At 71.8% G+C, this 219,889-nt stretch carries 240 protein-coding genes, 4 tRNA genes, 2 rRNA genes and 1 other RNA gene (2 of these 247 only partly in view); 61 read left to right on the top strand and 186 right to left on the bottom strand.

Annotation, left to right across the window (positions count from 1 at the left end; genetic code table 11):
- The 62 genes from AC0HI0_RS41725 to AC0HI0_RS41420 all read right to left on the bottom strand — a co-directional run.
- Positions 1–116: the start of a hypothetical protein gene (locus AC0HI0_RS41725; protein ID WP_480928979.1), read on the bottom strand. The gene continues 187 nt to the left of window position 1, outside the view; 116 of the gene's 303 nt are visible here — the first part of the coding sequence; the start codon lies at positions 114–116; the stop codon falls past the left edge of the window.
- Between the two features lie 13 nt (positions 117–129).
- Positions 130–432: a hypothetical protein gene (locus AC0HI0_RS41720; RefSeq protein ID WP_480928978.1), complete on the bottom strand. Its 303-nt coding sequence runs from the start codon at positions 430–432 to the stop codon at positions 130–132.
- A gap of 31 nt (positions 433–463) precedes the next feature.
- Complete coding sequence (locus AC0HI0_RS41715; protein ID WP_480928977.1) at positions 464–1,006, bottom strand: DUF262 domain-containing protein; 543 nt, start codon at positions 1,004–1,006, stop codon at positions 464–466.
- Positions 994–1,182, bottom strand: coding sequence for a hypothetical protein (locus AC0HI0_RS41710; protein WP_480928976.1), 189 nt, complete (start codon positions 1,180–1,182; stop codon positions 994–996). The genes AC0HI0_RS41715 and AC0HI0_RS41710 overlap by 13 nt, the downstream gene beginning before the upstream one ends.
- Positions 1,183–1,203: 21 nt before the next feature.
- Entirely contained in the window at positions 1,204–1,548 is a 345-nt protein-coding gene (locus AC0HI0_RS41705) for a hypothetical protein (RefSeq protein ID WP_480928975.1), read from the bottom strand.
- A gap of 22 nt (positions 1,549–1,570) precedes the next feature.
- A complete protein-coding gene (locus tag AC0HI0_RS41700) occupies positions 1,571–2,194 on the bottom strand; it encodes a hypothetical protein (RefSeq protein ID WP_480928974.1) in 624 nt (207 codons plus the stop codon).
- A gap of 254 nt (positions 2,195–2,448) precedes the next feature.
- Complete coding sequence (locus AC0HI0_RS41695; protein ID WP_480928973.1) at positions 2,449–2,640, bottom strand: hypothetical protein; 192 nt, start codon at positions 2,638–2,640, stop codon at positions 2,449–2,451.
- A complete protein-coding gene (locus tag AC0HI0_RS41690) occupies positions 2,641–3,237 on the bottom strand; it encodes a hypothetical protein (protein ID WP_480928972.1) in 597 nt (198 codons plus the stop codon).
- Positions 3,234–3,518 (bottom strand): hypothetical protein, encoded by a 285-nt coding sequence (locus AC0HI0_RS41685; protein ID WP_480928971.1) that lies wholly within the window; start codon positions 3,516–3,518, stop codon positions 3,234–3,236. The genes AC0HI0_RS41690 and AC0HI0_RS41685 overlap by 4 nt, the downstream gene beginning before the upstream one ends.
- Positions 3,515–3,793, bottom strand: coding sequence for a hypothetical protein (locus AC0HI0_RS41680; RefSeq protein WP_480928970.1), 279 nt, complete (start codon positions 3,791–3,793; stop codon positions 3,515–3,517). Before AC0HI0_RS41680 ends, AC0HI0_RS41685 begins: the two co-directional genes overlap by 4 nt.
- Positions 3,790–4,014, bottom strand: coding sequence for a hypothetical protein (locus tag AC0HI0_RS41675; RefSeq protein ID WP_480928969.1), 225 nt, complete (start codon positions 4,012–4,014; stop codon positions 3,790–3,792). Before AC0HI0_RS41675 ends, AC0HI0_RS41680 begins: the two co-directional genes overlap by 4 nt.
- A 438-nt stretch (positions 4,015–4,452) precedes the next feature.
- Positions 4,453–4,842 (bottom strand): hypothetical protein, encoded by a 390-nt coding sequence (locus AC0HI0_RS41670; RefSeq protein ID WP_480928968.1) that lies wholly within the window; start codon positions 4,840–4,842, stop codon positions 4,453–4,455.
- A complete protein-coding gene (locus tag AC0HI0_RS41665) occupies positions 4,839–5,141 on the bottom strand; it encodes a hypothetical protein (RefSeq protein ID WP_480928967.1) in 303 nt (100 codons plus the stop codon). Before AC0HI0_RS41665 ends, AC0HI0_RS41670 begins: the two co-directional genes overlap by 4 nt.
- A 225-nt stretch (positions 5,142–5,366) precedes the next feature.
- Positions 5,367–5,825, bottom strand: coding sequence for a single-stranded DNA-binding protein (gene ssb, locus AC0HI0_RS41660; protein WP_480928966.1), 459 nt, complete (start codon positions 5,823–5,825; stop codon positions 5,367–5,369).
- A 3-nt stretch (positions 5,826–5,828) separates the two neighbouring features.
- Positions 5,829–6,314: a hypothetical protein gene (locus AC0HI0_RS41655; protein WP_480928965.1), complete on the bottom strand. Its 486-nt coding sequence runs from the start codon at positions 6,312–6,314 to the stop codon at positions 5,829–5,831.
- On the bottom strand, positions 6,311–7,252 hold the full coding sequence (locus tag AC0HI0_RS41650) for a hypothetical protein (protein WP_480928964.1): 942 nt from the start codon (positions 7,250–7,252) through the stop codon (positions 6,311–6,313). Before AC0HI0_RS41650 ends, AC0HI0_RS41655 begins: the two co-directional genes overlap by 4 nt.
- Positions 7,253–7,275: 23 nt before the next feature.
- Entirely contained in the window at positions 7,276–8,235 is a 960-nt protein-coding gene (locus tag AC0HI0_RS41645; RefSeq protein ID WP_480928963.1) for an HNH endonuclease, read from the bottom strand.
- Positions 8,232–8,729 carry a hypothetical protein gene (locus tag AC0HI0_RS41640; RefSeq protein WP_480928962.1) on the bottom strand — a complete coding sequence of 166 codons (498 nt, stop codon included), beginning with the start codon at positions 8,727–8,729 and terminating at the stop codon, positions 8,232–8,234. Before AC0HI0_RS41640 ends, AC0HI0_RS41645 begins: the two co-directional genes overlap by 4 nt.
- Before the next feature lie 37 nt (positions 8,730–8,766).
- On the bottom strand, positions 8,767–9,285 hold the full coding sequence (locus AC0HI0_RS41635) for a hypothetical protein (protein WP_480928961.1): 519 nt from the start codon (positions 9,283–9,285) through the stop codon (positions 8,767–8,769).
- Positions 9,282–9,656, bottom strand: a complete 375-nt coding sequence (locus AC0HI0_RS41630) for a hypothetical protein (protein WP_480928960.1) — start codon at positions 9,654–9,656, stop codon at positions 9,282–9,284. The genes AC0HI0_RS41635 and AC0HI0_RS41630 overlap by 4 nt, the downstream gene beginning before the upstream one ends.
- A gap of 73 nt (positions 9,657–9,729) precedes the next feature.
- Positions 9,730–10,095, bottom strand: coding sequence for a hypothetical protein (locus tag AC0HI0_RS41625; RefSeq protein ID WP_480928959.1), 366 nt, complete (start codon positions 10,093–10,095; stop codon positions 9,730–9,732).
- A complete protein-coding gene (locus tag AC0HI0_RS41620) occupies positions 10,092–10,541 on the bottom strand; it encodes a hypothetical protein (RefSeq protein ID WP_480928958.1) in 450 nt (149 codons plus the stop codon). Before AC0HI0_RS41620 ends, AC0HI0_RS41625 begins: the two co-directional genes overlap by 4 nt.
- 182 nt (positions 10,542–10,723) lie before the next feature.
- Complete coding sequence (locus AC0HI0_RS41615) at positions 10,724–11,428, bottom strand: hypothetical protein (protein ID WP_480928957.1); 705 nt, start codon at positions 11,426–11,428, stop codon at positions 10,724–10,726.
- Positions 11,421–11,990 (bottom strand): hypothetical protein, encoded by a 570-nt coding sequence (locus AC0HI0_RS41610; protein ID WP_480928956.1) that lies wholly within the window; start codon positions 11,988–11,990, stop codon positions 11,421–11,423. The genes AC0HI0_RS41615 and AC0HI0_RS41610 overlap by 8 nt, the downstream gene beginning before the upstream one ends.
- Complete coding sequence (locus AC0HI0_RS41605) at positions 11,987–12,250, bottom strand: WhiB family transcriptional regulator (protein ID WP_480928955.1); 264 nt, start codon at positions 12,248–12,250, stop codon at positions 11,987–11,989. Before AC0HI0_RS41605 ends, AC0HI0_RS41610 begins: the two co-directional genes overlap by 4 nt.
- Positions 12,247–12,477, bottom strand: a complete 231-nt coding sequence (locus tag AC0HI0_RS41600; protein WP_480928954.1) for a LuxR C-terminal-related transcriptional regulator — start codon at positions 12,475–12,477, stop codon at positions 12,247–12,249. The genes AC0HI0_RS41605 and AC0HI0_RS41600 overlap by 4 nt, the downstream gene beginning before the upstream one ends.
- A complete protein-coding gene (locus tag AC0HI0_RS41595; RefSeq protein WP_480928953.1) occupies positions 12,474–12,947 on the bottom strand; it encodes a hypothetical protein in 474 nt (157 codons plus the stop codon). Before AC0HI0_RS41595 ends, AC0HI0_RS41600 begins: the two co-directional genes overlap by 4 nt.
- Before the next feature lie 37 nt (positions 12,948–12,984).
- Complete coding sequence (locus AC0HI0_RS41590; protein ID WP_480928952.1) at positions 12,985–13,287, bottom strand: hypothetical protein; 303 nt, start codon at positions 13,285–13,287, stop codon at positions 12,985–12,987.
- A complete protein-coding gene (locus AC0HI0_RS41585) occupies positions 13,280–13,537 on the bottom strand; it encodes a hypothetical protein (protein ID WP_480928951.1) in 258 nt (85 codons plus the stop codon). The genes AC0HI0_RS41590 and AC0HI0_RS41585 overlap by 8 nt, the downstream gene beginning before the upstream one ends.
- Positions 13,527–13,796: a hypothetical protein gene (locus tag AC0HI0_RS41580; protein WP_480928950.1), complete on the bottom strand. Its 270-nt coding sequence runs from the start codon at positions 13,794–13,796 to the stop codon at positions 13,527–13,529. Before AC0HI0_RS41580 ends, AC0HI0_RS41585 begins: the two co-directional genes overlap by 11 nt.
- A 17-nt stretch (positions 13,797–13,813) precedes the next feature.
- Positions 13,814–14,206 carry a hypothetical protein gene (locus AC0HI0_RS41575; RefSeq protein ID WP_480928949.1) on the bottom strand — a complete coding sequence of 131 codons (393 nt, stop codon included), beginning with the start codon at positions 14,204–14,206 and terminating at the stop codon, positions 13,814–13,816.
- On the bottom strand, positions 14,199–14,441 hold the full coding sequence (locus AC0HI0_RS41570; protein ID WP_480928948.1) for a hypothetical protein: 243 nt from the start codon (positions 14,439–14,441) through the stop codon (positions 14,199–14,201). Before AC0HI0_RS41570 ends, AC0HI0_RS41575 begins: the two co-directional genes overlap by 8 nt.
- Positions 14,438–14,653, bottom strand: coding sequence for a hypothetical protein (locus AC0HI0_RS41565; RefSeq protein WP_480928947.1), 216 nt, complete (start codon positions 14,651–14,653; stop codon positions 14,438–14,440). Before AC0HI0_RS41565 ends, AC0HI0_RS41570 begins: the two co-directional genes overlap by 4 nt.
- Positions 14,650–14,925 carry a HigA family addiction module antitoxin gene (locus AC0HI0_RS41560; RefSeq protein WP_480928946.1) on the bottom strand — a complete coding sequence of 92 codons (276 nt, stop codon included), beginning with the start codon at positions 14,923–14,925 and terminating at the stop codon, positions 14,650–14,652. The genes AC0HI0_RS41565 and AC0HI0_RS41560 overlap by 4 nt, the downstream gene beginning before the upstream one ends.
- Positions 14,922–15,218 (bottom strand): hypothetical protein, encoded by a 297-nt coding sequence (locus tag AC0HI0_RS41555; protein WP_480928945.1) that lies wholly within the window; start codon positions 15,216–15,218, stop codon positions 14,922–14,924. The genes AC0HI0_RS41560 and AC0HI0_RS41555 overlap by 4 nt, the downstream gene beginning before the upstream one ends.
- Complete coding sequence (locus AC0HI0_RS41550) at positions 15,215–15,415, bottom strand: hypothetical protein (protein ID WP_480928944.1); 201 nt, start codon at positions 15,413–15,415, stop codon at positions 15,215–15,217. Before AC0HI0_RS41550 ends, AC0HI0_RS41555 begins: the two co-directional genes overlap by 4 nt.
- Positions 15,408–16,052: a DUF4326 domain-containing protein gene (locus AC0HI0_RS41545; protein WP_480928943.1), complete on the bottom strand. Its 645-nt coding sequence runs from the start codon at positions 16,050–16,052 to the stop codon at positions 15,408–15,410. The genes AC0HI0_RS41550 and AC0HI0_RS41545 overlap by 8 nt, the downstream gene beginning before the upstream one ends.
- Positions 16,052–17,554, bottom strand: a complete 1,503-nt coding sequence (locus AC0HI0_RS41540) for a hypothetical protein (protein WP_480928942.1) — start codon at positions 17,552–17,554, stop codon at positions 16,052–16,054. Before AC0HI0_RS41540 ends, AC0HI0_RS41545 begins: the two co-directional genes overlap by 1 nt.
- The gene (locus AC0HI0_RS41535) at positions 17,551–17,943 is read right to left on the bottom strand and encodes a hypothetical protein (RefSeq protein ID WP_480928941.1); all 393 of its coding nucleotides are present in this window, start codon (positions 17,941–17,943) and stop codon (positions 17,551–17,553) included. The genes AC0HI0_RS41540 and AC0HI0_RS41535 overlap by 4 nt, the downstream gene beginning before the upstream one ends.
- The gene (locus tag AC0HI0_RS41530; protein WP_480928940.1) at positions 17,943–18,407 is read right to left on the bottom strand and encodes a hypothetical protein; all 465 of its coding nucleotides are present in this window, start codon (positions 18,405–18,407) and stop codon (positions 17,943–17,945) included. The genes AC0HI0_RS41535 and AC0HI0_RS41530 overlap by 1 nt, the downstream gene beginning before the upstream one ends.
- A 10-nt stretch (positions 18,408–18,417) precedes the next feature.
- Positions 18,418–18,633: a hypothetical protein gene (locus AC0HI0_RS41525; protein WP_480928939.1), complete on the bottom strand. Its 216-nt coding sequence runs from the start codon at positions 18,631–18,633 to the stop codon at positions 18,418–18,420.
- Positions 18,634–18,982: 349 nt separating this feature from the next.
- Positions 18,983–19,291 (bottom strand): hypothetical protein, encoded by a 309-nt coding sequence (locus AC0HI0_RS41520; RefSeq protein ID WP_480928938.1) that lies wholly within the window; start codon positions 19,289–19,291, stop codon positions 18,983–18,985.
- 126 nt (positions 19,292–19,417) lie between these two features.
- Positions 19,418–19,906: a hypothetical protein gene (locus AC0HI0_RS41515; protein ID WP_480928937.1), complete on the bottom strand. Its 489-nt coding sequence runs from the start codon at positions 19,904–19,906 to the stop codon at positions 19,418–19,420.
- A complete protein-coding gene (locus AC0HI0_RS41510; protein WP_480928936.1) occupies positions 19,899–20,399 on the bottom strand; it encodes a hypothetical protein in 501 nt (166 codons plus the stop codon). The genes AC0HI0_RS41515 and AC0HI0_RS41510 overlap by 8 nt, the downstream gene beginning before the upstream one ends.
- Complete coding sequence (locus AC0HI0_RS41505) at positions 20,396–20,635, bottom strand: hypothetical protein (RefSeq protein ID WP_480928935.1); 240 nt, start codon at positions 20,633–20,635, stop codon at positions 20,396–20,398. Before AC0HI0_RS41505 ends, AC0HI0_RS41510 begins: the two co-directional genes overlap by 4 nt.
- Complete coding sequence (locus AC0HI0_RS41500) at positions 20,632–20,865, bottom strand: hypothetical protein (RefSeq protein WP_480928934.1); 234 nt, start codon at positions 20,863–20,865, stop codon at positions 20,632–20,634. The genes AC0HI0_RS41505 and AC0HI0_RS41500 overlap by 4 nt, the downstream gene beginning before the upstream one ends.
- A gap of 5 nt (positions 20,866–20,870) precedes the next feature.
- Entirely contained in the window at positions 20,871–21,248 is a 378-nt protein-coding gene (locus tag AC0HI0_RS41495) for a hypothetical protein (RefSeq protein WP_480928933.1), read from the bottom strand.
- A 5-nt stretch (positions 21,249–21,253) separates the two neighbouring features.
- A complete protein-coding gene (locus tag AC0HI0_RS41490; protein ID WP_480928932.1) occupies positions 21,254–22,150 on the bottom strand; it encodes a hypothetical protein in 897 nt (298 codons plus the stop codon).
- Positions 22,140–22,412, bottom strand: coding sequence for a hypothetical protein (locus AC0HI0_RS41485; protein ID WP_480928931.1), 273 nt, complete (start codon positions 22,410–22,412; stop codon positions 22,140–22,142). Before AC0HI0_RS41485 ends, AC0HI0_RS41490 begins: the two co-directional genes overlap by 11 nt.
- 3 nt (positions 22,413–22,415) lie before the next feature.
- Positions 22,416–22,700 carry a hypothetical protein gene (locus tag AC0HI0_RS41480; RefSeq protein WP_480928930.1) on the bottom strand — a complete coding sequence of 95 codons (285 nt, stop codon included), beginning with the start codon at positions 22,698–22,700 and terminating at the stop codon, positions 22,416–22,418.
- Positions 22,701–22,895: 195 nt separating this feature from the next.
- A complete protein-coding gene (locus AC0HI0_RS41475; protein WP_480928929.1) occupies positions 22,896–23,072 on the bottom strand; it encodes a hypothetical protein in 177 nt (58 codons plus the stop codon).
- Entirely contained in the window at positions 23,069–23,254 is a 186-nt protein-coding gene (locus AC0HI0_RS41470; protein ID WP_480928928.1) for a hypothetical protein, read from the bottom strand. The genes AC0HI0_RS41475 and AC0HI0_RS41470 overlap by 4 nt, the downstream gene beginning before the upstream one ends.
- Positions 23,251–23,412: a hypothetical protein gene (locus AC0HI0_RS41465; RefSeq protein ID WP_480928927.1), complete on the bottom strand. Its 162-nt coding sequence runs from the start codon at positions 23,410–23,412 to the stop codon at positions 23,251–23,253. The genes AC0HI0_RS41470 and AC0HI0_RS41465 overlap by 4 nt, the downstream gene beginning before the upstream one ends.
- Positions 23,412–23,777: a hypothetical protein gene (locus AC0HI0_RS41460; protein WP_480928926.1), complete on the bottom strand. Its 366-nt coding sequence runs from the start codon at positions 23,775–23,777 to the stop codon at positions 23,412–23,414. The genes AC0HI0_RS41465 and AC0HI0_RS41460 overlap by 1 nt, the downstream gene beginning before the upstream one ends.
- 158 nt (positions 23,778–23,935) lie before the next feature.
- Positions 23,936–24,214, bottom strand: a complete 279-nt coding sequence (locus tag AC0HI0_RS41455; RefSeq protein ID WP_480928925.1) for a hypothetical protein — start codon at positions 24,212–24,214, stop codon at positions 23,936–23,938.
- Complete coding sequence (locus AC0HI0_RS41450) at positions 24,211–24,360, bottom strand: hypothetical protein (RefSeq protein ID WP_480928924.1); 150 nt, start codon at positions 24,358–24,360, stop codon at positions 24,211–24,213. The genes AC0HI0_RS41455 and AC0HI0_RS41450 overlap by 4 nt, the downstream gene beginning before the upstream one ends.
- A complete protein-coding gene (locus AC0HI0_RS41445) occupies positions 24,360–24,488 on the bottom strand; it encodes a hypothetical protein (RefSeq protein WP_480928923.1) in 129 nt (42 codons plus the stop codon). The genes AC0HI0_RS41450 and AC0HI0_RS41445 overlap by 1 nt, the downstream gene beginning before the upstream one ends.
- 89 nt (positions 24,489–24,577) lie before the next feature.
- Entirely contained in the window at positions 24,578–24,808 is a 231-nt protein-coding gene (locus AC0HI0_RS41440; protein WP_480928922.1) for a hypothetical protein, read from the bottom strand.
- Positions 24,805–24,999 (bottom strand): hypothetical protein, encoded by a 195-nt coding sequence (locus AC0HI0_RS41435; RefSeq protein WP_480928921.1) that lies wholly within the window; start codon positions 24,997–24,999, stop codon positions 24,805–24,807. Before AC0HI0_RS41435 ends, AC0HI0_RS41440 begins: the two co-directional genes overlap by 4 nt.
- Positions 24,996–25,790 (bottom strand): phage antirepressor KilAC domain-containing protein, encoded by a 795-nt coding sequence (locus tag AC0HI0_RS41430; RefSeq protein WP_480928920.1) that lies wholly within the window; start codon positions 25,788–25,790, stop codon positions 24,996–24,998. Before AC0HI0_RS41430 ends, AC0HI0_RS41435 begins: the two co-directional genes overlap by 4 nt.
- 15 nt (positions 25,791–25,805) lie before the next feature.
- Complete coding sequence (locus AC0HI0_RS41425) at positions 25,806–26,027, bottom strand: helix-turn-helix domain-containing protein (RefSeq protein ID WP_480928919.1); 222 nt, start codon at positions 26,025–26,027, stop codon at positions 25,806–25,808.
- A complete protein-coding gene (locus AC0HI0_RS41420; protein WP_480928918.1) occupies positions 26,024–26,275 on the bottom strand; it encodes a helix-turn-helix domain-containing protein in 252 nt (83 codons plus the stop codon). The genes AC0HI0_RS41425 and AC0HI0_RS41420 overlap by 4 nt, the downstream gene beginning before the upstream one ends.
- 394 nt (positions 26,276–26,669) lie before the next feature.
- On the opposite strand from AC0HI0_RS41420, the gene AC0HI0_RS41415 reads away from it, so the two are divergent.
- The 3 genes from AC0HI0_RS41415 to AC0HI0_RS41405 all read left to right on the top strand — a co-directional run bounded on the left by AC0HI0_RS41415 (position 26,670) and on the right by AC0HI0_RS41405 (position 28,977).
- Positions 26,670–27,125: a hypothetical protein gene (locus AC0HI0_RS41415; protein ID WP_480928917.1), complete on the top strand. Its 456-nt coding sequence runs from the start codon at positions 26,670–26,672 to the stop codon at positions 27,123–27,125.
- Positions 27,126–27,532: 407 nt separating this feature from the next.
- The gene (locus AC0HI0_RS41410) at positions 27,533–27,745 is read left to right on the top strand and encodes a hypothetical protein (protein ID WP_480928916.1); all 213 of its coding nucleotides are present in this window, start codon (positions 27,533–27,535) and stop codon (positions 27,743–27,745) included.
- Positions 27,703–28,977: a tyrosine-type recombinase/integrase gene (locus tag AC0HI0_RS41405; protein ID WP_480928915.1), complete on the top strand. Its 1,275-nt coding sequence runs from the start codon at positions 27,703–27,705 to the stop codon at positions 28,975–28,977. The genes AC0HI0_RS41410 and AC0HI0_RS41405 overlap by 43 nt, the downstream gene beginning before the upstream one ends.
- A 208-nt stretch (positions 28,978–29,185) precedes the next feature.
- On the opposite strand, the gene AC0HI0_RS41400 is transcribed toward AC0HI0_RS41405, so the two are convergent.
- The 4 genes from AC0HI0_RS41400 to AC0HI0_RS41385 all read right to left on the bottom strand — a co-directional run bounded on the left by AC0HI0_RS41400 (position 29,186) and on the right by AC0HI0_RS41385 (position 31,989).
- Complete coding sequence (locus AC0HI0_RS41400; protein WP_480928914.1) at positions 29,186–29,638, bottom strand: iron chaperone; 453 nt, start codon at positions 29,636–29,638, stop codon at positions 29,186–29,188.
- Positions 29,639–29,783: 145 nt separating this feature from the next.
- Positions 29,784–30,410, bottom strand: coding sequence for a glyoxalase (locus tag AC0HI0_RS41395; RefSeq protein WP_480928913.1), 627 nt, complete (start codon positions 30,408–30,410; stop codon positions 29,784–29,786).
- A 66-nt stretch (positions 30,411–30,476) separates the two neighbouring features.
- Positions 30,477–31,430: a CobW family GTP-binding protein gene (locus AC0HI0_RS41390; RefSeq protein WP_480928912.1), complete on the bottom strand. Its 954-nt coding sequence runs from the start codon at positions 31,428–31,430 to the stop codon at positions 30,477–30,479.
- A 10-nt stretch (positions 31,431–31,440) separates the two neighbouring features.
- The gene (locus AC0HI0_RS41385) at positions 31,441–31,989 is read right to left on the bottom strand and encodes a TetR/AcrR family transcriptional regulator (RefSeq protein WP_480928911.1); all 549 of its coding nucleotides are present in this window, start codon (positions 31,987–31,989) and stop codon (positions 31,441–31,443) included.
- A 23-nt stretch (positions 31,990–32,012) separates the two neighbouring features.
- Here AC0HI0_RS41385 and AC0HI0_RS41380 point away from each other — a divergent pair, with 23 nt between their 5' ends.
- Both AC0HI0_RS41380 and AC0HI0_RS41375 read left to right on the top strand, forming a co-directional pair.
- Positions 32,013–32,441, top strand: a complete 429-nt coding sequence (locus AC0HI0_RS41380) for an SRPBCC family protein (protein ID WP_480928910.1) — start codon at positions 32,013–32,015, stop codon at positions 32,439–32,441.
- Between the two features lie 71 nt (positions 32,442–32,512).
- Positions 32,513–33,121 carry a DedA family protein gene (locus tag AC0HI0_RS41375; RefSeq protein WP_480928909.1) on the top strand — a complete coding sequence of 203 codons (609 nt, stop codon included), beginning with the start codon at positions 32,513–32,515 and terminating at the stop codon, positions 33,119–33,121.
- Positions 33,122–33,124: 3 nt separating this feature from the next.
- Here the strand turns inward: AC0HI0_RS41375 and AC0HI0_RS41370 are convergent, their stop codons facing one another.
- Positions 33,125–33,763, bottom strand: coding sequence for a response regulator (locus tag AC0HI0_RS41370; RefSeq protein ID WP_480928908.1), 639 nt, complete (start codon positions 33,761–33,763; stop codon positions 33,125–33,127).
- Positions 33,754–34,824, bottom strand: coding sequence for a sensor histidine kinase (locus tag AC0HI0_RS41365; RefSeq protein ID WP_480928907.1), 1,071 nt, complete (start codon positions 34,822–34,824; stop codon positions 33,754–33,756). The genes AC0HI0_RS41370 and AC0HI0_RS41365 overlap by 10 nt, the downstream gene beginning before the upstream one ends.
- A 261-nt stretch (positions 34,825–35,085) precedes the next feature.
- Between AC0HI0_RS41365 and AC0HI0_RS41360 the strand changes: the two genes are divergently transcribed.
- Positions 35,086–35,310: a hypothetical protein gene (locus AC0HI0_RS41360; protein ID WP_480928906.1), complete on the top strand. Its 225-nt coding sequence runs from the start codon at positions 35,086–35,088 to the stop codon at positions 35,308–35,310.
- On the opposite strand, the gene AC0HI0_RS41355 is transcribed toward AC0HI0_RS41360, so the two are convergent.
- Positions 35,288–36,325, bottom strand: a complete 1,038-nt coding sequence (locus tag AC0HI0_RS41355; RefSeq protein WP_480928905.1) for an FAD-dependent oxidoreductase — start codon at positions 36,323–36,325, stop codon at positions 35,288–35,290. The genes AC0HI0_RS41360 and AC0HI0_RS41355 overlap by 23 nt on opposite strands.
- A gap of 77 nt (positions 36,326–36,402) precedes the next feature.
- Here AC0HI0_RS41355 and AC0HI0_RS41350 point away from each other — a divergent pair, with 77 nt between their 5' ends.
- The 5 genes from AC0HI0_RS41350 to AC0HI0_RS41330 all read left to right on the top strand — a co-directional run bounded on the left by AC0HI0_RS41350 (position 36,403) and on the right by AC0HI0_RS41330 (position 40,897).
- Positions 36,403–37,302: a hypothetical protein gene (locus tag AC0HI0_RS41350; RefSeq protein WP_480928904.1), complete on the top strand. Its 900-nt coding sequence runs from the start codon at positions 36,403–36,405 to the stop codon at positions 37,300–37,302.
- 599 nt (positions 37,303–37,901) lie between these two features.
- Positions 37,902–38,936 carry an LLM class flavin-dependent oxidoreductase gene (locus AC0HI0_RS41345; RefSeq protein WP_480928903.1) on the top strand — a complete coding sequence of 345 codons (1,035 nt, stop codon included), beginning with the start codon at positions 37,902–37,904 and terminating at the stop codon, positions 38,934–38,936.
- Positions 38,937–39,227: 291 nt separating this feature from the next.
- The gene (locus AC0HI0_RS41340) at positions 39,228–39,767 is read left to right on the top strand and encodes a hypothetical protein (protein ID WP_480928902.1); all 540 of its coding nucleotides are present in this window, start codon (positions 39,228–39,230) and stop codon (positions 39,765–39,767) included.
- Between the two features lie 78 nt (positions 39,768–39,845).
- On the top strand, positions 39,846–40,319 hold the full coding sequence (gene bcp, locus AC0HI0_RS41335; RefSeq protein WP_480928901.1) for a thioredoxin-dependent thiol peroxidase: 474 nt from the start codon (positions 39,846–39,848) through the stop codon (positions 40,317–40,319).
- Between the two features lie 251 nt (positions 40,320–40,570).
- Positions 40,571–40,897 (top strand): DMT family transporter, encoded by a 327-nt coding sequence (locus AC0HI0_RS41330; protein ID WP_480928900.1) that lies wholly within the window; start codon positions 40,571–40,573, stop codon positions 40,895–40,897.
- A 58-nt stretch (positions 40,898–40,955) separates the two neighbouring features.
- Here AC0HI0_RS41330 and rdgB read toward each other — a convergent pair whose 3' ends face one another.
- Both rdgB and rph read right to left on the bottom strand, forming a co-directional pair.
- Positions 40,956–41,561, bottom strand: coding sequence for an RdgB/HAM1 family non-canonical purine NTP pyrophosphatase (gene rdgB, locus AC0HI0_RS41325; RefSeq protein WP_480928899.1), 606 nt, complete (start codon positions 41,559–41,561; stop codon positions 40,956–40,958).
- Complete coding sequence (rph, locus tag AC0HI0_RS41320; RefSeq protein ID WP_480928898.1) at positions 41,558–42,322, bottom strand: ribonuclease PH; 765 nt, start codon at positions 42,320–42,322, stop codon at positions 41,558–41,560. Before rph ends, rdgB begins: the two co-directional genes overlap by 4 nt.
- A 54-nt stretch (positions 42,323–42,376) precedes the next feature.
- Between rph and AC0HI0_RS41315 the strand changes: the two genes are divergently transcribed.
- Positions 42,377–42,895, top strand: a complete 519-nt coding sequence (locus AC0HI0_RS41315; RefSeq protein ID WP_480928897.1) for a DUF2231 domain-containing protein — start codon at positions 42,377–42,379, stop codon at positions 42,893–42,895.
- Between the two features lie 411 nt (positions 42,896–43,306).
- Here AC0HI0_RS41315 and AC0HI0_RS41310 read toward each other — a convergent pair whose 3' ends face one another.
- The 5 genes from AC0HI0_RS41310 to AC0HI0_RS41290 are packed head-to-tail and all read right to left on the bottom strand — an operon-like array spanning position 43,307 to position 46,447.
- Positions 43,307–43,702 carry an OsmC family protein gene (locus tag AC0HI0_RS41310; protein ID WP_480928896.1) on the bottom strand — a complete coding sequence of 132 codons (396 nt, stop codon included), beginning with the start codon at positions 43,700–43,702 and terminating at the stop codon, positions 43,307–43,309.
- A 10-nt stretch (positions 43,703–43,712) separates the two neighbouring features.
- Positions 43,713–44,216: a hemerythrin domain-containing protein gene (locus tag AC0HI0_RS41305; RefSeq protein ID WP_480928895.1), complete on the bottom strand. Its 504-nt coding sequence runs from the start codon at positions 44,214–44,216 to the stop codon at positions 43,713–43,715.
- On the bottom strand, positions 44,206–45,015 hold the full coding sequence (locus tag AC0HI0_RS41300; protein WP_480928894.1) for an MBL fold metallo-hydrolase: 810 nt from the start codon (positions 45,013–45,015) through the stop codon (positions 44,206–44,208). Before AC0HI0_RS41300 ends, AC0HI0_RS41305 begins: the two co-directional genes overlap by 11 nt.
- A gap of 17 nt (positions 45,016–45,032) precedes the next feature.
- A complete protein-coding gene (gene murI / locus AC0HI0_RS41295) occupies positions 45,033–45,827 on the bottom strand; it encodes a glutamate racemase (protein ID WP_480928893.1) in 795 nt (264 codons plus the stop codon).
- Positions 45,824–46,447, bottom strand: a complete 624-nt coding sequence (locus AC0HI0_RS41290; RefSeq protein ID WP_480928892.1) for a rhomboid family intramembrane serine protease — start codon at positions 46,445–46,447, stop codon at positions 45,824–45,826. Before AC0HI0_RS41290 ends, murI begins: the two co-directional genes overlap by 4 nt.
- A 148-nt stretch (positions 46,448–46,595) precedes the next feature.
- Between AC0HI0_RS41290 and AC0HI0_RS41285 the strand changes: the two genes are divergently transcribed.
- The gene (locus AC0HI0_RS41285; protein WP_480928891.1) at positions 46,596–47,441 is read left to right on the top strand and encodes an SMP-30/gluconolactonase/LRE family protein; all 846 of its coding nucleotides are present in this window, start codon (positions 46,596–46,598) and stop codon (positions 47,439–47,441) included.
- 10 nt (positions 47,442–47,451) lie between these two features.
- On the opposite strand, the gene AC0HI0_RS41280 is transcribed toward AC0HI0_RS41285, so the two are convergent.
- On the bottom strand, positions 47,452–48,243 hold the full coding sequence (locus AC0HI0_RS41280; protein WP_480928890.1) for an MBL fold metallo-hydrolase: 792 nt from the start codon (positions 48,241–48,243) through the stop codon (positions 47,452–47,454).
- Between the two features lie 236 nt (positions 48,244–48,479).
- Between AC0HI0_RS41280 and AC0HI0_RS41275 the strand changes: the two genes are divergently transcribed.
- Complete coding sequence (locus tag AC0HI0_RS41275; protein WP_480928889.1) at positions 48,480–48,695, top strand: hypothetical protein; 216 nt, start codon at positions 48,480–48,482, stop codon at positions 48,693–48,695.
- 27 nt (positions 48,696–48,722) lie between these two features.
- Here the strand turns inward: AC0HI0_RS41275 and AC0HI0_RS41270 are convergent, their stop codons facing one another.
- Complete coding sequence (locus tag AC0HI0_RS41270; RefSeq protein WP_480928888.1) at positions 48,723–49,139, bottom strand: cytidine deaminase family protein; 417 nt, start codon at positions 49,137–49,139, stop codon at positions 48,723–48,725.
- Between the two features lie 200 nt (positions 49,140–49,339).
- Here AC0HI0_RS41270 and AC0HI0_RS41265 point away from each other — a divergent pair, with 200 nt between their 5' ends.
- Positions 49,340–49,987, top strand: a complete 648-nt coding sequence (locus tag AC0HI0_RS41265) for a polysaccharide deacetylase family protein (protein ID WP_480928887.1) — start codon at positions 49,340–49,342, stop codon at positions 49,985–49,987.
- 226 nt (positions 49,988–50,213) lie between these two features.
- On the opposite strand, the gene AC0HI0_RS41260 is transcribed toward AC0HI0_RS41265, so the two are convergent.
- From AC0HI0_RS41260 to AC0HI0_RS41250, 3 genes are read right to left on the bottom strand one after another with little or no spacing between them, the layout of a single operon-like run.
- Positions 50,214–51,164 (bottom strand): PLP-dependent cysteine synthase family protein, encoded by a 951-nt coding sequence (locus tag AC0HI0_RS41260; RefSeq protein ID WP_480928886.1) that lies wholly within the window; start codon positions 51,162–51,164, stop codon positions 50,214–50,216.
- A 3-nt stretch (positions 51,165–51,167) separates the two neighbouring features.
- Positions 51,168–51,440: a MoaD/ThiS family protein gene (locus AC0HI0_RS41255; protein WP_480928885.1), complete on the bottom strand. Its 273-nt coding sequence runs from the start codon at positions 51,438–51,440 to the stop codon at positions 51,168–51,170.
- A 53-nt stretch (positions 51,441–51,493) separates the two neighbouring features.
- Complete coding sequence (locus tag AC0HI0_RS41250) at positions 51,494–51,949, bottom strand: M67 family metallopeptidase (protein ID WP_480928884.1); 456 nt, start codon at positions 51,947–51,949, stop codon at positions 51,494–51,496.
- 172 nt (positions 51,950–52,121) lie between these two features.
- Here AC0HI0_RS41250 and AC0HI0_RS41245 point away from each other — a divergent pair, with 172 nt between their 5' ends.
- A complete protein-coding gene (locus AC0HI0_RS41245) occupies positions 52,122–52,901 on the top strand; it encodes a hypothetical protein (protein WP_480928883.1) in 780 nt (259 codons plus the stop codon).
- 22 nt (positions 52,902–52,923) lie between these two features.
- On the opposite strand, the gene AC0HI0_RS41240 is transcribed toward AC0HI0_RS41245, so the two are convergent.
- Genes AC0HI0_RS41240 through clpS form a run of 3 tightly spaced genes read right to left on the bottom strand, consistent with a single transcriptional unit; the run spans position 52,924 to position 54,366 of the window.
- Positions 52,924–53,505 (bottom strand): peptidase S58, DmpA, encoded by a 582-nt coding sequence (locus AC0HI0_RS41240; protein WP_480928882.1) that lies wholly within the window; start codon positions 53,503–53,505, stop codon positions 52,924–52,926.
- Between the two features lie 7 nt (positions 53,506–53,512).
- Positions 53,513–54,070, bottom strand: coding sequence for a DUF2017 domain-containing protein (locus AC0HI0_RS41235; RefSeq protein ID WP_480928881.1), 558 nt, complete (start codon positions 54,068–54,070; stop codon positions 53,513–53,515).
- Positions 54,067–54,366 (bottom strand): ATP-dependent Clp protease adapter ClpS, encoded by a 300-nt coding sequence (clpS, locus tag AC0HI0_RS41230; RefSeq protein WP_015098600.1) that lies wholly within the window; start codon positions 54,364–54,366, stop codon positions 54,067–54,069. The genes AC0HI0_RS41235 and clpS overlap by 4 nt, the downstream gene beginning before the upstream one ends.
- Positions 54,367–54,456: 90 nt before the next feature.
- Here clpS and AC0HI0_RS41225 point away from each other — a divergent pair, with 90 nt between their 5' ends.
- Entirely contained in the window at positions 54,457–55,731 is a 1,275-nt protein-coding gene (locus AC0HI0_RS41225) for a nicotinate phosphoribosyltransferase (protein ID WP_480928880.1), read from the top strand.
- 18 nt (positions 55,732–55,749) lie between these two features.
- Positions 55,750–56,319, top strand: coding sequence for an isochorismatase family protein (locus AC0HI0_RS41220; RefSeq protein WP_480928879.1), 570 nt, complete (start codon positions 55,750–55,752; stop codon positions 56,317–56,319).
- A gap of 44 nt (positions 56,320–56,363) precedes the next feature.
- Here the strand turns inward: AC0HI0_RS41220 and AC0HI0_RS41215 are convergent, their stop codons facing one another.
- The 4 genes from AC0HI0_RS41215 to AC0HI0_RS41200 form a co-directional block, all read right to left on the bottom strand.
- Positions 56,364–57,020 (bottom strand): hypothetical protein, encoded by a 657-nt coding sequence (locus tag AC0HI0_RS41215; RefSeq protein ID WP_480928878.1) that lies wholly within the window; start codon positions 57,018–57,020, stop codon positions 56,364–56,366.
- A 133-nt stretch (positions 57,021–57,153) separates the two neighbouring features.
- On the bottom strand, positions 57,154–58,320 hold the full coding sequence (wecB, locus tag AC0HI0_RS41210; RefSeq protein WP_480928877.1) for a non-hydrolyzing UDP-N-acetylglucosamine 2-epimerase: 1,167 nt from the start codon (positions 58,318–58,320) through the stop codon (positions 57,154–57,156).
- Positions 58,321–58,459: 139 nt separating this feature from the next.
- Complete coding sequence (locus tag AC0HI0_RS41205) at positions 58,460–58,597, bottom strand: LPXTG cell wall anchor domain-containing protein (RefSeq protein WP_480928876.1); 138 nt, start codon at positions 58,595–58,597, stop codon at positions 58,460–58,462.
- Positions 58,598–58,628: 31 nt separating this feature from the next.
- A complete protein-coding gene (locus AC0HI0_RS41200) occupies positions 58,629–59,399 on the bottom strand; it encodes a choice-of-anchor P family protein (protein ID WP_480928875.1) in 771 nt (256 codons plus the stop codon).
- A gap of 303 nt (positions 59,400–59,702) precedes the next feature.
- Between AC0HI0_RS41200 and xrtP the strand changes: the two genes are divergently transcribed.
- From xrtP to AC0HI0_RS41175, 5 genes are all read left to right on the top strand, one after another.
- Complete coding sequence (gene xrtP, locus AC0HI0_RS41195) at positions 59,703–60,182, top strand: exosortase P (protein ID WP_480928874.1); 480 nt, start codon at positions 59,703–59,705, stop codon at positions 60,180–60,182.
- A 79-nt stretch (positions 60,183–60,261) separates the two neighbouring features.
- Complete coding sequence (locus tag AC0HI0_RS41190) at positions 60,262–61,569, top strand: glycosyltransferase (RefSeq protein ID WP_480934504.1); 1,308 nt, start codon at positions 60,262–60,264, stop codon at positions 61,567–61,569.
- Positions 61,570–61,707: 138 nt separating this feature from the next.
- Complete coding sequence (locus AC0HI0_RS41185) at positions 61,708–62,280, top strand: biotin transporter BioY (protein ID WP_480928873.1); 573 nt, start codon at positions 61,708–61,710, stop codon at positions 62,278–62,280.
- Entirely contained in the window at positions 62,277–62,945 is a 669-nt protein-coding gene (locus tag AC0HI0_RS41180; protein WP_480928872.1) for a nucleotidyltransferase domain-containing protein, read from the top strand. Before AC0HI0_RS41185 ends, AC0HI0_RS41180 begins: the two co-directional genes overlap by 4 nt.
- Positions 62,946–62,970: 25 nt before the next feature.
- The gene (locus AC0HI0_RS41175; RefSeq protein ID WP_480928871.1) at positions 62,971–64,995 is read left to right on the top strand and encodes an ATP-dependent DNA helicase; all 2,025 of its coding nucleotides are present in this window, start codon (positions 62,971–62,973) and stop codon (positions 64,993–64,995) included.
- A gap of 288 nt (positions 64,996–65,283) precedes the next feature.
- Here AC0HI0_RS41175 and AC0HI0_RS41170 read toward each other — a convergent pair whose 3' ends face one another.
- From AC0HI0_RS41170 to ctaD, 4 genes are all read right to left on the bottom strand, one after another.
- Positions 65,284–66,129, bottom strand: a complete 846-nt coding sequence (locus tag AC0HI0_RS41170) for an NAD(P)H-binding protein (RefSeq protein WP_480928870.1) — start codon at positions 66,127–66,129, stop codon at positions 65,284–65,286.
- A gap of 30 nt (positions 66,130–66,159) precedes the next feature.
- The gene (locus AC0HI0_RS41165; RefSeq protein ID WP_480934503.1) at positions 66,160–66,843 is read right to left on the bottom strand and encodes a peptidyl-tRNA hydrolase; all 684 of its coding nucleotides are present in this window, start codon (positions 66,841–66,843) and stop codon (positions 66,160–66,162) included.
- Positions 66,844–66,857: 14 nt separating this feature from the next.
- The gene (gene serB, locus AC0HI0_RS41160; RefSeq protein ID WP_480928869.1) at positions 66,858–68,084 is read right to left on the bottom strand and encodes a phosphoserine phosphatase SerB; all 1,227 of its coding nucleotides are present in this window, start codon (positions 68,082–68,084) and stop codon (positions 66,858–66,860) included.
- Positions 68,085–68,163: 79 nt separating this feature from the next.
- Entirely contained in the window at positions 68,164–69,951 is a 1,788-nt protein-coding gene (ctaD, locus tag AC0HI0_RS41155; RefSeq protein ID WP_480928868.1) for an aa3-type cytochrome oxidase subunit I, read from the bottom strand.
- Positions 69,952–70,553: 602 nt separating this feature from the next.
- On the opposite strand from ctaD, the gene AC0HI0_RS41150 reads away from it, so the two are divergent.
- Both AC0HI0_RS41150 and AC0HI0_RS41145 read left to right on the top strand, forming a co-directional pair.
- A complete protein-coding gene (locus AC0HI0_RS41150) occupies positions 70,554–71,327 on the top strand; it encodes a phosphotransferase (RefSeq protein WP_480928867.1) in 774 nt (257 codons plus the stop codon).
- Positions 71,328–71,359: 32 nt separating this feature from the next.
- On the top strand, positions 71,360–71,968 hold the full coding sequence (locus AC0HI0_RS41145; RefSeq protein ID WP_480928866.1) for an HD domain-containing protein: 609 nt from the start codon (positions 71,360–71,362) through the stop codon (positions 71,966–71,968).
- Here the strand turns inward: AC0HI0_RS41145 and AC0HI0_RS41140 are convergent.
- The 7 genes from AC0HI0_RS41140 to AC0HI0_RS41110 all read right to left on the bottom strand — a co-directional run bounded on the left by AC0HI0_RS41140 (position 71,952) and on the right by AC0HI0_RS41110 (position 78,291).
- Complete coding sequence (locus tag AC0HI0_RS41140) at positions 71,952–72,515, bottom strand: 1,2-dihydroxy-3-keto-5-methylthiopentene dioxygenase (protein WP_480928865.1); 564 nt, start codon at positions 72,513–72,515, stop codon at positions 71,952–71,954. The genes AC0HI0_RS41145 and AC0HI0_RS41140 overlap by 17 nt on opposite strands.
- Positions 72,512–73,105, bottom strand: coding sequence for a methylthioribulose 1-phosphate dehydratase (gene mtnB / locus AC0HI0_RS41135; RefSeq protein ID WP_480928864.1), 594 nt, complete (start codon positions 73,103–73,105; stop codon positions 72,512–72,514). Before mtnB ends, AC0HI0_RS41140 begins: the two co-directional genes overlap by 4 nt.
- The gene (gene mtnC, locus AC0HI0_RS41130) at positions 73,102–73,779 is read right to left on the bottom strand and encodes an acireductone synthase (protein ID WP_480928863.1); all 678 of its coding nucleotides are present in this window, start codon (positions 73,777–73,779) and stop codon (positions 73,102–73,104) included. Before mtnC ends, mtnB begins: the two co-directional genes overlap by 4 nt.
- Entirely contained in the window at positions 73,772–74,782 is a 1,011-nt protein-coding gene (locus AC0HI0_RS41125) for a s-methyl-5-thioribose-1-phosphate isomerase (RefSeq protein WP_480928862.1), read from the bottom strand. Before AC0HI0_RS41125 ends, mtnC begins: the two co-directional genes overlap by 8 nt.
- Complete coding sequence (locus AC0HI0_RS41120; RefSeq protein ID WP_480928861.1) at positions 74,782–75,906, bottom strand: acyl-CoA dehydrogenase family protein; 1,125 nt, start codon at positions 75,904–75,906, stop codon at positions 74,782–74,784. Before AC0HI0_RS41120 ends, AC0HI0_RS41125 begins: the two co-directional genes overlap by 1 nt.
- 106 nt (positions 75,907–76,012) lie before the next feature.
- Positions 76,013–77,170 carry a hypothetical protein gene (locus tag AC0HI0_RS41115; protein WP_480928860.1) on the bottom strand — a complete coding sequence of 386 codons (1,158 nt, stop codon included), beginning with the start codon at positions 77,168–77,170 and terminating at the stop codon, positions 76,013–76,015.
- Complete coding sequence (locus tag AC0HI0_RS41110) at positions 77,167–78,291, bottom strand: XRE family transcriptional regulator (protein WP_480928859.1); 1,125 nt, start codon at positions 78,289–78,291, stop codon at positions 77,167–77,169. The genes AC0HI0_RS41115 and AC0HI0_RS41110 overlap by 4 nt, the downstream gene beginning before the upstream one ends.
- Positions 78,292–78,523: 232 nt before the next feature.
- Between AC0HI0_RS41110 and AC0HI0_RS41105 the strand changes: the two genes are divergently transcribed.
- Positions 78,524–78,697: a hypothetical protein gene (locus AC0HI0_RS41105; protein ID WP_480928858.1), complete on the top strand. Its 174-nt coding sequence runs from the start codon at positions 78,524–78,526 to the stop codon at positions 78,695–78,697.
- Between the two features lie 59 nt (positions 78,698–78,756).
- The gene (locus tag AC0HI0_RS41100; protein ID WP_480928857.1) at positions 78,757–79,566 is read left to right on the top strand and encodes a hypothetical protein; all 810 of its coding nucleotides are present in this window, start codon (positions 78,757–78,759) and stop codon (positions 79,564–79,566) included.
- 23 nt (positions 79,567–79,589) lie between these two features.
- Here the strand turns inward: AC0HI0_RS41100 and AC0HI0_RS41095 are convergent, their stop codons facing one another.
- From AC0HI0_RS41095 to AC0HI0_RS41075, 5 genes are all read right to left on the bottom strand, one after another.
- Positions 79,590–80,288, bottom strand: a complete 699-nt coding sequence (locus tag AC0HI0_RS41095; RefSeq protein WP_480928856.1) for a S1 family peptidase — start codon at positions 80,286–80,288, stop codon at positions 79,590–79,592.
- A gap of 55 nt (positions 80,289–80,343) precedes the next feature.
- Positions 80,344–82,128: a family 20 glycosylhydrolase gene (locus AC0HI0_RS41090; RefSeq protein WP_480928855.1), complete on the bottom strand. Its 1,785-nt coding sequence runs from the start codon at positions 82,126–82,128 to the stop codon at positions 80,344–80,346.
- Positions 82,129–82,264: 136 nt separating this feature from the next.
- Positions 82,265–84,925, bottom strand: a complete 2,661-nt coding sequence (locus tag AC0HI0_RS41085; protein WP_480928854.1) for an ATP-binding protein — start codon at positions 84,923–84,925, stop codon at positions 82,265–82,267.
- Between the two features lie 10 nt (positions 84,926–84,935).
- A complete protein-coding gene (locus tag AC0HI0_RS41080; protein WP_480928853.1) occupies positions 84,936–85,913 on the bottom strand; it encodes a zinc-binding dehydrogenase in 978 nt (325 codons plus the stop codon).
- Position 85,914: 1 nt separating this feature from the next.
- Positions 85,915–86,517, bottom strand: a complete 603-nt coding sequence (locus tag AC0HI0_RS41075) for an NADPH-dependent FMN reductase (RefSeq protein WP_480928852.1) — start codon at positions 86,515–86,517, stop codon at positions 85,915–85,917.
- 99 nt (positions 86,518–86,616) lie between these two features.
- Here AC0HI0_RS41075 and AC0HI0_RS41070 point away from each other — a divergent pair, with 99 nt between their 5' ends.
- Both AC0HI0_RS41070 and AC0HI0_RS41065 read left to right on the top strand, forming a co-directional pair.
- Positions 86,617–87,954, top strand: a complete 1,338-nt coding sequence (locus tag AC0HI0_RS41070) for an MFS transporter (RefSeq protein WP_480928851.1) — start codon at positions 86,617–86,619, stop codon at positions 87,952–87,954.
- Positions 87,955–88,033: 79 nt separating this feature from the next.
- Positions 88,034–89,179 carry a glycosyltransferase gene (locus AC0HI0_RS41065; RefSeq protein WP_480928850.1) on the top strand — a complete coding sequence of 382 codons (1,146 nt, stop codon included), beginning with the start codon at positions 88,034–88,036 and terminating at the stop codon, positions 89,177–89,179.
- A 28-nt stretch (positions 89,180–89,207) separates the two neighbouring features.
- Here AC0HI0_RS41065 and AC0HI0_RS41060 read toward each other — a convergent pair whose 3' ends face one another.
- On the bottom strand, positions 89,208–89,720 hold the full coding sequence (locus tag AC0HI0_RS41060) for a hypothetical protein (RefSeq protein ID WP_480928849.1): 513 nt from the start codon (positions 89,718–89,720) through the stop codon (positions 89,208–89,210).
- A gap of 169 nt (positions 89,721–89,889) precedes the next feature.
- On the bottom strand, positions 89,890–90,111 hold the full coding sequence (locus AC0HI0_RS41055; protein ID WP_480928848.1) for a hypothetical protein: 222 nt from the start codon (positions 90,109–90,111) through the stop codon (positions 89,890–89,892).
- A gap of 89 nt (positions 90,112–90,200) precedes the next feature.
- Between AC0HI0_RS41055 and AC0HI0_RS41050 the strand changes: the two genes are divergently transcribed.
- Both AC0HI0_RS41050 and AC0HI0_RS41045 read left to right on the top strand, forming a co-directional pair.
- Complete coding sequence (locus tag AC0HI0_RS41050) at positions 90,201–91,040, top strand: helix-turn-helix domain-containing protein (protein ID WP_480928847.1); 840 nt, start codon at positions 90,201–90,203, stop codon at positions 91,038–91,040.
- A gap of 10 nt (positions 91,041–91,050) precedes the next feature.
- Positions 91,051–91,263, top strand: a complete 213-nt coding sequence (locus AC0HI0_RS41045) for a DUF397 domain-containing protein (protein ID WP_480928846.1) — start codon at positions 91,051–91,053, stop codon at positions 91,261–91,263.
- 174 nt (positions 91,264–91,437) lie between these two features.
- Here AC0HI0_RS41045 and AC0HI0_RS41040 read toward each other — a convergent pair whose 3' ends face one another.
- Positions 91,438–93,654 carry a terpene synthase family protein gene (locus AC0HI0_RS41040; RefSeq protein WP_480928845.1) on the bottom strand — a complete coding sequence of 739 codons (2,217 nt, stop codon included), beginning with the start codon at positions 93,652–93,654 and terminating at the stop codon, positions 91,438–91,440.
- 452 nt (positions 93,655–94,106) lie between these two features.
- On the opposite strand from AC0HI0_RS41040, the gene AC0HI0_RS41035 reads away from it, so the two are divergent.
- From AC0HI0_RS41035 to AC0HI0_RS41025, 3 genes are read left to right on the top strand one after another with little or no spacing between them, the layout of a single operon-like run.
- Complete coding sequence (locus tag AC0HI0_RS41035; protein WP_480928844.1) at positions 94,107–94,928, top strand: ABC transporter ATP-binding protein; 822 nt, start codon at positions 94,107–94,109, stop codon at positions 94,926–94,928.
- A gap of 26 nt (positions 94,929–94,954) precedes the next feature.
- The gene (locus AC0HI0_RS41030) at positions 94,955–95,920 is read left to right on the top strand and encodes an ABC transporter substrate-binding protein (RefSeq protein ID WP_480928843.1); all 966 of its coding nucleotides are present in this window, start codon (positions 94,955–94,957) and stop codon (positions 95,918–95,920) included.
- Position 95,921: 1 nt separating this feature from the next.
- On the top strand, positions 95,922–97,958 hold the full coding sequence (locus AC0HI0_RS41025) for an iron ABC transporter permease (RefSeq protein WP_480928842.1): 2,037 nt from the start codon (positions 95,922–95,924) through the stop codon (positions 97,956–97,958).
- 371 nt (positions 97,959–98,329) lie between these two features.
- On the opposite strand, the gene AC0HI0_RS41020 is transcribed toward AC0HI0_RS41025, so the two are convergent.
- From AC0HI0_RS41020 to AC0HI0_RS40965, 12 genes are all read right to left on the bottom strand, one after another.
- Positions 98,330–99,124, bottom strand: a complete 795-nt coding sequence (locus AC0HI0_RS41020) for a phosphate ABC transporter ATP-binding protein (RefSeq protein WP_480928841.1) — start codon at positions 99,122–99,124, stop codon at positions 98,330–98,332.
- 10 nt (positions 99,125–99,134) lie between these two features.
- Positions 99,135–100,058, bottom strand: a complete 924-nt coding sequence (locus AC0HI0_RS41015; RefSeq protein WP_480934502.1) for a sortase — start codon at positions 100,056–100,058, stop codon at positions 99,135–99,137.
- Between the two features lie 68 nt (positions 100,059–100,126).
- The gene (locus AC0HI0_RS41010; protein WP_480928840.1) at positions 100,127–101,602 is read right to left on the bottom strand and encodes a hypothetical protein; all 1,476 of its coding nucleotides are present in this window, start codon (positions 101,600–101,602) and stop codon (positions 100,127–100,129) included.
- Between the two features lie 29 nt (positions 101,603–101,631).
- Positions 101,632–102,318: a hypothetical protein gene (locus tag AC0HI0_RS41005; RefSeq protein ID WP_480928839.1), complete on the bottom strand. Its 687-nt coding sequence runs from the start codon at positions 102,316–102,318 to the stop codon at positions 101,632–101,634.
- Positions 102,319–102,322: 4 nt separating this feature from the next.
- Positions 102,323–103,303, bottom strand: a complete 981-nt coding sequence (locus tag AC0HI0_RS41000) for a DUF916 domain-containing protein (RefSeq protein WP_480928838.1) — start codon at positions 103,301–103,303, stop codon at positions 102,323–102,325.
- Positions 103,304–103,362: 59 nt separating this feature from the next.
- The gene (locus tag AC0HI0_RS40995) at positions 103,363–104,889 is read right to left on the bottom strand and encodes an Ig-like domain repeat protein (RefSeq protein ID WP_480928837.1); all 1,527 of its coding nucleotides are present in this window, start codon (positions 104,887–104,889) and stop codon (positions 103,363–103,365) included.
- Between the two features lie 81 nt (positions 104,890–104,970).
- Positions 104,971–105,957: a hypothetical protein gene (locus tag AC0HI0_RS40990; RefSeq protein WP_480928836.1), complete on the bottom strand. Its 987-nt coding sequence runs from the start codon at positions 105,955–105,957 to the stop codon at positions 104,971–104,973.
- 237 nt (positions 105,958–106,194) lie between these two features.
- Positions 106,195–108,549: a hypothetical protein gene (locus AC0HI0_RS40985; protein ID WP_480928835.1), complete on the bottom strand. Its 2,355-nt coding sequence runs from the start codon at positions 108,547–108,549 to the stop codon at positions 106,195–106,197.
- Positions 108,546–110,102 (bottom strand): phosphate ABC transporter substrate-binding protein PstS, encoded by a 1,557-nt coding sequence (pstS, locus tag AC0HI0_RS40980; protein ID WP_480928834.1) that lies wholly within the window; start codon positions 110,100–110,102, stop codon positions 108,546–108,548. Before pstS ends, AC0HI0_RS40985 begins: the two co-directional genes overlap by 4 nt.
- Positions 110,099–111,376 carry a phosphate ABC transporter permease PstA gene (pstA, locus tag AC0HI0_RS40975; protein WP_480928833.1) on the bottom strand — a complete coding sequence of 426 codons (1,278 nt, stop codon included), beginning with the start codon at positions 111,374–111,376 and terminating at the stop codon, positions 110,099–110,101. The genes pstS and pstA overlap by 4 nt, the downstream gene beginning before the upstream one ends.
- Complete coding sequence (gene pstC / locus AC0HI0_RS40970; protein WP_480928832.1) at positions 111,376–112,386, bottom strand: phosphate ABC transporter permease subunit PstC; 1,011 nt, start codon at positions 112,384–112,386, stop codon at positions 111,376–111,378. The genes pstA and pstC overlap by 1 nt, the downstream gene beginning before the upstream one ends.
- Before the next feature lie 157 nt (positions 112,387–112,543).
- Positions 112,544–112,846, bottom strand: a complete 303-nt coding sequence (locus tag AC0HI0_RS40965; protein ID WP_480928831.1) for a hypothetical protein — start codon at positions 112,844–112,846, stop codon at positions 112,544–112,546.
- A gap of 1,061 nt (positions 112,847–113,907) precedes the next feature.
- On the opposite strand from AC0HI0_RS40965, the gene AC0HI0_RS40960 reads away from it, so the two are divergent.
- The gene (locus AC0HI0_RS40960; protein WP_480928830.1) at positions 113,908–116,556 is read left to right on the top strand and encodes a M4 family metallopeptidase; all 2,649 of its coding nucleotides are present in this window, start codon (positions 113,908–113,910) and stop codon (positions 116,554–116,556) included.
- Between the two features lie 108 nt (positions 116,557–116,664).
- Here AC0HI0_RS40960 and AC0HI0_RS40955 read toward each other — a convergent pair whose 3' ends face one another.
- The 8 genes from AC0HI0_RS40955 to AC0HI0_RS40920 form a co-directional block, all read right to left on the bottom strand.
- Entirely contained in the window at positions 116,665–118,977 is a 2,313-nt protein-coding gene (locus tag AC0HI0_RS40955) for a transglutaminase-like domain-containing protein (RefSeq protein WP_480928829.1), read from the bottom strand.
- Positions 118,974–120,119 carry a DUF58 domain-containing protein gene (locus AC0HI0_RS40950; protein ID WP_480928828.1) on the bottom strand — a complete coding sequence of 382 codons (1,146 nt, stop codon included), beginning with the start codon at positions 120,117–120,119 and terminating at the stop codon, positions 118,974–118,976. The genes AC0HI0_RS40955 and AC0HI0_RS40950 overlap by 4 nt, the downstream gene beginning before the upstream one ends.
- Positions 120,116–121,084 (bottom strand): AAA family ATPase, encoded by a 969-nt coding sequence (locus AC0HI0_RS40945; RefSeq protein WP_480928827.1) that lies wholly within the window; start codon positions 121,082–121,084, stop codon positions 120,116–120,118. Before AC0HI0_RS40945 ends, AC0HI0_RS40950 begins: the two co-directional genes overlap by 4 nt.
- Positions 121,085–121,113: 29 nt before the next feature.
- Positions 121,114–127,224 (bottom strand): Ig-like domain-containing protein, encoded by a 6,111-nt coding sequence (locus AC0HI0_RS40940; RefSeq protein WP_480928826.1) that lies wholly within the window; start codon positions 127,222–127,224, stop codon positions 121,114–121,116.
- 139 nt (positions 127,225–127,363) lie between these two features.
- On the bottom strand, positions 127,364–128,845 hold the full coding sequence (locus tag AC0HI0_RS40935; RefSeq protein WP_480928825.1) for a serine/threonine-protein kinase: 1,482 nt from the start codon (positions 128,843–128,845) through the stop codon (positions 127,364–127,366).
- The gene (locus AC0HI0_RS40930) at positions 128,842–130,392 is read right to left on the bottom strand and encodes an FHA domain-containing protein (RefSeq protein ID WP_480928824.1); all 1,551 of its coding nucleotides are present in this window, start codon (positions 130,390–130,392) and stop codon (positions 128,842–128,844) included. Before AC0HI0_RS40930 ends, AC0HI0_RS40935 begins: the two co-directional genes overlap by 4 nt.
- Positions 130,389–131,162: a PP2C family protein-serine/threonine phosphatase gene (locus AC0HI0_RS40925; RefSeq protein WP_480928823.1), complete on the bottom strand. Its 774-nt coding sequence runs from the start codon at positions 131,160–131,162 to the stop codon at positions 130,389–130,391. The genes AC0HI0_RS40930 and AC0HI0_RS40925 overlap by 4 nt, the downstream gene beginning before the upstream one ends.
- 220 nt (positions 131,163–131,382) lie before the next feature.
- Positions 131,383–131,682, bottom strand: coding sequence for a DUF6191 domain-containing protein (locus tag AC0HI0_RS40920; RefSeq protein WP_480928822.1), 300 nt, complete (start codon positions 131,680–131,682; stop codon positions 131,383–131,385).
- Between the two features lie 136 nt (positions 131,683–131,818).
- Between AC0HI0_RS40920 and AC0HI0_RS40915 the strand changes: the two genes are divergently transcribed.
- From AC0HI0_RS40915 to AC0HI0_RS40905, 3 genes are read left to right on the top strand one after another with little or no spacing between them, the layout of a single operon-like run.
- Positions 131,819–133,288 carry a serine hydrolase domain-containing protein gene (locus AC0HI0_RS40915; protein WP_480928821.1) on the top strand — a complete coding sequence of 490 codons (1,470 nt, stop codon included), beginning with the start codon at positions 131,819–131,821 and terminating at the stop codon, positions 133,286–133,288.
- A gap of 11 nt (positions 133,289–133,299) precedes the next feature.
- Complete coding sequence (locus tag AC0HI0_RS40910; RefSeq protein ID WP_480928820.1) at positions 133,300–134,256, top strand: sensor histidine kinase; 957 nt, start codon at positions 133,300–133,302, stop codon at positions 134,254–134,256.
- Positions 134,253–134,906: a response regulator gene (locus AC0HI0_RS40905; protein ID WP_480928819.1), complete on the top strand. Its 654-nt coding sequence runs from the start codon at positions 134,253–134,255 to the stop codon at positions 134,904–134,906. The genes AC0HI0_RS40910 and AC0HI0_RS40905 overlap by 4 nt, the downstream gene beginning before the upstream one ends.
- A 16-nt stretch (positions 134,907–134,922) precedes the next feature.
- On the opposite strand, the gene AC0HI0_RS40900 is transcribed toward AC0HI0_RS40905, so the two are convergent.
- From AC0HI0_RS40900 to AC0HI0_RS40890, 3 genes are all read right to left on the bottom strand, one after another.
- On the bottom strand, positions 134,923–135,387 hold the full coding sequence (locus AC0HI0_RS40900) for a hypothetical protein (protein WP_480928818.1): 465 nt from the start codon (positions 135,385–135,387) through the stop codon (positions 134,923–134,925).
- Between the two features lie 130 nt (positions 135,388–135,517).
- A complete protein-coding gene (locus AC0HI0_RS40895; protein WP_480928817.1) occupies positions 135,518–136,627 on the bottom strand; it encodes a class I SAM-dependent methyltransferase in 1,110 nt (369 codons plus the stop codon).
- Positions 136,624–137,004, bottom strand: a complete 381-nt coding sequence (locus AC0HI0_RS40890) for a transposase (RefSeq protein WP_480928816.1) — start codon at positions 137,002–137,004, stop codon at positions 136,624–136,626. The genes AC0HI0_RS40895 and AC0HI0_RS40890 overlap by 4 nt, the downstream gene beginning before the upstream one ends.
- Between AC0HI0_RS40890 and AC0HI0_RS40885 the strand changes: the two genes are divergently transcribed.
- Positions 136,961–137,605 carry a MarR family winged helix-turn-helix transcriptional regulator gene (locus AC0HI0_RS40885; protein WP_480928815.1) on the top strand — a complete coding sequence of 215 codons (645 nt, stop codon included), beginning with the start codon at positions 136,961–136,963 and terminating at the stop codon, positions 137,603–137,605. The genes AC0HI0_RS40890 and AC0HI0_RS40885 overlap by 44 nt on opposite strands.
- Positions 137,606–137,744: 139 nt before the next feature.
- On the opposite strand, the gene AC0HI0_RS40880 is transcribed toward AC0HI0_RS40885, so the two are convergent.
- From AC0HI0_RS40880 to AC0HI0_RS40820, 13 genes are all read right to left on the bottom strand, one after another.
- Positions 137,745–139,145, bottom strand: coding sequence for an MFS transporter (locus AC0HI0_RS40880; RefSeq protein ID WP_480928814.1), 1,401 nt, complete (start codon positions 139,143–139,145; stop codon positions 137,745–137,747).
- Positions 139,146–139,426: 281 nt separating this feature from the next.
- Positions 139,427–140,695 carry an ABC transporter substrate-binding protein gene (locus AC0HI0_RS40875; protein ID WP_480928813.1) on the bottom strand — a complete coding sequence of 423 codons (1,269 nt, stop codon included), beginning with the start codon at positions 140,693–140,695 and terminating at the stop codon, positions 139,427–139,429.
- A gap of 1 nt (position 140,696) precedes the next feature.
- Positions 140,697–142,193 carry a CoA-acylating methylmalonate-semialdehyde dehydrogenase gene (locus tag AC0HI0_RS40870; RefSeq protein ID WP_480928812.1) on the bottom strand — a complete coding sequence of 499 codons (1,497 nt, stop codon included), beginning with the start codon at positions 142,191–142,193 and terminating at the stop codon, positions 140,697–140,699.
- 8 nt (positions 142,194–142,201) lie between these two features.
- On the bottom strand, positions 142,202–143,569 hold the full coding sequence (locus AC0HI0_RS40865) for a transaminase (RefSeq protein WP_480928811.1): 1,368 nt from the start codon (positions 143,567–143,569) through the stop codon (positions 142,202–142,204).
- On the bottom strand, positions 143,566–145,341 hold the full coding sequence (locus tag AC0HI0_RS40860) for a hydantoinase B/oxoprolinase family protein (RefSeq protein ID WP_480928810.1): 1,776 nt from the start codon (positions 145,339–145,341) through the stop codon (positions 143,566–143,568). The genes AC0HI0_RS40865 and AC0HI0_RS40860 overlap by 4 nt, the downstream gene beginning before the upstream one ends.
- Position 145,342: 1 nt before the next feature.
- A complete protein-coding gene (locus tag AC0HI0_RS40855) occupies positions 145,343–147,451 on the bottom strand; it encodes a hydantoinase/oxoprolinase family protein (RefSeq protein ID WP_480928809.1) in 2,109 nt (702 codons plus the stop codon).
- Positions 147,441–148,691 carry an aminotransferase class V-fold PLP-dependent enzyme gene (locus tag AC0HI0_RS40850; protein WP_480928808.1) on the bottom strand — a complete coding sequence of 417 codons (1,251 nt, stop codon included), beginning with the start codon at positions 148,689–148,691 and terminating at the stop codon, positions 147,441–147,443. The genes AC0HI0_RS40855 and AC0HI0_RS40850 overlap by 11 nt, the downstream gene beginning before the upstream one ends.
- Before the next feature lie 36 nt (positions 148,692–148,727).
- Positions 148,728–149,480 (bottom strand): SDR family NAD(P)-dependent oxidoreductase, encoded by a 753-nt coding sequence (locus AC0HI0_RS40845; RefSeq protein ID WP_480928807.1) that lies wholly within the window; start codon positions 149,478–149,480, stop codon positions 148,728–148,730.
- 34 nt (positions 149,481–149,514) lie between these two features.
- Entirely contained in the window at positions 149,515–150,852 is a 1,338-nt protein-coding gene (locus tag AC0HI0_RS40840) for an MFS transporter (protein ID WP_480928806.1), read from the bottom strand.
- 90 nt (positions 150,853–150,942) lie between these two features.
- Entirely contained in the window at positions 150,943–152,172 is a 1,230-nt protein-coding gene (locus tag AC0HI0_RS40835; RefSeq protein WP_480928805.1) for an alpha/beta hydrolase family protein, read from the bottom strand.
- A gap of 20 nt (positions 152,173–152,192) precedes the next feature.
- Positions 152,193–153,680, bottom strand: a complete 1,488-nt coding sequence (locus AC0HI0_RS40830; RefSeq protein ID WP_480928804.1) for an amidase — start codon at positions 153,678–153,680, stop codon at positions 152,193–152,195.
- 208 nt (positions 153,681–153,888) lie between these two features.
- Complete coding sequence (locus AC0HI0_RS40825; RefSeq protein ID WP_480928803.1) at positions 153,889–155,277, bottom strand: aspartate aminotransferase family protein; 1,389 nt, start codon at positions 155,275–155,277, stop codon at positions 153,889–153,891.
- A 146-nt stretch (positions 155,278–155,423) separates the two neighbouring features.
- A complete protein-coding gene (locus tag AC0HI0_RS40820) occupies positions 155,424–155,936 on the bottom strand; it encodes an Lrp/AsnC family transcriptional regulator (protein ID WP_480928802.1) in 513 nt (170 codons plus the stop codon).
- Positions 155,937–156,075: 139 nt separating this feature from the next.
- Here AC0HI0_RS40820 and AC0HI0_RS40815 point away from each other — a divergent pair, with 139 nt between their 5' ends.
- Positions 156,076–157,503: a gamma-aminobutyraldehyde dehydrogenase gene (locus tag AC0HI0_RS40815; RefSeq protein WP_480928801.1), complete on the top strand. Its 1,428-nt coding sequence runs from the start codon at positions 156,076–156,078 to the stop codon at positions 157,501–157,503.
- 8 nt (positions 157,504–157,511) lie between these two features.
- On the opposite strand, the gene AC0HI0_RS40810 is transcribed toward AC0HI0_RS40815, so the two are convergent.
- Positions 157,512–158,246: a polyprenol monophosphomannose synthase gene (locus AC0HI0_RS40810; RefSeq protein WP_480928800.1), complete on the bottom strand. Its 735-nt coding sequence runs from the start codon at positions 158,244–158,246 to the stop codon at positions 157,512–157,514.
- 167 nt (positions 158,247–158,413) lie between these two features.
- Between AC0HI0_RS40810 and lexA the strand changes: the two genes are divergently transcribed.
- Together lexA and AC0HI0_RS40800 are read left to right on the top strand one after the other, a co-directional pair.
- The gene (gene lexA, locus AC0HI0_RS40805) at positions 158,414–159,070 is read left to right on the top strand and encodes a transcriptional repressor LexA (RefSeq protein ID WP_480928799.1); all 657 of its coding nucleotides are present in this window, start codon (positions 158,414–158,416) and stop codon (positions 159,068–159,070) included.
- Positions 159,071–159,378: 308 nt separating this feature from the next.
- A protein-coding gene (locus tag AC0HI0_RS40800) for an IS5 family transposase (protein ID WP_480925572.1) occupies positions 159,379–160,246 on the top strand; the annotation gives its coding sequence in 2 pieces (ribosomal slippage) (positions 159,379–159,761 and positions 159,760–160,246; 870 coding nt in all).
- An 18-nt stretch (positions 160,247–160,264) separates the two neighbouring features.
- On the opposite strand, the gene AC0HI0_RS40795 is transcribed toward AC0HI0_RS40800, so the two are convergent.
- The 5 genes from AC0HI0_RS40795 to AC0HI0_RS40775 form a co-directional block, all read right to left on the bottom strand.
- Complete coding sequence (locus AC0HI0_RS40795) at positions 160,265–160,984, bottom strand: hypothetical protein (RefSeq protein ID WP_480928798.1); 720 nt, start codon at positions 160,982–160,984, stop codon at positions 160,265–160,267.
- A gap of 207 nt (positions 160,985–161,191) precedes the next feature.
- A complete protein-coding gene (locus AC0HI0_RS40790; protein WP_480928797.1) occupies positions 161,192–164,392 on the bottom strand; it encodes an ATP-binding protein in 3,201 nt (1,066 codons plus the stop codon).
- The gene (locus AC0HI0_RS40785; protein WP_480928796.1) at positions 164,389–165,021 is read right to left on the bottom strand and encodes a hypothetical protein; all 633 of its coding nucleotides are present in this window, start codon (positions 165,019–165,021) and stop codon (positions 164,389–164,391) included. The genes AC0HI0_RS40790 and AC0HI0_RS40785 overlap by 4 nt, the downstream gene beginning before the upstream one ends.
- Positions 165,018–166,040, bottom strand: a complete 1,023-nt coding sequence (locus AC0HI0_RS40780) for a hypothetical protein (protein ID WP_480928795.1) — start codon at positions 166,038–166,040, stop codon at positions 165,018–165,020. The genes AC0HI0_RS40785 and AC0HI0_RS40780 overlap by 4 nt, the downstream gene beginning before the upstream one ends.
- Positions 166,037–166,552 (bottom strand): DUF4365 domain-containing protein, encoded by a 516-nt coding sequence (locus tag AC0HI0_RS40775; RefSeq protein WP_480928794.1) that lies wholly within the window; start codon positions 166,550–166,552, stop codon positions 166,037–166,039. The genes AC0HI0_RS40780 and AC0HI0_RS40775 overlap by 4 nt, the downstream gene beginning before the upstream one ends.
- 764 nt (positions 166,553–167,316) lie before the next feature.
- On the opposite strand from AC0HI0_RS40775, the gene AC0HI0_RS40770 reads away from it, so the two are divergent.
- Both AC0HI0_RS40770 and AC0HI0_RS40765 read left to right on the top strand, forming a co-directional pair.
- Entirely contained in the window at positions 167,317–167,580 is a 264-nt protein-coding gene (locus tag AC0HI0_RS40770) for a hypothetical protein (RefSeq protein WP_480928793.1), read from the top strand.
- Positions 167,568–168,272 carry a hypothetical protein gene (locus AC0HI0_RS40765; RefSeq protein ID WP_480928792.1) on the top strand — a complete coding sequence of 235 codons (705 nt, stop codon included), beginning with the start codon at positions 167,568–167,570 and terminating at the stop codon, positions 168,270–168,272. Before AC0HI0_RS40770 ends, AC0HI0_RS40765 begins: the two co-directional genes overlap by 13 nt.
- A 130-nt stretch (positions 168,273–168,402) precedes the next feature.
- Here the strand turns inward: AC0HI0_RS40765 and AC0HI0_RS40760 are convergent.
- Positions 168,403–168,478, bottom strand: a tRNA-Ala gene (locus AC0HI0_RS40760).
- A gap of 320 nt (positions 168,479–168,798) precedes the next feature.
- On the opposite strand from AC0HI0_RS40760, the gene AC0HI0_RS40755 reads away from it, so the two are divergent.
- Positions 168,799–169,893, top strand: a complete 1,095-nt coding sequence (locus AC0HI0_RS40755) for a phenylacetate--CoA ligase family protein (RefSeq protein WP_480928791.1) — start codon at positions 168,799–168,801, stop codon at positions 169,891–169,893.
- Between the two features lie 37 nt (positions 169,894–169,930).
- Here the strand turns inward: AC0HI0_RS40755 and AC0HI0_RS40750 are convergent, their stop codons facing one another.
- From AC0HI0_RS40750 to AC0HI0_RS40735, 4 genes are all read right to left on the bottom strand, one after another.
- Complete coding sequence (locus AC0HI0_RS40750; protein WP_480928790.1) at positions 169,931–170,689, bottom strand: DsbA family protein; 759 nt, start codon at positions 170,687–170,689, stop codon at positions 169,931–169,933.
- A 67-nt stretch (positions 170,690–170,756) separates the two neighbouring features.
- Positions 170,757–172,064, bottom strand: a complete 1,308-nt coding sequence (locus AC0HI0_RS40745) for an MFS transporter (protein WP_480928789.1) — start codon at positions 172,062–172,064, stop codon at positions 170,757–170,759.
- A 57-nt stretch (positions 172,065–172,121) separates the two neighbouring features.
- Positions 172,122–172,952 (bottom strand): GNAT family N-acetyltransferase, encoded by an 831-nt coding sequence (locus AC0HI0_RS40740; protein ID WP_480928788.1) that lies wholly within the window; start codon positions 172,950–172,952, stop codon positions 172,122–172,124.
- Positions 172,953–172,956: 4 nt separating this feature from the next.
- On the bottom strand, positions 172,957–174,057 hold the full coding sequence (locus tag AC0HI0_RS40735; protein ID WP_480928787.1) for a glycosyltransferase: 1,101 nt from the start codon (positions 174,055–174,057) through the stop codon (positions 172,957–172,959).
- Positions 174,058–174,074: 17 nt separating this feature from the next.
- Between AC0HI0_RS40735 and hrpB the strand changes: the two genes are divergently transcribed.
- Entirely contained in the window at positions 174,075–176,399 is a 2,325-nt protein-coding gene (hrpB, locus tag AC0HI0_RS40730; protein ID WP_480934501.1) for an ATP-dependent helicase HrpB, read from the top strand.
- A gap of 143 nt (positions 176,400–176,542) precedes the next feature.
- Here the strand turns inward: hrpB and ssrA are convergent.
- Positions 176,543–176,916: a transfer-messenger RNA gene (gene ssrA / locus AC0HI0_RS40725) on the bottom strand.
- Between the two features lie 167 nt (positions 176,917–177,083).
- Between ssrA and AC0HI0_RS40720 the strand changes: the two genes are divergently transcribed.
- Both AC0HI0_RS40720 and AC0HI0_RS40715 read left to right on the top strand, forming a co-directional pair.
- Positions 177,084–178,331 (top strand): sensor histidine kinase, encoded by a 1,248-nt coding sequence (locus AC0HI0_RS40720; protein ID WP_480928786.1) that lies wholly within the window; start codon positions 177,084–177,086, stop codon positions 178,329–178,331.
- Positions 178,319–178,963 (top strand): response regulator transcription factor, encoded by a 645-nt coding sequence (locus AC0HI0_RS40715; RefSeq protein WP_480928785.1) that lies wholly within the window; start codon positions 178,319–178,321, stop codon positions 178,961–178,963. Before AC0HI0_RS40720 ends, AC0HI0_RS40715 begins: the two co-directional genes overlap by 13 nt.
- Here the strand turns inward: AC0HI0_RS40715 and AC0HI0_RS40710 are convergent.
- From AC0HI0_RS40710 to AC0HI0_RS40685, 6 genes are all read right to left on the bottom strand, one after another.
- Positions 178,950–179,807, bottom strand: coding sequence for an amidohydrolase family protein (locus AC0HI0_RS40710; protein WP_480928784.1), 858 nt, complete (start codon positions 179,805–179,807; stop codon positions 178,950–178,952). The two genes, AC0HI0_RS40715 and AC0HI0_RS40710, sit on opposite strands and share 14 nt — an antisense overlap.
- 2 nt (positions 179,808–179,809) lie before the next feature.
- Complete coding sequence (gene smpB, locus AC0HI0_RS40705; RefSeq protein WP_015098469.1) at positions 179,810–180,286, bottom strand: SsrA-binding protein SmpB; 477 nt, start codon at positions 180,284–180,286, stop codon at positions 179,810–179,812.
- Between the two features lie 38 nt (positions 180,287–180,324).
- Positions 180,325–181,224, bottom strand: a complete 900-nt coding sequence (gene ftsX, locus AC0HI0_RS40700) for a permease-like cell division protein FtsX (RefSeq protein ID WP_480928783.1) — start codon at positions 181,222–181,224, stop codon at positions 180,325–180,327.
- A 41-nt stretch (positions 181,225–181,265) separates the two neighbouring features.
- The gene (ftsE, locus tag AC0HI0_RS40695) at positions 181,266–181,955 is read right to left on the bottom strand and encodes a cell division ATP-binding protein FtsE (RefSeq protein ID WP_360943166.1); all 690 of its coding nucleotides are present in this window, start codon (positions 181,953–181,955) and stop codon (positions 181,266–181,268) included.
- A gap of 89 nt (positions 181,956–182,044) precedes the next feature.
- Positions 182,045–183,142 (bottom strand): peptide chain release factor 2, encoded by a 1,098-nt coding sequence (gene prfB / locus AC0HI0_RS40690; RefSeq protein WP_480928782.1) that lies wholly within the window; start codon positions 183,140–183,142, stop codon positions 182,045–182,047.
- Positions 183,143–183,194: 52 nt separating this feature from the next.
- On the bottom strand, positions 183,195–183,695 hold the full coding sequence (locus AC0HI0_RS40685) for a PadR family transcriptional regulator (RefSeq protein ID WP_480928781.1): 501 nt from the start codon (positions 183,693–183,695) through the stop codon (positions 183,195–183,197).
- 379 nt (positions 183,696–184,074) lie between these two features.
- Here AC0HI0_RS40685 and AC0HI0_RS40680 point away from each other — a divergent pair, with 379 nt between their 5' ends.
- Positions 184,075–184,266 carry a hypothetical protein gene (locus AC0HI0_RS40680; protein WP_480928780.1) on the top strand — a complete coding sequence of 64 codons (192 nt, stop codon included), beginning with the start codon at positions 184,075–184,077 and terminating at the stop codon, positions 184,264–184,266.
- A gap of 49 nt (positions 184,267–184,315) precedes the next feature.
- Here AC0HI0_RS40680 and AC0HI0_RS40675 read toward each other — a convergent pair.
- The 4 genes from AC0HI0_RS40675 to AC0HI0_RS40660 all read right to left on the bottom strand — a co-directional run bounded on the left by AC0HI0_RS40675 (position 184,316) and on the right by AC0HI0_RS40660 (position 188,273).
- Positions 184,316–184,389: transfer RNA gene (locus tag AC0HI0_RS40675), tRNA-Met, on the bottom strand.
- Between the two features lie 104 nt (positions 184,390–184,493).
- Positions 184,494–184,567 (bottom strand) — tRNA-Met (locus AC0HI0_RS40670).
- A 549-nt stretch (positions 184,568–185,116) separates the two neighbouring features.
- Positions 185,117–185,190 (bottom strand) — tRNA-Met (locus AC0HI0_RS40665).
- Between the two features lie 95 nt (positions 185,191–185,285).
- Entirely contained in the window at positions 185,286–188,273 is a 2,988-nt protein-coding gene (locus AC0HI0_RS40660) for a UPF0182 family protein (protein WP_480928779.1), read from the bottom strand.
- 106 nt (positions 188,274–188,379) lie between these two features.
- On the opposite strand from AC0HI0_RS40660, the gene AC0HI0_RS40655 reads away from it, so the two are divergent.
- Positions 188,380–188,919, top strand: coding sequence for a PPA1309 family protein (locus AC0HI0_RS40655; protein WP_480928778.1), 540 nt, complete (start codon positions 188,380–188,382; stop codon positions 188,917–188,919).
- 16 nt (positions 188,920–188,935) lie between these two features.
- Here AC0HI0_RS40655 and AC0HI0_RS40650 read toward each other — a convergent pair whose 3' ends face one another.
- A complete protein-coding gene (locus AC0HI0_RS40650) occupies positions 188,936–190,021 on the bottom strand; it encodes a YlbL family protein (protein WP_480928777.1) in 1,086 nt (361 codons plus the stop codon).
- An 81-nt stretch (positions 190,022–190,102) separates the two neighbouring features.
- Here AC0HI0_RS40650 and AC0HI0_RS40645 point away from each other — a divergent pair, with 81 nt between their 5' ends.
- Positions 190,103–191,389 carry a zinc-dependent metalloprotease gene (locus tag AC0HI0_RS40645; RefSeq protein ID WP_480928776.1) on the top strand — a complete coding sequence of 429 codons (1,287 nt, stop codon included), beginning with the start codon at positions 190,103–190,105 and terminating at the stop codon, positions 191,387–191,389.
- Positions 191,390–191,431: 42 nt separating this feature from the next.
- On the opposite strand, the gene AC0HI0_RS40640 is transcribed toward AC0HI0_RS40645, so the two are convergent.
- Complete coding sequence (locus AC0HI0_RS40640) at positions 191,432–191,959, bottom strand: M48 metallopeptidase family protein (RefSeq protein WP_480928775.1); 528 nt, start codon at positions 191,957–191,959, stop codon at positions 191,432–191,434.
- 203 nt (positions 191,960–192,162) lie between these two features.
- Between AC0HI0_RS40640 and AC0HI0_RS40635 the strand changes: the two genes are divergently transcribed.
- The 4 genes from AC0HI0_RS40635 (at position 192,163) to AC0HI0_RS40620 (ending at position 195,606) form a co-directional block, all read left to right on the top strand.
- Positions 192,163–192,318 carry a DUF5679 domain-containing protein gene (locus tag AC0HI0_RS40635; protein WP_015098458.1) on the top strand — a complete coding sequence of 52 codons (156 nt, stop codon included), beginning with the start codon at positions 192,163–192,165 and terminating at the stop codon, positions 192,316–192,318.
- 115 nt (positions 192,319–192,433) lie between these two features.
- Positions 192,434–193,450, top strand: a complete 1,017-nt coding sequence (locus AC0HI0_RS40630) for a thiamine biosynthesis protein ThiF (protein ID WP_480928774.1) — start codon at positions 192,434–192,436, stop codon at positions 193,448–193,450.
- 85 nt (positions 193,451–193,535) lie between these two features.
- Positions 193,536–194,846, top strand: coding sequence for an ABC1 kinase family protein (locus tag AC0HI0_RS40625; RefSeq protein ID WP_480928773.1), 1,311 nt, complete (start codon positions 193,536–193,538; stop codon positions 194,844–194,846).
- Between the two features lie 196 nt (positions 194,847–195,042).
- Positions 195,043–195,606 (top strand): hypothetical protein, encoded by a 564-nt coding sequence (locus AC0HI0_RS40620; RefSeq protein ID WP_480928772.1) that lies wholly within the window; start codon positions 195,043–195,045, stop codon positions 195,604–195,606.
- A gap of 1,014 nt (positions 195,607–196,620) precedes the next feature.
- Here AC0HI0_RS40620 and AC0HI0_RS40615 read toward each other — a convergent pair.
- The 4 genes from AC0HI0_RS40615 to AC0HI0_RS40600 form a co-directional block, all read right to left on the bottom strand.
- A complete protein-coding gene (locus AC0HI0_RS40615; RefSeq protein WP_480928771.1) occupies positions 196,621–196,752 on the bottom strand; it encodes a hypothetical protein in 132 nt (43 codons plus the stop codon).
- A gap of 38 nt (positions 196,753–196,790) precedes the next feature.
- Positions 196,791–197,684: a class I SAM-dependent methyltransferase gene (locus tag AC0HI0_RS40610; RefSeq protein WP_480928770.1), complete on the bottom strand. Its 894-nt coding sequence runs from the start codon at positions 197,682–197,684 to the stop codon at positions 196,791–196,793.
- A gap of 325 nt (positions 197,685–198,009) precedes the next feature.
- Positions 198,010–198,435: a WhiB family transcriptional regulator gene (locus AC0HI0_RS40605; protein ID WP_480928769.1), complete on the bottom strand. Its 426-nt coding sequence runs from the start codon at positions 198,433–198,435 to the stop codon at positions 198,010–198,012.
- Positions 198,436–198,933: 498 nt separating this feature from the next.
- Positions 198,934–201,000 (bottom strand): ATP-dependent DNA helicase UvrD2, encoded by a 2,067-nt coding sequence (locus AC0HI0_RS40600; protein ID WP_480928768.1) that lies wholly within the window; start codon positions 200,998–201,000, stop codon positions 198,934–198,936.
- Positions 201,001–201,062: 62 nt separating this feature from the next.
- On the opposite strand from AC0HI0_RS40600, the gene AC0HI0_RS40595 reads away from it, so the two are divergent.
- The gene (locus AC0HI0_RS40595; protein WP_480928767.1) at positions 201,063–201,791 is read left to right on the top strand and encodes a DUF4191 domain-containing protein; all 729 of its coding nucleotides are present in this window, start codon (positions 201,063–201,065) and stop codon (positions 201,789–201,791) included.
- A 403-nt stretch (positions 201,792–202,194) separates the two neighbouring features.
- Here AC0HI0_RS40595 and AC0HI0_RS40590 read toward each other — a convergent pair whose 3' ends face one another.
- On the bottom strand, positions 202,195–202,668 hold the full coding sequence (locus AC0HI0_RS40590; protein WP_480928766.1) for an RDD family protein: 474 nt from the start codon (positions 202,666–202,668) through the stop codon (positions 202,195–202,197).
- Between the two features lie 197 nt (positions 202,669–202,865).
- Between AC0HI0_RS40590 and glnA the strand changes: the two genes are divergently transcribed.
- Complete coding sequence (gene glnA / locus AC0HI0_RS40585) at positions 202,866–204,290, top strand: type I glutamate--ammonia ligase (protein WP_480934500.1); 1,425 nt, start codon at positions 202,866–202,868, stop codon at positions 204,288–204,290.
- A 377-nt stretch (positions 204,291–204,667) separates the two neighbouring features.
- On the opposite strand, the gene AC0HI0_RS40580 is transcribed toward glnA, so the two are convergent.
- From AC0HI0_RS40580 to AC0HI0_RS40565, 4 genes are read right to left on the bottom strand one after another with little or no spacing between them, the layout of a single operon-like run.
- Positions 204,668–205,399: a hypothetical protein gene (locus tag AC0HI0_RS40580; RefSeq protein ID WP_480928765.1), complete on the bottom strand. Its 732-nt coding sequence runs from the start codon at positions 205,397–205,399 to the stop codon at positions 204,668–204,670.
- Positions 205,389–205,640 (bottom strand): AMED_5909 family protein, encoded by a 252-nt coding sequence (locus AC0HI0_RS40575; RefSeq protein WP_480928764.1) that lies wholly within the window; start codon positions 205,638–205,640, stop codon positions 205,389–205,391. Before AC0HI0_RS40575 ends, AC0HI0_RS40580 begins: the two co-directional genes overlap by 11 nt.
- Positions 205,621–205,956, bottom strand: a complete 336-nt coding sequence (locus AC0HI0_RS40570) for a hypothetical protein (protein ID WP_480928763.1) — start codon at positions 205,954–205,956, stop codon at positions 205,621–205,623. Before AC0HI0_RS40570 ends, AC0HI0_RS40575 begins: the two co-directional genes overlap by 20 nt.
- A gap of 3 nt (positions 205,957–205,959) precedes the next feature.
- Positions 205,960–206,340: a hypothetical protein gene (locus AC0HI0_RS40565; RefSeq protein WP_480928762.1), complete on the bottom strand. Its 381-nt coding sequence runs from the start codon at positions 206,338–206,340 to the stop codon at positions 205,960–205,962.
- A gap of 210 nt (positions 206,341–206,550) precedes the next feature.
- Between AC0HI0_RS40565 and AC0HI0_RS40560 the strand changes: the two genes are divergently transcribed.
- Together AC0HI0_RS40560 and AC0HI0_RS40555 are read left to right on the top strand one after the other, a co-directional pair.
- A complete protein-coding gene (locus AC0HI0_RS40560; protein ID WP_480928761.1) occupies positions 206,551–207,417 on the top strand; it encodes a DUF5919 domain-containing protein in 867 nt (288 codons plus the stop codon).
- On the top strand, positions 207,414–208,211 hold the full coding sequence (locus AC0HI0_RS40555) for an inositol monophosphatase family protein (protein WP_480928760.1): 798 nt from the start codon (positions 207,414–207,416) through the stop codon (positions 208,209–208,211). The genes AC0HI0_RS40560 and AC0HI0_RS40555 overlap by 4 nt, the downstream gene beginning before the upstream one ends.
- Before the next feature lie 27 nt (positions 208,212–208,238).
- Here the strand turns inward: AC0HI0_RS40555 and AC0HI0_RS40550 are convergent, their stop codons facing one another.
- Complete coding sequence (locus AC0HI0_RS40550; RefSeq protein ID WP_480928759.1) at positions 208,239–208,565, bottom strand: DUF6338 family protein; 327 nt, start codon at positions 208,563–208,565, stop codon at positions 208,239–208,241.
- A gap of 112 nt (positions 208,566–208,677) precedes the next feature.
- Positions 208,678–209,241 carry a hypothetical protein gene (locus AC0HI0_RS40545; protein ID WP_480928758.1) on the bottom strand — a complete coding sequence of 188 codons (564 nt, stop codon included), beginning with the start codon at positions 209,239–209,241 and terminating at the stop codon, positions 208,678–208,680.
- A gap of 211 nt (positions 209,242–209,452) precedes the next feature.
- Here AC0HI0_RS40545 and AC0HI0_RS40540 point away from each other — a divergent pair, with 211 nt between their 5' ends.
- Positions 209,453–209,671, top strand: coding sequence for a hypothetical protein (locus AC0HI0_RS40540; protein ID WP_480928757.1), 219 nt, complete (start codon positions 209,453–209,455; stop codon positions 209,669–209,671).
- Positions 209,672–209,713: 42 nt separating this feature from the next.
- Here AC0HI0_RS40540 and AC0HI0_RS40535 read toward each other — a convergent pair whose 3' ends face one another.
- The 6 genes from AC0HI0_RS40535 to AC0HI0_RS40510 form a co-directional block, all read right to left on the bottom strand.
- Positions 209,714–210,643, bottom strand: coding sequence for an NADP-dependent oxidoreductase (locus AC0HI0_RS40535; RefSeq protein ID WP_480928756.1), 930 nt, complete (start codon positions 210,641–210,643; stop codon positions 209,714–209,716).
- A 12-nt stretch (positions 210,644–210,655) separates the two neighbouring features.
- Positions 210,656–213,598: a bifunctional [glutamine synthetase] adenylyltransferase/[glutamine synthetase]-adenylyl-L-tyrosine phosphorylase gene (locus tag AC0HI0_RS40530; protein ID WP_480928755.1), complete on the bottom strand. Its 2,943-nt coding sequence runs from the start codon at positions 213,596–213,598 to the stop codon at positions 210,656–210,658.
- A gap of 39 nt (positions 213,599–213,637) precedes the next feature.
- Positions 213,638–213,862 carry a hypothetical protein gene (locus tag AC0HI0_RS40525; protein WP_480928754.1) on the bottom strand — a complete coding sequence of 75 codons (225 nt, stop codon included), beginning with the start codon at positions 213,860–213,862 and terminating at the stop codon, positions 213,638–213,640.
- On the bottom strand, positions 213,859–214,992 hold the full coding sequence (locus AC0HI0_RS40520; RefSeq protein ID WP_480928753.1) for an inorganic phosphate transporter: 1,134 nt from the start codon (positions 214,990–214,992) through the stop codon (positions 213,859–213,861). Before AC0HI0_RS40520 ends, AC0HI0_RS40525 begins: the two co-directional genes overlap by 4 nt.
- An 85-nt stretch (positions 214,993–215,077) precedes the next feature.
- The gene (locus tag AC0HI0_RS40515; RefSeq protein WP_480928752.1) at positions 215,078–215,815 is read right to left on the bottom strand and encodes a type 1 glutamine amidotransferase; all 738 of its coding nucleotides are present in this window, start codon (positions 215,813–215,815) and stop codon (positions 215,078–215,080) included.
- Between the two features lie 15 nt (positions 215,816–215,830).
- Complete coding sequence (locus tag AC0HI0_RS40510) at positions 215,831–216,259, bottom strand: rhodanese-like domain-containing protein (protein WP_480928751.1); 429 nt, start codon at positions 216,257–216,259, stop codon at positions 215,831–215,833.
- An 80-nt stretch (positions 216,260–216,339) separates the two neighbouring features.
- Here AC0HI0_RS40510 and AC0HI0_RS40505 point away from each other — a divergent pair, with 80 nt between their 5' ends.
- The gene (locus tag AC0HI0_RS40505) at positions 216,340–216,804 is read left to right on the top strand and encodes an Lrp/AsnC family transcriptional regulator (RefSeq protein WP_480928750.1); all 465 of its coding nucleotides are present in this window, start codon (positions 216,340–216,342) and stop codon (positions 216,802–216,804) included.
- A gap of 75 nt (positions 216,805–216,879) precedes the next feature.
- Here AC0HI0_RS40505 and rrf read toward each other — a convergent pair.
- Together rrf and AC0HI0_RS40495 are read right to left on the bottom strand one after the other, a co-directional pair.
- A 5S ribosomal RNA gene (gene rrf, locus AC0HI0_RS40500) occupies positions 216,880–216,996 on the bottom strand.
- 116 nt (positions 216,997–217,112) lie between these two features.
- Positions 217,113–219,889, bottom strand: a 23S ribosomal RNA gene (locus AC0HI0_RS40495); it runs 302 nt beyond the window's last position.

Below are 219,889 nucleotides of genomic sequence, written 5' to 3'. Positions count from 1 at the left end.
AGAGTGGACCCGAAGTACTTGGTCGCGTCCCCTTCCACCGCTCCGGCCAGCAGGCCGACTGTGAAGCAGTCGGCAGGAGCGCCGGAGGCGCGCGGCGAAGCCGCCTCGTAGGTCATGTCCCACTCCTTCTCACCGGTCGCGGGCCGGGTTCGACGGCGGCTCCGACATCACCAGCTCCGCTCTCCCCTCCGGTGTGAGCACCGCGAGCGGTCTCCCCGTCAGCGGGGACAGCAGCGACCGGTCGTGGGTGACCAGGCCCTCCGCGGCGAGGCCGGCCATCGCCTCCGTCTCGCCGATCGCGAGGAACCCGTCGTCGTACTGGTACTCCTCGCGCACCCCGTCGCGGACCGGGCGCGGGTAGCGCAGGTGCACGATCTTCCGGTCGTCGACCAGGCGCAGAAGCTTGCGGCGTATCGCCGTCCTGTCGGTCATGTCTTCCTTCCCTTCCGGGAGCAGAGAGGGGTCAGCGGACCGCTCGCGCTCGCGCCAAGTCCTCGGTGGAGTGCGCAGTGCCTGCGGAGTTGATGAGGTCGTACACTTCCGCCTCCTCCGCAACGCTTCCGAGCGTCGCTTCGGCCACCGGCAGGATCGCCTGGTTGCGGAAGAACCGCTGGGGCGCGATCGCCAGTTGACCGTAGGTCACGAGTTCGCCGGGTGGCATGCCCTCGAACCAGTCGCCGGGAACGCGGAGTTGGTTGCCCAACCAGAGCCGCACGGCGGTCAACCGCTGCTTGCCGTCGATGCAGGCGTAGTACGGCTCGTTCATTCCGACCGCACCCGACCGCTGTTCCCATGCCCGGTTGTCACCACGACGGTTGATGACCAACGCAGCGATCGGGATGCCCAGCAACAGTGACTTGATCAAGTTCCGTTGCTGGGCCACCGTCCACACCTCGCCGCGCTGGTACGGAGTGTCCAGCGCAAGGTCGCCGGACTCCACGGAGTGGACCATGTCGGCCAGGGAGCGGGCCGACGAGGTGATCGAGCGGTGCTTCAGCGGGGCCACGTCTCTCCTCCTCGATCGGGGCCGAACCGGTCGGCCCGCTCATACAGCTTGCGTGCCGTGTCCCTGATCCAGGCCAGGGACACGTAGTGGCCGTAGTCGGTGAGGATCATGTGGTCGGATCCGGCCTCGACCTCCGCCAGCAGGTCGGCCGCCGTGGGGTCCTGGATCGCGCTCATGGCACACCTCCTCGGGTTCGATCAGACGACGATCACGCTGGTGGGCCGCACCCTGGTCAGGCGTTGCCCGTCCGCGCCGACGAGCCGCAGCAGGCCGGGACTGCGCGGCTCGCCCCACGCGGTCCACGTGGTGCCGTGCAGGTCGGTGATGCTGCCCTCGTAGCGCACGGTCTCGCCGCCCCGGATGGTCGCGGGTCGCGTCCGGGGCGGCACCGGCCCGGACGTCTGCTCGACCTCGAAGGTCGCGTAGCGGGTGCCTCGACCGGAGATCCACGGGTGCCGGTCTCCCCGGTAGCGGGGTTCGTAGAGGACCGCCACGGCCCTGTTGCTCTTGACGTGGCCTGCGGATGTGGTCGTGACGTTCATCGAATCCCTTTCCGGGAAGGTTTCAGCGCATACCCGCGAACCGCTTGACCTCCGCGACGGACATCGCCACCAGGTCCTCGTCGAACCCGATCGAGACGAGGTCACGCCGCGCCTCGCACACCAACGGAGACTCCGCGGGGACCCGGCGAGCGACGGTGAGCATGTCCTCCGGGTACCAGCTCACCGGCACGGACCGGCCCTCGACCCGGGCGTCCACGGTCTCGACGCGCGCACGCGACCCCGGGAACAGGCGGCCGGTCCTGGAGCGCCACACCCGCTCGACCGTGCGGAACCGGCCGCCCTCGGTGAGGTACCGGTCGCCGTCCCGCAGCTCGGCGGCGGGGATGCTGACGACGGTCCGCTCGTCGTCGGACCGCTCGTCGGCCGCGTCCTGGCCCGGCCCGGCGTCCTGGATGACCTGGACGCCGAAGAACGCCGCCCCGCCAGCCGTCCTCGCGCCGGGGAAGACCTTCGCCAACGTCCCGGCCAGGGTCTCCGCCTGCCCCTTGGTCACCGTCTCCACGAACGTCACCCAGGTGCCGCGGTCCTCACGGGTGGAGACCTTGACCACCGCGTCCAGGAGACCGGCGGCGCGGAGGACCCGGCGCGCGGAGGCGGTGACCGACCGGGCGGTGGTGTTCAACATCTCTGACTCCTTGGCAGTTCAGGGGTGGCTTGCCACCCAATGCTCCCACACCGGATGGACAGGTGGCAAGCCACCCTGGGACACTTTCTTCATGGCCAACCAGCACGCACACAAAGGGCGCTACGTCCGACAGGTCACGGACGACGACTGGAAAGACTTCGGCGTCCTCTGCAAGGCGGCTGGCACCAACCGGTCCGCCGAGATCGGCGAGTACATCCGCTGGGCGCTCCAGCGGGACGGCGCGCCCGGTTCGCTCACCCGACCGACCCCATTGCCGCCCGCATCCGAGTAGCCGTCTCCACCAGTCCCAGCATCTCCAACACCTCACGCGCGGACACGGGGTCGGCGGCCAGGCGGCACACCGTCAGGACCGCCGCCTCCCGCTGCGCCGGCCCGGCCTCGCCGACCTCCCGCAACCGCGCCTTGCGTCCGGTGTCGTGGTCCACCTACGCCACCTCCCCGATGGACGCGCGGAGCCCGTCGGCGATCTCCGTGCGGTAGTCGGTCACCTCGAACGGCACCGGGCCGTCGAGAAGATGCATTCCGATCGCGGCCAGCCACAGGGCGTCTGCCTCGTCTCCGTTGCGGACCCTCACCCCAGCGAAGGCGGCCTTGGCGGCGTCCTTCATCGGCGTCTTGCCCTTGGGTGCCCCTGACCCGGTGGCGTACCGCTTGAGCGTGTTCGGGTGGACGAACATGGTGGGCGTCTCGTGGTCGAGCAGTCGGGACAGCACGAGATACCACAGCGCGCCGCGCTCGTTGGTCGACCGGGACACCGGGTTGGGGACCATGTCCTCGATCACCACCAGGTCGCACGACTCCACGAACGCCAGCACGTCGGCCCGGATGTGCACCAGCGACCGGCACCGGTCACGCGGGTCGGGCATCGTGGTGATGCCCTTCTCGCCCCGCGTCCAGGTCTCCACCACCGGCGGGCCCGGCATGTCCAGGCCAGCCCACGTGGTCGGTCGAGGTGGGATCCAGGTGATGCGGGCCAGGCCCGATGAGGTGAGGCTCAGATCGAGCCCCACCACCGTGGTCATCGGACCGCCAGTTCGTCCGGCCACCGAGCCTGCCCCTCGGACGACACGTGCTCGTGCAGGCCCGCGTGCCCCGCCCTGAGGTCGCAGTCGAAGAACCTCGGGTGCACGTCGGTGACCAGGGCGCACATCGGCAGCCTCGACGGGCACGGACCCGGCGCAACGTCCGGCGCGCGGAGGTGGACGAGCAGCGCGGACACCTCGCCGAACATCCGGTCACGGGCGTCGTTGGCGCGACGGAGTTCGTCGCGGATCTCGCGCAGGACTTCCACGTCGGTGCTCATGACGTCGCGCCCTCGTGCGCTTGTGCCCGCAGGTCGAGCACCATCGCCTTGAGCGCGTCAGCCATCGCGGCCGTCCACACCGGGTCGTCGCCCAGAACCCCGGCCGCGCGAGCCACTCCGGGCAGGGCCGCCTCGACCAGGCCCGCCGACTTGTCTCCGGTCGCGGTGATCCGGCGCGCGGTCGCCAGGACTTCGGCCGCGATCGTCACACCCAGCCGCGGGTCGATTCCCGCCGCTCTCGCCGCCCGGTCGAGGTCGTACACCGGGGAGGTCATGCCGCCTCGATCTCGTCGGCCAACTGCCCCAGCGCCCACGCGTCCGGCCAGTCCTCGTCGGTGTCCTCGTCGTCCATCAGGTCGGCGAGAGACCGGAGTACCGCCACGGTCGTCGCCTCGGCCGCGCCCTGGCGGTCTCCCAGTCCCACTGCCTGAAGCGCGAGCCTGGTGTCCTTCACCAGACGCACCGCGGCGTCCGTCTCGTCGGTCAGGTCCATCACGCTGCATCTCCTCGTCCGAAGGCACGCGCCTTCTCCTCGTCGGTCATCTCGGGCCCGCACCACATCCCGTGGCGCAGGAACACAACGGCTCTCAGTCACGCCTGCGACTCGGGCAGTTCCCACCAGCGCACTGCGGTGGTCGCGGTGCCTCTGCTATTGCTTCACGAATACGCCGCACGGAATACTCTGTTACGCCGTAACGCTCGGCGATTTGACGCATGCTCACGGGCTCAGTTGCCAACGCCAGTCGGATTGCAGCCTCGGTCTCACGACTCCGGGAGCGCATCACCGGCGTGAAGGTCACGACTGCCGATTCGCCCGGCTCGGGCACGCCATCACTCGGCTGCACCGATCGACGGCGCCAAGCCCGGACGGCAGCCGGGATCAACGGCCCGGTGATCGCGCCTACCGTGCCAACTACAGCGGCCACCACCTCGATCACTTTCCACCGCCTTCGACCTCGTCGTAGTAGTCGCGGCCGCACTCGGGCTCGTCGCCATCCCAGCCTTGCGGGAACGCGGCGGTGAACTCGGCCCAGACGCCAGCGCCGTCATGAATCGCCCGCAGCTTCGAGCAGGGGTACTGCGCCCACGAGTCGGACGCGCCGCACAACACGCCGTCGTCGAGCATCGGCACGTGCGTCTCGAACACCTCCGCCTCGGCGACCCGGCCAGCGGCGCGCAGGCGCTCGGCCTCGGCGCGGTGCGCGTCGTTGACGTCGAGGAACCACTGCGGCAACCACGCCTTGATCCCGGCTGCGGCGACGTGGATCTCCGCGTCCAGCAGCATGTCCCGGACGGTCTCCGGGGTGACGTCGTCGGCGTTCACGGGCACCACACGCAGGTGTAGCCGAACGCCTGGTCGCAGTCGCAGCGCGGATCACGCCCGACGGTCCGCTGCTCCGCTGCGGGATCCACACGGGTCCAGCCCGCCTTGCCCCGCCGGGTGAACGTGTACAGCTCGATCTGGGAGGCCCGTCCGGTGTCGACGTTGCGTACCGTCGCCCACCGACTGTCGGTCTCCTCGACCTTGACCGTCCGGTCGGAGTCGTTCTTGCGCCACGTCTCGCCCACTCGGGGCGGGGCCGCACGGCGCTGCGCAACCCTCGCCTGCGTCTCGTTGGTCATGACTCGTCCGTTCTCTCGCCTGCGTCGATTCCTGACGGTGTTATTGAGGGTCTCTGAGCGGCCTGCCCCAGCCACTCCGCCCACTCGGACAGTTCCCACCACGGGGAGCCGCGGCCGTCCGGGTCGCACCGGTCGCCCGGATGCACGTCTCCGCCGAACGGGGCGATCAGCGGCGCCAGGCACCTGCGGCAGTTGGGCCGCAGGTGCAGCGGCAAGACCAGGCGCTCAGAAAGGGGCTGGGTCATCGGCCGAGCCCTGCCGGGCCGCCTGCGGCGCACTCCCCCACGGATCGTCGCCGCCCGACGGCTGGTCGGAGGTCCGGTCCGCCTTCGCGACCTTCACCGTGGCCCACTTCAGCGACGCGCCGACCTCCGAGACCTCCAGCTCCATCACCGTGCGCTTCTCGCCCTCCTTCGTCTCGAACGAGCGCTGCTTCAACACGCCCACCACGACCACGCGGTTGCCGCGCACCAGCGACTCGGCCACGTTCTCGGCGGCCTGCCGCCACAGGTTGCAGCGGACGAACGTCGCCTCGCTGTCCGTCCACGACTTCGACACCGCGTCGTACTTGCGCTCGTTGCAGGCCACGGTGAACGACACGACCGCGTGACCGCCGGCCGTCCAGCGGAGTTCGGGATCGGCGGTCAGCGTTCCGGTCATGGCGACTTCGGGCAGTCCGGGCATGGGTCAGGCTCCTTCGGGGTTGGGGTTGTGTCGACGACGCAGCCGGGCGAGTTCCGCCTCGGCGATGCGGCGCTTCTCCACGTCAGCGGCGGTGCGGGCACGGCGTCGCCGCTTGCCGTCCTCGTCCAAGGCCACCGTCTTCGAGAACTGCGGGAAGCGAGCCAGCAGTGCCTTCGCTGCCTCTCGGGCTTCGTCCGAGGCCGGCGGTTCCTGCGCGGCGGGCAGAACGGCCCGGACCGGTGCCGAGTCGGCGGGGAGCGCCTTGCGCGGCGGGTTGCGCCTGGCGTCGATCAGCAGCGTGATGTGGCCGGGCATCAGGAACGCGGCGGAGTGGGCGTAGTGCTCCTTCACCGCGTCCTGCGCCTCGTCGAGCGTCCAACCCGCCCGTCGCGCCGCCTCGGTCCACGCGAGCAGCGCCGCCCTGCCCGGCTTGCGGTTGTCGTACGCCATGGCCGTGGCCAGCACCAGACGCACCTCGTCCTCGGTCACGCGGTCTCACCCCCAGGAAGCGCGTACAGCCCCGGACCCTGGCTCTGACCGGCGCCGAGGAACGCGGCGATGTTCTCGTCGGTCTGGTTGGCCCACCCCGCGCGGACGGGGCGGTTCATGACCTCGTTCACCACGCTGGGGAGCGTGGCCGGGTGGAGGTTGCCCTTCCGTGCCCACTCGAGCAGGCCGGCGAGGACGTCGTCCGGGACGATGCCCTCCTCGAGCATCTTCTTCACGCCCTTGGCGATCTGGCCGATTACCGAGCCGGGTGGTCGCTTCCGGCAGCCCTCGATCCAGGCGGCGACGATCGCCTGCGCGCCGTCCACCGGAGGTGGGTTGTTTGTTGCGGGTTGCGGGTTGTGGGAACTACCTACTTTCGTAACCACAACCCTGTCGGAAGTCGATGCCCCTACCGATGCCCCATGCGATGGTCCTTCCACCTGCGACGATCGCTCAGGCTGCTCCGTTTGCAGGACAACGACGTTCGAGTCGGTCGAAGGGCCTCCCGAAGGCCCATCGGGAGGGACATCCGGAGGGGCATCGGTAGGCCCTTCGGGAACCGCTGCGGCGAGCCCCAGACGCCCGAACTCGAACCCCAACGCCGCCGCCAGACCGGGCGACTCGATGTCTCCCGCCGCGGCCTCGATGACCTTCCGCCGGTTGGTGTTGTTGTAGCCGCCGTCCCAACGCACGAACGACCGGACGAGCACCTCCTCCGTCGCCTCGTCCACGACGATGAACCGCCCGGCCTCGAGCACCTCGAGATCCGCCGCGATGTCGTCCGCCGCGGTGTCGGCGGCCATGTCCGCCCAGCGGCGCAGCCTCAACGGCAGCAGACCGACCGCGGAGATGTCCGGCTGCGTCACCAACATCAGGTAGGTCCGTTGCGGCCTGGCGGGGAGAGCGCGGAACTCGGCGTTGCGCCAGATCGCGGTCATGATCCGCGCGTACGAACGGGCCATCAGGAGTCACCCGCCATCCGCTGCTCGCGGACCGCCGCCAGAATTGCGAGGTTCATCGTCGTGTGCCGACTCCGGAAGATGAGACCTCCGTCGGTCACCTCGGCCACCCGGCAGTCCAGGTCGTCCTCGAGCTGCTCATCCACCAATTCCCTGGCCACATCCTCGATGGAGACATGTCCAAGCTCGAGGCGGGCGAGATAGACCGCGGCCTTGGTGTCCTCGTCCCAGGCCGAGTACGCGCCGACGGGTTCGTCATCTTCGTGGGCTGCGTCGAAACATTCGGCAAGGAAGGTGCGCCCTACCGGGTCCGCCAACACCTCGAGTGCCCCCAGAGCGCCCGTCAGCAGCGACAGGACATCGCTCGAGGTCGGACCGGTCGGTCGCGATCGGCTCGCCAGGCCCGGGGAAACCTGAGCGGTGGTGGCGGCCCGCAGCTCCTCGACTCGATTCCAGGCGATCCCGCACATGTAGCGGAAGAGGTCGTGGTGGGCGATGCGCTTGACCGCCATCGCACGGTCGACGCAGTCGAGCAGGATCGGCATCGGCAGCCCGGCGGACAGGAACCGGTCCACCGAGGGACCCCACGAATCGGGCAGCGGGATCGACTTTCCTACGCTGGACCACGTGTCCCACCTGCTCTTGAACTCCGCCCGGTCGCGATCGCGGGCACCGAGCTCCTCGAGCATTCGCTGTGCCGTCACCTGTTGCGCCCGAGCCCAGCGGAGGGCGTCCTGGGCGACGCCAGCCACCAGTGCGGCATCGGGGTTGCTGGCGGACTTGCCGGCGTTGCAGTCCTTGCAGGCCGTCACGAGGTTGCTCGGGTCGTCGGTGCCGCCGAGCGTGACCGGGATGACATGGTCGATGGTGAGCTTGACCTCCGGAGCTGTCGCGCCGCAGTACCGGCAGGCGTTGGTGTCCCGGCGGAAGATCTCGTAGCGCAGGCGCTTGCTCACGCTCATGCGGCGGCTCCTTCACGTGATTCGTTCGCCTTCAGTCCGAGCCGGGCCCGGATGCGCGCGGTGGTGTACACGGTCATGCGTGTGTGCTGTGCGATCTCCCGGTCCGACCAGTCCAGATCGGACGCCAGGTGCCACACGAGGTCTTCACGATCGCGGCGCGGCAGTGCCTCGGCAGGCTCCAGCCCTTCGCAGCACAGCCGCCACAGCGAGGCGTCCGCCCGGGGGCGGACGGGCACCACGGAGCGGGGGAACTCGCGGTGGGTCTCGACAACAGGCGACTCGTCGGCGCCCTGTGCGGGTTCGGGCCGGACGAGCTGGGCGGCGTGGCGGGTGCAGTACCGGTGCCCCCTGCCGGGACCTGTGACGAGCCACCTGGCCGGTTTGCGGCACAGCCGCGGGGTGGTCCAGCCGTCCACGCCCGCGCAGTAGTTCACGGGCGCTATGCGGCGGCAGTCGGGATGTGTCTTGCACACCGCCGAGTCGGTGCTGTTCATGCCGCCTCCTTGCTTGGTGGGGATGGGTGGGACAGGGTCACGCGGCCGGCTCCGGTGGCCACGGCAAGTCGTCCGGGTCTCGCGGGTCGATCGACGGGAACGGCGCCAGCGCAGCCCCGCCCTCGTCGTCCAGCAGCCACATCGCGCGTACCCCGTTGTGCCACATGTAGATCGGAGCAGAAGCCCAGTCCTGCCACGAGTGGACAATCCAGCCGTTGGAGTAGTACTCGATTCTGGTATTGGTCACCACGCCATGGCATCCTCTTGATCCATCCCCACAGGTATGGACGGCGTTCGAGGCTGACCAAGGGCCGCGCTGGGACCGCTTGCGCCGGTGGTGCACCGAGTGCGCGCGGCCGAGGCAGCCGGTCAGGCGCAGCTCGCACAACCCGCCGGACCGTTGCGCGACAAGCTTCCGGGTGGCGCGTTCCGCTGCGGAGTCGGAACGCGCCGGGCTCTTGCGCTTCGCGGTGCCGGGCTTGCCGGAGCAGGCCCGGTTCATCCACGCCGTGTTGCGCAGCGGCGTGGTGCGCTTGAGGGGGCCGCCGCGCCTCACGACGGCTCCCCCAGCAGCTTCAACCAGTCGGATCCACGGTCGCGCCACAGGACACACGCGTCGTACACCGCGAGCACCGTGGCGCGTTCGCAGCGGATCGCCTCATCGGGCGCGTCCGGATCGGGCTCGATCTCACCCAGTGGTTCGACTCGGTACAGCGCGCCGTCCGGATAGGCGGCGGCGAATACCTTGGCCGAGTTCCGCCGGACCGTGAGGTGGACGCGGTCACGGCGGACGTGATCGTCGGCGTAGCCCGGCAGGGAGCCGAATCCGGTCAGCGATCGATCTGTTCCGGTCTCGGAGGCTGGCAGCAGGAGGTCTCCAGGGCGAAGGCCCGGCACGCCGCCGTGCCAGTAGCGAGGTTCGGTCACGTCTCCTCCCGGTACTCGGTCGGCGTCGACCACTCGCTGTACGTGCGGCTCATCGTCAACAGGATGCGAGGGCTCATGCCGTGCTCCCCAACGCCCGCAGCTCCTCCTTCAGGTTGGAGTTGATCGCGCGGACGTTCTCCGAGCGGCCCTTCAACTCCCACAGCTTGTCCTTGCACGCCTCCATCTCCTGCTCGCAGGTGTCACGCTCGAACGACGCCTGCGACGCGGCGAGTTCGGCGGTCTGTCGGCGGAAGTGCTCCGCACCCTGCGCCTGGAGGAACGCCCTGGCGTACGCCTCGCGTCGCAACCGGTTGAGCCGCGGCAGCCTGCGGCGCTCCGCTTTCAGCGCGGCGGTCACCACGACCGCCTCCTGGTCGAGTAGCCACAAGGCGCGCGCTGCCTCGGCTGGGGTTCGTGGTTCCTCTCCGGGTTCGTTCACGCCGCACACCTCCCCAGCCGGATCAGGACCGCGTCGGTGTGCGAGTGGGTGAGCCGGGCGATCTCGTGCGGCACCAGCCCGGCACCGACCAACCTGCGCGCCGCTTCGTCCCGATCCTCCTCGGACGCTTCCGCGACACGCTCCCCGTCCATCAACAACTGGACGTGCTCCTCCGTGAAACCGGTCCGATTCGGACGCGCCGCAGGGTCGTCGATCGTCTCCTCGTCCCACGCCACCGACGACTCCCAGCCCGCGAGTTCGGCCCGCGTGGCAGTGACGTCCGACCGGACACCCCATGCGCCACGGGTGTCGTAGGCGCGGGCGATCGCCGTGGCGGTGTTCGCGAAGACCACCGCCCGCCGACCCGACCACAGCACGCGGACGTAGCAGGAGTTGAGCGGGACGCGGGCCCCGATCTGCTCCGCGGAGAGCCCGTCGCGTGCCATCGCACGCAGACGGCGGACCACACCCACCGAGGACACTTTGGACCCGCCGTCCGGCTGCCGACGGGCAGCGCGCCAGCCACGCATGTACGACGACCACGCCGCCGCGCACTCCGCGCACGAGGTCTGCCCGGCCCGCAGATGACGGAAGTGGCCGGCTGGCGTGCCACATCGGGAATCGGACATCACGCACCGCCCTGTCGCTGGCTCAGGTGGTCCTTGTACTCGATCAGCGTGGCGGGGCTGGCCTTCGTGATGTCCTGGCCCCGAGACCAGGCGGCGAAGTCGTCGGCGATCGCGGGCACGTCCATCCCACGCTTCTCCCCGTCGGCCTTGATCTGGCCGCGGAGTTCGTTCGCGCGTTCGCGTTCCGAGGGTTCGCCCTTGACGGGCGGGGCCTTGCGGTCGCGGGGCTCCTCGGCCTCCGGCTTCTCCCGCTTCCACAGGCCGAGCGCCACCCCGTACCGCATGGCGGTGGTCTTGATCGCGTCGGAGATCGCCTCCTTCACCGCGTCGTCGCCGGACTTGTTGTCCGACCCGCCGTACCCGATCCGGGACACGCCGGCCACGGTCAGCTCGATCCACAGTCCGCCGTTGTCGTCCAGGCACGGCGCGCCGGTGTGCGGGTTGGTGCCGAGTGGTCGCCAGGTCCACTCCGGGTCGACGTCCAGGAGGCGTTCGGTGACGTGGGCGTGGCCGACGAAGTCGATGTGCATGTGCGCTTCGGTGATCCGCTGCTTGCACCCTGAGCAGTACTTGATCTCGTGCTTGGCGCAGTGCCGGTCCTGCTTGTTCGTCGAGCACGCGCGGCAGGTGAGCTTCGGCTTCTTGCCGTACTGCTTCTTCTCGAAGTCCGCGCGCAACCGCGCCAGCGCTTCCCTGTCAGCCATCGGAACCCTCCAACTCCCGCACAACTCCGTCCAACCCCAGACGCCCGGCCCGGTACAGCGCCTCCACCGCCGACAGGGCGAGCGCGTCCGGGACGCACTTCACGACCCCGGCGGGCACCTCGACCACCAGACCCGGGACGTCGACTTCTCCGCCCGGCCCGACCGGTGCACCGACGAACACCGACTCCTGCTTGACCTTCGCCACCGCCTCCGGGTCGACCTCGGTCGACCGGCGCAGCAGGTGCGGGGCGTGCTCGAACAACACCGCCACCACCTCCTTGTCAGTGCCGATCACCTGGTAGGCGGCGCGGGTGAGGTCCGGGTAGTTCTCGCCCATCCACTGCGTGAACGCGCCCTCGTCCGCCACGCGGCATACCGTCTTGGGATCCGTCTTGGACACCGCGCCCAACTTCGAGCCGTCGAGCGGGCTGCGGACCATGCGCCGGTCACCCTCGCCCAGCAGGGCATCGGCTTCGTCACGGGCCTGCCGGTAGTACTCGGCGGTCTTGTCCGACAGGACTTTCAGCACAGCTACCCGGTTGATGACGTCGTCGTCCGTCATGCAGCACGCCCCTTCCTCAAGAGCTTCTTGCGTTCCTTTTCGTCCATGCCGCCCCACACGCCGTACTCGATCCGGTTCGCCAGCGCCCAGTCCCTGCACCCCGTCAGCACTTCGCATGCGGAGCACAGGGTCTTGGCAGTCGACTCGCGGCCCGCGGCGAACCACGTCTCGGGGTCGTAGCGCCCGCACACCGCGCGCGAGTCACCCTTCGGGTCGTCACCGGCCGGCATCCACCGCGGCGGGTTCGCGATCGCGGTCATGGCCGCGGCACCTCTCCGAGCAGGCCGCGCATCGTGGCCTCGTAGATCGCCTGGCTCGTCGTCCGGCACCCCATCGCCTCGGTCACACGGGCAAGCCGCATCGACACCCCCGAGGACGACAGGTACAGGCGTGCCGCGATCTCCCGGATCGTGTGCCCGGACGCCAGGCCCCGGAGCACGACGATCTCGGTCGCCTTGGGGTCGCGGCGTTTCGCGGTGGTGGTCATTGCTGCCTCCCTGGTGGGTGGAGACGCCCGAGGGCACGCCGTGCGAGGGCGTCGGGGTAGGGCGTGGTGTCGACTTGGGAGCGGCCGGCGGAGACGTACTCCAGGACGGCCAGCACGTCCGGGTCGGTCGGGTCGGTCGGGGTGCCGGAGGCACCGCCGCGAAGCGGCCCCGCGTCGGGCATGGCGAGCACGGCGCGGGCCACCACCGCGTGACGGCGCGCCCAACTGCTCGCAGTCATGAGGTCGTTCTCGGACCGCACTCGCTCGAATGTGGCGGTGTGGACGATCCACGTGCGGGCCAGGTCGTCGGCGAGTTCGACGGGCAGGCCCTTCGAGCGGGCGCGGGCGATGCCTCGCTGGAGTGTGATGTCGTCGCGGGCGGCGTCGAGGGTGTCCGACTCGACGCGGCCGGGATCGGACCAGTCGAGCGTGATGCCGGCCTTCGCCGCCAACTCGTTCGCGTGCTGCATGAACATTTCGCGGTCTGCTGGGGTGTCAGGGGAAGCGTCAGCCACGGGGCACCTCCGCGCAGCAGTCCGCGATCCAGTTGGAGTCGTTCACCGCAGCGCGGTCGAAGTGACCACGTTGCCGGATCGCGGCACCGATCTCGAAGCGCTCGCCGCACGTGCTGCACGAGCCGGGGTACTGCGCGGCGAACCAGCGCGGGTCACCGAGCCAGGTCAGCAACCGGCGGCGGGTGCCGGCCTGTTCGGCGTCGGCTTCCTCCTGCGGGGTCTGCCCGCCCCGGTGGTCGACGCAGGCGCACTGGGAGACGAGCAGGTCGAACCGCTCGCAGCGGGGCTCAGGCATCGCGGGCCTCCTCGTCGTACCAGACGATCCGGGTCTTGCCGTCGTGGCCGTGAACGCGCTCGACGGCCTCGATCCCCCTGCGCCAGGACACTTCGGAGTCCCATTCGCCAAGCCACTTGAGGGTCACCGTCCCGTCCGGCCAGAGCACGCCGTCCGCGACGTGCCCGGTCCCCGAGAAGCCGGTGACGTCCTCTCCGCGCACGAGGCGGAACAGGCGGGGCGGGTTGGGGGTGTGGGGGTCAGTCGGCATCGGACACCGCCGGAACGTGGTCGGCGCTGGCCCACACCGCGTCGGAGTGGGCTCTCAACGCGGCCAGCAGGTCGGCGGCCTGGACCGTGGACAGTTCCGGGATGGCGACGGCGAACCGGCGTCCGCCGAGTGCGGGCTGGGTGATCTCGACCGCGAGGGTCCGGCCAGCCGGCGCGTCCTTGATGACGGTGGCGGCCTCGAACTGGTCCAGTCCCGAGACGCGCAGGTCGATGTTGAGGCTGGCGGGGTCGGTGCTCACGTTCGGGATCCTCTCGTTCAGCACGGGGTGGCGAAGGCTTTGCAGCCGACGACGGTGCCGTCGGCGTTGCGCACCATCTGGGTGGGGGCGACCAGGTCCGGGCGGATTCCCTTGCTGGAGACGGCGAGCAGGGTGACCAGCGGGACGATGAAGACCGTGTCGTGGCGCGGGCAGGGAAGGTTTTCGACCTCGCCGTACTGGATGCTCTGCACCGAGACCCTGGTCCTGTTGTCGTCGTCCTCCAGGTACACGCCGAACGCGGAACCGAGGTCGATCTCGGCGACCCGGAGCGGCTGGCCGGTCGGTGGGATGACGGCGATCACGCCGTCGTTGATGTCCTCGACCACGGACGGGCTGTCGTGCCGGTAGATGCGGATCGGGTGCGGGGTGAGGTTGATCAGTTCAGTCACCGGTCTGGTTCCTCTCAGTGGGGGCGGGCGGGTAGACGCCGGTCAGCTCGTGGGAGTAGGCGGAGGTTTCGGTGCCGTCGTCGAGTTGCACCAGCCATGCGCCGTCGTCGTACGGGTCGGGTCCGATGACGATTCCGGACTCGTTGTGGTCGAGGCGGCTGCCGTCCTCGATGGCGACCCGGTCGCCGTGTCGCCAAGCGGGTGCGGGGTAGACCCAGGTGTCGTCGGCGGTCATCGCGTCTCGACTTCCTCGGTGAGCGCGGGCGTGGCGGCTTCGCGGGTGGCGGTGGACAGCGACCTGAGGTCGTCGGCGTCCAGGTGGTTCTGCGTGCACAGCAGGGTCTTGCCGTTGGCGTCCAGCACGACGGCGTTGGGCATGACCCACATCCGGTAGGTGGTGCCGTTGGAGAGCGGCCCTGTGAAGCGGAAGATCCGGTTGGCGGTCATCGGTTCCCGCCTTCATCGCCGGGGAGTGCGCGGCGTCGCCTGGCGGCCTGGAGGTCGTGCTCGGCCTGGGCGTGCACCCAGAACTCCGCGCTGATGCCGAGGCCCTGTTCGAGATCCAGCGCCGTGTCGGAGGTGATCGTCTTCTTGCCGCTGACGATCTCGCTGATGGCCTGCGGAGGACGACGGAGCAGATCCGCCAGTGCGGCCTGCGTGAGTCCCCGTGCCTCCAGTACCTCGCGCAGGATCCGACCGGGGCGGACGTCGGTGGTCATCGGTTCCCGCCTTCCCGGGAGACGGGAGCGGGCCGGGGGTGGCGGATCTCGTCGGCCGCATCGATGTACTTCAGCCGCGCGAGACCGAGCCCGACCGTCTGTGCCGCCTTGCCCTTCCGGTCCAGCGATCCGGCGTTGATCCGCTGCTTCCACGCGTCGAGGTCGTCGATGAGGACGTCCAGGACGGCGGCCACGACCTTGCGGGCCGCCTCGTCGGTGTGGCGGTCGTCCGGGGTGTGCTCGACCAGCGGCAGCGCGGCGGCTGCCACGAGCCTGTCGGTGAACGCGCTCACCGCTCCCCCTCTCCTGTCACCGGCTCCCACCGGGTGGTGGTGACGTGGCGGCGCACCACCCGCGGGTTGATGCCCTGGTAGGTCGCAGCCGCGCGGGCCGCCGACTCGTAGGTGCGGTGGCGGCCGAGGTCGGTCGTGGTCTCGGGTCCGGTGTCGACGCGGACGGCGTACTCGGTGACGGTCGTGGACTCAGACACCCGACACCTCCGCGAGCGCCGGCCACAACGGGATCGGCGACCCTGTCAACGCTTCCTGCTGCGCGGGCCGTTGCCTCTCCGGAACGTCGAGGCCGAGGTACTCGCGGATGTGGCACCAGCGGACCCGGATGGCGTCGCAGTCGCAGAGCATCGCCCCGCCGGTCTGGACATGGCTGCACCGCAACGTCCAGTGCGGTACGCCCCGCCGGTCGAGGAGGAACCCTGTCGGGAAGTCGATGAAGTCCCGCGCGGCCACGGCGTCCAGCAGTTCGGCGTCGGGCGGGTTCGCGGCGGCGAGCAGGGTGTCGACGTGGCACGGCACGCGCAGCCCGTCCTCGTCCCACAGTGGGCACCAGCACGCCAGGTCGTGGCCCGCGAGGTCGGCGCGGATCTCGGCCAGGCTCGGGTAGGTGACCTCGGCGCCGCCGTAGCCCCGGATCCGGCCGAGGTCCAGGAGCGTGCGGAAGTCGTTGACCACGTACGCCTGGCACTGGTGGATGGTGAGGCTGGGGAAGGCGTTCGCGACCGGGCTGATGAGGAACGGGTTGCCGTACCTGCCGGGTCGCCCGCAGTACTTCGCGCCGGGCGGCATTCCGGGCTGGCCGTGGATTCGCGTGCGCTGGACTCGTTGTGGCATCACGCCTCCTCGGTGGTGTCGGTGTGTGCGTGGCCGGCGGGCGCGAGGGTCTTGCAGGTGTCGCACCAGCGGGCCTCAGGCCGGGAGTAGTCCCCGGCGGGGTCCTCGGTGTGTGCGGCCACCCCGGACAGGTCGACGGTCATCTGCGGCGGGAGGTTGCGGACCCGGCGTATCTGGTCGTCGATGTCGGCCAGCGTGGCGGCGAACCCTGCTGCGGTCGGCTCTGCCGGGGCCTGCGGCGCGGCGGGCAACAGGGTCTCCGTCAGTGGCCCGTACCGCCGGACAAGGAAATCCCACGGCACGTGGCCGTGCACCTCGTCATCCAGGCAGTGCCACTGGTTCGCATAGCCCGCCAGCGGCGTCGGCCCTTCGGCGCGCCATTCCCAGCGGTCGCCCTCGCTGTCCACCAAGGGCGGCTTGTCCTGGGGCTCCTCGTCTCCTGTGCACCACACGCGTGGCTTCGCTGCGGGTGCCGGGTCCGTGGTGTCCACGGGCTCGATCTCCAGCTCCCCGACCATCCCGGCCGCTCGCAGTACCCGCTGTGCGACGGATACGGGGATGTCCGGGATCTGGGAGAGGTCGAGGGTGTAGATCGGGGCCGGGCCCGTGGTGGGCGTGGACAGCTGTGAGCGCCATTCACTCGCCGCCGTCAGCACGGCGTTGATCTCGCCGAGTCTGCGCTCGTCGATCCAGCGGGTGCGTCGGGCGGGATAGCCGGGGTGACCGCGTTCGCCTGTGTTGATCTCGCGGCACAGTCGGTCTGCGATCTCCAAGACGGCGTCGATCTGCCCCACCGCGTCGTCGGACAGGGTGGGTGTGGACTCGTCGGACACGCGGGCCAACTCGGCGCGCAACTCCCGCACCTCGGCGGCGACCCGCTCAGCCGCTTCCGGCACGCCGAACATGATCGTGGCGGCAGGGTCGTCCGGGTCTACGGGGTAGCGAACGACCGCCGACAGCGTGTCCCACACCTGCTGGTAGGCGGACTGAATCACGGCCCGGCGGTTGTTGTGCTTCGTCGCTTCCTGCTGGAGCCGGGCGATCGTGGCCTCCGCCTTCTCGCGCAGCGACGCCACCTCGGCTCGCGCTTCGTCGCGCTCCCGCTGGAGCTGCGTGCCGACACCGACCGCCATCGACGGGCTGCGCCGCTCGTGCCACGCAGCGATGCACGCCTCGGCCTGCTCGCGCTGCTCGTCGGACAGGGCCGCGATCATCACGTCCGCCATGGCGGTGCGGAGTTCGTCGCCCAACCCGTTGCCCCACAGGGACCAGTCGAGGACCGACCAGAGTGCGAGTTCGCGCAGTCCGTCTGCGTCGGGGACGGACGGAGCGGCGGGCACCAGCGGCGTCCACGTGTCCACCTCGGCGGCGCTCGGCCGGGGCCGTGCCATCCACGACGCGTCCGGGCCAGCGACGACAGCCCACTCGTCACCGCCCGCGAGGCGGTGGGTTCGGGCGGCGACACGGCCGTCCGGCGCGATCCTCAGGTCGGGGGTGGTCACGATGCACGCTCCTCGGACGGGTAGTCGGCGTCGAACTGCACAGCGGCCCGGCCGTGGATCTCGTCATCGACCCACGTGGGCTCGCCCCCTCGGTAGGCGCTGCGGACCCACCTGCGTACCGGGTGGACAGCGACCAGGTCGGAGTCCCACTCGCGGCGGATGCGGGCGGTGGCGAGCGGTTCGGCGGCCTCGATGTCGTGGGTGCCGATGACGAACACGCCGATGTCCCCGTAGTCGCCGTAGGCGGCGTCGTTGTCCCACGGCTCCACCACGAGTTTGCGCGGCCGGTAGTACTGCCCGTTCGGGCGCAGGATCGATGCCAGCGCTGGCGTGTCCGTGGTCTTGGGGTCCGGGGTGGAGGTCACCGGTGGGGTGTCGTCGGCGGCCATCACTCGGCCGTCCAGACGGTGACCGGGAAGTAGTCGCGCTTGCCCGCGTTGGCGTCGAGGTTCTCGGTGGTGTCGACGACCCAGTCGATCCACCAGTACCCGGGCTGGATGAAGCGGCAGAAGTCGCAGCCCTCCTGCTTGCTGGCCGGTGCGTGGTTCGGGCACGACCACAGCAGGCGGGCCCAGGTGAGGTCGGCGTCCTCGTGGTCCGGGAACATGTCGGGGTCGTCGTCGTAGCCCTCCTTGACCAGGAACGCGGGCAGGAACGCCTTGAACTCCTCGCGGGTCGGGTGGCCGAGGAGGACCACGAACTCGCCGTCGTCGCCAACCGTGGCGTAACGAAGGCCAGCGAGTTCGGTCGTGACGGTCACGAAAGCCATCGGGTACTGCTCGTAGCCAGGGGTGGGAGCGCCTTCGGCGCTCGGTGAAGCCGCCTGGTCGGTGTGGGTCTGGGTGTCGGGCATGTGGTCCTCCTCAGGCCGCAGCGGCGGCGATGTGCGGGGCGGCTGCGTACAGGCCGTCGCGCACGACCTCGTCCCCGGTGGCGCCGTGGCGTCGTGCCGCGGTGCGTGCGGTGGCGGCGGCGTCGTGCGCGACGGCGGGGATGTGGATGTCGGGCCAGGCCGCGGCGACCTGGCTTGAGTTGAGCCCGTGCGGGTGTGGTGCTCCGGGGAACGGGGGCGGGGTCACCGGGTGTCTCCGTTCGGCGGCGGGGTCGTGGTGGCGCGGTAGCGGCAGGCGGTGCACCGTCCGTGGGCGGCGTGGAACAGCAGCCCGCGGCTGCGGGCCCCGGCCCGGCGGCAGTACATGCGACGCCGGCAGTCGCGGCACGCGGACGGGTGGAGGTTGGGGAAGTCCAGGTCGGGGCGGGCCCGGTTGTCGGCGCTGCGGCACGGCCCGCAGATCCCTCCGCCGACGTGGATGCGGCGTCCGGCCGGGGGCACGCCTCGCCGCCGGCGGTACATAGTCCGGCCGCACCGCCCGCACGGGTCCGGGTACGGCGACAGCGGCGTCACGCCGGCCGGTGGGGCTGCGGTGGTCATCGCAGTCCCCCGAGTGCGTTGAGGAGGGCGGGCAGGTGGTCGCGGTGGACGAGGGACCGGTGGGGGTCGCCGGGCTCCAGGGCCCGCCACTGGGCGAGGAGGTCGAGGGCGGTGCGGGTGTCGCGGTAGGAGAGGCCGGGGCCGAGGGTCATGGCGGTGCGGGTGGTGAGGCGGCCGTGGGTGACGAGGTGGTCGGCGATGTGGGGTAGGGCGTCGAGGATGTCGGGGTCGTCAGGCAGCGGGCCGGCCGTCCAGGTCGGCGCGACCGCGAACAGCTCGGTCGTGGTGGTCTCGGTGGGGTGCATGGGTCACCTCGTGGGCGTAGCCGGTGGCGATCAGGTCGGCGAGGAGTGCGGCGCAGGGCGGGCAGGGGGGTTCGTGGCGGCGGGTGTGGTGGGCGAGTCCGGTGGCGTGGCCGTGGCGGGGCGGGGTCACCGGTCTGTCCTGTCCGTGCCGGACGAGACGACCTCGGTCAGCCGTGGACATGCGGTGTAGTGCCGGTCGGCCGGCTTGGATTCACCGCACAGGCAGCGGGTCTCCACCTCCCACGGCCGGGTCGGGTCGGCGCGGGTGACGATGACCCCGCCGGGGATCTTCGACGCGGTGTAGAGCACGGAGTGCTCGCTGTTGTGCGCGACGAGAGTGACGCTGTGGTGCCGCACAGCCCACTGCTCACCGAATGCTGGTGGTGTGTCCTGGGAGGACACACCCGACGCTTCGGTGACCGGCCCCCACTTCTTGAGCAGGTAATCCCACGTCGCGGGCTTCGTCTCCGGCGTGGACCAGACGCGCACGCTCAGCCCCAGAACCTCCTCGGGCACCCAGATGTCGCCTTGGCAGTCCTTCACCCGCAGGTCCCGCTCACCGGGGTCCGAATCGCCACGCCGCCACTCGCGGATGGCCTGGTCGAGGTCACTCACCGGTCTTCTCCTCTCGGGCCTCGGCGCGAGCGATCTGCCCGTCCAGCGCGTCGACGCGTCGGCGCAGTCGGGTGTAGGTCTCCAGTGCCCGGTCCATCCGCGCGAAGCGGCGGCGTCCGGCGTTGCGGGCGGCGCGGGAACGGGCGTGCGGCGAGAGGTTCGCGGCGGCCCGGTCGGGGATCTCGTCGGCACCTGCGACGCGGGCCATGCGTGCGGTGAGCGCGTCGCGTTCCTGCCGCAGCGACTCGGCGGAGCGGTAGCGTCGCGGCGTCCGGACCGGGCGAGACGTGGGCGCGGGATCGGGCAGCAGGACCAATTCGTCCTCGTCGGGCAGGATGAACCACTCCAGCAAGGGCGGGAATCCAGGCCGGATTCCGGGCCGGGCGTGCTGCTGCTCCCACGCGCGCTGCCGCTCGACGAGTACGTCCATGTACTGCTCGCCGGTCATGGGCGTGGTGATCGGGCCGAATCCGTCGACGGTCAGGCACGTCACGGCTGCTCACCTCGCAGAGGTGTGGTTGCAGCGGTGACCACGTCCGCCGCGGTCTGCTTCAGCCAGGAGAGTTGGGCGGCGAGCCTCTCGGGATCGAGGCCGTGGCCGGGTTCGCGCCACGCCGGGTCGCTCTTGGCCAGCGCGTGGCTCAGGACGTGCTCGACTCGTGCCTTGGCGCAGTCGCCGCACCCGGGCAAGTGGCAGGGGGTGAACATCCCGCACTCCCGATGGCTCATCGCTCACCTCGCAGGGCGGCGGGCGCGTGGGCAGACCGCTTGGCCGTCTCGTCCTTGGCGGCGGTCAGGTGCGGGAGAGCGGCGTCCAGCACCCGGTGGGCGGCGTGCCGGTAGGCGTCCTGCTGCTGCTCGGTGAGGAGTGCCCAGGCGCGGAGCTGGGTGTCGTCGTCGGCGTGGAGGACGAGGGCGCCAGCGAGGATGGCGGTGTCGGTGATGGGGGTGTCAGCCACGGAGATCAGCCCTTCAGGGTTTCGGCGCGGGAGCGGAGCGCGCGGGCGAACGTCACGTAGTCCCCCGACCGGATCGGGTAGCCCCTGTCGCGCAACGCGTCGGCGGTGGCGTCGGCTTCGGCGGCGATGCGGCACAGCTCGTCGGCGACGGCCTGGCGGGCGAGTGCCTGGACGGCGTGGGCGAGGTCGTCCAGGCACTCGTGGGACTCGTCGTAGCCGACGGCGGGCGCGGGCTCGGGTACGTCGTTGATGGGGTCACCGAGCGGGAAGTCCCTGCCGCACTGGGTCTCGTAGTAGGACTCGGCTCCGAGCGTCGCGGCGAGGACGACTGCGTGTGAGCGGGTCCAGCCGTGCCGGATGGCCCAGAGGGTGATAGCGGACATCGAGGTCACGCCTCGTCGGCGGATGCGGCGGAACGGGAGGTGATGTAGCCGTGGCCCTTGCACGAGGAGCAGGCGACGACGTTCATGTCCCGCACCTGCTCTACGAGTTCGGCGACGAGCCTGCGCAGCTCGGCGACGGCAGCGGCCTTGTTCTCGGCGAACACCGCGCGGGGTGGTCGGAGTTCGAGCCGCTTGTCCACGTGGGTGGAGACGACTTTCTCCTGCCCGCGCAGCTTCTTGCCGCTCACGCCGTAGCGGTCGCGCCACCACGTCTGGGGTTCGTCCCACGGCAGTGACAGGTAGACGCTGATCTCGGTGCCGTTGGTGTAGACGTTCTTCACGTGCGGCAGCGGACGCAGGGCGTCGGCCGCGTACTCCCACACGCCGTGGAGTTGACCGGGGCGCAGGTGGCCGAACGGCGCGAACAGTTCGTGCCCGACGCCGTTGTGCCAGCGGTAGTCGGTGTGCTCGTCCAGGCCGCCGCCGGGCAGCACCTGGTGGTCGGTGAAGTCCGCCGTGTGCTGCTCGCCCGGACGCTCCTCGGCGACGCGCCGGTACAGCCGCCACGCGAGGTCTTCGTCCTCCTCCGCGAGCGCGCCGAACTCTTCCGGGGTGATGGAGGGGTGGAACTTGGCCGACGCGGTGGCCGGGTCGTGCAGCTCGTAGCCGAGCGTGCGGGACACCGGGCGGCCGGTCCATGTGACAGTGGTCAGCGGGTGGTCGGCGGCGAGCAGCTTGCGGTCGGTGTCGATGGTGACTCTGCCGGGCTGGACGGACTCGACGGTGGTGACGATTCCCGCGTAGGTGGTCGGTATGTCGCCGAGCGGGTAGTACCAGCGCGGGCCGGCCGGGGTGTCCTCGTGGACGCACCAGCGTGGCAACAGGTCGCTGTTAGCGGACATCGGCGTGCTCCTCCTCGGCGAAGTCGGGCAGGTGGACATCGACCACCGCCGGGGGAAGAGCGGACTTGGCCGTGCCAGCGGTCTCTTGCGCGGCCGCCATCTCGGCTCGGTACCGGTCACGCAGGTCGGCCACTCCGAGACGCAGCCACTCGCCTGGGCCCATCGACGACATGTCCAGCACGGCGTCGAGATCGCCAGCGGCCTTGGCGTAGACGGCGGCCCGGGTCCGTGCCGCGATGACACGCTTGGTCTCCTCGGTCATGGCTCAGCCCTCCTTGGTGGGGTTGGTGGCGGGGACGTGGCGGTCGTAGTCGCCAGCCGTGCGGACTACCAACTCCGGGTTGCCGTTGGCACTGATCCACGCGATCTCGTTCACCGCCCGCGCAGCCAGGCCGATGGCGGTCGCGTTGCCGGGCGAGCCCAGCAACGGGACCTGGCCAGCCAGACCGTCCAAGGTCGCGGCGATCTGGCGGTGACGGTCGGCGACGCGGAGCAGGCTCTCGGAGAGGAGCTGGCCGTAGATGTCGCGCTCGGTCGGGAGGTTGGTCATCGCGGTCAGTCCTTCGGAGCGGAGGCGGTGGGGTGGTGGGTGCCGTGTTTGCGTTGCGGGGAGCCGCAGTCGGGTGTGTGCCACGGGTGGGGTTGGCCGCAGTGTGAGCAGCGGATCTCTGAGGTGGACATCAGCGATCCGTTCCGGCGGCGAGAACCGCACTGGTGACCACGCCGGACGCGACAATGAGGGACTTCACCGCCACCCACCGTCCCCGTCCAAGGCGACCAAAGCCCACGCGGTGAAGACCAGGCCGAAAGCGAACAACGCTGCCGCCCACCAGGGCAGGTCGTAGTCGGCCATCCCCGCAACTCCCTTGGTGACGAACGTGAACACCACCGCCGCCAGAACATGTCCGTCGATCTTGCTCACGGAGTCGCTCCCATCATCCGTTCTGCCACACGGGTCTCCTGGATCGCGGCGCTCAGCGCGGCCATGACCGTCTGCGGCAGATCGCCGTGGGTCATGAGGTTGTGGTTGTGCGCATCCATCACGTCGTTGATGAGCGAAGCGGCTTCGTGCAGTCGGGCACGGTCCTGGTCGGTGAGGATCACGACGCCACCTCCAGCACACCGGCGACCGACTCCGACTCGGCGGCGGCACGACGACGGGACGGAGGCTCCACCCACGCCACACCCCGGAGACGACGCACCACCTCGAAGGCGGTGCCCTGGCCGTCAGGAGCCCTGTGCTGGGCGACGTGGTCGGCCATCACGCACCGCCGATCAGCGTCAGCGCGGAACGCACCTCGGCCGCCGTGAGCGACAACCCCTTGTCCGGGCTCAACGCCCGGCCCAGCACCGCGCCCAACTGGTACGCCTCGGCGGTCCCGATGGACGCCGTGGTGTGGAACGTGATCCCCTCGTGGACGAACTCGACCGCCGCCTCGCCGCTGCTCCCGTATGAGGACAGCGACACGAGGACGGGGACACCGAACACCTCGGCCCACTGGGCGAGCAGCGCGACATCCGTCCACGACCGCCACCGGTGGTCGGCGAGGTAGAGCTGGAACCGTCCGGCGTGGGACTGGTAGGAGACGCTCTCGACCTGAGGGAGGCCAGCCGGGAACGTCAGCATCGTCTCGGCGCAGGCAGCCAGAACGGCCGCTGTGCCAGCAGTGGAGGGTTTGGGTGCACTAGACTGTCGAGCAACCATCAGGAGTTCCAATCTCCTCGTGTGGCCAGCGGTCTCTCGCGACTCTTGACGGGGGCGCGAGGGATCGCGTCCAAAGTGGATCAGGCAGTTCGGCGTTCCAGGCTCGCGTCCCGCGCAGCACGCTTCGCCAGCGCGTCAAGCAGCACATCGCCCAAGAACTCGATCAGCGGAGCCGTGTCCCCGGTAGCGGCGACCTCGGCGAGCACGGCAACCGGGATGTCCATCGCGTCGGAACGGCCGGTGGCGACCTTCCACGCGATCATGTAGCGGGCCTTGGCCTTCTTGCACGCCTCGCAGGCCGGGCGCTTCGACCGGACGTGCTTCTCGTACCCGGCGACGGTGCCGTGCGGAACCCTCATTGCTTGTCCCCCTCGCGCTCGTCGGCGACCTTGTCGTCCTCGTACCGCCACTGCTCGCCGGGGCGAGGGCAGTCCGGGTCCGGGCCGTCACCGCCCTCCTCGGGACCCAGCAGTGCGCGGTCGACAGCACGGCGGAGGATGCCCATCACCCCACCGCCCACGGCGGGACCGGGCGGGAATCGACCTCGATCCGCCACCGCAGCAACAACTCCGCCAGCGGGTCCGCCACCGACTCGACGGCACGCCGCAGCGAACGCCGGCCCAACACGTCCAACAGCACATCGTCCGCACGGACCCAGGCTTGGGGGTCCTCGCACACCCCTGAGGGAGAAGCAGAGGGGTGCGCGAGGGGGTCGGGGAGGTTCACGACTCACCGCCCTGGTTCTCCGCCAGCCGGTAGCCGGTCGCGGTGGGACGGAAACGGTCGAGACGGATCGACCCGAAACGGGCCTGGTCGCCGATCTTGTCGTACCAGGTCGAGACGACCGCGCGATCCTCGACCACCTCCAGGATCCGGACGTAGCGGGTGGGTGTGACGCGCTTGTCGTTGTCGATCCAGAGCTGGCCAGGCTCGACCTTGACGGGCTCGGTCATGCCGCACCTCTGCGCAGTAGCCGGAAGGTCACCCGCGTCCGGTCGGTGGCCGCGTCGTAGGCCGCAGACTCCGGGGCGAACAACTCGCCCAACTGGTTCGGCCCCACCCAGCCGGTCGGGAACGACCTCTCGTCGGCGTAGATCACGCCCGGGTAGTTGGCGACGAACGACTTGCTGAACGTGGCGGTCATGACGCCACACCTCCAGGGATCGACAGGAGGGCCTTGCCGCCGGAGAGCACCTTGCGGATCAGCTCCACACCGGACGGCTTGACCTTGGTCGTGTGGGTCGCACGCGTCTCGTCCTGCGCCTCGTAGGACTGCGCCACGACCTTGAAGTGCTGCGCGTACCGCTGGTACGGGCGGTTGTCCCGCTGCAACACCCCGTCGGCGCGCAGCCGGCGCATCATCGTGTTGCGGCCGATCCCCAACTGGTTAGCCACCGCGCCCATGGACAGGGCGTTCTCGGCGTCCATGTAGGAGTCGAAGGCTTCTACCTTGGGAGCGGCGGCTTCGAGCTGACGGGCCTGCTCGATCGACGTCGCCACCGCCTCACGCCACCGGTCGATGAAGACCAGTTGCGCATCGAGGTCGGAGAGGTCCGGCAGGACCGGCTTCGACACCTCGGCCTCGCGAGCGCGCACGGCGAAGTAGATGCGCGCTTCCGCGACCGGTTCCTTGGTGTCGTCGCCGGCCATCGCCACGAGGTACGCGGCGAAGCGGGTCAGCCTGTAGTCGTCCAAGCGCAGATTCCCCCACCGTCCGCCATCACTTCCTGCGGTCAGGAAGTGATGCGCGGCAGTGTCCGAGCCCTGCACCAAACCGAGGGAGTCTCGGGCCTTGCCGATCACAGCCGCGAAGTTCTCCCACTTGAGGTAGCCCATCGCGGGAGCGAGGTCCCGGCCGGTCCAGTACTCCCCGGCCTCGTCGACACGGCGGATCGCGTCGAACGGGCTGGAGCCGAAGAGGGTCACGTCGGTCATGTGGTTCACCTCCCTTCAGGCGGTCTTGCGAACGACGCGGAGCGAGCGGCAGGCGCAAGCGGCGGCACTGTCGCGGTTCTCGGCCCAGGCATCGACGGCCTCCGGCTTGAAGCTCCAGATCCCGCCCCGGCCGGTCTGGTGTCCGTGCAGGACCCCGGATTCCGCAGCCCTGCGGATCGTGACGACGTGCCGACCGGTTTGGTCGTGCACCTGCGCGGTGGACAACCAGCCCGTCATGCCGCCGCCTCTCGCTTCATGTTGCGTCCTGCATTGCAGGGTGACTGAGGGTCGAAAAGGATCGTCAGCGGAACCTCCAGAGCCTCCGCGATATGGCGGGCCGTCTCCGGCTTGCAGGTGCGGCGCACGCCGTTGCGGAGCTGCGAGATGAACGCGCCCGACTTCCCCGATGCGCGAGCAAGTCTCGCGCCGGTGAAGTTCTTCTGATCCATGAGCGCCCTCAGGGTGTCCGGACTGATGAGCCTCATCCAGGTCCCCTTCGGCCAGCGTTTGCGTTCCCCCGAACGCCTCATCGACTACTCCCCGAAGTCTGGTTGGTTAACCGGTTGCTGTCAAGCACTACTTGATGAAGCATCGTGCATCAGTTAACGCGCTGTCAAGGCTCGACTACGGGCGTATGCGCTGGCCTGCGGGTTCCGTGCACCACACGACAACGACACCCGTTAAGGGGGGCAGTAGCCTTAGGCCGCCCTAAGCAGTTAAGGACTCGGCTAGCAACTCGCCTTGCCTGCCGGTGATCACTTCGGGAGAGTCACCGCCATGACCGATCTACAAGGACTGATCGGTCTCCGGAAGGGAGACCGCTCCTACGCGGACCTCTCGAAGGCGTGCGGTGGTCAGCCCACCGCGACGAGGCTCCACATGCTGGCCACCAAGCCGATCAAGAACTTCCCGGACCCGGACACGATCCGGGCGCTGTCGAGGGGCTTGGCCGTGCCGGAGACCACCGTGGTTCTCGCCGCAGCGGCCTCCCTCGGCCTTGATGTCCGCTCACCGAGCGGATGGACGGCTCTCCTTCCGGCCGACATCGACGCACTGCCCCAGCACATGCGCGACTCGCTCCTACAGGTCGTGCACTCGGCAGCGCAGATGCAGAGGGAGGTGGTATCCGATGGCAAACCGCAACCGCGGCGTGAAGAGGCGCAGCAAGCGGGATCGGCCCCCACCAGCGAGGAGCCGGACGTGATCGACGCGGTGTGGCTGGCCGAGCAGGAGGCCGCAGGGAAGCTGGCCGGGGCGACGTTCGACGACGACGCGGAGGTTGAGGACGGCCCTCCGCGTCGACCGAAGAGGCAGCGGCAGCACCCCGGCAAGTAGTCAAACCTGGCTCGATCCAGTTGCGGGCGGGAGCGCTCCCATCACGTACTGCGTATGGGTGCTACCCGAATGGAGTAGTGCGAGCGTTACGCACCTACTCCCAAGTTGGTAAAAACGGGTGGTTTGTGCCTGGTCAGGCCAATATGCCACCCGAACAGGAGTACGAACACGGGATGTCTCCGCGTGACGACGACTACTCCGGATGGTCTCCTTGGAGGGAGGCCGACCGGTTGGGCGTACGGGTACTCCGCATACCTATGAGGGACGGATGCCGGGGGGCCTCCACCTGGGACCCCCGAAAGATCTACATCAAGCGCGGCCTCGCCCCCGCGCCGGCGGCCTGCGTGCTCACCCGCGAGCTGGTCCGTCTGCGCCGAGGGCCGACGCCCTGTCACACCACGACATCGTTGGCAGACGAGGAGCGGGCGATCGCGGACGAGGCCGCGCGGCTCCTGATCGATTTCGACACCCTCGTCTCGGCGATCAGGCTCGGGTTGACCCACGCCGAACTGGCGACCGCGCTACGGGTCGACAGGCCGACGTTGCGTGCACGGTTCGACGGATTCACGGAAGGGGAATGGAACGCGGTGACATCGACGCTGAGGGTGGTGGACGCCTGATGGCCTGGGTCGAACGCCTCGCGTCCGGCCGGTACCGAGGCTGCTACAGGGACGCGCGCGGCGACAAGCAGTATCTGAAGGGCACGTTCGCGCAGCACGCGGAGGCCCTGCGAAAGGCTGGAGCCAAGGAGGATGCCCAGCGGACACCGGGCGCGGTGACCGCTGCGGCAGGGAAAATCCGTTGGGGCGACTGGTGGACCGAGTGGATGGAGTACCACCAACTCTCGCCGAAATCCGAACGGAGCTACCGCAGCACGGCCCGGCTCCACATCCTTCCCTACTGGGAGGACACGCCACTGGACGGCATCGAGTTCATCGATGGCATGAAGTGGGTGAAGCGATTGCAGCGCGAGCCCGTGCCCGAAGTCCCCGGAGAACCCCGGCGGCGCGGGCGGGGAACGCCTCGCAGTCCGCACACGATCCGTCTGGCGGTGCAGATATTCTCGACCAGCCTGGAGGCTGCGGTCGCCGCGAAACGCCTGCCGGCCAATCCGGTCAAGGGGCTCGGCTGGCCGGATCTTCCCTCCGGCCCCGACCGGTATCTGACCATCGCCGAGTTCGAGGCGATCCGGTTTCACCTGTCGGACCCGATCAACCAGATGATCCTCGATGTCGCGGCCCAATGCGGACTGCGCGCAGGAGAGATCGGGGGGCTGCACACGACCCGCGTCTATCCCGACGAGAATCTGGTCCAAGTAGCGGAGACACTGGATCAGGAGGCGCTCAGGATCAACCCCGTCCCGAAGGACAAAGAGCAGCGCTGGGTCCCCGTGCCGGCGGAGGTCATGGACGACATACGGGAGCACATTGACAGCCTGCCTTCCTCGAAAACGTGTGGCCTGCCGCACTATCGCGGGAAGTGCCCCGGCGGAGCCCTCGTTTTCAGGGGCCCGCGCGGAGGGGCCTTTCAGTCCAATGCCTGGGCGAGAGGCCCATTCGGTCGGGCGTTGAAGTCGTCCAAGGTGCCGGGCCGGGTGCGGGTCCACGATCTGCGCCACACGTACGCGTCGTGGTTGTTGCAGTCCGGCGCGACGCTTGCCGAGGTGGCCCAGGTGATGGGCCATTCCGACGTCGAGGTGACGAAGCGCTACGCGCACCTGGAGAAGAAGACGTTCACCGGGGTGCGCGCGGCGCTGGCTGTCCACTTGGAACGTAGGGCAGGACGTGGGGCAGAGGGTGGCTACGCGACGCTACGCGAGGCTATGCCAAGCGGCGCGGAAGAGGCCGGATGACCTGCGAGAACGAGCCGTCGCTATGCGACGCTACGCGACGCTATCAGGCGGGTACCTAGGTCCGTGCCAGTGAGAGTTCGAGTCTCTCCGGCCCCACAACCAGCACCTGACCCGCGCAGGGGCGACCGGCCTCGGCGAGTCGCCGGCGTTCTGGGCGTTGTCGCCCGGCGGGTCGTTCCGCACCGGCACGCGGGCCGGGTGGCGCGGGTCAGCTCACGGCCCGGCGGACGAGGTCGGCGATGCGCGCCTCGACCTCGGGGGTCATCTCGGTCAGGGCGAAGCTGGTCGGCCACATCTCGCCGTCGTCCAGGTTCGCCGGGTCGTTGAAGCCCAGGGTCGCGTAGCGCGCCTTGAACTTGTCCCGGTTCTGGAAGAAGCAGACGATCTTGCCGTCCAGGGCGTAGGCGGGCATCCCGTACCAGGTCTTCGGCGCGAGCGCCGGGGCGGCGGCGGTGACGATGGCGTGGATGCGCTCGGCCATCACCCGGTCGTACTCGGGCAGCGCGGCGATCTTCGCGTGCAGGTCGCGCTCCGCCTCGGCCTCCTTGTCCGCGTTCGAGGCGCGACGGGCCGCCGCCTTCAGCTCCTGGGCGTGCTCCTTCATCGCGGCCCGTTCGTCGGCCGAGAACCCGTCGTGCGTGCTGGTCTTGGTGCGGCTCATCGCGAGATCTCCTCAAGGGGCGTGGTGTGTGGGGTGGTGTGCGGGGTGGTGGTGTCCTCGGTGGGTGTGAGGACCGGGTGTTCCGCCGGGGGCGTGTCGGTCTGGTCCGCCGGCGTGGCGGGGTGGGGTGGGCGGTAACGGCACATCAGGACGTGGCCGCCATCGTGGAGGTCTCCCAGGCGAACCCGTCGAGGTCGGTGAACGGCTCGACCGCGCTGCCGATCGCGATCCGGTGCGACCCGGTGCCCTCGGGGGCGACGCCGGCGTCCTTGGCCAGCGCGCGGCGGCGGTAGAGGGCCAGCTTGACGGGGCCGGAACCGCTGTCGAACTCGACGTACACGCGGCCGAAGCTCTTGGCCACGGTCAGGCCGCGCTCGACGTAGAACCGCTTGCCGGCGGCGATGTCGGCGGTGCCGAGCAGGAGCACGACGTCCTTGAACTCGCGGGTGGCCGGTCCGGTGTCCTTCTTCGCCGACGTGGCGACCTTCCAGATGGCACCGTCGGGGGCCTGGACGACGCCGCCGACGCCCCAGATGGACTTCGTGACGGGCTTGAGCACCGTGGCCCCGGCGTCGATGGCGGCGTTGACCAGGGCTTTGACGTCGGCGGGCTGGGCCACCGTCAGGGAGAGGGTGTAGCCGCGAAAGCCCGTGGTCGGCTCGGTGGAGGCGCGCAAGCGGAGCTGGGTGGTCAGGCCGAAGGCGGTGGAGTAGAAGCGCTCGGCGGCGGGGAGGTCGGCCACTTCGAGGGTGATGTTGTCGATCGAGGTCATGACAGGAACGCTAGGCGCGACCCGGTGACCTGCGCTTCTCGATTCCTGACCGGTGTCGAGGGTGGCTCAGGCCAGGTAGCGCAGGACTTCGAGCATCGACTGCGGGTCGACCGACGACGGGTCGGGTTCGGTGCACGCTTCGAGTTCCGCGCGGACCGCCGCCAGGTCCAGGCCGGTGCCGATCAGGACCAGTTCGGTCCGGCGGGGGTGGCGGCCCCAGGGGGTGCGTTCGAAGCGGAGGAACGCGCCCACGGTGTGCAGGGCGAAGCGTTGGCGGTGGCCGGGTACGTCGAAGCGCACGAAACCCTTCATCCGGTACAGGCCCGCCGGACGACGGTCCAGGAAGGCCATGAGGCGCACCGGGTTCATGGCCTCCGCGGTGAACTCCACCGTGTCGTAGCGGGTGTGCGCGTGGTCTTCGTCCAAGAGGTCCTCGAACGACAGTTGGCCGTGCGCGGGGCGTTCCCTCGGGTCGAACAGCAGGGCCGGGTCGATGCGGCCGTGGTCGGCGGGCACGACCGGCACGCCGGGTCGGAGGTGGTCGATCACGTCGAGCATCAGCTCCGGGTCGTCCACGCGGTCGATCTTGTTCAACACCACCAGGTCCGCCACGCGCAGGTGTTTCTCCAGGTCGTGCGGGAACTCGACGGCGTCGACCAGCAGCACCAGGCCGCCGTACGCGACGCGCGGGTGTTCGCTGCCCAGCACGAGCTTGGCCATGACCTGCGGTTCGGCCAGGCCGCTGGCCTCGATGACGATCACGTCGACCTGCGAGACGAGCTTGCCCAGCAGTTCGTCCAGGCCGCTCACGTCGACCGCGCAGCACAGGCAGCCGTTGCTCAGCGACACCGTCGAGTCGACCTGGCCGGCGACCGTCATCGCGTCGATGCCGATCGCGCCGAAGTCGTTGACCACCACGCCGATCCGGGTGCCGCGCGCGGTGCCGAGCAGGTGGTTGAGCAGGGTCGTCTTGCCGGAGCCGAGGAACCCGGCCACGACGATCACCGGGATGCGCCGCACCTCGCCGATCCTAGTCGCTCATCATTTTCAGGAAGAGGTCCATGGCGGCCGTGACGCCCTCCTCGTCGTCGGTGGCGACCAGGTCGAGCAGCAGGCCCCGGGCGACGGCCAGGCCGAGCCGGGCGCGGACGCGGGCCCGCTCGGGCGGGTGGCCCCGGGCGCGTTCGAGGGCGGCGACGGGTTCGACCCACGATTCCACGATGCCGTCGAGCAACGCCGTGGTGCCAGGACGGCCCTGCGCGGCTTGGCCGTACAGCTCGAAGAACAGCCGTTCGTGGGCGCGCAGCGCGGGGTCGGTCAGGGCGCGCCAGAAGGCGCGGCCGAGTTCGGCGGGGTCGCCTGCTTCGAGGGTCGCGAGCAGCGCGCGCTGGTTCGCCTCCACGGTCCGCACGACCTCGACCAGCAGCCCTTCCTTGGAGCCGAAGTGGTAGATGAGCATCCGGTGGCTGGTGCCCAGGGCGGCGGCGAGCCGGCGCAGGCTCAGGTCCCCGGTGCCGTGGTGGGCGAGGTGCTCGACGATCCGTGCCAGCAGGCGATCGCGCGCCTCTTGTCCAGCCATGTACCGGATGGTACATGTACCACATGGTACAGACAGTGGACGTCACCGTGCGCAGCCCGGCCGACCCGGCGCGCGTGTACCGGCTCGCGGCGGACAGCTCGACCTGGCCGGACTGGTCGCCGGTGCTGCGCTACGAGCGCGAGAAGGCGGGCGACGCGCACGGCGTCGGCGAGGTGCGGGTGTTTCACAACCGGGGCCGGCGGAAACCCACCCGCGAGGAGGTGGTCGAACTCACGCCCGACCGCAGGGTGGGCTACGTGCTGTTGTCGGGCCTGGCCATCCAGGGGTACCGGGCGTCGATCGACCTCGTCCCGGACGGCACGGGCACGCGGATCCGCTGGCGCTCGTCGTTCGAGCCCCGGGTCCGCGGCACCGGATGGTTCTACCGGTGGGTGCTCCAGCAGGTGATCGGCCGGTACGCCGAGGGGTTGGCCGCGCACGCCGCGAACTGAGGTTTTCCACACCCCCGTTGTGCGGCCCGCACCATGGTCGGACACCCCCGCCGGTTCGTAGCGTGGTGATCATGGATGTCGACTGGGTCGTGGATCTGATGGAAGCGTTCGGCGCACCGGGCGCCGGGCTGGCGATCGCGCTGGAGAACCTGTTCCCACCGCTGCCCAGCGAGGTTTTCCTGCCGCTGGCCGGGTTCACCGCGAGCCGCGGCGGGATGAGCCTGGTCGCCGCGATCGCGTGGACCACCGCCGGGTCCGTGGCGGGCGCGCTGGTGCTGTACTGGGTGGGCGCGCTGCTCGGCCGGGACCGGGTGCGGGCGATCGCGGCGAAGATGCCGCTGGTCAAGGTGTCCGACGTGGACAAGACCGAGGCGTGGTTCGTCAAGCACGGCAAGGCGACGGTGTTCTTCGGGCGGATGGTCCCGATCTTCCGCAGCCTCATCTCCATCCCGGCGGGCGTGGAGCGGATGCCGCTGCCGGGCTTCCTCGCGCTGACCGCCGCCGGGTCGGCGATCTGGAACACCGCGCTGATCCTGGCCGGCTACTTCCTCGGCGAGAACTGGCACGTGGTGGAGCAGTACCTGGGCGTCGCGTCGAAGGTCGTGCTGGGCGCGGTCGTGCTGGCGGTGGTGTGGTTCGTGGTTTCGCGCCTGGTCAAGGGCAAGGAGCGGGTGCGGTAGGGGTCAGGCGCGGAGGTAGCGCAGGATCGCCAGGATCCGCCGGCTGTAACCGTCCACATCGGACAGCCGTAGTTTGTCGAAGATCGAGTTCACGTGCTTCTCCACGGCGCTGCGCGAGACGTGCAGCTTCGCCGCGATCGCGTTGTTGGTGTGGCCCTCGGCCATGTGCGCCAGCACTTCCCGCTCCCGCGCGGTCAGCACGTCCAGCGGGTTCGCGGACCTGGCCAGCAGCCGGCGCACCACCTCCGGGTCGAACGCCGCCCCGCCCGCGCCCACCCGGCGCAGCGCGTCGAGGAACTCCTCCACCTGCACGACGCGGTCCTTGAGCAGGTAGCCGACGCCCTCGGCGCGCCCGGTCAGCAGGTCCACGGCGTAGCGCTGCTCGACGTACTGGGACAGCACGAGCACACCCACCTCCGGATGCCTCCGGCGGATCTCCAGCGCGGCCTTCAGGCCCTCGTCGGAGTTCGTCGGGGGCATCCGCACGTCGGTCACCACGACGTCGGGCACGTGCGCGGCCACGGCGTCGAGCAGCGCGTCCGCGTCGCCGACCGCCGCCACCACGTCGTGCCCCTCCTCGGCGAGCAGCCGCGCCAGGCCCTCGCGCAGCAGGGTCGAGTCCTCGGCCAGGATCACCCGCACGGGACCTCCGCGGTGATCACCGTGGGGCCGCCCGCCGGGCTGCGCACCGCGAAACTGCCGTCCAGCGCGGAAACCCGCCGGGACAGCCCGGCCAGGCCGCCGCCCGCCGGGTCCGCTCCCCCGACGCCGTCGTCCTCGATCCGCACCCGCACCCGGTCGGCGTCCCCCGTGATGTCCACGCGGATCATGGTCGCACCCGAGTGCTTGACCGCGTTCGTCACGGCCTCGGAGACCACGAAGTACAGCGCGGTGCGCACCGGTGTCGACGTGCCCTGGTGTCCACAGTGGATGGTCGTGGGGATCGGCGAGCGGTCCGCGACGGCCTCCAGCGCGTCGGCCAGGCCGAGCGAGTCCAGCGCCACCGGGTACACCCGCCAAGCCACGTCGCGCAGGTCCTCCAGCACGTGCCGGGACTCCTCGTGGGCCTGCCGGAGCAGTTCGTCGGCGTGCTCGGGGTGGCGGCGGGCGCGGCCCAGCAGCATCCCCAGGGCCACCAGGCGCTGCTGCACGCCGTCGTGCAGGTCGCGTTCGATGCGGCGGCGCTCCGCGTCCACGGCGGCCACGACCCCGGCCCGGCTCTCGGCCAGTTCGTCGATCCGCCGGCGCAGCAGCTCGGCCTCGCTGGGCCCCAGGCAGCGCCAGGCCACCTTCGCCTCCAGCGCGATCACCCCGATGATGCCCTGCACCTCCACGTACAGCAGGACGCCGCCGATCAACGCGGTCCACACCACGGCCGTGACGTCGTCCCCGAAGTCGATGCCGTCCAACCCTTTGACGACGATCCGCTGCGCGGCGATCGCGCCCAGCGCGAGGCCGTAGAACAGCCACGACAGCACGAACCCGCCGAGCAGGCCGACCGGGGCGCGGACGAGCAGGTAGCGGACCGCGCGGGGCCGGGTCGGCTCGGCGCTCTCCACGCCCAGGAACCGGCGGATGCGGCGGCGTTCCAGCTCGGCGAACCTCGGCGCGGCGGACCGGGCGAACACCACCACCAGCAGGCCGGCCAACCCCGAGAAGAAACCGAGCAGCAGGCCCACCACCGCGCGCAACGCCCTGGCCACGACGTCGAGATTAGTCGACCCGAACGCCGGATCGGCACCGAACAACGCACCCCGGAGGGATCGGACGGGTGCGTTCGGTCGCGGTGGTGGGTGCGGGGCGGGCGGGGATCGTGCTGTCCGTCGCGCTGCTGCGCGCCGGGTGGCGGCCCACGGCGTGCTTTTTCGGCGACATCGTGTTCGCCTTCGTGCCCGGGGATGGTCGAGGTGAGCGGTCGAGGTGGGTGGTCGAGGTGTCCTGGGTTCGGTTGGACCCGGCCACGGATGGCGCGGTTCTTCGCCTCCCGGCTGGACGACAACGACGGCACGGCGGCGTGGCTGCGCGGGCGGTTCGGCGAGTTCTTCGACGATCCGGCGGTGCTGTTCCCGTGGTTCTTCGACGCCGCGGCGCGGCGGTTGCCGGCCCGGCGTGGCGTGCCGCGCTACCGGCTCGGTGTGGCCAGGAAGGTGTTGGGGCACCGGGTGTTCAGGCGACCAGCTCCCGCGTGAGCAGGTCCCGGATCTCCTTCGCGGCGGCCCGGCCCGCGCGGGTCGCGCCGATCGTGCTGGCGGACGGCCCGTAGCCGACGAGGTGCACGCGCGGGTCCGCGACGACCCGCGTGCCGTCGAGCCGGATGCCGCCGCCGGGGCCGCGCAGGCCGAGCGGGGCGAGGTGGTCGACGGCGGGGCGGAAGCCGGTGGCCCACAGGATCACGTCGGCGCGCTCGGTGCGGCCGTCCGCCCAGACCACGCCGTCCCCGGTGATCCGCTCGAACATCGGCCGGCGGTCGAGGGTCTTGTCCGCCAGGGCTTCGCGGACCGCCGGGGTGAGGCTGAGGCCGGTCACGCTGACCACGCTGCGCGGCGGCAGGCCCGCCCGGACCCGGTCCTCGACCAGCTTGACCGCCGCGCGGCCCACCTCGGGGGTGAACGGCTCGTCGCGGAACTCGGGTTCGCGGCGGGTGACCCAGGTCGTGGTGCCGAAGCGGGCGATCTCCAGGAGTTGCTGGACCGCCGACGTGCCGCCGCCGACGACGACCACGTGCCGGCCCGCGAACTCCTCCGGGCCGTTGTACTGCGACGAGTGCAACTGGCGGCCGCGGAACAGCTCCTGGCCCGGGTAGCGGGGCCAGAACGGGCGGGTCCACGTGCCGGTGGCGTTGACCAGGGCCTTGGTGTGCCACGTGCCGTGGTCGGTCTCGACCTTGAGCGTGCCGTGGTCGTCGCGGACGGCCTGCACGCGCACCGGGCGGCGGACGTGGATGCCGTTGCGGCGTTCGAAGTCGGCGAAGTAGGCGGGCAGCACCTCGTTCGCGGGCGCGGCCGGGTCGGGCGGGTCGAACGGCATCCCCGGCAGGTCGTGGATGCCGTGCACGGTCGCCATCCGCAGGCTCGGCCAGCGGTGCCGCCACGCTCCGCCGGGGCCTTCGTCGGCGTCCAGGACCACGTGGTCGAGGTTCATCCGATCGAGGAAGTAGGCGGCCGAAAGTCCAGCCTGACCTGCACCGATGACCACGACGTCCATATCCGGGGCAACGCCCGCCGGCGCGCCCGCCTTCCCGGTGTGACAAAATGTCAGTCCCCCTCGCTACCGTCGCAGACATGATCAAACTCCGCATCCTGACCGTGGCGGTGGCAGCCCTCCTGGCCGCGACCGCGATCCCCGCGACGGCAGCCCCCGAGGCCCCGTCGCCGCAGTCCGCCGTGCCCTCGGACGTGACGGTGGCGTTCGCCGTCTACGACCGCGCGCTGGGCCGCACCACGCTGTCCTACAACTCGCACAAGCAGATCAGGTCGGCCTCGGTGGTGAAACTGCTGATCGCGCTCGACTACCTGGAAGCCAGAGGCCCGGACTTCACGATCCCTCCCGAAGACCTCAACCGCCTGGTGCCGATGCTGCGCTCCAGCGACGACTACGCGGCCAGCGAGCTGTGGGTGCTCAACGGCTGGGAGCAGATCGTCGTGCGGATGGCGGCGAAACTGGGCCTGGAGGACACCGCGCCGCCGGTCGACGTCGGTTTCTGGGGGTACACGGCGCTGAGCGCGGCGGACGTGGTGAAGATCTACCGGTACGTGCTGGACCAGGCGCACCCGAAGTACCGCGCGTTCATCATGGGCAACCTCCACCAGGCCACGACGTGCGCGACGGACGGCTTCGACCAGTCGTTCGGCATCCCGTCGGCGATCCCGGGCGAGGTCGCGTACAAGCAGGGCTGGTCCCGCTTCGGCGACACCCCGCCCCGCCCGTGCGTCGAACCGCCCGCCGCCCGCACCCCGCTCCCGGCCGCCAAGGACGGCCCGCTCGGCCGCCTGGCCCCGGAAGCCGTCGTGGACCTGACCCGGCCGGCCATGCACACCACCGGCACCTACGGCCCGGCCGACCGCAAGATCATGGCCGTGCTGACCCTGGAACCGGTCGGGACGACCTGGGACACCTCCGCCCACCGCCTGACGACCGTGACGAAGGCGGTGTACCTGGCAGACCGAATCCTCACCGGCTGATCCCCACCCGCAGATCCCCACCCGCAGATCACCACCGGGCGATCCTGACCGGGCGATCCTGACCGGCTGGCGCGGCCTCGGGCTCCGGTGTCGGCGTCTACGACCGCCGGTCGGGCGATCGACGGTGCTGCCAGCGGTGGTGGCTGCCAGCGGCAGTGGCGGCGGCGGCAGTGGCGGTGACGGCCTTCCCGGCGAGTCGACGGGTCAGGTCTGCCGGGTCGGCGGATTCGGACGTCGTCCTGTCGCCGTGTTGCACGTCGTGGCTGTCGGAGGACGCGCGATGCGCGTGCAGTGGTCGCCGCGTCGGGATCGAACCCGTCGGCGCACATCACCGGTCGACGTCAACGCGGCACGCGACCGGAGAGCCGTCAAGCAGTCGGAACGGGTGTCGTCGTGTCGCACTGTTGTGGCACGGATGTCGCATCCTTGTCGCATTGGCGCGATCTACCTGCGGTTTTGGCGGACGCCGAGGTGGCGTTGTGGTAGCGCGAAGGTCGCATCCGTGGTGCGTCGAGGTGCCATGACGGCGGCCCGAGCGTGGCGTGGTGCGCTGGGTCACATGCGGAAGGCATCTGCGTCGACGGGCGTTGACGGGAGGTATGAGTCGACTTCGTGACATCCCGTTGTCCGTCCTAGACCTCGCGCCGGTCACGACTGCGACGGATGCGCGAACGTCGCTCGCGCACACCCGGGAGCTGGCCCAGCGCGTCGAGCAGCTCGGCTACCGCCGCTTCTGGCTGGCCGAGCACCACAACATGCCCGGGATCGCCAGCTCGTCCCCGGCGATCCTGATCGGCCACGTCGCCGCCGCCACGACCACGCTGCGGGTCGGCTCCGGGGGCGTGATGCTGCCCAACCACCCGCCGCTCGTGGTGGCCGAGCAGTTCGGCACGCTCACCGCCCTGCACCCGGACCGGATCGACCTGGGCATCGGCCGGGCACCGGGCACCGACCAGCGGACGGCGCGCGCCCTGCGGCGGACCGAGGGCCCGCTGTCGGTGGACGACTTCCCGCAGCAGCTCTCCGAGCTGATGGGCTACTTCGACGGCACCGAGGTCCTCTCCGCCGTGCCCGCCCACGGCAACAAGCCGCCGATCTGGCTGCTCGGGTCCAGCGGCTACAGCGCGCAGGTGGCGGGCCTGCTCGGGCTGCCGTTCGCGTTCGCCCACCACTTCAGCGCGGAGAACACCATCCCGGCGCTGCGGCTGTACCGCGAGCGCTTCCAGCCCTCCGCCGTGCTCGCCGAGCCGTACGCCATGGTGTGCGCCTCGGCGATCATCGCGGACACCGACGAGCACGCCCGGTGGATCGCCGCGCCTCAGGCGCTGTCCTTCCTGCGCCTGCGGCAGAACCGGCCGGGGCCGTTGGCGACGCCGCAGGAGGCCGCCGACCACCCGTACACCGAGTTCGACCGGCTGATCATCCGCGAACGGCTGGACTCGCAGGTCATCGGCGACCCGCAGACCGCACGTGACCAGCTCGAACAGCTCCTCGCCGACACCCTGGCCGACGAGCTGATGGTCACCACGATGGTCGCCGACCAGTCGGACCGGCTGCGGTCCTACGAGCTGCTGGCCGAACTCGCGGGCATCTCGTATTCATCCGAACGAGTGAAGACTGAAGTCGAGGTGTAGCAACCGGGCGAAAGACCGCGATGATCCTATTGAGCGCGCACGCCCCCCGACGCGCTCCCTAACTTCCGGGCGGCGAGTCGCGCCCGATCGGATCGCCGCCGCGGTCCGCGTGGGCAGCGCCGCCGAAAGTGTGGCGCCGCCCACGCGGGCGGCGGCCCGGCATCACGGCTTGGCCACAGGCCGGCACCAGGTGCGAATCAAGCCCCCGTATCCGCCCCCTCCCACCCCCGCGCGCCGTCATGGTGGTGGGAGTCGCCGCTAGCCCACCGCCGGGGCGGGAAGGGGAGGTTCGTGAAGTTCGCCAGACTGGCCGTCGGCCTGTGCCTGGCGGGGGCATTGGCAGGGTGCGCGGACCACTCCGCGCTGTCCGACGCGTCCGTCCCCGAGACGACCTCCAACACCCAGGCCAACCCGAACAACGCGCCGCCCGCGTCGGCGTTCTCCGCGTTCGGCTCGCGCCGGTCGTGGTCCGACGGGTTGGCCATCACCGTCTCGCCCGCGCGGTCGCTCAAGCCGAGCGACACGTCGTTCCCGAAGGCTCCGCGCACCACCGCGTTCGTGCTGACCGTGGTCAACGGCACCGGCACGGCCTACCGCACCAGCGAACTCACCGTGCGCGCCCTGGTCGGCGGCGAGCCGGTGCCCGAGGTGCTCGACTCGGTGCAGGGCCTCAACGGCCTGGGCGCGGCCGTGACCGAGGTCCCGCCGGGCGGCGAGACCATGCTGACCTTGGCGTTCGCCGTGCCGGAGAGCCAGGTCCGGATGCAGTTGGTGGTCGAGCCCAACGGCTCCGGCCAGGACCCGAGCGCCACGTTCGAGGGGATGGCCTGACCTGCCCGGACCCCCGGTCCGGGCGCACCGGCTCGGCACCGCTGGGCGTTGTCGGGGGCCGGCTGTAGCGTTTGCGCCATGACCGAGCAGAAGCGCCTGTCCCCCGGCGACCAGGCCCCGGCGTTCACGCTGCCCGACAGCGAGGGCAAGCCCGTCTCGCTTTCCGACTACCTGGGTCGTTCGGTGGTCGTCTACTTCTACCCGGCGGCCGGGACGCCGGGTTGCACCAAGCAGGCGTGCGACTTCCGCGACAGCATCGGCGAACTCGCCACCTCCGGTTACGACGTCGTGGGCATCTCGCCGGACAAGCCGGAGAAGCTGGCCAAGTTCGCCGAGGCGGAGGGCCTGAACTTCCCGCTGCTGTCCGACGTGGACCGCAAGGTGCTGGCCGAGTGGGGCGCGTTCGGCGAGAAGCAGAACTACGGCCGCACGGTGCAGGGCGTCATCCGCTCGACCTTCCTGGTCGACCCGGAGGGCAAGGTCGCCAAGGCGATGTACAACGTCCGGGCGACCGGCCACGTGGCCAAGCTGCTGCGCGAACTGCCCGCCTGACCCGCGCCGGCACCGCCGCCCGAGCCCGGTCCGCCCGGCTCGGGCGCGCCGGCGGGTACACTGGGGGCCGAGGCCAGGCCGCGAGGGCCGCTCAGATCCGCCGTGAGGGTGATATCCGTGTGTCGCGCGACGACACCCGACGCTCCCCGCTCCAAGTTCGTCATCCGGGTCCACTTCCCCGTTCGCGGCGGTTGACGCCGGGCCGATCGGCCCGCGCCCACAACCGAAGAACCGTTCTCGGGACACCCGAAATGTTGAAGTGGACTCTGCTCGGCCTCGCCATCCTGTTCGAGGTCTTCGCAACGCTGTGCCTGAAAGCCTCCGAGGGCTTCACCAGGACCCTGCCCACGCTCGGCCTGCTGGTCGGCTACGCGGCGGCCTTCTACCTGGAATCCCAGGTGATCCGCCTCGGCCTGCCGGTGGCCGTCACCTACGCGGTCTGGGCCGGCGGCGGCATCGCGCTGGTCGCCGTGGCCGGCCGCGTGCTGTTCGCCGACCCGATCGGCCCGGCCACGCTGGCCGGCATGGCGCTCATCGCGGCCGGTGTCGGCGTCGTCTCGGTCGCCGCGACGGCGTGACGGACGCCTACCCGCGCTCCCGGGCGGGCGCACCGGACCGGTGCGCCCGCCCCGGCACTTACTTCCGGGCCAGTTCTTCCAGGTGCGGCAGCAGCAGGCGCAGGGCGCGGCCGCGGTGGGAGATCTCGTCCTTGTCCTCCGGGGACAGCTCGGCCGACGTGACGTCCCGGCCCTCGGGCTGGAAGATCGGGTCGTAGCCGAAACCGTTGGTACCGGCCGGTTCGCGGCGGATCGTGCCGCGCCACTCGCCGCGGACCACCACCTCCACGCCGCCGGGCGCGACCAGGGCCGTGGTGCAGACGAAAGCGCCGCCCCGGCGTTCGTCGGGGACGTCGCGGAGCTGGCCGAGGACCAGCTGGAGGTTCGCGGCGTCGTTGCCGTGGGCCCCGGACCAGCGGGCGGACAGCACGCCGGGCATGCCGTTGAGCGCGTCGACCTCGATGCCCGAGTCGTCCGCCACGGCCGGCAGGCCGGTCGCGGCGAAGGCGTCGCGGGCCTTGGCCAGCGCGTTGCCCTCGAAGGTCGGGTCGGTCTCCGGGGCCTCGGGGAACTCGGGGACGTCGGCCAGGCCGACGACCTCGATCCCGGCCAGGCCCTCGGCGGCCAGGATCCGGCGCAGTTCGCCGAGCTTCTTGGCGTTGCGGGACGCGAGCAGGACCTTCACTTCTTGCGGCCCTTCGGTTCGGGGAGCACGCCGGGGTACGGCTGGGCCAGCGCCTCCGACTGGACGCGGTTGAGTTCGGCGCAGCCCTGCAACGCCAGGTCGAGCATCTTGTCCAGAGTGGACCGGGCGAACGTCGCGCCCTCGCCGGTGCCCTGGATCTCGATCAGGGTGCCCGCGTCGGTGGCGACCACGTTCATGTCGACCTCGGCGCGGGAGTCCTCCTCGTACGGGAGGTCCAGCCGCACCCGGCCGTCCACGACGCCGACCGACACCGCCGACACCGCGCACGACAGCGGCTGCGGGTCGGCCAGCCGGCCGGCCGCGCCGAGCCACGTGACGGCGTCGGCCAGCGCCACGTACGCGCCGGTGATGGCCGCGGTGCGGGTGCCGCCGTCGGCCTGGATCACGTCGCAGTCGATCACGATCGTGTTCTCGCCCAACGCGGCCAGGTCGATGCACGTGCGCAGCGACCGTCCGATCAGACGGGAGATCTCGTGCGTGCGACCGCCGATCCGGCCCTTCACGGACTCGCGGTCGCTGCGGCTGTGGGTGGCGCTCGGCAACATCGCGTACTCGGCGGTCACCCATCCGAGACCCGATCCCGACCTCCACCGGGGTACACCTTCGGTCACGCTGGCCGCGCAGAGCACACGCGTGTTGCCGAACTCGATCAGCACCGAGCCCGCCGGCCACTGCTGGTAGCCGCGGGTGATCCGGATGTCGCGCAGTACGTCGTCGTTCCTGCCATCGGTTCTCAGCACGGCACTACCCTAAGGCGCTGAACCTGGGGACGTTCCACTGGCGTAGGGAGAGGCATGGCACTCGCGGACGGCCTTTCGACGATCTTCGGACTTCCCGCGCACCCGCTGCTGGTTCACGCGGTCGTGGTGCTCCTCCCGCTGGCCGCGGTGGCCGCCGCCGCCCTGGCCGTCGTGCCCAAGTGGCGGCAGCGCTACGCGTGGCCACTGCTGGGCGTCACGCTGCTGGGCGTCGGCTCGGTGCTGCCCGCGCAGAAGGCCGGCGAGCAGCTGCACGAGCGGCTGGCGGCCCTGGGCAACCCGCTGATCGAGCGGCACGCCGAGCTGGGCAACGACCTCCTGCCGTTCGCGCTCGGGTTCGGCGTGCTGGTGGTGGCGCTGCTGGTCGCCGGCCGGCTGGCCGACCGGGAACGCGCCGCCGCGACCGACGACGCGGCGGTGCCCAGGACGTGGCGGCGGATCCTGGTCGTGGTGGCGGTGCTGGTGATCGCGGCCGGCGCGGCGGTGACCGTGCAGACCGTGCGCATCGGGCACAGCGGGTCGTCGGCGGTGTGGGACGGCGTCGGCCAGAACTAGCCGGGAACCGGCACCGCGCCCCAACTCCGGTGACGTGCGGGCGGGTGCCGCGGCATCATGGACGCCGTGGACGCCTCGAACGCCGATTGGATCCCCGTGGTGGGTTACGAGAACCTGCCGGGCTGCCTCCCGCCCGCAGCGGCTCTCGGCCGTTGACTGCGTGAGCACGGCGTCGACTGGACGCCGTTCGACGAGGACGAGGTCCGGTGTGGACTCGCGTGCGGCGTCGGCCCCGACGGCCGTTGGCACGGCTGGTACGACATCCGGGTCCGCGCCGCAGCGCTGTGGCGCCTCGGCCTGCACCCCGACCAGCCCACCGCCGCGCTGCTGAGCCCGGCCCCGCCCGCGTGGTGGTTCGCCACCGCCGAGCGCAACGCCCGGCAGGGCCTGCGCACGCCGCTGCCGGGCCGGCTAGGGCAGGTGTAGCGGGGTCGGCGGGGACTTGTGCAGGGTCCGCGAAACGGTGCACAGCTGGTCGATGGCACGCCGCACGGTCGCGTCGAGGGCTTCGCGCTGCTCGTCGGTCAACGCCGACACGTCGTACTCCAGCGTCACCGGCACCTCGTGCAGTTCGTGCGCCCCCGGGGGCCGCACGTCCTCGGCGTGCGCCGTGAGACCCTCGCCGACGCGTCGGTAGATCAGGGTCTCCGCGGTCACGACCGCGCAGCCCGCCATCGCCGCCAGCAGCAGTTCGACCGGGCTGAACGAGCCCTCCGCGCCGACGCGGCCGATCGGCACCGAGGCGCCCCGGCCGTTCGTGGCCACGAACTCGTGCTGGCCGACCTTGCGCACCTCGACGTTCGACACCCGTCCGACGTTAGTCGATGCGGTCGGCGGTGGCCTTCGCGATCCGGCGCACGTATTCGAGGTCACCGCAGTCGTCGTCGAGCAGGCCCTGCCGCGCCTCCAGGAACGCCTTGCCCAGTTCCTCGCGGCGGTCGACGGCGACCTGCTCGCGGGCGTCGTTGAGGATCGTCCGCTCCTCCTCGTCCACGTGGTGGTTGAGGGCTTCGACCAGTTCCTCCAGCTTCGACTCCCACTCGTCGGTCTCCGGGTCGGCGACCTGCATCAGCGCCAGCAGCGCCTGGTGCCCTTCGGCGTGCTCCTCCTCGCCGTGGTCGACTTCGTCATCGTCCACCCGCTTGTACCGCTTGAGCGCCGGGTAGACCTCGGACTCCTCCGCCTCGGCGTGCGCGACCAGCAGCGCGGCCAGTTCGCCGAGCCGGGTGGTGCGGTCCGCGGAGCGGTCCCGCAACTCGCGGAACAGCTCCTCGAACCGCCGGTGGTCAGCCAGGATCAGGTCGACGACATCAGTTGCCATGCCCGCCGATTACCCGGACGGCCGGCTCGTCAACCGCGTACTTGTGGCCCTGACGTGCGAGTTCGACCGGCCCGCCGTACCGGGTGCGGGCTTCGGCGAGCACCGCGTCCGGGTCGGTCCACGGCGCGACGTGGGTGAGCAGCAGCCGCCCCACGCCCGCCGCGGCGGCCAGGTCTCCCGCTTGGACGCCGGACAGGTGCGTGCCCGGCGGGCGGTCGTCGGCGTGCGTCCACGTCGCTTCGGACAGCAGCACGTCCACGCCGTCGGCCAGGCCGCCCAGCGCGTCGCAGGGGCCGCTGTCGCCGGTGAACGCGAGCGCCGCGTTCTCGGTGGCGATGCGGAACCCGTACGCCTCGCACGGGTGGTCGACGCGGGCCGCGGTGATCTCGAACGGGCCGATCCGGAACGGCTCGGCGCTCAGGGCGTGGAACTCGAACACGTCCGACAGGTCGGCGGTGCGCAGTTCCTCCGCGTTCTCGGCGTAGGCGCGGGCGAAGCGCCTGGGTGCCTCGGCCGGCGCGTGCACGGGGAGCTTGCGCGCGGTCGTGTCGTGCGGCGGGTGGGTGTGGTAGCGGCGCATCACCGCGAGCGTGGTGAAGTCGGCGCAGTGGTCCGGGTGCAGGTGCGAGAACAGCAGCGCGTCCAGCGAGAACGGGTCGCAGTGCGCCTGGAGGGAGGCCAGCACACCGTTGCCGAGTTCGAGCCCGAGACGGTAGCCGTCCGCCTCGACGAGGTAGCCGGATGCGGGGCCGTCCGGCCCCGGCAGGCTGCCCGAGCAGCCGAGGATGGTCAACAGCACGCTTGGAGAGTGCCAAATCATTCGTGCGAGTGGAACGACGCGTTTTCCAGCCGGGGCAGAAACCGGCGGGCCAACCGGGTGAACAGGTCCGTCGGGCCGGTGCTGGAGAACCGCAGGTCCGGGTCGCCGGAGCGGAACAGGTCGAGGTCGGTGAGCACCCGGACGACGTCCTTCACGGTCTCCTCCGCGCTGGAGACCAATGTCACCCGGTCGCCCATCGCGAGCTGGATCACGCCGGTCAGCAACGGGTAGTGGGTGCAGCCGAGCACGACCGTGTCGACCTCGGCGCGCTGCAACGGCTCCAGGTACGCCTGGGCGAGGCCGAGCACCTGGCGGCCGGAGGTGGTGCCGCGCTCGACGAAGTCCACGAACCTCGGGCAGGCCACGGCCGTGACCTCGATGTCGGGCGCGGCGGCGAACGAGTCCTGGTACGCGCCGGAGGCGATGGTGCCCACCGTGCCGATCACGCCGACCCGGCCGGTGCGGGTGGTCGCGACGGCGCGCCGGACGGCGGGCAGCACGACCTCGACCACCGGCACGTCGTAGCGCTCGCGGGCGTCGCGCAGGCACGCCGAGGACGCCGTGTTGCAGGCGATCACCAGCAGCTTCGCGCCGTCCTCGACCAGCCGGTCGAGGTGTTCCAGGGCGAGTTTGCGCACGTCCGCGATGGGCCGCGGACCGTACGGGGCGTTGGCCGTGTCGCCCAGGTAGCGGATGCTCTCCTCGGGCAGCTGGTCCATGATCGCGCGGGCGACGGTCAGGCCGCCCACCCCGGAGTCGAAGACGCCGATCGGCGCGTCGGAGGACGTCACGCGGCGGCAGCCCGGTGGTTGTCCCGGGCGACGCCCCAGGCCGCGAGCACGCCGCCGAGCGCGCCGAACAGGTGGCTCTCCCAGGAGATGCCGGGCTGGCCGGGCAGCACGCCCCAGAGCATCGCGCCGTAGACCGCGAACACCACCAGGGCGACCACGATCTGCGCCGTGGCCCGCGCGAACACGCCGCGGACCAGCAGGAACACCAGGTAGCCGAAGACCAGGCCGGACGCGCCGATGTGGCTGCCCGGCGAGCCGATCAGCCACACGCCCAGGCCGTCGGTCAGCCAGATGACCGCGGTGACCTGGAGGAACTGCTTGATCCCGCCGGAGGTGGCGAGGAAGCCGAGGATGAGCAGCGGCACGGCGTTGCCGATCAGGTGCTCCCAGCCGGCGTGCAGCAGCGGGGCCCAGAGGATGTTGTCCCACTCGGTGAAGTCGCGCGGGATGACGCCGTCGTAGTCGAGACTGCCGCCGAGCGCCGTGTCGACGCCCTCGACCACGAACATCAGGGCGACGAACCCGGCCACCACCACCGCCGAGAGCACCGGGTTCGGCGGGATGACGCGCTTGGCCGGCGACCGGGTGGGCGGTGCCGGCGACACAACCGTGGGATCCACACCTTCAGGTTACGTGTGAACCGGCCGTCACAGGGGGCGGATTCGGCGCGGCGGGGCGGACCGGCCGGTGCTCTGCGAGACGGCCAAGTTCCGAGGTCAGGGGGTGCGCCTGTGCCACGTCCCGGTGATCGGAGCCTAGGCTGGGCCCGTGTCGATCGAAGTCGCCGTGCGCACCGAGGCCGAGTTGGGCGAAGCACCCACCTGGGACCACGGCAGTGGGACCCTCATCTGGGTGGACATCCTCGGTAGTCAGGTGCACCGGTACTCGCCGGGGCGGGACGAGGACGCGGTGCTCGACGTGCCGCAGCACGTGGGCGCCGCGAAGCCCCGCACCAAGGGCGGCCTGGTGCTCAACCTGCGCGACGGGGTCGCCCTGGTCGACCGCGACGGCGCGAAGACGTGGCTGGTCTACTGGGCGCGCGACGGCGTGCGCGGCAACGACGCGGCGGTCGACCCGGCGGGCCGGCTGTGGGCCGGCACCACCCGCTACGACGAGGACCCGGGCGGCTGGCTGGCCCGGGTCGACCCGACCGGGGACGCCAAGGTCGTGCTGGGCGACGTGACGTGCAGCAACGGCGTCGACTGGAGCCCGGACGGCACGCTGATGTACTACGTCGACTCGGCGACCCGCCGGATCGACGTGCTCGACTACGACCGGGACACCGGCGAGGCCACCAACCGCCGCACGCTCGCCGAGGTGGACCGGGGTCTGCCGGACGGGCTGTGCGTGGACGCGTCGGGCGCGGTCTGGGTCGCGCTGTGGGGCGGTGCCGCGGTGCGCCGGTACACCCCGGACGGGCGGGTCGACACCGAGGTCGAACTGCCGGTCGGCCAGCCCAGCGCGTGCGCGTTCGGGGGCCAGGACTTCACCGACCTGTACGTGACGACCGCGCGGGTCGGGCTGTCCGGCGACGCGCTGAGCGAGCTGGCCGGGTCGGTGCTGGTGCTGCCGGGCGCGGGCGAGGGCCGCCCGTCCACCGCGTTCGCGGGCTGACGCCGCGACGTCAGGCGGTGTCGGCGTCCGAGGCCGCGCGGATCCGGTAGACGTCGCCGGGTTCGGCCAGGGTGACCGGGCCCGCGAACGCCTCGGTCGCGTCGGCCAGCACGCCGGCGCGGTCCGACCACGGCAGGACGTGGGTCAGCACCAGCCGGCCGACGCCCGCCTCGGTCGCCACCAGGCTCGTCTCCCGGCCGCTCATGTGCAGGTAGTTGGCGCGCCCGGCCTGCTCCCGCCACGCCGCGTCGGCCAGCAGCAGGTCCGCGCCCCGGGCCAGCTCGACCAGCTCCGGGCACGGCACGGTGTCGCCGGTGAACACCAGGGACGTGCCGGCGTGCGAGATGCGGAACGCGTACGCCTCGCAGATGTGCCGCATCGCGGCCACCTCGACCGACACCGGGCCCACCTGGAAGCAGCCGGCGGCCAGCGGGACGAAGTCGAACGTGGCCGCCAGGTCCAGCGCGGCCAGTTCCTCCTCGGAGGCGGCGTGCGCGGCGGCCAGCCGGCCCGGCGCGTGCGGCGGGGCGTACACCGGGAGCCTGCCGAACGACGGGGGCGGCGACGGGTGGGCGCGCAGGTAGGTGGTGAGCGCGCTGAAGTCCGCGCAGTGGTCGAGGTGCAGGTGCGACAGGAGCACGGCGTCGAGCGTGAACGGGTCGCACCGCCGCTGGAGCGCGCCGAACACGCCGCCACCGAGTTCGACCGCGATCCGGACCCCGGCCACTTCGACCAGGTACCCCGAAGTGGGCAGATCAGGACCCGGTGCGCTACCCGAACACCCGAGCACCGTCAATTGCATGGCGGCACGATAGCAGCCGACTGTCGGCACTATTGCGGAAAACCCGCCGGGCGGTACCTGGCAATATCAATGGGCGAGATTCACTCGAATGCCTCGGCGCGGAACCGCATTGGCCGCATTGCTCGACGTCGGATGGGGTTCGAACCCGGTCCGCACTCGTCCACGAGCGCCGCCGCAGGTCCCACCGCCGACCGCGTGACCTGCGATGACCACACCGACCAGGGGCAGCGGCGCGGGTGCCCGCCACGGCCGACGAGGTGTGCGCGGACCGGGGCGACCGCGAACAACCGCAGGTGGACCGGGAAATCCGCCGGACATTCCGACTGTCCGGACGATTGTATGAGGTGGACCACATCATCGATCCCGAACTGCCGGAATTCCTGCCGGTGCGCCGCGCGGTGGCCGGCGAACCGTTGTTCCGGAACGCGCACACCCCGCCGGAAGGCGACTAGCGGTATTCCGCACGAACGACCGCGGGCTCACTGGCGGCGGCGCTGCTCCAGCGTCGACAGGTGCTCCGACCAGCGGTAGGCCCGGGGCAGCAGGGTGCCGATCGGGACCTTCTCGGTTTCGGTGACCAGCACCGTCACGTCCGGCACCAGGTCGGAGAGCACCTGGCGGCAGCGCCCGCACGGCGGGACCACGCCGGTCGAGTCGGCGGCCACCACCGTGTCCAGGTCGTAGACGCCCTCGGCCGCCGCCGCGCCGATCACCACGAGTTCCGCGCACGGGCCGCCGGCGAAGTGGAAGACGTTGAGCCCGGTGAACGTGCGACCGTCCACCGACCGGGCGGCCGCGGCCACGGTGTGGTGCCGCCAGCGGCTGTGCGCGCGGGCCACCGCGAGGGCTCGGGCGAGCAGTTCGCGGTCGGCGTCGGACAGGCTCAATTCACACACCACCGGGTAGTCGGGCCGGGACGACCGAATCGTAGGAACAGCGCCGGCGCGCCGGATAGCACCGAACGGACGACCAGGGCTTTTCATCCGGCGCAACCGATCGGCGGCAAGTTGCAGGACCGAAGGGAAACCGTTGTGGGCCCGCCCGCGGTGAACCGATAGTGGGAACCGAGGCCGCCCAGTGCCGGAGGAGTACCTGGATGTTGTCGAGAACCCTGCTGGTGATCGCGCTGCTGTTCGTCGCACCGGTCGTTCCGGCGAATGCCGCACCCGGTTGTTCCGGGTACGTGGCGCTCACCTACGACGACGGCCCGAACCCCGGTTTCGTCCGCCCGCTGCTCGCCGCGCTGAAGGCCGCGCGGACCAAGGCGACGTTCTTCGACCTCGGCTCACACGCCGACGAACGTCCCGACCTGGTGCGCGAGACCGTGCGGGCGGGCCACTGGCTGGGCAACCACACCTGGTCGCACCCGGCCCTGACCACCCTGCCGGCCGACCAGCTGAGCGCGGAGATCTCCCGGACCCAGGACGTGCTGCGCAAGATCACCGACCGCACCCCGACCCTGTTCCGCCCGCCCTACGGCGACACGAACGACGCCGTCCGGGCCGAAGCGCGCCGCCAGGGCCTGACCCAGGTCCTGTGGACCGTCGACACGGTCGACTGGAGCGGCGTGCCGACCGACGCCATCGTCCGCTCGGCGACCGCCGCCAAGGCCGGCGACATCGTCCTGATGCACGACGGCTACCAGACCACCGTGGACGCCGTCCCCCTGATCGTGAAGGGCCTCAAGGACAAGCGCCTGTGCCCCGGCCGAATCGACAACCGCGGCCAGGTAACAGCGCCCTAGCCCCAGCGGCCTTCATCTCCCCCGACTCGGATTCCCCCACGCCCCCCACCGCGCGAGGCCGCGTCGGCTTGTCACGCCGCCTTCCATCCCGATCACGCTTTTCGATCGGGATGGAAGACGGCGTGATGAGCCGACTTCCCAGCGGCCGAGCCCGCCGTGCCGCAGGCGCGGCAAATCCAACACAGCCGAGCCCGCCGTGCCGCAGGCGCGGCAAATCCAACACAGCTCAAGCCCAGAGGTGGCCGTCGAGGCGTTCGGCGGCTTCGTCCAGGGTTCCGGCGTACGCGCCGGTGGAGAGGTACTTCCAGCCCGCGTCCGCGACGACGAACGCCACGTCCGCCGGTTCGCCCTTGGTCACGGTTTTCTCGGCGGCGGCCAGCGCGGCGTGCAGGATCGCGCCGGTGGAGATGCCCGCGAAGATGCCTTCGGTCTCCAGCAGTTGGCGGGTGCGGCGCAGCGCGTCGTACGAGCCGACCGAGTACCGGCCGGTGAGCACGTCCGCGTCGTACAGCTCGGGCACGAAGCCCTCGTCGAGGTTGCGCAGGCCGTAGACCAGCTCGCCGTAGCGCGGCTCGGCGGCGATGATCTGCACGTCGGGTTTCTGCTCGCGCAGGTAGCGGCCGACGCCGACCAGCGTGCCGGTGGTGCCCAGGCCGGCCACGAAGTGCGTGATGGTCGGCAGGTCCTTGAGGATCTCCGGGCCGGTGCCGTGGTAGTGCGCGCCCGCGTTAGCCGGGTTGCCGTACTGGTAGAGCATCACCCAGTCGGGGTTCTGCGCGGCGAGTTCCTTGGCCCGCGCCACCGCCTGGTTGGAGCCGCCGGCGGCGGGCGAGAACACGATCCGCGCGCCGTACGCCTGGAGGAGCTGCTTGCGCTCGGTGGAGGTGTTCTCCGGCATCACGCACACCAGGCCGTAGCCCTTGAGCTTGGCGGCCATGGCCAGCGCGATGCCGGTGTTGCCCGAGGTCGGTTCGAGGATGGTGGAGCCGGGGGCCAGCCGCCCGGACCGCTCGGCCTCCTCGATCATCATCAGGACCGGGCGGTCCTTGATCGAGCCGGTCGGGTTGCGGTCCTCCAGCTTGGCCCACAGCCGGACGTCCTTCGAGGGCGACAGCCGGGGCAGGCCCACCAGGGGCGTGCCGCCGACCGCGTCCAGCAGCGACTCGTACCGAGCCATGGCTCAGCCGCCCGCGACGGCCGGGAGGATCGTGACCGTGTCGCCGTCGTTGACCGCCGCTTCGAGGCCGCCCGCGAAGCGGACGTCCTCGTCGTTGACGTAGACGTTGACGAAGCGGTGCAGCGCGCCTTCCTTGACCAGGCGCGCCTTCAAGCCACCGTGGTTGGCCTCCAAGTCGTCGATGACCTGGGCGAGCGTGGTGCCCGCGGCCTCGACGGACTTCTGCCCACCGGTGTGCGTGCGCAGGATCGTGGGGATGGAGACGGTGACGGACATGCTGGAACCTCCGAGAGAGCCGGATATCGGGAGATGTGGCGGACGACGGCGCTTCAGCGACAGTCGGGCGTGTCGTCCGCGCCGTTGTGCGCGAACATGTACGACTCGACAACCTCGACCGGTTCTTCGGTCACGACGCCGTCCACGATCCGGTAGGAGCGCAACTCGTGCTGCTCCGGGTCCCTGGTGGACACCAGGACGTAGTGGGCGTCGGGCTCGCCGGCGTAGGAGATGTCCGTGCGCGACGGGTACGCCTCGGTCGCGGTGTGCGAGTGGTAGACGACCACGGGCGCCTCGTCGTTGGCGTCCATCTCGCGCCACACCCGCAGCTGCTCGGCCGCGTCGAACCGGTAGAACGTCGGCGAGCGCTCGGCGTTGTCCATCGCGACGAACCGCTCGGGGCGGTCGGAGCCCTCGGGGCCCGCGATGATCCCGCACGCCTCGTCGGGGTGGTCGCGACGGGCGTGCGCCACCATCGCGTCGACGAGGTCACGGCGAATCACCAGCACGCCCCCCATCCTACGTGGTGGCGGAAGTTGTCCCGGTGTGTGAGAACCCGCACTTGCGCACCCCGGACCGCCCTTTCCGGGCGCCCGCTCGCACACCTGGTCGAGGGCCGGAGCGGGCGGGTACGCGGGCGAAGCCGCCCGCGAAGATCCACACCGGTTGTAAAGTCCGCGCGTGAACCAGGCATCCACGCTGTCCGACGACTGGCGTCGGCAGCTCACCGAAGCTTTCGAGATCCTGCTCGGCGGTCCGCTCACCGCGCACGCGCCCGACGCCGACTACGCCACGTACGTGGGCGGCAACGTCTTCTACGAGTTCGGGTACGACCGGGACCCGGCCTGGGTCCGGCCCGCCGCGCTGAGCGGCGCGGAGCCGGTCGTGCTGGACTGTGGCCTGTTCGACCAGGGCGAGCCGCCGTCGAGGTTCGACGCGGCGCGCTCGCTCTACGAGTTCGAGGACCTGGCGGACGCGCCGCACCCGGAGTTCGCGGCCGATCTCGCCGAGGTCGCGCTCGCGGAGACCCTGGTGCGCGGTGCCGACCTGGACACCCTGGTGCGCAAGCACGGCGTGGACCTGGCCGGCCCGGAGTGGGCGGGGCGGTGGTCGCTCGCCTACCCGAGGCTCGTCTCGGACGGCACGCTGTTCGACGCCCTGCGCGCCGCGCTGACCCTCGGTGACGGGCCGGAGAGCGTGCTGCCGCTGGAGGCGCGGGCGACCCAAAAGTGGGCGCGGGCGCTGGAGGCGGTGCGGGACCCCGGGTTGCGCACCCACCTGTCCTACTTCTGCACCGACGGCAGCACGGGCCTGATGCGCGTCCGGGGCGACCAGTCCGACAGCGAGCCCCTGGTGGCGAACGGTTCCGCGCTGGTGGCCACCTGGCAGGAGGGTCAGTCCCAGGTGGAGTTCACCGTGTTCCGGCTCGGCGACGCGGTGGTCGGCGCGCGCACGACGTGACCGCCCGGTCCCGGTCGCCCCGTCAGGCGGCCGGGACGCCCGGACGGGTGGCGGCCTCGTGCACCTGGTCGGCGGCGAGGGCGCACAGGTCGTTCAGGGCGGTGCCCGTCGGCGCGCCGGTGGCCACCGCGAACACCGTGGCGGGCGGGGTCAGGCCGGCCCGGACCAGCCCGTCGTGGGCGGACATCGCGACCCGGCGGCACGCGGCCTTGTCCAGGTCGGCGTCCACCACGACCAGCGCGGCGACCGCCTCCCCCACCACGACCAGCGCGCCCGGTTTCGCGGGCTCGGCCGCCTCGCACGCCCGGTAGCCGCGGTCGGCCGGCTCCCGGCCGACGGCGGCGGCGGGCACGATCGGCACGACCTCGTGCGGCGCGCGTCCCACCGGGAACCCGAACCGGCGCTCGGCCAGCCACCGGACCACGCCGGCCGCGGACGCCGGGCCGTCCGCCAGGACGATCCCGTGCACCCGCTGGACCAGCGTGGACGGGTCCAGCAGGTCGAGTTCGCGGGTGCCCCACGGCGCGCCCCGGACGTCCACGCCGGCCACCGCGCCCTCGGGCGCGAGCAGCACCGTGACGCCGGGCGCGCGGCCGATCAGCACCGGGACCTCAGTCCATGACGGCTTCGACCAGGGTCTCCTGCACCCAGGTCAGCCAGTGGTAGACGCCCAGGTGCGGCGACCTCGGGTCGTCCGGCGGGAGTTCGTCGGGCATGTCCTCCTGCACGTCCAGCGCCGTGCCCAGGGCCAGTCGCACGTCGTTGAGCGCCGACAGCCACGCCTCGGCCTCCTCCAGCCGCAGCCGCACCTCGCCGCCGTCGGGCGGGCACGTCTCCAGCACCACCGCGGCGACCCCGTTCTTGAGGTCCAGCAGCTCGGGTTCGTGCAGCGAGCGCAGCGCGTTGGCGGAGTCGACCTCGGACGGGTCCGGCGCGTCCGGGTCCAGCCGGTGGAAGTCGGGCAGCAGGCGGCCCAGGATCGGGTCGTCCGGCGGGGTCGAGGGGCCGATCCTGATCCCGGTCAGCTCGGCCAGCTCGTCCTGCGGGGCCTCGTCACCCCGGGCCAGCAGCATGTCCTGGATCTGGCTCACCAGGCCGCGCACGACGGCGGCCTCCTGCCGGTCGAACCGGCCCAGCACGATGTCGCCGGAGCGGGTCCACTTCTTCACGACGAACGCTGCATCGTCGCCCAGAGCCCGGCCGCGTGCAGTTTGGCCACGTCGGCCTCCATCTTGTCCTTGGAGCCCGACGACACGATCGCCCGACCCTTGTGGTGGACGTCCAGCATCAGCTTGGTCGCGTGGTCGCGGCTGTAGCCGAACAGCTTCTGGAACACGTACGTCACGTAGGACATCAGGTTCACCGGGTCGTTCCAGACCAGCGTCTGCCAAGGGCGGTCCTCGGTGCGGACCTCCTCGGGCGCCGGGTCAACCTGCGTCCGCTCATGCTCGACGGGCGTGGTCATACCGCCAATGGTGTCATGTTCCGCTTCGTGGCGGAGCCCATAGGTCCACCTCCTGCGGCAACGGCCCCGTCGAGCCTAGGCTTTGACCTCATGTCGACGTCGCTGTTCACGGACCACTACGAGTTGACGATGCTCGCCGCGGCGTTGCGCGACGGCACCGCGGACCGTCCGTGCGTGTTCGAGGTGTTCGCCCGCCGGCTGCCCGAGGGCAGGCGCTACGGCGTGGTCGCGGGCACCGGCCGGCTGCTGGACGCGATCGAGGCGTTCCGGTTCGGCGAGCCGGAGCTGGAACTGCTGCGTCGCACGAACGTGGTGGACGACGCCACCCTGTCGTGGCTCGCGGACTACCGGTTCACCGGCGACGTCGACGGCTACCCGGAGGGTGAGCTGTACTTCCCCGGTTCGCCGATCCTGTCCGTGCGCGCCTCGTTCGGCGTGGGCATCGTGCTGGAGACGCTGGCCCTGTCGATCCTCAACCACGACAGCGCGATCGCGTCCGCCGCGGCCCGGATGGCGGGCGCGGCCAACGGCCGGCGGATGATCGAGATGGGCTCGCGCCGGGCGCACGAGGAAGCCGCCGTCGCGTCGGCGCGCGCGGCCTACCTGGCGGGTTTCACCGCGACGTCGAACCTGGAGGCGGCCCGCCGGCACGGCATCCCGACGGCCGGCACGTGCGCGCACGCGTTCACCCTGCTGCACGACAGCGAGGAGGAGGCGTTCCGGGCGCAGGTGGACGCGCTGGGCGTGGGCACCACCCTGCTGGTGGACACCTACGACATCACCGCGGGCATCAAGACCGCCGTCGAGGTGGCCGGGCCGGAGCTGGGCGCGGTCCGGATCGACTCCGGCGACCTGGGCGTGCTGGCCCGGCAGGCGCGCGACCAGCTCGACTCCCTGGGCGCGCGCAACACCCGGATCGTGGTCTCCGGCGACCTGGACGAGTACTCGATCGCCGCGCTGCGCGCCGAGCCCGTGGACGCGTACGGCGTGGGCACGTCGGTGGTCACCGGTTCCGGCGCGCCGACCGCGGGCATGGTCTACAAGTTGGTCGAGGTGGACGGCCGGCCGGTCGCGAAACGCAGTTCCCACAAGGAGTCCCGGGGCGGGCGCAAGAGCGCGCTGCGCCGGCACAAGGACACCGGGACGGCGCTGGAGGAGGTCGTGTTCCCCTCCGCGCAGGTGCCCGGACTCGGGCCCGACGACCGGCTGCTGCCGGTGCCGCTGGTGCGCGGGGGTCGGCGGGCCGACGGGCTGGACACCCTGGCGGAGAGCCGGGAACGGCTGCGCGCCGCGCTGGTCAGCGTGCCGTGGGAGGGCTTGAAGCTCTCCCGGGGCGAGCCCGCGATCCCGACGACGTTCCTCTAGGTTGCAGGAGGTGTGCGCATGACCAGGGCGCTGATCGTGGTGGACGTCCAGAACGACTTCTGCGAGGGCGGTTCGCTCGCGGTGGCGGGCGGCGCGGCGGTGGCGGCGGCGATCTCGTCGCACGTCGCGGCGGGCGGCTACGACCACGTGGTGGCGACCCGCGACTACCACGTGGACCCGGGCGACCACTTCAGTGCGACGCCGGACTACGTGGACTCGTGGCCGGTGCACTGCGTGGCCGGCACGGCCGGGGCGTCGTTCCACCCGGAGCTGGACGTGACGGCCGTGGAGGCGGTGTTCTCCAAGGGCGCGTACGCGGCGGCGTACTCGGGGTTCGAGGGGGCGTCGGGCGGCGGCGAGTCGTTGACGGACTGGTTGCGGGAGCGCGGGGTCGAGCGGGTGGACGTGGTGGGGATCGCCACCGACCACTGCGTCCGGGCCACCGCGCTCGACGCCGCCTCGGCCGGGTTCGACACCACCGTGCTGCTCGGGCTCACCGCCGGGGTCGCGCGGGCGACCGTGGACACCGCCCTGGAGCGGCTGCGCGACGCGGGCGTGGCGCTGGACGGTTCGCCGCGCGTGGGCTGAGCGGGGTTGCACCCGGCCCCGCCGCGCGGGGCCGGGTGCGCCGGTCACGGGGTGGGCGAGCAGGCCGCCGCGCCGAGCACGACGTCGCCGGACGCGCCGGACGCCTCGGTGAAGCGCAGGTGCAGCAGGTTCATGGTCAGGCTGCCGTCGTTCGGGTCGGGCAGCAGGACCTCGCTGAAGACCGCCACGGCCAGCACCGCGCCGGTCGTCGACTTGACCTCGTGCCGGTAGTTCGCCGGGATGTCCTTGGGCAGGCCCGGGAACCCGCTCACCGCGTCCAGCTCCCAGCCGGCCGCCGTGCCGTTCTGCCGGCCGGTGCAGCTGACCTTCCACTTGCCGACCTTGAGCCGGGGACCGCCCTGCGCCATCAGCGCCGACAGCTCGAACTCGACGCCCTCGGCCACCGACCTGGTCTCGGTGGTGTCGTGCTGGGCGTCGACCGCGGTGGTCGAGCAGGTGGAACTGCCCGCGCCGAACCGGACGCCCGGCTCGGTCACCGGGGCCGACGACGCGGTGGTGGGCCCGCCGACCGAGCACGGCGCGAGCGGCGGCACGACGACGTGCCGTCCCGCGCGGGTGAAGTCGGCCGACCCGGCGGACGCGACGCCCGGCGGGGCGACGGCGAGGGCGGGCGGGCCGGCCAGGCACAGCGCCAGCGCCGCGGCCACCGCACCGGCTCGGCGCGCGAGGATGTGGTTCATGGGGTGCCCTTCTCGAATTGCCCTTCCACGGAAATGATCGATCGGCGTGGTACCCGCGCCGCGACATCTCACCCCTGGGGCGGAATTGATTACCTGATCGAGTGGGCGACCGCCCGGCGCATTCCGGCGCGCTTCAGCGCAATCGCACCGGAATGCGCACCGGCAGCGGCGCGCACATCGCCGGCGAGCCCAGCAGGCGTTCCAGCGCGGCGCGCACCCGCAGCGCGGCGCGGCCGTCGCCGAACGGGTTGTGCCCCGGCGGCAGCCGCAGCCGGGAGCCGAGCACCCAGCCCGCCTCGGCCAGGATCCGGGTGGTGTCGGTGCCCACCAGCCACGCGCAGCCGGCGTCCACGGCCGACATCCGCTCGGTGGACGAGCGCAGCACCAGCACCGGCACGCCGAAGGTCGGGGCTTCCTCCTGGAGGCCGCCGGAGTCGGTGAGCACCAGCGCGGAGCGGCGCAGGGCCCGCACCAGGTCGGGGTAGTCCAGCGGTTCGCCGACCACGATCCGGGGGTGGCCGCCGAGCACCTCCCGGACGGTCGCGCGCACCGCCGGGTTCGGGTGCGCGGGCAGCAGCACCCGGATGTCGGGGTGCCGGTCGACCAGCGCGCGCACGGCGTGCAGCACGCGTTCCAGCGGCGCGCCCCAGGACTCCCGGCGGTGCACGGTGACCAGCACCAGCCGGTCGCCGGTCGCGTCCAGCTCGGCCTCCAGCGCGGCCAGCGCCGGGTCGCGCGCCGGGAGGTCGGCGGCGGCCACCCGGCGCACCGCGTCCACCACCGTGTTCCCGGTGACCACGATCTCGGCGGCCGGCAGCGCCTCCCCCACCAGCGCCGTGGCCGCGTCGTCGGTCGGCGCGAGGTGCAGGGCGGCGATCCGGGAGATCATCTGCCGGGTGCCTTCCTCCGGGAACGGCCCGGCCAGGTCGCCGGTGCGCAGCCCGGCTTCCAGGTGCGCCACCGGGATCCCGCGCCAGAACGCGGCCAGCGCGCCGGCCAGCGCGGTGGTGGTGTCGCCCTGCACCAGGACCGCGGCCGGGTCGCGCACCCGCAGCACCTGGTCGAGCGCGGGGACCAGCGCGGCCAGCAGTTCGGGCTGGCTGCCGGTCACCCTCGGGGTGGTCAGCACGACGTCGGGTTCGAGGCCGAACGCGCCGAGCGCCTGTTCCACCATGCCCTCGTGCTGTCCGCTGTGGACGATCAGCGGGCGGAGCACCGGGTGGTCGGCCAGCGCCAGCGCGACCGGCGCGATCTTCACCGCCTCGGGGCGGGTACCGGCGAGCAGCAGGACTTCTTTCACATCGCTCCTTCGTCTCAGGGGACGCCGCGGCGCGGAGTGCGCGGCGTCGCGGCGCGAGCGCGCCGCCCTCGGGGACGCGGCGTCCGGCGGCACCGGGTCGTCGGGACCTCGGGGGCACGACCGCCGGACGCCGCTCGCATCAGGCGTCCGGGGCGGCGCGCCGGCGTCGGGCGGCGTGCGCCAGGAACACGCCCGCGAGCAGCAGCACGACACCCGCGAGCACCCACCACGTCACGCCCGCGCCGGTCGCCGCGAGCGAGCCCACGCCCGTGCCCACGGCGACCCCGGTACCGGGGACCTTGTACACCTCAGACCGCCGGGTTCTCGCGCGTGCGGCGCAGCGCGACCGCGGCGACCGGGACGGCGAACAGCGCGAGCATGGCGAGGCCGAGCCACAGGCCCGCGCCGGAGGCCATCGGGATCGGCAGGCCGGCCGGTCCGCAGGTCGCCGAGGACAGCACCAGGTCGCCGGTGCCGATCGAGCCGAGCACGCCGCCGACCAGGGTCAGGTGCACGGCGTTGACGGTGAGGCTGCCGTCCGGGTTGGCGATCTGCTCGTTGAACACGATCCGGGCGATGTCCACGCCCAGCAGGTCGACGTCGACCGCCGTGTTCGGCGCGGGGGCGGCGTCCACGTCGCCGAGCCGGCCCAGGTCGAGCCCGACGAGCCCGGTGGTGCCGGTGACGCCGTGCTGGGTGGCCGTGCACCGGGCCTCGACGGCGGTGGCCGAGATGCCGCCGGTCACCGACGAGAGCAGGTCCAGCCGCACGTCGGCGGCGCTCGCCCGGGACTGGACCGCGCCGGTGTCGTCGTCGCGCGACGCGGAGGTGTCGACCACGCCGGTCTTGAGCAGCTCGGGCAGGTCGACGCGCGCCAAGGTGCCGGTGGTGGGCCCGTTGGCGGTGGCGGTGGCGGCGGCGAAGGGGCCGGCCGTGACGGCCTCGCTGCCCAGCAGCGACAGGCGCAGTTCCGCTCCGTAGGCGGAGGCGTCGCCGGGTGCCGCGGCGGCGGGTGTGGCACCGGCCAGGAGGGCCGCGACGGCGGCCAGTCCGGCCAGGCCCGTCATTCGGACACGCATGGATCTCCTTCCACACAGGGTTCGACCACTCTGATCGAGCAATTGCCCCTATCGGCGTTCCACCCGTCGGATTAAGGGTTGCTGACCGTAAAGGGGGACGGCGTCCACTCGAACCGCCCAAACACATCCACTCAGAGTCGACCCCTACGTCGAAAGAACCTCACTTTGTCACCCGATCCGGCAGTGCGGACCGATGCTTTCCGGGCCGATGACCTCCGGGTAGCCCCATTGGGCGGCCCCCGGTCGGATGAAAGGAATTGTTCAGTGGCGTGTGCCGTGCCTCGGACCAAACATCTCGATCGGGTGGTCGTCTTCGCACTGGTGGTGGCCGCAGCGGGACTGGTGTTCGCGCACCGCGCCTACCGGACGGCGGAGATCACGCTGTCCGGGCTGATCCTCGACGTGGTGTCCGGGGACGGCGTGGCCGTCGTCGCCGAGCGCCAGACCGTCTACTTCGGACTCGGCTCGGCCACCCCGCTCGGCCTGCGGATGACGCCGGAGTGCACCTCGGCGTTCCTGGTCCTGCCGCTGCTGCTGGTGGGGGCGGTGATGATCGCGCTGCGGCCGCGCATCGCCCGCCGGGTGCTGCTCGCGCTGGCGGTGGCCGCGACCGCGGTGGTCGTGGTGAACCAGTTCCGGGTGCTGACCCTGGTCGGGCTGGTGCGGTGGCTGGGCGTGGACGACGGCTACTACTGGGGGCACACCCTGCTCGGCTCGCTGGTCAGCGTGTTCGGCGGCGCGGCGGCGCTGGTCGCGTTCGTCCGGCTGGCGACCCGGAAGTGAAGCGCCGCACCGGGTCCGCCGGGGAGGTGCGGTGAACCTCGACGTGCTGCTGGGCTTCACCCAGGCCCTCGCGCTGACGATGAGCGTCGCGTTCCTGACCTACGTGTTCCTCATCGTGGTGCCCTACCTGCGGCACCGGCCCGCGCCCACCGGCCGGGCCGAGGCGTTCGAGTGGCACTTCCTGGTGCCGTGCCGCGACGAGGAGGCCGTCATCGGCGACACCATCCGCTACCTGCGCACCTCGTTCCCGCTCGCGCACGTCTGGGTCGTCGACGACGACTCCGACGACCGGACCGCCGACGTCGTGCGGTCGTTCCGGGACCGGCACCTGCACCTGGTCAGCCGCCGCCGGCCGCACGCCCGCACCGGCAAGGGCGACGCCCTCAACGACGCCTACCGCACGGTCAAGCTGTGGATGGGCCGGCACGCCGACGCCGACCGCGCGGTGGTCGTCGTGGTCGACGCGGACGGCCGGCCCGCGCCGAACTGCCTGGCGGTGTGCGCGGCGGACCACCTGTTCGGCGACGCCGGGATCGGCGCGGTGCAGGTCGACGTGCGGATGGTGAACACCGGCGTGCGGCAGTCCGGCGCGTCGGCGGCGCGCGCCCGGTTCGGCGGTTTCCTGGTGCGGATGCAGGATCTGGAGTTCCGCACCGCGATCGCCGCGATCCAGCTCTCCCGGGGCGTCACCGGCACGATCTCCATGGGCGGCAACGGCCAGTTCACCCGGCTGTCCGCGCTGGACGCGATCGCCGGGCCGACCGGGCAGCCGTGGCGCGGGTCGCTGCTGGAGGACTTCGAACTCGGCGTGCACCTGCTCACCGCGGGCTGGCGCACCGGGTTCAGCCTGGACACCCACGTGGACCAGGAGGGCCTGTACAGCCTGCGGCGGTTCCTGGCCCAGCGCACCCGGTGGGGCCAGGGCACCATGCAGTGCCTGCGCCACCTCCGGCGGATCTGGGACTCGCCGCACCTGTCCACGCTGGGCGCGGCGGAGATGCTGTACTACCTGGCCCAGCCGTGGATGCAGCTGCTCGGCTCGCTGATCTACCCGGTGCCGGTGCTGCTGCTCGCGCACCGCGCGGCCGGCGACCCGGGCGAGGTGTGGCGGTGGTTCGCCGAGGGCGCGTGGATCCTGTTCGCCGTCTACGGCGCGTTCGGGCTGCTGCCGTTCGTGGTGTGGGGCCCGGTGTACCGGGCGCGCTGCGAGCGCGGCATCGGGTTCGGGCGCTCGATCGCCTACGGGTTCGGCTACGCGTTGTACATCTACACCTTCTACATCACGTCGTGGCGGGCGTTGAGCAGGCTCGTGCGGGGCCGCAACGGCTGGGCCAAGACGCGGCGCAACACCGAGCGGGTGGGCGGGAAGGTCGCGCTGGACGCGTGAACGCGCCCTGAGGTTCCACGGGAGCGTTCCATGGTGCGGGACGACGGCGTGATGTCGGCGACTTTGTAGAGCTTCGACAAAGACCGGAGAAGTGATCGTTGGTTAACCTCGGGTCCGAGTCGATCCCTGGAGGTCCCTGTGTCCGTCCTCGCCGTCAACGGCCGCCGCGTGCTGGCCGACCTGGTCCCCGGCGCGCTGGCCCGTGACATCGCGCTGGTCGTCGCGGGTGCCGGCCTGACCGGGCTGGCCGCGCAGATCGCCCTGCCGGTGCCGGGCAGCCCCGTGCCGCTCACCGGCCAGACCTTCGCCGCCCTGCTGGTCGGCGCGGCGCTGGGCTGGCAGCGCGGTGGCGCGTCGATGGTGCTCTACCTGGTCGCGGGCGTGGCCGGGGTGCCGTGGTTCCAGGGCGCGTCCTCCGGGATGCCCGCGTCGCTGGGCTACGTGGTGGGCTTCGTGTTCGCCGGCGTCCTGGTCGGCCACCTGGCCGGGCGCGGCGGCGACCGCACCCCGTTGCGCACGGTCGGCACGATGGCCGTCGGCAACCTGGTGATCTACGCGTTCGGCGTGCCGTGGCTGATGGCGGCGGCGGACGTGAGCTTCGCCAAGGCGCTGTCGCTGGGCGTCACCCCGTTCCTGTTCGGCGACGCGCTGAAGATCGCGCTGGCCGCCGGTCTGCTGCCGGCCGCGTGGGCGCTGGTCAAGAGGAAGTGACCGGCCACCTGACCCGGCTGGACGCGTCGGCTCCCGGGCTGGTCGTCGCGGCGCACGTGGTGGGCTCCACCACGCTCGACGACCACGCGCCGGGCTCCGACCTGGACCTGGTGGTCGAGCTGTCCCGCACGCCGACCGCCGCCGACCTGGCGGCGCTCGCCGACGCGCTGACGCCCGACCTCGACGTGGCCTACCTGGTCGACGGCGAGCCCGGCCCGTGGGCCCGTGACGGTGAGCTGCACGTGGACCCGCCCGCCGAATTCACCCCGGTGCTGCGCGACCAGCTCAACCGGTACTCCCGGACGTTGCGCGGCGCGCGCCCGCACTTCCCCGTCTCCCCGGCCGAAGTCGCCGACTACTGCCGCACGAACCTGCGCACCTACTGGGAGCCACTGGTCGGGCACGCGGCGGCGGCGACCGGTCCGGTGCACCGGGAAGGCGTGCTGTGGCTGGGTTTGGGGCCGGCGCGGCTGTGGCACACGATCCGCACGGGCGAGATCGTGAGCAAGTCGCGGGCCGGTCGACTGGCCGCCGCGCACTGGACGGATCTCGCGGTGCCGCTGGAGGAGATCGTCGCCGCGCGGCACGACTTGGGCGCACAACTCGCCGAACGGCACCGCCGAGCAGCGGTCGAACTCGGCCGGCGGGTGCTGGCCGAGTCCTGAGGGCACCGCCGGGTACCGTCTTCCCGTGCCGTCCACCACCGCCATCCCCGACACCAGGACCCTGCTCGCCGTGGCCGTGCAAGCCGTGGGCGGAGCCGAGCGCGAGGGCCAGGTGGACATGGCCGAGGCGGTCGAGCGCGCCATCCGGACCGGTGAGCACCTGGCCGTGCAGGCGGGCACCGGCACCGGCAAGTCACTGGCCTACCTGGTGCCCGCGATCCGGCACGCGGTGGCGGCCGAGTCCACGGTGGTGATCTCCACCGCGACCATCGCGCTGCAACGCCAGCTGGTGGACCGCGACCTGCCCCGGCTGGCCAAGGCGCTGCGCAAGGAACTGGGCCGCGAGCCGAGGTTCGCGATCCTCAAGGGCCGCCGCAACTACCTGTGCATGCACCGGGTGCACACCGGCGCGCCGGACGAGCCGGAGGAAGCGGGCCTGTTCGACCCGTTCACGGTGTCCCGGCTGGGCCGCGAGGTGAAGCGGCTGCACGAGTGGTCGTCGGACACCGAGACCGGCGACCGCGACGAGCTGGTGCCGGGCGTGAGCGACCAGTCCTGGCGGCAGGTCTCGGTGACCGCCCGCGAGTGCCTGGGCGTCGGGAAGTGCCCGATCGGCACGGACTGCTTCGCCGAGAAGGCCCGCGCCGAGGCGGGCCGGGCGGACGTCGTCGTGACCAACCACGCGATGCTCGCCGTGGACGCCCTGGAGGGCTACCAGGTCCTGCCCGACCACGACGTGGTGGTGATCGACGAGGCGCACGACCTGGTCGACCGGATCACGTCCGTGGCCACCGAGGAGCTGAGCGCGTCGCTGGTGGCCACCGCCGCCCGCCGCTGCGGCCGGCTGATCGACCAGGGCGTGGCGGACCGGATGGCCGAGGCGAGCGACGGCCTGGCGATGATCCTGGAGGACGCGCCGGTCGGCCGGCTGGACGCGCTGCCGCCGGCGCTCGCGGGCGCGCTGCGGGCGACCAAGGACGCCGCGCACGCGTGCATCACCTCGCTCGGCCCCGAGCGCAAGGAGGAGGTCGAGGGCGCGACGTCCCGCAAGCTCGCCCGGTCGCTGCTCGACGACGTGCACGACTGCGCCGCCCGGATCCTGACCGCGTTCGACGACGACCACGACGTGGTCTGGGTGTCCGGCGACTTCGCCGACCGCAACAAGGCCCCGTCGCTGCGGGTCGCGCCGCTGGGCGTCGGCGGGCTGCTGCGGGAGCGGCTGTTCGGCAAGCGCACCACCATCCTCACCTCCGCGACGCTCACCCTGGGCGGCACGTTCGACACGCTGGCCCGGCAGTGGGGGCTGCCCGCCGCGTCGGGCGCGAAGAAGGCCGAGGGCACCGCGAGCGACAAGGAGGTGCCGTCGGACAACGGCGGCCCGCGCTGGTCGGGCCTGGACGTGGGCTCGCCGTTCGAGCACGGCAGCAGCGGGATCCTCTACGTGGCGCGGCACCTGCCCCCGCCGGGGCGCGACGGCCTGCCACCGTCCTACGTGGACGAACTGGAGGGCCTGGTGAACGCGGCGGGTGGGCGGACCCTGGGCCTGTTCTCCTCGATGCGGGCGGCGAAGGCGGCGGCCGAGGCGTTGCGCGGCAAGCTCGACTACCCGGTGCTGTGCCAGGGCGACGACGCCACCGGGCAGCTGGTGAAGCGGTTCGCCGAGGACCCGAAGACGTGCCTGTTCGGCACGTTGTCGCTGTGGCAGGGCGTGGACGTGCCTGGGCCGGCGCTGCAACTCGTGGTGATGGACCGCATCCCGTTCCCGCGCCCGGACGACCCGCTGGCGTCGGCCCGGCAGAAGGCCGTTGAATCGCGCGGTGGCAACGGTTTCCTCACCGTGGCGGCGACGCACGCGGCACTGCTGCTGGCGCAGGGCGCGGGCCGGCTGCTGCGCTCGATGAGCGACAAGGGCGTGGTCGCCATCCTCGACCCGCGCCTGGCGACGGCCCGCTACGGCGGCTTCCTGCGGGCGTCCCTGCCGCCGTTCTGGACGACCTACGACCCCGAGGTGGTCCGCGCCGCCCTCCAGCGCCTGGACGCCGCGAACTAGTGTCCTGCGCCGGGAAATCGGTCAAGACGTGAGGCGAGGCGGTCGAGGATCTCGTCCGCGTCCTTGGTCCGGGCGAAGGGCCTGGGGGCCTGGTCTTGATCCAGTCCCGGATGTCGTTGTCCGCGCGCTGGGCGGGTTGCCGGTCGGGTCCGCCCCGACCGGGGTTGGGGCCGACGAACGCACCACCCTGCCCGGCATCCCGCACGCCGACCCCGGCCACGGCCCGGCGCACGGCTGTTCGGACCACCGCGCCGGAATCGATCATCTGGACGGCTCCGCTGCGCGTGGTCAGCGGAAGTCGGCCACGTGGTCACGGGCCCACCGCGCGTACGACCGGGCCGGGCGGCCCAGCACCCGTGCCACGTCCGGCCACGGCTTGAGCAGCGCCGAGTAGTCGTCGTCGGAGAACCCGTCGCCGGTGGACTCGCCGCCGTCGTAGTTCACCAAGCCCAGCAGCAAGTCGGCGTGCGCGGCGGCGAACCCGCCCAGCGCCCGCATCTCCTCGCGCGCCACCTCGCGGGTCACCACCTCGAACCGCACCGGTTCGCCCAGCGCGGCGGAGATCGCGTCCACCTGGCCGAGGTTGGTGATCGACTCCGGGCCGGTCAGCGTGTACGCCCGGCCGGCGTGCCCGTCCTCCAGCAGCGCCGCCACGGCGACCGCCGCGACGTCCGCCTCGTGCACCGGCACGCCCGCCTCGTCCGGGAACGGGTGGCGGACCACCCGGCGGGCCCGGATCGACGGTGCCCACGCCGGCAGGAGGTTGGCCATGAACCCGCCGGGGCGCACGTGCGTCCACTCCGCGCCGGACGCCTCGACCGCCGCCTCCACCGGGTTCTCGTGCAGCCCGATGGTCACCGCCGCGGCCGACAGGTCGACGATCCGCCGCACTCCGCAGCGCACCGCCTCGGCCGCCACCGCGCCGTCCCCGGCCGGGAACAGGTACATCCGGTCGACGCCGGCGAACCACCCGGCCCGGGGCTCCAGCAGGTCGCCCGCCACCACCTCGACCGACGGCGGCAGGCCGGTCGCGGGCCGCCGTGACAGCACCCGCACCGACTCGCCCGCCGCCACCAGCCGGCCGACCACCTCGCGCCCCACCACACCGGTCGCCCCGGTCACCAGAATCGTCATGACCGGGACGCTACGGACGATGTAGGCAGCTCACGGCCTATACACGGCCACGGTCGCCGTGCCCGGGTCGACCTCGGTGTACCCGGCGTCGCGCACCACCACGACGTCCGGCCGGGCCAGCAGCGCGTCCCACTCGGCCGGGGACGGCGTGCGCACCGCGCACCGGTAGTCCAGCGCGGCCCACTCCTTCAGCGCCTCCTCGGACAGCGTGGGGGCCAGCAGCATGGACGCGTGCCCCACCTGGGCCGCCGCCTTGCCCGCCGTCATCTCCACGCGCGGGTTGAGCCACAGCAGGTGCGCGCCCGGCGGCACCGGGCCGGGCTCGTCCACCGGCAGCTCGCTGCCCGAGATCTGCAACCGGGACAGCTCCTTGGGCACGTCCACCACCCGGGACGGCACGAACGCCCGCACCTCGGCCCGCCCCACCGACAGCGTCACCCCGGGCAGCGCCTGCACGGCCTCCCAGTGCGCGCCGCGCGCCCGGCGCGACACCTTCCGGATCCGGCCGCGCACCCACGCCACCACGTCGTCGTGCCACTCGCCGCCGGGCTCGGCCCTCGGGTCCAGGCACACCGCGATCGCCGCCGCGGCGGCGGCCTCCAGCACGTCGGTCCGGCACGGCGGGTCGGCCCGCTCGATGCGCAGCACGACGGGCATCGCCCGCACCCCCGCCGGGTCCTCCTCGTCGGTCGCGTAGTGCCGGTCCACCAGCATCCGCAGGATCTCGTTCACGGCCGCACCAGCTCCAGCCCGTCCGCCGCGTCCGCCGCCTCCACCTCGGCCCGGGTCACGCCCAGCACGAACAGCACGGCGTCCAGGAACGGGTGCGACAGCGCGGTGTCCGCGACCTCCCGCAGCGCGGGCTTGGCGTTGAACGCGATGCCCAGCCCGGCGGCGCCCAGCATGTCGATGTCGTTGGCCCCGTCGCCGACCGCGACGGTCTGCCCCAGCGGCACGCCCTCCTGCTCGGCGAACCGGCGCAGCGCCACCGCCTTGCCCGGCCGGTCCACGATCTCGCCGACCACCCGCCCGGTCAGCCGGCCGTCCACCACCTCCAGCTCGTTGGCCGCGCAGAAGTCCAGCCCCAGGTCGTCCACCAGGGACCGGATGACCCGGGTGAACCCGCCGGACACCACGCCGCAGCGGAACCCGAGCCGCTTGAGCGTCCGCACGGTGGTGCGCGCGCCCGCGGTGAGTTCCAGCGACGCGGCCACCTCGTCGAGCACCGACTCGTCCAGCCCGGCGAGCAGCCCCACCCGGCGGCGCAGCGATTCGGCGAAGTCCAGCTCCCCGCGCATCGCCGCCTCGGTGATCTCCTTCACCTGCGGCTCCACGCCCACGTGCGCGGCCAGCATCTCGATCACCTCGCCCTGGATCAGGGTCGAGTCCACGTCGAACACCACCAGCCGCTTGGCCCGCCGGGTCAGGCCGGCGCGCTCGACCGCGACGTCCAGGTCCACCCGGACCGACACCTCGGCCAGCGCCTCGCGCAGCGCCGCGTCCGCCTCGCCGGTGTCCCCCGCGACCGAGACCCGCAGCTCCAGGCCGGTGACCGGGTAGTCCGCCACGCCCCGGATCGCGTCGATGTTCGCGCCCAGCGACGCCAGCTTGCGGGCCACCTCGGTGAACGCCCGCGCGGTGACCGGCCGGCCGAGCAGGATCACCACGTGCGTGGACTCCAGCCGCGCGGTGCGCTTGCCGTCCGCGCCGATCTCCACCTCGACGAGCATCGACACCGTCGCCATGGCCTGCTCGACGGACTCCTGCAACCCCTCCGGGTCGTGGCCGGCCGCGACCAGCACGCCGAGCACCAGCCGGCCCCGGATGACGACCTGCTCGACGTCGAGGACGTCGACGCCGTGCCGGGTCAGCACCGCGAACAGCACGGAGGACACCCCCGGTTTGTCCGGGCCGGTGACCGTGATCAGGACAGGCGTCGCGCTCGACTTGCTCACTGGTGGCTCCTCTGCCAGACAGCGACGAGCCCCGACGACCACCGGTCGTCGGGGCTCGTCGTTGAACCTGCCCTGAAGGTTACTTGTGGTCGTGCTCGGTGCCCTCCGAAGCTGTGCCCGATTGCACAGCCTGGGCGGCCAGTTCGGACGGTGCGGCCTTCGCCTTGTCGTGCGGGATGGCCTTGCCGGTGAACGTGACGTGCGCCTCTTCGTGCAGGCGCTCGATCATGTGCGGGTAGTGCAGCTCGAACGCCGGGCGCGCGGAGCGGATCCGGGGCAGCTCGGTGAAGTTGTGCCGCGGCGGCGGGCAGGAGGTCGCCCACTCCAGCGAGTTGCCGAAGCCCCACGGATCGTCCACGTGCACGGTCTCGCCGTAGCGGTAGGACTTGAACACGTTCCAGATGAACGGCAGCGTGGACGCGCCCAGGATGTACGCGCCGATCGTGGAGATCGTGTTCAGCGTGGTGAAGCCGTCCGAGGGCAGGTAGTCCGCGTACCGGCGCGGCATGCCCTCGTTGCCCAGCCAGTGCTGGACCAGGAACGTGGCGTGGAAGCCCAGGAACGTGGTCCAGAAGTGCAGCTTGCCCAGCGGCTCGTCCAGCATCCGGCCGGTGATCTTCGGGAACCAGAAGTAGATGCCGGCGAAGGTCGCGAACACGATCGTGCCGTAGAGCACGTAGTGGAAGTGCGCGACCACGAAGTAGGTGTCCGACACGTGGAAGTCGATCGCCGGGGCGGCCAGCAGCACGCCGGACAGACCACCGAAGAGGAAGGTGACGATGAAGCCGATGCTGAACAGCATCGGTGTCTCGAACGTCAACTGCCCCTTCCACATCGTGCCGATCCAGTTGAAGAACTTGATGCCGGTCGGCACCGCGATCAGGAACGTCATGAACGCGAAGAACGGCAGCAGCACCGCGCCCGTGGCGTACATGTGGTGCGCCCACACCGCCACCGACAGCGCCGCGATGCCCAGCGTCGCGTAGACCAGGCCGTTGTAGCCGAAGATCGGCTTGCGGCTGAACACCGGGAAGATCTCGCTCACGATGCCGAAGAACGGCAAGGCGACGATGTAGACCTCCGGGTGCCCGAAGAACCAGAACAGGTGCTGCCACAGGATCACGCCGCCGTTGGCGGGGTCGAACACGTGGGCACCGAGGTGTCGATCGGCGAGCAGCCCCAGCAGGGCGGCGGTCAGGATGGGGAACGCCAGCAGCACCAGCACCGACGTGACCAGGATGTTCCAGGTGAAGATCGGCATCCGGAACATCGTCATGCCGGGCGCGCGCAGGCAGACCACCGTGGTGATCATGTTGACCGCGCCGAGGATCGTGCCCAGACCACCGACCACCAGGCCGGCGATCCACAGGTCGGCGCCCGCGCCGGGCGAGTGGATCGCGTTGGACAGCGGCGTGTAGGCGAACCAGCCGAAGTCGGCCGCGCCACCGGGCGTGATGAAGCCCGCCATCACGATGAGGCCGCCGAACAGGTACAGCCAGTACGAGAACGCGTTCAGGCGCGGGAACGCCACGTCCGGGGAGCCGATCTGGAGCGGCAGCACGAAGTTCGCGAAGCCGAACACGATCGGGGTCGCGTAGAGCAGCAGCATCACCGTGCCGTGCATGGTGAACAGCTGGTTGAACTGCTCCTGGCTGAGGAACTGCATGCCCGGACGGGCCAGCTCGGTCCTCATCAGCATGGCCATCGCGCCGCCCACCATGAAGAAGGCGAACGAGGTGACCAGGTACATGATCCCGATCTGCTTGTGGTCCGTGGTGCGGAACATCCGCAGCAGGAACGAACCCTTGACCGCCTCGCGAGTCCCGAAGGGCCGCGTAGCGATCGGCTGCGGGGCTACGGCCGTCACGGTGCCTCCTGCACTGTCCTGGTTCTGGCGTGACCGAACGGCTGGCCACTCGGCTCCCCGGATCGTAGACGGACCCGTTCAAGGCGGCGCGTCTGGGCCTTGTGCTGGATCAAGCATGGTTGCGCAGCTCACAGTGTTGGATTTGCGCCGCCTGCGGCGGCGCGGGGCGTCGCCGCCTGGAAGTCGGCAGTTCGAGCCTGATTTCCCGGCGATCGAAAAGCGTGATCGCCGGGAAATGAGGCTCGACCTACCGACGCGGCTCCGCGTGTGGGCTGGGAGGGTAGATGCAGGTCAAAGGGCGGAAGACTGAGAAAGGATCGGCTTCTAGGGGGGCTGGAGGCGGCAGGGGGAACAGGGGGCGGCTTCGGCGTGCGGCTCCGGGGGGCGGCCTGGAGGAGTGGCTCCGAGGGGGCGGCCTGGGAGGTGGCTCCGAAGGGGCGGCCTGGGGGGTGGCTCCGAGAGGGCGGCCTGGAGGGGTGGCTCCGAAAGGGCGGTCAGGGGGCGGCGGCTCCGAAGGGGCGGTCAGGGGGCGGCGGCTCCGAAGGGCGGGACTGGGGCGGTAATGGGTGGGTGGGGTGGGGCGGGGTGCCGACAATGCGGTCATGGCGGTCATGGGGACGGCGTTGGAGGCGGTGCGGGTGGTTGGTGGGCGGATGGGGCTGCCTGTGGACGACTTGGTGGTGCTCAAGGACGGGAGCAACCTGCTGGTGCGCCTGCGGCCGGCCGCGGTCGTGGCTCGGGTGGGGGCGGTGACGGCTTCGGTGCGTGGGGACGTGTTCGGGCACTTCGCGCGGGCTGACGCGGTCAGCCGGTTCCTGGCCGGGCGTGGGGTGCCGGTGGTGGAGCCGGTGGGGTCGCCGGTTCGGGAGGGTGGCTGGGTGGTGGCGTTGGCCTCGTACGTTCCGCATTCGCCTGAGTGGACGCCCGATTCTGCGTCTTTTGCTGCTCAGTTGCGCGAGCTTCATCGGGAAATGGCTTGTTTTGCCGATGAACTTCCGGTTCGGGGGCCGTTGGACGACATCGACGCCGTGCTGGCGTTGCTGGGGCGGCCCGCCGAGTTGGTCGAGGCCCGGGACGCGGTGGTGGCCGGGTGGCCCGACCAGCCGGTGCAGGCGCTGCACGGCGATGCCCACCCGCGCAACGTGCTGTTCACCTCCGGTGGCCCGGTGTGGAACGACTTCGAGGACACCTGGCGCGGGCCGGTCGGCTGGGACGTGGCGTGCGCGGCCGGCAGCCGGCTGCTCGACCGCGCCGCGGTGGCCCGCGCCTACCCGGTCGAGCTGCTCGACTACTGGGTCGGGGTGCGGCGGCTGATGGCCCGGTGCTGGGTCGCCGCGTTCGACCTCCACCGGGCCCGGACACCGTCGACGGGCTGAACCGGCGGTTGTGTTCGCCGTACAGTTGACCCGTGCTGGAAGCGTTGTGGGACAAGGCGGTCCAGGTGCTGGGTGGGCGGCCGGGTACGGCGGGTGACCTGGCGGCGCGGTACGCGGAGCCCCATCGCGGCTACCACAACACCGAGCACGTGCTGGCGGTCGCGCGGGACGTCGAACTGCTGGCGGCCCACCGCTCGCGGGCCGAGCAGGCGACGCTGGTCCTGGCGGCGCTGGCGCACGACGTGGTCTACGACGGCAGGCCCGGCGACGACGAACGGGCCAGCGCGGCGTGGGTGGTCGACCGGTTGCGCGCGGCGGGGCTCGCCCCGGACCGGGTCGCCGAGCTGGTGCTGGCGACCATCGACCACGACGCCGGGGACGAGCTGACGGCGCTGCTGATGGACGCCGACCTCGCGATCCTGGGCGCGGACGCCGAGCGGTACGAGAGCTACCGGACGGCGGTGCGGCGGGAGTACGCGCACGTGCCGGACGAGGCGTGGCGGCACGGCCGCGCGCAGGTCCTGCGCGGGCTGCTGGAGCGCGACCCGCTCTACGCGACGGCACGGGCGCGCGACCGCTGGGAGTCGCGCGCCAGGGCCAACCTGGCGGCCGAGCTGGACTCGCTCAGCGGCCGGCCGTGATGGCGTCGAAGGTGGGGAACGACCGGGCGATCTCGCTGCCGGTGAAGTTGCCCACCCAGCCGTCGTCGTCGTGGAAGAACCGGATCGACACGTAGTCCGGGCGGGTGCCCATGTCGAACCAGTGCGTGGTGTGCTCGGGCACGCTGAGCAGGTCGCCGGCCTCGCACAGCACGGCGTGCACCTTCTGGTCCAGGTGCAGGTAGAACACGCCCGAGCCGCGCGCGAAGAACCGGTCCTCGTCGTCGTCGTGGGTGTGCTCGGCGAGGAACTTCAGCCGCGCCTCGCCGGCGGCGGCCAGCCACTCGGGGTCGTCGGACGGGGTCATCTCCATCGCGTCGACCACAACGTAGCCCTCGCTCTCGGTGACCTTCTTCACCTGGTCGGCGTACGCCTCCAGGGCGTTCTCCCGGGTCACGCCGGGCAGGACCGGCCACTGCTCGTAGCGGACGCCGAGCTGCTTGAGCACGTCGGCGATCTCGACCGGGTCCGACGTGCGCACCAGCACGGTCTCGGGCTCGGTGTCCGGCCACACGGTCAGCAACGTCATCGCGATTCCCTCCTCGTCTCGACCTCGAAGCGCAACAGCCACTCCAGGCACTCCAGCCGGTGGCGCGCCTGGCGCAGGTCCGCTCCCCACACGTACACCCCGTGCCGGGCCACGATCAAGGCCGGCACGTCGGCGCGGAACCCGGCCTCGAACGCGTCGCCGAGCACCTTCATGTCCTGGTCGTTCGGCACGACGGGCACCACGACGACGTCGTCGTGCGCACGCCGGCCGAAGCCCTTGAGCATCTCCAGGTCGCGCAGCTCGACGCCGTCGGGCCAGTGCTCGGCGGCCACCACGGGCGCGAGCGCGTGCACGTGGACCACCGCGCCGGCGCCGGACACCGCCGCGATCCGGCCGTGCAGGCCGGCTTCGGCCGAGGGCACCTTGACCGGGTCGTCGGTGCGGCCCTCGGCGTCGACCAGCACCACGTCGTCGTCGGTGAGTTCGCCCTTGTCCTTGCCGCTCACGGTGACCGCGAGCCGCAGCGGGTCGCGGTCGACCACCACGGACAGGTTGCCGGACGTGCCGCGCATCCAGCCCATCGCGGTGTACCGGGCGCACTCGGCGGCGAGCGCCGCGCCGGGCGTCACAGCGCGCCCACCGTCCGGTGTGGACTGAAGTCGGCGTCGCCGTACGGCTCGCCGGGGCGGGCCACGCCCACGGTCCGCCAGCCGGCCTCGGCGGCGGCGTGCAGTTCGGCCGGGACGTCGGAGTAGAAGGTGATGTCGGCCGAGCCGAGCACGGCGGCGATCGCCCGGTACGACGCGGCTTCCCGCTTCGGGCCCGCGTTGACCGTGTCGAAGTGGTGCTCGAACAGGCCGCGCAGGTCGCCGTCGGTGGTGTGGCCGAAGAACGCCACCTGCCCGGCCACCGAGCCGGACGAGAACACGGCGAGCTTGACGCCGTCCTCGTGCCACTTGCGCAGCGCGGGCACCACGTCCGGGAAGAACTCGGCGACCAGGTCGCCCTCGGCGTACCCGCGCTGCCAGATGAGGCCCTGCAACGTCTTGAGCGGCGTGACCTTCTGGTCGGCGGCCATCCAGCCGTGCAGCACGCGCACCAGGTCGGCCGTGCCGAACTCCGCGTCACCGTCCACACCGGACAGTTCGCGGATCTGCCGGACCGCTTCCGCGACAACGGGGTCGTCGCCGTGGTCGTCGATCCACGGCCCGAGCCGGGGCCGGGCGTAGTCGTAGAGCACGACCAGCACCTGGTCGGTCGCGGACAGCGTGCCCTCGATGTCGAGCACGACCCATTCAGTCATGGACTTCCTCGCCGTTGTAGTACTCGTGCAGGCGGTCCGGAGCGTACGCGCCGCGGTCGGTGACCACGGACGACACGAACCGCGGCGGTGTCACGTCGAACGCCGGGTACCAGCCCTTCACCCGCTCGCCCGCGGTGCGCCGGCCCAGCGTGTGCAGCACGTCGTCGCCGGGCCGGAACTCGATCGGCACGTCGGCCGAGGTCGGCGCGAGCCGGTCCGGGGCCTGCACCATGGCCAGGAACGGCACGGCGAACGCGGACGCGGCCACCGCGAGCCCGAGCGTGCCGATCTTGTTGACCACGTGCCCGTCCATGGTGACCCGGTCGGCGGCGGTCAGCAGCACGTCGACCTCGCCCGCCTGGAACGCCGCCGCGCCCATGCCGTCGGTGATCAGCGTGGTGTCCGCGCCCATCTCGACCAGCGTCTCGGCGGTCAGCCGCGCGCCCTGGAGGTACGGCCGGGTCTCGGTGCAGAAGTACCGCAGCCGCTTGCCCAGCGCGTCCGCCGCCTTGACCGTCTCGGTCAGGTAGAGGTCGGCCCAGCAGTGCGTGAGCACCGTGCCCTCGTCGGGCAGCAGGCGCGCGGTGTGCCCGCCCAGCGCCCGGCTGCGGGCGCGGTAGCGCTCGTCGCCGGCGACCGCGCCCGCGAACGCGCCCGCTTCGAGGTCGTCGGACGCGTCCACGCCCGCCAGCACGGCGGCCACCGCCTTGCGCAGGTGGTTGTTGGTGCGCCGGGTCTCGACCAGGAGCTTGCCGGCCCGTTCCAGGTGGGCGCGGGCTTCGGCGCGGGGCAGGCCACGGGCCTCCCGCGCGGCCAGCACCATGCCCCACAGCGCGGCGAAGTACGGGCCGGACGACTGGGTGACCATGTCCTCGATGGCCTTGGCCACCTCGGCGGTCGTCGCGCAGCGCACCCAGGTGCGCTCGAACGGGAAGTTCCGGCGGTCCAGGATGTGCACGCCGTCGTCGGCGAGCCGGACGCTGTGCGCGAGGACCGGTTCCATCAGCTGTACCCGGTGAACGGGGCCCGCTCGCCGGTCAGGAAGTACGCGCCGACCTCGCGCGCCTTGTACGCCACCGGGTCGTGCAGGGTGAGCGTGCGGGCGTTGCGCCAGAACCGGTCGAAGGCGTAGCCGGCCGCCGTCGCGCGCGCCCCGCACAGCTCGAACACCCGGCTGGTCGTCTGGTTGGCGACCCTGGTCGAGACGACCTTGGCCGACGAGATCAGCGCCGCCACCGAAGCCCGCTGCTCGACGGTGAGGTCCGCGCCCCGGTCGCTCGCGTCGCCCAGCGCGTCGGCGGCGTGGTCGGCCAGCAGCCCGGCGGCCTCGACGTCGGAGACCAGCTCGCCGTAGGTGGCCAGGACGTAGGGGTCGGCGGTGGCGGTCTCGACGCCGGAGAGGAACCACGGCCGGGTGGTGGTGCGGGTGTACCGGGCGGCCTCGGCCAGCGCGCCCTCGGCGAGCGCCACGTAGACCTGGGCGAGCACGGCCTGGAAGCCGATCGCGGCCAGCGACTGGCGCGGGCTGGTCTCGTCGTGCGCGCCCAGCACGCGTTCGGCGGGCACGGGCACGTCCTCGAACACCACGCCGCCGCTGGCGGTGAGGCGTTGGCCGATGTTGTCCCAGTCACCGGAGTAGGTGATGCCGGCGGTTTCGGCGTCGAGCGTGAAGGTGAGCTTCTGCCCGGTGTCGGTGCGGGTCGCGCTGACCACCAGCCGGTCCGCGACCGACGCCCCGGTGGCGAAGGTCTTGCGCCCGCTGACGGTGAACCCGTCGTCGGTCGGGGTGAGCCGGAGGGCGGCGTCGAGGGGGTTGCTCACCCCGGCCCAGAACAGGTCGGGGGCCTCGGCGAGCACCGGCGAGTCGAACAGGCCGCGCCGCCAGACCTGGAGGTAGTGGTACCCGAGCAGGTGCCCGACGTTCGCGTCCGCCGCCGCGACCACCCGGGTCACGGCCTGCCGGGTGCCCCAGTCGTCCACCCCCAGCAGCCCGGACCGCCGCAGCGCCTCGACCTCGGCCACCGGCTCGGCCCCCGCCCGATCCCGCTCGGCGGCGTCCACCCGCAACGCCGCGGCGACCTCGTCGGCGACGGTCAGCCACTTCTGCCGACCATCGGTGCTCGTCATCCAACCGCCTCCACGTTCGCTGCTGCCCGGCCTGACGAGGGTAATCGCCCGCCGAGCGCGGACGCTGAGCGTTCCGCCACATGAGAGCCGCGCGGGCCGGCCGGGGCTACGCCGGGACGTGGCGGGCGCGGTCGACCAGGCCCAGCTCGGCCAGGGCCTTCTCCAGGCCGAGCGGCGACGGGCGGTGGTGGCGCTTCTTGGGCAGCAGGCGGGCGTGCAGGTCGGCCAGGTGGGTGCGCCAGCGGACCCGGTCGCCGCGCCACGCCGCCAGGTAGGCCACGTACAGCTCCGGGGTGATGCGCTGGCACCGGCCGCGCGCCGCCTTGAGCGCGACGAGCATCCGGTCCCGCTCGACCGAGCGCGGGCGGGCCGCGACCCGGTCGACGATGTCGCTGATCATGGCCCGCCGGTCGGCGATGAACCGGGCGAAGAAGTACGCGTCCGCGTCCTCCAGCGCGCCGCCGTCGTCCAGCAGCGCGAGCAGGCCCTCGGCCAGGCAGTCGCCGAACTCCTCGGAGCGCGCCCGCTGGTCGTTCGCGAACGGGTCGTACGCCTTCTGCAACGCCTCGCCGACCACGGCCGACGTGCCGATCCCCCGGTCGTCGAGCAGGAAGAACCAGTCCTCGTTGTAGACGTTGGGGAAGAACGACCCCATCAGCGACCGGCCGACGACCAGCGCGCCGCCGCCGATGAACGTGTCCTGCGCGCCGCCGACCTCCCGGTAGGCGTGGCACACCACCGAGTTGTCCGGGAACCCCCGCACGGCCAGCGCCGCGGCGTCGTTGGCGGCCAGCAGGCCGGCGGCGCGGTTGAGGTCCTGCGGGTCGGGCACCGCGATGTCGTCGTCCAGGAACGCGATCCGCTCCCAGCCGGCCACGCCCGCGAGCAGCAGCCCGAGGTTGCGCTTGAGGCTGGTGTCCACCCGGCGCTCGAAGATCGTGCCCGCCAGCATGGTCGTGGTGGCGAACTCGGGCAGCAGCCCGGTGGGCAGCCGGTCGGTGTCCACGGCCACCAGCTCGCCGCCGGGGCGGGCGCGCGCGGCGACCTGGTCGGCCGACGAGTAGCGGCTGCACAGCGCGACCACGACGCACCCCAGCTCGGCGCCCAGCTCCAGGGCCGCGCCGAGGGCGGCCGGGTGCCGCGCGGTCGGCACGACGATCGCGTCGATCCGCGACGTCGGCGCGGTCCCGCCGGTCTGCGTCCGCAGCAGGTCGCGGTGCGATCCGTGGTGCCGGATCACCCGCGGTTCGACGGTGCTGGTCAACCCCGGCCCTCCGGCCACTCGTCGAGGCGGGACTCGGGCAGGTTCCAGTCCGGGGTGACCACCCGCCCGTTGACCACCGACACCCTGGTCAGCACGCTGTAGGCGGCCAGGCCGGGGAAGGTCGCGCGGAGGTACTCCGCGTTGCGGTCGCGGAACCTCTCGTCGGTGAGCGCACGCACCGCGCCGAGGGTCCCCCGGCCGTACATGCCGTTGCAGATCGTGACCGTCCGCTTGTGGTTGAACGGGTTCGGTCCCCGGTAGAAGTGCGCGACGTCCTCGTGCAGCACCTCGCGGTCGCCGTGCCGGCTCAGCTTCGGCGTGAAGATCCGCTCGGTGCCGTCCCGCGCGACGACGAAGCCGCCGGACTCGGACTCGTGGTGCCGGCCGACCTGGCTGACCGGCAGGTCGACCCGGTCCAGCAGCTCGCGGGTGACCACGTTCCAGTCGACCCCGCCGAGCAGCACGAGGTGCGAGGTGTAGTCGTCGGCGGCCAGCCCCGACGCGGTGCGGAAGTGCACCCGGCTGCGCGGGTTGAGCGCGCGGATGTGGCCGTGCAGCTCGATCAGCGCGTCCAGGTCGGCGTAGGTGTACAGCTCGATGTAGTCCGGCTGGGTCGGGTCCGCGTAGGGCATCGCCTCGCGCATCTCCCGGGGCAGCTGGGCCACCACGATGGTGATGTTGTTGCGGTCCGGGAAGTACCAGAACTCGCGCCGGCCGTTGCGGTCGACGTCGGGCGCGCCGCCCGCGTCGAGCTGCTCGGCCTCGCGCAGCGCGGTCAGCTCGGCCAGCAGGTCCTCGCGCGCCGCGCGCTCCTCGGGCTCCAGCTCGGCCACCGGCAGCAGCCGGTACGGGCGGTCGGCCACCGAGCGCCGGGTGGCGAAGAAGGTGGCGTAGGCGGCCAGCCTGCTCAGCGGCGGCACCTTGGGGTGGGTGCGGCTCTCCCAGGACGACAGCAGCGGCACGCTGGCGGGCTTCTCGGCGCTGAACGCCGCCGCGAGGTCCCCCTGGGTGATGACGAGGTCCGGCCAGCGCTCCTCGCGCAACGCCCGCAGGCGGTGCGCCAGTGCAGTGGACTCGCCCGATCCGACCACGTCGCCGCGCCCTTCAGTGAACTTCAGCATACAAGCTGAAGGGGGCAACATACACGATGTGGCGCGGTCACTTCGACCCGATACCCCCCACATACCCCTTGTCAGGCACTTACAGGGACCTTACCCCGAAACTCGCTGAGGTTCACTCAACTTCAGTGAGCTAAGTGAAGTTCACCCAGGAAGCCATCCGGGGGTTGCCATGAACACGCTTGCCTCATTAGCCGATTCCGCCGGCCCCACCGGCTGGACGCCGCTCGTCATCGTGGTCCTGGTCGGGGCGCTGGCCCTGGTCCTGGGCCTGGCCCGGCTGCTGCGCCGGGTCCTGGGCATCCTGACCCGGGTGCTGCTCTCGGCCGGCGCGGCGGTGGCCGGCCTGGCCACCGTGCTGGCCGGCTGCACGGTCCTGACCACGCTGGTCCTGGTCTACATCCGCTGACCGGACGCCTCCCTTCGACTACGGTGTGCGGGCCCGTATCGACCAAGGGGAGTCGCTCGATGGACCTGTCCCGCAGATCGACCCGAGGGGGCACCGCCGTGGCGGCCCCGAGGGCGACCTCGCCCGGCAAGCCCTACGCGCCGAGTCCACACCGGACGTCCACGCCGCACCTGCTGGAAGCCGAACAGCTCATCGGCTACCTGTCGCTGCCCACCTGCCCGCTGGCCAACAACACCTACAAGGACTCCGACCAGCCCAACGTCGTGCGGTGGGGGTCCCCGGGCGACGCGTCGACCTGGTTCAACCAGAGCCAGTGCGCGTCGTTCCTGACCGCCGTGCTGCGGCGGACCTACCGGTGGGCCACGCCGAAGTTCTTCCGGACCCACTTCGGGTCGGCCAGCCCGTTCGCCCGGGACTACCAGGCGGTCTTCGCGGCCGGCGGGGTGCCGCACGTCCGGCCGGTGCGCCGGGTGGTCGACCTGCGCCCCGGCGACCTGGTCGCCGTGGACTACCGCAACGACCAGGACACCAACACCGGGCACGTGGTCATGGTGCGGTCCGTGCGCGGCGCCTACACCTCGCCCGTGGCGAGCCTGAACTTCCCCGGCGAGACCCAGTACGCGGTCGAGGTCGTGGACTGCACCTCCGAGCCGCACGGCCGGCACGGCGTGGGCGGCTACTTCGCGTTCCCGGACAGCCGGATCTTCAACGCCACCGCGCAGACCGCCGGCGCGGGCTTCGGCCACATGATGTTCTACGCCTCCGACGAGACCGGCGAGTTCACCCGGTACCGGTGGAGCGTGAACTCCTCCTCGGCGGGCACCTACCCGGTCGACGACCGCCCGGTGTCGGCGGCCCGGATCGGCTGAGCCGGACCGCCGGGCGGCGCGGGTCAGCCGGTGTGACCGTCGATCCACGTCCGGTGCGCCGCGACGTCCACGAAGATCCACGGCCGGCCCCGGCACGTGCCGGAGTCCCCGCGCGAGGCCACGCCCGCGAGCCGCCACGCCGTGCCGACCCTCTGCACGGCCGGCGCGCCGTCGTCGCCGAGGCACGCGCCGCGCCCGGACCCGCCGACGCAGAAGTCGGCCGGGCCCGCGCCGCACTGCGCGTCCGGCACGACCGGCGCGTCCACCTCGTGCAGGACCTGCGGGCCGGGCGAGCACTGGTCGCAGGTCAGGCCCCAGCCGAGGAGCCGGACCGTGGAGCCGATCGGCACCGACGCGGCGACCGCGACCGGCGGGTGGGTCACCGCCGCCCGCAACTGGAGCAGCGCCAGGTCCGAGGTGGGGTGCTGGACGATCCGCGCGATCTGCGCGAGCGTGCCGCCGGACGCGCGGTTCACCGAGCCGACGCGGGCGGAGAAGCTCGACGTGGACCGGCCGGCGACGCAGTGCTTGGCGGTGGCGACCCAGGTCGGCCGGATCAGCGCGCCGCCGCAGAAGTGCGCGCCGCCCGACGTCTGGAGGGACGCCGCGAACGGGTAGGGCTCGGTGGCGGGGTTGCCGCCGACGACGTAGGGGGCGGGGTCGGCGGTCGCGGCGGGTGCCAGGAGCACCAGCGCCGCGAGGAGTAACAGGGCACGTGTCACCGGGGTGCCTCCTCGGGTGGGCCGGGAGGCGCGGGCGCGCCTCCCGGCGGACGGACTAGACGCGCTGCCAGAGCGCCGGGACGTTGGTCGGCTCCCAGCCCGGCTGCGAGGTGTGCGGTTGGCGGCACCGGTACGTGCCGCCGTTGTAGGTGACCTCGGCGTTGGTCGCGTAACTGGTCCATGGTGCCCAGGAACCCGAGGGGACACCAGTGGTCGTCGTCGTGGTGGTCGTCGTGGTCGTGGTCGTGGTGCCCCCGTTGTCCCAGGGGACCTGCGTCGAGCGGTAGAAGTCGATGCCCAGCGCGGTCCAGCGCGGGGCCTGCGCGCCGAGCCGGACCTTGAACGCGTCCCAGTTGTGCGTCGACCACGGCGACCAGCCCAGTTCGGCGATCGCCGCCAACCTCGGGAACGCCATGAAGTCGACGTGCGCCGGGGTCACGATCGTCTCCGTCCACAGTGGAGCCTCGACGCCCCGGACGGCCGTCTCCGGCACCCCGCTCAGGTGCGTGCCGGGGTTCCAGTTGTAGGCGTCCTGCACCTCGATCATCCCGGCCCAGCTCAGGCCGATCGGCGTGCTCGCGTTGTACTTCATGTCCAGGTACGCCTTGTTGGCCGGGGACATCAGCACCTTCGCGCCACGGGCCACGGCGGCCTGCACGACGGCGTTGGACGTCGTGGTGCCCCAGTACTGCGGCACGGCCGAGGTGTCGGTGGTGGTCTTGACGAACTCGTGCCAGCCCATGGACTTCTTGCCGTACTTGGCGACCAGCGGCAGGACCTTGTTCATGAACGCCTGGTAGTCCTGGTCGGTGGTGGCACTGGCCTCGTCGCCGCCGATGTGGAAGTACGGCCCGGGGGTGATCTCGGCGATCTCCCGGATCACGTCCTCGACGAACTTGTAGGTGATGTCCTTGCCGACGCACAGCGAGCTGTAGCCGACCGCGATGTCCGTGCGCAGGCCGGGCGCGACGCCGTTGCAGTTGAGTTCGGCGTAGGACGCGAGCGCGGCGTTGGTGTGGCCGGGCAGGTCGACCTCGGGGATCACGGTGATCTGCCGGGCCGCCGCGTACGCCACGATCTCCTGGTACTGCGCCTTGGTGTAGTACCCGCCGGCCCCGCCGCCGACCTGCGTGCTGCCGCCGTAGGTGGCGAGCTTCGGCCAGCTGTCGACCACGATCCGCCAGCCCTGGTCGTCGGTGAGGTGCAGGTGGAAGTAGTTGACCTTGTACAGGGCCAGCTGGTCGAGGTACCGCTTGACCGTGCCGACCGGGTGGAAGTGCCGCGCCACGTCGAGCATCGCGCCGCGGTGGGTGAACCGGGGGTAGTCGGTGATGGTCGCGCCGGGCACGGTCCACGGCCCGGTCTGCGGGGTGCCGCTGTCCACCTTGCCGGGCAGCAGCTGGCGCAGGGTCTGCACGCCGGCGAACAGCCCGGCGGCGGTGTTGGCGCGGATGGTGATCGCGGTCGCGGCGACGGTGAGCTGGTAGCCCTGGTCGCCGACGGTCGAGGGCGCGCCGCCGATCAGCAGCGCGACGCCGTCGGCGGGGGTGCCGGCGGTGTCCTCGACCGGGAACGGGTAGCCGGTGGCCGGCCGCAGCACGCCGGCCAGGTAGTCGCCGACGCCGTGCGCCGACGCGGTGGTGTAGATCTTGGTGGTGGCGCCGAGCGTGTGCGCCGCACCGGCCACCGCTTGCACGGAGACCGGGACCGGGACGATGCTCTGCAACGGCTCGGCCGCGACGGCGGGTGCCGGGGTCGAGCTGACGTTCCACACGACGGTCGCGCCGAACACCAGTGCCAGGACGGCGAGCGCGCGCGCCGCCCGTGCTCGGAGTTTCACCGTTGGACCTCCTCGGAGCAGGCGGCGGCCGGTCGGGGTGTCAAGCGTGAACACCCCGGCGAGATCAAGTCAATGGGTCTAGACCACTCGGCGCTTCGGGCATTTCGCCCGCGCCGCCGGCCGGACCTCGACGCCGTCAGCCCGGCAGGTCCAGCCGCCCCAGCTCCACCCGCGAGGCCACGCCGAGCTTCGGGTACGCCTTGTAGAGGTGGTAGCCGACCGTGCGCGGGCTCAGGAACAGCTGCGCGCCGATGTCCCGGTTGCTCAGCCCCTCCGCCGCCAGGCGCACCACCTGGAGTTCCTGCGGCGTCAACGCGCTGAGCGGGTCCCGGCCCGGCTGGGCGTGGCTCTCGCCGGTCGCCCGCAGTTCGGCGCGGGCGCGCGCCGCCCACGGCGCGGTCCCGAGCCGGTCGAACTCCTCCAGCGCCGAGCGCAGGTGCGCGCGGGCGTCGCCGCGCCGGCGGTCGCGGCGCAGCCACTCGCCGTAGAGCAGCCCGGTCCGCGCCCGCTCGAACGGCCGGCCCGACGTCCGGTGCAGCTCCACCGCCTCGGCGTACCAGCGCTCGTCGTCGGTGAGCAGCGCCCGGCAGCGCGCCGCGACCGCGCGGGTCCAGGGCTGGCCGGTGGTCCGCGCCCACTCGGCGTACCAGTCGGCGGCATCCCCGGCCACGTCGGCCTTCCCGGCCCGCACCGCCGCCTCCACGAGGTCGGGCAGGCTGCCGATCGCGTAGAGCCGGTGCGCGCCGGCGGCGACGTCGGCGAGCCGCTCCAGCACCGACTCGTACCGCCCCGCACCCAGGTCCAGCAACGACAGCGCGCACTGCGCGCGGATCGACAGCGGCGGGCCTCCGGTCATGTTCGCGACCAGCTCCCGGCACCGCTGCTCGGCACCCTCGATCGCGGCCAGCTCGGCCAGCACGCTGTGCAGGTACCCGACGCTGAACACCTGGCCGATGTCGTGCGCGAGCCGCAGCCCCTCCTCGGCCGTCGCGCACGCGTCGTGGAACCTGCCCTCGTGCAGCCGGACCCGCGCCAGGTAGGCCAGCGCCCGGGGCAGCACGCCCAGCGCGCCCGCCGCGCGGCACTCCCGCTCCAGGGCGACCGCGCTCTCCCGCGCCGCCCGGTCGTCGCCGAGGATCAGGTTCCACCACGAGACCACCGCGTTGTCGGGCCGACCGGGCCGTCCGACGGCCACCAGCTCGCGCAGCGCCACGAGGGCACCCGCGACGTCCGCGCCCTCCAGCCCCAGCGCGGCCTTCGCCACCGCGCGCACCTCGGCCTCGGCGGGCAGCCCCGCCGACTGGTCGGCGATCGTCCGCACGGCGGCGAAGTCACGGGCCGTCCACGCGCTCTGCGCGGCGTCGAACAACAGCTCCCCCGCCAGCGCGCGGTCGTCGGGCGCGGCGCACTCGGCGGCCCGCGCGAGGGTCGTCGCCGCCTCGGCCGACCGGCCCTGCTCACCGGCCAGCGACGCCCGGATCCGGTACACCCGCACGTGCTCCAGGCGCTCCCGCACCAGCTCGGACGCCTGGTCCGCGAGCACCCCGGCCCGTTCGAACTGCCCCGCCTCCGCCGCCGCCTCGGCCGCCGCGGTCAACCGCCGACCCCGTTGCGCCGCATCGGGAGTCAGCTCCGCGGCCCGCTGGTAGGCCGCCGCCACGGCCGCCGAACCGCCGCGCCCGCGCGCGTCCTCGGCCGACCGCGCCAACGCCGCCGCGACCTCCTCGTCCGGCGCGGTGGTCGCGGCGGCCAGGTGCCGGGCCCGCCGGAACTCGTCGCCCGACGCGCCCGCCAGCGCCCGGTGCACGGCGAGCCGCCGCACCAGTGGCGCGCTCTGGTAGGCCGCCGCGCGGATCAGCGGGTGCCGGAAGGTCAGCCGGCCGTCGTCGGTGCGCAGCAACTGCTTGCGCTCGGCCGCCTCCAGGTCCGCCACGCCCGCGCCCAGCTCCCCGGCCGCCTCGAACACCACGCCCGGGTCGCCGGTGTCGTCGGCCGCCGCGACCAGCAGCAGGTCCCGCGTCCCCTCGGGCAGGGCACCGATCCGGTCGGCGAACGTCTGCTGGATCCGGCTGTGGGTGGGCAGCGCGCCGACCCGGTAGGCGTGCGCGGCGGGCAGGTGGCCCTCCCGCTGCGCGGCCGGGAGTTCCAGCAGCGCCAACGGGTTCCCGCGCGCCTCGGCCGCGATCTGGTCGCGCACGTACCGGGGCAGGTCGGCGGCGTGCTCGTCGAGCAGCGCGGTGGAGTCCCGCGCGGACAGCGCGCCCAGCCGCAGCTCGGGCAGGCCCGGCGCCGGGAACGGCGGGGCGTGCAGGTCGCGCGCGGTGAACACCAGCACCACGCCCTCGGCCTCCAGCCGGCGCGCGGCGAACACCAGCGCGTCCGACGAGCCCGCGTCCAGCCAGTGCGCGTCGTCCACCAGGCACAGCACCGGCCCCTGCTCGGCCAGGTCGGCGAGCAGGGTCAGCACGGCCAGGCCGACCAGGTAGCGGTCCACGCCGTCGGCCGGGGCCAGGCCCAGCGCCGCCCGCAGCGCCGCCGCCTGGTTCGGCGGCAGCCGGTCGGCCCGGTCCGCCACCCGGCCGAGCAGCAGGTTCAACCCGGCGAACGGCAGACCCGACTCGGCTTCGACGGCGACCCCGCGCAGCACCCGGAACCCGTCCGCCGCGATGTGGTCCAGCAGCGCGGACTTGCCGATGCCGGCCTCGCCGCGCACGACCAGCACGCCGCTGCGGCCCGCGCGGGCGTCGGCCAGCAGGCCGGCCACCCGCGCGAGCGCGTCCGAACGCCCGTGCAGCACGTCCCCGACCCTAGCCGGCCGGGACCAGCACGACTTTGCCGACGGTGTGCCGGCTCTCCAACTCCTCGTGCGCCCGCGCCGCGCACGACAGGTCGTACCGCCGCACCACGGGCGTGAACCGGCCGGCCGCCGCGTCCGCCAGCGCCCGCGCCTCCAACGCCCGCAGCCCGCCCGCGCGCCTGGTCACGTGCGGACCCACCGCGACGGTCGCGCTCAACGCCCGTTCGAACAGGTCGGCCGTGGTCACCTCGGTCGGCTCCCCCGACGACCAGCCGAACAGCACCACCCGGCCGCCGGGCGCGAGCAGGTCCAGCGCGCCCCGCCCGTGCGCGCCGCCGACCCCGTCCAGCAGCGCGGTCGCCTCGCGCCCGCCCAGTTCCGCCCGCACCCGGTCGACCCACCCCTCCTGCCGGTAGTCCACGGCCACCGCCGCGCCCGCGCGCAGCACCGTCCGGCGCTTGACCTCGCACCCGGCGAGCCCGACCACGTGCGCGCCCGCCCCGGCCGCGCCCTGCACCAGCAGGTGCCCGACCGCGCCGGCCGCCGCCGTGACCAGCACGACGTCGTCCGGCCCGAGCGCCGCCGCCGCCAGCACGCCGACCGCCGTGCTCCCGGTGCTGATCATCGCGACCGCCTCGGCGAACCCCAGCCCGTCCGGCACCACGTGCAGCGCGCCGACCTCCCGCACGGCCAGCTCGGCGTACCCCCCGTGGGCGAGGCCGAGCTGGGCCACCACGTGCCGACCGGACCACCCGTCCGGCACGCCGGGGCCGACCGCGTCGACCACCCCGGCCACCTCGCTGCCCGGCACGGCCGGCAGCTCCGGCAGCCACCGCGCGGCCCCGCGCCGGATCGCCGCGTCCACCAGGTGCACGCCGGCGGCCCGCACCGCGATCCGCACCTGGCCGGGGCCGGCCTCCGGGTCGGCGGTCTCCTCGTAGCGCAGCTGCGCCGGCGACCCGAACCCGCGCAGCAGGACGGCACGCACGTCAGGCCCCGTACGGCCGCTTGCCGCGGGCCTCGCGCAGCGCCGTGCCCCACCACACGAGCTGGTCGAGCATGGTCTTCGCGGCCCCGTTCACGCCCTCCTCGTCCACCGGCCGGCCGTCCTCGAACCGCGCCCACGCGCCGTGGAAGCTGACCGTGTCCCGCATGGTCACCGCGTGCAGCTCGGCGAAGACCTGCCGCAGCTGCTCGACCGCGCGCAGCCCGCCGGCGGCCCCGCCGTAGGAGACGAACCCGACCGGCTTGGCCTGCCACTCGGTGTAGTGCCAGTCGATCGCGCTTTTCAGCGGCGCGGGGAAGCTGTGGTTGTACTCGGGCGTGATGACGACGAACGCGTCCGCGCCGGCCAGCCGGGGCGACACCAGCTTCACCTCGTCGGCGGGCTCCTCGCCGAACCCGTGCAGCACGTCCGGCAGGCCGACGTCGGCCAGGTCGAGCACGTCCACGGCCAGGTCGTCGCGCTGCCGGGCCCGCTCGGCGAACCACGTCGAGACGACCGGCGCGAACCGGCCCCGGCGGGTGCTCCCGACGATGACGGCCAGCTTGAGCACGGTGTCCACGGTCTCGTTGTCCACGGTGTTGTCCATGGCCGCAACGCTAGGAACGGACCCGGTGACCGGGCATCTGTCGGATGACTGGTCAGTCGACGGATTCGACCGGTCAATACCTGCACATAACTTCAGGTCATGACACCGGAAACGCAGGTCGGAACGCGTTGGGCCCCGGTCGTGGCGCTCGCGATGGCGATGCTGGCGGTCACCTCGGAGATGACCGTGGCCGCCGTCGCGCTGCCCAGCCTGGGCGCGGAACTGGACGTCGGCCCGTCCGCCGCGGCCTGGGTGCTGCTGGCCTACACGCTGCCCATGGCGGCCATCGCCATCCCGGCCGGCCGGTGGGTGGACCGCACCGACGTGCGGCGCGCGTTCCTGCTGGCGCTGATCGGCGTCGGGCTGGCGAGCGCGCTGACGGCGGTCGCGCCCGCGTTCTGGGTGCTGCTGCTGGGCCGGGCGTTGCAGGGGGTCGCGGCGTCGCTGGTGCTCGCCGGGTACATGCCGATCGTGGTGGCGGCGGTCGCGCCGGAGCAGCGCGGGCGGGCCGTCGGGTACGTGATGACGATCATGACCGTCGGCGGGTTGGCGGGCGGGCCGCTGGGCGGCCTGGTGGCGGGGGCGTTCGGGTGGCGCGCGGTGTTCCTGCTGAAGCTGCCGCTGCTGGTCGCCGTGGTCGTGGTGGTGCTGCGGACGGTGCGCGGCGACGGGCGCGGGTTGCCGTTCCCGGATCGCGGCCTGTGGCTGGAGGCGGCGCTGCTGGGCGGCGCGATCACGGCCCTGCTGCTGGCGTTCCAGGACCGGCCGTGGGTGGCGCTGGTGGCCGTGGTGCTCGCCGCGCTGTGGGGCCGGCTGCCCGCGTCCGAACCGGTGCTGACCCTGGTGCGCCGCCCGGAGTTCGCCCGGCCGCTGGTGGCGCTGCTGACCTTCGCGGCACTGGGCGGGTTGCTGTTCTTGCTGGTGCCGTACTTCGTGACCGACGTGCTGGGCGGACGCCCCGAGGACGTCGGCGTGGCGCTGCTGGTGTTCGTGGGCGGGGTCGGCGCGCTGTCGGTGGTGTCGGGCAACTTGGCCGACCGTTACGGCCCACGGCTGATCGCGCTGGTGGGCGCGGTGGTCACCGTGGCCGGGCTGGTGACCCTGGTGGTGCCGGTGGACGACCTGTGGGGCCTGTGCTGGCGGCTGGCCGTGATCGGCGTCGGCCAGGGCTTGTTCAACGCGGCGATAAACACCCTGCTGATGTCGGTCGCACCGGCCGGCGCGGAGGGTGCGGTGAGCGGCCTCAGCGGCACCTCCCGGATGCTCGGCACCACCGTGGGCCCGGCGGTCGCCGCACTGGTCGCGGGCTTGGCGGGCAACGGTTCGGCGGGCTTCCGGGTCGGCGTGGCGACGCTGACCGCGCTCGCCGTCCTGGGCACGGCGGTCCTGGTTCCCGGGAGCCGGGGCCGCGCACCGGGCCGCCCGGTCGTCAAGTGACCGGACCGCGTTGCGCGATCGCGTCGGGGCACGGGAATTCGGGTGGCTCGGACCGGACCGCGCCGGCAGGGTGTCGCCGGTGCGCTTCCTGTTCACCTGCATCGGTGGCCCCGGCCACCTGAACCCGCTGCTGCCGATCTCCCGCGCGGTCGCCGACGCCGGCCACACCGTGCTGTGGGCGACGTCGGACGGCCTGCGCGGCCTGGTCGACGGGGCCGGGTTCCCGTTCCACCGCCTGGGTCCCGCCGCCGACCGGACGCCGCGCGCACGGGGGCCGCTGGTGCCGCCGAGCCCCGAGCTGTCCGACTGGGAAGTGCGCGAGAACTTCGCCCGCAAGGCCACCCGCAAGCGGCTGCCCCTCGTGCAGCCGCTGGTGGACGACTGGCGGCCGGACGTGGTCGTGTGCGACGAGTTCGACTTCGCCTCCACGCTCGCCGCCGAACGACGCGGCATCCCGCACGCGGTCGTGCTGGTGACGGCGGCCGGCACGCTGATCCGCCCGGACGTGGTGGGCGAACCGCTGGACGAGATCAGGCGCGAGCACGGCCTCCCGGCCGACCCGGACCTCACCGCGCCGGGCCGGTACCTGGCGCTGTCCCCGTTCCCGCCGAGCTTGCGCGCGCCGGGCACGTGGCGGCACGCCACCGAGCACGCCGTCCGCCCGCCGATGCCCGCCGGCACCGGCCCGCGCCCGGCCCGGCCGTTGGTCTACTTCACGCTGGGCACCGAGTTCGGCCTGGAGTCCGGCGACGTGTTCGAACGGGTGCTGGCGGGCCTGGCCGACCTGCCGGTCGACGTGCTGCTGACCGTGGGCCGGCACGTCGACCCCGCCGAGTTCGGCCCGCAACCCCCGCACGTCCGGATCGAGCGGTACGTGGCGCAGGACGAGGTCCTGTCCCGCTGCGACGTGGTGGTCTCGCACGGCGGGTCGGGCACCGTGATGGGCGCGCTGACCCACGGCCTGCCGCACCTGGTCGTGCCGCTGGGCGCGGACCAGCTCTCGAACGCCGAGCGCTGCACGGCCCTGGGCGCGGGTCTGGCCCTCGACGCCGTCGCCGCGACCCCCGGCGAGGTCGCCGAAGCGGTGTCCCGCCTGCTGGCGGACCCGTCCCACCGCCGGGCCGCCGAACGCCTGCGCGCCGAACTCGCCGCCCTGCCCGACGCCGACCACGCCGCCGACCTGCTCGTCCGGCTGGCCCGCACCCGGCAGCCCGGCACCGCCTAGCCCGGCACCGCCTGGCCGGTCGAGCGGGTCACGGGCGGATGGCGATGGTGCTGACCGTCGAGTTGCCCCACACCGTGGTGTTCATCAGCACCCGGCCGTCGAGCGACACCACCGTGAACTCCGGGACGAACCGCCGGGTCATCGCCCCCGCGAACCAGCTGCGCAGCGGTTCGGCCTCGCTGCGCACCAGGTCCCAGCCGTCGAGCAGCCGGACCCGGTACCACGCCCCGGGCGGTACCTCGTCCGGGTCCCGCGCGATCGCCTCGCCGGGGATCGCCAGGAGGAATTCGCGATCGGCGTCGAACAGGCCGTACTCGGTCGCCATCCGGAACCAGCTCCGGTTGACCTTGTCGGCCAGGTCCACGTCGTCGAAATCCGCGATCTCGTCCTCGTGCGAGTCGAAGCGGCCGTGCTCGGTCGAGGCGGTCGCGGCCGAGTGGCGGGGCGGCAACGGCGTCCGGACCGGCCCCTCGAACTTTTCGACCAAGTGGAATCCGGCGGGTGCGAGCAGGGCGGCGACCTCTGCGTCGGAGAGCATCACGGCGGTAACTTATGTCGCGGTCGGGCCGACCAGCCAGGCAATTTCGGCCGCGTCACGGCGGGGCGACCAGGACGGCAGCGCGGACCCATCGCGAATCCGTCGCCGTAGTCCGGCGAACTCCGGATATCCGTGCTGGACGAGTTCGAGGTCGGCCCGGGGAGGGAGTACGTCAGGGGCCGACCTCCGACCGGATTTCCTTGAGCCCCTCGGTGAGCTTGTCGATGAGCCGCTGGACGGCCTCCTCCCCGAGGGCCAGCGAGACCCCCTCCACCAGCCCGACGCTGCCGGTGCCGCCATTGCGCCCGATGGACAGTTCGAGCGCCCGGTCCGCGTACAGCTCGTAGGAGATGGCCGCGTCCGACGGCACATCCATGAGGGTTGTCAGATTCATGCCGCCAGAATAAGTCCGATACGTTTATCGGGGCCATCGCACGATTGAGTGATACGAGGCTTTTCGCGGCCCACGCTACTGTTTGCACCATGTTTGAGCTGGCCGCACCCACCGCACTCCAGTGGCTGATAGGAGTCGAACTCGCGCGTTACCGCAACGAGGCCGGTTTGTCGCTAACCCAACTCGCCAACGCGTGCGGAATCGGCAAACCGAAATTGAGCCACCTGGAAACCGGCAGGACCTCGCAGTACCCCGCCGACATCCGCCGCATCCTGAGCGCCTGCCGGGTCGACCAAGAGGACATCGCCCGGATGATCCAGCTCACCGCCCGCGCGCACGAAGCGGCCTGGGTGGGCGCCTGGACCGACGTCGTGTCGGACTGGCTGCGCACCATGGTCGGCCTGGAGTCCTTGGCCCGCAGAGAGTTCGTCTTCGAGCCGATAGCCCTGCCGGGCCTGCTGCAAACCGAGGCGTACGCGGGCGCGGCGACCGACGCCGCCACCAGGGTCCCCCCGGACATAGTGCATCCCCTGGTGGAGTTCCGGATGAGCCGACACCGCCTGCTGCACAAGGAACGCCCACTGGAACTGCACGCGGTGATCAACCTCCAGTCGCTCCACCTCCGCGTGGGTGACCGGGAGTTGATGAACCAGCAGTACCGCCACCTGCTGAGCGTCGGTGAGCTGCCCAACGTGACCTTGCAGGTGTTGCTGCCCGAAGCGGGGCCGCACGCCGCCACCACCGGCCAGTTCATGCTGCTGGAGTTCGCGGACGCCCGGCCGATCGTCTACGTCGAGATCCAGGACGCAGGGGTCTTCGTGGGGGATGCACGGCGTGTTCGAAGCTATACGCTGAGTACGCACAGCCTGGAGCGGATCGCACTCTCCCCCGCCGAGAGCGCGACCCTGATCGGATCACTGATCACCTAGGAGCCTGCACATGTGGCGTACCAGCAGCTACAGCACCGAGAACGGCACCTGCGTCTCCGTCCTGTGGCGTACCAGCAGCTACAGCATGGAGAACGGCAGTTGCGTCTCCGTCAAGTTCCCCGCCGCCGGCCCGGTGGCCGTCCGCGACTCCAAGCACCCCGAGGGTCCCCAACTCTCGTTCCCCGAGTCCGCCTGGGTCGCGTTCCTCCACCGCCGGCGGTAGCCGGGAGGGGGCGACGCCGAGGTGTGCGGTAACCGGTCAGAGCGACCGGTACCGCACACGCCCCTCGGTCACGTCCACCATGATGCCATCGGATTCACGGATCGCCGAGAAAAGTTCCGCGCATCACGCCACGATCACCGTTCGTATATTGGAAATCGCGCGTCAATACTCCGGTTACCGGTTGTTCACCAGGATCCGGGTGGACGCCGTGCCCAGCCCGGTCGGCCCCCGGAACGACCGCGCGGCAAGGGTTCCACGGTCGGCGAAGTGCCGTTCCAGCGCCGATTCGCGGTAGCGGTCGACCTCTTCGTGCCAGTTCAGGATGCCCGCCACCCAGTCCTTCAACTCGTCCACGTGCCTGGTCAGCGCGGCCCGCTGGTCGGCGTCCAGGCCGAACTCCTCGAACAGCGCGGGCAGCTCGTGGTCCACGCTGTGCTGGAACTGGCGCAGGCGCTGGTTGGCCAGGTCGGCGGTGACGGCGTAGGCGCGCTCCCAGTCGACGTCGAGGAACGTCTTCGCCACCACGACCATGTTGTGCACCTCGCCCTCGTACTGCGCTTCCTTGCGCACCGAGTAGAGGTCGTTGAGCATCGTCGCGTAGTCCATCGCGGAGTTCTCGATGTTCCGGATCGCGCGCGTCCGGTAGATCTCGTCGGGGATCTGCCCGCCGTGCCCGAACCGGGCCAGGCTCATGGTGAGGTCCGAGCCGAACGTCTGCCGGCGCATCTCGACGTAGTCCACCGGGTCCGGGACGCGGTGCTCGTGCTGGTTCTTCAGCTCCCACAACCAACTGTCGAGCATGACGACCAGCGCGTCGCGCAGCTTCTCCCGGTTGCCCGCCGGCATCGGGGCGGTCGTCGCCGCCCACAGGTCGGCCAAGCTGCGCTCCATCGGGTTGACCGGCGTGACCGGGGCCGGCCCCTGCACGGTCAGCAACTGCTTGAGGCGTTCGGTGGCGACCTTGGCCGCGCCCATCTCCGACGCCTTGGCGTAGACGCGCGGGTAGTAGTCGTCGCCGTAAGTGCCCCAGGTGAGCCACTTCGCCGAGATCAGCAACTCCTGCGCGGTGGCGTCCGGGTCGATGCCCGCCGCGCACAGCGCGAAGTCGTAGTCCCGCACCTTCGCCTCGCTCCAGATCCCGAACCCGTCCTCGAACAGGCCCATCGCCCCGGCCCAGGCGACGCTCGCCTCCTTGGCGTCGTGCCAGTGCGAGCTGACCGCGAGCGGGTACGGCATGTCCAGCACGGACTTCGCCGGGGGCAGCGGCGGGACCTGCTCGAACGGCAGGTGGGAGAAGGAGCGCAGCCGCTGCGGCGCGGTGGCGAGCAGCGAGCGCAACGCCTGCGTGCCCAGGCCGGTCGGGCCGCCGAGCACCGGGTTCGCGTCCAGCGCGCCCTTGTTCATGTAGCGGCTGGAGCGCAGGTGCCACTCGTGGCCGCCGGACTGCCAGTCCTGCAAGCCCTTCACGTACGCGCCGACCGCCAGCCGGCCCAACGGGTCGATGCCGTGCTCGTCCAGCAGCGGCGGGACCTCGGTGACGGCGGTGTGCTCGAACTGGTGCAGGCGCGAGGTGAGCAGGTCGTTGACCGCCTCGGCGGCCTGCTGGGTCGGGATGTCGAGGAACTTCTCCAGCACCAGGACGCCGTTGCTCAGCTCGCCCTCGTCCAGCACCTCGCGCTCGTAGGAGAACAGGTCGTTGCGCAGGTGCACGGCGTCGGAGAAGGTGTCCCGCAGGACGCCCAGCGGCCGTGACAGCGCGATCCGCGCGGGCACCTCCAGGCCGGTGACGTGCTCGACCAGGTTCGCGCTCCACGGCGCGCCGCCCACCTTGCGGCGCATCTCGATGTACTCCAGCGGGTTGGACAGCCGGCCCTCGCTGATGTTGAGCAGCTCCCACATGGACTCGTCCAGCAGGTGCTTGGTGTTGTCCGCGAAGCGCTTGCGCCAGTCCATCGAGTGCGCCGGGACGGTCCGCTCCCAGAGGTCCTTGAGGCCCTTCTCGACCGGGTTCGACGGCTCCTCGGTGATCACGCCGTCGACCGGCATGAACAGCGGCAGGCGGTCGAGGTACGCCTTCGCGCCCTGGATGTCGTCCGGGTTGCGCTTGTACAGCTCGACGAAGTGGTCGTCGAAGTAGAAGACCCAGACGTACCAGTCGGTGACCAGGTCCAGGTCGTCCGCCGTCGCGTCCGGGTGGGTGTACGCGCACAGCAGCGCGTAGTCGTGCGAGTCGAGGTCGTCGTCGGTCCAGATCACCGTGCCGTGCTGCGGGACGTCGATGAAGTCCATCCGGTGGGCCCACGCCTTGCTGTGCGCCCGCGCGCGCTCCAGGTTGGGGTTCAGCCGCGCCGGGTAGGGCATGTAGAACTCCGGCAACTGGAACGGCTGCATCGGCTGGTGCCTTCCTCTGGGTGACCCGACGATTCCAGGCCACGCGAATACTCGGAGCACGCAACCAGTCGCGGGGTGTGTCGGCCAAGACCCCCAACACCGGTTCCACACGTTCGGGCAGCGGTGTCCCTCCCTTGGCGCAACGCCGTGGTGCCCAGGGTGTCCGCACTTTGCGGGGCCGCTCCGGGCCCGGCCCCGCCGGCGCGGCGGGCGCGGGGCTCCGACGTGCCGCTTCGGCGCGTGCGATGGGCCGGGGTGCGGTGGTCCGAAGCCCTCGGGGACCCGATCGCGGCTTGACCGTTGTGGTGGTGTCGGTGGCGGTCCGTGGTGAGTACACGTCACGTCGCCGACCGGCCCGAACGGGCAACTCCGGAGCGTGATCAACTCCGCCGTTGAGTGCACTGGATCACGCCCGTATGGGTTAACCAATCCCTTAGGTTAGGCTCCCCTTCATGTCCAAGAGCGATGGCGCACTGCTGGCCGGTCACGGTCTGGTGCTCGCACACCACGACCGCACCGTGGTCCACGGCGTCTCGCTGGAACTGCGCCGCGGCACGGTCACCGCGCTGGTCGGGCCCAACGGCTCCGGCAAGTCGACGGTGCTGCGCTCGCTCGCCCGGCTGCACAAGCCCAAGGGCGGCGACGTCCAGCTCGGCGAACGCCGCGTCTGGCACGGCTCGGCGTTGTCGGGCAAGGAGTTCGCCCGCAACGTCACGCTGCTCACCCAGCACCGGCCGACCCCGTCCGGGGTCTCGGTGCGCGACGTCGTCGGCTACGGCCGCCACCCGTACCGCTCCGGCTGGCGCGGCGTGGACGCCGACGGGGCCGCCGCGATCGAGCGGGCCATGGCGCTGACCGGCGTCGTCGGGATGGCCGACCGCGGCGTGGACGAGCTGTCCGGCGGCGAACTCCAGCGGGTGTGGCTGGCGTCCTGCCTGGCGCAGGAGACCTCCGTGCTGCTGCTGGACGAACCCACGAACCACCTCGACCTGCGCTACCAGGTCGAGGTCCTCGACGTCGTGCGCGACCTCGCGAACGACCACGACGTGGCGGTGGGCGTGGTGCTGCACGACCTCGACCACGCGGCGATCATCGCCGACCGGGTGGTGCTGCTCAACGAGGGCCGGGTGGTCGCCGCCGGCGACGTCCGGGACGTCCTCACCACCGGGCACCTCACCGAGGCGTACGGCATCGCCGTGCACGTCGCCGACGACCCGGTGACCGGGGCCGTCCACTGCCGCCCGCTGGGCCGGCACACGCCCCGCCCCGTCTGACCGAAAGCACAACGGAGAAGAGCACCATGCGCATCCCTGCCCTGATCGCGGCTGCCGCGATCCTGCTGACCGCCTGCGGCACGACGGAGAACTCCTCGTCCACCGGCGAGACCGCCGCGACCGGCGGCCCGGTCACGGTGACCGACGCGCGGGGCAAGTCGGTCGAGCTCAAGGCACCCGCCACCAAGGTCGTCGCGCTGGAGTGGGCCGAGGCCGAGATCGTGGCGTCGCTGGGCGTGCAGCCGGTCGGCGTGGCCGACGCGGCGGGCTTCAAGACGTGGGACACCGCGGTGACCCTGGACCCGTCGGTCAAGGACGTCGGCAAGCGCAACGAGCCGAGCGTGGACGCGATCGTCGCGCTCAACCCCGACGTGGTGGTGATGGCCGAGGAGCGCGAGTCGACCCTGGTGCCGCAGCTGGAGAAGTACGTCCCGGTCGTGGTGACCAAGACCAGCGACGCCTCCCGCAACATCGACCGGCTGCGCGACGACGTGAAGCTGATCGCCAAGACCGTCGGCAAGTCCGCCGAGGGCGACAAGCTGCTCTCCGACATGGACGCCAAGCTCGCCGAGGGCAAGAAGGCGGTCGAGGCCAAGGGCGCGACCGGCACGCCGTTCCTGATGGTCGACGGCTGGCTGGAGGGCAGCACGGTCAGCATCCGGCCGTTCGGCAAGGGCTCGCTGATCTCCGACATCGCCGAGCAGGTCGGCCTGAAGAACACCTGGACCGGCCAGGTCGACCCGCAGTGGGGCCTGGGCCAGACCGACGTCGAGGGCCTGACCGCGGTGACCGACCCGAAGACCGTCATGTTCTACGTGGCCTCCGAGGACGACGTGTTCGCCACCGGCCTGGCGCAGAACCCGGTGTGGCAGCGGCTGCCGTTCGTGACCTCGAAGAAGATCACCAAGCTGGCCAGCGGCACCTGGATGTTCGGCGGGCCGAAGACGGTCGGTGCCTTCGCCGACCAGATCGCCAAGGCCGTCACCTCCTGACGTGTTGCGCACCGCCGTCGTGACGGCGGGGATCGCGGCGCTCATCGTCGTGCTCTCCGCCGTCCACCTCACCCAGGGCACGTCCGCCACCGGCGTCTTCGACGTGCTGCGGGCCTTCGTCGGACAAGGCACCCCGGAGACCCACGCGGTCCTCGCCGGGTCCCGCGTGCCGCGCCTGCTCACCGCGCTGCTGCTGGGCGTCGCGCTCGGCGTGGCGGGCGCGGGGATGCAGTCCGTGGCGCGCAACCCGCTGGCGTCGCCGGACACGCTCGCGGTCAACGCGGGCGCGCACCTGGCCGTCGTCTCGATCGCCGCGTTCGGGCTGAGCCTGCCGACGCTGCCCGCCGGCGCCGCCGCGTTCGTCGGCGGCCTGGCCGCGGCGGCGGTCGTGCTGGGGCTCTCCGGCGGCGGGTCGGCGAGCCCCCGGCTGGTGCTGGTGGGTTCGGCGGTCGCGTTGACGTTGCAGTCGCTGACCATCCTGCTGCTGCTGATGTTCGAGCAGGAGACCACCGGGTTGTTCGCCTGGGGCAGCGGGTCGCTGACCGTCGCGAACCTGGACGCCACCGCGCAGATGACCCCGCTCGTGGCGGTCGCCGTGGTGGCGCTGATCGCCATGGGGCGGTCGCTGGACGTCCTGGCGCTGGGCGACGACAACGCCACCGTGCTCGGGCTGCGGGTGCGGCGGACGCGGATCGGCACCGTGCTGCTGACCGTGGCGCTGACCGCGGCGGCGGTGACCGTGGCCGGGCCGGTCGGGTTCGTCGGGCTGTGCGCGCCGGTGATCGTGAAGCTGCTCGTCCCGCTCGCGCCCAAGCTCGGCCGGCACCGGGTGCTGCTGCCGGTGTCCGGACTGGTCGGCGTGCTGCTCGTGGTGTGCGCGGACGTGGTGCTGCGCGCGGCGCTGGGCTCGGCCGAGGCGCTGCGGGTGCCGACCGGGGTCACCACGACGATCCTGGGCGCGGTGGTGCTGATCTGGCTGGCCCGGCGCGGGCGTCCGGCGTCGGGCCGGACCGGGCGGGCGGCACCGGCCGGGCGGGTCGGCGTGGCCGGGTCGCGCGCTCGGCTGGCCGTGGTCGGCGGCGTGCTGGCGGTGCTGGTGGTCGTCGCGCCGCTGGCCGGGATGCTGTTCGGCGACCGGGTGGTGCTGCTGGGCGACCTGGTCAACTGGGTCGCCGGGCGGACCGGGACCGCGCTGACCTTCGTGCTCGACCAACGACTTCCGCGCGTGCTGGCGGCGCTGACGGCCGGCGCGGCGCTGGCCGTGTCGGGCTGCGGCATCCAGTCGGTGAGCCGCAACCCGTTGGCGGAGCCCGGTCTGCTGGGCATCACGGCCGGCGCGGGCGTCGGCGCGATCACGCTGATCACGGTCGTGCCGCTGGCCGGGGCGTGGCAGATCGCCGGTGCCGCCGGGCTCGGCGCGGCGGTGGCGTTCGCGCTGGTCTACGGCCTGGCGTGGCGGTCGGGGCTGGACCCGGACCGGCTGGTGGTGATCGGCATCGCCATGTGGTCGGGCGGGATGGCGCTGATCACGCTGCTGATCTCCACCTCGGACCCGTACAACTCGGGCAAGGCGCTGACCTGGATGTCGGGCTCCACCTACGGGCGGACGCTGGAGCAGGTGCTGCCGGTCGCGGTGGCGCTGGTCGTGCTGACGCCGTTGCTGTGGTCGCGGAAGCGGGAACTCGACCTGCACATCCTCGACGACGACACGCCCCGCGTGCTCGGGCTGCGGGTGGAGCGGTCGCGGCTGGTCGTGCTGGTGTCGGCCGGGGTGCTGGCCGCCTCGGCGGTGTCCGCGATCGGGGTGGTGGCGTTCGTCGGCCTGGTCGCGCCGCACCTGGCGCGGTCGCTGGTCGGCGGGCGGCACGCGCGGGTGCTGCCGGTGGCGGCGGCCATCGGCGCGGTGCTGGTGAGCCTCGCGGACACGTTGGGGCGCACCGTGATCGCGCCGGCGCAGGTGCCGGCCGGGCTGGTCATCGCGCTGGTGGGCACGCCGTACTTCGTGCTGCTGCTGTGGCGCACCAGGGAAGCGCGCTGACCCAGGCGAGCACCGACGAGGACGGCAGCGAGCGGAACCCCCGTATCGCGGTCGACCCGGATCACGTGGTGTGGTTGCCGGAGTCGGCCGCCGGACCGCCAGGCGGTCCTCGGTCAGCCGGCGGGCCATCTCGCCCTTGAGCCACCGGCCGATCCGGTGGCCCCGCAGGACTCCGGGTACTCCTCGGGCACCTCGACCGGCCACCGCACCAACCGGTACCCGGCGGCACCTCCCGCAGCGCGCGGTCGGCGAACTCCGCCGCGACGTGGCACAGGACCTGCGTGCCCAGGCCGTGCCGGCTCCACGACGTCCACCGTGCACCGCCGGCGCTCCGCCACGAACGGATCACCGTGGCGCGACGCCGGGGGTTCCTAGCCGAAACGGCCGTGCACGTAGTCCGCCGTGCGCTGGTCGGACGGCGACTCGAAGATCGTCTTCGTGTCGCCCGCCTCCACGATCACGCCCGGCGTCCCCTGCTCCGCCAGGAAGAACGCGCACTGCTGGGAGACCCGCGCCGCCTGCTGCATGTTGTGCGTGACGATCACGATCGTCACCTCGTGCGCCAGTTCGGCGATGGTCTGCTCGATCCGGCGGGTCGAGGTCGGGTCCAGCGCCGAGCACGGCTCGTCCATCAGCAGCACCCTGGGCCGCACGGCCAGCGACCGCGCGATGCACAGCCGCTGCTGCTGGCCGCCGGACAGCGCGCCGCCGGGCTGGCGCAGCCGGTCCCGGACCTCGACCCACAGGCCCGCCTTCATCAGGCACTCCTCGACCAGCGCGTCCTTGTCCGACCGCCGCGCCCGCGCGCCGGTCAGCTTCAGGCCCGCCACCACGTTGTCGTAGATCGACATGGCCGGGAACGGGTTCGGCTTCTGGAACACCATGCCGATCTCGCGGCGGGCGTCGGTCAGCTTCACGCCCGGGTCGTAGATGTCGTTGCCGAACAGCAGCACCTCGCCCGCCAGCGACGCCGAGGGGATCATCTCGTGCATCCGGTTGAGGGTGCGCAGGAACGTGGACTTGCCGCAGCCGGACGGGCCGATCAGCGCGGTCACCGAGCCGGACGGCATCGCCAGCGACACCCGGTCGAGCACCTTGCGGTCCCCGAACCAGGCCGAGATGCCCCGCGCGTCCAGCGCCGCCAGGCCGGTCATGGTCAACGTCATCTTCGTTCTCCTAGATCAGGTTCGGCAGCAGCGCGGCGGCCTGGTCGGCGAGGGTCACGCCGAGCGCGCCCAGCAGCGGCACGCCCACCACCCACGCCTGCCACCGCCCGACGCGGACGTGCAGGAACACCACGGCGATCGCGCCCGCCGCCAGCACCAGCGCCCACAGCGCGACCGGCACCAGCGCGTCCAGGTCGCCCGCCATCACCTGCTCGTTGTCCGGCACGGCGAACTTGGGCAGCGTGCCGGAACCGGGCCGCACGTCGCTGGTCAGCTTCGCGTCCACCCACAGCACGTCGCTGGGCAGGAAGTACGACCCGTCGGCGGTGGCCAGGGTCAGCCCGCCGTTGCCCTTCTGCGGCACGTGCCGCTGCGGGTCGCCCGCGCGCCGCAGCCCCTGCACCCGGTACTTGTGCACGCCCTGGCCGGTGGTCACCACGACCTCGTCGCCCGGCACGAGCTTGTCCAGCTGCGCGAACGGGCCGCCGTACCCGGCGCGCCTGCCCAGGATCACGCTCGACCCGGCCTGGCCGGGCATCGGCGTGTCGCGCAGGTGGCCGGGACCGGACTTGAGCGCGCGCGCCGACGTGCCCTCGCCGACCACCTCGCGCACGCCCAGGCGCGGGATCTCCAGGATGCCCACGGGCGTGCCCGAGTCGAGCAGCCGACCGTCCTCGCCCACCGCCGAGACCGGCGCGGTGGCGTTCGCGAGCAGCGTGCGCAGTTCGTCGTGCGCCCGGTTCTGGTCACGGCCGTGCTTGAGCGTGCCCAGGGCCGCGAACTGCGCCACGAAGCACAGCAGCAGCGCGCCCACGATCACCACCATCTGCCCGGCCAGGCGCAGTCCCGGGTTCGCGCGCGGCGGCGGCGGCGGCGGGGGGACGGGCGGCGGCGGGACGAACGTCGGGGGCGGCTGGGGTGGTTCGGCGACCATGGTCACGGCGGTCCTTTCCACGGCGGACGCCCGGACCGCGCGGTGGGCGCGGTCCGGGCGGGGGGACATCAGGCCCGACGCCTGCGCGCGGCCACGAACGTCAGGCCGCCGCCGGCCAGCAGCAGGCCGCCGATCAGCACCAGGAAGCCGACGCTGGCACCGGTCGACGCCAGGCCGCCGGCCTGGGTGTCGCCGTCGCCGCCGCCTGCCGGGTCCGTCGTGGTGTCGGTGGTGTCGGTGGTGGGGTCGGTCGTGGTGTCCGTGGTCGGGTTGCCGGTGGTGGAGCTGCCCGACGTGGTCGGGGCGGTCGTGGTGGTGGTCGGCTCGACCCCGCCGACGACCTCCCAGTCGGTGGCGCTGGTGAACTTCAGGCCGACCGCGAAGCTGCGGAACACCGTGCCGACGAAGCCGTCCACGCAGTTCAGCGTCACCACGTAGTCACCGGGCAGGACCTCGCCCTCCTTGTCCTTGGCCAGGTCCTTGAAGCTCTGCTCCTGCTGGAGGGTGATCGGGTCGGTCTTGGAGAAGCCGACGTCCGTGCTGCCCGACGCCGCCAGGCCGCCCTGGAACACGCCGGGGCCGCTGATGGTCAGGTTGACCATGTCGGCCGCGTTGTCCGTGCCGCAGCCCTCGGACGTGGTGTACCGGGGCGCTTCCACGTCCTTGCCGCTGTTCTTGTTGGGGGTCAACGCGAACCGGCCGGCGGGGGTGGTCGTGGTCGTCGTCGGCTGAGTCGTCGTGGTCGTCGGCTGGGTCGTCGTCGTGGTGGTCGTCGTGGTCGTGGTGGTGGTCGTCGGCTCGGTGGTCGTCGTGGTCGGTTCCGTCGTGGTGGTCGTCGGTTCCGTGGTCGTGGTGGTCGGCTCGGTGGTCGTCGTGGTGGGTTCGGTGGTGGTGGTCGTCGGCTCCGTCGTCGTGGTCGTCGGTTCCGTCGTGGTGGTGGTCGGCTCGGTCGTGGTGGTGGTCGGTTCCGTCGTGGTCGTCGTCGGTTCCGTGGTGGTCGTGGTCGGTTCCGTCGTCGTGGTCGTCGGTTCCGTGGTGGTCGTGGTGGTGGTGGTCGTGGTGGTGGTCTGGCTCGGGTCCGTCGACCGGTAGTTCGTGGCGTCGGTGAACCACAGCTTGCGGGTGAACGTGCCCTTGACCTCGGTGGTGAAGGAGTCCACGCAGTTGACCACCACGGTGTACTCACCAGGCTGCACGGTGGTGCTGTTGTCCACCGCGATGTCCTTGAACGACCAGGTCTGCAGCACCGGGAACCCGTAGGACGTGGAGAAGCCCACGTCGCTGGTCGCCGCGCCGATCAGGCCGTTGCGGAAGCCGCCGGGCCCGTAGACGAACAGGTTGTAGCCGTCGGAGTCCGCCGAGCAGCCCGCCGACGTGGTGTACGTGGGGGCCTGGACGTCCTTGCCGGTCGCGGGGTCGACGCCGAGGCCGCCCAGCGTAGCGACCGGGGGTTCGGCCTGACCGGGTGCCGCGGTGAGGACCACCGCGGTGCCGACCGCGGCGAGCACCGCCGCCGAGGCCGCCACCAGTTGGCGCTTGCGCATGAGCGTTTCCTCCGTATTTCCAGGGTGGTTCAGTCAGTGGAGCGGCGGCGGCGCAGGAAGGACCCGGCCGCGAGCACCGCGACGGCCCCGACGACCCCGATCGCGATGTACAGGAACGGCTGTCCGCCACCGGATTCCGCCGGCGCGGCGGCCTGCGGCTGCGGCTGCTCCGGCCCGGCGGGCGGTGCGGACGGGTCGCCGGCGGCGGGCGGCTGGGCCTGGCCGCTGCCCGGCGCGGGCGGGTCGGCGGGCACGACCAGCGGCGCGGTCGGCCGTTGCGGGCCCTTGGCCGGGCCGAGCGCCACGTACCGGGCGGGCTCGACGAAGTCCAGCGTGCCGGTGAACTCGCCGTGGCTCTCCTGGGTGAACGAGTCGATGCAGGACAGCGCCAGCTCGTACTTCCCGGTGAACGTCACGTTGTTGTCCGCCGCGAAGTCCTTGAACGTCAACGCGACCGGCACCTCGAACGCGTGGTCGTGGGACAGGCCGACGTCGCTGTTCGCCACGATCACCAGGCCCTCGGCGGGCAGTCCCGCGCCGCGCATGGTCGCCACGTACCCGTCGGCCGCCTTCGGGCACCCGGCGGAGGTGCCGACCCGGACCGGCGCGGCGTCGCGGCTCTCGCCCGGCGTCACCACCAGGTCGCCCAGCGGCACGGCCTGCGCGACACCGGGGAACAGCGCGCACAGCGCGAACACCAGTCCGGCCAACGTCATGCGGTCACGCGGCGACATGTTCGGCCTCCGGCAGCGGTCGGGGAGCGACGGGTTTGCGGCGCAGCCGCCGGTAGACCAGGTAGGCCGCGACCAGCAGCAGCAGGATCACCAGCAGCCACGGCACGGCGGCGGTGGTGGCGCTCGCCTCGACGGCGGCCGGCGCGGGCTCGGTGGCCTGCGGCGCGATCGGGTCGACGCGCACGTGACCGGTCACCCAGCCAGCAGGCAGCACGCCGTCCACCGCGGTCTCGACCCGGTGTGCGTTGCCGGGCAGCAACTCCGGCAGGTCCGGCAGCGCGGGACCGTCGGTGGCGGAGCCCCAGGGGGTCTCGACGCGCACCTGCTGCTTGCCGCCCAGCCGGACGTTGCCGGTGTTGCGGACGGTGTAGCTCACCGCCGTGGACCCGAGCCCGAACAGGCTGCCGGAGTAGGAGGCGGAGAAGTCCTCGACCGTGAGGCCCGGTTCGAGGTCGCCGGAGACCCGCAGGTAGACCCGCGCCCCCACGCGCTGCTCGACGGCGACCTTCTGGCCCTCGCCGTTGGTCGCCTCGGTGGTCAGCGACGCGACGATGCCGCCGGTGTGGTCGCCGGGCGTGGCGTTGGTCGGGACGGTCAGCGTGAACGGCACGATGGCGGTGGTGCGGCCCGGCAGGACCACCTCGCTCTTGTCCACCTTGGACCAGCGGCCGACGTCGACCGGGTCCTTGCCCGCCGCGAGCAGGTCGAACCCGCCGTCGGGGGTGTTGAACGCGTCGCTGGCGTAGACCCGCAGCGTCACCGGCTCGTCGGCGACGTTGGACACCGCGACGTGGTCCTTGACGATCGCGCCGGGCGTGGCGCTGTAGCTGAAGTTGTTGCGGGTGTCCGGCGCCTGCGCGGTCGCCGGGCGCACCCCGAACGTGGTCGGCCCGGCCGCCTGCGCGGGCAGCGGGGCGGCGAGCCCGAGCGCCAGGACGGCGGGCACCAACGCGCGCAGCCAGGTCATGGAGAGTCCTTTGTGGAGGGTGGGGGCGGGCGGAACACCCGCCCCCACCGGTTTTCCGATCAGATGGCGGTCAGGGTGAGGACCGCCGTGTAGGTGCCCGCGAGGGTGGAGGTCGGCACCTTCAGCGCGAGGTCCGCGCCGAGGTTCGCGGTGCCGTTGCCGCCCAGCGCGGCCGCCGTCGCCAGGGTGCGCGACGACGCGAGGCCGAGACCGGCCGGCGCCGAGGCGCCGGGCACGATCGCGTTGGCCGGCGCGACGACCGGGCCGGTGGTGATGTTCTGCACCGGGGACTTGTCGACGACCTTCGGGGACCAACCGAGGTTGGCGCCGTTGATCGCGTTCGAGCCGCTGGCGAAGTCGGTCACCTGGCCGGAGACGTTCCAGCCCGGGTTGCCCGCGCGGGTGTCGGTGACGGTGATCGGGTTGAGCGCGCCGGCCGTGGTCAGCAGCGAGCCGTCGGCGGCCATGACCGGCGAGGGCAGCACCACGTTCTGGTTGGCGACGCTGATCAGCAGCTCACCGGCGAGGACCTCGGTGGTGATGGTCTCGCTGGCGGACTTGCCGGCGAACGGGGTGACCGACAGCGGGACCGCGACCGAGGTCGAGGGCTCGTAGGCGGCGGCGTTGGCCGGGACGAACTTGGCGGTGAAGCTGTGCGCGCCCACCGCGAGGGTGGAGGTGGTCAGCGTGGCCGAACCGGCGACGACGGCCACCGGGTTGCCCAGGTTGGCCGCACCGTCGAGGAACTGCACGGAGCCCGCCGCGGCGGCCGGGGCCACCGTCGCGCTGAGCGTCACGGTGGAGTACTGCTCCGCCGAGCCGCTCGGGGTGACCGCGAGGGCGGTCGTGGTGGTGATCGCCGCGGGGGCGTTCACCTGGTAGGACACCGCCGGGGAGGTGGAGCCCTGGATGTGGCCGGCCGAGCCGGTGAACACCGCGGTCAGCGACCGGGTGCCCTGCGCCAGGTCGGTCGTGGTGAGGGTGGCGGTGCCGCCGGAGACGGCGACCGGCGCGCCCAGGTTGCCCGCGCCGTCCTTGAACTGCACGGTGCCGGTGGCCGACGCCGGGGTGACCGACGCGGTCAGCGTGACCGGGGTGCCCGCGGTGACCGGGGCGTTGGGCGACACGGCCAGCGCGGTCGTGGTCGAGACCGCGTCCACGGCGGTCCACTGGGTGGCGCTGGTGAACGTGACGGTCCGGGTGAAGGTGCCCTTGACCTCGGTGGAGAACAGGTCGACGCAGTTCACCGCGATGGTGTAGACGCCCGGCGTGATGGTGGTGCTGTTGTCGACCGCGATGTCCTTGAAGGACTGGCCCTGCAGCACGGTGATCGGGCCGCTGGTCGAGAAGCCGACGTCGGTCGGCGTGGTGCCGATCAGGCCGTTGGTGAAGCCGCCCGGACCGTAGACGAACAGGTTGTAGCCGTCCGAGCCGGTGGGGCAGCCCGCCGACGTGGTGTAGGTGGGCGCCTCGACGTCGGAGCCGCTGGTCTTGTTGATGTTCAGGGAGCCCAGGTTGCCCGCGGGCGGGGCGGCCAGCGCCACGCCGGCGGTGCCCAGGGTCGCCGCGGCGGCGGCCGCGATCACGACGGCGCCACCGAGGAGGCGACGGATTGCGGTGTCAGTACGCACTGGTGTGCAGACCTTTCCGGTACAGGGAGCAGGCGACTACGGCGCGGGCGGGGTGATCAGGTCGGTGTTGCCGCAGTTCGGGTTCACACCGAAGCCGTACTGCGTGATCACGCCGGTGTTGGTGCAGACCAGCGAGGTGTTGCCGACGAAGATCTGGGCGTAGGTCGGGTCCGCGACCTTCGACGACGGGATGACGTTGTAGACGTCCCGCTTGAACGTCGAGGACGTGTTGAGCTGCGACGGGGCCACACCGTTGAACGTGGCCAGGACGGCCTTGCCCTGCGCGGCGGGCGCGTTGCCGTAGACCTGGGACAGGTAGACGGCGATCGAGTACGGCAGGATGTGCTTGGTGTCGGTCAGGTACGTGCCGACGTGCTCCTGGATCGGCTCGTTGTTGACGTCCACGTCGCTCACGCACGGGAACTGCGTGGTGTAGTTCGCCGCGTTGGTCAGGCCCAGCTGCTTGAGGAAGAAGTCGCGGCTGCCCGAGCCGAACTGCGGCAGCAGCGGCTTGAAGTTGGTGCCGGAGCCCGGCGCGGTGCAGTTGTAGATCGACTTCAGCTGCGCCGTGGTGAGCTTCTTGCTCAGCGTGCTGTCGCCGCGCACCGCGTAGGTCATCGCGTCGACCGCGAACGGCACGTAGGTGAGGTTCTTGCCCGCGTACGACGCCGCGTTGTTCGACGAGGACCGCGCGGCCTGCACGCAGTTGTCGCCCGCTTCGAGCGAGTTGACCAGGGCGGTCACGCCCGCGCCCGAGGAGGCCGGACGCGCGATGACGCAGCCGTTCTCCTTGGTCTTGATGGTGTCGGTGCCGCGGGCGTCGTAGGAGCCCAGGCGCTTGGTGCCGCCGACGGTGATGGCGTCGGACAGGCCGTTCATCACGGTCTGCGTGGTGTCGGACCCGACGATGGCGATGTCCCGGTAGGTGGGCGTGCCGGTCGGGTCGGCCTGGGCCGGGCCGCCCACGAGGGCGACGGTGGCGACAGCGGCGAAGGCCGCGCAGAGCAAACGCTTCCTGCTCACTGCATGTATCCTTTTCTCGCAAAAGGGTGCGCGGACTGCTGTCCGCTCACTGGTCCGGCGCTCGGACTCGTGGTCGTCGGCGCCGGTCACGCGGTGTCTGTCCGGTCTGCGCGGAGCGGCAACTCCGTCCAGGCCGGGCGGCGCCTCACCTCCCCCTCTTCCCTCCCCCACGGCCGTGCCCGGCCGTCGTGCGGTGTGTCGCGTCCGGGCGGACCCGGCGGACGAGTCTTCGCGGTGTCACGGCCGCACCCGGCCGCCGAGCCGCAGCAGCACCGGCCCCGCGGCGGTGGCCGCGCCGCCCGCGATCAGCAGCCCGGCCAGCAGGTAGCGCAGCACCCAGGTGACCGGCATGGCGGGCGTGTCGCGCAGCGCCGCCACCGGCACGGTCGACGTGGACGCCGCGGTCGGCGGCGCGGCCACGGCGGGCGCGGGTGCCGGCGCGGGCGCGGGCGCGCCGGTCGGTCCGGGTTTGGCGACGGCCTCGGGGGTCTCCCCCTTGGTCGCCGGCCCGGTGGTGTTCTTGCCGGAGTCCCGCGCGATCAGCGAGGCCGCGTCGGCGGCCTGCTTGCGCAGGTCGTCGGGCAGCGGCAGGTAGCCGATCGGGAGCTGGCCGGTCGCCTCGCCCCGGGTCTGGCCGGGGCCGGTGGCGAACCGCAGGAACTTCGCGTACTCCGCGCCCGCCTGGGCGTTCATCGTGGCGGGCACCGCGGCGGCGTAGGTGACGCTGGGCAGCGGGTAGGCGTCGGCGGCCTTGGCGGTCGGGTCGGCCCGCCGCACGCCCGGCACGTCGGTCGCGGACATCTGGCCCAGCGCCGCGGTCAGGCCCGCGTCGTCCGGCTTCACGTAGTTGCCCGACGCGTTGCGCAGCGCGGCCGTGGGCAGGCCGTAGCGGGCGGCGGTGGCCGTGTCCACCACGGCCAGCATGCTGCGCTCGCCGACCGGCTGGCGCGGCGAGCGCGAGTAGCCGGGCTTGGACGGGTCCGCCGGGTCGGGCAGGCCGTTGGGCGATTTGCCGAGCGTGTCGCCCCGGCTGATGCCCCGGCCCGCCTCGTGCAGGTCGGCGGCCAGCGGGCGGGACAGCAGCGCGCAGTCCGGCCCGACGTTGGGCACGACCCGGCAGCTCAGGTCCTGCTTCGGGAAGTTCGGCAGCGGCAGGGTGAGGTTCTTGTAGTTCTTGTTCACCACCATGCCGGACGGGTCGGGCGTGCCGTCGAGGAACGCCCGCGCGTCCCGGTCGGCGTTGATCCACGTCCACAGCGCGGTGGTGGCGTCGAGGTCGACCGACGGCGACAGGATGTCCAGCGCGTTCATCAGCACGCCGTAGGTCTTGAACTCGGGGTTGAGGTCCAGGAACTCGGGGTCCTCGTTGAGCCGCCGCTTGTTGGCCGCCAGGTAGTCCTGGTTGCCCGGCACGGCGTCGCGGTAGGACTGGGTGAGCAGCTTGGCGACCAGCCGGGCGTTGAGCTTCAGGTCGCCGATCGGCGAGCCGTCCTTGCTCCACACCGCCGGGTCGGGCTCCACCTCCGGGCCGCGCGACTGGCGTTCCATGACGAACGCGATCGCGAACCCGGACACCGCGACCGGCGCGTACACCACCGGTCGTTCCGGCGTGCGCTGGGCGGCGGCCTGCGGGTCGGTCACGAAGACCATGCCCGGCTCCTCCTGCGACAGCACGTCGCGGGCGATGCCGTCGGGCACCTGGGTGAAGCCGTAGGTGGTGCCGCCGTTCGCGCACAGCGCGGGCTGCCAGCGGGCCATCGCGTCGGCGACGAACTCGTGGCCGGTCAGCGCGCGCTCCGCCGCGCCGAGCGGGCAGGCCCGGCCGACCGGCTGGAAGTCGAGCTTGATCGCGATCCGGTGGTTCCAGTTCGTCCGGCTCAGCGGCGAGGTGTCGAGGTTGCCGCTGGTGTGGTCGACGCCGGGCTTGCGGCCGTTGACCTCGGTGTCGCCGCGCGGCACGACGACCAGCCAGCAGTGCCGGGGCTTGCCCTGGTCCGGCCCGTCGGCGCGGACGTTGCCGCAGCCCAGCCCGTAGGCCTCCAGCGCGGTCTGCACCTCGAAGTCGAGTTCGCCGGTGCCGTCCGGGCGGGTCTTGGCGAACGGGACCTCGTTGGTGGTGCCGGCGTCGAAGTACTTGCCGAACGAGGTGGTGGTCTCGCCCTGCACCGACCGGAACGGCAGGTACGCGCCGGGCGTGGGCGGGTCCGTCTCGGCCGGGTCGACGATGGTGGACAGCAGGATCCGCCGGCTGCGCGTGTAGTCGCCCAGGCCCAGTCCGTTCTGCGCCTCCAGGCCGCCGTACTGGCACTGCTCGCGGGTCGGGCCGGCCGGGTCGTCGCCCCAGCACTGCATGACCTGCAGGTAGTTGGTGGCCAGCCGGCCGACCGGTCCGGTCTCCTTGCCGCCGGTCCACCGGATCCGGACGGTCTGGTTGATCAGGCCGGTGGTCTGCGCCACGGTGACCTTGAGGTCCTTGAACTCGTCCCGGCCGGACTCGGTGACCTCGGACGAGGTGTTCTGGGCGGTGGCCGCGGGCGGCCAGACGGCGAGCCCGGTGAGCAGCAGGAGGGCGGCGAGCAGCAGGCGTCTCATCTGTTGGCTTCCCTTCTGCGCAGGTGTCTGGCGACCAGCGGCGGACCGACGACCAGGCCCACCAGCAGCACGCCCGCCACCGCGATCAGCAGCGCCGTGTCGTCCTCGCGCAGGTCCACCGAGACCGGCACGGCCGACGCGCCCTGCACGGACCGGCTCTTGACGTTGCCCTTCTCGTCCACCGCGGCCTCCTCGGCGGCCGGGTCGGTGTTCCCGGTGCCGGCGTTCTCGGCGGCGGCCTGGTCCTTGGGCTGCTCGGCGGCGGCCTCGCCCGGGTCGTCACCGCCGGACTCGGTCTTCTCGGTCGCGCCGCCGGTGCCCTCCTTGCACTGGGTGGTGCCCTGCTTGTCGCAGTCCGGCGGCTGCGGCGCGTTGGCGGCCAGCGTGTTCGACCCGTCGGCGGAGAACGTCGGGTTGTTGCACTTGCCGAGGTCCTTGTTCTGCCTGGTGGTGCCCGGCACCCGGGCCACCTGGTCGATGCCCGCCCGCACCAGGTTGATCGGCAGCGGCGAGAACCCGAGCCGGTCGGCCTGCTGCTGGCCCTCGCACAGGAAGTAGTAGGCGAAGTCGGACAGCGTGCGGCCCTTGTCCGCGTTGAACTTCCCGGTCTCCTTGATCGGCAGGATCATGTAGCTGTAGCTGGACATCGGGTAGCTGCGGGCGTCGGCGTTGGTGTAGACGTCGTTCAACTCCTGGGTCAGGTCGTCCCGGATGCGCGCCTTGAGCAGCGCCACGGCGACCGCCGACGCCGTCGGCTCGACGTAGTAGCCCTTGGAGTTGAGCAGCTTCGCGACGGGGAAGTGCGCGTTGCGGGCGTAGGAGTACTCGACGTAGGTGATCGAGCCCTCGCTGCCCTCCTGGCGCACGTAGTTCGCCACGCCCAGCGAGCCGTTCTGGCCGACCACCGGGGAGATCAGCGGGTAGTTGGAGGTGAACCCGCACGGCGTGGAGCGCTGCGCGCGGCGGCAGTAGTCGTCCCAGACGGCCGGGTGCTGCGCGGCCATCCAGGTGGTGAACTGCGCCGTGGTGCCCGAGCCGTCGGAGCGGACCACCGGGGTGATCCGGCGGTCGGGCAGCTTCAGGCCGGGGTTGTCCTTGGCGATCGCCGGGTCGGCCCACGAGGTGATGGCGCCGGTGAACATCCTGGTGACCACCTCGCCGGACAGCCGCAGGTTGGTGACCCGCTTGCCGCCGATCTTGAGGTTGTACATCAGCGACGTGCCGCCGGCCACGATCGGCATGTAGGCGAAGGTGTCCTTCGGCGGCGTGGGCTCGACCTTGTCGCCGTCCTTGAGCCCGAACGGGATCTCGGACACCGCGAAGTCCACCTGGCCGGACCGGAACTGGTTGCGGCCGTCGGTCGACCCGGTGCCGGAGAAGCTGATCCGCATCCCGTACTGGACGACGTTCTTGCGCCACTGGTCCAGCGCGTTGTAGCTCCACGTCGAACCCGCGCCGCTGATCGGCGTGTAGTTCTGCGCGGCGAGGGCGGACGGCGTGGACCCGAGCAGCAGGCCGAGCACGGCGAGGACCGCCAGGATGGGCCTGGTCATGATTCTCCTTGGGTGGCCTGGAAACGGGCGAGGTCGCGCGCGGAAGCCGTGGTGCGCCTGCGGGACTGGCCGGCGGACTGCTCGCCGGGGCCGCGCCCGCCGACCACCCGGGCCAGCACGAACAGCACGAGCACCAGCGCCATCAGCACCGCCGCCGCGCCGAACCCGCGCTGCTTCATGGTTTCCTCGGACGAGGTCACCAGCTGGAAGGTGGCCAGCGGCAGGGACACCTGCGACCCGACGAACGGGTTCCAGTTCAGGAACGGCGTGAAGCCCGCCGTGATCAGCACCGGCGAGGTCTCGCCGATGCCGCGCGCGGTGGCCAGCAGCACGCTGGTGGTCAGGCCGGAGCGGGCGGTGGGCAGCGTGACGTGCCACGCGGTGCGCAACTGCCCGATGCCCAGCGCCAGCGAGGCTTCCTTGAGGGAGCTGGGCACCAGCCGCAGCACGACGTCCGCCGCCCGGATCATGATCGGCAGCATCATCACGCTGATCGCGCAGCCCGCCGCGAACCCGGAGCGCTCGAAGCCCACCATGAGGATCAGCGAGGCGTAGATGAACAGGCCCGCCACGATGGACGGCAGCGCGGTCATCGCCTCGACCACCGTGCGGACCAGGCGGGTGAACAGCCCCCGGGTCTCGTTGAGGAACACCGCGCAGGTCAGGCCGAGCGGCACGGTCACCACCAGGGCGATGGTGATCTGCTGCAGCGTGCCCACCGCGGCGTGCAGCACGCCGCCGAGTTCCAGCGGGTCCAGGGTGCCCGCGTCGGCCATGTCCTCGGTGAAGAAGTTGGCGTGGGCCAACGCCTCCGCGCCCATCACGATCGGGTAGGCGACGATGAACACCAGCGCGCCCAGCGCGACCAGGGCGAGGCTGTGCACGACGACGCTCGCCAGCTTGTCGCGCACCGCGATGCCGTTGTCCTCCAACGACACCAGCAGCGCGTAGAGGCCGAGGAACACCGGGTAGGCGATGGCGATGAACCCGACCGCGCCGGAGAACGGCGCGATCTGGTCGAACAGCAGGCCGGTCAGCGCGATCGCGGCGACCAGCGCGCCGAGCACGGCGGCGACGTCCGAGCCGCGCCGCGTCCCGGTGGCCCGCCGGACCTCCGGCGCCGGGCCGGGGTGCGGCGCGGCCGGGATCGCGTGCGGCGGGATCTCCTGGGTGCGGTCGTCGTACTCGGCCACCGCCGCCGAGGGGGCGTTCCCGGGAGCCGGGATCTCCTGGGTGACCTCGGTGGGTCTCGCGCCGGGTTCGGTCATGGTCATCAGTCACTCCCCTGGCCGGAACGGCTGCGGGCGATGACGGCGGAGGCCGCGAAGTTGACCACCAGCGTCAGCAGGAACAGCGCCAGGCCCGCCGCCATCAGCGCGGACAGCCCGAACGGGGTGGCCGCGCCCCAGCGCATCGCGATCAGCGCGGAGACCGAGTTGCCGCCGCTGCCCAGGATCTGGGTCTGGATGGTGAAGACCGGCGCGATGATCATCGCCACCGCGATCGTCTCGCCCAGCGCGCGGCCCAGGCCCAGCATCGTGCCGCCGATCATGCCGCTGCGCCCGAACGGGAGCACCACGCTGCGGATCACGCCCCACCGGGTCGCGCCCAGCGCGTACGCGCCCTCCCGCTCGCCCTGCGGGGCCTGGGTGAACGACTCGCGCATCACCGAGCAGATGAACGGCATGACCATGAACCCGACGATCAGCCCGGCCCAGAACGTCGAGGTCACGTAGGCCGAGTCGGTGGACAGCGGGTTGGTCGGGTCGGCCCCGTCCACGTCCAGGAACGGGATCCAGCCGAACTGGATGGAGATCCAGCGCGGGATGTCCACGCCCTGCCACTGCAGGAACACCGACCCGAACAGGCCGTAGACCACGCTCGGCACCGCCGCCATCAGGTCGATCAGGCTGGTCAGCAGCCGCTTGAGGCCGCGCGGCGCGTACTCGGAGATGTAGAGCGCCACGCCCAGCGCCAGCGGGAAGGCGACCACCAGCGCGACCGATGCGATCAGCAGCGTGCCGACCAGCACCGCGGCGATGCCGAAGTTCAGCGAGTCCGGCTCCCACGCCTGCGTGGTGAGGAAGTCGAACCCGGCCGCCGAGAACGCCTCCGCGCCCTGCGTGAGCAGGAACAGGCCGACCGTCGCCATGATCACCAGGACCGCGAGCCCGGCCACCCGCAGCATCAGCCGGAACACCAGGTCTATGCCGCCCGGCGCGGCCACGCGACGGCGTGGCTCGTCCGGCGGCGCGACCGGTGGCGCGTCCATCAGCTGGGTCATCTTCGGCGGCTCCGCGTTCTTCTCGGGACTTGCGCGGCAAGCAGAACCCGCCCAGTTGGCCAGGCCCGGATGGGTTCGTGAACAACGGACGAACGGCCGAAACGAATTGGTGTCCGGTACTCCGAACAGCCCTGCGGACAATCCCCGGAATCCCACATCAGAAATGCTCCACGGCCGCGACGGGCGCCGGCCCGACGAGGTCCAGGAAACTGCGGCACGCGTACTGCGCCTGCACCCGCCGGTGATATCTGCGGCTGGACACGACGAGATCCGTGCCGCCGAGTCTGAGCCGCCAGGACCACAACTGGGTGTCCCGGGACAGCGCCGGTGTGCTGTTCACCAGGCTCTCCCGCAGCTCGGCGACGGCCCGCGCGCAGGCGTCGACGGACGGGAAGCCCGCCACCGCCTGGCCGAGACTGCGGTTGTTCGCGGACAGGAAACGCCAAGTGACCCCGGACACCGGGGACCGGTAGATCTGAAAACGCGCGACCGCCATCGGGTTTCTCCCATCACTTCGGATGCGCCCCCGACGCCACGCCGAATGCTCAGTTCCGACAGTGGACGACAGAATAAGAACCAGTAGCCGCGAGGTGTCCATCATCCTCACAGCGGACGGACAGCACTTCCGGCAAACCGACAGTCACCAATTCACTACGAATAGGTCCGACCGGTCACCGTCGATAACCGTCTCGATACGCAATGGCGTCGCGGGGTTCTTCCGCGGCGCGCGGAAGAACCCCGACGGGCCCGTGGCGGCGGGCGTGGACCGACCCGGCGCGCGGGCGGGCGGCACGGCGGCGCGGCGGCGGACACGTGCGGCCGCTCGGCGGCGGCGGAGGTGCGGCGAAGGCGGGCGGTGCGGGCGGTTCGACCTCCGGGTGGATCTTCCGGGGCGGCCGGACTTTCGCCGCCGAACGCGTGTTCCGCACAACGGGATCGGCGTCGGGTGTTTTCCGGAGGCGCTCCGAGGGGTATGCAGGAAGCAGCGACGGCGGCGATATCACCCGATCCCGGCCGACGCCGCCGTGAATCGAGTCGGCCGGCGCGACCCGCCGGTCCGGCAAACAGCACACGCACCGGGTCCCGGGCGGAGCACCCGGGCCGTCGACCGGCACGGCGCACGGCCGAACCGGACGAACCGGGCCGATCCCTCCCGCACCCCCGCCGCAAGCCCCTGACCTGCGGCGAAGCCGTCGGCAGCCGAGTCGGAAATCGGACAGTATCCGGAAGCGGACACCGGCCGGCCGACCGTGAACCGCATTCGACAATCCGGTCGCCGACCGTTCGGGGGCATATCAAAAGGCCATAAATCCGGTGTTATGACCAACCCCCGCAGTGGTCATGGACAATTGGCCCGAACAGATCAATATCGGGTAGAACGTTGCTACTGGCAACGGTTAAACCTCGATGGGGTACCCGGTGCGCGTTACACAGGGACTTGTTTTTATCGAGGTCGCCGCTCGTGACTGGGACATTCGTCGTCCGAGTCCTCGGTATTCCCTGCGTGCCTGAGGAGCTGGCATGAAACGCAGTATCGGCGTGTACCTGGCCGCGTGCCTGGTAGCACTGTCGGTCCAGGCCGCGTCGAGCGCCGCACAAGCGGCGCCGACGGCACCGGCCAGCCCGATCGCCCTGGCCACGACCGCAGCCGACCAGGCTGCCGCGTCCGGGTTGGACGCCCTGGCCAAGGGCCCTGATGAGCAATTCCAACGTCGTGCCGTGTACACGGGCGGCATCCCCGGTCGCAAGGACCTGTACTACGTGTCCTACGACCGGACCTACAAGGGCCTGCCGGTCATCGGGGGCGACGCGGTCGTCTCCACCGACTCGGCCGGCAAGGTCCTGGACACCGTCGCCGCGAACGAGGGCGGTCTGGCGGTCGACACGAGGGCCAAGATCAGCGTCGCACGGGCCAAGAGCATCGCCCGCGCCCAGCTGACCAAGGTCGACAAGGTCGAGGGCGGCACCCTGTCCGTCCTGGCCGGCGGCCACGGCAAGCTGGTCTACGAAGTGCTGGTGTCCGGCAACCGCGCCGGCACGCCGAGCCGCCTGCACGTCTACGTCAACGCCCAGACCGGCGTCGTCGAGGACCAGGTGGACGACGTGCGGGCGGGCACCGGGCAGAGCGAGTGGAACGGCCCGAACCCGCTGAGCATCGACACCAGCAACAACCAGACGGTCGACAGCACCCGACCGGGTCTGAGCTGCGTGGACTACTCCACGAAGCAGCCGTTCACCAAGTCGAACAACTCCTTCGGCACGGGCAAGGCCACCAGCAAGGAAACCGGCTGCGCCGACGTCCTGTGGTCCACTCAGAAGCAGTGGGACATGCTGAAGAACTGGCTGGGCCGCAACGGCATCGACGGCAACGGCCGCGGTGTCCAGGTGCAGGTCGGCCTGGACAAGGTCAACGCCTACTGGACCGGTGACCACATCGAGATCGGCCGCAACAACGCCGGTCAGTGGATCGCCTCCATGGACGTCGCGGGCCACGAGCACGGCCACGCGATCGACCAGTACACCCCGGGCGGCGCGGGCCGCGAGGCCGGGCTGGGCGAGGGCACCGGTGACATCTTCGGCGCCCTGGTCGAGGCCTACGCCAACGAGCCCTCCCCGTACGACACCCCGGACTACCTGGTCGGCGAGTCGGTCAACCTGGTGGGCCAGGGCCCGATCCGCAACATGTACAACCCGCAGGCCGTCAGCGGTCACCCGAACTGCTGGTCCAGCGCCATCCCCGGCACCGAGGTGCACGCCGCGGCCGGCCCGATCAACCACTGGTTCTACCTGCTCGCCGAGGGCTCCAACCCCGGCGGCGGCAAGCCGAACAGCCCGACCTGCAACAGCTCCACCGTGCAGGGCATCGGCATCCAGGCCGCGGGCCGGGTGTTCTACAACGCGATGCTGACCAAGACGTCGACCCAGACGCTGTTCAAGTACCGCGTCGGCACCCTCGCGGCGGCGAAGACGCTCGACCCGACCTGCGCGCAGTTCAACGCGGTCAAGGCGGCGTGGCTGGCGGTCAGCGTCCCGGCGCAGTCCGGTGAGGCCACCTGCACGCCGACCCAGCAGAACGACTTCAGCCTGGAGCTGAGCTCGTCCTCCGGCACGGTCGCACCCGGCAGCAGCACCACGTCGACCGTGCGCACCACGACGGTGACCGGTCAGCCGCACTCGGTGGCGCTCACCGTGACCGGCCAGCCGAGCGGCGTGACCGCGACCCTCAACCCGACGTCGGTGACCTCGGGCGGTTCGTCCACGCTGAACATCTCGGTGGCGGCGGGCACGGCGGCGGGCACCTACCCGCTGACCGTCCGCGGCCAGGGCAGCACCACGCACACCGTGACGTACAACCTCACGGTGGGCACCGCCCCGACGGACAACGACTTCGCCATCGCGCTCAACCCGACCAGCGGTGACACCAACGCGGGCGGCACGGTGACGACCACGGTCGGCACCACCGTCACCTCCGGTCAGTCGCAGAAGGTCGCGCTGAGCGCGTCCGGCCTGCCGACCGGCGCGACGGCGACGTTCACCCCGGCCACCCTGGCGTCCGGCGAGTCGTCCAGGCTGGCCATCGCCACCACCGCGGCCACGCCCGCCGGCACCTACTCGGTGACCGTCACGGGCACGGGTCCGCAGGCGACGCACTCGGCGACCTACCAGCTGCGGATCGGGGGCGAGCCGCCGGCGAACGACTTCTCGGTGACCCTCGACCCGAGCAGCGGCAGCGTGAAGGCCGGCGAGTCGGCGACCTCGACCCTGCGCACGACCACCACGGCCGGTTCCCCGCACAAGGTGTGGTTCTCGGCCAGCGGTCTGCCGACGGGTGCGACGGCGACGTTCAACCCGCTGTCGATCGAGTCCGGTGAGACGTCCGCGCTGACGATCGCCACGACCTCGGCCACGCCGGAGGGCCAGTACACCATCACGGTGACGGCCACCGGCACGAACAGCACGCACACCGCCACCTACACCCTCACGGTGACCGGCGGCGGCGGTCCGGGCGACTGCAACGGTGTCCCGGCGTGGAGCGCGACGACGGCCTACGTGCCGAACGACGAGGTCTCCCACAACCAGCACAAGTGGAAGTCCACCTGGTACTCCACCGGTGCGGAGCCGGGTCACCCGAACTCCTGGGCCGTGTGGCAGGACCTGGGCGCCTGCTGATCCGAGCAGCGCCTGATCCACCCAGCACCACCTGAAAGACGAGCACCACCAGGAAAGACAGAGCGGCTGTCGACTCCCCGGAGTCGGCAGCCGCTCTGCTGTGCGGTGTCAGCGGTCGCGGAAGGACCTGAGGTTCACCACGCCGAACCAGCGCCGCCACCACGGGAGACCTCGGCCCAGCGAACGGCGGGCCTGGTCCACCCGCTGCCAGTAGTCCGCCACCGCGCCCTCGCCCGGCTCGCCCGGCCCGAACACCGTGGCGTCCGCGGTCCGGGCCAGTTCGCGCAACTGCAACGGGCTGCGCACGGTCGGCTCGACGAAGCCGGGCAGCTGCTCGGCACCCGAGCGCACCGGCCAGGTGTACGCGGGCGGCACGACCGTCCCGGACGTCCAGGCGTGCGCCAGGTGCTCGGCCTCCTCCAGCCGGGTCGTCCCGAGGGGCACCTTCGCGCCCAGGTCGCGCGCGTGGTCCACGAGGTCGCGCCACGCCCGCGCGACCCGCAGCGCCATCGGCCCGGTGGACCGCCGGCGCACCCGCCGGCGCGTCTTGAGCAGCACGACCGTGAGCACCGCCGAGACCACCAGCAGCACCGGCGGCCCGGCCCAGGTCAGCACGCCGAGCAGCCACGACGGCACCTGCCACGAGTCCTCGGCCGCGCCGCGCCGCCCGGAGTTGGCCTCCACCCGGCCGGCGTCGGTGAGCGAGTCGGGCAGCCGCATCGCGTTGGGCGGCGGCACGATCGACGCGTCGGTGTTGTCCACGTGCTGCGGCGGCTGGCGATCGGGCCGCTTGGCGCGGTCCGGCACGAAGTCGGAGACGGCGAGCCAGCGGCCGTCCGCGACGTGGATCTCGACCCACGCGTGCACGTGCTCGCCGCGCACCACGCCGTCGTCGCCGGGCGTCGCGCCCAGCACGACCCGGGCGGGCACCCCGAGGTGGTTGGCGACCAGCGCGTACGCCGCCGCGTACTGCTCGTCGTTGCCGATCGGCTTGGTGGCGTTGAAGAACGCGGCCATCCGGCCCAGGCTGTGGCCCGGCAGGTACTCCGTCTCGCCCGGCCCGCCGTCGGTGTACGCGCCGTTGTCGCGCAGGTACGCGGCGACCGCGCGGAGCTTCTCGCCCAGGTTCGGCGACCCGCCCGCCCACTGCTGCGCCTTGCTGCGCACGAACGCCAGGTCCGAGACCACCGGCCGGCCGTAGGGCTGCACGTCCTCGGGCACGTCACCGGAGGGCAGCACCGCGGTCACGGTGTACTCGTCGCCGGCCCGCAGGCGGTCCGCGACGATCCCGGACGCCGTGGCCAGGTTGTAGCGCAACTGCTCGGTGTGCGACGCCGCGCGCGGCCCCTCGAACGAGATCCGGGTGGCCTTGCCCGCGCCGGGCAGCCACGCGTTGACCTCCTCGGCGGATTCGAACGCGGGCTCCACGGTCACCGTCAGCTCGACCTCGCGGCCGTCGCCGGCCGCCGGGATGCGCGCGCCGACCCGCTGGAACCCGTTGCGCTCGCCGACTTCGCGCGGCCCGTTGGTGGCCGCCCAGACCGAGCCGTCGTAGTCGTCCAGCGCGGCGATCCGGATCCGCTCGCCGGCCGGCAGGCCCTTGACGGTGAACAGGGTCTGGTCCCAGAGCTGGTTGGCGTCCTTGGTGTACTTGCGGTAGCCGACCAGGGGGCTGGCGTACACGCCGATCTCGAACGGCGGGTCCACGTAGTCGCGCAGCACCACCCGGTGCCCCGCGCCGGGCAGCAGCGCCCCGATCCCGCCGACCAGCCCGCCGCCGACGCCGAGCAGCACCAGCGCGGTGGCCGCCCGGCGCAGCCCGTTGGACGACCGGCGCGACCGCCGGGACCGGACCCCGGACCAGGCCAGCGCGACCACCGCGAAGGCGACGCCGAGCACGAACACCGTCTCCTCGCCGGTGCCCAGCAGGATCACCGCGGCCAGCACCAGCAGCGGCGCGAGGACCGGCGCGGCGCTCGCGGACACCCGGCGGGCCAGGGTGAACCCGCCGGAACCGCACAGCAGCCCCAAAATGTAGGGGATCACCAGCAGCGGCCCGTCGCCGTCGACCGGCGGCAGCGTGGTCAGCAACTGCTTCCACGCGTTGACCGACAGGTCTGCCAGCCCGCTCACGCTCTCCGGCGTCGGCAGCACCCCGGCCACCACCCGCTCCCGGGTCGCGACCGCGCCGCCGAGCAGGAAGAACACCGCGAGCGTCATGAACGCCACGGTGATCATCGGTTGGCGCAGCCCGGAGGCCAGGAAGCCGACCAGCACGCCCAGCACCAGCCCGGCCAGGCCCACGCCGAAGAACGCCCACCCGGTGTAGGTGGTGTGGAAACCCACCAGCGCCAGCGCGAACAGCACCGCGAGGAACCCCGCGTCGGCGAAGTCCGCCCGCCGCGGCCAGGACAGCCTCACCCGAGCCCACCTCCGGACAGCAGCATCGGCAGGTCGGCCAGCTCGCGCAGGGTCAGCACGTCGCCGGTGAGCGCGGTGCGGTTGTCGTGGTCCACCCGCACCACCACGGTCCGGACCTCGGTGGCGAACGCGGCCAGCACCGCCTGGAGTTCGACGAACGTCGGCTTCGGACCGGTCACCAGCACGGCGGTGGTCACGTCCGGCATGATCCGCACGGTCCGGGAGACCAGCTCCGCCAGCGGTTCCGACCCGGTGTCGCACCGGGTCAGCGCGTCCATCGCGGCCCGGATCCCGGCCCGGTGGGCGACCTGCCCGGCGGCCAGCACGGTCGTCTCCACCTCGTCGGCGATGGCCCGCGCGGCGATCGACGCGCCCGCCGACACGGCCGTCTCGAAGTGCTCGGGGTCGGGGTAGGAGCCGGCCGCCCCGTCCACCACGACGGCCAGGTGCGCGCGCCGGGTGTCCTGGTACTGGCGCACCAGGAACCGGCCGGGCGCGGCGAGCTTGGCCGACGAGCGCCAGTGGATGTGCCGGTGGTCGTCGCCCGGCGCGTACTCGCGCAGCGCGTGGAACGCCAGGTCGCTCATCGACAGGTCGGTGGTGGCCCGGCCCTCCAGGTCCCGCAGCAGGCCGGCGGCCAGCGACTCCAGCGGCACGGTCACCGGGTGCGCGAACAGCTCCACCGGGTCGGTCCACGTCACGGTGCGGCGCAGCAGGCCCAGCGGGTCGCCGCGCACGGTCGTCGCCGGGCCCACCGCGATCACCCCGCGCCTGCGGGTCGGGATGGGGAACGCCCGCCGGCCGCCGCCGAGCACGTCGAACACCTCGACCTGGTCGCCCACCGGCAGTTCCAGGGTCAGCGGGAGCAGCCGGCCGGCGGTGGTCTGCGCGATGTCCACCGCGCAGTTCACCTGCCGCCCCACCACGACCCGCTGCCGGTCCAGCTCGACCCGCACGCGGAGCGCCGCGCGGCCGAGCGTGAGCAGGCAGGCCAGGCCGAAGACCACCAGCCCGGTCGCGCCCGCCAGCACGAGTTCGGTCCAGCCGAGCCGGGCACCGGCCCACCACAGCACGACCGAGCCGAGCGCGACCACCCGCCCCAGCGGGGTGATCACGCCGAGCAGTGCGGCGACCCGGTTCACGCGACCCGCTCGACCGGCGGCACGACGTCCGCGAGCAGCTGCCCCACCACCTGCTCGACGGTCACGCCGTCGAACTGGGCCTCGGTCTTGAGCAGGATCCGGTGCCCCAGCACGGGCAGCGCGAGCGCCTTCACGTCGTCCGGGCCGACGAAGTTGCGGCCCTGCGCGATGGCCCACGTCTTGGCGCACCGCACGTAGGCCAGGCACCCGCGCACGGACACGCCCAGCCGCACGTGCGGGTGCGTCCGGGAGCCCTCGGCGAGCCGGCTCACGTACCCGAGCACGGCCGGGTCGACGTGCACCTGGTCGGCCACCGCCGCCATCTGCGCCACCGCCTGCCCGGAGATCACCGGCCGCAGCGCCTGGGTGCGGTCGCGGGTGGCGGCGTCGGCGAGCAGCGCCACGGTCGCGTTGTGGTCGGGGTAGCCGACGCTGGTCTTCATCAGGAACCGGTCGAGCTGCGCCTCGGGCAGCCGGTAGGTGCCCGCCTGCTCGATCGGGTTCTGGGTGGCGATCACCATGAACGGGCTGCCCACCGGCCGGGTGGTGCCGTCCACCGTGACCCGGGCCTCCTCCATGACCTCCAGCAGCGCCGACTGGGTCTTCGGCGAGGCCCGGTTGATCTCGTCGGCCAGCACGATCGAGTGGAAGATCGGGCCGGGCCGGAACTCGAACTGCTGGGTGCGCTGGTCGTAGACCTGCACGCCGGTCACGTCCGAGGGCAGCAGGTCGGGCGTGAACTGGATGCGCGCGTTGGAGCTCTGCACGGTGCCGGCGAGCGCCTTGGCCAGCGAGGTCTTGCCGGTGCCGGGGTAGTCCTCCAGCAGCAGGTGCCCCTCGGACAGCAGGCAGGTCAGCGCCAGCCGCACCACGTCGTCCTTGCCGACGATCGCCCGCGAGATGTTGAGGACCATCTGGTCGAAGGTCTGCGCGAACATGCGCGCCTGCTCCGGAGAGGCCGCCATGGGAGTTCCTTTTCTCGAATCGTGCGCCACTACCAGACCAACACGCCTTGAACGCCGCCGCAGGTGACGTAGACGCTCTCGCCGGTGTAGCCGTAGTAGTTGCGGGTCTGCCTGGTCTCGTTCGGCGCGAAGCCCTCGTTGACGAAGCCGCCGTTGCCGTGGTCGCTGTTGAACGTGCAGGTGACCGGACCGGAGAAGTCCTTGGTCTGCACGGTGATGAACCTGCACGCGCTGGTCGTGCAGGTGCCGTACCCGTCGCAGCCGCTCGGGCCGCAGGCCGCGCCCTTGGACACGGTCACCACCGGGCTCGGCGGCGGCGGGCCGGTGGTCTGCGTCTTGGACCGGGTGACCTGCGGGCGCTCGCCGTCGTCCACGGTGACCTGGATGGTGTCCGAGGCGTTGTAGCCGACGTTGTCGACGCCGGACCAGCTCCACGCGGACAGGCCGGTGGTGAACGTCCGGGTCTGCTTGCTGGTCTGGATGTGCACCGTGGCGGGCTTGCCGTTCGGGTTGACGCTCACCGTGAACTCGACCCGGTCGGCGCACTGGCAGGTGGTGATCTCCAGGTCCTTGATCGGGCCGTACGGGGTCACCTCGGCGGTGGCCGGGTTGTTGCACGGGTTGCCCGCGTGCGCGCCACCGCCGCTGCCGTTGCAGGTCTGCAAGGTGATCGGCACGACCTGGCCGTTGGGCAGGGCGCCGATCGTGTACTTGACGTTCTCGCGACCCTCCGGGCCGTAGGTCCAGGTGCCGCAGGAGCCGCCGCTCCACTTGCAGCTCACGGTGTTCGTGCGGCCGTGCGAGGGCGGCGCGTCGAAGGTGATCTCGGCCTGGCCGTCCTCGCCGGTCGGCTCGGCGGTGAAGTTGCGGATCGGGTCGGGCGTGGAGGTGGCCTCCAGCTCGGCGGCGGGCCCCTGACCGGACGACTGCCCGGTGCCGTTCTTCGCGGTCACCGCGTAGCTGTAGACCGTGCCGTCGTTGGCCAGGCCGTCGTCGGTGCAGCTGGTGGCCTGGACGTTCGAGCACACCGTCTTGTCGCCCTTGCCGCTGCGCTGCACCGTGTACGTGGTGGGGCCGGGGCCGTTCGCGCTCACCGCGCCCCACGACACCGTCACCGCCTTGCTGCCGCCGCCGGTCGAGTCGGCGGCGCTGAACGTCGGCGCGCCGGGCCGGGCGGGCGGGCCCGACGACTGGCCCTCGACGGTCGCCGCCGGGCCGGGGCCCTGCGAGTTGACCGCGATCACCGTGAACGCGTACTTGGTCTCGTTGTCCAGGCCGGTCACCGTCGCGCCGTTGCCGGTGGCGGTGGTCCGGCCGCCGCCCGCCCACGAGATCTCGTGCCGCAGCACGGGCGAGCCGTCGTTCTGCGCGGCCGTCCAGCTCAGCCGCAGCGACCCGTCCCGCGGGTCCGACGCGGACAGGCCGGTGACCGCGCCGGGCACGGTGTTGGGCTGCGCCGAGTCGGACCGGCCGCTGGGCTTGCTCCAGCCGACCAGGTTGTGGGCGCGGACGGTGAACGTGTAGGCGTTGCCGTTGGCCAGGTTCGTGATCGAGCACGGCGACGCGGCGCAGGTCTGCTTGCCGCTGCCGTAGTCGACCTCGTAGGAGTCGATCGGCGTGCCGTTGCTCGCCGGGGTCGACCACGACAGCTCGACGACCCGGCTCTGCACCGCGCGGCCGGGCGCGGGGGTGCCGGGCGCGTCGGGCACGCCCAGCACGTTGAGCGTGATCCGGCCGGTGACCTTGCGGTCGTCGCGGGTCGCGTCCGGCACGTCGGTGACCACGACGTTGAACACCAGCGTGCCGTTGGTGTCCGCGCCCGGCACGATCCGCACCGACGAGCCGTCCGGGTTCGCCGACGCCGCGCCGCCGGACACCTGGTTGATCGCCACCACGGAGACCTTCTGGTCCCGCAACTGGGATCGCACGTACGGCAGCAGGTTCACCGTCGCCGTGTCGCCCGCCTTCACGCCGTCCACGGTGACCGGCGAGACCGACGGCGGCGGCGCGGCGGCCACCCGCACCGCGAGCAGCGCCTTGGCCGTGCCGAAGCCGTCGACCGAGACCTCCAGCGCGCCCGACGAGCCGGGCGTCGCGCCGGCGGCGGCGGTGATGGCCAGCACCCGGCTGCCCGAGCCGTCCACCGAGACGCCGTCCGGCCGGTCCTTCCAGGACGCCGAGTAGCGCAGGTCCCCGCTCTTGGAGCGGTCCGCGACCCAGACGTGGCAGACGGTGGTGACGTCCACCTTCACCGGCAGGCCGCCCTCGATCAGGGTCAGCGCGCCGTCCGGGCAGCGCAGCATCGGCGTGTCCGGGCCGACCTGCACCGGGATGGTGACCACGGCGGTCAGCCCGTCGGTGAGCGTCTCGCCGTCGGTGACCTGGAAGGTGATCGACGCCGGGCCGGTGTAGCCGTTCTTGGCGGTGAGCACCAGTTCCCGGTCGCCCTGCGGCACGGCGGTCAGGCCCGCCGGGGCGGCCCACACCTTGTCGGTGAGGGTCAGCCGGGGCTTGCGGCCCGAGGGCACCACGAGGTGGTCGGCGATGGCGACGGTGACCGTGCCGTCCACCGGGACGTCGATCACCTGGTCCGGCTTGGCGTACGGGCCGCCGAAGCCCGGCGCGGGCACGTGGATGAAGCCCACGGCGGTCGCGCCGCCGTCGTCGGCCACCTCGTAGGCGACGGTGCGCGGGTATTCGCCGACCGGCACGGTGACCTTGTCGCCGGACACCTTGGCGTCGTCCGCGAACACCCTGGTGATCTTCAGCTCCGCGCTGTCCTGGTCGCCCGCTTCCTTGAGCGGCTCGACCTCGGCGGTCCGGGCGTCGGCGGAGGGGCGCGGGAACAGGTCGCCGGCCGTGGGCGGGGCGTTGTAGTCCTCCTGGCCGCGCACGGTCAGCGTGGCCACCGACATCCGGCCGATGCCGTTGCTGATGCCGTAGGCGACCACGGTCGGCTTGCCGTCGGCCTTCGGCGCGGTCAGCTTGACCAGGCCGTCCTCGCCGGTGACCTGAACGCCGGGGTTGCGCGCGGCGAGCGGTTCGAGTTCGGCGGTGTCGTCGCGGAAGTCGTTGGCCAGCACGTCGACCACGAGTTCGGTGCCCGGCGCGGCGGTCACCACGTCGTCCACCGCGACCGGCGGCTGCGGGTCGCCCGGCGGCACCACGGCCACCCGGATCGTGGCCTCGCCGCGCTTGCCGAACGAGTCGGTGACCAGGTAGGTGAACTGCTCGGTGCCCGACGCGGTCGGGAACGCCTGGTAGGTCAGCGAAGTCGCGCCCAGGCCGAGCACCCGGCCCAGGGACGCGGCCGAGCCGATGCCGCTCACCGCGACCGAGTCGCCGTCCGGGTCGACGCCGCTGGTCGCCACCGGGATCACCACCGTGTCGCCGGCCACCGCGCGCACCTCGACCGGGCGCGGCGCGGGCGGCTGGTTCGGCGTGCTCGGCGTCGGCGCGGGGTTGATCGTCACGTGCGCGCGGCCCACGGCCTGGTCGCCGGAGGCGTTCTGGGCCACGTACTCCACCGTCACCGACGTCTGGACGTCCACTGTGGACGGTGCGACGAAGCGGACCAGCCGGCCCGACACGTAGGCCGTGCCGACGTCGGTGCGGCCGTCCCGGGTGGTGGTGTCGAGCCGGCCGCGCTCGGGTGCGTCGCGCACGTTGGCCTGGAGGGTGAGCGTGCCGCCGTCCGGCGCGATGTCGTTGTCCAGCACGGGGATCGCGATGGCGTCACCCGCGCGCACGGTGGCCTGGTCGTCCTTGGGCACCGGGGTGTCGTCGGCGGGCGGCGCGAGCTGGGTGACCGTGACCTCGCCGCCGACCGGTCCGGTCACGCCGTCGGTGACGGTGTAGCGGATCAGCTGCGGGTTGGGCTCCAGCACCGGGTCCAGCGCGTTGATCCGCAGCCAGCGGCCCTTCACCACGGCCACTTCGAGCTGGGCGCCCGTCGAGGTCGCCCGCTGCACCGCGAGCAGCGCCCCGGACGGGCTGAAGTCGTTGGCCAGCACGTCCACCAGCACCGGCTGCTGACCGCGCAGCACGGCGGTGTCGGGCATCGCGACCGGCGGGATCGGCGAGTCCGGCGCGGCCGACAGGTCCACCCGGATGCCCGCCTTGGCGAACGGCGCGTTGCCGAACGCGGCGGTGTACTCCAGCACGACCGTGCCGGGCTTGGTGCCGGTGACCACGACCGTGCCGGCCTTCAGGTCGGTGACGACCGTGACGCCCTCGGGCGTGGCCACCTCCGAGGCCAGCCGCAGCGCGGCGGTCGGGTCGGTCGGGTCCGAGCCGGGCAGGTCGTTGTCCAGCGGCTGGACCTCCACCGGCCGGCCCACCTGGCCGCGCGCCACGTCCGGCTGCGCGGTCGGCGCGACCGTGGTGGCGTCCGCCGCGGCCTGCACGGTGACCCGCTCGGAGCCCTGGGTCGTCTCGCCCACCCCGTCGGTGACCTTGAAGTCGACCGGCTGCGACCCGCCCGCGACCGGCGCGGCGTACTCCACGAACCCGGCGGGCGTGGTGGTCGCGACCCCGGCCGGCGAACTCGCCTCCACCAGCACGATCGGGTCGCCGTCGTCGTCGCGCCAGTCGGCCAGCACCGGCAGCGTGAGCCGGCCGCCCGAGGCGACCGTCCAGTCCTTGGGCCGCGCGCCCTTGCGCGGCGCGGGAACCGCGTTCTGCGCCGGCGTGCGGGCCTGCACGGTCACCGCGGCGGTCGCGTTGAGCCCGCGCCCGTCGTCCACGGTGTACCGGAAGTGCACGTCGGCGCTGTCCTCGGGCAGGGTCACCTCGACGGTCTGGCCGTCGGGCGCGATGGCCAGCTTCGCGGCGGCGTTGTCCGGTGCGGTGACCTCGGAGACGGCCAGGATGTCGCCGGAGGGGTCGGAGTCGTTGTCCAGCACGTGCAGCACGGTGGTCCGGCCGGGACGCGCGCCCAGCACGTCGTCCACGGCTTTGGGCGGCTTGTCCCGCGCGGTGTCGCTGTTGTTCTTGTCCTGGTCCTTGTCGTCGTCCTGCTGCTCCGGCGGCGGCTTGACCGCCGACCAGTCGTCGACCTTCTTCTGCGACGTCAGGTCCCACACCGCGCCGGTGTCCAGGTCGTTGAGCACCACCGCACCCCGGTTGAGCCGGAACACCGGCTTCACCAGCGCGGCCTCGTTCTTCAGGTTGCCCGGCGCGACCGACCCGCCGCCGCACGACCGCGCGTAGCCGCCCTTCGCGCCCGCCCACGCCGCGTGCACGCAGCCGTTGAGCCGGACCGGGGCGGCCGGCGCACCCTCCGCGCGGTACAGCTCGGTGACCCCGCCACCGTCCAGCTTCACCGACTTGAGCGCGGTCTTGGTGGCCACCACGACCACGTCGGCCTGCGGGCCGGGCTGCTGCGGCACGGCGTCCTGGCCGACCGACGCGGTCGCGCCGTCGGGCAGCAGCAGCGTGCCGGAGCCGGCGTCCAGGACGACGAGCCGGTCGCCGACGGCGGTCGCCTTCGGATCGTCCACCGAGCGGCCGAGGTCGCCGTGCTCGGCGGCGGCGAACCCCGCGCCGTCCGGGCGGATCACGGCGGTCTTGCCGGACTCGGCCACGACGTGCACCGCGCCGTCGACACCGACCACCATCGCGGCCTTGCCGTCCAGGTCGGCGACGGGCGCGCCGGCGGCGTCCACTTCGGCGAGTGCGGAGACGCCGGCCTTCGGGTCGACCCGCACGGCCCACGCGCGGCCCTCGTCCGGGTCCAGCACGGCCAGCGTGCCGCCCGCCAGCTCGACCTGCGCCGAACCCGGCACCGTCACGCCCTGCTCCCCCAGCGTGACCGCGCGCGCGGTGTCCACCGGGTAGAGCTTGCCGCCGGACCGGTCCCGGGCCACCACGGCCGCGCCGTCCTGCGCGATGTCCAACTGGTAGGACTGCTGTGCTCCGCCCGGCGGATAAAACGCCGCGTCCAAAGAGCCGACCGGTTTGTTCAACCGGCCGAAAAGCCCGTCCCGGTCACTGGTCACCCAGATTCCACCGTCATTGAGTTCCACCTGGCGCACCGGGTGGCCCTGCGACGAGAACGCGTAGGCGACCAGCAGCGCGGCGGCGACGCTGAGCACCGCACCCGAGGCGATGGCGGTGCGGTGGCGGCGCAGGAAAGACAAGGGTTCCCCCAGTGCGCAAGCGGATCAGGCTGCCAATCCGGCGTATCGAAACCCTAGGGGAGTTCGTTGCACCCCGCGGGTAACTATTTGGAACAGCGTTTCACCGGTCGCGCCCTACCGATCACGACTTCGCCCGCGGCTACTGGCCGCAGCCCTGAGGCGACCAGTCGGCGACGGCGTTCTTCCCGTCGGCGCGCACGACCTTGACCTCCAGGCACAGCGGACCGGTGGCCGCGACGTCCACAGTGGGATCCTTCGCGGTTCCGGTGAGCTTGCCGTCCGGGGTGCGCCAGACGAACGTGTCGCTGTCCTGGCTCGCGGAGTACGTCCACGAGAACCGCAACGTCGCCGGGTCGGTCCGCACGGCGGTGACGGCGGGCTTGCCGGGCGGGGCGTTGTCGCCGCCCGCGTCGACGTCCAGGCCGGTGGTCAACGGCGGCGTGGTCGTTGCGGTGCCGCCGTTCCCGCCGCCGAACAGCACGCCGAGCGCGACCGCGACGACCACCACCCCGCCGATCGCGGCGAACACCGGCCACGACGGCCGGCGGGGCTCCTGCGGTCCCGCCGGGGCCGGGGCGGTGTCGGTGACCGGCGGCCGGAAGCGCGGCGGATCCGCCTGGCGCGGCCGGTACACCGTGTCGCCGGAGCGCTGTCCGCTGTGGACGACCGGCCGGTAGGGCACCACCTCGAAGATCGGCACCGACCCGCGCACCCGCGTCGCGGTCAGGTCGGACGGCTCCGGGCGCGACGCCTCGCGCAGCCGGACCGGCTCGGACTCCAGCGCCAGCTCCGTCATCGCGAAGCCCAGTTCCCGTTGCACGGCTTGGAGTCCGTGCGCGAACTCCACCGCGTTGCGCGGCCGGACGGCCGGATCGGCGGCCATCGCCCGCGCCAGCAACGCCTCCAGCGACCGGGGTGCCTTGCCGGTCGGCGGCGGACCGCCGCGCAGGATCCGCAGTTCCTGGGCCTCCCGCGAGTTGTCACCGCCCGGCACGGCGAACGGCGCGCGCCCGGTCAGCAGGTGCCACAGCGTCGCGGCCAGCGAGTAGACCTCGGCGGGCACCCCCGGTTCCACCCCGGTCGGCCGCACCACCTCGGGCGCGGACCACGGGACGGACAGCATCACGTCCCCGTCGGTGGTCGGCGCGGCCTGCTTCTCGGCGATGCCGAAATCGGTCAGCGCCGGTTTGTTGTAGGAGTTCACCAGGATGTTGGCGGGCTTGATGTCCCGGTGCAGGATCCCGGCCCGGTGCGCGGTCTCCACGGCGCTGGAGATCTTCACCCCGACGTCCAGCACCCGCTGCACGGACAGCGGCTGGTGGTCGGCGACCCGCTTGAGGTCGTAACCGGAGTAGTACTCCATCACCAGGAACAGCCGGCCGTCGGCGGACTGGTCGGCGGAGTAGACCGTGACGATGTTGTCGTGGCTGCCGACCTTGGCCATCGCCTTGGCCTCGGCCAGGAACATCTCCCGCACCCGCTCGGGCAGGCCCGCGTCGTTGAGCACCTTCACCGCGACCTCGCGGTCGGTGCTGTGCTGGTAGTAGACGTGCACGGTGGCGAACCCGCCGCGCCCGATCTCCCGCCGGTAGGTGAAACCGGGGATCTCCGGTGAGGTCACCCGATCACCTCGTAGGTGAAGAACGCGCCTTCGCCGAGCATCACCCGCGACCCGGGCGTGAGGATGGCCGGGATCAGCCCGGCGAGTTCCTGCGGCGACCAGCCGGGCGCGATCATCGTGGTGCCGTTCTTCGAGCCGAGGTCGACCACCAGGACGTCCCAGCCGTCCAGCCGGACCTCGACGTGGTTGCGGGAGATGTCGTTGCCCTGGTTGGCCAGCCGGATGGCGTGCGGCGCGGTGGGGCTGCGGTCGGTGACCTGCGGGTCGCGGCCGAGGATCACGTTGCGGTCCAACGTGATCAGCTCGCCGGTGGACAGCCGCAGGACGCCCAGCGGCGGGCGCGGCACGACGAAGGCGTCCTGCGGCGGGAACGCCTGGCCGCACACCCGGCACGCGATGGCGTGCTCGGGGTTGAGGTGCCGCGCGGGGCACGCGACGGCCCGCACCTTGGGCGCGCCGGCGGTGAACACGTGCCGGGTGTCGTCCGGGGAGTTGTTGCGCCGCAACATGGTCTCGTCCACGCGCGGCGGCGGGCCGGCCCACCCGAGGGTCTGGATCACGCCGTCGGCGTCGCGCTGCACCGCCTGCGGCACGCGCTTGTCCCCGATCGGCGGCCCGTCCACGGCCTGCGGCGGCGGCACCCCGCCGTCGTGAGGCGGTCCGTTCGCCGCGCTCCCGGGCGCGGCGGCCGGCGGGATGTCCGACGGCTGCACGACGACGGTCCGCGCACCGCTCACCGAGGACGCGTCGGCAGCCGGCGGCGCGACGGGCGGCGACGTCGACGGCGACGCATCCGGCTGCCGGAGCACCGGGTGCGGCCCGCTCGACTGCGGCGGGGCGGCCGGCTGCGGGGCGACGGGCTGCTGGACGGGTTGCGGGGTGATGAGCTGGGGGACGTCCGGCGGCGGCGTCGGCGCGGGTTCGGCCGCCCGGAGCCCGGCCGGACCGCCGTCGCCCGGACCGGCCGCCGGCACGTCCGGCACCGGCGTGAACCCGGCCGCCGAGGGCGTGAAACCCTGCGGCAGCAGCGGTGCCGCTCCCGGCAGGGGCAGCACCTCGGTCAGCGAGGACGCACCCGGCGCGGGCATCACCTCGGTCACCCGGCCCACCTCCGGGGCCTCCACCAGCCGGGCCACCAGCCGGGACGCGAGCACCACCCCGCGTTCCAGCGGCAGCTCCGCGCTGCCGCCGGCCGCCGCGGTCAGCCGCAGTTCCACCGCCGACTCCGGCAGGCCGGTGTCCACCCAGGTCGCCACGCCGTCCGCGCGCAGTTCGAGCAGCACCCCGTCCAGCCCGACCAGCCCGACCACCGAGTCGCCGCGCAGCACCACCCGCCGCTCGCCCTCGGTGTAGCGGACCAGCGCGAAGCTCCCGACCGCCCGGAACCCCTCGTGCACGATCACGCTGAGCACGTCGTCCAGCCCGGCTCCGCCGCGCACGAGTTCCCAGCACCGCCGCACCACGTCCGACCCCGGCGCGGCCCCGATGAGCAGCCACGTCCCGTCCGCGACGACGGCGACCGACGCGCCCGGCGTGTAGACGGTCACGGCGCGGTCCGAGGCAGCGTGTCGCCGGGGTCGCCGTCACCGGGCCCGTAGTCCACCACGACCACGGTGACGTTGTCCCGCCCGCCCGCGTCGACCGCCCGGCGCACCAGCTCCCCGGCGGCGAGGTCCGGATCGGCCACCTCGCGCAGCACCGAGGCGATCTCGTCGTCCTCCAGCTCGCCGGTCAGCCCGTCCGAGCACAGCACGAACCGCTCGCCCGCGACCGGCGGGAACACCCACTGGTCGAGTTCGGTCGTGGTGTGCACGCCCAACGCGCGGGTGATCACGTTGCGGAACCGGGAGTACTTCGCCTCCTGCTCGCTCAACGCCCCGGCGGCCACCATCTCGGCGGCCTCGGAGTGGTCCACGGTCAGCAGCGTCAGCACGCCGCCCGCGTACCGGTAGACCCGCGAATCCCCGATGTTGAACACCACCCAGTGCGGCGAGCCGGCGAACCGGACGAGCCCCAGCCCGGTGGCCGTGGCGCCCATGCCGGCCTGCTCGGGGTGCGCCCGCCCGGCGGCGCGGATGGCCCGGTTGGCCTCGGCCAGCGCCTCGCGGATGTCGTCGGGCCGCAGGTCGGCGCGCCCGTCGAGCACCCGCAGGTGCTCGACCGCCATCGCGCTGGCCACCTCGCCCGCCGCGTGCCCGCCCATCCCGTCGGCGACCGCGAACAGCGCGGACCCGACGAACAGGCTGTCCTCGTTGGACGACCGGACCCGGCCGACCTCCGAAGCCGCCCCGGCCCGCACGCCGTCCGCCCGCGCCATCAACGCCTCCCCGCCGGGCGGCCCACTCGGGACGACCACCACTCGCGTCTCACATCGTCAACCCGGGCCAGAACGTTGCACCCACTCGCGAGAGCAACGACCACCCGCCCTTTCGGCCGCTGCCGGAGCACCGTGCGGCCCAACGCCCACCGACGCGACCCGCACGATTCGGGCCTCGCGGCACCGACGTTCACACCCCCGCCCGGAGCCGGCGCGGACGTCAGCGGTCTGGATCGCCGGGGCGCAGCACGACGATCCCCCGGTCGAGGTCGACCCCGGCGCGCGGCGGCGCGGCCTGCGGGTCCTCCTCGCGCATCAGGGACACCGACTCCTGGTGGTCCAGCTGGACCCGCTTGGTCCCGTAGAACATCGCGGTGACCTCGTCGAGGTAGGTGGCGGACAGCGTCCGGCCGGTCCGCCGGCGGCGGCGCTGCCGGACCACCTCGTAGACCCCCACCGCGACCACCGACAGCACCCCGCCGGGAACGCTCCACGTCAGCACCGCCTCCACCGCGTCCACGCCTGACGAACGTCGGGTCCACCCGCGCGGTTCCCCCTGACGAAAGTCGGGTGCGGGTCCTGTCTTCCGGGTCGGGTGGCGCGCGTTCGCCGTTCGTAGCGTCGTCCCCGCCGGAACGAACCGAGGGGGACCACCCGTGACGGGCAAGACGACAGCGCTGGCCGCAGCGCTCCTGATGGCCGCGGCACCGGGCGCGGCGAGCGCCGGCCGACCCGACGACCGACCCGACGCGACGGCGTTCGACCGCTACGTCGCCGAGTACGCCGAAGCCGCCTCCTACCCCGGCGTCGCCTTCGCGATCACCAAGGGCGACCGGGTGGTCCACGTGTCCGGCCACGGCCGCACGTCCACCGGGGCGCCCGTGACCGCGAAGACCCGGATGCCGATCGCCTCGCTGAGCAAGTCCGTCACCGCGCTGGCCGCCGTCCAGCTCGCCGAGCGCGGCAGGCTCGACCTGGACGCCCCGGTGGTCCGCTACGTGCCGGAGTTCCACCTGGCCGACGGACGCGGCGCGGCGATCACCGTCCGCCACCTGCTCGACCACACCTCCGGCATCAGCGACCGGACCCTGCCGGAGAAGAGCCTGCCGCAGCCGACCTCGCTGTCCGACGTGGTCACCCGGATCGGCCCGACGTCCCTGGCCGCCGACCCCGGCACCGCCCACCGCTACACGAACACCAACTACCACCTGGCCGCGCTGGTGGTCGAGCGGGTGGCCGGCGAGCCGTTCGCGGAGCACCTGCGCCGGCAGGTGTTCGAACCCGCCGGGATGCTCGACACCACGTCGATCACCACCACGCCCGACGACCTGCCCGCCGACGTGGCCGAGGGGCACCTGCACGCGTACGGCGCGGACGTGCCGACCGCCGAGCCCACCCGGTTCGTCGCGGGCTCGGACGGCGTGCTCACCACCGCCGAGGACCTGGCCAAGTGGCTGGTCGTGCAGTCGAACGGCGGCCGGGCGGCGACCGGCGCGCAGCTGGTCTCCGCCGCCGGCATCACCGCGATGCACACGCCGTCGGGCGGCAGCCCGTCCTACGGCCTGGGCTGGGCGGTGTCCGACGGGAAGGTCCGGCACAACGGGATCTGGTTCACCTACTGCGCGGGTCAGCTCCTGATGCCCACCGGCTACGGCGTCGCGGTGATCGCGAACACCGGGTTCGCCCTGGGCAACGAGGGCACGTCCGGGCTGGAGGGCGGCCTGGCCGCCCTCGCCGCCGGCGGCACCCCCGCCGAACCGCCGTCCACCCGGCTGCTGACCGAGTCGGTGCTGGGCGTGCTCACCCTGCTCAGCCTGGTGCTCGGCGTGCTCGCCCTGCGCCGTCCGCAACGCCGGCGCGCCCCCTGGCAGGTGGTGGTCCGGTCGGCCGCCCGCGTCGTCCCGGCGGCGGTGCTGCTCCTGCTGCCGACCCTGCTGGGCCTGGTGGTCGGCGGCGGCCGGGACATCACCCTGTTCCAGACCGCGCACTACTCGCCCGCCCTGGTGATCTGGCTGCTGGTGTCGAGCGTGCTGAACCTCGCCGTCCTGGCCACCCGCACCGCCCGGCTGCTGCGCGACCGCCCGCGAGCCGGCCGGGCCGCCGGGCCGCTGCCGATCGGCGGGTAGCGTCGGTGTCCATGAAGGACTCGGGGGCGCTCGCGGCCTTGGCGCTGTGCGCGGTGGTCGTCCAGGCCGGCGCGCCGGCCGTGGTCGACCAGGTACCGCCGTGGGTGGTCGCGGTGGACGCGGTGGCGGCCGTGGCCGCGTTCCTGCTCGGCCGGCGGATGCCGCGCGCGAAGCCCGCGGCACTGGTCCTGGCCGGGTCGGCGGTGCCGACCGTCGCGCTCGCGTTCCTGGCCGCCGACGTGTGGACCGCCGCGCCCGTGCTGCTGGTGGTGGCGGTCGTGCTGCCGTGGCTGGTCGGCCGTTCGGCCCGCCAGCACGCGGACCTGGCCGCCGCCCGCACCGAGCGCGTCCACCTGCGCGAACGGGCCCGGATCGCGCACGACATGCACGACACCCTGGGGCACGAGCTGAGCCTGCTGGCCCTGCGCGCCGGAGCCCTCGAACTCGCCCGGGACCTGCCCGAGCACCACCGGGCCGCCGCCGCCGACCTGCGCACCGCCGCCGGCACCGCGATCGGGAGCCTGGCCGGCATCGTCGCCCTGCTGCGCAACGACGACCCGCCGCCGCTGGACCCGCCGACCGCCGACCTCGCGGACCTCGCCGAACGGGCGGCCGACGCCGGCCTGCCGGTGACCCTGTCCTGGACCGGGCCCCGGCCGCTGCCCCCGGCGACCGCCCGAACCGCGCACCGGGTCGTGCGGGAAGCGCTGACCAACGCCGCCAAGCACGCCCCCGGCGCGCCGGTGCGGATCACCGTGACGGCGTCCGGCAACACCGCGGTCGTCGCGGTCGCCAACCCCGTGGCGTCCGGTGCGCGCCGCGCCCCCGGTGCCCGTTCGGGCCTGACCGCGCTGCGCGAACGGGTCCGGCTGGCCGGCGGCACGATCCGGTTCGACCGGACCGGCGGCACGTTCGAACTTCTCGCCACCCTGCCCCTGACCGAACACGACCACCAGGTGGGCCGATGATCCGGGTGCTGCTGGCCGACGACGAGGCGATGATCCGCGCGGGCGTGAAGGCGATCCTCGACACCGACCCGGACGTCGCCGTCGTGGCGGAGGCCGACAACGGCCGGGACGCGGTGAGCCTGGCGATCGCGCACCGGCCCGACGTGGCGCTGCTGGACATCCGGATGCCCCGGCTGGACGGCCTGGCCGCCGCCGCCGAGATCACCCGGGCCGCCCCGGCGGTGGCGGTCGCCGTGCTGACCACGTTCGGCGACGACGCCTACGTGGCACGCGCGCTGGACGGCGGGGCGCGCGGCTTCCTGCTCAAGTCGGGCGACCCGAGGGAACTCCTGGCCGGGGTGCACGCCGTGGCGGGCGGCGGCGCATACCTCGCGCCCGAGGTGGCCGCGCGGGTGCTGGCCGCGCTCGGCACCCGGCCGCTGTCCCGCGCGGCCGAGGCGCGGGCCCGCGCCGACGTGCTGACCCCGCGCGAGCGGGACGTGCTGGCCCTGCTGGGCGCCGGCCTGAGCAACGCCCAGATCGCCGGCCGGCTCGACCTGGTGGAGGGCACGGTCAAGGGCCACGTGAGCACCATCCTGACCCGCCTGGACCTCGCCAACCGGGTGCAGGCGGCCGTCCTGGCGCACGACGCGGGCCTGGTCCACCCGTGAGCCCCGGCCGGGCGGCCTACTCGGCGGGCCGCACGTCGTCCTGGCTGAACACCCCGCGCAGCACCCGCGCGTCACGCCGGTAGGACACGCGGGCCCACCACCGGCCGTCCCCGCGCCGGGTGCGCTCCCACACCAGCGTGCCGGGCCACCACTGCCCGTCGGCCCGCACCCGGCACGCCTTGCCGGGGTCCAGCGGGGCCTGCGCGTCGTGCCGCCGCAACCACTCGGGCGTGCAGCAGTGGTCGCACGGCTGCAACGTCCCCGGATCGACGTCGTTCCACCGGACGCGCACCGCGTCGTGGGTGTCCTTCCCCTGCCGCCGCGACCGCTGGTGCCCCTTGCGCAGCCAGTCGCACGACGGGTCGTTGTGGTAGGCCCGGCCGCCCTCGGTCCGCCACCCCTGCTTCAACACACCGGGCGGAGGCTCCCGGCACAACGCGCACTGCCCCGGTGGCAACAGGTGCTTGCACTCGTCGTCCACGGCACCCCCTCACCGCCATGATCACGCAACCGCCCCCGCCCGCGACAACGGGATCACCCGGCCGTGCGGCACGGGCCTGCCGGGCGCCAGCAACTCCAGCCGCAGTTCGTGATCATCAACCGACGGCCGCTCAGACCGGCCCTGGCGCGACGTCGTGCAGGACGAAGGTGGCGAACCCGAGTTCCCGCCGCAAGCCGCCGAGCCAGGTGTCACGGTGCTCGCGGGCGGCGGTGAGCGCCTGGTCGCGGTCCTCGACGGTCGGGGCCGACCGCACGGCCCAGTCGACGAGCGAGCCGGTCCAACCGAACTCGTAGTCGTCCCACTCGGTCAGCGTGCTGACGTGCCCGAAGGACGGTTCGAGGCCGTGCCGGTGGAATGCCCGCACCAGGCCGGCGAGGTCGGGGACGGAGTCGGCCGGGAGCCCGAGCGCGGCCACCGCCGCCGCCGACGGGGTCCCTTCCCAGATCATCTCCCCGATCAGCGCCTGACCACCGGGGCGCAGGTGCCGCCGGACGGCGACCAGCATGTCCTCCAACCCGCCGAAGGCGTGCCGGGCGCCGACGCAGAGCACCACGTCGAAGGGCCCGTCGCTCCAGGTGGCGGCGTCGGTCTCGACCCATCGCACCCGGTCCGTCAGCCCGCGCTCGCCGGTGCGCCGGGCGGCCGAGGCAGGCAGCATGTGGTCGATCCCGACGCCTGTCGTCGCGGGATGGTCCAGCAGCACCTGCTGCAGCCACTCGCCCTCACCGCAGCCGAGGTCGACCACGCGGGCGCCAACGGCCGGACTCAACCACCCGACCAACTCGCGCAACCGGTCGCGCGCGACCGGAGCCGCGATGGGATGGCGCAGGTGCGCGATGTCGAAGATCTCCGATCGGTCTACTGAGGTGACGCTAGTTGTTGCTGCGATGAACAGCCGCCGGATTTCTTTGCGGGCAACGGGATCAGTTCCTCGACGGTGTCGACCGCTGCCCTGGCCGGCGGTCATGACCGACAAGGCGCGGGCGAGCACGCCAGGACGGTCCAGCGGTACCAAGAACCCCGGCTGCGGACCCGGCGCTCGTCCAGTCCGGCCAGTTCCTTGCAGGACTGGAACGACTCCTCGATCCGCCACAGGCACGCCGGTCGCGGCGTACGCGCGGTAGAACGCCAGTTCGCCGCTGCCGTGATCGCGACGGATCAGCAGCCAGTGCTGCCCGGTGTTGTCAGGGTCGGCGGCAGGATCGATGGTTTGGATCAAGGCCCGGTCGTAGAGACGTCGGCCCTTGGCTCCGGCACCGGCCGAGCGGCGCTGCCGGCCGCGCCGGGTAGCAGGACGGCCAGTTCGACGGCCTTGCGGATCCCGATCCCTGTGGTGATCCGGTGGTCCTCCGCGACCGCCAGGACGTAGCCGACCCGACGTTGACCAGGTCCGTCCGCAGCGGGGGCAGTTGCCGCAGACCTCATCACCGGTGGCCCACCGGCTGCCCGCATCCGGGCCGGGTCAGCCGTCCAGCACGTGGGCGGGGAGAGAACCCGGTCGATGAATGCGTGGCCGCGAGCCGTGGCGCAGGTCAGGTAAACCGCGACCTGGTTGTTCTCGATCCGCCCCGCAGTGCGGGTGTACTGCCGCCGCACCCCGACCGTGTGGCCGCCCTACGTCCTGGGCCGACACACCAAGATCGCGCCGTCGGCTACCGATCCGAACTACGGCTGGAGTACTAGGCTCGTCCTCTGGCCTGTTGTCGACCGCAACGCGGCCGACCACAGCGAGGAGACGAACGTGGACACCGATCCGGACACCAGGCTGCTCGACGCGATCCGCACGGTCATCCGACTGGCCCGGATCGCCCAGCAGGTGTGCGAGGACGGCGGCCTGACGCTGGCCCAGTACCGCGCGCTGAGCAGCGCCGCCCTGGGCCACCAGCGCGCCTACGAACTCGCCCAGTACGCCGCCGTCACCCGGCCCGCGATCTCGGCGCTGACCAACGGCATGGTCAAGTCCGGCTTCATCCGGCGCAGCGGCACCGCCGACGACGGGCGCGGCGTCCTGTTCTCCATCACCGACCACGGCTCGGAGATGCTGCGCAAGGTCGAGGGCCTGCTGGTGCGCCGGTTCACCGAGGTGCTCGGCGATTCGGTCGACGCCCTCGCCCTGCTGCACAGCGCGGACCTGGAGGACGCCATCGACGCGCAGGCCGACCGCGAGTTCGGCCCCGCCCGCACCCGCAACCGCTAGTCGACCGACGCCGGACCGGTCACCCCCACCACTTCCGTCCGGCACCACGGAGCCGCCGGCTGTGCCGACCGGTGAGGTCGGGGACACGACGGCGGGCTGTCTCGGAGCGGAACTGCGCAGCCCGCCCGCCGGGGTGCATCTAAGCCTTGCGCGGCAACAACACCGCGATCACCACGGCCGCGACCACCAGGATCGCCGTCGCCCACGCACTGGCCACCGCGTAGCCCCGCACGATCGCCGCCGCGTCCGCCGGCACGTCGGTGTGGGCCGCCGCCACCCCGCCCAGCACGGCGGGCCCGAGCGCCGCGCCGATCTGCTGGCTGGTGCGCACCAGCGCGGACGCGGGCCCCGCGTGCGAGCTGTCCGCCACGCTCGTCGCCGCGCTCATGCTCGGGGCCATCAGCAAACCGCTGCCCAGCCCGGAGACCAGCAGCGCGGGCAGCACCAGCCCCGGGTAGGAACTGGTCGGGGTCAACGCGATCAGGATCGCGAACCCGCCGGCGATCAGCAGCAGGCCGATCGGGATGAGCAGGCGCGGGCGGACCACCGGCAGCAGCCGCAACGCCAGCCGGGTCGCGAGGATGCTCACCGCCACGAACGGCAGGAACGCCAGCCCCGCCCACAACGCCGAGAACCCGCTGACCACCTGCAACTGGTAGGTCAGGAACAGGAACATGCCGAACATCGCGAACTGCGCGGACGCCACCGCCAGGTTCGCCCCGGCCCGCGACCGGTGGGCCGGGACCGCCGGGGGCAGCAACGGCTGTCGCGCCCTGGTCTGCCAGTGCAGGAACGCCGCCAGCAGCACGAACCCCAGGCCGAGCAGCCCGAGCGTCAATCGGGAGAACCACCCGTTGCGGTCGACCTCGCCGAGCGCGTAGACGATCGCGCCCAGCCCGCCGGAGGCCAGCAGCACACCGGGCACGTCCAGCCGCGCCTCGCGGGACGGCCGGGTCGCGGGCACGTACTTCAACGCCGCGAACACCACCGCCGCCCCGATCGGCACGTTGACGTACATGCACCACCGCCAGTCCGCCCACGTGGTCAGCGCACCACCCAGCACCTGCCCGACCGCAGCGCCGGACATGAGCGTCGCGCTGAACGCCGCGAACGCCCGCGCCCGCTCCGCGCGGTCCGTGAAGGTCACGCTGACCAGCGACAACGCCGCCGGCACGAGCATCGCGGCGAACACCCCCTGGCCGACCCGACTGCCGATCAGGGTGGCGGCGTCGGGTGCGAGCCCGCCGACCGCCGACGCCGCGGTGAACCCGAGCACGCCGATCACCAGCGCCCGGCGCTGCCCGATCCGGTCGCCGAACCGGCCGCCGGTGAGCAGCAGCGCGCCCAGCGTCAACGAGTACGCGACCAGCACCCAGTGCTTGTCACCGTCGGCCAGCCCGACGTCGCGCTGCGCCGACGGCAGCGCGATGACCATGATGGTCACGTCGATCGCCGCCAGCAGTTGCGCGGCGGCGAGCACGGCGAGCGCCCGCCACCGGTCCCGGTGCCCGGTGGTGGTGCCCTGCTGGAGTGTGCCCACGACTGCTCTCCCCTGGTCGACGGCGACGCCGCGAATCGATGCCTGCGATTGCCATGGATGTTCGGCCACGCTCCCCGACCGCCCGAGGGAAGGTCCACAGTGGACAGAAAGGGTCCGGGCGGGTCCGCCCTCAGCGCACCGAGAAGCCGCGCCTGCCCGAGTTTCAGGGCCTGATCGCGCCGCGCCGACCCCGGCGGACGGCGCGCACCTCGCCCGCGTCGCCTCGCGGTGCGTCCGCGACCTGTTCCCGCCGAGGTGCGCGCGGAAACCGTGAGCCGGCACTAGATGTGCCGGTAGGTGCCGAGGCACCGGTAGCCGGCGCCGGTCGGGTCCAGCCGCACGAACCGGCGGTCCCGCACGCCGACGACGGCCAGGCACGTCGGCGGGTCGTGCCGGCCGGCCTCGGACGGCGGGTTCATCCCGTTCGCCGTGGTGGGCCCGAGGTTGGTCAGCGCGGTGAGCAGCCGGGCCCGGGTCACCTCCGGCCCGGCGGCCCGCACCGCCTCCGCGAACAGCACGCCCGCCGACCAGGTGCCCAGCCCGTACAGGTCGGGCACGGCACCGGGCCGGGTGCGCTCCAGCCAGGTCAGGTAGGTGTCCAGGGCCGGGTTGTCGGGCCGGTCCTCGCCCAGGAACATCGCGTACGGCAGCGGCGCGACCAGGTTCCCGGCGTCGTCGCCGACCTCGGCCAGGAACCCCGGCGAGTACGCCGTGGGCGCGATCACCGCGTCCGGCCGGAAGCCCTGCCGCGCGGACTCCAGCTGCACCTGCGCGACCACGTCCGGGCCGGTCCCGGACAGGTCGAGCACCCGGACCCCGGCGGCCTTCATCTTCCCGACGTCCTCGGCGAACCCGGTCTCGCCGGGCCCGATGCCGCGCGAGTAGGCGAACCGGTACCCGACGGACTCGGCCGTCGCGTGCACGGCCAGGCCGTTGGTGGGGATGTGGGTGGAGTAGAGCGCGGCGGCCCGGGTCACCGCGTCCGGGTGCCGCTGCCTGACCCACTCGTACCCGCCGGTCGGCAGACCGGGCGGCAGGGTGATCGCGGAGACCGCGTTGGGCAGCCGGTAGAGCGTCGGGGTGAGCAGGTTCCCGTGCAGCGAGACGAACTCCGGGTCCGACTCCAGCACCTCCTGCCCGCAGCCGTCGTGGTTGGACCAGGTGCCGACCACCGCGAACACCCTGGTGCGCAACGACGACAGCGACCGGGCGTAGCCGGCGCAGTCGGACCCGTCGTCGGCGTGCAGCACGACCACCTCGCGCCCGAGCAGGCCGCCCTGCGCGTTGAGGTGGCCGACGAACGCGTCCATCGAGTCCACGGCACGCTCGAACGCGCCCGCGTCCGGCCCGGTCCGGGTGGCGATCATGCCGAGGGTGATCCGGGTGTCGGTCACCCCCGGCCCGGAGATCGTCCCGCTGCCGCCGCCGAGCACCGCCGGCGGCGTCGGCCGCACCACGCGCTCCTCGACCACCCGCTGCCCGCCGGCGCACCCGCCCAGCACGAGCACCGCCACGACCAGGATCCGCCGCACCACCACGCCGCCGGCCACGTCAGTTCCGGGGGAAGCCGAGGTCGAGCCCGCCGTGGCCGGGGTCGGGCCAGCGGCTGGTGACCGCCTTCTCCCGGGTGAAGAACCGGAAGCCGGCCGCGCCGTACGCCTTCGCGTCGCCGAACAGGGACGCCTTGAACCCGCCGAACGAGTGGTAGGCCACCGGGACCGGGATGGGCACGTTGACGCCGATCATCCCGACCTGCGCCGCCCGCTGGAAGCGCCGGGCCGCGCCGCCGTCGCGGGTGAACACCGCGGTGCCGTTGCCGTACTCGCCCGCGTTGACCAGCTCCAGCCCCTCGGCGAACCCCGGCACCCGCACCACGCACAGCACCGGCCCGAAGATCTCGTCCCGGTACACCCGCGCGGTCGTCGGCACCCGGTCCAGCAGGGTCGGCCCGAGCCAGAACCCGCCGGGCGCGCCGTCCACCGGCACGTCCCGCCCGTCCACGACCACCACCGCGCCCTCCTCGGCCGCGCCCGCGATGTAGTGCGCCACCCGGTCCCGGTGCTCGGCGGTGATCAGCGGGCCCATGTCGCACGACCGGCGGCCGTCGCCGACCCGCAGCGTCCGGATCCGCGCGGTGATCGCCTCGACCAGCTCGTCGGCGACCGACTCCACCGCGACGACCACGGAGATCGCCATGCACCGCTCCCCCGCCGAGCCGAACCCGGCGTTGACCGCCGCGTCGGCGGCCACCTCCAGGTCCGCGTCGGCCAGCACCAGCATGTGGTTCTTCGCGCCGCCCAACGCCTGCACCCGCTTGCCGTGCCGGGCGGCGGTCTCGTAGATGTGGCGGGCGATCGGCGTCGACCCCACGAACGACACCGCGCGCACGTCCGGGTGCTCCAGCAACCCGTCCACCGCCTCCTTGTCGCCGTGCAGCACGTTGAGCACGCCGGCGGGCAGCCCCGCCTCGGCGAACAGGGCGGCCAGCCAGTTCGCCGCGGACGGGTCCTTCTCGCTCGGCTTGAGCACGACCGCGTTCCCGGCGGCCACCGCGATCGGCACGAACCACAGCGGCACCATCGCCGGGAAGTTGAACGGGCTGACCACCGCGACCACGCCCAGCGGCTCGACGATCGTGTGCACGTCGACCCCGGTGGACACGTTCGCCGAGTGCTCTCCCTTGAGCAGCAACGGGAACGCGGTGGCCAGCTCGACCACCTCCAGGCCGCGCGCGATCTCGCCCGCCGCGTCCGCGAGCACCTTGCCGTGCTCGGCGGTGATCACCGCCGCGAGGTCCGGCGCGCGGGCGGCCAGCAGCTCCCGGAACCGGAACACGACCTGCTGCCGCTTGGCGGCGGACGTGGCGCTCCACGCCGGGAACGCGTCCCGCGCCGCCGCGACGGCGGTGTCCACGTCGGCACGCCCGGCCAGCGCGACGGTCGCGGTCCGCACGCCCAGCGCGGGGTCGTACACCGGCCCGTGCCGCCCGCTCGTGCCGGCGTGCGGCTTCCCGTCGATCCAGTGCCGGATGGGGTTCTGCTCGGACATCGGGTTCCTCAGCTGGTCAGGGTGCGCACGGCCGCGCCGAGCACCGCGAGGTGCCGGTCGACGTCCGCCGCGCTGGTCTGGGGGCACATCAGCGCCATGTTGTGGAAGGGCGTGAGCAGCACGCCCCGGTTGAGCAGGTAGAGGTGGAGGTAGTCCTCCAGCTCCACGTCGGTCGCCCGCTGCGATTCGGTGCCGTTGCGCGGTTCCACGGGGGTGAACCGGTACTCCGACCGCGCGCCGAGCTGGGCCACCGTCCACGGCAGCCCGTGGCCGGCGATCAGCTCCCGGACCCCGGCGGTGTAGCGGGTGGACAGCGCGATCATGTGGTCGTACGCGGTGTCGGTGAGCACCTCGGTGAGCGTGGCGCGGGCGGCGGCCAGCGACAGCGCGTTGCCGGCGAGCGTGCCGCCGACGCCCCCGGTGTCCACCAGGTCCAGGTCGGTCCGCCGGCGCAGGCGCGCGGCGAGGTCGGCGCTCAAGCCGTACGCGCCGATGGGGATCCCGCCGCCGATCGCCTTGCCGATGGTGACGACGTCCGGGTCCAGCCCCCACGCCCGGGTGCACCCGCCGGGCCCGGCCGAAACGGTGTGCGTCTCGTCGTTGATCAGCACCACCCCGGCGGCGCGGGTCAGCGCCCGCACGCCGATCAGGTAGCCGGGGTCGGGCAGCACGATCCCCATGTTGGTCAGCGCGGGTTCCATCAGCACGGCGGCCACGTCGCCGTGCGCGAGCTGGCGCTCCAGCTCGGCGAGGTCGTTGAACTCGGCGACCCGGCTGGTCCGGGTCACGTCGACGGCCGGGCCGACGTTGCCCGGCCGCGCGCGCGGCCCGTCCGGCCCGGTGACGATGAACGACTCGTCCACGCTGCCGTGGTAGCTGTAGCTGTTGACCAGGACGCGCGGCCGGTCGGTGAGCGCGCGGGCCAGCCGCAACGCCCACCGGTTCGCGTCGGTCGCGGACAGCGCGAAGCTCCACCGGGACACCCCGAACCGGGCGGCCAGCTCCGCCGCCACGACCTCGGCGTCCTCGGTCGGCATCATCGCGGTCGCGCCGCCGAGTTCGGCGTAGCGGCGGGTCACCGCCGCCACGGTCGGCGCGGGCGAGTGCCCGGCCATCGCCCCGGTGTCGCCCAGGCAGAAGTCCAGCAGCTCGTGGCCGTCGAGGTCGACCACCCGCGCGCCGGACGCCTGCCCGAGGTACAGCGGGAACCCGGCCGGGCCCTTGGCCATCCACGTCATCGGCACGCCGCCCAGCAGGTGCCCGCCCGCCGCGTGGGCGGCGGCCGAGTGCGGGTGGCGCTCGGCGAACGCCTTGCGCTCGGCGTCGAGCAGCGAGGTCAGCCGCGCCCGGTCGGGCGCGGTGGTGGTGTGGGTCATGAGGTGCCTTCCTGGTGGCGGAGCAGCGCGGTGGTGGCGGTGTCCACCTCGCCGTGGTCGTCCAGCGCGACCCGGTAGACGTGGTGCGCGCGGACCGCGCTGACCCAGCCCTCGCGGACGTCCCGGGCGACCAGCCCGGGGTCGCGGGTGTGCGGCGGGCCGTAGCCGCCGCCCCCGCTGGTGCGGGCCACCAGCCGTTCGCCCTCGACGACCCGCACCGGGCCGCAGATGTCGAGTTCGACCAGCTCGCCGGCGAGGTCGCGCTTGTGCTGCGCGGACCGCTCGCCGGCCAGGCCGCCGCGCGCGCCCCGCATGGGGTTGACCGCGCCGTCGTTGGCGTAGATGGCTTCCAGCTCGCAGCCGACCGGCCCGTACTCGACGTGCAGGCCGGGCGCGCCCCGGTGCCGCCCCGCGCCCTCGGTGTCCTGGGCGAGCCGCCGTTCGTGGATCACGATCGGCTGCTTGAGCTCGTCGATCTCGACGCTGTCGAGCAGCAGCGTGCCGCCGCTGCCCAGGTCGTCCATGGTGAGCCAGCCGTCGCTGACCGGGCCGCCCGCGCCGCCGTTGGTGCCGATGAAGATCTGGTTCACGAACGGTTCCGCGCCGTTGCGGGTGTCCACTCCGGACACCACGGCCTCGGACGGCGACATGCCGGTGCCGACCTCGGCCAGCCCGATGCCCTCGCCGAGGTCGGCCATCGCCCGCTGGACCAGGTTGCCCACCCGGTTGGCCAGGTTGGTGGTGGCCACCGAGCAGCTCACCGGGTGCCGGGGCACGCCCACGACGCAGTTCTCCCGCAGGTGCACGCGCACCCGCCGGAAGCTGCCCTGGTTGTGCGGCACGGTGTGGTCGATGCTGTTGAACACGCCGATCAGCGCGGCCGTGCGGGACGACGCCTCGCTCAGGTTGAGCCCGGACGGCACGCAGTCGGGGTTGTCCCGCAGGTCGACGTCGATCATCGCCTCGACCGGGTCGACCGACACCACCGCCCGCACCGGGACCCCGTCCGGCACCCCGGGGAACGGGTCGTGCCGGGTGGTGGTGACCGCCCGCCCGGCGGGCAGCCCGGCGATCGCCGCGGCCATCCGGGACTCGCCGTAGTCCAGCCAGGCCGAGGCGAACGCGTCGAGTTCGTCCCAGCCGACCTCCTCGGCGAGCTGCGCCAGCGCCCGCTCGCCGATCCGCGCGCTGCCCAGCACCGCGAGGTAGTCGCCGCGCCACTGGTGCGGCACCCGGATCCGCATCTCGCACATCCGCAGCACGTCCGCGCGGTCGAGGTAGTCCTCCTGCACCTTGACCACGGGGAAGATCAGCGCGCCCTCCTCGTAGACGTCGCGCGCGCTGGCCATGTAGGTGGTGGGCACCGAGTTGCCGCAGTCGGCCTGGTGCGCCTTGGCCAGCACGGTGAACCGGTGCACGCCGGCGTCGTCCACGACCGGCACCAGGATCGAGTGGTCGGCCGCGTGCGTGTTGCCGTGGTAGGGCGAGTTGTGCAGGAACGCGTCGCCGGCCCGCACGTCCGGGTGGAACTCCAGCATCGACCTCGCCTGGAGGTCCGGCCCGCCCATGACGTGGATCGGCGGGCTCTGCCCGGTCATCAGCACGTCCCCGGCCGCGGTCAGCACGCAGCACGAGAAGTCCCGCGCGGTGTTGAGCACGCCGGAGCGGCCGGACCGGGCCAGCGTGTTCGACATCCGCCGGACGATCGCCTCGAAGCGGTGGCTGAGCACCGCCAGCGCCGCGCCGTCGCGGACCACCGTCGTCCCGGTCATGTCAGGCCACCTCCGTGTCGGCCCGGCGGGCGTCCCGCGCGGGGTGGACGATCAGCGAGCCGGACCCGCCCAGCTCGCACGTGCTCGCGTCCGCGATCACGACCGTGGTGAACGGCGACTCGACCAGCAGCGGGCCGGACAGCAGCTCACCGGGCACGATCGAGGCCAGCGACCGGACCGGGACGTCGGTCGTCCCGAGCCCCCGCACGTACGCGCGGCGGGTGCTCGGCGCGGTCGCCGGGCCGGGCAGCGCGGTCAGCACGCCGCCCGCGCCGCGCAGCGGCACCCGGACCCGCGCGCCCCAGCTCACGACCTCCACCGGCGACCGCTCGTCGGTGATGCCGAGGATCTGCCGGTGCGTGGCGTGGAAGTCGGCCGCGAAGTCGGCCACGTCGGACTCGTCGGCGAACGCGGCCACCCGCAGCGGCACCTCCAGCTCCCAGATCTGCTGCGGGTAGCGGGCTTCGGCGAACAACGTCACGATCGCGTCGTCCTCGGCCGCCCCGACGTGCGCGGCGAACTCCCGGCACCGCTCGCGCAGGCCGGCCAGCGCCGCGTTCACCCGCTCCGGCTCGAAGTTGCTCGTCACGGCCGGAACGGTGGTGTGGTGCACGGCGGTCAGGTCGGACATCAGCGCCCCGGCGGCGGCCAGCGCCGCGCCCACCGCCGGGATGACCAGCTTCCGGCTGCCCAGCCGGGAGGCGACCGCGACGGCGTTGAGCCCGGCCGCACCGCCCCCGCCGACCAGCACCGCGTGCGCCGGGTCGATGCCCTGTTGCAGGGTGATCTCCTGGATGGCGTGCGCCATCTGCTCGGTGGTCAGCCGCAGCACCGCGTCGGCCGCCGCGATCGGGTCCAGCCCGAGCGGTCGCGCGACCTTCTCGGTCACCGCGTCGAGCGCGGCCCGCACGTCCAGCGTCATGGACCCGCTGGAGAAGTTCGCCGGGTCGAGGTAGCCCAGCACCAGCGCCGCGTCGGTGACCGTCGCGTCCGCGCCGCCGTTGCCGTAGCAGGCGGGCCCCGGCACCGATCCCGCGCTCTGCGGCCCGACCCGCAGCAACCCGCCCGGGTCGACCCACGCGATGCTGCCGCCGCCCGCGCCGACGCTCTTGACGTTGATCGACGGCAGCCCGGTCATGTGCCCGGTGCCCTCGTCGCCGACCCACGCCGTGCGGGTGGACGGGATCTCGCCGCGCCGGACCAGCGTGACGTCGTAGGTGGTGCCGCCCGCGTCGGCGACGATCACGGTCTGCGCGCCCAGGTCGGCCGTGGCGTAGGCGCGCCCGGCGACCGGGGCCATCGACGGCCCGGAGTTGATGGTCAGGATCGGCTTCTCGGCGGCGTCGCGCACGTCCACCACGCCGCCCGCGGAGGTGACCATCAGGATCCGCCCGGTCAACCCGGCCGCCCGCAGCCGGTCGGTGAGCCCGGCGACGTACTCGGTCATCAACGGCTTGAGCGACGCGTCGATCGCCGCCGACGACGCCCGCCGGTACTCCCGCAGCGACGGGTTGAGCACGTGCGACAGCGTCACCGGCACGTCCGGCAGCCGGCGCCGCAGCACCCGCGCGACGCCCAGTTCGTGCTCCGGGTTGACGGTGGACCACAGCAGGCACACCGCGACCGCCTCCACCTCGGCGGCGGCCAGCCGGTCGCATGTGCGCTCCAGCGCCTCGAAGTCCAAGGGCCGCAACACCTCCCCGGTCGACGTGATCCGCTCGCGCACCTCGAAGGTGAGCGAGCGCGGCACGTACGGCTCCGGGAACGGCACGGTGAAGTCGAACGGCCGCTGCCGCCCGCCTTCCCGCAGCAGCAGCACGTCCGGGTGGCCCTCGGTGGTGAGCAACGCGGTGCGCGCGGTGTTGCCGGTGAGCACGGCGTTGAGGCCGCGCGTGGTGGCGTGCACGAACGACCCGGTCCGGCCGAGGAAACCGGCCAGGTCCACGCCGTCCGCGTCGGCGGCCATCGCCAGGGCGTTCATGATGCCCAGCACGGGATCGCCGGGCACGGTCGGCGACTTGAACAGCCGCAGCGCCGCGCCCTCCTGCACGACCAGGTCGGTGAAGGTGCCGCCGATGTCGACGGACACCCGGATCGGCTCAGAACCCATAGCTGGACACCTTTTCCCGCGTTGCGGCCAGGTCGTCGCCGAGCGGCAGCGCGAGCCCGACGGTGTCGCGCAGGTCCGCCAGGAACGGCGCGGTCCGCCCTTCGTTGTGCGGCATGGGCACCACGACGACGGACACCGGCGCGGGCACCGCCCGTGCCGCGAACATCCAGCCCCGGGCGCGCAGTTCGTCGGCGACCGGCCGCAGGTCGAGCGTCTCGGAGTGGATCAGCGCCATGTTGATCCGCGACCCGGGGTGGACGCTCAGGCCGTCGATCTCCCGGACGCCGGCGACCAGTTCGTCCCGCAGCGCCATGGACTTGAGCGACACGGCCGTGTAGCCGGCTTCGCCGAGCAGCGTCACCATCGCCCACGCGCCCGCGATCGGCCCCGCGCCGCGGGTGCCCGACATCGTGCCGTTGGGCGGGCAGATCTCCTTGGCGGCGGCCAGCAGCTCCGGGTCGCGGAAGATCAGCGTGCCGGCGGGTGGCGGGGCCATGCCGTTCTTGTGCAGGTCCGCGCTGATCGAGCAGACGCCCGGCACCCGGAAGTCCCACGGCGGGATGGTCGGGTCGTACCCGCTGCGCTCCAGGAACGGCAGGATGTACCCGCCGAACGCGCCGTCCACGTGCAGGTAGAGCCCGTGCCGCTGGGCGATGCCGCCGATCTCGGCGATCGGGTCGACGCTGCCGTAGGCCCACGTGCCGGCGGTCGCGATGATCGCGATGGTGTCCGGCCGGATGGCGGCCTCGATCGCGGCGGGGTCCACCAGGTGCAGCGCGCCCTCCGGCGCGGGCACGACGATCGGGTCCAGGTCGAACATCCGGCACAGCTTGTGCAGCGAGTAGTGCCCGTTGTCGGGGAACACCACGCTGCCGCCCTTGCGGCCGGCCAGCCGCTTCGCGGTGAGGATGGCGCACATGTTCGACTCGGACCCGCCGGAGGAGACGAACCCGGCGGGCTCCGCCGCGCCGAACAGCCCGCCCATCCAGCCGACGATCCCGGCTTCCATCTCCCGCGCGCCGCCGCCGGTGATCCACGTCTCCCCGTGGATGAACCGCCGGTACGCCTCGATCGAACGCTCGCGCACCTCGTCGCCCCAGGGCAGCTCCGGCGTGGTCACCAGGTGCGGTCCCTCGTCGAACAGGTTGCGGGGCATCTCGGGGAAGCGGGAGACCAGCTCCAGCCGGTCCAGTTCGCGGTGGAAGGCGTCGAGTCCGACACCGCTGGGGAATGTGCTCATCGGGTGTTTCCTCGTGCTCGGTGGGTGGGGGTGGCCCTACTGGGCGGTGAATCCGCCGTCGACGCGCAGGCTCGCGCCGTGCACGTACGCCGAGGCGTCCGAAGCCAGGTAGACGACCGCCGGGCTGATGTCGCCGACCACGCCGACCCGGCCCGCCGGGGTGGTCGCCTCGATCTCGCGCCGCACCTCGGGCGTGATCAGCCCGGCGTTGATCGGCGTGTGCACGTTGCCGGGCGCGACCGCGTTGACCCGCACGCCGGCCGGCGCGAGTTCCACGGCCAGGGCCTTGACCAGCAGTTCCACCGCGCCCTTGGAGGCGCAGTAGGCGGCGTCGTCCGGCGAGCCGACGTGCCCGGACATCGAGGACACGAAGATCACCGAGCTGCCCCGGCCCAGGTGCGGGTGCGCGGCCCGGGTCAGCCGGAACGGCCCGCGCACGTTGGTCTCCCACTGCCCGTCGAAGATCTCGTCGGTGGTGTCGGCCAGCGACGCCTGCGCGTAGATCCCGGCCGAGTGCACCAGGACGTCGATCCGGCCGAACCGGCGCAGCGCGGCGGACACGACGGCCTCCGCCGCCCCGTCGTCGCGCAGGTCCGCGGCGACCTCGTGGTGCTCGGCGCCGGCTGCGGCGACCGCCCGCGCGGCCACCGCCAGCCGGTCGGTGGAGCGGCCGACCAGCACGACGCCGCTGCCCGCCGCGCCCAGCGCCCGCGCGATCTCCGCCCCGATGCCCGAACTGGCCCCGGTGACGACGGAGACCTTCCCGGTCAGGTCGAACGGGTTCGGCATGGCGTTCCCTCCTGTGGCATGGCTCCTCCGGTGGTCACGGCGACTTGCCCGCCGCCGCGTCGATGTCGTGGATCAGGTGCCGGCCGCCGCGCAGGAACAGGTAGCCGGCGACGAACGCCGAGAGGGCGACGGCGATGGTGAGCGCGAGCCGCGGCCCGTAGGTGTCGGAGATCACGCCCGCGAAGATGGAGCCGAAGAACCCGCCCATCAGGAACGTGAACACCGGCAGCAGCGCGAAAGCCTGCGCCCGCAGGACGAACGGGGTGACCGAGGCGACCAGCGGGCTCACCGCCACCAGCGCGACCCCCACGCACACCGAGGCCAGCACGTAGCAGGCCAGCAGCAGCGCGATCGGCTGGAACCACACCCCGACCACGATCAGCGCGCCGAACGCGAGGATCGCCGCGCCCGCGATGTGCACGGTCCGCTCCGGCCGCCGCCGGTAGGTCCGGTCGAACTGGTGCCCGCCGTAGATCATCGCGGCGACCACCGGGAGCTGGGTGAGCGAGAAGATCAGGCCCCGGGTGAAGGCGTCGAACCCGTACTCGTCGCCGAGCAGGATCGACATCTGCACCGGCACGGTGAACAGCGCCAGGCCCAGCACGCCGATCCCCAGGCACATGAACAGGAACGTGCGCACCTTCATCATCCGGCGGAACGCCGTCCACGTCCCCACCGGCGGCTCGACCACCGCACCGTCCTGTTCGGACAGCCCGAGCCGGTCGGCCTGGCCGCGCGCGGGCTCCTTGAGGAACAGCCCCGCCGCCACGGCCAGCAGCCCGTACGGCGCGGCGAGCGCGAGGTAGGCCCACCGCCACGCCTGGTCGCCCTCGCCCGCCACCCCGGCGATCGCCCCCGCCAGCACCGGCCCGATGGCCTGGCCGAGCGGGGTCGCCATGGCCTGCAACGAGAAGATCCGGCCGCGCCCGCCCACCGGGTAGGCGTCGGAGATCAGCGACCCGAACACCGGGTTGGAGTAGGCCGCCGCCAACCCGGTGAACGTGTAGGCCACGAACAACTGCCAGGTGTTCTGCGCCAGGCCGGCCCCCACCAGCGACAGCGCCCCCACCGAGGCCGAGACCACCACCAGGTGCTTGCGCCGCACCCGGTCGGCCAGCCACGCCATCGGCAGGCCGCCCACGGTGAGCGCCACCCCGGCGAACCCGGCCAGCGCCACCAGCAGCGCGTCGGAGATGCCGAACGCGTCGCGGATGTCGGGTGCCAGCGTGTTGGTGGCCTCGCGGCTCAACTGCTCCATGACCACCAGCGGCACGGCGAGCAGGCAGATCGCCCACCCGCCCTGGCGCAGGGTGTCCCGCAGCCGCACGACCGGGGCGGGCCCGGCCGGGGCGACGTCCGTCGCGCCGCTCAAGGCGCGGCCTCGCACGGGCGGTTCAGGGCGCGCGTCATCGTTTCTCCTCGGGGGAAAAGGGGGAAGGGAGAACGGGGTGGGGTCCGGCGCTCAGAGCCGGCCGTCGAGCCAGTCCAGGGTGAACTCGGCGGCGGTGGCCTCGCCGCCCGCCTGGCAGTGCAGCTGCGCGGTGGTCGACTCGTCGAACACCAGGAAGGTCTTGGGGCAGGTCAGCGCGTCGTAGAGCTGTTCGGCCTGGCCCTCCGAGTACGCCTCCTCGGTGCCGTCCATGATCAGCGTGTCGGCCTCGATCTGCCCGGCCACGTCGGTCAGGTCGCACTTGTCGAACTCGGTGAACAGCTCGTAGGGCGTGCTCACGCCGTGCTTCCAGCTCGAATCGCGGACGAACCAGTCGATCAGCGCCGAGTGCTCGCCGGCCGCCGCGATCGCGCCGTTGAACGCCTCCGGCCCGGCCTCCCAGGCGGCGTTGAGCGAGTCGGGCAGGCTGGCCCGGATCGGCGGGCCCCACTGGAGGTAGCCGGGGTTGGCGACGAGCACCTTGAGCCGCTTCTCGAACGCGGCGGCGCGCGGCGCGAGGTGGCCGCCGAAGCTGGAGCCCATCAGGCCGATCCGGTCCGGGTCGACGCCGTCGAGGGTCACCACGACGTCCACGACCGGCGTGACCACGTTCTCCCAGTCGTGCCGGAAGGTCAGGCCGTTGACCCGCAGCGCCATGCCCTGGCCGGGGCACTGCACGGTCAGGCAGTGGTAGCCGCGCCGCATCGCGCCGTCGTAGACCCAGCGGGTGTCCTCGGGCCAGGCGTCGCGGCCCTGGAAGAAGATCAGCACCGGCGCGTCGCCGCGCGCGTGCGGGCTGCGGTACAGGTAGGACGGCAGGAAGCTGTCCTGGTAGGGGATCTTGACGTACTCGCCGGGGTAGTCGGCCAGGGCCAGGTAGCGGTCGTAGCAGTGGTAGCTCGTCAGCGCGTTGGACTCGATCCGGGGGTCGTCCGGGAAGCTGAAGTGGATCAGCCCGGCCCGCCAGTAGGTGGACGCGCGCAGGTAGGAGCTGGCCGCGCTGATCAGCCGGCCCTCCTTCTCGGCGAGTTCGGCGCGCTCCTGGAGGATCTCGGCGCGAGCGGTCCACGCGCGCAGCCAGCTCTCCTCGTCGTCGACGCCGATCGTGCGCAGCGCCTCCAGGCACTCGCCGATGTCGGACATGCCGTACAGCGCGAGGCCGAGGTGGTGCTTGAACTGGCTGTCCATCACGTCGCTGTCGATGAACCGGAACGACGTCCAGTGCGGTCCGGGGAACAGCGGGTTCACGCTGGGTGCGGTCATGCTTCTTCTCCTCGGGTCGGTCAGGTGGCCGAGTGGGGTGGGCGGCGGTGCGCCCACGGGCGGGCGGCTTCCAGTTGCGCGGCGAGCCGGTAGAGCAGGCCCTCGTCGCCGTACGGGCCGACGAAGTGCACGCCGACCGGGACGCCGTCGGCGTTCCAGTGCAGTGGCACGGACATCGCGGGTTGGCCGGTCACGTTGCACAGCACCGTGAACGGCAGGTAGGCGGCGGCGACGCGCTGCCCCCTGGTGGGGTCCTCGGCGGTGGCGTCGAACGAGCCCAGCGGCGGGGCGGGCGCGCCGGCGGTGGGCGTGAGCCACACGTCGTAGGGCTGCTGGAACGCGGCCAGGTCGTCGCACAGGGACTGGAGTTCGGCCAGCGCGTCCAGGTAGCCCGCCAGGCTGATCGCGCCCGCCCGGCCGCGTTCGATCATCGCCCAGGTCGCGGGCTCGAAGTCGGCGGCGGTCGCGGTCTTGCCGAGCAGCCGCTCGAAGCGGGCGACGTCCCAGGCCAGGCCGCCGGAGGAGACGGTGGCGAACGCCCGGCCGAGCGCGGCGGCGTCCAGCCGGGGCGTGGCGTACTCGACGTGGTGGCCCAGGCTCTCGCACAGCCGGGCGGCGTCCTCGACGGCGGCCACGCAGTCGGCGTGCAGCGGCGCGCCGGTCGGCGATTCGGCGCTGACCGCGATCCGCAGCCGGCCCGGGTCGCGCCGGGTCTCCTCCAGGTAGGGACGCGGCGGGCGGGGCGCGACGAACGGGTCGCCGGGCAGCGGACCGGCGGTGGCGTCGAGCAGGGCGGCGCAGTCCCGCACGCTCAGCGTCACGGCGTGCTCGCTGAGCACCGCGATCCGCATGGACACGCCGGCCCGGCGGCGCGCGGAGGAGATCCGCAGCCGGGTGGGCTTCATGCCGAACACGCCGCAGTTGGCGGCCGGGATGCGGATCGAGCCGCCGCTGTCGCTGGCGTTGGCCATCGGCACCATCCGCGCGGCCACGGCCGCCGCCGCGCCGCCGCTGGACCCGCCGGCCGACAGCGCCAGGTCCCACGGGTTGCGGGTCGGCCCGTGCAGCTCGGGTTCGGTGGTGGGCAGCAGGCCGAACTCGGAGAGGTTGGTCTTGCCGCACACCACCAGCCCGGCGGCCTTGTAGCGGCGGGTGAGTTCGCCGTCCTCGGCGGGCACGTAGCCGGCCAGGAACCGGCTCGCGGAGGTCATCGGCACGCCCGCGTAGCCGACGCCGCCGCCGTCCTTGAGCAGGAAGGGCACCCCGGTGAACGGCCCGTCCGGCAGCGGTCCGGCGGCGGTCGCGCGGGCCTGCTCGGCCATGGTCGTGACGACCGCGTTCACCGCCGGGTCGACCCGCCCGATGCGCGCGAGGGCGGCGTCGAGCAGTTCGGCCGGCGTGACCTGGCCGGTCCGGACGAGTTCCGCCTGGCCGAGTCCGTCGAGCCCGGCGAACTCGTCCCCGGCGGCCGAACCGACCCCGGAAACATCGTTAAGCCCTTTAACCATGTCTCAGATGGTAGCTGATTACGCCACTTGCGCAAGCATTTCTTCAGGGCCTTGAAAAGCCGTTCGACGGGCACGAAAAAACGGCAGCACGACCCGCCTGCCAGGGGTTATGACCTGGTCAGCGCGTTGAGGTCGTGCCGCCGAGATTCGTTGAAGGCCGTATTTCAGGAGCTGTGCGGATCAGTCCGGACACCCACCGCAGCCATTGTCAGAGGAGCGCCCAGGCCGCCGTCAGCGACTCGCGGAGAATCTGCTCCATTTCGTCGAATTCACGTTGACCGCAGATCAGCGGCGGCGCGAGCTGGATGACCGGCTCGCCGCGGTCGTCCGCCCGGCAGTACAGGCCGGCGTCGAACAGGGCTTTCGACAGGTACCCGCGCAGCACGCGGGTCGCCTCCTCGGCGGTGAAGCTCTCCTTCGTCCGCTTGTCCTTCACCAGTTCCACAGCGTAGAAGAACCCCGCGCCGCGCACGTCCCCCACGATAGGCAGGTCGGACAGCCTCTCCAGGGTGGTGCGGAACGCCCCCTCGTTCGCCAGGACGTGCCCGTAGAGGTCTTCGCGCTCCATCAGGTCGAGGTTCGCCAGCGCCACCGCGCACGACACCGGGTGCCCGCCGTAGGTCGAGCCGTGCATGAACGCGCCCGCAGCGGACGCGCCCCCGAAGAACGGCTCGGCCAGCCGGTCGCTCACCAGCACCGCGCCCAGCGGGGCGTACCCCGAGGTGAGCCCCTTGGCGGTGGTGATCATGTCCGGCCGGTAGCCGTACCGGTCGGCCCCGAAGGCGTGCCCGAGCCGGCCGAACGCGCAGATCACCTCGTCGGACACCAGCAGCACGTCGTGCCGGTCGCAGATCTCCCGCACCCGCCGGAAGTAGCCCGGCGGCGGCACGAAGCAGCCGCCGGTGTTCTGCACCGGTTCGAGGAACACCGCCGCGACGGTGTCCGCGCCCTCGAACTCGATCGCCTGCTCGATCCGGTCCGCCGCCCACGCGCCGTACGCGTCGAGGTCGTCGGCGTGCTCGGTCGCCCGGTAGAAGTTCGTGTTGGGCACCCGGACCGTGCTGGGCACCAGCGGTTCGAACGCCGCCTTCGCGCCGGGGATGCCGGTGATCGACAACGCGCCCTGCGACGTGCCGTGGTAGGCCATCGCCCGGCTGATCACCTTGTGCTTGGCGGGTTTGCCGGTCAGCTTGAAGTACTGCTTGGCCAGCTTCCACGCGGTCTCCACCGACTCGCCGCCGCTGACCGTGAAGAAGACCCGGTCGAGGTCGCCCGGCGCGGCCGCGGCCAGCCGCTGCGCGAGTTCGGCGGCGGTCGGGTGCGCGTAGCCCCACAGCGGGAAGTACCCGAGCTGCCGGGTCTGCCGCGCGGCGGCCTCGGCCAACTCCTCGCGGCCGTGGCCGACCTGGACCGCGAACAGGCCGGCGAGCCCGTCGAGGTAGCGCTTGCCGGTGGCGTCCCACAGGTACGCGCCCTCGCCCCGCACGATCATCGGCGCGGTCGCGTCGGTGCCGTGCGGCGTGAAGTGCAGCCAGAGGTGGTCGCGGGCGGCGCGGGTGAGGTCGGACGTGCCGAGCGGAAGGGAGGTCGCAGTCATGGGGTGTCCTCGCAACGGGCTGGTGAGCGCCGGGCCGACGTGCGGCCCGGCCTTTCCGTTATCTCACGCCCTTACGGCCGATCGCAAGCGAATCCGTTGCCGTACGCACGTCTTACAACGATTTCAGACGAGTTTGACGATCGGACCTACGGATTTCGTTGCGGATGTGCGCCCCACTGGTAGGACTGCTTGCGCAGCTTCAGGTAGACCATCACCTCGGTCGTGCGCACCCCCGGGAGCACCCGGATGCGGTTGGAGATCAGGTCCAGCAACGCCGCGTCGTCCACGCAGACGACCTCGCACAGCACGTCGTAGCGGCCGGCGCACAGCACCACGTAGTCGATCTCGTCCAGCTCGGCGAGCGCGTCGGCCACCGGCTCCAGCGGACCGTCGACGGTGATCGCCACCATGGCCTGCCGCAACAGCCCCACCTGCAACGGGTCCGACACCGCGACGATCTGGATCACGCCCGAGTCGGACAGCCGCTGCACCCGCTGGCGCACCGCCGCCTCGGACAGGCCGACCGCCTTGCCGATCGTCGCGTACGCCCGCCGGCCGTCCTGCTGCAACTGGGCGATGATCGCCCGGGAGAGGTCGTCGAGCACCGGCGGCGCCAGCCGGTCCCGGTGGTTCTCGTCGGTGTTCACCCGCCGGATCATCCCCGAGACCACCCCGGCGCGGCGACCGGATCCGGCGCGCCGGACGACGGATTCCGTCGCGCAGTGCGCATTGACACCACGGATTCGGTCGGCGTTTCATGGCCGACCACCGCCCCCGACGAGAGGACGCCCGGTCCTGATGAGCGCCAAGCAGACCTTCCGCAACTTCGTCGCCGGCGAACACCGCGACGCCGCGACGGGCGACACGATGGACGTGGTCGACCCGGCGACGGGCGAGGTCTACGCCACCACGCCCCGGTCCGGACCGTCCGATGTGGACCACGCGCTGGCCGCCGCCTCCGCCGCGTTCGCGACGTGGCGCGAGGCCACCCCCGCCGACCGCCAGCGCGCGCTGCTCGGCCTGGCCGACGCGCTGGAGTCGCGCACCGAGGAGTTCATCCGCCGCGAGGCCGCCGACACCGGCAAGCCGATCGCGATCACCCGGTCCGAGGAACTCCCGGCCGCCGTGGACCACCTGAGGTTCTTCGCCGGCGCGGCGCGCGTGCTGGAGGGCAAGGCGGCGGGCGAGTACCTGGCCGGGCACACCTCGTTCGTGCGGCGCGAGCCGATCGGCGTCTGCGCCCAGGTCACCCCGTGGAACTACCCGCTGATGATGGCGGTGTGGAAGATCGCGCCGGCCCTGGCCGCCGGCAACACCGTCGTGCTCAAACCCGCGGACACCACCCCGTCGAGCACCCTGCTGCTGGCCGAGGCGGCCGCCGACTTCCTGCCGCCGGGCGTGTTCAACGTGCTGTGCGGCGACCGCGACACCGGGCGCGCGCTGGTCGCCCACCCGCGCCCCGACCTGGTGTCGATCACCGGCTCGGTGCGCGCCGGGATCGAGGTCGCCACCACCGCGGCGGCCGACCTCAAGCGCGTGCACCTGGAACTGGGCGGCAAGGCCCCGGTGCTCGTCTTCCCCGACGCCGACCTGGACCGGGCCGCCGTCGCGATCGCCGAGGCGGGTTTCTTCAACGCGGGCCAGGACTGCACCGCCGCGACCCGCGTCCTGGTGCACGACGACGTCCACGACGAGTTCCTGGCGGCGCTGGCCGACCGCGCCCGCGCCACCCGGACGGGCGACCTCCCGGACGCCGACTACGGCCCGCTCAACAGCGCCGACCAACTCGACCGCGTCACCGGGTTCCTGGCCCGGCTGCCCGACCACGCCACGATCGTGTGCGGCGGCGACCGGGTGGGCGACCGGGGCTACTTCCACGCGCCCACCGTCGTCGGCGGCGTGCGCCCCGGTGACGAGATCGCCCGCGAGGAGGTGTTCGGCCCGGTGATCACCGTGCAGCGGTTCGCCGACGAGGACCAGGCCGTGACCCTGGCCAACGACACCCGCTACGGCCTGGCGTCCTCGGTGTGGACCCGCGACCACGGCCGCGCCATGCGGCTGACCCGGCGGCTGGACTTCGGCTGCGTGTGGGTCAACACGCACATCCCGCTGGTCGCCGAGATGCCGCACGGCGGCTTCAAGATGTCCGGCTACGGCAAGGACCTCTCGCTGTACGGCCTGGAGGACTACACCAGGGTCAAGCACGTGATGAGCGCGCTCGACTAGAGGACCCCCTACGGCTTGCGCCCGAACCGGAGCTTCCACGGCATCCGCGCCGACTCCACCTGCACCGCGAAGCTCATCTTCGACGTGCCCTCGGCGCGTTCCTCGAACCGGATCGGCACCTCCCGGATGCGCATCCCGCCCTGCGTCACCCGGTAGTTCATCTCCACCTGGAACGCGTAGCCGTTGCTCCGGATCGAACCGATGTCGATCTTGCGCAGGGTGGCGGCGTGCCACGCCTTGAACCCGGCCGTGGCGTCCTTGACCCCCAATCGGAGGATCGCGTTGACGTAGACGTTCGCCCACGCCGACAACGCCTTGCGGTGCCACTCCCACTCACCGGCCACCGAACCGCCCTCGACGTACCGGGAGCCGATCACGACCGCGGCGTCGGTCTCGGTGAGCGTCCGCACCATGGTCGGGATGACGCTCGTCGGGTGCGAAAGGTCGGCGTCCATCTGCACCACGATGTCCGCGCCCTCGTCCAACGCCTTCAGCATTCCGGCGACATAGGCGCGCCCGAGCCCGTTCTTCTCGGTGCGGTGCAGAACCGACAACGGCACCGGCCCGTTCGCGGCGAGTTCGTCGGCGACCTGGCCGGTGCCGTCCGGCGAGTTGTCGTCGACCACGAGAACGTGCAGGTCCGGCAGGTCCAGGCCGGCCAGCAGGTCGACCAGGACCGGCAGGTTCTCCCGTTCGTCGTAGGTCGGCACGACCACCGTCACCTTGGGCGAACTCGATTCCATCCAGCACTCCTGAGAGTTTCCGCGCAGCGTCGAACGTGTCCGGCCGGACCCGCCCCACCTTATTCACCGGACGCGGGGCCACCACTCGAACCCGCGAATCGGACACACAATCCGCACATCCAGTACCCGGAACGGGCAGCATTCACGCGCTCTCTACCATTCCCGAGGTGACCGCCTACGACGACGTGTTCGACGACCTCGACGCCTCGGCCCTGCCGACGCGCCAGCAGCAGATCCTGGTGACGATCCGGGACTGGGTGGTCCGGCACGGGTACTCCCCGAGCACCCGGCAGATCGGCGAGGCGGTCGGCCTGCGCTCGGCGTCGGCGGTGTCCAGGCACCTGGCCGCACTGGAGGACAAGGGCTTCCTGCGGCGCGGCGACACGGTGTCCCGCCCGATCGACGTCCGCGCGTTCCTGCACGACACCGGCCCGCGCCGGCCGTCCCGCGACTCGGTGTCCGTCCCCGTGGTCGGCCACATCGCCGCGGGCGCGCCCATCGCCGCCGAGGAGCACGTGGACGACACGATCACCCTGTCCCGCGACCTCACCGGCCGAGGCACCGTCTTCGGCCTGCGGGTGCGCGGCGACTCGATGATCGACGCGGCGATCTGCGACGGCGACATCGTCGTGGTGCGGCAGCAGAGCGAGGCCCACTCCGGCCAGATCGTCGCCGCGATGATCGACGAGGAAGCCACCGTGAAGGTCTACCAACGCCGCAACGGCCACGTCGTGCTGGAGCCCCGCAACGACGCCTACGCGCCCATCCCCGGCGACAACGCCGTCATCCTCGGCACGGTCGTCTCGGTCCTGCGCAGCGTCTAGCCGTCGTTCCGCGCGGAGCCGGAACTGCTTGAGCCAGTTGACGAAGCGCCACCGCGACGCTCCCGTCCACCTATGCGGTGCCCGGTAAGCCCGCGATCAAGTTGCCTGGTGGTTGTGGGTCATGGTGAGTTGACCGATCGGGCGTGGACGGCGATCGACCCGGTGCCCGGAAAATGGCGGATGCGGACCCGCCGTCGAGACGGGTCCGCATCGCCGCCATCATCCTCCGGCTCCGATGACGAACTACCGGACACTGCCTAGGCAGTGTCCTGTAAGCGGTTGATCAGGGCCTCTGGTAGTTCTGGTGCATGGTCGGTCGTGGTGAGTTGACGGATCGGGCGTGGTCGGTGATCGAGCCGTTGCTGCCGCCGGTGGCCAGTGGTGGCCGGCGTTGGCGTGACCACCGGCAGGTGGTCAACGCGATCCTGTGGAAGCTGCGGACCGGTGCTCCGTGGCGTGACCTGCCCGAACGGTACGGGCCGTGGAAGACCGCCCACGAACGTCTTCGGCTGTGGACGACGGACGGCACCTGGCAGCGCATCCTCGACCGGGCCGTGGTGAAGGACGACTCGGTCGGTGACCTGGAGTGGGTGGTCAGTGTCGACTCCAGCGTGGTCCGGGCACACCAGCACGCCGCCGGTGCCCGGAAAAAGGGGGTGCGGACCCGGAGCCGAGGCCCTCTCGGTCGCGGGCGAGGCGCTCGGACGGTCCCGGGGCGGCCTGAGCACCAAGATCCACCTCGTCGTGGACGGGCGCGGTCTGCCGATGCGGGTCCTGGTCACGCCCGGCCAGGCCGGGGACAACCCGCAGTTGCTGCCGTTGCTCGACGGCATCCGCGTCGCCCGCGTCGGGCCGGGGCGCCCCCGCACCCGACCGGACGCAGTCATCGCCGACAAGGCGTACTCGCACGACTCCACCAGGAAGTCCTTGCGCGAGAGGGGCCTGCGGTTCGTCTGTCCCGAACGGGTCGACCAGGTCGCCCGCCGCGCGGCCAAGGGCTCGCACGGCGGGCGGCCACCGGCGTTCGACACCGAGTTGTACAAGCGGCGCAATGTGGTCGAGCGATGCTTCAGCCGGCTCAAGCAGTTCAGGGGCCTGGCGACCCGCTACGCCAAACGAGCCGCCTACTACCAGGCCGAACTCACCATCGCCGCCATCGTCTTATGGCTCAGATGACCCCTTACAGGACACTGCCTAGTCGATGTGCAGGATGAACCCGTGGCCGGGCTCCGCCGGACAGCCGAAGACGTTCAACGCCCCGTCCCGCCCGAACCGCCACCCCACCGGGCGCTCGTCGTCCCACTCGCACGAACAGGCGTCGTCCTTGCGCTCCGCCGAGTACAACGCCAAGAACAACCTCAACCCGGCACCGCACTCCGGGCACAGCCGCTCCCAAGGCGAACTCTGCCACCAGTAGGCCCACCCGCCGAGCTTCGACACCTGGCCCACCCCGGGCCACGCGTCGAACTCCTCCTCCGTGAGTTCGGCCTCGACGTCCTCGGGCAGCTCCTGCGATTCCGGGAACTCCACGGTCCGGCACGGATCCAGAACACACGGCCAAGCCTCGTAGTCCTCGAACACGACCACGGGCTCAGGCGCCTCCGCAACCTCACCGACCGCCCGCGAATCACGCCAGACCACGTGCACCGCAGGCCCCCAATACCGTTGCCCGTCATGCGGGTTGGGGCACATCAACACCTGGAGCACGTCGGTCCCGTCCGGAAAGGGCAACTCCGGGAAGTCCTCCCGGAAGAACTGCCCCACGCCGACCAGCGCCACCGGCCGACCGAGGTCGTGATCGGCGGTCCACACCTCCCCCGGCCGGTTCATCGACACCGGCACCGTCCCGTCGCAGTGCGGCCAAGCCTCCTCGACCGGCCACAGCAACGGCCCGGCGAGGTGGCTGTCCCGCACCCCGGGCTCCCCATCACCCGGGTGCAGCCGAATCGCGATCCGAGCCAGCTCCGCCAGCCCCGGAACAACCCGGCCCCCACCGTCGGACGCAGCAGTAGCAGACATGCCGCCGACGCTACCCAGCCCCACCGACAATCCACCCGCTCCGCACCACCGCCTGCACGTGATTCGCGGCTGCCGCACGGGAGTGGCCTTCCGGAGGCGAGTTCAGCGCCCGTCCGCGACACCGACCGCCGACGCCTGCGCCCGCACCAGGACCTCCTCCTCCGCCAACGCCGTGGGCGGGTGGTGGCTCAAGCACATCGGCACCCGGACCTTCGACAGCCCGGTGCCCTCGGTGGCACCGTAGAACTGACCGGCGGGCAGCCGGGAGACGTCGTCGATCCGACCGCCCTTGGCGCGTGCCAGGTCGGTGGCCGCCTGGATCTGGACCGGTGCGTTGAGCAGGCCGAAGAACTGGGTCGCGGCGTTGCCGGAGACCACGTTGTGCAGCGCCTTGGGCGCCTGCGTCGCGTAGACCATGCCCAGCCCGTACTTGCGTGCCTGCGACGCCAGGGTCAGCGTGCTCTGGGTGGAGGCGGTCGTGATGCGCGAGGACACGAACGTCTGGGCCTCGTCCAGCACGAAAAGCCCGCCGAGGGGCCGGTCCCTGGCCGGGTTGTGCTTGATCCACGAGAACAGCGCGAGCTGGAGCTGGTTGACGAACGTCTGCCGCTGGTCGTCGTTGGGCAGGCCGATGCAGCTGATCACCGACACCCGCGCCCGCTTGCCGGGCGGAGGGGTGAGCAGCACGCCGGGGTCCAGCCGTTCGCCCGCGCCGCCGAACACCGGGTCGTTGATCATCTCGGCTTTCAGCCCGTCCGCCATGTCCGAGGCGAGGCGCACGGCGTCCCGCACGGTGCTGGCCCCGGGCGGCAGGTCGGCCAGGAACGCGAGGAAGTCCCGCAGCTCACCGCCCCCGCCCCGGACGAACCGCGTGAGCGCCTCGGTGAGCACGGCCCGCCCGGTGATGGCCTTGCGGCCACCGAGGTTGGTGCGGGGCACCAGTCCCGCCACGGCGGCGTCGATCGCGGTGCGGAACTCGTCCGGGTCGTCGGGCTCGCGGTCGAAGCCGGGCAACGGGTCGAGGGTGAGCGGCCGGCCCGCCTCGCGCCGGGGCGTCCAGACCACCACGTCGGTCTCGCGCAGGTAGCGGTCGGCGCGTTCGGCGTCGCCGGGCTCCCAGAGCGCGGGCGGGGAGGGCCACGGGTCGCCCAGCCGGGCGAGGTCGTTGTTGGTGTCGACGAGGATCGAGGAGACGCCCTGGAGCGCGACCTCCTCGACCAGGCGGCGCAGCAGCACGGTCTTGCCCGAGCCGCTGCCGGCGAAGACGACGGTGTGCTTGCGCAGCAGGGCGAGCGGGACGGTGAACGGCAGGCCGGTGACGACGCCGGTGCCCAGGCGCACGCTCGGCTCGTCGGTGACCGGTTCCGGTGCCACCTCCGTGGGACGCCCCGGCGCGTCGGCCTCCACCGCCGGCATGACCGGATCGTCGGTGGCGTCGGACAGCGTGCCGCTGACCCCCGGCCACTCCGGTGCCGGGTCGGGGTCGTCGTGGCGAACCTGCGGCACGGGCGTCGCCGCGAAGTGGTCCAGGTCGGCCAGCGCCCTCGTCAGCAGCTGCGAGGAACTCGCGGGACGCCGGGCGAGCAGCCACGGCAGGAACCCCGGCGGCGACTGGTCGCGCATCTTCTCCAGGGCGGCGAACAGGCGCAGGTCGCTCTCGGCGATCGGCAGGTCCAGTCCCCCGTCGGAGCGGAACGCCTCCAGCGCCGCCGTGGTGGCGGGCCCGCCGGAGAAGGCCGTGTTGCGCAGCACGACCAGGTGCCGCTTGTCGTTGCCCCGGTGGAGGTCCGCTTCCAGTTGCGCGGACTTGAGCCGCGCCAGCACGGCGCGCGGGTGGGGGTGGGCGATGGCGCGGAAGCTCCAGTGCACCTCGCCCTCACCGGCCTCGTCGACGGTGAGGCGCAGCCGGGCGTGCAGGGGCGGGTTGCCGCCGCGCGCCGCGTCGATGGTCAACGCGGGGCCGTCGGCACCCCGTTCGAGCACGAAGCAGTGCAGGACGGCGCCGAGCAGCGCCTGCATGCGCTCGTCCTCCCGGTGGTGGTCCAGGGGCGCGAGGATGTCGGCGGCGTCGCGCAGCCGGGCGAACAGGGCGTCCAGCTCGTCCGCGTCCCGGGAGACCGCGGCGGGCGGGACCGCCGGCTCGACCGCGGTGGCGGCGAAGTCCCGCAGCTCCTCGACGGTGTCGTAAGTGAGGCACCGGCGGATGTGCTCGTCCACGCGTTGCAGGAGCCGTCGGGGCGTCCAGTGGGCCACGTCCTGCCCGGCGAACGCCAACGGGTGCACGGGCCAGGTCGCGTGCGGCGGGGTGAACGCGATCTCGCCGTAGAGGCCGGCCAGGTGCCGCTCCACGATGGCGGTGGCCACGGCCGCGCTGGGCATGGCGGTGCGCAGGTCGAGCACGCGGAACCGGTCGGCCGCGGAGATGACGGCGTGGTGCTCGACGAGGTCCCACGAGCGCGGCAGGCAGGCGACCACCACGATCGTGCGCCGGGTCTCCTCGCGCACCCGCATGAGCCCGTCGGCCAGGCGGTCGACCAGCGCCTCCTCCCCCGGCGCGTCGGCGGACTGGGTGATGACGCTGTCGACCTGGTCGACGGCCATGACGACCGGGCCGACCAGCGCGAAGATCTTGGACAGGTCGCCGAGCAACAACTGCGGCGGACGGGCCGGGCCGCGAAACCCCCACTCCGCCCGGTCGGCGGCCTCGACGCCCTCGGGCAGCACGAGGTAGGCGTTGCCCGCTTCCCACGCCTTGCCCTTCGCCCGGTACAGGACCAGGGCCCGCAGGGTGTCCTGGCACTCGACGGCGACCTGGGCGTCGAGCGGGCGCAGGCCGTCGATCAAGGCGTCGACGTCCTGCCTGCGCACCGGCAGGGTGCCGGTCAGGCGCATGCTCGTTTCCCGGTCCTGGCCGGTGCGGCGGGCGAGTTCGCCGAGCAGGCGGCCCAGCTGTCCGCCCTGCCGGTCGAGCAGGCCGCCGACCACGCCGTGCACCGCACCCGCCCAGAACGAGTGGCCGTCGAGGAGCTTGAGCAGGAAGAACGCCCCACCCTGCCGCTGCACGTGCTGCCGGAGCCAGCCGAGCATGTGCGTCTTGCCCACGCCGCGTTCGCCCCGCAGCACGATGCCCATGGGGCTGACCTGCGGCCGTCGTCCGGCAGCGGCGACGGCCTGGGTGATGCCCTCGACGGCACGCGGGTGCAGGCCGTCGACGTGGTGGTGCATCGGACTCCAGATGTCGTCCGGTGTCACCGCCCAGCCGACCTGCACCGACGACAGGGCGTGGCGTTGCTCCTCGTTCACCCGGCCGCCTCGATCACCAGGGTGTGGCGGGGACTGCCGCCCAGCACCAACGCGGCCTGCCGGTCCGAGTCGGTGAGCGACTTCTGGTCGACCTCCGCCCACAGGTGGACGTCGGGCCGGTCCGCCAGGACCGTCAACGCCTGGTCGAGCCGGTCGGTCGGCACGTCGTCGAGGTGATCGCGCAGCGCCCGCAGCGCCACCACGTCACCGGGGCGGGGAGCCAGCACGCGGTAGGCGGTCTCGACCCGGTGGCACAGGTCCGGGGTGAAGAGTCCGCCGAGCGATCCACCGGTGGTCTCCAGGTGGCGGCGCAGGCCGGCCAGCAGCACGTAGAGGGCTCCTCCGGCGTAACCGGCCCGGGGAGGCCGTTGCGCGGACAGCTCGGCCTGGCACCGCACAGCGCCTTCGTCGGTGAGGTCGTGCACGTAGGCGCGACCGGATTTGGTGCTGATCACCAGCCCGAGGTCGTTGAGGCGGCGGCGGCACGCACCGTCGAGGGTGAAGCCGGCCAGTTCCCGCAGTTCGGCGTTGGTCAACTCGCGGGCCTCCGCCAGCAGCACCAGCAGTGCGGCGCGCTCACGCATGGTCAGCCGTTCCTCGGGCATCCCCGTTTCCGTTCCCGCGGTCATCCGCGTCCTCGATCGACAACGGTGAAGCCACCCGGCCCCACCACGATGCCGTGCTTCGCGCCGACGACCTCGGCGGCCCCCTCCGCGCGGACGACGAGTCCGGCGGCGTGCGCCTCGACCGCGGCGAGGTAGGTCCGCCGGTCGTCGACCCGCACGCGGACGGCACGTTCCCGACCGGCCGATCGCCCGTCCAGCGTGAAGGTCCCCCGGATCGTGACCACCCGGCGTGCCCCGTCGTGGGCCAGGCGCGTCACCCGGCCCTGGACGGCACCCCGGACGTCGACCGGAACGGCTTTCTCCCGTCGTGCGCGGACCTTCGCGCCGAAATCCCCCGGAAAGCGCAGGGACGTGTCCTCCCGGTCGGCGGGCAGCGCGGCGGCCCAGTGGAAAGCGAGGTCGAACGGCGACCCCCGGCGCTCACCCGCGAGGTCCGCCAACGCCCAGGACACGTCGTCCACGAGACCGTCGACCGTCCGCGAGCCGGCGGCCAGGGCGGCGTTCGACGTGCGCAGCAGGCGCATCGTCGTCTCCCGGCCGAACCGCGGCGCGGCGTCGTGGTGGACGGGGATGAACAGGTCGAACCCGAACCCCTCGTCGGCGGTCGACAAGGAGGTCCGCTCCACCAGCCGACCCGGCGTCCGGGCGTCGACGCCAGGCACGTCGTCGGCCGCCGCGCGGGCGCAGGTGGTGATCAGGTCCCGCACGGCCTTCACCGCCCGCAGACCCGCGCCGAGGGGAACGGCGGCGAACTCGGGCAGGGTCACGCGGTAGGAGACCACGTCGGACTCCGGGAAGACCATGTCCCGAGCCACGGAACGCGCACTGCGCTCCTCGGCGTCGGCAACGCAGGCGAGCAGATCGCGCAATCGCGCCCCCGCGTCCGCGGTGTCGTCGCCCGGCACCAGGACGTCGAACTCGTGCCGGGTCCAGACGTCGGCACCACGCCAGTGGCCGGTGATCCCCCAACTCTTGGCGGCGAGGTAGTCGACGACCTGGTCGACCCGCGGCAAGGCCGTCACGTGGCCGCCGGCAAGAGCGTGCTGTGGGTGACGAGATCGCGCAGGCCGGCTGTCGTGAGGACGTTGCCCACGGGCACTTCGACCTTCGTGCGTCGCCGGCGGTCGGGGACGTCGATCGGCCGGTGGTCACGCAGGGAGACGTAGTAGCCGATGTGGCGCAGCAGCAGGCCGGAGGTGCTGAGGTCGGCGTAGAGGTCCGCGCGCGGCGGCACGTGGACGACGAACAGGTAGCGCGGAACCAGGAACCCCTCGCCCGCGAGCTTGGAGAACTGCCCCTCGTCCAGACCCCGGAAGTCGATCACGCCGTGCCGCGGGTTGAGCGTCGAGACGGTCTTGACCTGCACGTCGATCCGCGGCGAGAACCCACGCGGAGTACGACCGGGCATCTTGATGCAGAGGTCGACCCCGTCGAGGTCGACGTCGTCCTCCGACCAGACGAGGCCCGCGCTGGAAGCGAGCACCCGGATGTAATCAGCGCCGAACTTCCCCTGGTGGTTGCGCGCGTCGAGCACGGTTCACCTTTCGAGTGAGACGTGTTCCGAACGGACTGCCGCCGTACTGTACGCGCCACCGACAACAGCCGACCGCCGATCGGAACGCCCCTCCCCCACAGAAACCACCCCGTTCCGCAATCCTGCGGCCCGACACCGCAAAAGAACCTGCTCGACCCGAACCAGCCCACCACGACGCCCCGCGCCACACGCACGACCCGGACCGCTTTCCCCCAGCCGGCCCATCCACCCCACCGACATGACCCTCAACCTCGCCAGGCACACCCGCACCAAGTTCCCTTGGAAAGCTCCCTGCTACTGAACGTACTTCGCCGCCTCCTACACATGTGCCACTGGCAGCGGGCTGACCCCCTTCAGCGGCAACGCAGCCCTACGCGCCCGCCGACAGCCGCCCGAGACCATTGGGGTTCCGTTTACAAGGAAGCCAACCATCGACAGCCACCACGGCCACCGAAAGCGCCCAGACAGGCCCAATTGCCCGAGCCACCGAGACCGCCGAGGCGTTCGGCAGAGCAGTTGTCGGCGATCACCTCGTCGGCAGCACAGACCCAAACGGTGAAGCGCTCCGACTCCGGCACCACTCAGACCGAGATCAATCGGCTCATCCTCCCCGCCCTTGGGTTCTCACCCACCGAGGTAAAAGGTCACCAGCCGACTGCGTCACAGCAGTCCAGCGAACGAACTTCTCCCTACGACCGACCACGCGAACCCTGAAGTGCTGCTCGCGCCGTCAGCGTCAACTGGCAGCACACACACCTCGCACGGTGACGACCACGGTGACGACGCTGATCACCATTCCGATCATGGCGTACACCACGCCGCCATGGCAGGCGCGATCCGCACCTCCGGGGTCACCGAGCACCCCCGACTACGAAGAGGATCGCGAAGACCAGCGCGAACGCCACCACGAGGCCACGGTCGACCACCGCACGACCACTGAACACCTCGTGACCAAGATCGTGAATCGGCCGTGCAGATCGACCCACATCGTGTCCGCTGCTCCATCCGACTCCTGGTGCTGTGCCTGACACGCGGAAATCCCACCTGGGGCTACCGCCGCGTCCACGGCGAACTGCTCGCACTCGGCGTCAAGGTCGCCGCCTACACCGTCTGGCAGATCTTCCAAGGACGCCGGGATCGACTCGGTTCCAGAGCGCACCTTGGCGACCTGTTCGGCCTTCCTCCGCTCGCAAGCCAACGCGCTATTGAACAGCGCCTTCCTAGAGACCCGCACGTTGAACGGGCCCGCCTGTACTTCCGCGCGGTCATCGAGCACAGCAACCGGTGGATCCGCGTTCTCGGCGCCACCACGCACCCGACCGCCTCCCGGGTCGCCCAAGCCGCCAGGAACCTCGTTGTGGACCTCGGAGACGCAGGCGACTCCGTGCGGTTCCTGATCCGCGACCGTGACGGCAAGTTCCCGGCACTGTTCGACGCAGTCCTGGCCGACACCTCGCTACTCGGCGGGATGGCCACCTTCTACGGCAGCTACCACGACCTCATGCGCGACGCCGTCACAACAGCCCACAGGTCCACGAGTCCAACCACGACACCGTCACCGCCGAACTCAGGACCGTCCGCGCCGAACTCGCCGAGGAGCTGGAGAACGAACCCGCCATGCCCGACGCGGCCACACTGGACGACGTCCGACAACACATCATCCAAGTACTCCACGCAGGCAACCCCAACCAACGCAAAGCCCTCGTGGGGACCTTCGTAGTCAAGATCAAAACAACCGGACCGGGCCGCATGGTCCCGGTCTTCCGACTGCCCCAATCGGCCAACATCACACACAACGAAAAGGTGGAACCCGGATTACCGGATTCCACCTTTTCGTGCAAGTATTCATTTGGTGGAGCTGAGGGGACTCGAACCCCTGACCCTCACACTGCCAGTGTGATGCGCTACCAGCTGCGCCACAGCCCCGTGCTTGCACGTTTCCCGGTGGCCAGGGCCGCCGCTCTCGTGTGGCAATACCGTACAACATCAGGCCCGGCGGATGGAAATCGGGGGTACCGGCGGGGCGTTCGGGCTGCTAGACCGGGGTGCATGGGTGTCGCGTCGTTGGTCGAGCCGGATGCCGAGGGTGTGCTGCCCTCGGTTCGTCGTGAGGTGCAGGAGCGGCGGCTGCGGGGGTTGGTGGGGCGGCTGTTGGGGGCCGGCGGGGTGCAGGCGGAGCGGTTGCGGGGGTGGGGGTGTCGGGGAGTGGCGATGTGTCGTTGGGGGATTTGTGGCGGTTGCCGTTCGTGACCAAGCAGGACCTTTGGGAGAACTACCCCGACGGGTTCCAGGTCGACGACCGGATCGTCTGCATTCACGGGTCGTCGGGGACCGGTGGGCGGCCCACGTTGATTTCCTACACCGCCCACGACGTCGACGTCTGGGCTTCGGTCATGGCTCGGGCGCTCGGCGGGGCCGGGGCCACTTCGCGCAGTCGGATCCACAACGCGTACGGGTACGGGCTGTTCACCGGTGGGCTCGGGGTGCATCACGGGGGGATGCGGCTGGGGGCCACGGTCATCCCGTTGTCCGGTGGCATGACGGAGCGGCAGGTCCGGTTGATCGCAGATCTGCGGCCGGACGTGTTGTGCTGCACGCCTTCTTACGCCGTCCACCTCGGTGAGGCGTTGCGGCACAACGGGGTTGAGCCTTCGTTCCGGGTCGGGGTGTTCGGGGCCGAGCCGTGGACGGACGGGATGCGCGAGCAGCTCCAGTCGCTGCTCGGGTTGACCGCGCTCGACATCTACGGGCTGTCGGAGATCATCGGGCCCGGTGTGGCGTGTGAATCCCTTGATTCGGAAGGGATGTTGAACGTCGCGGAGGACCACTTCTTCGTGGAGGCGGTCGACCTCGACGGCGACCCGGTCCCGGACGGCACGCCGGGTGAACTGGTCTTCACCACGCTCACCAAGACCGGGATGCCGTTGCTGCGCTACCGGACCGGTGACGTGGCGACGTTGGCCGGCCCGGTCGACGGCAGTCCGCGCACGCTGCGCCGGATGAGCAAGGTGCTGGGACGGCGGGACGACATGCTCGTGGTGCGCGGGGTCAACGTGTTCCCCACCGAGATCGAGAGCGTGGTCCTGGCCGACCCGCGGGTGGGGCCGCACTACCTGATCGTGGAGGACCGCCGCGCCCGCCCCGAGCTGTGGGTGGTGGTCGAGGGCTCGGCGGACGACGCGCTCGCCGACGACCTGACCGGCGCGCTGCGCGAACGGCTCGGCGTCACGTGCAAGGTCGTCGTCGCCCCGGACGGGACCGTGCCGCGCACGGAGACGGGCAAAGCACGACGGTTGGCCCGTTGGAACGAGGGCCAACCGCCGGTCGCCGGTTTGCTCTAGGGGGCCGCCGGGGCCTGTTCGACCAGGCCCGGCGGGTTTACTCGACCAGCTTGGTCAGCCAGTCCTTGTCGCCGAAGTCGACCGGCTGGTCGTCCTTCGCGACGGTGGGCGTGCCCTTGAAGTACGACGTGGCGCGCGCCTTGTCCAGCTCGGCCTGCGCGTCCGCGACGTGGGTGTCGCCGTCGACGCAGGTCTTGAACGCCGGGTCGGTGATGCCCAGGTCGTTCCCGAGCTGCACCAGCTCCTGCTTGGTGTAGCCGGGGCCGCCCTCCTCGGGCTGCTTGGCGAACAGCGACTCGTGGTACTGCCAGAACTTGCCCTGGTCGGCGGCGCACAGCGCGGCGTTGGCGGCGTCCTTGGAGTAGCCCTCGGGGCTGGACATCCGGATCAGGAACGGCAGCGCGTGGTAGCGGACCCGCAGCGTGCCCTTCTCGATCTCGTCCTTGATCTGCGCGCCGTAGATCTTCTTGAACTGCCCGCAGGCCGGGCAGAGGAAGTCCTCGTACAGGTCGATGGTGGCCTTCGCGGTGTCCTGGCCGACCACCACGACACCGCCCTCGCGCTTGATCGGCGCGGACACGCCGGCGACGTTGTCCGGCGGGGTGAGCGCGTCGGTGGAGGAACCCGACTTGGACCAGATGACGCCGCCGACCACGACCAGCGCGAGCACGACGACGACCACGACGCCGATGATCACCTTGCTCTGGTCGCCCTTTGCGCCCCGTGCCGCGGCCACCGCCTTCGCGGCCTGCTGCTCCTGCTTCTTCTTCCGAGCGTTGCGCTCAGCGCCACCCACGTCGTCGATCCCTTCCGGTCACCTGCCGCCGCAGGTTACCGAGAGATGCTGAGTGGAACCTGAGTGCTCATGCGTCCGGTTGACGGGGCCGGCCCGCGAGCCGTTCGCCGGTGGGCACCTCGGGTCCCTCGTCCAGGCACCCGGATTCGTTCGCGACGACCTCGGCGACGTGCGACGACGGGTCGCGCGGCAGGGTCTCGGGCGCGAACACCCAGACCACCAGGGCGATGATCATGATTACGCCCGTAAGGGTGAAGGCCGCGCTGTAGGAGACGTGGTCGACCAGCACGCCCGCCAGCAGCGGCCCGATGATGGCACCGCAGTCGGCGACCATCTGGAACGCGGCGAGCACCGGCCCGCCCTTGGCCTTGGTCCCGATCACGTCCGCGACCACGGCGTTCTGCGGCGGGTTGAGCAGGCCCGCACCGACGCCCGCGACCAGCGACGCGACCATGAACCACGGGACGCCGGTGGTGAACCCGAGCCAGATCGTGCCGACCGCGGACACGGCGAGCCCGGACATGGCCATGGGCTTGCGCCCGATGGTGTCGGAGAGCTTGCCGGACACCATCAGCACGGCCGCGTTGCCGACCGCGAACACCGACAGCGAGATGCCGGCCAGCGCGGGGCTGCCGTTGAGCGCCTCCACGACGAACAGCGGCACCAGCGAGATCCGCACGCCGAACACCGCCCAGCCGTTCGCGAACCCGGACGCCAGCGCGGCGCGGTAGGCGGGCGACCCGAGCGCCTGCGTCACGGTGAGCGTGACCTGCTGGGTGTTGGGGTCCAGCGCGGCCAGCGTCGAGCGGCGCAGGAACCACCAGACGACGGCCGCGGCGAGCACCAGCGCGGCGGCGTAGGTGACGAACGGCACGCGGATGGAGATCTCGGCGAGGGCCGCGCCGATGATCGGACCGGCGATGTTGCCCAGCAGGAAGCCGGTCGCCCACAGCCCGGAGGCCCGGCCGCGCATCGGCGCGGGCGTGATCCGGATGAGCAGGCCGACCGCGGCGACGGTGAACATGGTGGAGCCGACGCCGGCGAACGAGCGGAAGACGATCAGCTGCCAGTAGGCGGTGGCGAACCCGCACGCGGCGGTGCCCAGGGCCACGATGAGGATGCCTACGACGTAGGTCCGGGTCTCCCCGAACCGGCTGACCAGCCGTCCGCTGACCGGCGCGAAAAGCAGCCTGACCAGCGCGAACGCACTGACGATGGCGGAGACCGCGAAGGTGCCGACGTCGAAGCTCTTGGCGTAGGCGGGCAGCACGGGCGCGACGATCCCGAAGCCGATGGCGATGATGAAGCTCGCCACCACCAGCACCCACACCTCGCCGGGTAGCCGGGGTGTGGACCGCACGTCGTTCCCCGGCACAGCGCCCTCCGCTCTCTGTTAGCTGTGCTAAGGATATGCGGAAGAACCGTGGAACACTCAATCCAGCAGCTCGTCAACTCTGCGTGCATAAGCCGTTACGGGATAACCGGTTTCGAATCCGCACGCCTCCGCGAACCGCTCCCCCGCGCCCCCTTCGGCGACGTGCGCGGCGACCAGCAGCGCGCCCTGGTCGCGCAACGCGGCGACCGCGCCGTGCACCAGGGCCGTCCCCACGCCGCGCCGCCGCCGCGCGGGCCGCACCACGACGTGCTCGACCAGGCCGACCCGGCGTTCGGCGAACCCGGACGCGAACCCGGCGAGCCGCTCCCCGTCGTCCACCACCACGAACACGCAGCGCGGGTCGTCCAGCCGCTGCCCCAGGTGCCGGGCGAGCCGCCGGGGCTCCGCGCCCAGGTCGTCGGCGAGCAGCGCGGCCACGCCGGGCAGGTCCGCGTCCACCGCCGCGCGCACGCCCGAAGACTCCCGGCGCGCCCCCTCCGAGGCCACCGGCCCCCGGTGCACGATGGCCAGCGACTCCTCGACCGCGTACCAGCCGGCGTCGTCGGCGATGCCCTCGATCTCCGCGACGGTGGTCGGCGAGGCGTACACCACGGCCTCCGCCCGCCCCACGTCCGCAAACGTTTGCTCCAGTCGCAACAGCGTGCCCGCGACCTCGGCGGACGACCCGTCGACCGCGCACGCGTGGTTGCCCAGCGGCAGCGGGTTGTCCCGGTTCACCACGACGTGGGCGCACCCGACCCGGCCGACCTTGCCGTACCGGACCGCGCCGGACGCCAGCCGCGCCGCCTCCACCAGGCCGGCCAGTTCGCGGGCCCGGTACGGGTCGAGCAGTTCGGGGTCATCGGGGTCGTGCAGCGGATCGACCACGTGCTCAGCCTCGCACGTCACGGCCCTTCCAGGTCGCCCCGCCGCGCAGCGCCCGCCACGCCGCGTCGAGCATCAGCACGCCGAGCGCCGCCGACGCCAGCGGTCCCAGCACGGCCGCCGCGCCGGGCTGCCGCGACCGCCGCAGGTACACCCAGTTGGCCACCGAGTGCGCCAGCCACGCCGCCAGCCCGCGCTTCGAGCCGCGCGCCGCCGTGACCACCGGCACCAGCCCGTACAGCACCTGGGCCACGCCCGAGACGCCCAGCACCAGCGACGCCGCCGCCGGACCGCCCGCGAACTCGGAGGTGCCCGCGACCACGCTCTTGCGCACCGACCGGTAGGTCTCGCCGAACGTCGCCAGCCCGGAGGTGGTCAGCGAGTCCGCCCCGTCCACGTACCGGGTCCGCCCGCCCGAGTCCCGGATCAGCGTGGCGAAGCCCACGTCGTCCGCGCGCGTCCCGGCGATCGCCCGCCAGCCGCCCGCCTGGTCGTAGGCCGTGCGGCTGACCAGGACGCAGTGCCCGACGGCCAGCGCCTTGCCGCGCGACCCGTCGACGGACGTGCTCTCCAGCAGCAGCGCGCTGGTGGCCGGCAGCAGCAGCCACCACCCGGCGTTCGCGGTGGTCGAGCGCCCAGAGGTGGACACCAGGTCGACGTCGTCCCGCTCGGCCGCGGCCAGCAGCCGCCCCACGAGGTCGGGCGCGGCCTCGGTGTCGGCGTCGACGAACAGCAGCCAGTCCGACTCGGTCCGCTCCACGCCCAGGTGCAGCGCGTGCACCTTGCCCGCCCACCCGGCCGGCGGGCCGCCGCTCACCACGAGTTCGACCCTCGGGTCCTGCTCGGCGTGCCGGCGCACGAGGTCGGCGGTGCCGTCCCGCGACGCGTCGTCCACGACCACGATCCGCAGCGCCGGGTAGTCCTGCGCGCGCAGCCCGCGCAGGCACCGGTCGATGTTCGCCGCTTCGTCCCGCGCGGGCACCACGACGGCCACCGTGCCGCCGTCGACGCCCACCTCCGGCAGCTTCCGCACCCGCTGCCACGTCCGCACCGTCCGCGCCGCCCGCGCGGCCGCCACCGCCGCGCCGAGGACTCCCCATTTCCCCATGGCCCCACATTGGCACACTGGCCCCCGTGGAACTGCCGATCACCGGGGTTTTGGACGAGCTGGTGCGCACGCTGTCCGCGCACGGCACGACGGTCCTGGTCGCCCCGCCCGGCACCGGCAAGACGACCCTCGTGCCGCTCGCGCTGGAGGGCCGCGTGGTGGTCGCCGAACCCCGCCGGATCGCCGCCCGCGCCGCCGCCGCGCGGATGGCGAGCCTGCTGGGCGAACCGGTCGGCCGGACGGTGGGCTACGCGGTGCGCGGCGACCGCCGGACGTCGAAGGACACCCGGATCGAGGTGGTCACCTCCGGCCTGCTGGTGCGCCGGTTGCAGCACGACCCGGAACTCCGGGGCGTCGGCACGGTCCTGCTGGACGAGTGCCACGAGCGCCACCTCGACGCCGACCTGCTGCTGGCCCTGCTGCTCGACGCGCGTGGGGCGCTGCGCCCGGACCTGCGCCTGCTGGCCACCTCGGCGACGGTCGCCGCCGACCGGCTGGCCGCGCTGCTGGGCGACGCGCCGGTCATCCGCGTCGAGGCGCGCACCCACCCGGTCACCACCACCCACCTGCCGCCGCTGCGCAACGAGCGCACCGAGGCGCAGGTGGCCAGGGCCGTCCGCCGCGCACTGTCCGAAGTGGACGGTGACGTGCTGGCGTTCCTGCCCGGTGTGGCCGAGATCCGGCGCTGCGCCGCGCTGCTGTCCGATGTGGACGTGGTCCAGCTGCACGGCCGGCTGGCCTCCGCGACCCAGGACGCCGCCCTCAAGCCCGGCCCGCGCCGCCGGGTCGTGCTGGCGACCTCGATCGCCGAGTCGAGCCTGACCGTGCCCGGCGTGCGCGCGGTGGTCGACTCGGGCCTGTCCCGCGTGCCGAGGGTGGACCACCGGCGTGGACTGGCGGGCCTGGCCACCGTCCGGGTCAGCGCCGCGGTGGCCGACCAGCGCGCCGGACGGGCCGGCCGCGAGGCGCCCGGCCACGTCTACCGCTGCTGGCCGGAGCACGAGCACAGCACCCTGCCGCGCTACCCGGAGCCCGAGATCCGCACCGCCGACCTGACCCGGCTGGCGCTGGAACTGGCCTGCTGGGGCACGCCGTCCGGCGCGGGCCTGGACTGGTGGGACGCCCCGCCGGCGGGCGCGCTCGACGTCGCGCACACCACCCTCACCGCGCTGGGCGCGCTGGACGGCAAGGGCATCACCGACCGAGGCCGGCGCATGGCGGACCTGGGCCTGCACCCGCGCCTGGCCCGCGCGCTGCTCGACGGCGCGAGGCTGGTCGGCCCCCGCACCGCCGCCGAGGTGGTCGTGCTGCTCGACGCCGACCGCGCGGCGGACGGCGTGGAACTCGAAGCGGGCCGGGCGGACCGGCGCGAGGTGCGCCGGCTGGCCAAGCTGGTGGACGGCGAGGAGCGCGCGCACCCGGACGCGCAGGCCCTCGTCGTCGCCCTCGCCCACCCCGAACGCCTGGCACGTCGGCGTTCCCCCGGCTCGCCGGTCTACCTGATGGCCGGCGGCACCGCCGCCGAACTCCCGCCCGGCCCGCTGTCGGACGCGGAGTGGCTGGCCGTGGCGGTCGCGGACCGCGAGCCGGGCCGCACCCACGGCCGCATCAGACTGGCCGCCCGCGCCTCGGAGGAACTCGCGCGGCAGGCCGCGCCGACGTTGCTCACCGAGCAGGACGAGATCGGCTGGGACGGTGACGTGGTCGCCGAGCGCCGGCTCAAGCTGGGCGCGATCACGTTGTCCGCCAAGCCGTTGCGCGGCCCCGAAGCGGCCCGGACCGCGCTGCTGGCCGGTCTGCGCGCCGAGGGCGTGGGCCTGCTCCGGTGGGACCAGGACGGCCTGCGCACCCGCGAGCGCCTGGCGTTCCTGCACCGCGTGCTGGGCGAGCCGTGGCCGGAGCCCGACGACGAGGCGCTCATCGCCGTGGTCGACCTGGGCACCGCCCGCAGGCGGGCCGACCTGGCCAGGATCAGCGGCGGGCAGGTGGCCCGCCTGCTGCTGCCGTGGCCCGCCGCGACCAGGTTCGACGACCTCGCGCCGGACCGCCTGCAGGTCCCGTCCGGGTCGCGGATCCGGATCGACTACTCCGGCCACGACCCGGTGCTCGCGGTCAAGGTGCAGGAGGTGTTCGGCTGGACGGACACCCCGCGGGTGGCCGACGGCCGGGTGCCCGTCGTGCTGCACCTGCTGTCGCCGGCGGGCCGCCCGACGGCCGTGACCGGCGACCTGGCGTCGTTCTGGCGGACGGGCTACCCGAAGGTCCGGTCGGAACTGCGCGGGCGCTACCCGAAGCACCGGTGGCCGGAAGACCCGATGACGGCACCACCGGCCCGCCGCTGACCGCGAAGGGCACGAACAACTCTTCACGCCTGGCCGTTCTCGGGACGTCGGCCGCCGTCGCCGGGCTCCGGTCCACCGGCCACGCCGCAGACCCCCGGGAACGACCGCGGGCGCCCACCTGGTCGGTGGGCGCCCGCTGGTCACTGTGGAGGTGCCGGGAATCGAACCCGGGTCCTCTGCCGGCTCATCAAGGCTTCTCCGTGCGCAGTCAGCTACGCCTCTGCTCGGCCCCCGCGATCACGCTGACGAGTCGCTGTGACGGGCCCAGTCACTGTGGGTGTCCCGACCGTTCCCCGTGACCGGGAACGGAGGTGAGCCTCCTTGCTGATGCCAGCATCCGGAGCGGAGGCACCCCCGGGCTGACAGCTCACTCTCCTAGCCTCAGGCGGCGAGGGAGTAAGCGGCCTGGTCGTTAGACTCGGCGCTTATTGGTTTGCGATGACGCTTACGGTGGTCTCTCGCCTGCACCGGCACGCTTCCCTTGAATCAACGCACAAAGTCGAAACCGTTCACCCCCTGGTCGGGTACTGCGTCCGCACAGCATAACGCCTCCGGACCCGGACCTCATTCCCAATAAGCTCGGGTAGGGCTGGCCCCACCTCCCGGACGCCGGTCGACCTGATGGTTCCGGCGCCCCCGACGGGTGATGCTGGTCGCGGTACATCGGGCGTGAAGGTGGGGAACATGACAGCGCGGGCCAACCCGGACATCGCACGGACCAGCGGGTACTTCCTGCTGAACCTGGTCACCGGGCTCTTCTGGTTCTGCCTGCTGGTGCCGCTGTTCGCGGTCAGCATGGGCACCATGGTGATCTGGGTCGGCTTCCCGCTGCTGGCGCTGACCCTGGTCCTGGCCCGCGGCGCGTCGGCCCTGGAACGGTCGTGGGTGCGCACGATGCTCGACGTCGACATCCGCCGGCCGTACCGGGCGATCCCGGAGGGCAACCTCTTCGTCAAGACCAAGGCGATGATGACCGACCCGGCCACCTGGCGGGACTTCTCCTACTGGCTGATCATGCTCCCGCTGGGCGTGGTCGAGTTCGCCATGGTGGTGGTCCTGTGGCCGACCGTGCTGTCGCTGACCTTCTTCCCGCTGTACTGGCAGTGGCTGCCGCGCAACTTCGAGATCTCGCTGGGCAACTCGGTGTGGCTGATCGACTCGTTCACCAAGGCCCTCCCGGTCACCGTCGTCGGCGTCCTGCTCGGCCTGCTGGTCCTGCCGCTGGTCAAGGCCACCGGCCGGGTGCACGGCACGCTCGCGCAGGCCCTGCTCGGCCCGTCGCGCACGAGCTTCCTGGAGGCCGAGACCGACCGGCTGTCGGCCAGCCGCGCCCGCGGCGTGGAAGCCGCCGAGGCCGAGCGCCGGCGCATCGAGCGCGACCTGCACGACGGCGCGCAGCAGCGCCTGGTGGCCGTCGCGATGGGCCTGGGCCGCGCCCGGGGCAAGCTGGAGTCCGACCCCGAGGCCGCCGCCGAGCTGATCGCCGAGGCGCACGCCGACGCCAAGCTGGCCATCTCCGAACTGCGCGACCTGGCGCGCGGCATCTACCCCAGCGTCCTGGGCGACCGAGGTCTGGACCCGGCCCTGTCGTCGCTGGCCGCGAAGTGCCCCATCCCGGTCGACGTGACCGTGGACGTCGAGCCGCGCCCGCCGACGGCGGTGGAGAGCGCCGCGTACTTCACCGTGGCCGAGGCGCTGACCAACATCGCCAAGCACGCGGGCGCGACCCAGGCCGCGGTGCACGTCACCCGCACCGAGAACTCCGTGGTCGTCGAGGTGACCGACAACGGTCACGGCGGCGCGCAGATCCGTCCGGGAGGAGGGCTGGCGGGCTTGGCGGACCGGGCTGCGACCATTGACGGCGTGGTCGTGGTGGTCAGTCCCGTCGGGGGACCGACCGTTATCCGGACGGAGCTGCCGTGCGCGTGGTGATCGCCGAGGATTCGGTGCTGCTCCGGGTGGGCGTGGAACGCCTGCTCGCCGACGAGGGCATCGAGACGGTCGCGGCCGTGGAGGACGGCGAAGCCCTGCTGACCGCCGTCGAGGAGCACCGGCCGGACCTGGCGATCGTGGACGTGCGGATGCCCCCGAGCTTCACCGACGAGGGCCTGCGGGCGGCCATCGAGGCCCGCAAGAGGGTGCCGAACCTCCCGGTCCTGGTGCTCTCCCAGTACGTGGAGGAGCGCTACGCCGTGGAGCTGCTCGCGGGCGGCGCGAGCGGGGTCGGCTACCTGCTCAAGGAACGCGTCGCGGACGTCTCGGAGTTCGTGGCGGCGGTGCGCCGGGTGGCCGAGGGCGGCACCAGCATCGACCACGAGGTCATCACCCAGCTGATGGTCCGCAGCAAGCGCAACCCGGTCGACTCGCTGACCCAGCGCGAACGCGAGGTGCTGGGCCTGATGGCGCAGGGCCTGTCCAACGCCGCCATCGCCAAGTCGCTGGTGGTCTCCGACGGCGCGGTGGAGAAGCACGTCGGCAACATCTTCGCCAAGCTCGGCCTGGAGCCCAGCAACTCCGAGCACCGCCGGGTGCGGGCCGTGCTGGCGTTCCTCAACCTGGGCTGATCCCCAGCAACCGGGACGGGTTGTCGTGCAGCACCGCGCGCAGGAACGCCGACCCCAACCGGTCGTCCGCCGCGGCCCACGACTCGATGGCCGCCAGTTGGACGCCGTACTCGTAGGGGATGTTGGGGAAGTCCGTCCCCAACACCACCCGGTCGGTCACGTCCACCAGGCGGGCCGCCCAGTCGGCGGGCAGCGCGGCCCGCGCCTCGGAGAACGGCACCCCCACCATCGTGGTGTCCAGGTGCACCGCCGGGTAACGCCGGACCAGGTCCAGCGCCCCCGCGTAGTCGGGCATCCCGGCGTGCGCGAGCACCGCCACCAGCCGGGGGTGCCTTCGCAGCACGTCCTCGAAGACGTCCAGCCCGGTGAACGCCCCGGCCACCGGCCCGTGCCCGCAGTGCACCACCACGGGCACCCCGACCGACGCCAGCAGCCCCCACGCCGCGTCCAGCTCCGGGTCACGCGGGTCGTACCCGCCGACTTGGACGTGCGCCTTCACGCACCGCACGCCGGCCTCCAGCGCCCGTTCCAGGTAGCCGGCGACGCCGGGCTCGGGGAACAGCGTCGCGGTGGGCACGGCGCCCTCGGTGCGCGCCGCGAACTCCACCGCCCAGGACGTCAGCCACTCCGCCATGCCGGGCTTGTGCGGGTACACCAGGGGCGCGAACGCCGTGACCCCGAACGACCGCAGCGCGGCCAGCCGCTCCACTTCGGACAGCCGGTACCGGATCGGCCACTCGACGCCGTAGTGCGCGCCGGCGGCGTCGAAGTAGGACCACACCTTCGCCAACACCCGCTCGGGCATGAAGTGGACGTGCATGTCCACCAGCCCGTACTCGTACAAGGTCAGCGACGACCCTTCAACGCGCGCCCGTACGCCTTCTGGATGTCGCGCTGGGCGTCCCGCTTGGCGATGTCCTGCCGCTTGTCGTACGCCTTCTTGCCGCGCGCCAGCGCCAACTCGACCTTGACGTACCCGTCCTTGAAGTACATCTGCAACGGGATCAGCGACAGACCGCTCTCCTTGGTCTTGCCGATCAGCCGCTCGATCTCCTTGCGGTGCAGCAGCAGCTTGCGCTTGCGGCGGACCTCGTGGTTGGTCCACGTGCCCGCCACGTACTCCGGGATGTGCAGGGCGTGCAGCCACACCTCGCCGTCGTCGACCTGGCCGAAAGCGTCCACGAGGGACGCCCGGCCCATGCGCAGGCTCTTGACCTCCGTGCCGACGAGCACGACACCCGCTTCGAAGGTGTCGAGGATGGTGTAGTCGTGCCGAGCCTTGCGGTTCGACGCGATCACCTTCTGACCGCGTTCCTTGACCATGCCGAAAACCTTACGTGAACCCGCCAGTCGTTTTCGGGCTAGAGCCGCACGTACAGGCGCAGTGTCACGTACCCGGTCAACGCCGAGATGAAGACCGCCACGCCCAGCAGCATCGGTGAGATGATCACGACGTCGAGCAGCCCCATCGGTGGCAGGATCTGGGAGCTGAACAGGTCACCCGACACCCTGGTCACACCCCACACCATCAGCGCCAACCCGCCCACGCCGACCACCGCGCCGATCACGCCGGCCACCACCGCCTCGATGAGGAACGGCAGCTGCGTGTACCAGCGCGTCGCGCCCACCAGGCGCATGATGCCGACCTCGGTGCGCCGGGTGAACGCCGACACCTGGATGGTGTTGGAGATCAGCAGCAGCGCCGCCAGCGCCTGGATCAGCGCCAGCCCGAGCACGATGTTGCGCAGCCCGTTGAACACGTCCAGCAGCCTGCTGAGGAACTCGCCCTGGTCGTTGACCGCCTTCACGCCCGCCTTGCCGGTGAACGCCTGCACGATCACGCTCGCCCGCGCCGGGTCCTCCAGCTTGACCCGGAACGTGGCCGGGATGGCCTCCGGACGGGCCAGCTTCACCAGCTCCGGCTGCGCCTCGAAGATCTGCTTGAACCGCTCGTAGCCCTTCTCGCGGTTCTCGTAGACCACCGAGTCCACCCCGGACGTGGTCTCCAGGGCGCTGCGCAGGCCCGCGCACGGCTGCTGCGCGCAGTCCTTGTCGGTCGCGCTGACGTCGTTGGTCAGCAGGACCGAGACTTCCAGCTTGCTCTGGTAGTTGTCCTGCATCTTGTCGACCATGCGGACGATGAGCAGACCACCGCCGAGCAGGCCGAGCGAGATCGCGGTCGTGAGGATCATCGCGATGGTCATCGTGACGTTCCGGCGCAGACCGGTGACGACCTCGCTGAACACGAAGCTGGTACGCATCGGGGGGAACGTTCCTCAGGGTCGGGGGTTGAGGGGGTGTCTTAACGGCCCACGCCGTAGACGCCCCGCGCGTCGTCGCGGATGATCCGACCGTGGTCGAGTTCGACCACCCGGCGGCGCATCGAGTCGACGATGTTGTGGTCGTGGGTGGCCATCAGCACGGTCGTGCCGGTGCGGTTGATCCGCTCCAGCAGCAGCATGATGTCCTGGCTGGTGTCGGGGTCCAGGTTTCCGGTCGGCTCGTCGGCGAGCAGCACCAGCGGCCGGTTCACGAACGCGCGGGCGATCGCCACCCGCTGCTGCTCGCCGCCGGACAGCTCGTGCGGCATCCGGTCCGCCTTGCCGTCGAGGCCCACCAGCTGCAGCACCTCGGGCACCACCTTGACGATGGTGTTGCGCGGCTTGCCGATGACCTCCAGCGCGAACGCGACGTTCTCGGCCACCGTCTTGTTGGACAGCAGCCGGAAGTCCTGGAACACGCAGCCGATGGACTGGCGCAGGCGGGGGACCCGGCGCCGGGACATCTTGGCCACGTCGAAGTTCGACACGTACACGCGGCCCTTGCTCGGGACTTCCTCCCGGAGCAGGAGCCGCAGGAACGTGGATTTGCCGGACCCCGAGGGTCCGATCAGGAACACGAACTCACCCTTGTCCATCTCGACCGAGACATTGTCGAGCGCGGGGCGCGTGGAGGTCTTGTAGACCTTGGACACGTGTTCGAGTCGAATCACGACGGGGGAGTCTACCCGTGGCCTGGGTAAAGCCTTCGTCTCGCCCGGCGAAACCGCGCGCGGCGAAGGCTTGACCGATCACGAACGGACTACGCCTGCTGCTTGCGCCACCGGATGCCGGCTTCCAGGAAGTCGTCGATCTCGCCGTCGAGCACCGCCGAGGGGTTGCCCACCTCGTGCTCCGTGCGCAGGTCCTTGACCATCTGGTAGGGGTGCAGGACGTAAGAGCGCATCTGGTTGCCCCAGCTGGAGCCGGAGTCCTTCAGTGCGTCCATCTTGGCCTGCTCCTCCTGCCGCTGGCGCTCCAGCAGCTTCGCCTGGAGGACCGCCATCGCGGTGGCCTTGTTCTGCAGCTGGGAGCGCTCGTTCTGGCAGGACACCACGATGCCGGTCGGGATGTGCGTGAGGCGCACCGCCGAGTCGGTCGTGTTGACGCCCTGGCCGCCGGGGCCGGACGACCGGTACACGTCGACCCGCAGGTCCTTCTCGTCGATGTCGACGTGGTCGGTCTGCTCGACCACCGGCACCACCTCGACGCCCGCGAACGACGTCTGCCGGCGGCCCTGGTTGTCGAACGGCGAGATGCGCACCAGCCGGTGCGTGCCCTGCTCGACACTCAGCGTGCCGTACGCGTAGGGGGCGGTGATGCGGAACGTCGCGGACTTGATGCCCGCCTCTTCCGCGTAAGAGGTGTCGAACACGTCCACGGGGTAGCCGTGGCGTTCGGCCCAGCGCGAGTACATCCGCAGCAGCATCTCGGCGAAGTCCGCCGCGTCGACGCCGCCGGCCTCGGCGCGGATGGTGACCAGCGCGTTGCGCTCGTCGTACTCGCCGGACAGCAGCGTGCGGACCTCCAGCGAGGAGATCTCCTCACGCAGCTTGCCGTGCTCGGTGTCGGCCTCGGCGAGGCTGCCCTCGTCACCCTCGTCCTCGGCCAGCTCGTAGAGCACCGTGAGGTCGTCGAGGCGGTCGCGCAGCGCGACCACGCGGCGCAGCTCGCCCTGTTTGTGCGAGAGCTGGCTGGTGACCCGCTGGGCCTGCTCCTGGTCGTCCCACAGGTCCGGTCGGGCCGCAGCCTCCTCCAGCTCCGCGACCTGGGCGCGCAGTGAAGCGAGGTCCATCACCGCCTCGATGCTGGAGAGCGTGGCGGAGAGGTCCTTGATGTCTGCTTCGACGTCCGGGTTCACGGCAGAAGATTACGCCAGGACCGGTCGCGGAGTGCGACCGGTCGGCGCTTCCTCAGGCCGTGGGGATGGCGTCCAGCAGCTTGAGCACTGCCTTGGCGTGCGCGAGCGCGAACTCGGCGACCGCCTTGGCGTAGGCGTCTTCCGCGGTCTTCACCGCGGTCTTGGCGGCCTCCTGGTCGGCGCCGTAACCGGCCCGTGCCGCGTCCACCAGCGCCTGGCGCTGCTTGGCGGTCAACGAGCCGGCGTGCACCAACCGGAGGATCAACGGGCTGCGCAGGTGATCGGGGCCGGGCTCGGACAGCAGCCAGTTCTTGAAGGCCCGCTTGCCGGCGGCCGTCAGGACGTACTGCTGGCTGGAGCGTGGGCCCTGCTTTCCGAGGCGCAGCAGACCCGCGTCAGCCAACGCGGGCAGCTCGCGGTAGACCTGGCTGCGGGTGACGCTGAAGAACGCACCGAAGCGCTCCCCGGCCTCAGCCACCAGCTGGCCACCGGTCTTGGGTCCGTCGTGCAGCAGCCCCAGCAGGGCGGCGGCAGTCGCGTTCAGGTCCGACACAACACCAACGGTGCCACTTTCAGGTGCGGCTGTCCACAATGGTCAGCCGTTCTGTCCACAGTGGCTGATCACGGCCTAGTGGAGCTGGGCCAAGCGGAGCAACGAGAAGCTCCGTTCCGTGACCGGAAGCTGATCAACGCCACGCTTTCGGCCGCTTGACCAAAAGTATCCACCTCGCCTGGAAACGCATTGCCACGCAAGGGAAGCCGCACTTTTGCGTTCACCCGAACGGCCACCGGCCGTGACTGGCCGCTCTGTTGCTCTTGTTCCAGCCCCCTTGGCTTAGCACAACCCGGTGATATGCACCCTCTGGTCTGGCGGATACCACCAGTGCTGGGATCATCACTCCACGTAGGCGGGTTTCGTGGGAGGTGTTGTGGTGGGCAAGTGGATGGACGCCAAGGTCGTGAAGAGCGCCAGGGCGTGGGCCAGCGGCTCGCTCCCCGACCAGGCCGGCAAGGACGAGTGCATGGTGTGCGGCAAGCAGATCCGCCGGCACCGCACCGTGGCCGGCGAGGGCAGGGTCTGTTCCCTGGTCTGCGCCCAGTACTGGGCGGAGAACATGACCTGACCCAACGCAGAAGGCCCTCTCTTCACCTGAAGAGAGGGCCTTCGCACCGTAGCGGGGACAGGATTTGAACCTGCGACCTCTGGGTTATGAGCCCAGCGAGCTACCGAGCTGCTCCACCCCGCGTCGCTGAACCCAACAGTACACCCCCGCCCCCCAATCCCCAAATCGCCCCCCAAGGCACACGAAAAAGCCCTGCCTGCACGATGCAGACAGGGCTTTCCACTTTGTAGCGGGGACAGGATTTGAACCTGCGACCTCTGGGTTATGAGCCCAGCGAGCTACCGAGCTGCTCCACCCCGCGTCGGTAAACCCAACTATACACACACCCCAAACCCCTTTCCCACACCCCCCAAGTCCTCATCCCCAGCCCCCCAATCCCCAGACCCCCCACACCCCCAGACGACCACCCACCGGATCGCCCCACACACCCAGCCACCAGCCACTCACCTACAGGCCGACCCACACCCCCGCAGCCACCACAGGATCACCCCGCACCCAGCCACCGACGACCACACACACAGCCGCAGGCCGACCCCGCCTCCACGGCCTCAGGGCGACGACACCCTCACAGCCACCGGGCCGACCACACCCCCACAACCGCCGGGCCGACCAAACCTCCACAGCCACCGGCCAACGACACCCTCACGACCATCGGGCGACCACACCCTCACAGCCCTGGCCGACCAAATCCTCACAGCCATCGGGCGACCACCCCCTAACAGCCCGCACCCAGCCAGGGGGGTGCAGGGGGGCAAAGCCCGCCCTGCGCGGGGTTTGGGGGCCGCGCCCCCAATGTGAAATGCGAAAAAGCCCCGTCTGCGTTCTGCGCAGACAGGGCTCTCCCACTTTGTAGCGGGGACAGGATTTGAACCTGCGACCTCTGGGTTATGAGCCCAGCGAGCTACCGAGCTGCTCCACCCCGCGTCGGTAATACGAACTCTACGCCGGGGTTACCCCGATATGCAAATCGGGTGGCCCGGACGTGTCCGAGGCCACCCGATTCACGACTCCCGCCCTGGTCAGCCGGTCGGCGTGGGTGACGGTGCCACCGACGACTGCTGGGTCTGCGGCGCGGCGGCGGAGGCGGCCTCGAACTTCTTCGTGGCCTCGTCCAGCGCCTTGTACGCGTTGCCCAGCGCCGCGAAGTCACCGCTGCCCTGGGCCGCCTTGATGGCCGCCAGCGCGTCCTGGATGCCCTTCACGGCCTGCTGGAGTTCCGTGCTCTGCCCGTTGCCGTTGCCCGGCGGCGTGGTGTTGCTGGTGGGCGGCGTGGTGGTGCCCGGCGTCTCGCCCGGCTGGTCGGGCAGTTGCGACGACGCCCCGGAGAGCACCTTCTCCAGCGCTTCCTTCAGCGTCGGGGCGTAGCCCACCTTGTCGCCGAAGCTCACCAGCACCTTGTACAGCTGCGGGAACTGGGTGTTCTGACTGGCCCGTTCGATGTAGATGGGCTCCACGTAGAGCAGCCCGCCGCCGACCGGGAGGGTCAGCAGGTTGCCGTAGACGACCTTGGTCTGCCGCTGGGTCAGCAGGTTGAGTTCGCTGCTGACCTCGCCCGAGGTGAGGAACTGGGTCTGGATCTGCTGCGGACCCTTGGCCTCGTTGTTGAGCGTGAGGACGCTGATCTTCCCGTAGTTGTCCGGGTCGGAGCGCACGCTCACGTACGACGCCATGAACTCCCGGTTCTGCCGCACCAGCGCGCTGGTCAACTGGAAGCTGACCTTGTCCGCGTCGCCGGTCGGGTCGCCCGCCAGCACGTAGAACGGCGGCTGCTGGTCACGCGGCTGCTGGCTGTTCTGCTGCTGCTGTTCGGCCGTCGTCACGTTGTCGATGGTCGGGTCGGAGGGCACGCCCCAGAACGAGACACCGGAGTAGAAGTCGCGCGGCTGGTCGACGTGGTAGCGCGCCAGCGTCTCGCGCTGCACCTTGAACAGGTCCTCCGGGTAGCGCAGGTGCTCGCGCAGCGACTGCGACATGTCGCTGTTCGGCTTCACCGTGCCCGGGAAGACGCCCATCCACGCCTGCAGGACGGGGTCCTTCTCGTCCATCGCGTAGAGCGTCACCGTGCCGTCGTAGGCGTCCACAGTGGCCTTGACGGAGTTGCGGATGTAGCTGACGTCCTTGTTCGGCTGCTGCGCGACGCCGGGCAGGGAGTCGTTCGTGGCCGACGCCAGGGACGTGCGGCGCGCGTACGGGTAGTTCTCCAGCGTGGTGTAGCCGTCGACGATCCAGGTGATCTTGCCGTCCACCACGGCGGGGTACGGGTCGCCGTCGACGGTCAGCCACGGGGCGACCTTCTCCACCCGGTCGCGCGGGTGGCGGTTGAAGATGATCCGCGAGTCGTCGCCGATGGCCGAGTTGAACAGGATGTTCCGCTCGCCGTAGGCCGCGGCGAAGACCAGCTTGTTGAACAGGCCGCCGATCCGGACGCCGCCCTTGCCGTCGTAGGTGTACTGCGAGCGGTCGGTGTCGTACTCGCCCGGCGAGCCGCCGTCGCGACCGCCGACGATCGCGTAGTCCGCGTCGCCGCCGAGTTCGCCGAAGTAGGTGCGGGGCTGCTGCACGCCGAACGGGCCGGGCTTGACCTTGCCCTCCTGGTCGACCTCGGCCACGTCGAACACCGGGTAGCCGCCGTTGCCGCCCTGGTCGGCCGGTGAGTTGATCTTGCTGGCCTCGGCGAACACCATGCCGTTGCCGTGCGTGTAGATCAGGTGCTGGTTGATCCAGTCGCGCTGGCCCTGCGGGATGCCGGCGGTGTTCAGCTCGCGGACCGCGACGATGTAGTCCTGGAGCTGGTTGTCCACTTTGTACCGGTCGACGTCGAGCTTCTCCGGGAACGCGTAGAACGGCCGCAGCTGCTGGAACTGGGTGAACGTCTTGGAGATCACGGCCGGGTCGAGCAGCCGGATGTTGCCCAGCGTCGCCTGGTCGTTCTTCAGCTCGTCCAGCGAGACGTTCTGCTTGCCCTCGTACGGCTTGGTCTCGACCTTGTCGTCGGTGAGCCCGAACGCCTCCTTGGTCGCGGCTATGTTGCGCCCGATGGAGGCGGCTTCCTTCTCGATCGCGTTCGGGCGGACCGAGAACTGCTCCAGCACGGCGGGCCAGGCCGCGCCGACCAGGATGCTGGACAGCACCAGCAGCACGGTCGCGATGGCGGGCAGCTGGAGGTTGCGCAGCACAGCGCCGGTGAAGAAGGCGATCGCGCAGAACACCGCGATGCACAGCAGGATGAGCTTGGCCGGCAGCACCGCGTTCAGGTCGGTGTAGGTCGCGCCGGTGAACTTCTCGTTCCGGTCGGAGAACAGCAGTTGATACCGGTCGAAGAAGTACGCGACCGCCTTGAGCAGCACGAACACGCCCGCGACGATGGACAGGTGGGTGCGCGCGGGCCCGGAGAGCTGCCCGCCTCGACCGGCCAGCCGGATGCCGCCGAACAGGTAGTGCGCCACCACCGCGCCGACGAAGGACACCGCCGTGGCGATGAACAGCCAGGAGAGCAACCAGGTGTAGAACGGCAGCTGGAAGGCGTAGAAGCCGATGTCGTGGCCGAACTCGGCGTCGGTCTCGCCGAACATCGTGGCGTTGAAGAACAGCTGGATCTTCTGCCAGTCGCCCTGCGCCGAGCCGCCCGCGATCACGCCGACGATCACCGGCAGGCCGATCGCGAACAGCTTCATCCGGCGGGTCACCACGGACCGGTACCGGGCCACCGGGTCGTCCGGCCCGGAGACCGGCACGAACACCGGCCGGGAGCGGTAGGCGAGGATGAGGTTGAGCGCGACGAGGCCGCCCACCAGCAGGCCCACGGCGAAGAACAACCCGAACCGGGTCGCCAGCTCGATGCCGTAGACGCTGCGGAAGCCGACCTCGCCGAACCACAGCCAGTTGACGTAGGTGCCGAGCAACCTGGAGCCGGTGATCAGACCGACCAGGACCACCGCACCGACGATGAGCAGAATCCGGCTTCGACGGGACAGCCTGGGCAGTCCGACCGGGGGCCGAGTGGCCACTGGGCACGCTCCTGGATCGCGGTAATGGCTTTCGTACGTTCTGTCCAACTGTACGGAGGCCGCCGAGGGTTCCCCGTTCGGTCGGCCGTTTCGGGTGGATGCGACCATGACCGGCGTGTCTGCGAGTGAGAAGCCGCCCGTGGTGCTGCCGGCCGTGGCCCGCGAGGTCGAGGAGTTCGTGTCCGCCGCCGGCTGGAACCAGGGGCCCCAGCTGTTCGCCCTGGTACCGACCGCCGACCTGCTCGCGCAGCAGCCCGAACTGGCCGGCCAGCTCGACCCGGCGGCCTCGCCGCTGACCCCGATCGCGCAGGACGCGCTGCCCGACTCCGAGCTGGACAAGGCGCTGGCCGGGATCGTGTGGCCGGACGTGGTGCGCGGGTGCGCGCTGGCCCAGGAGATCGTCGTGCTGCCGCCGGAGGCCGAGCAGTCGCTGTCCGAGGACCTGGACGACGAGGCGGCGCGCCAGTTCGCCGCCGCGCACCCGCAGCGCCGGGAGGCGCGCCTGGTCGCGGCCGTGCTGCGGGACGGTTCGGTGGCGTGCGTGCTGCGGCTGCGCGGCGGGGTCGAGGCCCCGGACGAGGTCGTGGAGCACCCCGAACTGGCCCCGAACCTGACCGACGCCCTGCTGGGGACCCTGCGGCCCTAGCCGGGCCGGGCCGGGCTCAGCAGTGCGGCGCGTCCTTGCCGGCGTTGATCGCCTTGAGGGACTCGACCGCGTCGTCCAGCTTCTCGACCTTGACCAGCCGCAGCCCCTCGGGCGCGTGCTGCTTGGCCTCGTCGCAGTTGCCGGCCGGCACCAGGAAGGTCGTCGCGCCGCCCTCGCGCGCGGCGACCATCTTGAAGTTGATGCCGCCGATCCGGCCGACCTCGCCCTTGTCGTTGATCTCGCCGGTGCCCGCGACGGACTGGCCGCCGTTGAGTTCGCCGGGGGTCAGCTTGTCCACGATGGACAGCGCGAACAGCAGGCCCGCGGACGGGCCGCCCACGTCGCTGAGGCTGATCTTGATGTCGAACGGCACGTCGGCGCGGTCCACCGGCCGGATGCCGAGGAACCCGCTCGGCCGGTCGTCGGCCTTGCCCAGGGTGATCGTCGCGGTCTGCCGCGCCGACTCGCGCTGGAAGGTGACCTCGACCCGGTCGCCGGGCTTGGTGTTCTCCAGCGCGCCCCGCACGTCCTCGTAGGCGGCGATGTCCTTGCCGTTGACCACCAGCAGCCGGTCGTCGGGCTGGAGCACGTTGTCCGCCGCGCTGCCCCGGGTGATGTCGCCGGCGACGACCTTCATCGGGTAGGACAGGTACCGCAGCGCGGCGACCTCGGCGCTGGTCTGCGAGTCCTGGAACGCCTTCACGTTCTGGTCGCGGACCTGCTGCTCGGACTCGCCGGGCCGGAAGAACTCCTCGCGCGGCGCGAGCGCGTGCCGCCCGCTGATCCACAGGCCGAGCGCGCCGAACAGCGAGACGTCGTCGAGCAGCGACACCGTCGTCATGGTGAGCGCGCCGTTGGTCGGGAACGTCTCCTGACCCTCGATGTGCACCACGTCGGTCCCGTTGACCTGTCCCAGCGTGTTGTAGGTCGGGCCGGGGCCCAGCGCGACGTAAGGCACTCTGGCGAACCCGCCGAGCAATCCGAGCGCCAACACCACCGTCAGGCTGATCACCAGCGTCCACGTGCGCCTGGTCAGACCACCACGGGGTCGGGCCGGGCGCTTCGTCGGCTGCTCCACGACGGTGTCGGTGCCTTCGCTCACGCCCGACAGGGTACGACCACCCCCTCAAGCCGTGGGCGAACCGGTCCCGCGCACCACCCACGGCCCGCGTACCGTGGGGGTATGAGTGACGTGCCCTTCGGGTTCGGCCCGCAGGACCCCGACGACCGAGGACGCAAGCCGGAGGAGCCGGGCAACCCGTTCGACTTCAACCAGCTCGGCGCGATGCTGAGCCAGCTCGGCGCGATGTTCAGCAACGCGGGCACGTCCGCCGGGCCGGTCAACTACGACCTGGCGAAGCAGATCGCGTTGCAGCAGCTGTCCGGCCAGGGCGGCCTGGGGTTCACCCCGGACCAGGACAAAGCGGTGGCCGACGCGGTGCACCTGGCGGAGATGTGGCTCGACCCGGTGACCGCGCTGCCCGCCGGCACCTCGAAGTCCCAGGGCTGGACCGCCCGCGACTGGGTGGAGCGCACCCTGCCGACGTGGCAGCGGCTGTGCGACCCGGTGGCGCGGCGGGTGTCCGGCGCGTGGGTGGACGCGATGCCCGCCGAGGCCAAGGAGGCCGCCGGCCCCCTGCTGTCGATGCTCGGCCAGATGGGCGGCATGGCGTTCGGCTCGCAGCTGGGCGGCGCGCTGGCGCAGCTCGGCTCCGAGGTGCTGACCTCGACCGACGTGGGCCTGCCGCTGGGCCCCGAGGGCACCGCCGCGCTGCTGCCCGCGAACATCGAGAAGTTCACCGAGGGTCTGGAGCGGCCCACCAGCGAGGTGCTGGTGTTCCTGGCCGCCCGCGAGGCGGCCCACCAGCGGCTGTTCAGCCACGTGCCGTGGCTGCGGCAGCGCCTGCTGGACACGGTGGAGGCGTTCGCGCAGGGCATCACCGTCGACACCTCCGCGCTGGAGGAGCTGGCGGGCCAGATGGACCCGTCGAACCCGGCCTCGATCGAGGAGGCCATGAAGTCCGGGATGCTGGAGCCGCAGACCACGCCCGAGCAGAAGGCCGCGCTGACCCGCCTGGAGACGCTGCTGGCCCTGGTCGAGGGCTGGGTGGACGTCGTGGTCGCGGAGGCCGTCGGCGAGCGCCTGCCGGGTGCGGAGGCGCTGCGGGAGACGCTGCGCAGGCGGCGGGCGTCCGGCGGTCCGGCGGAGCAGACGTTCGCCACGCTGGTGGGCCTGGAGCTGCGGCCGCGCCGGCACCGGTCGGCGGCGGCGCTGTGGAAGCTGCTGGGCGACCAGCACGGGATCGAGCAGCGGGACAGCGTCTGGGAGCACCCGGACCTGGTGCCCACCGCCGAGGACCTGGACGACCCGATGGAGTTCGCGGAGCGGTTCGGCAGCACCCGCAAGGCGCTGGAGGACCCGATGGCGGAGCTGGAGCGGACGCTGCGGGACGAGAAGGACGAGGACTGACACCCGGCCGCCGGCCCCTCGTGCGGGCCGGCACGAGCCGGGTCAGTCCTCCTCGGTGATGCCCAGGCCCGCCGCGGCGGACAGGCCCTCCAGGTAGCCGATGGCCCGTTCGGACCTCGGGTAGCGGTGCACGAGGTCCCAGAAGTCCTTCCCGTGGCCGGGCACGCTCAGGTGCGCCAGCTCGTGCACCAGGACGTAGTCGAGCACCCACGCGGGCACGTCGCGGAGCCGTTCGCTGATCCGGATGGTGCCCTCGGTGGGCGTGCAGGACGCCCACCTCGTGCGCATCGGCGGCACCCAGCGCACGCTGCTGGGCCGCACGCCGTCCAGGTGGCGGTCGGCCAGCTCCTCGCAGCGGGCCAGCAGGGCGGCGTCGGACGTGCGGGTGGGCGACCGCCTGCGGGTCTCGCTGCGTTGCAGGCGGCTGAGCATCTCCGCCACCCAGTGCTTCTCCTCGCTCTTGCTCATGCGCGCCGGCAGCAGGACGACGACGGTGTCCCCCTCGCGGTACGCGCTCACCATGCGACGGCGCCGAGCGCTGCGCCGTACCTCCACCTGCGGTTCGGGCATGGCGTTCACGGTAAGGCCCCGCACCGACAATTCGCGGCGGCCAAGCGGCGGTGTGCGCGGCATCGGCCCAACAGATTCCCCCGAACGACGGCTGGACACGCGGCACGTCGCGTGCAGCGGTTGGTCGCCCGCAGAGGTAGCGTGCTGCGCAGCCCCCGAGTGTGGTGCAGATCGCCCCACACTCTCGAAGCAAGGAGGAAGCCGTGGCCGAGACCTACAACGGCTACTGCGTCAAGTGCCGTGAGAAGCGCGACTTCACGGGCGAGGTGCACGAGAGCAACAACCGCAGGATGGCCAAGGGCAAGTGCCCGGTCTGCGGGACCACGGTGACCCGGATCCTCGGCAAGGCGAAGGTCTGAGCCGGCGGGTGGCCGGGCCGCTCCCGGCCACCCGACCGGGTCTCCGGTGCGCGACTCGCCGAAAAGCCCCGGTGCTTGCGCCCGCCGCGCCGCCGACCCCGGCACGCTGCCCACCGTGACCACGTTCCACCGCCCCCGCGTCCTCCCCGGCCTGCCCGTGCTGCGCCGCCGGCCCGACGCGATCCAGATCGGCCTCGACCCCCGGCACTCCGTCCTGATCGAGGACGCGCCCCCGGAGACGGCCGCCGCGCTGTGCGCCCTCACCGGCCGGCACACCCTTCCCGACCTGCTGCGACAGCTGTCCGGGCGGGACCACCAGGACGAGGACTTCGCCCGTCTCGTGCACGCCCTGGCCGACCTCGGGCTGGTCGAGGAGACCCGCCCGGAGCCGCCCGGCAGGCTCGTCACCGAAGCCACCGAGTGGGCCCTGCGCACCGGCCGCCCGGCACCCGGCCTGGCCACCGCGCGCGCCGCCCGCTCGGTCGTCGTGCACGGGGACGGCAGGCTCGCGCCGGCGGTCGCCGGACACCTCGCGTCGGCGGGCGTGGGCCACGTCCGGGTGGTCGCGCGCGGCTGGGTGAACCCCGAAGACACCGGATCGGGTTACCTCGACGCGGACGTCGGCCGGGCCCGCCCGGACGCCGCCGAGGACGCGCTGCGCCGCGCGTCGCCGCAGGTGCGGACCGAGGTCCGGGTGCGGCCGCCGGACCTGGTCGTGCTGGCCGACGCCGAGGTGCCGCCGCCGGAGCTGCTGCGCGCGCTGCTGCTGGACGGCACGCCGCACCTGGCCGTGCGGGCGGCCGAGGGCCTGGGCGTGGTCGGGCCGCTGGTCGTGCCGGGCCGCAGCAGCTGCCTGCGGTGCTACGACCTGCACCGGGCCGAGCTGGACCGGGGCTGGTCGGCGCTGGCCGTGCAGCTGGTGGACCAGCCCCGGCACGCCGACCTGGCGACCGTGGCGACCACCGCCGGGCTGGCCGCCGGCCAGGCGCTGCTCGCGCTGGACCACGAGTCGGGCGCGCGGACCCGGCCGCCGGCGTGGGACGCGGTGCTGGAGGTGAACGCGTTCGCGGGTCTGGTCGAGCACCGGCTGGCACCGGTGCACCCGCGCTGTGATTGCCGTTCCCTCGGATGAGCCGGTCCTCAGCCGCGCCTGTGTAGGTTCGAGGAGGCGTAAACCACTTGCGACCGTGTTCCACGGGCGGGGGGAGAATCTTCGGGTGAGTGAGATCCCGCGCAAGGCCGTGCAGCGCACCGCCAAGCTGGCCAGCCTGCCCATCGGGGTGGCCGGCCGGGTCGTCGGCGGGTGGGGGAAGCGGCTGGCCGGCCGCAGTTCCGAGGAGGTCAGCGCCGAGGTCTCGGCGAAGACCGCGGAACAGGTCTTCGCGGTGCTGGGGCAGCTCAAGGGCGGTGCCATGAAGTTCGGGCAGGCCCTGAGCGTGTTCGAGGCCGCGGTGCCCGACGAGCTGGCCGAGCCGTACCGCGAGGCGTTGACCAAGCTCCAGACAGCGGCCCCGCCGATGCCCGCGCGCACCACGCACCGGGTGCTGGCCGAGCAGCTCGGGTCGGGGTGGGCGAAGCGCTTCACGGCGTTCGACGACGACCCGGCGGCGTCGGCGTCCATCGGCCAGGTGCACCGCGCGGTGTGGCACGACGGCCGCGACGTCGCGGTCAAGGTGCAGTACCCCGGTGCGGACGAGGCTCTGCAGACCGACCTGAAGCAGCTGCTCAGGTTCAGCCGGGTGCTCCAGGCGATCATGCCCGGCGCAGAGGTGAAACCTCTGCTGGAGGAGCTGCGGGACCGTTACCTGGAGGAGTTGGACTACCGGACCGAGGCGGGCAACCAGCGGGTGTTCGCGAAGGCGTTCGAGGGCGACGAGCACGTCCTGGTGCCGCGCGTGGTGGCCAGTTCGCCGAAGGTGATGGTCACCGAGTGGACGGACGGCACCCCGCTGTCCAAGATCATCCGTTCGGGCGAACGCGAGGAGCGGGACCTGGCGGGCCGGCTGCTGTCGGAGTTCCACTTCTCCGCGCCCAGCCGGTCCGGCCTGCTGCACGCCGACCCGCACCCGGGCAACTTCATGCTCGGCGCGGACGGCCGGCTGCGGGTGCTCGACTTCGGCGCGGTGGCCAGGCTGCCCGACGGCCTGCCGCCGACGTTGGGCCTGATGACGAGGCTGGCGCTGGACGGCCGGTCCCGCGACCTGCTGGACCTGCTGAGGTCGGAGCACTTCATCCGGCCGGGGACCGAACTGCACGAGGAGGACGTCCTCAACTACCTGGCCCCGTTCGTCGAGCCGCTGCGGGCGGAAACGTTCCACTTCACCCGCAAGTGGCTCCAGAAGCAGGCCGAACGGGTGGGCGACCTGCGCAGCCCCGATTCGCAGACGGGCCGCTCCCTCAACCTGCCGCCGCAGTACCTGCTGATCCACCGGGTGACCCTGGGCGCGACGGGCATCCTCTGCCAGCTGGACGCGAACGTCCCGGCCCACGCCATCGTCGCCCGCTGGCAACCCGGCTTCGCCGACTGACCCCACCGCCGCCGCGGGCCCGTGCCCGCCAACTGCTCCCGGCTCCCGGCCGAACCGCCTCCCACCAGGCCGTTCCGACCGGGAGCCGAACGCTGCAGGGCGAGCCGCACGAAGTTGTCCACAACCCGAAATCCCCCATCCACAGATTCACACCCGCCCCTCGCACTCCCCCGCCCCCTGGCCCAAGATCGACCACATGACCGACGTGATCAAAACCGCCGACCTGAAAGCCGCGGGCGTCCCCCGCTACGTGATCGACCTGCGCTGCCGTCCCGGCGGCCCGTGGCAGCGCATCCTGCCGGGCGTGCTGCTGCTCGCCGCCACCCCGCCGACCAGAGCGCAGCAGGTCCGCGCCGCCCTGGCCTACGTGGGCCCGGAAGCCGTCCTGACCGGCGTGGACGCCCTGCGCGAACAGGGCTTCCCCGACCTACCGCTGCCCCCGTCGATCCACATCCTGCAACCAGCGTCGTGCCGGAAGACCGGCCGAGGCGGCCTCATCCTCGAACGCACCACCCGCCTGCCCACCCCCGTGAGCAAAGACGGCCTGCCCCTGGCCCCACCCCTGCGCGCGGTCCTGGACGCGGCCCGCCAGGAACGCCACCCGGAACGCAGGGACCGGGTCCTCACCAAAGCCATCCACTCCGGCTACACCCCCGAAGCCCTGCTGGCCGAACTCGACGCGGGCAGCCAACGCGGCGCAGCCGTCCCCCGAACGACCCTCCGCAAACTGACCCACGCCCACCGAGCCGCCTTCACCTGACCCCCACCCACCAACGAAAGGAGCAGCCAACGCCCAACCCCACCTCGCACACTCACCCCGACGAACCCTCCGCCAACCCAACCTCCGACCACGAACCACCAACGCTCAGCCACGCCACCACCCGACTCACCCGCAGGCACGACCACCAAACCCGGCAGCCGGCGAACACCGACAACAGGCTCCAGGCAGCAGGCAACGGCAGGTACCAACCGACAGCGGCAAAGCCCGACAGCCAACGCAAGCGGCAACCAACGACCAGCCAACAGCGGGCGCTACACGGGTCCGACCAGCCCGGCCACCTCAGTCAGCACCGCCGCCACGGCCGGTCGAGTCGGCCCATGCGGCCTCATCAGCCCCAGCCAACCCAGTCGCTCCAGCCAGCCCAGTCAGCATGGCCAGCCCGGTCAGTCCGGTCAGTCCGGCCCGGTCCAGTCGGTCGGGTCCAGTTGGGTCCGGTCCACCCGGTCGAGTCCAGGCCGGTCGGGTCCGGCCGGGTCCGGTCAGATCAGCTCGCGTCGAGTCCGGCCCGGTCGGTCCAGCCGGGTCTGGTCCGGTCGGGTCGGGTCGGGTCTGGTCAGGTCCGGTCGGGTCGGGTCGGGTCGGGTCCGGTCGGGTCAGGTCCGGGCTGGTCAGGTCCGGGCTGGTCAGGTCCGGCCTGGTCAGGTCCGGCCTGGTCGGGTCTGGCCTGATCAGGTCCGGTCAGATCAGGTCGCGTCGAGTCCGGTCCGGTCTGGTCGGGTCCAGTCGGGTCAGGTCGAGTCCGGTCCGGTCCGGTCCGATCAGGTCGGGTCCAGTCCAGTCAGGTCGAGTCCGATCCGGTCTGGTCCGGCCAGGCCAGGCCAGGCCGGGTCGGGTCGGGTCCGGTCGGGTCGATCTGGTCGGCTCGGTCAGCCCGATCGGACCGGCCAGCCTGGTCGCTCTGGTCGGCTCGGCCAGACGGATCGGTCCGGCCGGATCAGCCAGCCCGATCGGCCAGGTCGGCTCGGTCAGCCCGATCGGCCAGGTCGGCTTCGGCTACCAGTACTCGGCGGGGAGTTTGCCCTCGATGTCGCGGACGTGGGTTCGGGCGCAGTCGTGGCACAGCCAGCGGTCCGTGCCGTGTTCGCGCTCGCGCGCCCAGGCGAGCAGCTTCGCGGCGTCCTTCACCGACTCGCGGGTCCGGCCGCACCGCGCGCACGCCGCGTTCACGGCTTGCGCCCGACGTGCACCGTCCCGGCGGACAGCATGAACACGTCGTCCCGCCGGCCGAGGTACGCCGGGTCGTCCGGGTCGAGCAGCCGGGTGAGCGTGTGGCGGTCTGCGGGGTGCAGCCGGTCGGCACCTGCCTCGGCCATCCACCCGACCTGCTGCACGGCCCACTCGCGCACGGCGGGTCCGGCGGGCGCGGGGTGGTCGACCAGGTAGCTGAACGCGGTCACGTCGGTGAGGCCGACGTCGGTCAGCACGGTGTTCCACCCTGCGGGGAGGCGCACCGAGCCGGGCATCGACTCGCGCATCCGCACGAACCACTCGGCGCGGGCGTGCGCGAGCCGGTCCTGGAGGCCGGGTTCGCCGAGGCCGATGTCCCACGGCAGGCAGCGGCTCTCCAGGCCGCCCTCGCCGAGGGCCAGCCAGCCGCCGGGGGCGAGGGCGTCGACCAGGTCGGCCACGCCCCGGCGCTGGTCGGGCAGGTGGTGGACGACCCGGGACGCCCAGATCAGGTGGGCGGGGCCGGCGAAGTCGGCGGGCTGTTCGGCGGCGAGGTCGGCGAGCACGGGACGGACCCGGACGGTCGCGGCGGTGGTGTCGTCCTCGTAGGTCGCGGCGGCGCGGGCCGCGGTCGCCGCGGCGTCGAGCACCTCCGGCACGGCGTCGACCAGGACGACGGTGCCGCCGCCGCGCGCGGTGAGGGCTTCGACGAGGGCGACGGCCATGCCGCCCCCGCCGCAGCCGACGTCGACCGCGGTCGGGTTGTCCGGCAGGGCTCGCACGAGCCTGCGCGCGATGACGCGGACGGCTTCCGCGTCGAGTTCGGCGGCGCGCCGCAGCGAGGCCACGCGCGATGTCCAGTCGATTCCGTCGTGAGTGTGAGCGGCCACACGCCAAACCGTACCCATGACGCGGCCCGCCCTCCCCTTGAAAAGAGGAGGGCGGGCCGGGTGTCACGGCATCGGATCGCGGCGGCCCTCAGGCGGGCCGGCGGTCAGACCGCGCGGGCCGTCGACTGGGCCCTGCGCTCGGCCCAACCGGCCAGTCGCTGCCACCTGCGGGCGACGACGAGGCGGTGGGCCGTTCGATGGCGTTGGGCAAATACCTCTGCGTCATGCATTCGGGATCTGGCCAGATTTTCTTCGAGCAACATGGGGTTACCTCGCGGGTTGAGTTCGATGACGACGGTCTGATCGCTGGTGGTTCGGTACGTGGTCACGCGGCGGCCTCCTGGTCGGTAGCCCCCCGGACAACGGTCGCGGCAGGCGCCGCGGGCACAACAGACGCGGCGGGTGCCGCGGGCACAACAGGTGCTGCGTCCTTGCGCGGGCGACCACGGGGACGCTTGCGCGCGATGACGGCTCCGCGCTCGAAGATCTCGCCGCCCCAGACCCCCCAGGGCTCGTGCCGGGAGAGCGCGCCCGCCAGGCACTCGGCGATCACCGGGCAGCCGGCGCAGAACCGCTTGGCCTGCTCCAGCTCGGCCGGCGCGTCGGCGAACCAGAGGTCAGGGTTGTTGGTACGGCAAGGAAGCTCCAAGCCGGCGTCGGGCGCGGTGTCGATCAGGGTGGCGACCCCGGCTCCCGCCAGGTCCGGCTCGGTGGACAACGTCCCGGCTATCGGGACGGTCGCGGTCAACATCAGGTGGACTCCTGTCAAGGGTCTTGCGATGGGGTTTTTCCTGCTAAAACGGGTCGAACAAACACGAAGGCCGCGGATCCGGTTACGGGTCCGCGGCCTTCGTGAGCCTCAGGTGTGCCTGACGGGTGGTCAGGTACCTCGCTCGTGCGCGGACGGCGCAACGTTCTGAGTCGGGACAACGGTGGGCGCGTAGGCGGCCGGCACCTGGATCAGCTGAACTCGTTCGCCGCCCCGGTTCGAGGCGTGGCGATCGCGGGCAGACTTCTCCCCCGCGACGTGAGCGGCACCGGACGCGACAAGGCCCGTCGTCAGAAGGCGACTCGGCATCGGGAAGCCTGATTGAGTCTTCACACCGGTCACCTCCTCGGGCAGCTAGTCTCGGAGCAACGCTCTGTCGAAATCCCCAGCGGGCGCTTCGCGCCCGGCCTCAGCAGGTTATGACTCGGTCCCAGGGCGATGCAACCGCTTTTTCCAAATACCTGTCGATCGTGTGATGTTTCAGCGTTTGCCCTGGACAAGGGCGAGGACGTCGGCCCCGTAGCGGTCCAGCTTGGCCGCGCCGATGCCGGCGATCGCGACCAGGCCCGGCACGTCCTCGGGCCGCTGCTCGGCGATCGCGACCAGGGTCGAGTCGGTGAACACGACGTAGGCGGGGACCTTCAGCTCCTTGGCCCGGCCCGCGCGCCACGCGCGCAGCTTGGCCAGCAGTTCCTCGTCCAGGTCCGACGGGCAGCTCTCGCACCGGCTGAGCTTGACCGAGCGGGCGTCGGTGAGCGCCGAGCCGCAGATCCGGCACAGCGGCTTGGGGCGGCGCTGTAGCGGCTCGCGCTTGGCGACGGTCCGCGACGCGGGGTGGTCCTCGGGGACCAGCCCGTAGAGGAACCGGCTGCGCCTGCGGTAGCGACGGCCGCCGACAGCGCGGGCCAGCGCCCACGACAGCCACAGGTGCTCACGGGCCCGGGTCACCCCCACGTACAGCAGCCGACGCTCCTCTTCGATCGCCGCCTCGTCGTTGTCCGCGTGCACGATCGGCACGGTGCCCTCGACCAGGCCGACCAGGAACACCGCGTCCCACTCCAGGCCCTTGGCGGCGTGCAGCGAGGCGAGCGTGACGCCTTCGACGGTCGGCGGGTGCTGCGCCTCGGCGCGCACGTCCAGTTCGACGACGAACTTGGCCAGGTCCGCGCCCTCGACGGTGGCCGCCAGCTCCTCGGCGAGTTCGACCAGGGCGAGCAGCGATTCCCACTTCTCCCGGGCCGCGCCGCCGGCGGGCGGCTCGTCGGTGAGCCCGACGCCGGTCAGCACCTCGCGCACGACCTTGGGCAGCTCGCCGGGCGGGTCCTGCGCGGCGGCCGTGCGCAGGGTGATCATCGCCTGGCGCACCTCGGGCCGCTGGAAGAACCGCTCGCCGCCGCGTACCTGGTAGGGGATGCCGAGTTCGGCCAGCGCCTGCTCGAAGATCTCGGACTGCGCGTTGACCCGGTAGAGGACGGCGACCTCGCTGGCCGCCACGCCCTCGTCCAGCAGCGCCTTGACCCGCTGGGCGACGGCCGCCGCCTCGGCGGACTCGTCGTCGAACTCGGTGAACCGGGGCACCGGCCCCTCCGGGCGCTGCCCGATCAGCCGCAGCCGCGACCCGGCGGGACGGCCGCGCGCCCACTTGATGACCTCGTTGGCCAGGCCCACGACCTGCGGCGTCGACCGGTAGTCGCGTTCCAGCCGGACCACGGCGGCCTCGGGGAAGCGGCGCGGGAAGTCCAGCAGCGGGCGCGGCGAGGCGCCCGCGAACGAGTAGATGGTCTGGTTGGCGTCGCCGACCACGGTCAGGTCGTCGCGGGTGCCCAGCCACGAGTCCAGCACGCGTTGCTGCAACGGCGTGACGTCCTGGTACTCGTCGACCACGAAGCACCGGTAGCGGTCGCGGAACTCCTCGGCGACCTCGCTGTGCTCCTCCAGCGCGGCGGCGGTGTGCAGCAGGAGGTCGTCGAAGTCGAGCAGCTGCGCGTCGTTCTTGAGCTGCTCGTAGGTCTGGTAGACCTTCACGACCTGCTCGGCGGGCACGGGCGTGTCCCGCTGCGTCCGCGCGGCGGCGGCCGGGTAGTCCTCGGGCGCGATCAGCGACGCCTTGGACCACTCGATCTCGCCCGCGAGGTCGCGCAGCGAGTCGGACTCGGTGGACAGCCCGGCCCGGTTCGCGGCCTGGGCGACGAACCGCAGCTTGTTCCGGTCGATCAGGTCCCACTGGGGGCCGCCGACCACGCGCGGCCAGAAGTAGCGGAGCTGCCGCAGCGACGCCGCGTGGAACGTCCGGGCCTGCGCGCCCTGCACGCCGAGCGCCCGCAACCGGGTCCGCATCTCCCCCGCGGCGCGCGCCGTGAACGTGACGGCGAGCACCTGACCGGCCGCGACGTGACCGCGTTGCACGAGGTAGGCGATCCGGTGGGTGATGGTCCGGGTCTTGCCGGTGCCCGCTCCCGCGAGCACGCAGACCGGGCCGCGCGGTGCCTCCACCGCGGCACGCTGTTCCGGGTCGAGTCCCTCCAGCAGCCGCTCCATGCGCTGCATCCTCGCATTGCACACGGGCACGGCTGTGATGGGGCGACACGGCGCGCCGTATCCTGGTGGGTATGGCTGGAAAGCAGGACAAGGCCGCCGCCAAGGAAGCGGCGAAGGCGCGGCGCGCGGCTTCGAAGGCGCGGCGCGGACAGATCTTCGAGGCGTTCAAGGTGCAGCGCCGCGAAGACAAGGCGCTGGTGCCCCTGATGCTGTTGTGCCTGCTGGGCGCGACGGCCGCGGCGTTCCTGCTCGGACTCATCTGGAACATGCAGTGGGTCCTGCTGCCGCTCGGCATCGCCGTGGGCGCGCTGGTGGCGGTGATCGTCTTCGGCCGCCGGGTGCAGCGCAACGTCTACGCGAAGGCCGACGGCCAGCCCGGCGCGGCCGGCTGGGCGCTGGACAACCTGCGTGGCAAGTGGCGGGTGACCCAGGCCGTGGCGGGCACGACCAGCGGCGACATGGTGCACCGCGTGATCGGCCGGCCCGGCGTGGTCCTGGTCGCGGAAGGCGCGCCCCACCGGGTGAAAGGCCTGCTCGCGCAGGAGAAGAAGCGCGTGGCCCGGGTGATCGGCGAAACCCCGATCTACGACGTCATCGTGGGCCCCGAGGAGGGCCAGGTCCAACTGCGCAAGCTCCAGGGCCACCTGATGAAGCTGCCGCGCAACATCTCGACGGCCCAGGTCGACACCCTGGAGAACCGCCTGGCCGCCCTGGCCAGCCGTGGCGCGGCGCTCCCCAAGGGCCCGCTCCCCCAGGGCGCGAAGATGCGCAACATCCAGCGCGCCATGCGCCGCCGCTGACCTGCCCGAACCTGACTTCCCGGCCGTCGGCTGAGAGCCCTCTGCGGAGGGCTCTCAGCCTTTTCCGCCAGCACTGTCGGCACCCCGTGAGATGATGGATGCCGGGGGCCGGCGGCCACGCCCGCCACCAACCCGCACCCCGCCAACGCCCACCAACCACCACTCACCAACCGCCGCTGACCAGCGCAAACGGCCATCCGAGCGCAAACGCCCGTCTCAGCGCACCCGGCGAATCCGGTACGAACGGCGAATCCAGCACAGCCGCGAACGCTCGGCCCGGAACGAGCCGCGCGATCGTTCGAAGCTGCGCGAGCCTTCAAAGCCGCGTGGACGTTCAAGCCGAGCGGGCGGTCAAGCCGAGCGGGCGGTCAAGCCGAGCGGGCGGTCAAGTCGGGGCGGACGTTCAGCGGACGCGGATGACCACGGTGCCGGCGGCCTTGTCGTGCAGGCAGCGGCCGTCCGCGTCCCACACCACAGCCGGGATGATCGGGAAGATCAGCACGGTCCGCAGCAGCGCCCGGGGCACGCCGACCACGCCCGAACCGTCCAGCCGCGCCACCCGCAGCCCGAACAGCGCGTGCCCCGGCGTGAAGCCGAAGAACCCGACCGCGATGACGGTGATCAGCAGCCAGGCCAGCAGGCTCCAGTTGCGCGGCAGGTCGGGGTAGGTGAACACGCCCGCCACGCCCATCGCCAGGGCGAAGTCGACCAGGATGGCCACCGCCCGGCGTCCGGTGCCCGCCACCGAGCCCGGCCCCGACCTCGGCAGGCCGAGGCGCTCGCCCTTCCACCGCTGGGCGGTACCGTCGCCCGAGTCGGCGCCCGGCTCCAGTGCCGAGCGGGGTCCAGACAGCCACGAACCGGTCCACTTGCTCACCCCACCAGAGTAAGGCCGTGCTCAGCGGGTGAGGATCGGGAGGTCGGGTTGCCCACCCCGGGGTGCCCGTTAACACTGGCGAAACATCAGGGTGACTGCTGGGCAACACCACCGCCATAGCGTCGCAGTAGATGGCAGGCCGCGCGCAACTAGCGGCGTTCAACCACGCCCCCACCGCAGTGAAGGAGTCGACGAGGGTGTTCAAGAATCCCGACGAGGTCCTGAAGTTCATCTCCGACGAGGGCGTGAAGTTCATCGACGTCCGGTTCAGCGACCTGCCCGGTGTCATGCAGCACTTCACGCTCCCGGCCTCGGCGTTCGACGCGGACGCCATCGCCGAGGGCCTCGCGTTCGACGGCTCGTCGGTGCGCGGCTTCCAGTCGATCCACGAGTCGGACATGCTGCTGCTGCCCGACCTCTACACCGCGCGCCTCGACCCGTTCCGGATCGAGAAGACGCTGATCGTCAACTTCTTCGTGCACGACCCGTTCACGCTTGAGGCGTACAGCCGTGACCCGCGCAACATCGCGCGCAAGGCCGAGCAGTACATCTCCGAGTCGGGCATCGCGGACACCGCGTACTTCGGCGCCGAGGCGGAGTTCTACATCTTCGACTCGATCCGCTTCGACACCACCGCGAACGCCTCCTTCCACGAGATCGACGCGATCTCCGGCTGGTGGAACTCCGGCCGCGAGGAAGAGGGCGGCAACCGCGGCTACAAGGTCAAGTACAAGGGCGGCTACTTCCCGGTCACGCCCAACGACCACTACGCCGACCTGCGCGACAAGATGGTCCTCAACATGGAGGCCAACGGCTTCACGGTCGAGCGCGCCCACCACGAGGTCGGCACCGGCGGCCAGGCCGAGATCAACTACAAGTTCAACACGCTGCTGCACGCCGCCGACGACCTGATGCTGTTCAAGTACATCATCAAGAACACCGCGTGGCAGGCCGGCAAGACCGTCACGTTCATGCCGAAGCCGCTGTTCGGCGACAACGGTTCGGGCATGCACACCCACCAGTCGCTGTGGAAGGACGGCGTGCCGCTGTTCCACGACGAGTCCGGCTACGCGGGCCTGTCCGACACCGCGCGCCACTACATCGGCGGCATCCTGCACCACGCGCCGTCGCTGCTGGCGTTCACCAACCCGACGGTGAACTCCTACCACCGCCTGGTGCCGGGCTACGAGGCCCCGGTCAGCCTGGTCTACAGCCAGCGCAACCGGTCGGCGTGCGTGCGCATCCCGATCACCGGCAACAACCCGAAGGCCAAGCGCATCGAGTTCCGCTGCCCCGACTCGTCGGGCAACCCGTACCTGGCCTTCTCGGCCATGGTGATGGCGGGCCTGGACGGCGTGAAGAACAAGATCGAGCCGCCGGCCCCGATCGACAAGGACCTCTACGAGCTGCCGCCCGAGGAGGCCCTCAACGTCAAGCAGGTCCCCGCGACCCTCGACGCCGTCCTGGACAACCTGGAGGCGGACCACGAGTTCCTGCTGGAGGGCGGCGTCTTCACCCCGGACGTCATCGACACGTGGATCTCGTACAAGCGCGACGAGGAGATCAACCCGTTGCGCCTGCGCCCGAACCCTTACGAGTTCGCGCTCTACTACGACGTGTGATCGGCACGGGACCTTGACCAGCAGTTTCATCGGTTGAGGACCCTCACCGGCCGTCTCCAGGCCGTCAGGCGGGGAGAGGCTGTCAGCCAGACCACAGGCCACGGCCCGGGTGACCACTTCAGTCACCCGGGCCGTGGCCTTTTGATGATCACGCCATCTCCGACAACGCCTCGGCGAACACCTTGTCCACAGCCGCCCGGGTCCGTCCGTGACTCGCAGGCATCAGGTGCGTGTAGACGCACAGGGCGGATGCCGGGTCAGCGTGCGCGAGGTATTCGACTCCACGACACGGCCTTGGGGTACCTCACACTGATCGTCTTCAGTTGTCACCGGAGCACGGACGGATACCTCGATCCGATGCCCGCCCGCGATCCCTGCTAGTACGTCGACGGATCAGGCATCCAGCGCAACCAGGCCACGACGCCGTCAAGGCTGATCGAAAAGCGCGTCTCCTCACGGCTCGTCCCGCCGTGCTCCCGCCACCGGTGGCACGTGGCATGACCGGCCGCGACCAAGTCCAAGCAGGCCAACCGCGCCATGTCCTCATCGGCATCCGCCGCCGCCATCAGGTCCTTGATCGTCCACTCTCGCGACGAGACCAGCACAAGCGCGTCGGCCACCCGGAACAGCACCGGGAACGAGTAACCCACAGCCTCGCCCCGCTCTCCGTCATCGGCCGACAGCCGCGCTCCCATCACCGCCGCCAACCGGTCGTCGCGCCACGCCTCGCTGTCACGCAACCAGTCGTGCGCGACCCCCGGACCGCCCCAGTAGGCCAGTCCCGCCGGCGACAGCCGAGGCCGATGCACCGGGAAGCCGCTGGGCAAGGTGTCGGCCTCGACCGTCAGATGCCCCAACTCGGTCAGATCGGCGCACATCTTGCGCACTGCGGAGTACGGCACCTGGGCCGAGCGCGACAACATCCGCAACGACCGTTCCTCATGCGGATAACCGACCAAGAGGCGCATCACCGCCTCGAACATCGCCGGCGTGTACGCACCGGCCAGCCGCTTCAACGGCAACCCGCCCCGCACCACACGGCCCAAGTCGCCTTCGACAGCCGCGCCTCGCCGACCCGCCGAACGCTCCACAGCCTGATCAACGCTCATCCGACTCGACTCCCTCAGCCTTTGCACGCTCACGCGTGGCCCAGTACAGCGCTTCGTGGTGGTGTCCCCGATCGACTTCCGCGACCCGCGCGTACACCTCCGCCGACCGCAGGTAGAACTCCCGCCGCACGTCCGGAGAGGCGTCCGAAGCCGGCATGAGGTGCGTCAACTCCTCGTGCGCGTCCTTGAGCAACGTCACGGCGTTGGCCTGTGCCCACGGGTCAGTCTTGGTGCGCCCCATGACCACCCACCCCCTTGACGGGTGCGTGAGCCCGGTGGGAGCCGGCGGTCCGGTCGCCGCCCGCGATGCGTTCGTTCACGTCCGCCTGGTGGTCGAACGTCTCGGCCCCGTGCAACGCCGCCGCCTTGGCCCACCACGGCGTGCTCTCCAAGGCCGCGAGCTGCCGCCACAACCGCGCGACGAGCCGGTACGTCGACGCGATCCGAGCCGCCGCCACCGGATCATCAGCGGCGACGTACCGATTCGTCTCGTGTGCTCCCGTGTAGGCCCGGTACGCCGCCTGCCACTGAACGACCAGTTCCTGAAGATCGGACACGGCTCACGCGGCCTTGGCCTCGGAGCTGCCACCGTTCGACTTGCCCGCGTCCGGAGCCGAGCCGCCCGACCGACCCACCGCCCGGAACGCGGTAGCCCGGAACAGGAACGACTGGTACTTGAACTCACCGTTCCCCGCGATCCGAGGCTCAGCGCTCAGCCCCTCCAACTCCACTGGCCGCATCCCCGGCACCACCTCACCGGTGGTCGGCACCGGCTGAACGTCGACCGGCAACGTGACCTCGAAGCTCTTGCGCTTGGCGTTGGGCTCGTGCGGGTCGGTGACCGTGACCTTCCACTGTCGCCGACCGGTCACCCCGTCCATTCGCTGCCGCACCGGCCGACCGGCCGCCCGCAGGAACCGGAACCTCTTGTTGATCGCCATCGGCTGCACTCCTCTGACAGGTGCCGCTATCTCGCGGCTTGCTCAATCAGATTCGGCAGCCTGTAGTCCCGTCCCAGGTCCGTAGCGGTCTCACCTCCCGCACGCAGAGCGCGTGCCGGAGTCAAGTTGTCTCGTCTTGGTCTCATCCGGGTGCCAGCCTCGGCCGAGTCACCACGTCGGGGAGGCCAGATGGCCACACGGTCCACTCTCTTGAGGGTCCTGCTCAGGCAACGCCACATGCAGGGCTACCGCGCCTTCTGCAAGGAGTACGACCGAGTCGCCAAGCAGCTAGACCCCGACCTCGTCGGCCGCTATCCCAGCAAGGCCCAGTTCTACCGATGGCTGTCCGGCGACCTGCTCGGCCTGCCCTACGCCGACCACTGCCGCATCCTCGAAAAGATGTTCCCCGGCTGGACCGCCGAACAACTCCTGTCCCCGCACGAGGGCGACGCCGACAGCCTCGTCACACCGTCCCAGCCGCCGGCAACTTCCACCCACCCCGTGCCACGCCCGGTCCAGATGCCGCAGCAGACACGCTTGGCCGACGTCACCGCCGTCTACCCGAGCCGCACCGAGTTCCTGCACAACGTCACCCCACGCGACCTGTTCGAGGGTGCACGAGAGATCCACATCGCCGGACTCTCGCTCAACGTCCTGTGCCAGCAGTACTCCGACAACGCACTACTCGACTCCATCGAGACCGGCACCACCATCAAGGCCCTTTTCCTCGACCCGAGCGGCCATAACATCACCGCTCGCGAGCACGAGGAGGGACTACCCGAAGGACACCTCTCCATGCTCACGCGCCTCAACATCGAGGCCCTGCGCCGAGTCGGTGCCAAGGTCTCGCCGGACGCGCGTGGACAGCTCGCCATCCGGGTCTACGACGAACCGATCCGCTACAACATCCTCGTCACCAACCAGGCGAAATGCATCGTCCAGCCCTACCTGCCGGACGCCAGGGGCGTCGAATCCCCTACGCTCGTGATCGAGAAGGATGATGCGGTACCGGGCCTTTTCAGCACCTTCTCACAGGTGTTCGACTCCATGTGGGACCGCGCGAAGGAGACCCGGTGACGCAAGCGCTCGATCAGTTGACCGCCATCGCGCAGAAGGCCGTGACGATCGGCAGCGACCTGATCAAGCACACCCGTCCCGAAACGGTTACCGAGAAGTCCGACCGTGACACCTATACCGACGTAGACCTCCGCATCGAGCGCGACATACGTGCCTACCTGGCCGAGGTCACGCCCGAGATCGGCTTCATGGGCGAGGAAGAGGGCTTCAGCAGCCAGGCCGCAAGCAGCGACCGCGTCTGGGCGCTTGACCCCATCGACGGCACGTCGAACTTCGTACACGGCGTCCCACTCAGTGGTGTCTCACTGGGACTCATGCAAGGCGACCACGCAATCGTCGCCGCGATTACCCTTCCTCATCTGGATCTGCACTACTCCGCCGCCCACGGGCAAGGCTCGTACGTCAACGGACAGCGGATGCGGGCCAGCAAAACGGCCGAGTTGCCGAAAGCCATGATCGCCATCGGTGACTACGCGCTAGGCGCAGGCGCGGAGGAGAAGAACCGGCAGCGCATCGCACTGACCGCAGCACTCGCCGCAAAAGTCGAACGCATCCGCATGTTCGGTTCGGCCGCCCACGACCTGGTGTGGTTGGCCGAGGGTCGCATCGACGGCGCGATCATCCTGGCCAACAAGACCCACGACATTGCGGCCGGCGTGCTCATCGCCCGCGAAGCCGGAGCCCACGTGCTCGACAGTTCCGGCACGCAGCACAGCTCAGCCGCCGCCCACACCATCGCCGCCGCACCCGGCATCGCCAAGCCGTTGCTTGCCCTCGTGCAGTCGGCTATCTGACTCACTGCCGAATTCGGCTCCATGGGATCAAGGCGCGCGGCCGGTCCCGGTGCACGTGGCCGGGTGGCGGCGCGCCGCGCAGAGCTGCCGCCAAGCCACTTCCGGCCACCAAGGTCGGGACGATCGCGCGGTCATGTGGTTCCCAGTGCCGGGAACGGCCATCGACTGCCGCGACGACACGACCAGCGTCAACGACAAGGCGGTGAACGCGAGGCTGCCCAGCGCGACCCGGCTCGCCTCGCGGAACGCCGACTCATTCAGCCCCGCGCGCCGGCGCTCACGGAGCAGTTCGAAGACGATGCCGGGTGCGACGAGCCCCAGGAACGCCGGCAGCGCGCCGAGGGCCTGCGGCACCATCAGAGGGTGTCGCCACCGACGTCGGGCGGGCCAGCCGGTTCCGAGTCGAGGTAGCCGGCAGGCGCGGGCACGGGCTCGCTGTGCGTCTTGTACGGGCCGTGCACCCGCGTTACCTGGGCACCGGGACGTCCGCCACGGTCACCGCACCGCCCGCGGGTGCCAGCTGCCCGACGATCCCGCCGAACGTCACCGCCACCACCGACGCCGAACCGGCCACGCCGGGGTCCAGTTCCACGTACCCCGACGTGCTCGCGTTCTTCGCCACGGTCACCGGCCACTTGCTGGTGGCCAGCGACGCGCTGTAGTTCCGCTTCCCGTCGTCCACCGCGGACACCGACGCCAACGGCAGGTCCATCTTCGCCGTGCTCGCGTTCACCACGGTCACGTGCAGCCGCAACCGCCCACCGGCGTTCTCCACCCGCGTCACCTCGACGGTCAGCAACCCGCGCGCCTGCTTCCACGACCCGACGGCCACCTTGGTCTCCACAGTGGCCGGGGCCTGCGCCGACGACGTGCCGGCCACGCCGTCCGCGCCTCCCGTCCCCGGCGAGGTGGTGGGCGTGCCGGACCGGAACGTCACGCTGAGCGCGCCGACCCCCACGGACCCCGCCGTCACGGCCTGCACCACGCCCAGCAGCACCAGCACGCCGAGCACGGCGAGGCCGATCTTCACGGCCGTGTTCCTCTTCCTGCGACGGGTCTCGTCCATGACGTCCTTCGTCCGGGCGCACGCGTGCGAACGTCCCCCCATTGAGCCCTGCCAGTCTCGGCACGGCGACCACCGGCAGTCAATGGACACCGGCCGGACACCGGGTGGTCACACCGGGCCCGCGCGGGCGGAACCCGCTGATACCACGGTCGTGGCGGGCGGTTAGGGTCGCGCCGTGTCTGATGACGTCGCAACCACCGCGCAGGTGCTGTCCACTAACATCTTCGACTCCGCCGCCGAGGCGATCGAGGCGATCGGCGCCGCCGACGTGCTCGGCCTGGGCATCAAGGTCTCCAACCGGCTGGTGCCGGACGAGGACTCCGACGACACCCTGGTCGAGGAGTGGATCGTGGAGCTGTTCACCTCGGTCCCGACGGTGGACGACGAGGAGTGAACGCGCGAGGGCCTCCCAGGTCACCCCGGGAGGCCTTCGCCGTCACACCGTCAGCACGATCTTCCCGCGCACGTGCCTGCCTTCCAGCAGCCGGTGCGCCTCCGCGGCCTCGGCCAGCGGGAACGTCTGCTGCACCACGACCTTCAGCTCACCGGCGCCGGCCCGGTCCGCCAGCCACTCCAGGTCGGCCTGGACGGGCTTGGCGTACGCGTAGCGCCCGCCCAGCTCCAGCACGTTGGTGTCCACAATGGACACGATCCGCGACGGGTCCCGCACCAGCGCGGGCGAGTCGTCGAGCGCGGGGCCGCCGACGCAGTCGAACGCGACGTCCACCTTCCCGTCCCCGCCGACCAGTTCGGCCACGTTGTCCACCAGCGCGTCCCCGTACGCGACGGGCTCGACGCCCAGCGAGCGCAGGAACTCGTGGTTGCGCGGCGACGCCGTGCCGATCACCCGGGACGCCCCGAGGATCCGCGCGACCTGCACCGCGAGGTGCCCGACACCCCCGGCGGCGGCGTGCACGAGCACCGCGTCACCCGACGTCACGTGCACCTTGCGCAGTGCCTGCAACGCGGTCAGCCCGGTCAGCGCCAGGCCGCCGGCCTCCTCGAACGACAGGTTGGCGGGCTTGTGCGCCAGCCCTCTCTCGGTGGCCGCGACCAGTTCCGCGTACGTGCCGTGCTGCACGTGGTCCTTGCGCTGGTAGCCGAACACCTCGTCACCGGGCTGGAAACCCTCGACGGCCGGCCCGACCGCGCGCACCACCCCCGCCACGTCCCAGCCGGGGATCAGCGGGAAGTGGTGCGGCACGGAGTCCTTCACGTACCCCATGCGCACCAGCCGGTCGACCGGGTTCACCCCGGCCGCCCGCACCTCCACCAGCACCTGGTCGAAACTGATCGGCGGATCGGGCAGTTCCCTCAGCGTGAGTACCTCGACATCGCCGAACTCGTCCTGTGCAATCGCCTTCACGCACCCCAGTGTTCACGAGCCGTAGAAGACGCGCTCGATCACGGCGCGTGCGCGCCGCGTGGTGCGCCGGTAGGCGTCGAGGAACTCGCCGGGGTCGCGCGGCTGCCCCATCACCCCGGCCACGGCCGCCAAATCACGCCCGGTGGTCGGCAACTGGTCGCCGGGCTTGCCCCGGACCAGCACGATCGCGTTGCGCGCCCGGGTCGCGACGAGCCACGACTCCTTCAACGCGACCATGTCGTCCTGCGCCATCAGCCCCGCCTCGGCCGCCGCGCGCAGCCCGCGCACCGTCGACGGGGTCCGCAACGCCGGCACCTCGTGGGCGTGCTGCAACTGCAACAGCTGCACGGTCCACTCCACGTCGGCCAGCCCGCCGCGCCCCAGCTTGGTGTGCAGTGACGGATCCGCGCCACGCGGCAGCCGTTCCGCCTCCACCCGCGCCTTGATCCGCCGGATCTCCCGCACGGACGCCGCGTCCAACCCGTCCGCCGGATACCGCACGGGTTCGACCAGCTCCATGAACCGCGCGCCGAGCCCGACGTCCCCGGCGATGAACCGGGCCCGCAGCAGCGCCTGCGCCTCCCACAGCTCGGACCACTGCGCGTAGTACGCCCGGTAGGACTCCAACGTCCGCACCAACGGCCCCTGCCTGCCTTCGGGCCGCAGGTCGGCGTCGACCTGCAACGCCGGGTCCTGGCTGGGCGCGCTGAGCAGCCGCCGCACCTTCTCCACCACCGCGCTCGCGTACCGGACGGCGTCGGAATCGGTCACCCCCGGCGCGGCCTCGCACACGAACATCACGTCCGCGTCCGACCCGTACCCGAGTTCCCGCCCGCCCAGCCGCCCCATGCCGATGACCGCGATGGCCGCCTGCCGCTCGCCGGTCGTGCGCACGACCGCGTCCAGCGCGGCCTGCAACACCGCCACCCACACCTCGGACAGCGACACGCACACCGTGCGCAACGACACCAGCCCGAGCAGGTCCGCCGACGCGATCCGCAACAGCTCCTGGCGGCGCAGCGACCGGGCGGCGGTGACCGCGCGGTCCAGGTCGTTGTAGCGGGACACGGTGCTGCGCAACGGGTTGCCGATGGTCATCGGGTCCCGGCCGACCAGCCCCTCGGTGTCGGCGAGCAGCCGCAGCACCTCGGGCGCGCGCACCAGCAGGTCCGGCACCAGCCGCGACGTGCCCAGCAGCGCGGCCAGCCGGTCCACCACCGTGCCCTCGTCCCGCAGCAGCCGCAGGTACCAGGGGGTTTCGGCGAGCGCCTCGGACACCCGCCGGTAGGCCAGCAGCCCGCCGTCCGGGTCGGGCGTCTCGGCGAGCAGGTCCAGCAGCACCGGCAGCAGCGCCGACTGGATCCGCGCCCGCCGCGACACGCCCCTGGTCAACGCCTCGATGTGCTTCAACGCCCCGTCCGGCGCGGCGTAGCCGAGCGCGGCCAGCCGGTTCTCGGCCTCGGTGGTGGTCAGCCGCAACGCCTCGGTCGGCACGTTCGCCACCGCCTGCAACAACGGCCGGTAGAACAGCTTCTCGTGCAGCCGCCGCACCTGGTTGGCGCGCTTGCGGAACTCCGCCAGCAGCACCTGCGCCTCGGACAGCCCGCCCTCGGCCTGCAACCCGGAGGCACGCGCCAGCCAGCGCAGCCCCGCCGCGTCGTCGTCGGCCGGGAACAGGTGCGTGCGCAGCAGCTTCTGCAACTGCAACCGGTGTTCCAGCAAGCGCAGGAACCGGTAGGCACGCCCGAAGTCCGAGGCGTCCGTGCGCCCCACGTACCCACCGCGCCCCAACGCCGCGAGCGCCGCCGTGGTGGTGGGGATGCGCAGCTCCTCGTCACCGCGCCCGTGCACCAGTTGCAGCAACTGCACCGCGAACTCGACGTCCCGCAGCCCGCCGCGCCCCAGCTTCAACTCCCGGTCGGCCAACCCGACCGGCACGTTGTCCTCGACCCGGCGGCGCATCGCCTGCACGTCGGGCACGAAGTCCTCGCGCTCGGCGGCCGTCCACACCAACGGCCCCACGACCTCCAGGTACCGCTGCCCCAACTCGGCGTCGCCGGCCACCGGACGGGCCTTGAGCAGCGCCTGGAACTCCCACGTCCGCGCCCACCGCCGGTAGTAGGACGCGTGCCCGTCCAACGTCCGCACCAGCGCACCCGCCTTGCCCTCGGGCCGCAGCGCCGCGTCCACCTCGAAGCACGCCTGCCCGGCGACCTGCATCATCGTGCTGGCCAGCCGGGTCGCGACCCCGACATCGCCCTCGCCGACGAACACCACGTCGACGTCGCTGACGTAGTTCAACTCCCGCGCACCGCACTTGCCCATCGCGATCACGGCCAGCGTGCACTCGCCGGCGCGCGGCACCTCCCGGTAGGCCACGTCCAGCGCGGCCCGCAGCGCGGCGACCGCCAGGTCGGACAGCAGCCCGGCCACGTCGTCGTAGCTCACGTACCGCAGGTCCGGCTCGGCGACGTGCGCCAGGTCCTCGGCCGCGACCCGGCACAGCAGCGCCCGGTACTCGATCTTCAACGCCCGCACGGCGTCCGCGCCGGTCAGCCCGTCGACCGAGGCGACCAGCGCGGGCGCGAACGACTCCGCCGACACCGGTTCGGCGTCGGCCAGCAGCGCCCACCGGTCGGGGTTCGCGGCCAGGAAGTCCGACAGCGCGGTGGACGACCCGAGCACCGCGAGCAGCCGCCCGCGCAGCACGTCGTTGGCCCGCAACGCGTCGTCCAGCCCGGCCCAGCCCGCACCGAGCGCTTCGCGCAGCCGGTCGACGCCCAGCAGCGCCAGGTCGGGGTCGGGACTGCGGGACAGCGCCCACAGGATCGGCTCGTTGCCCTCCGAGGGACGTCGGCCGTCCCACCACCCGGCCGCGCGCAGGAGTTCACCGCTGCGCGTCTCGGTCAGGCCGAACCGGGCCGGGGATGTCGGGGTGCGCGCTGGATCGGTCATCGAACGACACCGTAGTACCGCGAGCGCCGGCCGGGTCGGTCAGTGCGCCACGATCAAGTAGATGCCGAACAGCACCACGGTCACGCACGCCACCAGGCACGCGCTCGCGGCGGCCGTCGGCAGCGCGACCGAACCGCCCCGCTCCCGCGCGTCCTCCCGCGCCGACAGCGCCCGCAGCCCCGCCGAGAACAACACCACCAGCCCCAGCACCACACCCAGGCTCACCCCGAACACCGTGCCCAGCGCCACCCAGTCGACCTTCACACCGCCACCTTGTGCGTCTCGGACTGCGCCGCGATCTCGTCCACCACGTGCTCGGGCCGCACCGGCTCGCGCCGCGACAGCAGCCAGATCACCAGCGACACCACCACGGCGACCACCGCCACGGCCACCACGCCAAACGTCCCGGCGGACGCGACCTTGCCCGCGATCGCACCGACGATCCCGGCCGCGGGCAGCGTGAGCATCCACGCCAGCGCCATCCGCCCGGCCACACCCCACCGCACGCCGTCGCGCCGCCGCCCCAGCCCGGACCCCATGATCCCGCCGGACGCGACGTGCGTCGTCGACAGCGCGAACCCGAGGTGCGACGACGCCATGATCACGGTCGCCGCGCTGGTCTGCGCCGCGAAGCCCTGCGGGGCCTCGATCGTGGTCAGGCCCTTGCCCAGGGTCTGGGTGATCCGCCAGCCGCCCAGGTAGGTGCCCAGCGCGATCGCGACCGCGGCGCTCAGGATCACCCACATCGGCGGCGCGGAACCCGGCGCGAGCGTCCCGGCGGTGATCAGGGTGAGCGTGATGATGCCCATCGTCTTCTGCGCGTCGTTCGTGCCGTGCGCGAGCGACATCAGCGCCGCCGACGCGATCTGGCCCGCCTTGAAGCCCTTGTGCGACACCGACTCGCGCGCCCGGCGGGTGAGCCGGTAGGTGAGCACCGTGGCCAGCAGCGCCACGATCCCGGCCACCAGCGGCGCCGCGATCGACGGCACCACCACCTTGTCGATCACCTTCGCGAAGTGCACGGCGTCCGCGCCCGACGCGATCCAGGTCGCCCCGATCAAACCGCCGAACAGGGCGTGCGACGAACTCGACGGCAACCCCACGTACCAGGTGACGAGGTTCCACACGATCGCGCCGACCAGGCCGCCGAACACCACGGCGGGCGTGATGCGCGCATCGTCGACGATCCCGCCGGAGATGGTCTTGGCCACCTCCACCGACAGCAGCGCGCCCACCAGGTTCAACACCGCCGAGAACGCGACCGCGGTGCGGGGCTTCAACGCGCCGGTCGCGATCGATGTCGCCATCGAGTTCGCGGTGTCGTGGAAGCCGTTGGTGAAGTCGAACGCCAACGCCGTGGCGACCACGATGATGACGAGGAGCGAGGCATCCACGCTGATGTTCCTCCGGCTGGAACGACACAGTCGTGGGTGAACGCTACCTGTACTGCCGATGAACACTCACATCAACGGAGGTTCGTCACACCAGCGGCAGGTTCCGGGTCACCGACACCTCGCCGTTCGCCAACCGGACAAAACGCTCGGCGAACGGCTGCCACACCTCACGGATGTCCTCGTGACCCCGTTCCAGCCGCTCCGGATCCAGCCGCGCAGGCGGCACGTCGGCGACGATCTCGGGCGCCCCCTGTGCCCAACGCAATACCATCTCCGGCGTCGTCTCGATGTGGAACTGCACCCCGTAGGCGCGGTCACCCACCCGGAACGCCTGGTTCGGGTACTTCGGCGAAGACGCCAGCAGCTCCGCGGTCGGCGGCAGCAGCGCGATCTCGTCCTCGTGGAACTGGAGCACGTCCGGCGTCCACGGCAGGTCGGCGAACAACGGGTCCTTGCCCGCCACGTCCCGCTTCGCCACCAGCGCCACACCCACCTCCGGCCCGTGCGGACCGCGCCGCACCTGGCCACCGGTAGCCGCCGCGAGCAGCTGCGCGCCCAGGCACACGGCGAGCGTCGGCACCCGCTTGGCGACCGCGTGCGACAGGAGCTTGCGCACGTCCGCCAACCACGGGTGGTCGACGTCGTCCAGCGCCCCCATCGCACCGCCCAGGACCACCAGGCCCCGGTGGTCGGCGAGCACGTCGGGCACCGGCCGCTCGTAGGTCTTGACGACGTCGAGCACCGCCCCGGCGTCGGTCAGCCAGTCGCCGAGGCGGCCGGCCGGGTCTTTGTCGTCGAGCTGGAGCACGAGCAGACGCGTCACCCGACCGAGGGTAGATCAGCAGGCGCACGCGACCCCGTGCAGGTTCTCGGTCCGGCCTTCGGTCGGGTACCCGGCGGCCTGCCACGCCCGGATCCCGCCGGCGAGCCGCTTCACCCGGAACCCGAGCGCGGCGAGCTTCGCCGCGCCCTTCGTGGCGGCGTTGCACTCGAAGCTCTCGCAGTAGCAGACGTAGACCAGGCTCCGGTCCCAGCCCGCGGTGGTCGTGGCGTCCATCTCCCAGTGCGGCAGGTTCACCGCGCCGGGGATGCGCGCCAACGCGAACGCCTCCGCGCTGCGCGTCTCCACCAGCCGGAAGCCGTGGGTCTCACCGGAGCGGAGATCGCGGACGACGTCGTCCGGGTCGGCCTCGAACGCCAGTTCGGCGGCGAAGAACGCGGCGGCGACGGCGGGGTCGGCGGGCGGGAAGCGCAGCGTGTTCGTCATGGTGGAAATCCTGCTGGAGCCGCGCGTCGCGGCACAGGGACAAGTCCAGGCGTTCGCGGCGGTGTGCCTACGATTCCACGGTGGAACTGGACGATCTGGATTGGAAGCTGCTCGACCTGCTCCAGCGGGATGGCCGGATGACGTTCACCGAACTCGCCAAGCGGGTCGCGCTGTCCGCGCCGGCGACCACCGAGCGCGTGCGACGGTTGGAGCAGGCCGGCGTGATCACCGGGTACGCCGCCGTCGTGTCGCCGCGCCTGCTCGGCCTGCCGATCGAGGCGATCGTCCGGGTGCGGGTGCGCAGCCTCGACACGCCGAGGTTTCGTGAGCGGATCGTGACCCTCGCCCAGGTCCTCGACGCAGACCACGTGACAGGCGACGACTGCTGGCTCCTGCGCGTGGTGTGCCGGTCGACGGTCGAGCTGGAGGAATTCGTGGAGCAGGCGCAGCGCTACGGCGACACCACGACGTCCTTGGTGTTCTCGTCCGCCGTCCGGAACCGGCCTGTGACACGTGACGTGACCCAGGGCATCGCGTCCCCCTAGAGAGAACATCAACCCCAGAACGCACAAAAGCCTTCAGGGGTACCCGGCGGACCGGATACCCCTGAAGGAATGATTGTTCGGCGGCGTCCTACTCTCCCACACCCTCACGAGTGCAGTACCATCGGCGCTGGAAGGCTTAACTACCGGGTTCGGAATGGGACCGGGTGTTCCCCAACCGCTATGACCACCGAAACACTATGAAATTACCAACCCGTAGGCACCACACCCCCCGACCCCGGAAAAGGGCAGGGACCGTGGTGGTCCGGTTCGGTTCCTTCAGAACCGCACAGTGGATGCGTAGCATGTTTGTGAGCAAGTCCTCGGCCTATTAGTACCGGTCAACTCCAGCCGTTACCGGCCTTCCATCTCCGGCCTATCAACCCAATAGTCTCTTGGGGGCCTTACCCCACAAAGGGTGGGATACCTCATCTAGGAACAGGCTTCCCGCTTAGATGCTTTCAGCGGTTATCCCTTCCGAACGTAGCCAACCAGCAATGCCCTTGGCAGGACAACTGGCACACCAGAGGTCCGTCCGTCCCGGTCCTCTCGTACTAGGGACAGCCTTCCGCAAGTATCCTACGCGCGCGGCGGATAGGGACCGAACTGTCTCACGACGTTCTAAACCCAGCTCGCGTACCGCTTTAATGGGCGAACAGCCCAACCCTTGGGACCTACTCCAGCCCCAGGATGCGACGAGCCGACATCGAGGTGCCAAACCATGCCGTCGATATGGACTCTTGGGCAAGATCAGCCTGTTATCCCCGGGGTACCTTTTATCCGTTGAGCGACCACGCTTCCACAAGCCATGGCCGGATCACTAGTTCCGACTTTCGTCCCTGCTCGACCTGTCGGTCTCACAGTCAAGCCCCCTTGTGCACTTGCACTCGACACCTGATTGCCAACCAGGCTGAGGGAACCTTTGAGCGCCTCCGTTACCCTTTGGGAGGCAACCGCCCCAGTTAAACTACCCACCAGGCACTGTCCCTGATCCGGATCACGGACCGAGGTTAGACATCCAGTACGACCAGAGTGGTATTTCAACGACGACTCCACAACCACTGGCGTGGCCGCTTCCCAGTCTCCCACCTATCCTACACAAGCCGAACCGAACACCAATACCAAGCTATAGTAAAGGTCCCGGGGTCTTTCCGTCCTGCCGCGCGTAACGAGCATCTTTACTCGTAGTGCAATTTCGCCGGGCCTGTGGTTGAGACAGTCGAGAAGTCGTTACGCCATTCGTGCAGGTCGGAACTTACCCGACAAGGAATTTCGCTACCTTAGGATGGTTATAGTTACCACCGCCGTTTACTGGCGCTTAAGTTCTCAGCCTCGCCCCGAAGAGCTAACCGGTCCCCTTAACGTTCCAGCACCGGGCAGGCGTCAGTCCGTATACATCGTCTTGCGACTTCGCACGGACCTGTGTTTTTAGTAAACAGTCGCTTCTCGCTGGTCTCTGCGGCCGAAAAATCCTAGCCCGCAAGGGGCTTCAAATCCCTCGGCCCCCCTTCTCCCGAAGTTACGGGGGCATTTTGCCGAGTTCCTTAACCACAGTTCGCCCGATCGCCTCGGTATTCTCTACCTGACCACCTGTGTCGGTTTGGGGTACGGGCCGCATGAACACTCACTAGAGGCTTTTCTCGACAGCATGGGATCACCCTACTTCGCCTCAATCGGCTATGCATCACGTCTCAGCCCATGTGACGTGCGGATTTGCCTACACGTCGGCCTACACGCTTACACCAGTACTACCACTCACTGGCGGAGCTACCCTCCTGCGTCACCCCATCGCTTGACTACTACAAGTTCAGGTCCCGCGCTCCACGTTCCCGATCGTCCGAAGACTCACGGAAGGCTTTGGGCGGTTAGTATCACAAGGTTCGCCATGGGCGCGTTCACACGGGTACGGGAATATCAACCCGTTGTCCATCGACTACGCCTGTCGGCCTCGCCTTAGGTCCCGACTTACCCTGGGCGGATTAGCCTGGCCCAGGAACCCTTGGTCATCCGGCGGCAGAGTTTCTCACTCTGCTTTCGCTACTCATGCCTGCATTCTCACTCGTCCAGCCTCCACACCTGGATCACTCCGGCGCTTCGACGGCTGAACGACGCTCCCCTACCCATCCAGACAAAATCTGAATGACACGGCTTCGGCGGTGTGCTTAAGCCCCGCTACATTGTCGGCGCAGGACCACTTGACCAGTGAGCTATTACGCACTCTTTAAAGGGTGGCTGCTTCTAAGCCAACCTCCTGGTTGTCTGAGCGACCCCACATCCTTTCCCACTTAGCACACACTTAGGGGCCTTAGCCGGCGTTCTGGGCTGTTTCCCTCTCGACTACGAAGCTTATCCCCCGCAGTCTCACTGCCGCGCTCTCACGTACCGGCATTCGGAGTTTGGTTGATTTCGGTAAGCTTGTGGGCCCCCTAGACCATCCAGTGCTCTACCTCCGGCACGAAACACACGACGCTGCACCTAAATGCATTTCGGGGAGAACCAGCTATCACGGAGTTTGATTGGCCTTTCACCCCTAACCACAGCTCATCCCCCAGGTTTTCAACCCTGGTGGGTTCGGGCCTCCACGCAGTCTTACCCACGCTTCACCCTGGCCATGGCTAGATCACTCCGCTTCGGGTCTAGACCACGCGACTCAAACGCCCTATTCGGACTCGCTTTCGCTACGGCTACCCCACACGGGTTAACCTCGCCACGCAGCACTAACTCGCAGGCTCATTCTTCAAAAGGCACGCCGTCACCCCTAAAGGCTCCGACGGATTGTAGGCACACGGTTTCAGGTACTATTTCACTCCCCTCCCGGGGTACTTTTCACCTTTCCCTCACGGTACTAGTCCGCTATCGGTCACCAGGGAGTATTCAGGCTTAGCGGGTGGTCCCGCCAGATTCACAGCGAATTTCACGAGTACGCTGCTACTTGGGAACACCACAAGGAGACACCGGGTTTTCACGTACGGGACTCTCACCCTCTACGGCCGCGCTTTCCAGACACGTTCCGCTAACCACAGTGTTTTCTGACTCCTTGCCAGTCCGGCAGAACTGGCCAGTGGGTCCCACGACCCCGCACACGCAA

Source organism: Saccharothrix sp. NBAS 001, assembly GCF_056640475.1.
Note: the sequence above shows the minus strand (reverse complement) of the source record. Positions and strands in the feature narration are given on the sequence as shown.

What these genes read in the sequence shown, in the direction of transcription:
- AC0HI0_RS41400 (WP_480928914.1), bottom strand. Translation starts at nt 29,638, where the DNA reads ATGAGCCGCACCAAGACCAGCACGCACGACGGGTTCTCGGCCGACGAA.
- AC0HI0_RS40595 (WP_480928767.1), top strand. Translation starts at nt 201,063, where the DNA reads ATGGCTGGAAAGCAGGACAAGGCCGCCGCCAAGGAAGCGGCGAAGGCG.
- AC0HI0_RS41000 (WP_480928838.1), bottom strand. Translation starts at nt 103,303, where the DNA reads ATGACCTGGCTGCGCGCGTTGGTGCCCGCCGTCCTGGCGCTCGGGCTC.
- AC0HI0_RS41465 (WP_480928927.1), bottom strand. Translation starts at nt 23,412, where the DNA reads ATGGCCGACCACGTCGCCCAGCACAGGGCTCCTGACGGCCAGGGCACC.
- mtnC (WP_480928863.1), bottom strand. Translation starts at nt 73,779, where the DNA reads ATGACTGAATGGGTCGTGCTCGACATCGAGGGCACGCTGTCCGCGACC.
- AC0HI0_RS40850 (WP_480928808.1), bottom strand. Translation starts at nt 148,691, where the DNA reads ATGAGCACATTCCCCAGCGGTGTCGGACTCGACGCCTTCCACCGCGAA.
- AC0HI0_RS41220 (WP_480928879.1), top strand. Translation starts at nt 55,750, where the DNA reads ATGACCAGGGCGCTGATCGTGGTGGACGTCCAGAACGACTTCTGCGAG.
- AC0HI0_RS40815 (WP_480928801.1), top strand. Translation starts at nt 156,076, where the DNA reads ATGAGCGCCAAGCAGACCTTCCGCAACTTCGTCGCCGGCGAACACCGC.
- AC0HI0_RS41665 (WP_480928967.1), bottom strand. Translation starts at nt 5,141, where the DNA reads ATGACCAACGAGACGCAGGCGAGGGTTGCGCAGCGCCGTGCGGCCCCG.
- AC0HI0_RS40580 (WP_480928765.1), bottom strand. Translation starts at nt 205,399, where the DNA reads ATGAGCGTTGATCAGGCTGTGGAGCGTTCGGCGGGTCGGCGAGGCGCG.
- AC0HI0_RS41650 (WP_480928964.1), bottom strand. Translation starts at nt 7,252, where the DNA reads ATGACCGCGATCTGGCGCAACGCCGAGTTCCGCGCTCTCCCCGCCAGG.
- AC0HI0_RS41425 (WP_480928919.1), bottom strand. Translation starts at nt 26,027, where the DNA reads ATGACGGGCTGGTTGTCCACCGCGCAGGTGCACGACCAAACCGGTCGG.
- AC0HI0_RS41030 (WP_480928843.1), top strand. Translation starts at nt 94,955, where the DNA reads ATGCGCATCCCTGCCCTGATCGCGGCTGCCGCGATCCTGCTGACCGCC.
- AC0HI0_RS41380 (WP_480928910.1), top strand. Translation starts at nt 32,013, where the DNA reads ATGGTACAGACAGTGGACGTCACCGTGCGCAGCCCGGCCGACCCGGCG.
- AC0HI0_RS41610 (WP_480928956.1), bottom strand. Translation starts at nt 11,990, where the DNA reads ATGACGGACGACGACGTCATCAACCGGGTAGCTGTGCTGAAAGTCCTG.
- AC0HI0_RS40720 (WP_480928786.1), top strand. Translation starts at nt 177,084, where the DNA reads ATGACAGCGCGGGCCAACCCGGACATCGCACGGACCAGCGGGTACTTC.
- AC0HI0_RS41450 (WP_480928924.1), bottom strand. Translation starts at nt 24,360, where the DNA reads ATGGGCATCCTCCGCCGTGCTGTCGACCGCGCACTGCTGGGTCCCGAG.
- AC0HI0_RS41415 (WP_480928917.1), top strand. Translation starts at nt 26,670, where the DNA reads ATGCTGGCCACCAAGCCGATCAAGAACTTCCCGGACCCGGACACGATC.
- AC0HI0_RS41225 (WP_480928880.1), top strand. Translation starts at nt 54,457, where the DNA reads ATGTCGACGTCGCTGTTCACGGACCACTACGAGTTGACGATGCTCGCC.
- AC0HI0_RS41485 (WP_480928931.1), bottom strand. Translation starts at nt 22,412, where the DNA reads ATGACCGAGGAGACCAAGCGTGTCATCGCGGCACGGACCCGGGCCGCC.
- AC0HI0_RS41035 (WP_480928844.1), top strand. Translation starts at nt 94,107, where the DNA reads ATGTCCAAGAGCGATGGCGCACTGCTGGCCGGTCACGGTCTGGTGCTC.
- AC0HI0_RS41690 (WP_480928972.1), bottom strand. Translation starts at nt 3,237, where the DNA reads ATGACCACGGTGGTGGGGCTCGATCTGAGCCTCACCTCATCGGGCCTG.
- AC0HI0_RS41455 (WP_480928925.1), bottom strand. Translation starts at nt 24,214, where the DNA reads ATGAGGGTTCCGCACGGCACCGTCGCCGGGTACGAGAAGCACGTCCGG.
- AC0HI0_RS40655 (WP_480928778.1), top strand. Translation starts at nt 188,380, where the DNA reads ATGACCGGCGTGTCTGCGAGTGAGAAGCCGCCCGTGGTGCTGCCGGCC.
- AC0HI0_RS41020 (WP_480928841.1), bottom strand. Translation starts at nt 99,124, where the DNA reads ATGACGTTGACCATGACCGGCCTGGCGGCGCTGGACGCGCGGGGCATC.
- AC0HI0_RS41305 (WP_480928895.1), bottom strand. Translation starts at nt 44,216, where the DNA reads ATGGCAACTGATGTCGTCGACCTGATCCTGGCTGACCACCGGCGGTTC.
- clpS (WP_015098600.1), bottom strand. Translation starts at nt 54,366, where the DNA reads ATGACCACGCCCGTCGAGCATGAGCGGACGCAGGTTGACCCGGCGCCC.
- AC0HI0_RS40565 (WP_480928762.1), bottom strand. Translation starts at nt 206,340, where the DNA reads ATGGCGATCAACAAGAGGTTCCGGTTCCTGCGGGCGGCCGGTCGGCCG.
- AC0HI0_RS40925 (WP_480928823.1), bottom strand. Translation starts at nt 131,162, where the DNA reads ATGGCGCGGGCGGACGGCGTGCGGGCCGGGGCGGCTTCGGAGGTCGGC.
- AC0HI0_RS41190 (WP_480934504.1), top strand. Translation starts at nt 60,262, where the DNA reads ATGAGCGTCGCGTTCCTGACCTACGTGTTCCTCATCGTGGTGCCCTAC.
- AC0HI0_RS41435 (WP_480928921.1), bottom strand. Translation starts at nt 24,999, where the DNA reads ATGACCGCCACGTTCAGCAAGTCGTTCGTCGCCAACTACCCGGGCGTG.
- AC0HI0_RS40860 (WP_480928810.1), bottom strand. Translation starts at nt 145,341, where the DNA reads ATGACCGGGACGACGGTGGTCCGCGACGGCGCGGCGCTGGCGGTGCTC.
- AC0HI0_RS41595 (WP_480928953.1), bottom strand. Translation starts at nt 12,947, where the DNA reads ATGCAGCACGCGAACGAGTTGGCGGCGAAGGCCGGCATCACGCTCGAC.
- AC0HI0_RS41345 (WP_480928903.1), top strand. Translation starts at nt 37,902, where the DNA reads ATGAGTCGACTTCGTGACATCCCGTTGTCCGTCCTAGACCTCGCGCCG.
- AC0HI0_RS41005 (WP_480928839.1), bottom strand. Translation starts at nt 102,318, where the DNA reads ATGACGTTGGCCGGACTGGTGTTCGCGCTGTGCGCGCTGTTCCCCGGT.
- AC0HI0_RS41615 (WP_480928957.1), bottom strand. Translation starts at nt 11,428, where the DNA reads ATGGCTGACAGGGAAGCGCTGGCGCGGTTGCGCGCGGACTTCGAGAAG.
- AC0HI0_RS40810 (WP_480928800.1), bottom strand. Translation starts at nt 158,246, where the DNA reads ATGGAATCGAGTTCGCCCAAGGTGACGGTGGTCGTGCCGACCTACGAC.
- AC0HI0_RS41330 (WP_480928900.1), top strand. Translation starts at nt 40,571, where the DNA reads ATGTTGAAGTGGACTCTGCTCGGCCTCGCCATCCTGTTCGAGGTCTTC.
- AC0HI0_RS41150 (WP_480928867.1), top strand. Translation starts at nt 70,554, where the DNA reads ATGGCGGTCATGGGGACGGCGTTGGAGGCGGTGCGGGTGGTTGGTGGG.
- AC0HI0_RS41640 (WP_480928962.1), bottom strand. Translation starts at nt 8,729, where the DNA reads ATGAACAGCACCGACTCGGCGGTGTGCAAGACACATCCCGACTGCCGC.
- AC0HI0_RS41050 (WP_480928847.1), top strand. Translation starts at nt 90,201, where the DNA reads ATGTTTGAGCTGGCCGCACCCACCGCACTCCAGTGGCTGATAGGAGTC.
- AC0HI0_RS40825 (WP_480928803.1), bottom strand. Translation starts at nt 155,277, where the DNA reads ATGACTGCGACCTCCCTTCCGCTCGGCACGTCCGACCTCACCCGCGCC.
- AC0HI0_RS41360 (WP_480928906.1), top strand. Translation starts at nt 35,086, where the DNA reads ATGGCGCGGTTCTTCGCCTCCCGGCTGGACGACAACGACGGCACGGCG.
- AC0HI0_RS40645 (WP_480928776.1), top strand. Translation starts at nt 190,103, where the DNA reads ATGAGTGACGTGCCCTTCGGGTTCGGCCCGCAGGACCCCGACGACCGA.
- AC0HI0_RS41560 (WP_480928946.1), bottom strand. Translation starts at nt 14,925, where the DNA reads ATGACCACCGACGTCCGCCCCGGTCGGATCCTGCGCGAGGTACTGGAG.
- AC0HI0_RS40785 (WP_480928796.1), bottom strand. Translation starts at nt 165,021, where the DNA reads ATGACCGCGGGAACGGAAACGGGGATGCCCGAGGAACGGCTGACCATG.
- AC0HI0_RS41375 (WP_480928909.1), top strand. Translation starts at nt 32,513, where the DNA reads ATGGATGTCGACTGGGTCGTGGATCTGATGGAAGCGTTCGGCGCACCG.
- AC0HI0_RS41255 (WP_480928885.1), bottom strand. Translation starts at nt 51,440, where the DNA reads ATGTCCGTCACCGTCTCCATCCCCACGATCCTGCGCACGCACACCGGT.
- AC0HI0_RS41440 (WP_480928922.1), bottom strand. Translation starts at nt 24,808, where the DNA reads ATGACCGAGCCCGTCAAGGTCGAGCCTGGCCAGCTCTGGATCGACAAC.
- AC0HI0_RS41710 (WP_480928976.1), bottom strand. Translation starts at nt 1,182, where the DNA reads ATGAGCGCGATCCAGGACCCCACGGCGGCCGACCTGCTGGCGGAGGTC.
- AC0HI0_RS41165 (WP_480934503.1), bottom strand. Translation starts at nt 66,843, where the DNA reads ATGCTGGTGGACCGGCACTACGCGACCGACGAGGAGGACCCGGCGGGG.
- AC0HI0_RS41070 (WP_480928851.1), top strand. Translation starts at nt 86,617, where the DNA reads ATGACACCGGAAACGCAGGTCGGAACGCGTTGGGCCCCGGTCGTGGCG.
- AC0HI0_RS40855 (WP_480928809.1), bottom strand. Translation starts at nt 147,451, where the DNA reads ATGGGTTCTGAGCCGATCCGGGTGTCCGTCGACATCGGCGGCACCTTC.
- AC0HI0_RS41110 (WP_480928859.1), bottom strand. Translation starts at nt 78,291, where the DNA reads ATGCTGAAGTTCACTGAAGGGCGCGGCGACGTGGTCGGATCGGGCGAG.
- AC0HI0_RS41570 (WP_480928948.1), bottom strand. Translation starts at nt 14,441, where the DNA reads ATGACCGCCGACGACACCTGGGTCTACCCCGCACCCGCTTGGCGACAC.
- AC0HI0_RS41170 (WP_480928870.1), bottom strand. Translation starts at nt 66,129, where the DNA reads ATGACGATTCTGGTGACCGGGGCGACCGGTGTGGTGGGGCGCGAGGTG.
- AC0HI0_RS41565 (WP_480928947.1), bottom strand. Translation starts at nt 14,653, where the DNA reads ATGACCGCCAACCGGATCTTCCGCTTCACAGGGCCGCTCTCCAACGGC.
- AC0HI0_RS41505 (WP_480928935.1), bottom strand. Translation starts at nt 20,635, where the DNA reads ATGAGCCATCGGGAGTGCGGGATGTTCACCCCCTGCCACTTGCCCGGG.
- AC0HI0_RS41265 (WP_480928887.1), top strand. Translation starts at nt 49,340, where the DNA reads ATGTTGTCGAGAACCCTGCTGGTGATCGCGCTGCTGTTCGTCGCACCG.
- AC0HI0_RS40945 (WP_480928827.1), bottom strand. Translation starts at nt 121,084, where the DNA reads ATGGCGGCCTCTCCGGAGCAGGCGCGCATGTTCGCGCAGACCTTCGAC.
- AC0HI0_RS40905 (WP_480928819.1), top strand. Translation starts at nt 134,253, where the DNA reads ATGATCCGGGTGCTGCTGGCCGACGACGAGGCGATGATCCGCGCGGGC.
- AC0HI0_RS41590 (WP_480928952.1), bottom strand. Translation starts at nt 13,287, where the DNA reads ATGCCTGAGCCCCGCTGCGAGCGGTTCGACCTGCTCGTCTCCCAGTGC.
- AC0HI0_RS41315 (WP_480928897.1), top strand. Translation starts at nt 42,377, where the DNA reads ATGGCACTCGCGGACGGCCTTTCGACGATCTTCGGACTTCCCGCGCAC.
- AC0HI0_RS41645 (WP_480928963.1), bottom strand. Translation starts at nt 8,235, where the DNA reads ATGAGCGTGAGCAAGCGCCTGCGCTACGAGATCTTCCGCCGGGACACC.
- ftsX (WP_480928783.1), bottom strand. Translation starts at nt 181,224, where the DNA reads ATGCGTACCAGCTTCGTGTTCAGCGAGGTCGTCACCGGTCTGCGCCGG.
- AC0HI0_RS40530 (WP_480928755.1), bottom strand. Translation starts at nt 213,598, where the DNA reads ATGACCGATCCAGCGCGCACCCCGACATCCCCGGCCCGGTTCGGCCTG.
- AC0HI0_RS41100 (WP_480928857.1), top strand. Translation starts at nt 78,757, where the DNA reads ATGGACCTGTCCCGCAGATCGACCCGAGGGGGCACCGCCGTGGCGGCC.
- AC0HI0_RS40835 (WP_480928805.1), bottom strand. Translation starts at nt 152,172, where the DNA reads ATGACCGCACCCAGCGTGAACCCGCTGTTCCCCGGACCGCACTGGACG.
- AC0HI0_RS41535 (WP_480928941.1), bottom strand. Translation starts at nt 17,943, where the DNA reads ATGGCCGCCGACGACACCCCACCGGTGACCTCCACCCCGGACCCCAAG.
- AC0HI0_RS41705 (WP_480928975.1), bottom strand. Translation starts at nt 1,548, where the DNA reads ATGAACGTCACGACCACATCCGCAGGCCACGTCAAGAGCAACAGGGCC.
- AC0HI0_RS41215 (WP_480928878.1), bottom strand. Translation starts at nt 57,020, where the DNA reads ATGAACCACATCCTCGCGCGCCGAGCCGGTGCGGTGGCCGCGGCGCTG.
- AC0HI0_RS41495 (WP_480928933.1), bottom strand. Translation starts at nt 21,248, where the DNA reads ATGTCCGCTATCACCCTCTGGGCCATCCGGCACGGCTGGACCCGCTCA.
- AC0HI0_RS41200 (WP_480928875.1), bottom strand. Translation starts at nt 59,399, where the DNA reads ATGCGTGTCCGAATGACGGGCCTGGCCGGACTGGCCGCCGTCGCGGCC.
- AC0HI0_RS40845 (WP_480928807.1), bottom strand. Translation starts at nt 149,480, where the DNA reads ATGCCGAACCCGTTCGACCTGACCGGGAAGGTCTCCGTCGTCACCGGG.
- ssb (WP_480928966.1), bottom strand. Translation starts at nt 5,825, where the DNA reads ATGCCCGGACTGCCCGAAGTCGCCATGACCGGAACGCTGACCGCCGAT.
- AC0HI0_RS40640 (WP_480928775.1), bottom strand. Translation starts at nt 191,959, where the DNA reads ATGCCCGAACCGCAGGTGGAGGTACGGCGCAGCGCTCGGCGCCGTCGC.
- AC0HI0_RS40865 (WP_480928811.1), bottom strand. Translation starts at nt 143,569, where the DNA reads ATGACCCACACCACCACCGCGCCCGACCGGGCGCGGCTGACCTCGCTG.
- AC0HI0_RS41260 (WP_480928886.1), bottom strand. Translation starts at nt 51,164, where the DNA reads ATGGCTCGGTACGAGTCGCTGCTGGACGCGGTCGGCGGCACGCCCCTG.
- AC0HI0_RS41405 (WP_480928915.1), top strand. Translation starts at nt 27,703, where the DNA reads ATGGAACGCGGTGACATCGACGCTGAGGGTGGTGGACGCCTGATGGCC.
- AC0HI0_RS40830 (WP_480928804.1), bottom strand. Translation starts at nt 153,680, where the DNA reads ATGGTTAAAGGGCTTAACGATGTTTCCGGGGTCGGTTCGGCCGCCGGG.
- AC0HI0_RS41355 (WP_480928905.1), bottom strand. Translation starts at nt 36,325, where the DNA reads ATGGACGTCGTGGTCATCGGTGCAGGTCAGGCTGGACTTTCGGCCGCC.
- AC0HI0_RS40620 (WP_480928772.1), top strand. Translation starts at nt 195,043, where the DNA reads ATGACCGACGTGATCAAAACCGCCGACCTGAAAGCCGCGGGCGTCCCC.
- AC0HI0_RS41545 (WP_480928943.1), bottom strand. Translation starts at nt 16,052, where the DNA reads ATGCCACAACGAGTCCAGCGCACGCGAATCCACGGCCAGCCCGGAATG.
- AC0HI0_RS41685 (WP_480928971.1), bottom strand. Translation starts at nt 3,518, where the DNA reads ATGAGCACCGACGTGGAAGTCCTGCGCGAGATCCGCGACGAACTCCGT.
- AC0HI0_RS41430 (WP_480928920.1), bottom strand. Translation starts at nt 25,790, where the DNA reads ATGACCGACGTGACCCTCTTCGGCTCCAGCCCGTTCGACGCGATCCGC.
- AC0HI0_RS40960 (WP_480928830.1), top strand. Translation starts at nt 113,908, where the DNA reads ATGAAACGCAGTATCGGCGTGTACCTGGCCGCGTGCCTGGTAGCACTG.
- AC0HI0_RS41395 (WP_480928913.1), bottom strand. Translation starts at nt 30,410, where the DNA reads ATGACCTCGATCGACAACATCACCCTCGAAGTGGCCGACCTCCCCGCC.
- AC0HI0_RS41045 (WP_480928846.1), top strand. Translation starts at nt 91,051, where the DNA reads ATGTGGCGTACCAGCAGCTACAGCACCGAGAACGGCACCTGCGTCTCC.
- AC0HI0_RS41720 (WP_480928978.1), bottom strand. Translation starts at nt 432, where the DNA reads ATGACCGACAGGACGGCGATACGCCGCAAGCTTCTGCGCCTGGTCGAC.
- AC0HI0_RS41015 (WP_480934502.1), bottom strand. Translation starts at nt 100,058, where the DNA reads ATGGTCGCCGAACCACCCCAGCCGCCCCCGACGTTCGTCCCGCCGCCG.
- AC0HI0_RS41460 (WP_480928926.1), bottom strand. Translation starts at nt 23,777, where the DNA reads ATGCTGACGTTCCCGGCTGGCCTCCCTCAGGTCGAGAGCGTCTCCTAC.
- AC0HI0_RS40820 (WP_480928802.1), bottom strand. Translation starts at nt 155,936, where the DNA reads ATGATCCGGCGGGTGAACACCGACGAGAACCACCGGGACCGGCTGGCG.
- AC0HI0_RS41700 (WP_480928974.1), bottom strand. Translation starts at nt 2,194, where the DNA reads ATGTTGAACACCACCGCCCGGTCGGTCACCGCCTCCGCGCGCCGGGTC.
- AC0HI0_RS41140 (WP_480928865.1), bottom strand. Translation starts at nt 72,515, where the DNA reads ATGACGTTGCTGACCGTGTGGCCGGACACCGAGCCCGAGACCGTGCTG.
- AC0HI0_RS41075 (WP_480928852.1), bottom strand. Translation starts at nt 86,517, where the DNA reads ATGGACAACACCGTGGACAACGAGACCGTGGACACCGTGCTCAAGCTG.
- smpB (WP_015098469.1), bottom strand. Translation starts at nt 180,286, where the DNA reads ATGGTCAAGGAACGCGGTCAGAAGGTGATCGCGTCGAACCGCAAGGCT.
- AC0HI0_RS41605 (WP_480928955.1), bottom strand. Translation starts at nt 12,250, where the DNA reads ATGACCGCGATCGCGAACCCGCCGCGGTGGATGCCGGCCGGTGACGAC.
- AC0HI0_RS41125 (WP_480928862.1), bottom strand. Translation starts at nt 74,782, where the DNA reads ATGGAACCGGTCCTCGCGCACAGCGTCCGGCTCGCCGACGACGGCGTG.
- AC0HI0_RS41420 (WP_480928918.1), bottom strand. Translation starts at nt 26,275, where the DNA reads ATGAGGCTCATCAGTCCGGACACCCTGAGGGCGCTCATGGATCAGAAG.
- AC0HI0_RS41055 (WP_480928848.1), bottom strand. Translation starts at nt 90,111, where the DNA reads ATGAATCTGACAACCCTCATGGATGTGCCGTCGGACGCGGCCATCTCC.
- AC0HI0_RS40870 (WP_480928812.1), bottom strand. Translation starts at nt 142,193, where the DNA reads ATGTCCGAGCAGAACCCCATCCGGCACTGGATCGACGGGAAGCCGCAC.
- pstS (WP_480928834.1), bottom strand. Translation starts at nt 110,102, where the DNA reads ATGACCAGGCCCATCCTGGCGGTCCTCGCCGTGCTCGGCCTGCTGCTC.
- pstC (WP_480928832.1), bottom strand. Translation starts at nt 112,386, where the DNA reads ATGACCCAGCTGATGGACGCGCCACCGGTCGCGCCGCCGGACGAGCCA.
- AC0HI0_RS40510 (WP_480928751.1), bottom strand. Translation starts at nt 216,259, where the DNA reads ATGACGAACACGCTGCGCTTCCCGCCCGCCGACCCCGCCGTCGCCGCC.
- AC0HI0_RS41620 (WP_480928958.1), bottom strand. Translation starts at nt 10,541, where the DNA reads ATGGCACGCGACGGGCTCTCCGCGGAGCAGATCGGGGCCCGCGTCCCG.
- AC0HI0_RS41350 (WP_480928904.1), top strand. Translation starts at nt 36,403, where the DNA reads ATGATCAAACTCCGCATCCTGACCGTGGCGGTGGCAGCCCTCCTGGCC.
- AC0HI0_RS41600 (WP_480928954.1), bottom strand. Translation starts at nt 12,477, where the DNA reads ATGACCACCACCGCGAAACGCCGCGACCCCAAGGCGACCGAGATCGTC.
- AC0HI0_RS41010 (WP_480928840.1), bottom strand. Translation starts at nt 101,602, where the DNA reads ATGCGCAAGCGCCAACTGGTGGCGGCCTCGGCGGCGGTGCTCGCCGCG.
- AC0HI0_RS40735 (WP_480928787.1), bottom strand. Translation starts at nt 174,057, where the DNA reads ATGGGGAAATGGGGAGTCCTCGGCGCGGCGGTGGCGGCCGCGCGGGCG.
- AC0HI0_RS40600 (WP_480928768.1), bottom strand. Translation starts at nt 201,000, where the DNA reads ATGCAGCGCATGGAGCGGCTGCTGGAGGGACTCGACCCGGAACAGCGT.
- bcp (WP_480928901.1), top strand. Translation starts at nt 39,846, where the DNA reads ATGACCGAGCAGAAGCGCCTGTCCCCCGGCGACCAGGCCCCGGCGTTC.
- AC0HI0_RS41520 (WP_480928938.1), bottom strand. Translation starts at nt 19,291, where the DNA reads ATGCACCCCACCGAGACCACCACGACCGAGCTGTTCGCGGTCGCGCCG.
- pstA (WP_480928833.1), bottom strand. Translation starts at nt 111,376, where the DNA reads ATGACCATGACCGAACCCGGCGCGAGACCCACCGAGGTCACCCAGGAG.
- AC0HI0_RS41490 (WP_480928932.1), bottom strand. Translation starts at nt 22,150, where the DNA reads ATGTCCGCTAACAGCGACCTGTTGCCACGCTGGTGCGTCCACGAGGAC.
- AC0HI0_RS41530 (WP_480928940.1), bottom strand. Translation starts at nt 18,407, where the DNA reads ATGCCCGACACCCAGACCCACACCGACCAGGCGGCTTCACCGAGCGCC.
- AC0HI0_RS40910 (WP_480928820.1), top strand. Translation starts at nt 133,300, where the DNA reads ATGAAGGACTCGGGGGCGCTCGCGGCCTTGGCGCTGTGCGCGGTGGTC.
- AC0HI0_RS41280 (WP_480928890.1), bottom strand. Translation starts at nt 48,243, where the DNA reads ATGCAATTGACGGTGCTCGGGTGTTCGGGTAGCGCACCGGGTCCTGAT.
- AC0HI0_RS41585 (WP_480928951.1), bottom strand. Translation starts at nt 13,537, where the DNA reads ATGCCGACTGACCCCCACACCCCCAACCCGCCCCGCCTGTTCCGCCTC.
- AC0HI0_RS40605 (WP_480928769.1), bottom strand. Translation starts at nt 198,435, where the DNA reads ATGTTGACCGCGACCGTCCCGATAGCCGGGACGTTGTCCACCGAGCCG.
- AC0HI0_RS41120 (WP_480928861.1), bottom strand. Translation starts at nt 75,906, where the DNA reads ATGACGAGCACCGATGGTCGGCAGAAGTGGCTGACCGTCGCCGACGAG.
- AC0HI0_RS41680 (WP_480928970.1), bottom strand. Translation starts at nt 3,793, where the DNA reads ATGACCTCCCCGGTGTACGACCTCGACCGGGCGGCGAGAGCGGCGGGA.
- AC0HI0_RS41040 (WP_480928845.1), bottom strand. Translation starts at nt 93,654, where the DNA reads ATGCAGCCGTTCCAGTTGCCGGAGTTCTACATGCCCTACCCGGCGCGG.
- AC0HI0_RS41480 (WP_480928930.1), bottom strand. Translation starts at nt 22,700, where the DNA reads ATGACCAACCTCCCGACCGAGCGCGACATCTACGGCCAGCTCCTCTCC.
- AC0HI0_RS41385 (WP_480928911.1), bottom strand. Translation starts at nt 31,989, where the DNA reads ATGGCTGGACAAGAGGCGCGCGATCGCCTGCTGGCACGGATCGTCGAG.
- AC0HI0_RS40575 (WP_480928764.1), bottom strand. Translation starts at nt 205,640, where the DNA reads ATGGGGCGCACCAAGACTGACCCGTGGGCACAGGCCAACGCCGTGACG.
- AC0HI0_RS40985 (WP_480928835.1), bottom strand. Translation starts at nt 108,549, where the DNA reads ATGAGACGCCTGCTGCTCGCCGCCCTCCTGCTGCTCACCGGGCTCGCC.